This is a genomic window from Pseudomonas oryziphila, from assembly GCF_003940825.1.
Classification (GTDB): Bacteria; Pseudomonadota; Gammaproteobacteria; order Pseudomonadales; family Pseudomonadaceae; genus Aquipseudomonas; species Aquipseudomonas sichuanensis.
Map to the genome: position 1 here is coordinate 4,193,064 of NZ_CP034338.1, position 230,205 is coordinate 4,423,268.

The 230,205-nt window shown below is 63.5% G+C and carries 199 protein-coding genes, 6 tRNA genes, 1 other RNA gene and 1 pseudogene (2 of these 207 running past the window's edge); 72 read left to right on the forward strand and 135 right to left on the reverse strand.

Annotated features, from left to right (window positions below):
* The 12 genes from ccoN to EJA05_RS19690 form a co-directional block, all read left to right on the forward strand.
* Positions 1-410, forward strand: the 3' portion of a protein-coding gene (gene ccoN / locus EJA05_RS19635; RefSeq protein WP_125464925.1) for a cytochrome-c oxidase, cbb3-type subunit I. It extends 1,033 nt beyond the left edge of the window; only the last 410 of its 1,443 coding nucleotides appear in the window; its start codon lies beyond the left edge, outside the window; it ends in the stop codon at positions 408-410.
* Complete coding sequence (gene ccoO, locus EJA05_RS19640) at positions 410-1,018, forward strand: cytochrome-c oxidase, cbb3-type subunit II (protein ID WP_110994033.1); 609 nt, start codon at positions 410-412, stop codon at positions 1,016-1,018. The genes ccoN and ccoO overlap by 1 nt, the downstream gene beginning before the upstream one ends.
* A 5-nt stretch (positions 1,019-1,023) precedes the next feature.
* Positions 1,024-1,224, forward strand: a complete 201-nt coding sequence (locus EJA05_RS19645) for a cbb3-type cytochrome oxidase subunit 3 (RefSeq protein WP_110994041.1) — start codon at positions 1,024-1,026, stop codon at positions 1,222-1,224.
* Entirely contained in the window at positions 1,221-2,201 is a 981-nt protein-coding gene (ccoP, locus tag EJA05_RS19650) for a cytochrome-c oxidase, cbb3-type subunit III (protein ID WP_125464926.1), read from the forward strand. Before EJA05_RS19645 ends, ccoP begins: the two co-directional genes overlap by 4 nt.
* Positions 2,202-2,522: 321 nt before the next feature.
* Entirely contained in the window at positions 2,523-3,938 is a 1,416-nt protein-coding gene (ccoG, locus tag EJA05_RS19655) for a cytochrome c oxidase accessory protein CcoG (protein ID WP_110994035.1), read from the forward strand.
* Between the two features lie 18 nt (positions 3,939-3,956).
* On the forward strand, positions 3,957-4,484 hold the full coding sequence (locus tag EJA05_RS19660) for a FixH family protein (RefSeq protein ID WP_110994036.1): 528 nt from the start codon (positions 3,957-3,959) through the stop codon (positions 4,482-4,484).
* Positions 4,485-4,632: 148 nt separating this feature from the next.
* The gene (locus EJA05_RS19665; protein ID WP_125859485.1) at positions 4,633-7,104 is read left to right on the forward strand and encodes a heavy metal translocating P-type ATPase; all 2,472 of its coding nucleotides are present in this window, start codon (positions 4,633-4,635) and stop codon (positions 7,102-7,104) included.
* Positions 7,086-7,298 carry a cbb3-type cytochrome oxidase assembly protein CcoS gene (gene ccoS / locus EJA05_RS19670; protein WP_110994038.1) on the forward strand — a complete coding sequence of 71 codons (213 nt, stop codon included), beginning with the start codon at positions 7,086-7,088 and terminating at the stop codon, positions 7,296-7,298. Before EJA05_RS19665 ends, ccoS begins: the two co-directional genes overlap by 19 nt.
* Positions 7,291-7,974 (forward strand): sulfite exporter TauE/SafE family protein, encoded by a 684-nt coding sequence (locus EJA05_RS19675; protein WP_125464930.1) that lies wholly within the window; start codon positions 7,291-7,293, stop codon positions 7,972-7,974. The genes ccoS and EJA05_RS19675 overlap by 8 nt, the downstream gene beginning before the upstream one ends.
* 204 nt (positions 7,975-8,178) lie before the next feature.
* Positions 8,179-9,561, forward strand: a complete 1,383-nt coding sequence (gene hemN, locus EJA05_RS19680) for an oxygen-independent coproporphyrinogen III oxidase (protein WP_125859486.1) — start codon at positions 8,179-8,181, stop codon at positions 9,559-9,561.
* Positions 9,562-9,748: 187 nt separating this feature from the next.
* Positions 9,749-10,483 carry a Crp/Fnr family transcriptional regulator FnrA gene (gene fnrA, locus EJA05_RS19685; RefSeq protein ID WP_110991794.1) on the forward strand — a complete coding sequence of 245 codons (735 nt, stop codon included), beginning with the start codon at positions 9,749-9,751 and terminating at the stop codon, positions 10,481-10,483.
* Between the two features lie 54 nt (positions 10,484-10,537).
* Positions 10,538-11,086, forward strand: coding sequence for an adenine phosphoribosyltransferase (locus EJA05_RS19690; protein WP_028692867.1), 549 nt, complete (start codon positions 10,538-10,540; stop codon positions 11,084-11,086).
* Between the two features lie 94 nt (positions 11,087-11,180).
* Here the strand turns inward: EJA05_RS19690 and recR are convergent, their stop codons facing one another.
* The 3 genes from recR to dnaX all read right to left on the reverse strand — a co-directional run bounded on the left by recR (position 11,181) and on the right by dnaX (position 14,332).
* A complete protein-coding gene (gene recR / locus EJA05_RS19695) occupies positions 11,181-11,783 on the reverse strand; it encodes a recombination mediator RecR (RefSeq protein ID WP_125464932.1) in 603 nt (200 codons plus the stop codon).
* Positions 11,784-11,871: 88 nt separating this feature from the next.
* Positions 11,872-12,207, reverse strand: a complete 336-nt coding sequence (locus EJA05_RS19700) for a YbaB/EbfC family nucleoid-associated protein (RefSeq protein WP_110991796.1) — start codon at positions 12,205-12,207, stop codon at positions 11,872-11,874.
* Between the two features lie 64 nt (positions 12,208-12,271).
* Entirely contained in the window at positions 12,272-14,332 is a 2,061-nt protein-coding gene (gene dnaX, locus EJA05_RS19705) for a DNA polymerase III subunit gamma/tau (protein WP_125859487.1), read from the reverse strand.
* A gap of 132 nt (positions 14,333-14,464) precedes the next feature.
* Here dnaX and EJA05_RS19710 point away from each other — a divergent pair, with 132 nt between their 5' ends.
* A complete protein-coding gene (locus tag EJA05_RS19710) occupies positions 14,465-15,232 on the forward strand; it encodes a substrate-binding periplasmic protein (protein WP_125859488.1) in 768 nt (255 codons plus the stop codon).
* Here EJA05_RS19710 and EJA05_RS19715 read toward each other — a convergent pair.
* Positions 15,229-15,723, reverse strand: a complete 495-nt coding sequence (locus EJA05_RS19715) for a DUF2938 domain-containing protein (RefSeq protein WP_125859489.1) — start codon at positions 15,721-15,723, stop codon at positions 15,229-15,231. The genes EJA05_RS19710 and EJA05_RS19715 overlap by 4 nt on opposite strands.
* Positions 15,724-15,808: 85 nt before the next feature.
* On the opposite strand from EJA05_RS19715, the gene EJA05_RS19720 reads away from it, so the two are divergent.
* On the forward strand, positions 15,809-16,213 hold the full coding sequence (locus EJA05_RS19720; protein WP_125859490.1) for a helix-turn-helix domain-containing protein: 405 nt from the start codon (positions 15,809-15,811) through the stop codon (positions 16,211-16,213).
* 11 nt (positions 16,214-16,224) lie between these two features.
* Here the strand turns inward: EJA05_RS19720 and EJA05_RS19725 are convergent, their stop codons facing one another.
* The 7 genes from EJA05_RS19725 to EJA05_RS19755 form a co-directional block, all read right to left on the reverse strand.
* Entirely contained in the window at positions 16,225-18,192 is a 1,968-nt protein-coding gene (locus EJA05_RS19725; protein ID WP_125859491.1) for a DEAD/DEAH box helicase family protein, read from the reverse strand.
* A gap of 24 nt (positions 18,193-18,216) precedes the next feature.
* On the reverse strand, positions 18,217-18,612 hold the full coding sequence (locus EJA05_RS19730) for a hypothetical protein (protein ID WP_125859492.1): 396 nt from the start codon (positions 18,610-18,612) through the stop codon (positions 18,217-18,219).
* Between the two features lie 161 nt (positions 18,613-18,773).
* An RNA gene (gene ffs / locus EJA05_RS19735) (signal recognition particle sRNA small type) lies at positions 18,774-18,870 on the reverse strand.
* 145 nt (positions 18,871-19,015) lie between these two features.
* A complete protein-coding gene (ligA, locus tag EJA05_RS19740) occupies positions 19,016-21,370 on the reverse strand; it encodes an NAD-dependent DNA ligase LigA (RefSeq protein WP_125859493.1) in 2,355 nt (784 codons plus the stop codon).
* 102 nt (positions 21,371-21,472) lie between these two features.
* Positions 21,473-22,366, reverse strand: a complete 894-nt coding sequence (gene zipA / locus EJA05_RS19745) for a cell division protein ZipA (RefSeq protein ID WP_125859494.1) — start codon at positions 22,364-22,366, stop codon at positions 21,473-21,475.
* A 204-nt stretch (positions 22,367-22,570) separates the two neighbouring features.
* The gene (gene smc / locus EJA05_RS19750; RefSeq protein WP_125859495.1) at positions 22,571-26,059 is read right to left on the reverse strand and encodes a chromosome segregation protein SMC; all 3,489 of its coding nucleotides are present in this window, start codon (positions 26,057-26,059) and stop codon (positions 22,571-22,573) included.
* A 3-nt stretch (positions 26,060-26,062) separates the two neighbouring features.
* The gene (locus EJA05_RS19755) at positions 26,063-26,722 is read right to left on the reverse strand and encodes a GntR family transcriptional regulator (protein WP_125859496.1); all 660 of its coding nucleotides are present in this window, start codon (positions 26,720-26,722) and stop codon (positions 26,063-26,065) included.
* Positions 26,723-26,992: 270 nt separating this feature from the next.
* On the opposite strand from EJA05_RS19755, the gene xdhA reads away from it, so the two are divergent.
* The 4 genes from xdhA (at position 26,993) to guaD (ending at position 33,136) form a co-directional block, all read left to right on the forward strand.
* Positions 26,993-28,447 carry a xanthine dehydrogenase small subunit gene (gene xdhA, locus EJA05_RS19760; RefSeq protein ID WP_125859497.1) on the forward strand — a complete coding sequence of 485 codons (1,455 nt, stop codon included), beginning with the start codon at positions 26,993-26,995 and terminating at the stop codon, positions 28,445-28,447.
* Positions 28,440-30,839 (forward strand): xanthine dehydrogenase molybdopterin binding subunit, encoded by a 2,400-nt coding sequence (gene xdhB / locus EJA05_RS19765; RefSeq protein ID WP_125859498.1) that lies wholly within the window; start codon positions 28,440-28,442, stop codon positions 30,837-30,839. The genes xdhA and xdhB overlap by 8 nt, the downstream gene beginning before the upstream one ends.
* A 135-nt stretch (positions 30,840-30,974) precedes the next feature.
* Positions 30,975-31,820 (forward strand): xanthine dehydrogenase accessory protein XdhC, encoded by an 846-nt coding sequence (xdhC, locus tag EJA05_RS19770; RefSeq protein WP_110991815.1) that lies wholly within the window; start codon positions 30,975-30,977, stop codon positions 31,818-31,820.
* Positions 31,821-31,831: 11 nt separating this feature from the next.
* Complete coding sequence (gene guaD / locus EJA05_RS19775) at positions 31,832-33,136, forward strand: guanine deaminase (RefSeq protein WP_125859499.1); 1,305 nt, start codon at positions 31,832-31,834, stop codon at positions 33,134-33,136.
* Between the two features lie 105 nt (positions 33,137-33,241).
* On the opposite strand, the gene aqpZ is transcribed toward guaD, so the two are convergent.
* Both aqpZ and EJA05_RS19785 read right to left on the reverse strand, forming a co-directional pair.
* Positions 33,242-33,940: an aquaporin Z gene (gene aqpZ, locus EJA05_RS19780; RefSeq protein ID WP_125464947.1), complete on the reverse strand. Its 699-nt coding sequence runs from the start codon at positions 33,938-33,940 to the stop codon at positions 33,242-33,244.
* A gap of 229 nt (positions 33,941-34,169) precedes the next feature.
* Complete coding sequence (locus tag EJA05_RS19785) at positions 34,170-34,925, reverse strand: GntR family transcriptional regulator (protein WP_110991818.1); 756 nt, start codon at positions 34,923-34,925, stop codon at positions 34,170-34,172.
* 355 nt (positions 34,926-35,280) lie between these two features.
* Here EJA05_RS19785 and EJA05_RS19790 point away from each other — a divergent pair, with 355 nt between their 5' ends.
* Entirely contained in the window at positions 35,281-36,630 is a 1,350-nt protein-coding gene (locus EJA05_RS19790; protein ID WP_110991819.1) for an NCS2 family permease, read from the forward strand.
* A 42-nt stretch (positions 36,631-36,672) separates the two neighbouring features.
* On the opposite strand, the gene EJA05_RS19795 is transcribed toward EJA05_RS19790, so the two are convergent.
* Both EJA05_RS19795 and rlmKL read right to left on the reverse strand, forming a co-directional pair.
* A complete protein-coding gene (locus EJA05_RS19795; RefSeq protein ID WP_125859500.1) occupies positions 36,673-39,069 on the reverse strand; it encodes a sensor domain-containing diguanylate cyclase in 2,397 nt (798 codons plus the stop codon).
* A gap of 95 nt (positions 39,070-39,164) precedes the next feature.
* Positions 39,165-41,357 (reverse strand): bifunctional 23S rRNA (guanine(2069)-N(7))-methyltransferase RlmK/23S rRNA (guanine(2445)-N(2))-methyltransferase RlmL, encoded by a 2,193-nt coding sequence (gene rlmKL / locus EJA05_RS19800; RefSeq protein WP_125464949.1) that lies wholly within the window; start codon positions 41,355-41,357, stop codon positions 39,165-39,167.
* Between the two features lie 550 nt (positions 41,358-41,907).
* Here rlmKL and rmf point away from each other — a divergent pair.
* Entirely contained in the window at positions 41,908-42,123 is a 216-nt protein-coding gene (gene rmf / locus EJA05_RS19805) for a ribosome modulation factor (protein WP_023533691.1), read from the forward strand.
* A gap of 95 nt (positions 42,124-42,218) precedes the next feature.
* On the opposite strand, the gene EJA05_RS19810 is transcribed toward rmf, so the two are convergent.
* Positions 42,219-43,244 (reverse strand): quinone-dependent dihydroorotate dehydrogenase, encoded by a 1,026-nt coding sequence (locus tag EJA05_RS19810; RefSeq protein WP_125859501.1) that lies wholly within the window; start codon positions 43,242-43,244, stop codon positions 42,219-42,221.
* Between the two features lie 127 nt (positions 43,245-43,371).
* Between EJA05_RS19810 and EJA05_RS19815 the strand changes: the two genes are divergently transcribed.
* The 5 genes from EJA05_RS19815 to cobA all read left to right on the forward strand — a co-directional run bounded on the left by EJA05_RS19815 (position 43,372) and on the right by cobA (position 49,177).
* Positions 43,372-44,586, forward strand: coding sequence for a CmpA/NrtA family ABC transporter substrate-binding protein (locus tag EJA05_RS19815; protein WP_125859502.1), 1,215 nt, complete (start codon positions 43,372-43,374; stop codon positions 44,584-44,586).
* A gap of 10 nt (positions 44,587-44,596) precedes the next feature.
* Positions 44,597-45,172 (forward strand): ANTAR domain-containing response regulator, encoded by a 576-nt coding sequence (locus EJA05_RS19820; protein WP_125859503.1) that lies wholly within the window; start codon positions 44,597-44,599, stop codon positions 45,170-45,172.
* 339 nt (positions 45,173-45,511) lie between these two features.
* Complete coding sequence (locus EJA05_RS19830) at positions 45,512-46,723, forward strand: nitrate/nitrite transporter (protein WP_125859505.1); 1,212 nt, start codon at positions 45,512-45,514, stop codon at positions 46,721-46,723.
* Between the two features lie 9 nt (positions 46,724-46,732).
* Positions 46,733-48,403 (forward strand): bifunctional protein-serine/threonine kinase/phosphatase, encoded by a 1,671-nt coding sequence (locus EJA05_RS19835; RefSeq protein ID WP_125859506.1) that lies wholly within the window; start codon positions 46,733-46,735, stop codon positions 48,401-48,403.
* Positions 48,404-48,430: 27 nt separating this feature from the next.
* On the forward strand, positions 48,431-49,177 hold the full coding sequence (cobA, locus tag EJA05_RS19840) for a uroporphyrinogen-III C-methyltransferase (RefSeq protein ID WP_125859507.1): 747 nt from the start codon (positions 48,431-48,433) through the stop codon (positions 49,175-49,177).
* A gap of 69 nt (positions 49,178-49,246) precedes the next feature.
* Here cobA and EJA05_RS19845 read toward each other — a convergent pair whose 3' ends face one another.
* The 8 genes from EJA05_RS19845 to ppsA all read right to left on the reverse strand — a co-directional run bounded on the left by EJA05_RS19845 (position 49,247) and on the right by ppsA (position 57,502).
* Entirely contained in the window at positions 49,247-50,281 is a 1,035-nt protein-coding gene (locus EJA05_RS19845) for an OmpA family protein (RefSeq protein WP_110991830.1), read from the reverse strand.
* 110 nt (positions 50,282-50,391) lie between these two features.
* A complete protein-coding gene (sigX, locus tag EJA05_RS19850; RefSeq protein ID WP_110991831.1) occupies positions 50,392-50,958 on the reverse strand; it encodes an RNA polymerase sigma factor SigX in 567 nt (188 codons plus the stop codon).
* 113 nt (positions 50,959-51,071) lie between these two features.
* Positions 51,072-51,896 (reverse strand): mechanosensitive ion channel family protein, encoded by an 825-nt coding sequence (locus EJA05_RS19855; protein WP_110991832.1) that lies wholly within the window; start codon positions 51,894-51,896, stop codon positions 51,072-51,074.
* Positions 51,897-51,898: 2 nt separating this feature from the next.
* Positions 51,899-52,162 carry a CrfX protein gene (locus tag EJA05_RS19860; RefSeq protein ID WP_110991833.1) on the reverse strand — a complete coding sequence of 88 codons (264 nt, stop codon included), beginning with the start codon at positions 52,160-52,162 and terminating at the stop codon, positions 51,899-51,901.
* A 106-nt stretch (positions 52,163-52,268) separates the two neighbouring features.
* Positions 52,269-53,264 (reverse strand): zinc transporter ZntB, encoded by a 996-nt coding sequence (locus EJA05_RS19865; RefSeq protein ID WP_125859508.1) that lies wholly within the window; start codon positions 53,262-53,264, stop codon positions 52,269-52,271.
* Between the two features lie 27 nt (positions 53,265-53,291).
* Entirely contained in the window at positions 53,292-53,783 is a 492-nt protein-coding gene (gene rraA, locus EJA05_RS19870; RefSeq protein WP_125464957.1) for a ribonuclease E activity regulator RraA, read from the reverse strand.
* 194 nt (positions 53,784-53,977) lie between these two features.
* A complete protein-coding gene (locus tag EJA05_RS19875; protein ID WP_125859509.1) occupies positions 53,978-54,970 on the reverse strand; it encodes an alpha/beta fold hydrolase in 993 nt (330 codons plus the stop codon).
* A gap of 156 nt (positions 54,971-55,126) precedes the next feature.
* Positions 55,127-57,502, reverse strand: coding sequence for a phosphoenolpyruvate synthase (ppsA, locus tag EJA05_RS19880; RefSeq protein WP_110991837.1), 2,376 nt, complete (start codon positions 57,500-57,502; stop codon positions 55,127-55,129).
* Between the two features lie 182 nt (positions 57,503-57,684).
* Between ppsA and ppsR the strand changes: the two genes are divergently transcribed.
* Positions 57,685-58,503: a posphoenolpyruvate synthetase regulatory kinase/phosphorylase PpsR gene (gene ppsR, locus EJA05_RS19885; protein ID WP_110991838.1), complete on the forward strand. Its 819-nt coding sequence runs from the start codon at positions 57,685-57,687 to the stop codon at positions 58,501-58,503.
* A 187-nt stretch (positions 58,504-58,690) separates the two neighbouring features.
* Here the strand turns inward: ppsR and EJA05_RS19890 are convergent, their stop codons facing one another.
* Entirely contained in the window at positions 58,691-63,556 is a 4,866-nt protein-coding gene (locus EJA05_RS19890) for an NAD-glutamate dehydrogenase (RefSeq protein ID WP_125859510.1), read from the reverse strand.
* Between the two features lie 342 nt (positions 63,557-63,898).
* Between EJA05_RS19890 and EJA05_RS19895 the strand changes: the two genes are divergently transcribed.
* The 4 genes from EJA05_RS19895 (at position 63,899) to EJA05_RS19910 (ending at position 67,828) form a co-directional block, all read left to right on the forward strand.
* A complete protein-coding gene (locus tag EJA05_RS19895) occupies positions 63,899-64,258 on the forward strand; it encodes a hypothetical protein (protein WP_125859511.1) in 360 nt (119 codons plus the stop codon).
* A gap of 191 nt (positions 64,259-64,449) precedes the next feature.
* Positions 64,450-65,160: a FadR/GntR family transcriptional regulator gene (locus EJA05_RS19900; protein WP_125859512.1), complete on the forward strand. Its 711-nt coding sequence runs from the start codon at positions 64,450-64,452 to the stop codon at positions 65,158-65,160.
* A 103-nt stretch (positions 65,161-65,263) separates the two neighbouring features.
* Complete coding sequence (gene lhgO, locus EJA05_RS19905; protein WP_125859513.1) at positions 65,264-66,457, forward strand: L-2-hydroxyglutarate oxidase; 1,194 nt, start codon at positions 65,264-65,266, stop codon at positions 66,455-66,457.
* Positions 66,458-66,499: 42 nt separating this feature from the next.
* A complete protein-coding gene (locus tag EJA05_RS19910) occupies positions 66,500-67,828 on the forward strand; it encodes an MFS transporter (protein ID WP_125859514.1) in 1,329 nt (442 codons plus the stop codon).
* Between the two features lie 6 nt (positions 67,829-67,834).
* Here the strand turns inward: EJA05_RS19910 and flhB are convergent, their stop codons facing one another.
* From flhB to EJA05_RS20190, 56 genes are all read right to left on the reverse strand, one after another.
* Positions 67,835-68,977 (reverse strand): flagellar biosynthesis protein FlhB, encoded by a 1,143-nt coding sequence (gene flhB, locus EJA05_RS19915; protein ID WP_125859515.1) that lies wholly within the window; start codon positions 68,975-68,977, stop codon positions 67,835-67,837.
* Between the two features lie 2 nt (positions 68,978-68,979).
* Entirely contained in the window at positions 68,980-69,756 is a 777-nt protein-coding gene (gene fliR, locus EJA05_RS19920) for a flagellar biosynthetic protein FliR (protein ID WP_110991845.1), read from the reverse strand.
* Between the two features lie 7 nt (positions 69,757-69,763).
* The gene (gene fliQ / locus EJA05_RS19925) at positions 69,764-70,033 is read right to left on the reverse strand and encodes a flagellar biosynthesis protein FliQ (RefSeq protein ID WP_110991846.1); all 270 of its coding nucleotides are present in this window, start codon (positions 70,031-70,033) and stop codon (positions 69,764-69,766) included.
* Between the two features lie 21 nt (positions 70,034-70,054).
* Positions 70,055-70,807 carry a flagellar type III secretion system pore protein FliP gene (gene fliP / locus EJA05_RS19930; RefSeq protein WP_110991958.1) on the reverse strand — a complete coding sequence of 251 codons (753 nt, stop codon included), beginning with the start codon at positions 70,805-70,807 and terminating at the stop codon, positions 70,055-70,057.
* 2 nt (positions 70,808-70,809) lie between these two features.
* Positions 70,810-71,247, reverse strand: a complete 438-nt coding sequence (fliO, locus tag EJA05_RS19935; protein ID WP_407692104.1) for a flagellar biosynthetic protein FliO — start codon at positions 71,245-71,247, stop codon at positions 70,810-70,812.
* Positions 71,248-71,256: 9 nt separating this feature from the next.
* Positions 71,257-71,715, reverse strand: a complete 459-nt coding sequence (gene fliN, locus EJA05_RS19940; protein ID WP_125464967.1) for a flagellar motor switch protein FliN — start codon at positions 71,713-71,715, stop codon at positions 71,257-71,259.
* A gap of 47 nt (positions 71,716-71,762) precedes the next feature.
* The gene (fliM, locus tag EJA05_RS19945) at positions 71,763-72,731 is read right to left on the reverse strand and encodes a flagellar motor switch protein FliM (protein WP_110991849.1); all 969 of its coding nucleotides are present in this window, start codon (positions 72,729-72,731) and stop codon (positions 71,763-71,765) included.
* Positions 72,732-72,741: 10 nt separating this feature from the next.
* Positions 72,742-73,239, reverse strand: coding sequence for a flagellar basal body-associated protein FliL (gene fliL, locus EJA05_RS19950; protein WP_125464968.1), 498 nt, complete (start codon positions 73,237-73,239; stop codon positions 72,742-72,744).
* Positions 73,240-73,388: 149 nt separating this feature from the next.
* Positions 73,389-74,726 carry a flagellar hook-length control protein FliK gene (locus EJA05_RS19955; RefSeq protein WP_125859517.1) on the reverse strand — a complete coding sequence of 446 codons (1,338 nt, stop codon included), beginning with the start codon at positions 74,724-74,726 and terminating at the stop codon, positions 73,389-73,391.
* Between the two features lie 72 nt (positions 74,727-74,798).
* Positions 74,799-75,146: an Hpt domain-containing protein gene (locus tag EJA05_RS19960; protein ID WP_110991852.1), complete on the reverse strand. Its 348-nt coding sequence runs from the start codon at positions 75,144-75,146 to the stop codon at positions 74,799-74,801.
* 54 nt (positions 75,147-75,200) lie between these two features.
* On the reverse strand, positions 75,201-76,892 hold the full coding sequence (locus EJA05_RS19965) for an ATP-binding SpoIIE family protein phosphatase (protein WP_125859518.1): 1,692 nt from the start codon (positions 76,890-76,892) through the stop codon (positions 75,201-75,203).
* Positions 76,893-76,900: 8 nt separating this feature from the next.
* Positions 76,901-77,206, reverse strand: a complete 306-nt coding sequence (locus EJA05_RS19970) for an STAS domain-containing protein (RefSeq protein ID WP_110991854.1) — start codon at positions 77,204-77,206, stop codon at positions 76,901-76,903.
* 131 nt (positions 77,207-77,337) lie between these two features.
* Entirely contained in the window at positions 77,338-77,790 is a 453-nt protein-coding gene (gene fliJ / locus EJA05_RS19975) for a flagellar export protein FliJ (protein WP_110991855.1), read from the reverse strand.
* 6 nt (positions 77,791-77,796) lie between these two features.
* The gene (fliI, locus tag EJA05_RS19980) at positions 77,797-79,152 is read right to left on the reverse strand and encodes a flagellar protein export ATPase FliI (RefSeq protein WP_110991856.1); all 1,356 of its coding nucleotides are present in this window, start codon (positions 79,150-79,152) and stop codon (positions 77,797-77,799) included.
* Entirely contained in the window at positions 79,142-79,915 is a 774-nt protein-coding gene (gene fliH, locus EJA05_RS19985; protein ID WP_125859519.1) for a flagellar assembly protein FliH, read from the reverse strand. The genes fliI and fliH overlap by 11 nt, the downstream gene beginning before the upstream one ends.
* Positions 79,916-80,030: 115 nt before the next feature.
* A complete protein-coding gene (fliG, locus tag EJA05_RS19990) occupies positions 80,031-81,050 on the reverse strand; it encodes a flagellar motor switch protein FliG (protein WP_110991858.1) in 1,020 nt (339 codons plus the stop codon).
* Positions 81,043-82,821, reverse strand: coding sequence for a flagellar basal-body MS-ring/collar protein FliF (gene fliF, locus EJA05_RS19995; protein WP_125464973.1), 1,779 nt, complete (start codon positions 82,819-82,821; stop codon positions 81,043-81,045). Before fliF ends, fliG begins: the two co-directional genes overlap by 8 nt.
* A 15-nt stretch (positions 82,822-82,836) precedes the next feature.
* A complete protein-coding gene (gene fliE / locus EJA05_RS20000; RefSeq protein WP_110991860.1) occupies positions 82,837-83,169 on the reverse strand; it encodes a flagellar hook-basal body complex protein FliE in 333 nt (110 codons plus the stop codon).
* Between the two features lie 106 nt (positions 83,170-83,275).
* Positions 83,276-84,646, reverse strand: a complete 1,371-nt coding sequence (locus EJA05_RS20005; protein ID WP_125859520.1) for a sigma-54-dependent transcriptional regulator — start codon at positions 84,644-84,646, stop codon at positions 83,276-83,278.
* Positions 84,646-85,863: a sensor histidine kinase gene (locus EJA05_RS20010; protein WP_125859521.1), complete on the reverse strand. Its 1,218-nt coding sequence runs from the start codon at positions 85,861-85,863 to the stop codon at positions 84,646-84,648. The genes EJA05_RS20005 and EJA05_RS20010 overlap by 1 nt, the downstream gene beginning before the upstream one ends.
* A 246-nt stretch (positions 85,864-86,109) precedes the next feature.
* A complete protein-coding gene (locus EJA05_RS20015) occupies positions 86,110-91,266 on the reverse strand; it encodes a glycosyltransferase (RefSeq protein ID WP_223811858.1) in 5,157 nt (1,718 codons plus the stop codon).
* Between the two features lie 49 nt (positions 91,267-91,315).
* Entirely contained in the window at positions 91,316-92,377 is a 1,062-nt protein-coding gene (locus tag EJA05_RS20020) for an NAD-dependent epimerase/dehydratase family protein (RefSeq protein ID WP_125859522.1), read from the reverse strand.
* 62 nt (positions 92,378-92,439) lie between these two features.
* Positions 92,440-93,759, reverse strand: coding sequence for an FkbM family methyltransferase (locus EJA05_RS20025; RefSeq protein WP_125859523.1), 1,320 nt, complete (start codon positions 93,757-93,759; stop codon positions 92,440-92,442).
* 92 nt (positions 93,760-93,851) lie between these two features.
* Positions 93,852-94,766 (reverse strand): hypothetical protein, encoded by a 915-nt coding sequence (locus EJA05_RS20030; protein ID WP_125859524.1) that lies wholly within the window; start codon positions 94,764-94,766, stop codon positions 93,852-93,854.
* Positions 94,766-96,046, reverse strand: a complete 1,281-nt coding sequence (locus EJA05_RS20035) for a hypothetical protein (RefSeq protein ID WP_125859525.1) — start codon at positions 96,044-96,046, stop codon at positions 94,766-94,768. The genes EJA05_RS20030 and EJA05_RS20035 overlap by 1 nt, the downstream gene beginning before the upstream one ends.
* Positions 96,043-97,023 carry a hypothetical protein gene (locus EJA05_RS20040; RefSeq protein ID WP_190306007.1) on the reverse strand — a complete coding sequence of 327 codons (981 nt, stop codon included), beginning with the start codon at positions 97,021-97,023 and terminating at the stop codon, positions 96,043-96,045. Before EJA05_RS20040 ends, EJA05_RS20035 begins: the two co-directional genes overlap by 4 nt.
* A gap of 70 nt (positions 97,024-97,093) precedes the next feature.
* Positions 97,094-98,152 carry an FkbM family methyltransferase gene (locus tag EJA05_RS20045; protein ID WP_125859526.1) on the reverse strand — a complete coding sequence of 353 codons (1,059 nt, stop codon included), beginning with the start codon at positions 98,150-98,152 and terminating at the stop codon, positions 97,094-97,096.
* The gene (locus EJA05_RS20050) at positions 98,142-98,900 is read right to left on the reverse strand and encodes a TylF/MycF/NovP-related O-methyltransferase (RefSeq protein WP_125859527.1); all 759 of its coding nucleotides are present in this window, start codon (positions 98,898-98,900) and stop codon (positions 98,142-98,144) included. The genes EJA05_RS20045 and EJA05_RS20050 overlap by 11 nt, the downstream gene beginning before the upstream one ends.
* Complete coding sequence (locus EJA05_RS20055) at positions 98,897-100,702, reverse strand: thiamine pyrophosphate-binding protein (protein WP_223811859.1); 1,806 nt, start codon at positions 100,700-100,702, stop codon at positions 98,897-98,899. The genes EJA05_RS20050 and EJA05_RS20055 overlap by 4 nt, the downstream gene beginning before the upstream one ends.
* A 26-nt stretch (positions 100,703-100,728) precedes the next feature.
* A complete protein-coding gene (locus EJA05_RS20060) occupies positions 100,729-102,627 on the reverse strand; it encodes an N-acetylneuraminate synthase family protein (RefSeq protein ID WP_125859528.1) in 1,899 nt (632 codons plus the stop codon).
* The gene (locus EJA05_RS20065; protein ID WP_125859529.1) at positions 102,624-103,988 is read right to left on the reverse strand and encodes a GHMP family kinase ATP-binding protein; all 1,365 of its coding nucleotides are present in this window, start codon (positions 103,986-103,988) and stop codon (positions 102,624-102,626) included. The genes EJA05_RS20060 and EJA05_RS20065 overlap by 4 nt, the downstream gene beginning before the upstream one ends.
* Positions 103,985-104,677: a sugar phosphate nucleotidyltransferase gene (locus tag EJA05_RS20070; protein ID WP_125861369.1), complete on the reverse strand. Its 693-nt coding sequence runs from the start codon at positions 104,675-104,677 to the stop codon at positions 103,985-103,987. Before EJA05_RS20070 ends, EJA05_RS20065 begins: the two co-directional genes overlap by 4 nt.
* Entirely contained in the window at positions 104,677-105,999 is a 1,323-nt protein-coding gene (gene rfbH, locus EJA05_RS20075) for a lipopolysaccharide biosynthesis protein RfbH (RefSeq protein ID WP_125859530.1), read from the reverse strand. Before rfbH ends, EJA05_RS20070 begins: the two co-directional genes overlap by 1 nt.
* On the reverse strand, positions 105,992-107,068 hold the full coding sequence (gene rfbG, locus EJA05_RS20080) for a CDP-glucose 4,6-dehydratase (protein ID WP_190306009.1): 1,077 nt from the start codon (positions 107,066-107,068) through the stop codon (positions 105,992-105,994). The genes rfbH and rfbG overlap by 8 nt, the downstream gene beginning before the upstream one ends.
* The gene (gene rfbF, locus EJA05_RS20085) at positions 107,050-107,820 is read right to left on the reverse strand and encodes a glucose-1-phosphate cytidylyltransferase (protein ID WP_110991873.1); all 771 of its coding nucleotides are present in this window, start codon (positions 107,818-107,820) and stop codon (positions 107,050-107,052) included. The genes rfbG and rfbF overlap by 19 nt, the downstream gene beginning before the upstream one ends.
* A gap of 339 nt (positions 107,821-108,159) precedes the next feature.
* Positions 108,160-109,635 (reverse strand): transcriptional regulator FleQ, encoded by a 1,476-nt coding sequence (gene fleQ / locus EJA05_RS20090; RefSeq protein WP_125859531.1) that lies wholly within the window; start codon positions 109,633-109,635, stop codon positions 108,160-108,162.
* Positions 109,636-109,801: 166 nt separating this feature from the next.
* Positions 109,802-110,098, reverse strand: coding sequence for a flagellar protein FliT (fliT, locus tag EJA05_RS20095; protein ID WP_125861373.1), 297 nt, complete (start codon positions 110,096-110,098; stop codon positions 109,802-109,804).
* A 19-nt stretch (positions 110,099-110,117) separates the two neighbouring features.
* Positions 110,118-110,519: a flagellar export chaperone FliS gene (gene fliS, locus EJA05_RS20100; protein ID WP_125464978.1), complete on the reverse strand. Its 402-nt coding sequence runs from the start codon at positions 110,517-110,519 to the stop codon at positions 110,118-110,120.
* Positions 110,520-110,647: 128 nt separating this feature from the next.
* Positions 110,648-112,033, reverse strand: coding sequence for a flagellar filament capping protein FliD (fliD, locus tag EJA05_RS20105; RefSeq protein ID WP_125859532.1), 1,386 nt, complete (start codon positions 112,031-112,033; stop codon positions 110,648-110,650).
* Positions 112,034-112,116: 83 nt separating this feature from the next.
* A complete protein-coding gene (locus EJA05_RS20110; protein ID WP_110991878.1) occupies positions 112,117-112,470 on the reverse strand; it encodes a flagellar protein FlaG in 354 nt (117 codons plus the stop codon).
* Positions 112,471-112,545: 75 nt separating this feature from the next.
* Positions 112,546-113,958, reverse strand: coding sequence for a flagellin N-terminal helical domain-containing protein (locus EJA05_RS20115; RefSeq protein ID WP_125859533.1), 1,413 nt, complete (start codon positions 113,956-113,958; stop codon positions 112,546-112,548).
* A 242-nt stretch (positions 113,959-114,200) separates the two neighbouring features.
* The gene (locus EJA05_RS20120; protein WP_125859534.1) at positions 114,201-115,130 is read right to left on the reverse strand and encodes a ketoacyl-ACP synthase III; all 930 of its coding nucleotides are present in this window, start codon (positions 115,128-115,130) and stop codon (positions 114,201-114,203) included.
* 269 nt (positions 115,131-115,399) lie between these two features.
* Positions 115,400-116,962 (reverse strand): flagellar hook-associated protein 3, encoded by a 1,563-nt coding sequence (locus tag EJA05_RS20125; RefSeq protein ID WP_125859535.1) that lies wholly within the window; start codon positions 116,960-116,962, stop codon positions 115,400-115,402.
* 12 nt (positions 116,963-116,974) lie between these two features.
* Positions 116,975-119,014 carry a flagellar hook-associated protein FlgK gene (gene flgK / locus EJA05_RS20130; RefSeq protein ID WP_125859536.1) on the reverse strand — a complete coding sequence of 680 codons (2,040 nt, stop codon included), beginning with the start codon at positions 119,012-119,014 and terminating at the stop codon, positions 116,975-116,977.
* A 10-nt stretch (positions 119,015-119,024) separates the two neighbouring features.
* Complete coding sequence (flgJ, locus tag EJA05_RS20135) at positions 119,025-120,200, reverse strand: flagellar assembly peptidoglycan hydrolase FlgJ (protein WP_125859537.1); 1,176 nt, start codon at positions 120,198-120,200, stop codon at positions 119,025-119,027.
* Between the two features lie 11 nt (positions 120,201-120,211).
* Entirely contained in the window at positions 120,212-121,321 is a 1,110-nt protein-coding gene (locus EJA05_RS20140; protein ID WP_110991963.1) for a flagellar basal body P-ring protein FlgI, read from the reverse strand.
* A 12-nt stretch (positions 121,322-121,333) separates the two neighbouring features.
* Entirely contained in the window at positions 121,334-122,029 is a 696-nt protein-coding gene (gene flgH / locus EJA05_RS20145; protein WP_125464986.1) for a flagellar basal body L-ring protein FlgH, read from the reverse strand.
* A 79-nt stretch (positions 122,030-122,108) separates the two neighbouring features.
* Positions 122,109-122,894 carry a flagellar basal-body rod protein FlgG gene (gene flgG / locus EJA05_RS20150; protein ID WP_125464987.1) on the reverse strand — a complete coding sequence of 262 codons (786 nt, stop codon included), beginning with the start codon at positions 122,892-122,894 and terminating at the stop codon, positions 122,109-122,111.
* 48 nt (positions 122,895-122,942) lie between these two features.
* Positions 122,943-123,683, reverse strand: coding sequence for a flagellar basal body rod protein FlgF (locus EJA05_RS20155; protein ID WP_125464988.1), 741 nt, complete (start codon positions 123,681-123,683; stop codon positions 122,943-122,945).
* 162 nt (positions 123,684-123,845) lie between these two features.
* On the reverse strand, positions 123,846-124,031 hold the full coding sequence (locus EJA05_RS20160; RefSeq protein ID WP_125464989.1) for a hypothetical protein: 186 nt from the start codon (positions 124,029-124,031) through the stop codon (positions 123,846-123,848).
* A 73-nt stretch (positions 124,032-124,104) separates the two neighbouring features.
* A complete protein-coding gene (gene flgE / locus EJA05_RS20165) occupies positions 124,105-125,427 on the reverse strand; it encodes a flagellar hook protein FlgE (RefSeq protein WP_125859538.1) in 1,323 nt (440 codons plus the stop codon).
* A 30-nt stretch (positions 125,428-125,457) separates the two neighbouring features.
* On the reverse strand, positions 125,458-126,156 hold the full coding sequence (flgD, locus tag EJA05_RS20170) for a flagellar hook assembly protein FlgD (protein WP_125859539.1): 699 nt from the start codon (positions 126,154-126,156) through the stop codon (positions 125,458-125,460).
* Positions 126,157-126,169: 13 nt separating this feature from the next.
* Positions 126,170-126,613: a flagellar basal body rod protein FlgC gene (gene flgC, locus EJA05_RS20175; RefSeq protein ID WP_110991889.1), complete on the reverse strand. Its 444-nt coding sequence runs from the start codon at positions 126,611-126,613 to the stop codon at positions 126,170-126,172.
* 2 nt (positions 126,614-126,615) lie between these two features.
* On the reverse strand, positions 126,616-127,023 hold the full coding sequence (gene flgB, locus EJA05_RS20180) for a flagellar basal body rod protein FlgB (RefSeq protein ID WP_125464992.1): 408 nt from the start codon (positions 127,021-127,023) through the stop codon (positions 126,616-126,618).
* 271 nt (positions 127,024-127,294) lie between these two features.
* A complete protein-coding gene (cheR, locus tag EJA05_RS20185; protein ID WP_125464993.1) occupies positions 127,295-128,122 on the reverse strand; it encodes a protein-glutamate O-methyltransferase CheR in 828 nt (275 codons plus the stop codon).
* Positions 128,123-128,173: 51 nt separating this feature from the next.
* Positions 128,174-129,103: a chemotaxis protein CheV gene (locus EJA05_RS20190; protein ID WP_125464994.1), complete on the reverse strand. Its 930-nt coding sequence runs from the start codon at positions 129,101-129,103 to the stop codon at positions 128,174-128,176.
* A 63-nt stretch (positions 129,104-129,166) separates the two neighbouring features.
* Here EJA05_RS20190 and flgA point away from each other — a divergent pair, with 63 nt between their 5' ends.
* The 5 genes from flgA (at position 129,167) to EJA05_RS20215 (ending at position 132,517) form a co-directional block, all read left to right on the forward strand.
* Entirely contained in the window at positions 129,167-129,916 is a 750-nt protein-coding gene (flgA, locus tag EJA05_RS20195) for a flagellar basal body P-ring formation chaperone FlgA (RefSeq protein WP_125464995.1), read from the forward strand.
* A gap of 174 nt (positions 129,917-130,090) precedes the next feature.
* Positions 130,091-130,402: a flagellar biosynthesis anti-sigma factor FlgM gene (gene flgM / locus EJA05_RS20200; RefSeq protein WP_110991894.1), complete on the forward strand. Its 312-nt coding sequence runs from the start codon at positions 130,091-130,093 to the stop codon at positions 130,400-130,402.
* A gap of 47 nt (positions 130,403-130,449) precedes the next feature.
* The gene (locus tag EJA05_RS20205; protein WP_125859540.1) at positions 130,450-130,917 is read left to right on the forward strand and encodes a flagella synthesis protein FlgN; all 468 of its coding nucleotides are present in this window, start codon (positions 130,450-130,452) and stop codon (positions 130,915-130,917) included.
* A gap of 81 nt (positions 130,918-130,998) precedes the next feature.
* Complete coding sequence (locus tag EJA05_RS20210) at positions 130,999-131,742, forward strand: flagellar brake protein (RefSeq protein ID WP_125859541.1); 744 nt, start codon at positions 130,999-131,001, stop codon at positions 131,740-131,742.
* A 184-nt stretch (positions 131,743-131,926) separates the two neighbouring features.
* Entirely contained in the window at positions 131,927-132,517 is a 591-nt protein-coding gene (locus tag EJA05_RS20215) for a hypothetical protein (RefSeq protein ID WP_125859542.1), read from the forward strand.
* A gap of 120 nt (positions 132,518-132,637) precedes the next feature.
* Here EJA05_RS20215 and EJA05_RS20220 read toward each other — a convergent pair whose 3' ends face one another.
* The 3 genes from EJA05_RS20220 to bkdR form a co-directional block, all read right to left on the reverse strand.
* The gene (locus EJA05_RS20220; RefSeq protein WP_223811860.1) at positions 132,638-133,984 is read right to left on the reverse strand and encodes an MFS transporter; all 1,347 of its coding nucleotides are present in this window, start codon (positions 133,982-133,984) and stop codon (positions 132,638-132,640) included.
* 129 nt (positions 133,985-134,113) lie between these two features.
* The gene (locus EJA05_RS20225) at positions 134,114-135,355 is read right to left on the reverse strand and encodes a glutamine synthetase family protein (RefSeq protein ID WP_190306092.1); all 1,242 of its coding nucleotides are present in this window, start codon (positions 135,353-135,355) and stop codon (positions 134,114-134,116) included.
* Between the two features lie 204 nt (positions 135,356-135,559).
* Complete coding sequence (bkdR, locus tag EJA05_RS20230) at positions 135,560-136,048, reverse strand: Bkd operon transcriptional regulator BkdR (protein WP_125465000.1); 489 nt, start codon at positions 136,046-136,048, stop codon at positions 135,560-135,562.
* A gap of 197 nt (positions 136,049-136,245) precedes the next feature.
* On the opposite strand from bkdR, the gene EJA05_RS20235 reads away from it, so the two are divergent.
* The 4 genes from EJA05_RS20235 to lpdA are packed head-to-tail and all read left to right on the forward strand — an operon-like array spanning position 136,246 to position 141,189.
* Positions 136,246-137,478: a 3-methyl-2-oxobutanoate dehydrogenase (2-methylpropanoyl-transferring) subunit alpha gene (locus tag EJA05_RS20235; protein WP_125465001.1), complete on the forward strand. Its 1,233-nt coding sequence runs from the start codon at positions 136,246-136,248 to the stop codon at positions 137,476-137,478.
* A 1-nt stretch (position 137,479) separates the two neighbouring features.
* Complete coding sequence (locus EJA05_RS20240) at positions 137,480-138,538, forward strand: alpha-ketoacid dehydrogenase subunit beta (protein WP_110991900.1); 1,059 nt, start codon at positions 137,480-137,482, stop codon at positions 138,536-138,538.
* Positions 138,539-139,807, forward strand: coding sequence for a dihydrolipoamide acetyltransferase family protein (locus EJA05_RS20245; protein WP_125859544.1), 1,269 nt, complete (start codon positions 138,539-138,541; stop codon positions 139,805-139,807).
* A gap of 2 nt (positions 139,808-139,809) precedes the next feature.
* Entirely contained in the window at positions 139,810-141,189 is a 1,380-nt protein-coding gene (gene lpdA, locus EJA05_RS20250) for a dihydrolipoyl dehydrogenase (protein ID WP_125859545.1), read from the forward strand.
* A gap of 62 nt (positions 141,190-141,251) precedes the next feature.
* On the opposite strand, the gene EJA05_RS20255 is transcribed toward lpdA, so the two are convergent.
* On the reverse strand, positions 141,252-142,250 hold the full coding sequence (locus EJA05_RS20255) for a diguanylate cyclase domain-containing protein (protein ID WP_125465004.1): 999 nt from the start codon (positions 142,248-142,250) through the stop codon (positions 141,252-141,254).
* A gap of 217 nt (positions 142,251-142,467) precedes the next feature.
* Here EJA05_RS20255 and EJA05_RS20260 point away from each other — a divergent pair, with 217 nt between their 5' ends.
* Both EJA05_RS20260 and EJA05_RS20265 read left to right on the forward strand, forming a co-directional pair.
* Positions 142,468-142,986: a hypothetical protein gene (locus EJA05_RS20260; RefSeq protein ID WP_125859546.1), complete on the forward strand. Its 519-nt coding sequence runs from the start codon at positions 142,468-142,470 to the stop codon at positions 142,984-142,986.
* 145 nt (positions 142,987-143,131) lie between these two features.
* The gene (locus tag EJA05_RS20265) at positions 143,132-144,340 is read left to right on the forward strand and encodes a benzoate/H(+) symporter BenE family transporter (protein WP_125859547.1); all 1,209 of its coding nucleotides are present in this window, start codon (positions 143,132-143,134) and stop codon (positions 144,338-144,340) included.
* Positions 144,341-144,365: 25 nt separating this feature from the next.
* Here EJA05_RS20265 and EJA05_RS20270 read toward each other — a convergent pair.
* A tRNA-Arg gene (locus tag EJA05_RS20270) sits at positions 144,366-144,442 on the reverse strand.
* Positions 144,443-144,536: 94 nt separating this feature from the next.
* Entirely contained in the window at positions 144,537-145,139 is a 603-nt protein-coding gene (phnN, locus tag EJA05_RS20275) for a phosphonate metabolism protein/1,5-bisphosphokinase (PRPP-forming) PhnN (RefSeq protein ID WP_125859548.1), read from the reverse strand.
* A 345-nt stretch (positions 145,140-145,484) separates the two neighbouring features.
* Between phnN and EJA05_RS20285 the strand changes: the two genes are divergently transcribed.
* On the forward strand, positions 145,485-145,811 hold the full coding sequence (locus EJA05_RS20285; RefSeq protein WP_033699552.1) for an Arc family DNA-binding protein: 327 nt from the start codon (positions 145,485-145,487) through the stop codon (positions 145,809-145,811).
* Between the two features lie 65 nt (positions 145,812-145,876).
* Here the strand turns inward: EJA05_RS20285 and mgtE are convergent, their stop codons facing one another.
* The 9 genes from mgtE to alaS form a co-directional block, all read right to left on the reverse strand.
* Positions 145,877-147,319: a magnesium transporter gene (gene mgtE / locus EJA05_RS20290; protein ID WP_110991908.1), complete on the reverse strand. Its 1,443-nt coding sequence runs from the start codon at positions 147,317-147,319 to the stop codon at positions 145,877-145,879.
* Positions 147,320-147,695: 376 nt separating this feature from the next.
* Positions 147,696-147,772 (reverse strand) — tRNA-Arg (locus tag EJA05_RS20295).
* Positions 147,773-147,844: 72 nt separating this feature from the next.
* Positions 147,845-147,921 (reverse strand) — tRNA-Arg (locus EJA05_RS20300).
* Positions 147,922-147,992: 71 nt separating this feature from the next.
* Positions 147,993-148,069: transfer RNA gene (locus EJA05_RS20305), tRNA-Arg, on the reverse strand.
* A 71-nt stretch (positions 148,070-148,140) separates the two neighbouring features.
* Positions 148,141-148,217: transfer RNA gene (locus tag EJA05_RS20310), tRNA-Arg, on the reverse strand.
* A 48-nt stretch (positions 148,218-148,265) separates the two neighbouring features.
* Positions 148,266-148,356, reverse strand: a tRNA-Ser gene (locus EJA05_RS20315).
* Positions 148,357-148,428: 72 nt separating this feature from the next.
* On the reverse strand, positions 148,429-148,617 hold the full coding sequence (csrA, locus tag EJA05_RS20320) for a carbon storage regulator CsrA (RefSeq protein ID WP_003254503.1): 189 nt from the start codon (positions 148,615-148,617) through the stop codon (positions 148,429-148,431).
* A 169-nt stretch (positions 148,618-148,786) separates the two neighbouring features.
* Entirely contained in the window at positions 148,787-150,022 is a 1,236-nt protein-coding gene (locus tag EJA05_RS20325) for an aspartate kinase (protein ID WP_125465020.1), read from the reverse strand.
* Positions 150,023-150,105: 83 nt separating this feature from the next.
* The gene (gene alaS / locus EJA05_RS20330; RefSeq protein WP_145964611.1) at positions 150,106-152,730 is read right to left on the reverse strand and encodes an alanine--tRNA ligase; all 2,625 of its coding nucleotides are present in this window, start codon (positions 152,728-152,730) and stop codon (positions 150,106-150,108) included.
* Positions 152,731-153,108: 378 nt separating this feature from the next.
* Here alaS and EJA05_RS20335 point away from each other — a divergent pair, with 378 nt between their 5' ends.
* On the forward strand, positions 153,109-154,284 hold the full coding sequence (locus tag EJA05_RS20335) for a M91 family zinc metallopeptidase (protein ID WP_125859549.1): 1,176 nt from the start codon (positions 153,109-153,111) through the stop codon (positions 154,282-154,284).
* Positions 154,285-154,292: 8 nt separating this feature from the next.
* Here the strand turns inward: EJA05_RS20335 and astE are convergent, their stop codons facing one another.
* The 13 genes from astE to acs all read right to left on the reverse strand — a co-directional run bounded on the left by astE (position 154,293) and on the right by acs (position 168,873).
* Positions 154,293-155,300 (reverse strand): succinylglutamate desuccinylase, encoded by a 1,008-nt coding sequence (gene astE / locus EJA05_RS20340; RefSeq protein WP_125859550.1) that lies wholly within the window; start codon positions 155,298-155,300, stop codon positions 154,293-154,295.
* A 10-nt stretch (positions 155,301-155,310) separates the two neighbouring features.
* On the reverse strand, positions 155,311-155,601 hold the full coding sequence (locus EJA05_RS20345; RefSeq protein ID WP_125465024.1) for a topoisomerase II: 291 nt from the start codon (positions 155,599-155,601) through the stop codon (positions 155,311-155,313).
* Between the two features lie 15 nt (positions 155,602-155,616).
* The gene (gene astB / locus EJA05_RS20350) at positions 155,617-156,966 is read right to left on the reverse strand and encodes an N-succinylarginine dihydrolase (RefSeq protein WP_125859551.1); all 1,350 of its coding nucleotides are present in this window, start codon (positions 156,964-156,966) and stop codon (positions 155,617-155,619) included.
* A 23-nt stretch (positions 156,967-156,989) separates the two neighbouring features.
* On the reverse strand, positions 156,990-158,453 hold the full coding sequence (astD, locus tag EJA05_RS20355; RefSeq protein WP_125859552.1) for a succinylglutamate-semialdehyde dehydrogenase: 1,464 nt from the start codon (positions 158,451-158,453) through the stop codon (positions 156,990-156,992).
* A complete protein-coding gene (gene astA / locus EJA05_RS20360) occupies positions 158,454-159,482 on the reverse strand; it encodes an arginine N-succinyltransferase (protein WP_125859553.1) in 1,029 nt (342 codons plus the stop codon).
* Between the two features lie 55 nt (positions 159,483-159,537).
* Positions 159,538-160,557, reverse strand: a complete 1,020-nt coding sequence (gene aruF, locus EJA05_RS20365) for an arginine/ornithine succinyltransferase subunit alpha (protein ID WP_125465028.1) — start codon at positions 160,555-160,557, stop codon at positions 159,538-159,540.
* Positions 160,558-160,706: 149 nt separating this feature from the next.
* Positions 160,707-161,927: an aspartate aminotransferase family protein gene (locus tag EJA05_RS20370; RefSeq protein WP_125859554.1), complete on the reverse strand. Its 1,221-nt coding sequence runs from the start codon at positions 161,925-161,927 to the stop codon at positions 160,707-160,709.
* 331 nt (positions 161,928-162,258) lie between these two features.
* Positions 162,259-163,239, reverse strand: a complete 981-nt coding sequence (gene argR, locus EJA05_RS20380; RefSeq protein WP_125465030.1) for a transcriptional regulator ArgR — start codon at positions 163,237-163,239, stop codon at positions 162,259-162,261.
* Between the two features lie 102 nt (positions 163,240-163,341).
* Positions 163,342-164,106, reverse strand: coding sequence for an ABC transporter ATP-binding protein (locus EJA05_RS20385; RefSeq protein WP_110991919.1), 765 nt, complete (start codon positions 164,104-164,106; stop codon positions 163,342-163,344).
* A 22-nt stretch (positions 164,107-164,128) separates the two neighbouring features.
* Entirely contained in the window at positions 164,129-164,827 is a 699-nt protein-coding gene (locus EJA05_RS20390; protein ID WP_110991920.1) for an ABC transporter permease, read from the reverse strand.
* Positions 164,824-165,513: an ABC transporter permease gene (locus tag EJA05_RS20395; protein ID WP_110991921.1), complete on the reverse strand. Its 690-nt coding sequence runs from the start codon at positions 165,511-165,513 to the stop codon at positions 164,824-164,826. The genes EJA05_RS20390 and EJA05_RS20395 overlap by 4 nt, the downstream gene beginning before the upstream one ends.
* 91 nt (positions 165,514-165,604) lie before the next feature.
* Entirely contained in the window at positions 165,605-166,390 is a 786-nt protein-coding gene (locus EJA05_RS20400; RefSeq protein ID WP_125465031.1) for an ABC transporter substrate-binding protein, read from the reverse strand.
* A gap of 521 nt (positions 166,391-166,911) precedes the next feature.
* Positions 166,912-168,873, reverse strand: a complete 1,962-nt coding sequence (gene acs, locus EJA05_RS20405; protein ID WP_110991923.1) for an acetate--CoA ligase — start codon at positions 168,871-168,873, stop codon at positions 166,912-166,914.
* Between the two features lie 409 nt (positions 168,874-169,282).
* Between acs and EJA05_RS20410 the strand changes: the two genes are divergently transcribed.
* The gene (locus EJA05_RS20410) at positions 169,283-169,537 is read left to right on the forward strand and encodes a DUF2790 domain-containing protein (RefSeq protein ID WP_125859556.1); all 255 of its coding nucleotides are present in this window, start codon (positions 169,283-169,285) and stop codon (positions 169,535-169,537) included.
* 120 nt (positions 169,538-169,657) lie between these two features.
* Here the strand turns inward: EJA05_RS20410 and EJA05_RS20415 are convergent, their stop codons facing one another.
* Positions 169,658-171,217, reverse strand: coding sequence for a sigma-54-dependent transcriptional regulator (locus tag EJA05_RS20415; RefSeq protein WP_125859557.1), 1,560 nt, complete (start codon positions 171,215-171,217; stop codon positions 169,658-169,660).
* Between the two features lie 256 nt (positions 171,218-171,473).
* On the opposite strand from EJA05_RS20415, the gene phhA reads away from it, so the two are divergent.
* From phhA to EJA05_RS20440, 6 genes are all read left to right on the forward strand, one after another.
* A complete protein-coding gene (phhA, locus tag EJA05_RS20420) occupies positions 171,474-172,262 on the forward strand; it encodes a phenylalanine 4-monooxygenase (RefSeq protein WP_125859558.1) in 789 nt (262 codons plus the stop codon).
* A 42-nt stretch (positions 172,263-172,304) separates the two neighbouring features.
* Complete coding sequence (locus tag EJA05_RS20425; RefSeq protein ID WP_125465035.1) at positions 172,305-172,661, forward strand: 4a-hydroxytetrahydrobiopterin dehydratase; 357 nt, start codon at positions 172,305-172,307, stop codon at positions 172,659-172,661.
* Positions 172,661-173,860 carry an amino acid aminotransferase gene (locus tag EJA05_RS20430; protein WP_125859559.1) on the forward strand — a complete coding sequence of 400 codons (1,200 nt, stop codon included), beginning with the start codon at positions 172,661-172,663 and terminating at the stop codon, positions 173,858-173,860. The genes EJA05_RS20425 and EJA05_RS20430 overlap by 1 nt, the downstream gene beginning before the upstream one ends.
* Positions 173,861-174,041: 181 nt before the next feature.
* Positions 174,042-174,845: a tyrosine-protein phosphatase gene (locus EJA05_RS20435; RefSeq protein WP_190306011.1), complete on the forward strand. Its 804-nt coding sequence runs from the start codon at positions 174,042-174,044 to the stop codon at positions 174,843-174,845.
* Positions 174,846-175,040: 195 nt separating this feature from the next.
* Positions 175,041-175,169 (forward strand): hypothetical protein, encoded by a 129-nt coding sequence (locus EJA05_RS28620; RefSeq protein ID WP_256671375.1) that lies wholly within the window; start codon positions 175,041-175,043, stop codon positions 175,167-175,169.
* Between the two features lie 98 nt (positions 175,170-175,267).
* The gene (locus EJA05_RS20440) at positions 175,268-176,458 is read left to right on the forward strand and encodes an MFS transporter (RefSeq protein ID WP_125465037.1); all 1,191 of its coding nucleotides are present in this window, start codon (positions 175,268-175,270) and stop codon (positions 176,456-176,458) included.
* A 130-nt stretch (positions 176,459-176,588) separates the two neighbouring features.
* On the opposite strand, the gene ydiJ is transcribed toward EJA05_RS20440, so the two are convergent.
* The gene (ydiJ, locus tag EJA05_RS20445) at positions 176,589-179,609 is read right to left on the reverse strand and encodes a D-2-hydroxyglutarate dehydrogenase YdiJ (protein WP_125859561.1); all 3,021 of its coding nucleotides are present in this window, start codon (positions 179,607-179,609) and stop codon (positions 176,589-176,591) included.
* A 216-nt stretch (positions 179,610-179,825) separates the two neighbouring features.
* On the opposite strand from ydiJ, the gene EJA05_RS20450 reads away from it, so the two are divergent.
* Entirely contained in the window at positions 179,826-180,710 is an 885-nt protein-coding gene (locus EJA05_RS20450) for a LysR substrate-binding domain-containing protein (protein WP_125859562.1), read from the forward strand.
* A 149-nt stretch (positions 180,711-180,859) separates the two neighbouring features.
* Here the strand turns inward: EJA05_RS20450 and EJA05_RS20455 are convergent, their stop codons facing one another.
* From EJA05_RS20455 to EJA05_RS20480, 6 genes are all read right to left on the reverse strand, one after another.
* Complete coding sequence (locus EJA05_RS20455) at positions 180,860-182,278, reverse strand: amino acid permease (protein ID WP_110991931.1); 1,419 nt, start codon at positions 182,276-182,278, stop codon at positions 180,860-180,862.
* Positions 182,279-182,960: 682 nt separating this feature from the next.
* Entirely contained in the window at positions 182,961-184,025 is a 1,065-nt protein-coding gene (gene rluB / locus EJA05_RS20460) for a 23S rRNA pseudouridine(2605) synthase RluB (RefSeq protein ID WP_125859563.1), read from the reverse strand.
* A gap of 260 nt (positions 184,026-184,285) precedes the next feature.
* Positions 184,286-185,044 carry an SMC-Scp complex subunit ScpB gene (scpB, locus tag EJA05_RS20465; protein ID WP_125859564.1) on the reverse strand — a complete coding sequence of 253 codons (759 nt, stop codon included), beginning with the start codon at positions 185,042-185,044 and terminating at the stop codon, positions 184,286-184,288.
* A 12-nt stretch (positions 185,045-185,056) separates the two neighbouring features.
* Positions 185,057-185,755, reverse strand: a complete 699-nt coding sequence (locus EJA05_RS20470; protein WP_190306093.1) for a segregation and condensation protein A — start codon at positions 185,753-185,755, stop codon at positions 185,057-185,059.
* 125 nt (positions 185,756-185,880) lie between these two features.
* Positions 185,881-186,510: an L-threonylcarbamoyladenylate synthase gene (locus tag EJA05_RS20475; protein WP_110991965.1), complete on the reverse strand. Its 630-nt coding sequence runs from the start codon at positions 186,508-186,510 to the stop codon at positions 185,881-185,883.
* Between the two features lie 13 nt (positions 186,511-186,523).
* Positions 186,524-187,384 carry a PHP domain-containing protein gene (locus EJA05_RS20480; RefSeq protein ID WP_125465045.1) on the reverse strand — a complete coding sequence of 287 codons (861 nt, stop codon included), beginning with the start codon at positions 187,382-187,384 and terminating at the stop codon, positions 186,524-186,526.
* Positions 187,385-187,451: 67 nt separating this feature from the next.
* Between EJA05_RS20480 and EJA05_RS20485 the strand changes: the two genes are divergently transcribed.
* From EJA05_RS20485 to EJA05_RS20510, 6 genes are all read left to right on the forward strand, one after another.
* A complete protein-coding gene (locus EJA05_RS20485; protein WP_110991936.1) occupies positions 187,452-188,048 on the forward strand; it encodes a septation protein A in 597 nt (198 codons plus the stop codon).
* Between the two features lies 1 nt (position 188,049).
* A complete protein-coding gene (locus tag EJA05_RS20490) occupies positions 188,050-188,349 on the forward strand; it encodes a YciI family protein (protein WP_110991937.1) in 300 nt (99 codons plus the stop codon).
* A gap of 189 nt (positions 188,350-188,538) precedes the next feature.
* Positions 188,539-188,931 (forward strand): translation initiation factor 2, encoded by a 393-nt coding sequence (locus EJA05_RS20495; protein ID WP_125859566.1) that lies wholly within the window; start codon positions 188,539-188,541, stop codon positions 188,929-188,931.
* 7 nt (positions 188,932-188,938) lie between these two features.
* A complete protein-coding gene (locus tag EJA05_RS20500; RefSeq protein WP_125859567.1) occupies positions 188,939-189,616 on the forward strand; it encodes a response regulator transcription factor in 678 nt (225 codons plus the stop codon).
* Between the two features lie 193 nt (positions 189,617-189,809).
* Positions 189,810-190,226 (forward strand): Spy/CpxP family protein refolding chaperone, encoded by a 417-nt coding sequence (locus EJA05_RS20505; protein WP_125465049.1) that lies wholly within the window; start codon positions 189,810-189,812, stop codon positions 190,224-190,226.
* A gap of 12 nt (positions 190,227-190,238) precedes the next feature.
* Positions 190,239-191,627, forward strand: a complete 1,389-nt coding sequence (locus EJA05_RS20510; RefSeq protein ID WP_125859568.1) for a sensor histidine kinase — start codon at positions 190,239-190,241, stop codon at positions 191,625-191,627.
* Positions 191,628-191,758: 131 nt separating this feature from the next.
* Here EJA05_RS20510 and EJA05_RS20515 read toward each other — a convergent pair whose 3' ends face one another.
* A complete protein-coding gene (locus EJA05_RS20515) occupies positions 191,759-192,316 on the reverse strand; it encodes an NAD(P)H nitroreductase (protein WP_125859569.1) in 558 nt (185 codons plus the stop codon).
* A gap of 171 nt (positions 192,317-192,487) precedes the next feature.
* On the opposite strand from EJA05_RS20515, the gene EJA05_RS20520 reads away from it, so the two are divergent.
* Positions 192,488-193,942, forward strand: a complete 1,455-nt coding sequence (locus tag EJA05_RS20520; protein WP_110991943.1) for a TrkH family potassium uptake protein — start codon at positions 192,488-192,490, stop codon at positions 193,940-193,942.
* On the opposite strand, the gene EJA05_RS20525 is transcribed toward EJA05_RS20520, so the two are convergent.
* The gene (locus EJA05_RS20525; protein ID WP_125859570.1) at positions 193,899-194,945 is read right to left on the reverse strand and encodes an AraC family transcriptional regulator; all 1,047 of its coding nucleotides are present in this window, start codon (positions 194,943-194,945) and stop codon (positions 193,899-193,901) included. The genes EJA05_RS20520 and EJA05_RS20525 overlap by 44 nt on opposite strands.
* 154 nt (positions 194,946-195,099) lie before the next feature.
* Here EJA05_RS20525 and EJA05_RS20530 point away from each other — a divergent pair, with 154 nt between their 5' ends.
* A complete protein-coding gene (locus EJA05_RS20530; RefSeq protein ID WP_125465053.1) occupies positions 195,100-195,411 on the forward strand; it encodes a DUF962 domain-containing protein in 312 nt (103 codons plus the stop codon).
* Between the two features lie 104 nt (positions 195,412-195,515).
* Positions 195,516-196,100 carry an HD domain-containing protein gene (locus tag EJA05_RS20535; protein ID WP_125859571.1) on the forward strand — a complete coding sequence of 195 codons (585 nt, stop codon included), beginning with the start codon at positions 195,516-195,518 and terminating at the stop codon, positions 196,098-196,100.
* Positions 196,101-196,221: 121 nt separating this feature from the next.
* On the opposite strand, the gene EJA05_RS20540 is transcribed toward EJA05_RS20535, so the two are convergent.
* Positions 196,222-197,037, reverse strand: a complete 816-nt coding sequence (locus EJA05_RS20540; RefSeq protein ID WP_125859572.1) for a UDP-2,3-diacylglucosamine diphosphatase — start codon at positions 197,035-197,037, stop codon at positions 196,222-196,224.
* A 124-nt stretch (positions 197,038-197,161) separates the two neighbouring features.
* Here EJA05_RS20540 and EJA05_RS20545 point away from each other — a divergent pair, with 124 nt between their 5' ends.
* Both EJA05_RS20545 and EJA05_RS20550 read left to right on the forward strand, forming a co-directional pair.
* Positions 197,162-197,929: a helix-turn-helix transcriptional regulator gene (locus EJA05_RS20545; RefSeq protein ID WP_125859573.1), complete on the forward strand. Its 768-nt coding sequence runs from the start codon at positions 197,162-197,164 to the stop codon at positions 197,927-197,929.
* A 135-nt stretch (positions 197,930-198,064) separates the two neighbouring features.
* Positions 198,065-198,955 carry a DMT family transporter gene (locus EJA05_RS20550; RefSeq protein ID WP_125465057.1) on the forward strand — a complete coding sequence of 297 codons (891 nt, stop codon included), beginning with the start codon at positions 198,065-198,067 and terminating at the stop codon, positions 198,953-198,955.
* Here the strand turns inward: EJA05_RS20550 and EJA05_RS20555 are convergent, their stop codons facing one another.
* Positions 198,956-199,237 (reverse strand): SelT/SelW/SelH family protein, encoded by a 282-nt coding sequence (locus EJA05_RS20555; RefSeq protein WP_125859574.1) that lies wholly within the window; start codon positions 199,235-199,237, stop codon positions 198,956-198,958.
* A gap of 66 nt (positions 199,238-199,303) precedes the next feature.
* Here EJA05_RS20555 and EJA05_RS20560 point away from each other — a divergent pair, with 66 nt between their 5' ends.
* Positions 199,304-201,490 (forward strand): patatin-like phospholipase family protein, encoded by a 2,187-nt coding sequence (locus EJA05_RS20560; RefSeq protein WP_125859575.1) that lies wholly within the window; start codon positions 199,304-199,306, stop codon positions 201,488-201,490.
* Positions 201,491-201,591: 101 nt separating this feature from the next.
* On the opposite strand, the gene EJA05_RS20565 is transcribed toward EJA05_RS20560, so the two are convergent.
* Together EJA05_RS20565 and recQ are read right to left on the reverse strand one after the other, a co-directional pair.
* Complete coding sequence (locus EJA05_RS20565; protein ID WP_125465059.1) at positions 201,592-202,029, reverse strand: MarR family transcriptional regulator; 438 nt, start codon at positions 202,027-202,029, stop codon at positions 201,592-201,594.
* A 138-nt stretch (positions 202,030-202,167) separates the two neighbouring features.
* A complete protein-coding gene (gene recQ, locus EJA05_RS20570) occupies positions 202,168-204,315 on the reverse strand; it encodes a DNA helicase RecQ (RefSeq protein ID WP_125859576.1) in 2,148 nt (715 codons plus the stop codon).
* Positions 204,316-204,558: 243 nt separating this feature from the next.
* Between recQ and EJA05_RS20575 the strand changes: the two genes are divergently transcribed.
* Complete coding sequence (locus EJA05_RS20575; protein WP_125859577.1) at positions 204,559-205,146, forward strand: YecA/YgfB family protein; 588 nt, start codon at positions 204,559-204,561, stop codon at positions 205,144-205,146.
* An 8-nt stretch (positions 205,147-205,154) separates the two neighbouring features.
* A complete protein-coding gene (locus EJA05_RS20580; protein ID WP_125859578.1) occupies positions 205,155-205,520 on the forward strand; it encodes a YbaN family protein in 366 nt (121 codons plus the stop codon).
* 53 nt (positions 205,521-205,573) lie between these two features.
* Here EJA05_RS20580 and EJA05_RS20585 read toward each other — a convergent pair whose 3' ends face one another.
* A complete protein-coding gene (locus EJA05_RS20585; RefSeq protein WP_125859579.1) occupies positions 205,574-212,689 on the reverse strand; it encodes a retention module-containing protein in 7,116 nt (2,371 codons plus the stop codon).
* Positions 212,690-213,174: 485 nt separating this feature from the next.
* Between EJA05_RS20585 and EJA05_RS20590 the strand changes: the two genes are divergently transcribed.
* The 3 genes from EJA05_RS20590 to EJA05_RS20600 all read left to right on the forward strand — a co-directional run bounded on the left by EJA05_RS20590 (position 213,175) and on the right by EJA05_RS20600 (position 218,224).
* Positions 213,175-214,548, forward strand: coding sequence for a TolC family outer membrane protein (locus EJA05_RS20590; protein WP_125859580.1), 1,374 nt, complete (start codon positions 213,175-213,177; stop codon positions 214,546-214,548).
* A gap of 60 nt (positions 214,549-214,608) precedes the next feature.
* Positions 214,609-216,744, forward strand: coding sequence for a type I secretion system permease/ATPase (locus tag EJA05_RS20595; protein ID WP_125861375.1), 2,136 nt, complete (start codon positions 214,609-214,611; stop codon positions 216,742-216,744).
* Between the two features lie 124 nt (positions 216,745-216,868).
* On the forward strand, positions 216,869-218,224 hold the full coding sequence (locus EJA05_RS20600) for an HlyD family type I secretion periplasmic adaptor subunit (RefSeq protein ID WP_125859581.1): 1,356 nt from the start codon (positions 216,869-216,871) through the stop codon (positions 218,222-218,224).
* A 125-nt stretch (positions 218,225-218,349) separates the two neighbouring features.
* Here the strand turns inward: EJA05_RS20600 and EJA05_RS20605 are convergent, their stop codons facing one another.
* The 4 genes and pseudogenes from EJA05_RS20605 to EJA05_RS20615 form a co-directional block, all read right to left on the reverse strand.
* Complete coding sequence (locus EJA05_RS20605; RefSeq protein WP_125859582.1) at positions 218,350-218,958, reverse strand: tRNA-uridine aminocarboxypropyltransferase; 609 nt, start codon at positions 218,956-218,958, stop codon at positions 218,350-218,352.
* Positions 218,959-219,093: 135 nt separating this feature from the next.
* Positions 219,094-220,122 carry a methyl-accepting chemotaxis protein gene (locus tag EJA05_RS20610; RefSeq protein ID WP_374045897.1) on the reverse strand — a complete coding sequence of 343 codons (1,029 nt, stop codon included), beginning with the start codon at positions 220,120-220,122 and terminating at the stop codon, positions 219,094-219,096.
* A 234-nt stretch (positions 220,123-220,356) separates the two neighbouring features.
* Positions 220,357-220,701 (reverse strand): annotated as a pseudogene (locus EJA05_RS28850) (PAS domain-containing protein); the annotation flags it as partial.
* A 98-nt stretch (positions 220,702-220,799) separates the two neighbouring features.
* Positions 220,800-221,693, reverse strand: a complete 894-nt coding sequence (locus EJA05_RS20615; RefSeq protein ID WP_125465068.1) for a LysR family transcriptional regulator — start codon at positions 221,691-221,693, stop codon at positions 220,800-220,802.
* 225 nt (positions 221,694-221,918) lie between these two features.
* Between EJA05_RS20615 and speB the strand changes: the two genes are divergently transcribed.
* Both speB and EJA05_RS20625 read left to right on the forward strand, forming a co-directional pair.
* Positions 221,919-222,869, forward strand: a complete 951-nt coding sequence (gene speB / locus EJA05_RS20620; RefSeq protein ID WP_110996363.1) for an agmatinase — start codon at positions 221,919-221,921, stop codon at positions 222,867-222,869.
* A gap of 213 nt (positions 222,870-223,082) precedes the next feature.
* Positions 223,083-224,462, forward strand: a complete 1,380-nt coding sequence (locus EJA05_RS20625) for a sodium:solute symporter (protein ID WP_125859584.1) — start codon at positions 223,083-223,085, stop codon at positions 224,460-224,462.
* A 128-nt stretch (positions 224,463-224,590) separates the two neighbouring features.
* Here the strand turns inward: EJA05_RS20625 and EJA05_RS28625 are convergent, their stop codons facing one another.
* On the reverse strand, positions 224,591-224,719 hold the full coding sequence (locus EJA05_RS28625) for a PA1414 family protein (RefSeq protein WP_256206021.1): 129 nt from the start codon (positions 224,717-224,719) through the stop codon (positions 224,591-224,593).
* Between the two features lie 126 nt (positions 224,720-224,845).
* Positions 224,846-225,739, reverse strand: coding sequence for a putrescine utilization regulator PtrR (gene ptrR, locus EJA05_RS20630; RefSeq protein WP_125859585.1), 894 nt, complete (start codon positions 225,737-225,739; stop codon positions 224,846-224,848).
* 107 nt (positions 225,740-225,846) lie between these two features.
* Between ptrR and EJA05_RS20635 the strand changes: the two genes are divergently transcribed.
* Positions 225,847-227,019, forward strand: coding sequence for an MFS transporter (locus EJA05_RS20635; protein WP_125859586.1), 1,173 nt, complete (start codon positions 225,847-225,849; stop codon positions 227,017-227,019).
* 25 nt (positions 227,020-227,044) lie between these two features.
* Here the strand turns inward: EJA05_RS20635 and EJA05_RS20640 are convergent, their stop codons facing one another.
* Both EJA05_RS20640 and EJA05_RS20645 read right to left on the reverse strand, forming a co-directional pair.
* Positions 227,045-227,971: a DMT family transporter gene (locus EJA05_RS20640; protein ID WP_125859587.1), complete on the reverse strand. Its 927-nt coding sequence runs from the start codon at positions 227,969-227,971 to the stop codon at positions 227,045-227,047.
* A 106-nt stretch (positions 227,972-228,077) separates the two neighbouring features.
* Positions 228,078-228,470, reverse strand: coding sequence for a transcriptional regulator (locus EJA05_RS20645; RefSeq protein ID WP_110996368.1), 393 nt, complete (start codon positions 228,468-228,470; stop codon positions 228,078-228,080).
* Positions 228,471-228,629: 159 nt separating this feature from the next.
* On the opposite strand from EJA05_RS20645, the gene EJA05_RS20650 reads away from it, so the two are divergent.
* A complete protein-coding gene (locus tag EJA05_RS20650) occupies positions 228,630-228,899 on the forward strand; it encodes a hypothetical protein (protein ID WP_125861377.1) in 270 nt (89 codons plus the stop codon).
* Positions 228,900-228,911: 12 nt separating this feature from the next.
* On the opposite strand, the gene EJA05_RS20655 is transcribed toward EJA05_RS20650, so the two are convergent.
* From EJA05_RS20655 to EJA05_RS20665, 3 genes are all read right to left on the reverse strand, one after another.
* The gene (locus EJA05_RS20655; protein WP_125465074.1) at positions 228,912-229,154 is read right to left on the reverse strand and encodes a BrnA antitoxin family protein; all 243 of its coding nucleotides are present in this window, start codon (positions 229,152-229,154) and stop codon (positions 228,912-228,914) included.
* Positions 229,129-229,410, reverse strand: coding sequence for a BrnT family toxin (locus EJA05_RS20660; protein WP_125859588.1), 282 nt, complete (start codon positions 229,408-229,410; stop codon positions 229,129-229,131). Before EJA05_RS20660 ends, EJA05_RS20655 begins: the two co-directional genes overlap by 26 nt.
* Positions 229,411-229,596: 186 nt before the next feature.
* Positions 229,597-230,205, reverse strand: partial view of a DEAD/DEAH box helicase gene (locus EJA05_RS20665; RefSeq protein ID WP_125465075.1) — the 3' end only. 714 nt of this gene lie beyond the right edge of the window; 609 of the gene's 1,323 nt are visible here — the last part of the coding sequence; its start codon lies beyond the right edge, outside the window — the gene reads right to left on this strand; its stop codon occupies positions 229,597-229,599.

The window sequence follows — 230,205 nt, forward strand, 5'->3', positions numbered from 1 at the left end:
GCCACGTGCATGCCGGCGCCCTCGGCTGGGTGGCGATGATCTCGATCGGCGCGGTCTACCACATGATCCCCAAACTGTACGGCCGCGAGCAGATGCACAGCGTCGGCCTGATCAACGCGCACTTCTGGCTGGCGACCATCGGCACCGTGCTGTACATCGCCTCGATGTGGGTCAACGGCATCACCCAGGGCCTGATGTGGCGCGCCATCAACGACGACGGCACCCTCACCTATTCGTTCGTCGAAGCGCTGCAGGCCAGCCACCCGGGCTACATCGTCCGCGCCCTGGGCGGTGCGTTCTTCGCCTCGGGCATGCTGCTGATGGCCTACAACGTGTTCCGCACCGTTCGCGCGGCCAACCCGGTACAGGCTGAGGAAGCCGCCAAGATCGTCGTCGTGGGAGCCCACTGATGAAGCATGAAGCAGTCGAGAAGAACATTGGCCTGATGGCCTTCTTCATGGTCATCGCCGTCAGCGTCGGTGGCCTCACCCAGATCGTCCCGCTGTTCTTCCAGGACGTCACCAACAAGCCGGTCGAGGGCATGAAGCCGCGCACCGCGCTGGAAGTGGAAGGCCGCGATATCTACATCCGCGAAGGCTGCGTGGGTTGCCACTCGCAGATGATCCGCCCGTTCCGCGCCGAGACCGAGCGCTACGGCCACTACTCGGTGGCCGGCGAAAGCGTGTGGGACCACCCGTTCCTGTGGGGCTCCAAGCGTACCGGCCCGGACCTCGCCCGCGTGGGTGGCCGCTACTCCGATGACTGGCACCGCGCGCACCTGTACAACCCGCGCAACGTGGTGCCGGAATCGAAGATGCCGTCCTACCCGTGGCTGGTCGAGAACAAGCTCGATGGCAAGGACACCGCCAAGAAACTGGAAGTCCTGCGCACCCTCGGCACGCCGTACACCGACGAAGACATCGCCGGTGCCCGCGACGCGGTCAAGGGCAAGACCGAGATGGACGCCCTGGTGGCGTACCTGCAAGGCCTTGGCACCCTCATCAAAAGCAAACGGTGACACTGATGGATATCGGGATGATTCGCGGCCTGGGCACCGTCGTGGTGCTGGTGGCTTTCGTGGGCCTGGCGCTGTGGGTGTTCAGCCCGCGGCGCAAAAAGGACTTCGATGAGGCCACGCAGTTGCCATTTGCGGACGACCCCGAGGCCACTCGCCACGTTGAGCACGCGAAAGCGCAAAAAGCTTCTGGGAGCAAACAACAATGACAACCTTCTGGAGTCTGTACGTCACCGTCCTGACCCTGGGCACCATCTTCGCCTTGAGCTGGCTGTTGCTGTCGACCCGCAAGGGCCAGCGCGAAGAGATCACCGACGAAACCGTCGGCCACGCCTTCGATGGCATCGAGGAGTACGACAACCCGCTGCCCAAATGGTGGTTCTGGCTGTTCGTCGGCACCGTCGTGTTCGCCCTCGGCTATCTGGTGCTGTACCCGGGCCTGGGCAACTGGAAAGGCATCCTGCCGGGGTACGCCTACGTCGATAACGACAAAAAGACCGAGTTCAGCAACGGCCAGCCAGGCTGGACCGGCGTGCACGAGTGGGAAAAGGAGATGGCCAAGGCCGACGCCCGCTTCGGGCCGATCTTCGCCAAGTTCGCCGCCATGCCGCTGGAGGAAGTGGCCAAGGACCCGCAGGCGCTGAAGATGGGCGCACGCCTGTTCGCCTCCAACTGCTCGGTGTGCCACGGCTCGGACGCCAAGGGCGCCTACGGTTTCCCCAACCTGACCGACAACGACTGGCGCTGGGGCGGTGAACCGGAAACCATCAAGACCACCATCATGGGCGGGCGCCACGGCGTGATGCCGGGCTGGACCACGGTGATCGGCGAACAGGGTGTGGCCGATGTGGCGGCGTTCGTGCTGACCAAGCTCGACGGCCGCACACTGCCCGAAGATGCCAAGGCCGACCCGGTCAAGGGCCAGCAGATCTTCGCCACCACCTGCGTGGCCTGCCATGGGCCTGAGGGCAAGGGCACCCCAGCCATGGGTGCGCCGAACCTGACCCACCCGCAGGCGTTCATCTACGGCTCGAGCTTCGCCCAGCTGCAACAGACCATCCGCTACGGTCGCCAGGGCCAGATGCCGGCCCAGGAACAGTTGCAGGGCAACGACAAGGTGCACCTGCTGGCGGCGTATGTGTACAGCCTGTCGCAACAGGAGCCAGCACCGGCCAAGGCCGAGTAAGGCAGGTTTGGCCTCTTCGCGGGTAAACCCGCTCCCACAGGACTCTCACCGGTTTCTGATGCGGTGCAGTACCTGTGGGAGCGGGTTCACCCGCGAAGAGGCCGGCACTGACGCCACAATTCCTGCAGGCCCCATGATCTGGATCAATTGACACTCGCCATATCACGATTCAAACCATCACCCAACGCGACTAAAGGTCGCAGTACGGCCCCGGCGCGCCAACACAGGCGTATCATGGGCCGCAGAGCGCCAGCAGAACGCGCGCGACTGCGGCCGGCAAGCACTGGCCGCGGCGTTTCTCCACTGCCGTGGGACTAGATGATGAGCAAGCAAATTCCGGTACATGACGTCACCCCGCCTGCCAGCAAAGGGAAGGATTCCGTCGACCTCTACGCATCACGCGAAAAAATCTACACCCGCGCCTTTACCGGCATTTTCCGCAGGCTGCGGATGGTCGGCGGCGCGGTGCTGTTCCTGCTGTATTTCGGCACCGTCTGGTTGAACTGGGGCGGCCACCAAGCCGTGTGGTGGAACCTGCCCGAGCGCAAGTTCTACATCTTCGGCGCCACGATCTGGCCGCAGGACTTCATCCTGCTCTCGGGCCTTCTGATCGTCGCGGCCTTCGGCCTGTTCTTCATCACCGTCTACGCCGGCCGCGTCTGGTGCGGCTACACCTGCCCGCAAAGCGTGTGGACCTGGGTGTTCATGTGGTGCGAAAAAGTCACCGAGGGTGACCGCAACCAACGCATGAAGCTGGACAAGGCGCCCATGAGCGGCAACAAGTTCCTGCGCAAGTTCGCCAAGCACAGCCTGTGGTTGCTGATCGGCTTCGTCACCGGCATGACCTTCGTCGGCTACTTCTCGCCGATCCGCGAGCTGGCCATCGAGTTCTTCACCGGCCAGGCCGACGGCTGGGCCTACTTCTGGGTCGGCTTCTTCACCCTGGCCACCTACGGCAACGCCGGTTGGCTGCGCGAGCAGGTGTGCATATACATGTGCCCCTACGCGCGCTTCCAGAGCGTGATGTTCGACAAGGACACCCTGATCGTCTCCTACGACCCGCGCCGTGGCGAAACCCGTGGCCCGCGCAAGAAGGACATCGACTACAAGGCCAAGGGCCTGGGCGACTGCATCGACTGCACCATGTGCGTACAGGTCTGCCCCACCGGCATCGACATCCGCGACGGCCTGCAGATCGAGTGTATCGGCTGCGCCGCCTGCATCGACGCCTGCGACAGCATCATGGACAAGATGAACTACCCCAAGGGCCTGATCAGCTACACCACCGAGCACAACCTGTCCGGGCAGAAGACCCACATGCTGCGCCCGCGCCTGATCGGCTACGCGTTGGTGCTGCTGGTGATGATCGGCGCCCTGACCACCGCCTTCGCCACCCGCTCGCTGGTTGGCTTCGACGTGGCCAAGGACCGGGTGCTGTACCGCGAGAACGCCCAGGGGCGGATCGAGAACGTGTACAGCCTGAAGGTGATGAACAAGGACCAGCGCGACCACGTCTACGTGCTGGATGCCGCCGGCCTGCCGGACCTGCGCCTGGAAGGCCACCGCGAAATCCGCGTGGCCGCCGGCGATATCGTCAGCCTGCCGGTGCAACTGTCGGTTGCCCCGGAGAAACTGCCCTCGACCACCAACGAAATCACCTTCATCCTCAAGGACGCCGACGACAGCGCCAGCCAGGTTGAAGCCAAGAGCCGCTTCATCGGCCCACAGATCCGCTGACTAGAGAGAACACAGACAATGCCTGCCGCCACCGCCGCCAGCCCCTGGTACAAGCACCTCTGGCCCTGGATCATCATCGGCATCCTGGCCACCTCGGTATGCCTGAGCCTGACCATGGTCAGCATTGCCGTGCGCAACCCGGACAACCTGGTCAACGACAACTATTACGAAGCCGGCAAGGGCATCAACCGCTCGCTGGACCGTGAACTGCTGGCCCAGACCCTCAACATCAAGGCCAGCATCCACCTGGACGAACTGACCGGTGAAGTGGACGTGCGCCTGACCGGCAACAGCGCCCCGCAGGCGCTGGAACTGAACCTGATTTCACCGACCCAGCCCAACAAGGACCGCAAGGTACAACTGGCACGCACCGAGCCGGGCCGCTATGTCGGCCAGCTGGATGACAAGGTCGACGGCCGGCGCTTCGTCGAGTTGCTCGGCAGCCAAGATGACCATGTGTGGCGGCTGTTCGAAGAGGAGAAGGTCGAGCATGGCGTGACCTTGCAGTTGGGGGATGAGGCCATTCAAGGCGCCGAGCACCACTGACCGAACACCGCGCCCCTTGTGGGAGCGGGTTTACCCGCGAATGCGTCAAACCTGAAGACATCACTGCCTGCTCTGACGCGTTCGCGGGTGAACCCGCTCCCACAGGTACCCTGTCCAGACAGCCGACTTGCGTAAGGCAATGATGTAAATGACCCAACCCACCCCCTGCTACCACTGCGCCCTGCCCGTCCCCGCCGGCAGCCGCTTCACTGCCGTGGTGCTCGGCGAGCCTCGGGCATTCTGTTGCCCGGGCTGCCAGGCAGTGGCCGAGTCCATCGTCGCCGGGGGCCTTGAGCACTATTACCAGCACCGCAGCGACACCAGCGCCAACCCCGAAGCCCTGCCCCGCCAGTTGCAGGACGAACTGGCGCTGTACGACCGCGACGACGTGCAACAGGGCTTCGTGCGCCATGCCGGCGAACTGGCCGAAGCCACCCTGCTGGTCGAAGGCATCAGCTGCGCCGCCTGCGGCTGGCTGATCGAAAAACACCTGCGCACCCTGCCCGGGGTCGCCGAGGCACGGCTGAACCTGTCCAACCACCGCCTGCTGGTCAACTGGGCCGACAGCCAGTTGCCGCTGTCCAGGCTGCTGGCCGAGCTGCGCCGCATCGGCTACGCCGCCCACCCCTACCAGCCGGACCAGGCCGCCGAGCAACTGGCCCGGGAAAACCGCAGCGCCCTGCGTCGCCTGGGCGTGGCCGGGCTGCTGTGGTTCCAGGCAATGATGGCGACCATGGCCACCTGGCCGGAATTCAACATCGACCTGTCCGCCGAGCTGCACACCATCCTGCGCTGGGTCGCGCTGTTCCTCACCACCCCAATCGTGTTCTACAGCTGCGCGCCGTTCTTCAAGGGCGCCGCCCGCGACCTGCGTACCCGCCACCTGACCATGGACGTCTCGGTGTCGCTGGCCATCGCCCTGGCCTACTGCGCCGGGATCTGGACGGCGATCACCGGCAGTGGCGAGCTGTATTTCGACACCGTGGGCATGTTCGCCCTGTTCCTGCTGACCGGCCGCTACCTGGAGCGCCGCGCCCGCGAGCGCACGGCGGCGGCCACGGCGCAACTGGTCAACCTGCTGCCGGCCTCGTGCCTGCGCCTGGATGCCGACGGCCAGGCCGAACGCATCCTGCTCGGCGAACTGCAGTGCGGCGACCGCGTGCAAGTGCTGCCCGGCGCGGTGATCCCCGCCGACGGCTGCATTATCGAAGGCCGCTCAAGCGTCGACGAATCGCTGCTCACCGGTGAATACCTGCCCTTGGCGCGGCGCACCGGCGACCGGGTCACCGGCGGCACCCTCAACGTCGAAAGCACACTTACCATCGAGGTCCAGGCCCTGGGCCAGGACTCACGGCTGTCGGCCATCGTGCGCCTGCTGGAGCGGGCGCAGACCGAAAAACCGCGCCTGGCCAAGATCGCCGACCGTGCCTCGCAATGGTTCCTGCTGTTCACCCTGGTGGCGGCGGCGATCATCGGCCTGGTCTGGTGGCAACTCGATGCCGGGCGGGCGTTCTGGATCGTCCTGGCGATGCTGGTCGCCACCTGTCCCTGCGCCCTGTCGCTGGCCACCCCGACCGCCCTCACCGCCGCCACCGGCACCCTGCACAAGCTTGGCCTGCTGGTGACCCGTGGCCATGTGCTGGAGGGCCTCAACCAGATCGACACGGTGATCTTCGACAAGACCGGCACCCTCACCGAAGGCCGCCTGGCCCTGCGCAGCATCCGCCCGCTGGGGCGCCTGGATGCCGACCGCTGCCTAGCGCTGGCCGCCGCCCTCGAGAACCGCTCCGAACACCCCATCGCTCGCGCCTTCGGCCGCGCTGCCCGGCCGGCCGAGGCGGTCAACGCAGTGCCTGGGCTGGGCCTGGAGGGTGAGGTGGACGGCCAGCGCCTGCGCATCGGCCAGGCCACCTTCGTCTGCGCCCTGAGTGGCGCCGAAGTGCCTGGCGTACCCGAACCACGCGGCCAGTGGCTGCTGCTGGGCGATCGCCAGGGCCCGCTGGCCTGGTTCGGCCTGGACGACCGCCTGCGCGACGACGCCGCCGACCTGGTGGCCGCCTGTAAGGCCCGTGGCTGGCAGACCCTGCTGCTGTCCGGCGACAGCTCGCCTATGGTTGCCGAGGTGGCCGCGACGCTTGGCATCGACCAGGCCGTCGGCGGCCTGCGCCCGGACGACAAGCTCGCACGTCTGAAACAGCTCCAGGCCGAAGGGCGCAAGGTGCTGATGCTGGGTGACGGGGTGAACGATGTGCCGGTCCTGGCCGCTGCCGATATCAGCATCGCCATGGGCAGCGCCACCGACCTTGCCAAGACCAGCGCCGACGCCGTGCTGCTGTCCAACAACCTGCACGCATTGGTGCAAGCCTTTGCCCTGGCCCGGCGGACCCGCCGCAACATTGTCGAGAACCTGCTCTGGGCGACCCTGTACAATAGCCTCATGTTGCCGTTCGCCGCACTCGGCTGGATCACCCCGGTCTGGGCGGCGATCGGCATGTCGGTCAGCTCGCTGATCGTCGTGCTCAACGCCTTGCGCCTGACCCGGCTGCCAACGGCAGTGGGCGTACCGGTGAACGCGCCACCGTCACTTGGAAGGAAAACCCTATGCCCGCCCTCTACGTGATGATCCCCGCCGCCCTGCTGCTGGTCGGGGTGGCCGTGTACATTTTCTTCTGGGCGGTGGACAGCGGCCAGTACGACGACCTTGAAGGCCCGGCCCACAGCATCCTGTTCGACGACCAGGACCCGCGCCACCAGGCTGCGGTCAAACACGACGAACAACCTCCTGAAGACAAGGACGCCAAACCGAGTGCCTGAACTGATCCCCCTGCTCGGCTCGGCCCTGGTCCTCGGCCTGCTCGGTGGCGGCCACTGCCTGGGGATGTGCGGCGGCCTGATGGGCGCCCTGACCCTGGCCATCCCGCCGCAGCAGCGCAACCGGCGCCTGCGCCTGCTGCTGGCCTACAACCTCGGGCGCATCCTCAGCTACGCCGCGGCCGGCCTGCTGCTGGGCCTGGCCGGCGTGGCCCTGGCCAGCAGCCCGCTGGCGGTCGGGCTGCGGGTGGTCGCGGCGCTGCTGCTGATTGCCATGGGCCTGTACCTGGCCGGATGGTGGAGTGGCCTGACACGCATCGAAGCGCTCGGGCGCGGCCTGTGGCGCCATATACAACCGCTGGCCACACGGCTGCTGCCGGTGTCCAGCCTGCCCCGCGCCCTGTTGCTCGGCGCCTTGTGGGGCTGGCTGCCGTGCGGGCTGGTGTACAGCACCCTGCTGTGGGCGGCCAGCCAGGGTGATGCGCTGCACAGCGGGGCATTGATGCTGGCGTTCGGGCTGGGCACTTGGCCGGTGTTGCTGGCCACGGGGTTGGCGGCGGAGCGTGTGGGCAGCGTGCTGCGCAAGCGCGGGGTGCGCATGGCGGGTGGGCTGCTGGTGATTCTGTTCGGGCTTTGGACACTGCCGGGGCCCCATCAGCACTGGCTCATGGGGCACTGAGAGGCTGCTGCGCAGCCTTTTCGCCGGCAAGCCGGCTCCCACACCGATCGCGTCGGCTCAAGCCTGTGGGAGCTGGCTTGCCAGCGAAAGGGCCGCACAGCGGCCCCATGCGGTGACCGCAAGATCTGCTGATACAAATCAACACGACTTCTTGCTCACGTCCCTAGACTCCGGACACTGCTGCTCTATCCGGGGACTGCCCACATGCTCGACGACCTACGCTGGGACGCCGACCTGATCCGTCGTTACGATCTGGCCGGGCCACGCTACACCTCCTACCCTACCGCCGTGCAACTGCATGGCGAAGTGGGCTCGTTCGACCTGCTCCACGCCCTGCGCGAGAGCCGTCGGGCCACGCGCCCGCTGTCGCTGTACGTGCACGTGCCGTTCTGCGCCAACATCTGCTACTACTGCGCATGCAATAAGGTCATCACCAAAGACCGCGGCCGCGCCGCGCCCTACCTGCAGCGCCTGGAACAGGAAATCCAGCTGGTCGCCTGCCACCTGGACCCCAAGCAGCGCGTCGAGCAGCTGCACTTCGGCGGCGGCACCCCGACCTTCCTCAGCCATGTGGAACTGCGCCAGCTGATGGCGACCCTGCGCCAGCACTTCAACCTGCTGGACGATGACTCCGGTGACTACGGCATCGAGATCGACCCGCGCGAGGCCGACTGGTCGACCATGGGGCTGCTGCGCGAGCTGGGCTTCAACCGCGTCAGCCTCGGCGTGCAGGATCTCGACCCGGCGGTGCAGCGTGCGGTCAACCGCCTGCAGAGCCTGGAACAGACCCGCACCCTGATCGAAGCGGCGCGCACCCTGCAGTTCCGCTCGATCAACCTCGACCTGATCTATGGCCTGCCCAAGCAGACCCCGGAAGGGTTCGCCCGCACTGTCGAAGAAGTGATCCGCCTGCAACCCGATCGCCTGTCGGTGTTCAACTACGCCCACCTGCCGGAGCGTTTCATGCCGCAGCGGCGCATCGACAGCAACGACCTGCCGGCCCCCGCGGCCAAACTGGAGATGCTGCACGCCACCATCGACCAACTGACCGCCGCCGGCTACCGCTACATCGGCATGGACCATTTCGCCCTGCCCGACGACGAACTGGCCATCGCCCAGGAAGAAGGCACCCTGCAGCGCAACTTCCAGGGTTACACCACCCACGGCCATTGCGACCTGATCGGCCTGGGAGTCTCGGCCATCAGCCAGATCGGCGACCTGTACTGCCAGAACAGCAGCGACCTCAACACCTACCAGGACACTCTGTCCACCGCTCAACTGGCCACCCAGCGCGGCCTGCTGTGCAACCAGGACGACCGCCTGCGGCGGGCAGTGATCCAGCAACTGATCTGCCATTTCGAGCTGGACTTCGAGCAGATCGAACGGCAATTCACCATCGATTTTCGCGGCTACTTCAACGAAATCTGGCCGCAATTGCACGCCATGCAGCGCGACGGCCTGATCAGCCTCGACAGTAAAGGCATCCGCATCCTGCCTGCCGGCCGTCTGCTGGCGCGCTCGGTGTGCATGGTCTTCGACGCTTACCTCGCGCAACAGAATCGCCAGCGTTTCTCACGGGTGATCTGAGGCGATTGAGGCGTTTCACCGCATGGACAGCCCGCCTTCAGGGGCACACTATGGACAGTCGAAAGGTACCGGAAACATCCACTCCGGGCCGCCGCCAGCACGCACCAAACGAGTGCATGCTGGCCTCCAGCCTATGCCGTGGGTTACCCTTACGGCTTATGTGTGCTTTCCCACAAGGATCGAAGAAATGTCCGAGCCAGTAAAACTGCGCCCACACAACCAGGCCCACTGCAAGGATTGCAGCCTGGCCCCCCTGTGCCTGCCCCTGTCCCTCAACCTCGAGGACATGGATGCACTGGATGAAATCGTCAAACGCGGCCGCCCACTGAAAAAAGGCGAATTCCTGTTCCGCCAAGGTGACAATTTCGGCTCGGTTTACGCAGTCCGCTCCGGCGCCCTCAAGACCTTCAGCCTCAGCGACGCCGGCGAAGAACAGATCACCGGCTTCCACCTGCCCAGCGAGCTGGTCGGCCTGTCCGGCATGGACACCGAGGCCTATCCGGTGTCGGCCCAGGCCCAGGAAACCACCTCGGTGTGCGAGATCCCCTTCGAACGCCTGGATGAGCTTTCGGTACAACTGCCGCAACTGCGCCGCCAGCTGATGCGGGTGATGAGCCGGGAGATCCGCGACGACCAGCAGATGATGCTGCTGCTGTCGAAGAAAACCGCCGACGAGCGCATCGCCACCTTCCTGGTCAACCTGTCCGCGCGCTTCCGAGCCCGTGGTTACTCGGCCAACCAGTTCCGCCTGAGCATGTCGCGCAACGAGATCGGCAACTACCTGGGCCTGGCCGTGGAAACCGTCTCGCGGGTGTTCACCCGCTTCCAGCAGAACGGCCTGCTCAAGGCCGAGGGCAAGGAAGTGCATATCCTCGACCCGATCCAGCTGTGTGCGCTGGCCGGTGGTGCAATGGAGGCCTGACAAAGGCCGGATGCGGGTATACTGGCGCCTTGGTTTTTCCAGGATACCCGCACCATGCACAGCGACACTTTCGACCTCAAAGCCCTGATTCGCCCGGTAGTGGACTTCCCTAAACCCGGGGTCATCTTCCGCGATATCACCCCGTTGTTCCAATCGCCGCGTGGGCTGCGCTACGTCGCTGACCAGTTCATCGAGCGCTATGTCGAGGCCGAGTTCAGCCATATCGGTGCCATGGATGCGCGGGGCTTCCTGATCGGCTCGATCATCGCCCACCAGTTGAACAAGCCGCTGATTCTGTTCCGCAAGCAAGGCAAGCTGCCGGCCGACGTGCTGTCGGAGGGTTACCAGACCGAGTACGGCGAAGCCTTCCTGGAAGTGCATGCCGACAGCCTGTGCGAAGGGGATTCGGTGCTGATCTTCGATGACCTGATCGCCACCGGTGGCACCCTGCTGGCGGCAGCCAACCTGGTGCGCCGCACCGGGGCACAGGTGTTCGAGGCCGCAGCGATCATCGATTTGCCAGAGCTGGAAGGCTCGCGCCGGCTGCAGGCGGCCGGGGTGCCGACCTTCTGCCTGACCGAGTTCTCGCTCAGCGAATACTGAAAGCAGCTGCAAGCTGCAAGCTGCAAGTAAAAGCAAGTCGATGCAGAACCTATTTTGCTTGCCGCTTGGAGCTTGGAGCTTGGAGCTTGGAGCTTCAAAGCGAAATCGGCCTGCGCCCGGCAAACGCATGGGCCAAGGTCCCGCCATCCACCAGCTCCAGTTCGCCACCCAGAGGTACGCCATGGGCGATACGCGTGGTGCTCAAGCCCTTTTCGGCCAGCAGCTGGGCGATGTAGTGGGCCGTCGCCTCCCCTTCCACCGTGGGGTTGGTCGCCAGGATCACTTCACTGAAAGTGCCCTGCTCTTCGATGCGCGCCATGAGCTGCGGAATACCGATCGCATCCGGCCCCAGGCCATCGAGCGGCGACAGGTGCCCCTTGAGCACGAAGTAACGGCCGCGATAGCCGGCCTGCTCCACTGCAAACATATCCATCGGCCCTTCGACCACGCACAGCTGGCTGTCATCACGGCGCGGGTCGGCGCACTGCGGGCACAGCTCCTGCTCGGTCAGGGTCCGGCACTGGCGGCAATGGCCAACGCCGTCCATGGCCTGGCTCAGGGCCTGGGCCAGGCGCGTACCGCCACTGCGGTCGCGTTCGAGCAGTTGCAGGGCCATGCGCTGGGCGGTTTTCTGGCCGACACCGGGCAGAATGCGCAGGGCGTCGATCAGTTGGCGGATCAGGGGGCTGAAGCTCATGTATGCGGGCCTGCCAGTTCAGGAAACAGAATGAACAAGGGAGCAACGACCGCCTGGCCGTTGCTCCCCCGGGGTAACGCGACGCCGATCAGAACGGCATCTTGAAGCCAGGCGGCAGCTGCATGCCGGCAGTCATGCCACCCATCTTCTCCTGGCTGCTCTGCTCGATCTTGCGCACGGCATCGTTGAGCGCGGCGGCGATCAGGTCTTCGAGCACTTCCTTGTCGTCGGCGTCAGCCGACATCAGGCTGTCATCGATGCTGACGCGCTTGACGTCGTGGCGACCGGTCATCACCACGCTGACCAGGCCACCACCGGACTGGCCGGTGACTTCGGCGTTAGCCAGTTCTTCCTGCATCTTCTGCATCTTTTCCTGCATCTGCTGGGCCTGCTTCATCAGGCCGGCCATGCCACCTTTCATCATGGGGGTATACCTCGATTGGTTCATGTAATGCGGCCGCGCACAGGGCCGGCCGCATGGTTATCCGTTATTGGCCCTGGCTGGCCAGGGCATCCACAGGCTCAATAGTATCCTGGCGCACCGTCGCGCCGAACTGCTGGATCATCTGCTGGATCAATGGATCCTGCTCGATCGACAGCACCGCGTCATGCTGGCGTTCGGCGCGCTTGCGGGACGCGGCCTGGGCCGGGGTTTCCTGTTCCGGGCGTATCAGTTCGATCTTGAGCCGGATGTCGCGCCCCAGCTGCTGGTTGAGCGCATCGTTGAGGCGGCGCTGTTGCGTGCTGTTGAACAACGCCCCCTGGCCCGGGTCCAGGTGCAGCAGCCAGTCGTCGCCATCGGCGGCGATCAAGGTACAGTTCGCGGCGATGTTGCCTGTCATACCCGAGACAGGCAACTGTGGGAATAATTCCAGCCATTGCAGGGCCAGACCTGTGGCAGGCCGAGCGGCCGGCAGAGGTTCGGGCGCCTTTGCGGGCTGGTCTTCCTGCACATGCTCGGCCAGTTCATCGAGGTAACTGAAGCCCGCCGGGTCGCTGTCCGCGACATAGTAGTCTTCGTCCGCCGGTGGCTCATCGTCGCGGTCCATGCCCGCCGGGTTGTACGCAGACGGATCGAAGGGTGGCTCGTCGTAGTCCGGCTGGCTGCTGGCGGTCTCAGCAACGGGCGCCTCGACCACCACAGGCTCGGGCTGCGGCGCGGCCACGACAGGCACAGGCGGTGCGGCGGGCTCTTCCCAGGGCAGGTCGATCACTGCCTCGACCGGTTCAGGCTCGGGTTCAGGCTCGGGTGCCGGGGCTGGCTCGGGCTGCGCGGCAGGCGCTTCAACCACGGCCTCGGCGACGACAGGCACCTCTACCGGGGCCTGAACGGCGGCTGGCGCGACAACAGGTTCAACGGGCGCTGCGACGGCAACTGCCGCAGCTGCCACCGGTGGGGCCGGATCAGCTGTGGCCTGGCTGATCCCCACCGGCTTTAGTACCGGTTTCGGTGCATCGTCGCTGTCAGCCGGGCGGAACGCCAGCATGCGCAGCAGGACCATTTCGAAGCCGCCACGCGGGTCGGGCGCCAGCGGCAGGTCGCGACGGCCAATCAGGCCCATCTGGTAGTAGAACTGTACGTCCTCGGCGGGCAGTGCCTGGGCCAGCGCCAGCACCCGATCACGGTCGCCCTGGCCGTTGTCGACCGCCTCGGGCAACGCCTGGGCGATCGCCACACGGTGCAGCACGTTGAGCATTTCCGAGAGCACGCCGTTCCAGTCCGGCCCCTGCTCGGCGAGGTGGCGCACCGCTTCCAGCAATGCCCGGGCATCGCCGTCGAGCAGTGCCTGCAGCACACCGTACACCTGGCCGTGGTCAAGCGTGCCGAGCATGGCCCGCACATCAGCCGCCAGCACCTTGCCTTCGCCAAAGGCGATGGCCTGGTCGGTCAGGCTCATGGCGTCGCGCATCGAGCCGTCGGCAGCGCGGCCCAGCAACCACAGGGCGTCGTCTTCGAACGGCACGTTCTCGGCACCCAGCACATGGCTGAGGTGCTCGACCACCCGCTCCGGGCTCATGTTCTTCAGCGAGAACTGCAGGCAGCGCGACAGGATGGTTGCCGGCAGCTTCTGCGGGTCGGTGGTGGCAAGGATGAACTTGACGTAGGGCGGCGGCTCTTCCAGCGTCTTCAACAAGGCGTTGAAGGAGTGGGTCGAGAGCATGTGCACTTCGTCGATCAGGTAGACCTTGAAGCGCCCGCGGCTGGGGGCGTACTGCACGTTGTCGAGCAGCTCGCGGGTATCCTCGACCTTGGTGCGGCTGGCGGCGTCGATCTCGATCAGGTCGACGAAGCGGCCTTCGTCGATCTCGCGGCACACCGAGCAGGTCCCGCAGGGCGTGGAGGTGATGCCGGTTTCGCAGTTCAGGCACTTGGCGATGATCCGCGCGATGGTGGTCTTGCCCACCCCACGGGTGCCGGTGAACAGGTACGCATGGTGCAGGCGCTGGTTGTCCAGGGCGTTGATCAAAGCCTTGAGCACATGGGTCTGGCCGACCATTTCGCGGAACGAGCGCGGACGCCATTTACGTGCAAGAACCTGATAACTCATCAAAAAACCATCGTGACCGGAGCGGGCGGAAAGAGCGCTAATGCTAGCGGAGCGAGGGGGAAATTGCACCCTGCGGATCTCGTCTAAGCTCAGCAGCAGGCATAGCTCCGGGCTGATCAGGGAGGATGAGACGTGCGGCGAGCCTTGGTCCTCCTGTGGTTATGCAGTGCATACAGCCTGGCCGAGCCGCCAGTTTTGCGCTTTTCCGTGGCCGAGAGCTGGAGCATGCCGCTGATGCGCATCGAGCAGGGGCAGCCGGTGGAGGGCATTCTGTTCGAGCTGATGCAGGCTGCGGCCCGCGAAGCGGGGGTACGGGCGCAGTACCATGTGATGGCCCGGCTGCGATTGCAGGAGGCCATGGAGAACGGCGACATCGACGTGCGCTGTTATGTCTCCACCCAATGGCTGACCAGCCGCCCCGGCGATTACCTGTGGAGCATCCCGCTCATCGAGCAGCGCGACCTGCTGGTCGGCCGCCCCGGCGACAGCGCCACTAGCGCCGACGCCCTCCCCCCACAGGCGCTGGGCACCGTGCTGGGCTACAGCTACCCCACCCTCGCCCCACTATTTGCCCGCGGCCAGTTGCAGCGCGAAGACAGCCGCAATCAGGAGCTGGCCCTGCAAAAGCTGCTGGCCGGGCGCTATCGGCATGCCGTGAGCAACCAGCTGTCGCTGCAATGGTTCAACCGTGGGCTGCCGGCGGCTAAACAACTGCGTGGGCTGGCGGTGCTGGAAGAACAGGCGCTGAGCTGCATGGTGCGCAACGATCCGGCGCTACCGACACAGGCGGTGCTCAGGGCGTTTGTGAGGCTCAAGCAATCCGGAGAGGTCGAGCGAATCATCGAGCGTTACACCCAAGCGCTGCCCGCGCCACCTGTCGCCGACAGCAAAGATCTCTAGCCTACGAGCCACAGCACACCGAGCGCGGCCAGGTACAGACCGCTGCCAAACACACAATGCGTTGCCAGGCTGCGCAAGCAACTCTTCAGCGGCGCTGGCGTATTGGCGGCAAAGTACCCCGCGCCCAGTGCCGGCTGTATCACGCACAGCGGCACCAGCACCGAGACAACTCCGAACGACAACGCTGGGAGCAGCGATGGCTGACCCAGCCACGCCTCCCCGGCCAGCGCGATCAGCAGGCCGGCAAACAGCAGCCCGGTGGCATAGTGCAGCACCCAACCCCACGCCAGCTCACCGCGAACCGGTGCGGCCTTGCCGATCGCTGCGTGCCGCCAGCGCCCCTCCAGCAGATGCCCCGCCCAGCGGCCGACCATGGCGTAGTTCAGGGTCGTAACGCCCAGGCGCCTGAGCAGCAGCGTCCACAGGTCCATCACCAGCGTGGCGCCGATGCCGATGAACAGGACGGAGGAAATCAATGAGGAGACGGTCATGGCGAAGGCCCTGGGCAGATTGACGGAAATGGTCTTTGCCGAGCAGCATGCAAGTTGAAGTCAACTTCAAGTCAAGGGGCCCAAGATGGATATTGCCGATGTCGCCAGGCGCAGTGGTGTGCCGGCTTCGACCTTGCGCTACTACGCCAACAAGGGCCTGCTCACGGCATTGTCCGGCCGGGGTCAGCGCCGTCAGTTCCCGGCCGACACGCCCGAGCGCCTGGCGTTGATCGCCCTGGGCCAGGCGGCCGGGTTTTCGCTGGATGAGGTGGCGGCGATGCTGGCCGAGCAGCAGGTCGACCGGCAATTGCTGCTGGCCAAGGCCGACGAGATCGACCAGCGGATCAAGCGCCTGCAGGCGATGAGCAAGGGGTTGCGGCATGCGGCGGTGTGCCCCGAGGAGCATCACCTGCAGTGCCCGACCTTCCAGCGCTTGATGAAGGTGTCCGCCAGCCAGGGAAAACGGAAAAAACACGATCTAAACCACTAACCGATTTCAACTCAAAAACCATACAGTTCGCGGAATTGTCCCTTATGGTAGTTGATCCACTCATCCACATCGTAAGGTAGAAAGACCTGGCGACGGGCGCGAGATAGAGCGATATACACCTCGCAAATTCGCGCATCGAAAGCATATGCATCCTTGAAGCGGTTGGTAGACATCAACTCTGGCGTCAGCAGCACCCGGTCAAACTCCTGGCCCCCAGCATCTTGGGCCTGTATCAGCTTCAAACTTGAGGGATGGTTCCGCACTCTCGAGCACAGCGACTGAACGTCGGCCACAAAGTAGCCTTTCTCAAGAACTGCCTCCACCCACTTGAACGATTCGTCGTATTGGTTTTCCTCACAGACTTGTTGCCAACTCAGCACCTGTGAAAAGTACGGATGCATGGGCTCCTGATCGACCTGAGTCTGCGGATAGTATTCAGATTTGAACAGCCCAACCACAGACCGCATAAAATGCGCCATGTTGGTAAAACGCTGCTCATCGACCAATGCCAAATCATCAGTATCCTCGGCAAAACTGATCCACCCTTGCGATGCCAGTTCCATCGCCCACTTCATGGTGTCCCATGGGGAAGCGGTCAGAATCACGCAGCCCGTAGGCGGTACAAAACCTTCGGGAAAACGCTCGATGACCACATCGGCGCTGCCCGCTCCCTCAAAGGCAACTTTTGATTTGTAGCTGTGCTGGCTGATGAGCGGGTTGATCAATTTCTCGACCTTAGGTCCGGAGCGAACGGAAAAAACCACTTCCCGCCGTCGCACTTCACGCTGCCATTGGAGCCCTGGCCCCTTGGGTTTCTGGTACTCATCACCCAACGTGATCAATGCCTGTTTGCCACGCTCAATTATCTGCATGAGAGACTGAGGTACATCCTGGCTTTCGTCGATAAGGATGTGGCTAATCTGACGCGCCACTGTGCCTCCCTCAAGACTTGCCCGCTTGACCTTTAGCAACGCCTCGAAACCGGTGAATCGATCCCAGTCCATGCCAAAATACAGGCGCTTCCAAACTCGGCTTGAGTACTCAAGCAGGACCTGCTGCTCCATCGAGCTCAAGGGGCGTGCAAAGTGCGGCAAGTGTCGACGCGAAATCGCATGATCACGGGATTCGCAGTAGCGTTTCAAAATATCGAGGCAGATATCGACTACTCGCTCGGGCGCATACTTACGAAAACCCAGAATACCAAGCTCAGCCGCCAGCCCCGACTTACCTTGCCAGCGTGATTTTTCAGCTAGCACCCCCTGCCCCGCTAAGAGACTCTGTGCGAGCTCACCAAATGTCTGCTCCCGGAACCATGCACTGGCACCTATTCTTTTTCGAAGGGCATCAAGCTTGCTCTTCGTGCGCGCGAGAATGAGCACTCGCCCCCTAGGCAACACGTCTTTTAAAGCGCCTAACAAATGACTTTTGCCAATTCCTGCATAACCTTGCACATCCAGATGCTCATCCAGATTAGCTCGGAGAGTTCGCAGTAGCTTATCCTGCTCGGCAGTCAGCCAACGCTCTCGATTGAACCCTGTAACGACCTGCTGACTGAATGGGTTTAGCGCGTGGAACCTGTTAACCCTAAAGCAGAAATCCCACTTCCCGTCCGGCAACAAATACTCACGCGCCGAAACCTGGGCCGATTCGAGAAAACGAACTTTGGAGGCCTTGAGCGCCTCCAGGCCAAAGTACAGTTTTCCCGCGTCAAACAACCTGCGCGCTTCCGACAGCACGCTGACATTTTTTGTGTGTTTTCCGTCGACATCCCAGTCGATCAGTTTGCCCAACAATACTTCCGCCTTCACGTGATCGACCTTGCCGCCGCTCAGCGGCAGGTTCTGAATGACCATCAGCGCCGCGAGTTCCGGGTTGCTCAGGGCATCCAGCGTCAGCTGCCCTTGCAGCACACCCTCACAGGTTTCCGCTGTAATCGGGAGATAGATCGGACTGGAAAAATCGAAGTGTTCTGGCTGCATACGAACTCCGGCACGGAGAATTCTTCAGGATGTGGTGCTGCTGGGCTCTGAACCGACCGACAGTTCGAACTGGTAAGCACCCAGTGAACCCGCCATGCCGCCAGGGTGACGGGCACCCGGCTGAGGCTCATCAAGCACGCCATCGAGTTCGTGCAGTGCCAGCTCCAGCAACTTGCGCAGGTCACGCACGCTGCCTGCCGATAGGTTCAAATGCAGTTCGAGCAGGGCCTGGGCCGCGGCAACAGGCGCTGGCGGCGTTGCCTCGGCGAGAATGCGCTCGTGCTCCTCTTCCATCTGGTCGAGCACCTGCGACAGTTCCAGCACCCGCTCGGGGCTGGCGGCCATCTGGTCCTTGATTTCCAGGCGGCGCATTTGCCATTCCCGGATCTTGTGACGGGTGAGGTCGTCGACATGTTCCACGGTCGCTATCTCCTGGCCGAACGGACTGACACGCTGGGTGCATGATAAGGCGCCACGCACGATTGTGCAGGGGTAAAGGCTTGCGCGGGCGTAAAGAGAGGGTACAGGCGGGGTACGAAAGGTGCGCGAAGCGAAAATGCCTGCGCCCAAAATGGAGGCGGCCCCACCAGCCACACCCCGGCACTCAATGTCCCCGCCTTGGCTGCTTCCTTCCGGACCTGACCAGGTAAACGGGTAATCAATGCGGGGGGACCGATGGGGCCACCACGACGGCTCGCCAAGTGACGAGCCGCGCCATTGTACCGTTCTGCGCTGAAGTTACAACCTTTGCTTGAGAAAAAACCATCATTTCTCAAGGACTTGTGGTTGCTTGTTCGCGGGGCAAGCCCGCTCCCACGGGCGGTTAGAGGTTAATGCCCTGCCCGGCCATGAAGGCCACGAACTGTTCCTCGTCCAGCACCTTGACCCCCAGCTCACCGGCCTTGGCCAGCTTCGAGCCGGCACCGGGGCCGGCGACCACGCAGTGGGTCTTGCCAGAAACCGAGCCCGACACTTTCGCCCCCAGGCTTTCCAGCTTCTCCTTGGCGACATCCCGGCTCATGCGCTCCAGCGTGCCGGTCAGCACCCAGGTCTGGCCGGCCAGGGGCAGGCCCTCGGCGGTTTTCTTCTCGCAGGACCAGTGCATGCCGAATTCGAGCAACTGGGCTTCGATGGCCCGGGCCAACTGCTGGTTGGCTTCCACCTTGAAGAACTCGCGCACACCCTCGGCCTGTTTGGTATTCAACGCCTGACGCAAATCGATGCCGTCGGCGGCGATGATCTTGTCCAGCGTGCCCAGCTTGTCCACCAACTTCTCGGCACCGGTCGGGCCGACCGAAGGGATGTCGAGCTTGGCCAGCATCCCGGCCAGGGTGGTGCAGGCGGCGAACTCGGCGGCGAGCTCGCCCTCGTCCTGCAACTGCATGCCACTGACCAGCAATTGCTCGATCACTTCGCGGTTGTGCTCGGCCTCGAAGAAGTTGTGGATCTCGTAGGCCACTTCCAGGCCAATGTCCGGCAGGTAGGTGAGCACCTGGGGCAGCGCCACCTGTACCCGCGCCAGGCTGCCCAGCGAACGGGCCAACACCTTGGCGGTCTCCTCGCCGACATCGGGGATGCCCAGGGCAAAGATGAAGCGCGCCAGGGGCGGACGCTTGCTGGCCTCGATGGCTTCGAGCAATTTGCGGCTGGACACCTCGGCGAAGCCTTCCAGCGCGACCACTTGCTCGAACTCAAGCTTGTAGAGGTCGGCCGGCGAGCGGATCAGGCCTTCGTCGACCAGTTGCTCGACGCTCTTCTCGCCCAGGCCGTCGATGTCCATGGCCCGGCGCGACACATAGTGGATGATCGCCTGCTTGAGCTGGGCTGCGCAGCTCAAGCGGCCGACACAGCGGTACACCGCGCCTTCGCTGGTGGTCGCCTTGCCCTTGCTGCGCTTGACCAGCTGCGTGCGCTCGACCTGCGAGCCGCACACCGGGCAGGCGCTGGGCACCTGCACCGGCCGAGCATCGGCCGGGCGACGCTCGGCCACCACTTGCATCACCTGCGGGATCACGTCGCCGGCACGGCGGATGATGACCGTGTCGCCGATGCACAGGCCAAGACGGGCGACTTCATCCATGTTGTGCAGGGTGGCATTGGACACGGTAACCCCGGCCACCTTGACCGGTTTCAACCGCGCCACGGGCGTTACCGCGCCGGTACGGCCGACCTGAAACTCGACGTCGAGCACCTCGGTGAGCTCTTCCATGGCCGGGAACTTGTGGGCGATCGCCCAGCGCGGTTCACGGGCGCGGAAACCCAGCTCGCGCTGCGCGGCCAGGCTGTTGACCTTGAACACCACCCCGTCGATCTCGTAGGGCAGGCTATTGCGCCGCTCGCCGATATCCCGGTAGTAAGCCAGGCACTCTTCGATGCCAGCCGCGTGCCGCAGCTCGCGGCTGATGGGCAGGCCCCAGCCCCTGAGCTTCTCGAGAATGCCGATATGGCTGTCACCGAAAGGCTCCGACACCTGGCCGACGCCATAGCAGCAGAACTCCAGCGGGCGGCTGGCGGTGATCTTCGAGTCCAGTTGGCGCAGGCTGCCGGCGGCAGCGTTGCGCGGGTTGGCGAAGGTCTTGCCACCGGCTTCGGCCTGGGCAGCGTTGAGCCGGTCGAAACCAGCCTTGCTCATGTACACCTCGCCACGCACCTCCAGCACTGCCGGCCAGCCCTCGCCCTGCAGCTTGAGCGGAATGTTGCGCACGGTACGCACGTTGGCGCTGATGTCTTCGCCGGTGGTGCCGTCGCCGCGGGTAGCCCCCTGCACCAGCTGGCCGTCGCGATACAGCAAGCTGACCGCCAGGCCGTCGAGCTTGGGTTCGCAGCTGTAATCGACAGCGGCGCGGGCAGCGAACAGATCGCCGCCGGGAAGGTCGAGGCCCTCGACCACGCGACGGTCGAAATCACGCAAATCGTCTTCTTCGAAGGCGTTGCCCAGGCTGAGCATGGGCACTTCGTGGCGCACCTGGCTGAACGCCGCCAGCGCCGCACCGCCTACCCGCTGAGTGGGCGAGTCGGGGGTCACCAGGTGCGGGTGCTCGGCCTCCAGCGCCTTGAGTTCATTGAACAGCCGGTCGTACTCGGCGTCCGGCACACTGGGCTCGTCGAGCACGTAGTAGCGGTGGTTGTGCTGGTCGAGCTCGGCGCGCAGTTCATGGATTCGGGTTTCGGCGTTCATGTTTTCGTCTTCTCGTGCAAAGCAAAAGAGCAGCCCCAGGCTGCTCTTTTGCTTGAATCATCGCGGTGCGGACCGAGGCAAGGGCCGCCCCGCTGGTGTGTGTCAGCGTTTCTGCGTCAGCGCCCGGCGCTCGAACTCGACGATACGCTGGCGGTAGTGCTCGATGGTCTGGGCGGTGAGCACGCTGCGCTGGTCGTCCTTGAGCTCGCCGTTGAGCTCGTGGGACAGCTTGCGCGCGGCGGCGACCATCACGTCGAAGGCCTGCTTGGGGTGGCGCGGGCCAGGCAAGCCAAGGAAGAAGCTCACGGCACGGGTGCTGAAGTGGTCGATGTCGTCCAGGTCGAACACGCCGGGCTTGACCGCGTTGGCCATGGAGAACAGCACCTCGCCGTGGCCAGCCATGCTTTCGTGGCGATGGAAGATGTCCATCTCGCCGAAGCGCAGGCCGCTTTCCAGGATGTTCTGCAACAGGGCCGGGCCCTTGAAGCCGCCTTCATCGCGGGAGATGACGCTGATCACCAGCACTTCTTCCATCGGCGGCAGTTCCCTGGCTGGGGTGCTGGCGCTGCTGGCTGGGGCGCTGTTGCGGCTGCTGTTGTCGACAACCACTTCATCGTCGCTTTCGGCGAACAGGTCGGGCTCGCGCTCGGCGGCGAGATTGAGGTCGCCCTGCTGTGGCTCGCTGTTGCTGCGCTTGCCGCGCTTGGGCTGCTTGGCCGGTTTGGCTTCACGCTCGCGCTCACGCTCACGCGCCGGCGCAGTCAGCGACGGCAGGTCGGTCTCGTCCAGCTCGGGCTCTTTGTGCGTATCCAGCACACGTGAAGGGCCGAGCACTTCGGCACTGCCCTCATCGTCCTGGGCATTGGCGTAGCTACGGTCCAGACGGAATTTCAACTTGCCCTTGCCGCCGCGCATGCGACGCCAGCCGTCGAAAAGAATCCCGGCAATGACAATGACGCCGATGAGGATCAGCCACTCGCGCAGACCGATTTCCATGTAATCCCGTGCCTCTATAAAAAATATGCTTGAAAACAAAGGCTTCAAAGGCCTTTAACACGTGGCGCCAACTCTATGTTCTGACAGGCGTTTTACCCACGCAAAAACAAGTGACGTAAAGCTAGCACGACCAAAGGCAACTTTACACCGTCTGTCGCACCTGCTGCGGATTTTACCTGCTTGATCGCATCCAATCTTCCTTTGTCATGCATCGACCATGGCCAAGGCCTCCTCGACATCCACCGCCACAAGACGTGAACAGCCCGGCTCGTGCATGGTCACCCCCATCAATTGATCGGCCATTTCCATGGCAATCTTGTTGTGGGTGATATAGATGAACTGCACGCTCTCGCTCATTTCCTTCACCAGGCGCGCATAGCGCCCGACGTTGGCGTCGTCCAGCGGTGCATCGACTTCGTCGAGCATGCAGAACGGCGCCGGGTTCAGCTTGAAGATGGCGAACACCAGCGCGAGGGCGGTCAACGCCTTCTCGCCGCCGGACAGCAAATGGATCGTGCTGTTTTTCTTGCCCGGCGGGCGCGCCATGATCGTCACCCCTGTATCGAGTAAATCTTCGCCCGTCAGTTCCAGATAAGCGCTGCCGCCACCGAAAACTTTTGGGAAAAGTGCCTGTAATCCGGCATTTATCTGATCAAAGGTATCCTTGAAGCGGTTGCGGGTTTCCTTGTCGATCTTGCGGATGACGTTTTCCAGGGTCTCCAGCGCTTCGACCAGGTCGGCATTCTGGGCGTCCAGGTAACGCTTGCGCTCGGACTGCTGCTCGTACTCCTCGATGGCCGCCAGGTTGATCGCGCCCAGGCGCTGGATGCGCCCATCGAGCTGCTCCAGTTCCTGTTCGGTGCCCTGCTCGCTGGCGTGTTCATCGAGTGTGGCAAGCACGCCCGGAAGATCGTAGCCGTCGGCCAGCAATTGTTCCTGCAAGGTCTTGCGCCGTACATCCAGGCCCTGGGACTCCAGGCGCTGCTGCTCCAGCTGGCCACGCAACAACTGCGATTGCTGCTCGGCCTGGGTGCGGCGGCGCTCGGCATCGCGCAGTTCGCGGTCGGCTTCGTCCATGTGCAGGCGGGCCTGGCGCATCTCTTCGTCGACGCTCATGCGCCGCTCAAGCAGCTCTTCGAGCTTGAGGCGCAGCTCTTCCTGGGGCGCCTCACCCTCCTCCAGGTTCAGGCTCAGCTGTTCCTGACGTTCGCCCAGGCGCGCGGCCTGTTGCTCCAGGCGTTCGAGGGCCTGGCGGGTGGAGTCGTGCTGGGCGCGCAGCGAGCCCAGGCGCACGGCCAGTTGATGAGCATGGTCCTTGTGCTGGCGGGCTTCCTGGCGGATACGGTCGAGGCCTTCGCGCAGGCTGTCGCGCCGGGCCATCAGTTGCTCGCGCTGCTCGGTGTCCTGGGCCATCAGGTCGAGGGCGTCCTGCAGCAGCAGGCGCGACTCGCCCAACTGCTCGTGTTCCAGGGCGCGCTGTTCCTGCAGCTCAGCCAGTTCTTCGTGCAGACGCTTACGGCGCAGTTCGAGCTGCTCGGCGCGGGCGCGGCCGGCGGACAGGCGCGCTTTGAGCTCGCCATGCTGGCGGCTCTCATCCTGGCTGCGGCGGCGCAGCTGTTCGCGCTGCTCTTCCAGGTCGAGCTGCTGCTCACGCAGGCGCTGCAACTGCTCATCCAACTGTTCCAGCTGCGCTTGCTGCTCCAGTTGCTCCTGGCCCAGGCGCTCGATTTCCTGGCCTCGGGCCAGCACACCACCCTGAGACTCACCGCCACGGCTGATGCGCAGGAAGTGCTGCCCAACCCAGTAGCCGTCGCGACTGACCAGGCTGTGGCCTTCGGCCAAGGTCGGGCGCAGGGCCAGCGCCTGCTCCAGGCTTTCCACCGGCTTGACCAGGCCAAGCCAGGGCGACAGATCGGTGCGCCCTTCGACCTTGTCGAGCAGGCTGCCGGGAATACTTGTTCCCTTGCCCGCGCTCAGCAGCAAGCGCAGCTCGCCCTGCTCCAGCGCGGCAAATTCGAGGTTGTCGAAGCCTTCCAACAGCACGGCCTGCAGATCGGCACCCAGCACTGTCTCGACCGCCAGTTCCCAGCCGGGCTCGACCCTCAGGCCTTCGGCCAGGCGCGGCTGCTGCTGCAAGCCCTGCCCACGCAACCAGTCGGCGGCGCCAGCGCCCGGCTCCAGCGCAGCTTGCTGCAAGGCTTCCAGGGACGCCAGGCGGCCACCGAGACGCTGCAGGTCGCCTTGCTGTTGCTGCTGCGCCTGGCTGGACTGCTGCAACTGCTCACGCAGCGCCTCGAGCCGCTCGACCACCTGCTGCTCCTGCAGTTGCAGCTCTTCAAGCAACAGTTCGCTGCCGAGCACCTGCTCAGCCAGGTCGAGCATTTCAGCATCTTGCGGGTCGGCGACCAGTTGCTCGTCTTCCTCGCCCAGCTTGCGCTGACGCTCGCCCAGGCGCTCCAGGCTGGTTTCAAGCTGGGCCAGGCGCGCCTGCTGCACTTCTGCCTGGCGACGCGGCTCGGCGGAGCGGGCATTGAAGCTGTCCCACTGTTCCTGCCAGCCGTGCATGCCCAGCTCGGCCTCCTCCAGCGCCGCAGCGGCTTCTTCGGCGGCGGCCAGGGTAAGCTCCTGTTCGGGCTCGAGCATCTGCAACTCTTCACCGAGGGTGGCCAGCAACGTGCGGTCATGGCCCAGGTGCGATTCGGTTTCCAGGCGGGTGCGCTCGGCCTCTTTCAGGTCGTCCTGCAACTGGCGCAGGCGCTGCTGGCCGTGCTGGATACTCTGCTCGACCCGGGCGATATCGCCGGCCACCGAATAGAAGCGGCCCTGCACCTGGTTGAAGCGTTCGGACAATTCGTGATGGCCATCGCGCAGGCGCTCGATGCTGGCATCGGCATTGCGCTGCTCGGCCACCAGGGCCTCGAAGGCGATTTCCTGGTCACCGATGACGCTTTCGCGCTGGCGCACGCGATCATCCAGGTCGCGCCAGCGCAGGGCCGCCAGGCGCGCCTTGAGCTGGCGCTCCTGGGCCTTGTATTCACGGTATTTTTCGGCGGCCTGGGCCTGGCGGTGCAGGCGTTCGAGCTGGCGCTCCAGCTCTTCGCGCAGGTCGGTCAGGCGGGCCAGGTTTTCCTGGGTGCGACGGATACGGTTCTCGGTTTCGCGGCGGCGCTCCTTGTACTTGGAGATGCCGGCCGCTTCTTCGATGAAGTTGCGCAGTTCTTCAGGCTTGGCTTCGATCAGCTTGGAGATCATGCCCTGCTCGATAATCGAGTAACTGCGCGGGCCCAGGCCTGTACCGAGGAAAATGTCGGTGATATCGCGGCGGCGGCACTTGGTACCGTTCAGGTAATAAGTGTTCTGCGCGTCGCGGGTGACCTTGCGCCGGATCGAAATCTCGGCGTACGCGGCGTACTCACCCACCAGGGTGTTATCGCTGTTGTCGAACACCAGCTCGATGCTGGCCTGGCTGACCGGCTTGCGGCTGGTGGAGCCGTTGAAGATGACGTCGGTCATCGACTCGCCGCGCAGGTTCTTCGCCGAGCTCTCGCCCATCACCCAGCGCACCGCGTCGATGATGTTGGACTTGCCGCAGCCGTTGGGGCCGACCACGGCCGCCATGTTGCTGGGGAAGTTGACCGTGGTCGGGTCGACGAACGACTTGAAACCGGCCAGGCGAATGCACTTCAGGCGCATCGGTCAGATCCGCGCCAAGGCCGCCAGCACCAGCTCGCAGCTGCGCTGGCAATAGGCGGTGAGCACCTCGCGGATGCGTGGCTGGTCACGGGCGACCACGGCTTCGAGCAGGCGGGCGAACAGGTTGAGGTAATCGACCATGTTGGCCTGGCGCTGGTCGAGCGCCAGGTAGTAGGCGCGGCTCATGGCCGGCTGCAGGTTCTCGACGGTTTCCTGCAGATAGGGGTTGTTGGCGAACGAATAAGCGGCGCGCATTACCGCGAAACTGTCGGCGACGAAGGCTTTGATGTCCTGCTTGGCGTGAGCCTGGGTCAGGCGCTGCTGGATTTCCAGGAACGGGCGCAGGTCGGCCTCGGTGCGCCAATGCAGGGCAACGGCATTGCCCAGCAGGATGTAGAACTCGCCCATCAGCGCGCACAGGCTGCGCACGCTGTTTTCGTCGAGCTCTGTCACATGGGCGCCGCGCCGCGGCAGGATCGCCACCAGGTGGCGACGCTCGAGAATCAGCAGCGCCTCGCGCACCGAACCACGGCTGACGTTGAGGGCCTGGGTGACCTTCTGCTCCTGGATGCGCTCGCCGGGCGCGAGTTCGCCGCGGATGATCCGCTCGGCCAGGTAGTGGGCAATTTGCTCGGAGAGGCTGTCCGGCGCCTTGAACGTCATGGTTTTCCTTCGAAATCAGATCGCTGTGCACAAGCGCGCGATTGTAGCGCACTTGCCCGGCGCTCGCGCAGGGGGGATCGCGTGCTTTGTGCGACTGCCCGGTCAACCCTGTTGCCCGGCGCGAACTATGCTTGGGAAAGGTTCCTTGAGGCGGTTCGGTAGTGGCGCAGGCAATTTCTTGACCTTTGAGTCAGAAAATTATTGACCAAGAGGTCAGCCCTTGCTTAGAGTCCGCCCGAACAACAATAAAACCATTGCGAGGCCCTCCCCGTGATCCAGTTTCTCGTCAACCAGGAGCTGCGCAACGAGCATGCCCTGGACCCGAACATGACGGTGCTGCAGTACCTGCGTGAGCACCTGGGCAAACCCGGCACCAAGGAAGGCTGCGCCAGCGGCGACTGCGGCGCCTGCACCGTGGTCGTCGGCGAACTCGTCGCCGACGAACTGGGTAGTGACAGCATCCGCTACCGCAGCCTCAACTCGTGCCTGACGTTTGTCTCTTCCCTTCACGGTAAACAGCTGATCAGCGTAGAAGGCCTCAAACACCAGGGCGAACTGCACAGCGTGCAGAAAGCCATGGCCGATTGCCATGGCTCGCAGTGCGGTTTCTGCACCCCCGGTTTCGTCATGTCGCTGTTCGCCCTGCAGAAAAACAGCGAAGGCCACGACCTGCACCAGGCCCAGGAAGCCCTGGCCGGCAACCTCTGCCGCTGCACCGGTTACCGGCCGATCCTCGACGCTGCCGAGCAGAGCTGCGCCCGCCCCTGCCGCGACCAGTTCGACGCGCAGCAGGCGCAGACCATCGCCCGCCTCAAGGCCATCGCCCCGCAACAGACCGGTGAACTCAACAGCGGCGACAAGCGCTGCCTGGTCCCCCTGACCGTGGCCGACCTGGCCGACCTCTACAGCTCGCACCCCGAGGCGCGCCTGCTGGCCGGTGGTACCGACCTGGCCCTGGAAGTCACCCAGTTCCACCGCACCCTGCCGGTGATGATCTACGTCGGCCATGTCGCCGAACTCAAGCGCATCGAAAAGACCGCCACCCACCTGGAAATCGGCGCCGCCACCCCGCTGACCGACTGCTATGGCGCCCTGAACGAGGAGTACTCCGACTTCGGCGAGCTGCTGCACCGCTTCGCTTCGCTGCAGATCCGCAACCAGGGCACCCTGGGCGGCAACATCGGCAACGCCTCGCCGATCGGCGACTCGCCGCCCCTGCTGATCGCCCTCGATGCGCAGATCGTCCTGCGCCAGGGCGAGCGCCAGCGTACCCTGGCCCTGGAAGACTACTTCATCGACTACCGCATCACTGCCCGTCAGGACAGCGAGTTCATCGAGAAGATCATCGTCCCCCGTGCCACCAGCGACTGGGCGTTCCGCGCCTACAAGGTGTCCAAGCGCCTGGATGACGACATTTCCGCGGTGTGCGCGGCGTTCAACCTGAGCATCGAGAACGGTGTGGTCAGTGGCGTACGCGTGGCTTTCGGCGGCATGGCCGCGATCCCCAAGCGCGCCCGCGCCTGCGAAGCCGCCCTGCGCGGCAAGCCCTGGAACCAGGCCACCGTCGAGCGCGCCTGCCAGGCCCTGGCCGAAGACTTCACCCCGCTCAGCGACTTCCGCGCCAGCCGCGAGTATCGCCTGCTGACCGCGCAGAACCTGCTGCGCAAGTACTTCATCGAACTGCAATCGCCGCACATCGAAACCCGGGTGACCGACTATGTCTAACCATCACGCCGTCAAGAGCCAGGCCGAGATGGCCGCACTGTTCAGCCAGGACCTGACCACCGGGGTCGGCCGCAGCCTCAAGCACGACAGCGCCGACAAGCATGTGGCGGGCGAAGCGGTGTATATCGACGACCGCCTGGAGTTCCCCAACCAGCTGCACGTCTATGCGCGCACCGCTGACCGTGCCCATGCGCGGATCCTGAGCATCGATACCACGCCGTGCTACCAGTTCGAAGGCGTGCGCATCGCCATCACCCATGAAGACATTCCGGGCCTGAAGGACATCGGCCCGGTGGTGGCTGGCGACCCGCTGCTGGCCATCGACAAGGTCGAGTTCTTCGGCCAGCCAGTGCTCGCCGTCGCCGCCCGCGATCTGGAAACCGCACGCCGCGCGGCCATGGCCGCGATCATCGAATACGAAGACCTGGAGCCGGTGCTCGACGTGGTCGAGGCCCTGCGCAAGAAGCACTTCGTGCTCGACAGCCACACCCACCAGCGCGGCGACTCGGCCAGCGCCCTGGCCAGCGCCCCGCACCGCATCCAGGGCACCCTGCACATCGGTGGCCAGGAGCACTTCTACCTGGAAACCCAGATCAGCTCGGTGATGCCCGCTGAAGACGGCGGCATGATCGTGTTCTGCTCCACCCAGAACCCCACCGAGGTGCAGAAGCTGGTGGCCGAAGTGCTCGACGTGCCGATGCACAAGATCGTCGTCGACATGCGCCGCATGGGTGGCGGCTTCGGCGGCAAGGAAACCCAGGCCGCCAGCCCCGCGTGCCTGTGCGCGGTGATCGCGCGCCTGACCGGCCAGCCGACCAAGATGCGCCTGCCACGGGTCGAAGACATGACCATGACCGGCAAGCGTCACCCGTTCTACGTCGAATACGACGTGGGCTTCGACGACAGCGGCCGCCTGCACGGCATCAACTTCGACCTGGCCGGCAACTGCGGCTACTCGCCGGACCTGTCCGGTTCGATCGTCGACCGCGCCATGTTCCACTCCGACAACGCCTACTACCTGGGCGATGCCACGGTGCATGGCCACCGCTGCAAGACCAACACCGCCTCCAACACCGCCTACCGCGGCTTCGGCGGCCCACAGGGGATGGTCGCCATCGAGCAGGTGATGGACCATATCGCCCGCCATCTGGCGCTCGACCCGCTGGCGGTGCGCAAGGCCAACTACTACGGCAAGACCGAACGCAACGTCACCCACTACTACCAGACCGTTGAGCACAACATGCTCGAGGAGATGACCGCAGAGCTCGAGGCCAGCAGCGACTACCATGAGCGCCGCGAGTCGATCCGCCGTTTCAACGCCAACAGCCCGGTGCTGAAAAAAGGCCTGGCGCTGACCCCGGTCAAGTTCGGCATTTCGTTCACCGCCACCTTCCTCAACCAGGCCGGCGCGCTGATCCACATCTACACCGACGGCAGTATCCACCTGAACCACGGCGGCACCGAGATGGGCCAGGGCCTGAACACCAAGGTTGCCCAGGTGGTGGCAGAAGTGTTCCAGGTGGATTTCAACCGCATCCAGATCACCGCCACCAACACCGACAAGGTGCCCAACACCTCGCCGACCGCCGCATCCAGCGGCGCCGACCTGAACGGCAAGGCCGCGCAGAACGCCGCCGAGATCCTCAAGAAGCGCCTGACCGAGTTCGCCGCGCGGCATTACAACGTCACCGAGGAAGACATCGAGTTCCGCAACGGCCATGTGCGCGCCCGCGACCAGATCGTCAGCTTCGAGCAACTGGTGCAGCAGGCTTACTTCGCCCAGGTTTCGCTGTCGACCACCGGGTTCTACCGCACGCCGAAGATTTTCTACGACCGCAGCCAGGCACGCGGCCGGCCGTTCTACTACTTCGCCTTCGGCGCCGCCTGCGTCGAGGTGGTGGTGGACACCCTGACCGGCGAATACAAGATGCTGCGCGCCGACATCCTGCATGACGTGGGCGACTCGCTGAACCCGGCCATCGATATCGGCCAGGTCGAGGGCGGCTTCGTCCAGGGCATGGGCTGGCTGACCACCGAAGAACTGGTGTGGAACGCCAAGGGCAAGCTGATGACCAATGGCCCGGCCAGCTACAAGATCCCGGCGGTTGCCGATATGCCGATCGACCTGCGCGTGAAGCTGGTGGAAAACCGCAAGAACCCCGAGGACACGGTGTTCCATTCCAAGGCCGTGGGCGAGCCACCCTTCATGCTCGGCATCGCCGCCTGGTGCGCGATCAAGGACGCGGTGGCGAGCATCGCCGACTACCGCGTGCAGCCGAACATCGACGCGCCGTCGACGCCGGAGCGGGTGCTGTGGGGCTGCGAGCAGATGCGCAAGGCCGTGGCTGCGCAGCAGCCTGTGGAGCCCGCATTGGAAACCGTCACTCACTGACAACAAGGCCCCATGTGGGAGCGGGTTCACCCGCGAAGCAGGCACTGCGGTGCATGGCACCGGCTTCGCCGGTGTTCGCGGCGGTTCGACAGCTCGATGAACCCGCTCCCACAGGAACTACCGAGGATTCGGATCATGCACCAATGGATCAACGCCCTCGCCGATCACCAAGCCCGCGGCGAACCCTGCGTGCTGGTGACCATCATCGAAGAACGCGGCTCCACCCCACGCAACGCAGGCTCGAAGATGGTGGTCAGCGCCAGCGCGCTGTACGACACCATTGGCGGTGGCCACCTGGAATTCAAGGCGCTGCACATCGCCCGACAGATGCTCGAGGAGCACCGCTACACGCCACACCTGGAGCGTTTCAGCCTGGGTGCCAGCCTCGGCCAGTGCTGCGGCGGCGCCACGGTGCTGTTGTTCGAACCGATGAGCGGCGTGCAGGCACAAATCGCCGTGTTCGGCGCAGGCCATGTCGGCCGGGCTCTGGTACCCTTGCTCGCCGCGCTGCCCTGCCGGGTGCGCTGGATCGATTCGCGCGAACAGGAATTCCCCGAGCACATCCCCAACGGGGTGAGCAAGATCGTCAGCGAGGAGCCGGTCGACGAAGTCGCGGACCTGCCGCCAGGCAGCTACTGCATCGTCATGACCCACAACCACCAGTTGGATCTGGAACTGACCGCCGCCATTCTCAAACGCAATGATTTCACCTGGTTCGGCCTGATCGGCTCGAAGACCAAACGGGCCAAGTTCGAGCACCGCCTGCGCGAACGCGGCTACGAAGACGCACTGATGGCGCGGATGCGCTGCCCGATGGGCCTGGCCGAAGTGAAGGGCAAGCTGCCGATCGAGATCGCCGTGTCCATCGCCGCCGAAATCATTGCCACCTACAACGCCTGTTTCGGCCAGCACGACAGTGCCGCCAACGCAGGCCAAATCACCCAGTTGCTGCCGCCTTCCCGGCGCAGCCAGACCCTTTGACGAGCGTATTCATGACCGCAACCCGCAAAGCCTACCGAGCCGCCATCCTGCACAGCATCGCCGACCCCGCCGAGGTCGGCCTGGAAGCCTCCCAGGAATACTACGAGGATGGCCTGCTGGTAATCGACAACGGCCGCATCAAGGCCCTCGGCCACGCCAGCGAGCTGCTGCCGACGCTTGAGGCCGACATCGAGGTGGTGCACTACCAGGATGCCCTGATCACCCCGGGCTTCATCGACACCCATATCCACTTCCCGCAGACCGGCATGATCGGCTCCTACGGCGAACAGCTGCTGGACTGGCTGAACACCTACACCTTCCCCTGCGAGAAGCAGTTCGCCGACAAGGCCCATGCCGACAAGGTGGCGAAGATCTTCCTGCAGGAGCTGCTGCGCAACGGCACCACCACCGCCCTGGTGTTCGGCAGCGTGCACCCCGAGTCGGTCAACGCCCTGTTCGAGGAAGCCGAGCGCCTGGACCTGCGCCTGATCGCCGGCAAGGTGATGATGGACCGCAACGCCCCCGATTACCTGACCGACACCGCCGAATCCAGCTACACCCAGAGCAAGGCGCTGATCGAGCGCTGGCATGGCAAGGGCCGCCTGCACTACGCGGTCACGCCGCGCTTCGCCCCCACCAGCACCCCCGAACAACTGGCCTTGGCCGGCCAACTGCTCAAGGAGCACCCGGGCGTGTACATGCACACCCACCTGTCCGAGAACCTCAAGGAAATCGAGTGGGTGAAGGCGCTGTTCCCCGAGCAGAATGGCTACCTGGATGTCTACGACCACTTCGAGCTGCTCGGCGAGCGCTCGGTGTTCGCCCACGGCGTGCACCTGTGCGACGACGAATGCAAGCGCCTGGCGGAAACCGGCTCGGCCATCGCCTTCTGCCCGACCTCCAACCTGTTCCTGGGCAGCGGCTTGTTCAACCTGCCACAGGCCGAGCGTTTCAAGGTCAATGTGGGCCTGGGCACCGACGTCGGCGCCGGCACCAGCTTCTCGCTGCTCAACACCCTAAACGAGGCGTACAAGGTGATGCAGCTACAGGGCGCGCGCCTGCACCCGTTCAAGTCGCTGTACCTGGCCACCCTCGGCGGCGCCCGGGCACTGCGCCTGGACGACCGGATCGGCAGCCTGCGCCCGGGCAACGATGCCGACTTCGTGGTGCTCGACTACAAGGCCACGCCGCTGCTGGACTACCGCATCCAGCAGTCCAACAGCATCGAGGAAACCCTGTTCGTGCTGACCACCCTGGGCGATGACCGCACCGTGCGTGAAACCTACGCCGCCGGGCGTTGCGTGCACCAGCGCTGAGGCAAGCGGCCTGCCATCGCAGAGCAAGTCGCATCGGCGCACCGCCGCTCCCACAGTTCCACTGCGTGGGAGCGGGCTTGCCCCGCGATGAATCCTTGCCTGGCGCTAAGGTTGTTTTGCCAGCCCCCGGTACAGCGCGCCGCCGATCGCCGCCCCGATCAGCGGCGCCAACCAGAACAGCCACAGCTGCTGCAGCGCCCAGCCGCCGACGAACAAGGCCGGCCCGGTGCTGCGCGCCGGGTTGACCGAGGTATTGGTGACGGGAATCGAGATCAGGTGGATCAGGGTCAGCGCCAGGCCAATGGCAATAGGTGCAAAGCCGGCCGGTGCCCGGGCATCGGTGGCGCCCATGATGATCACCAGGAACATCGCGGTCATCACCACCTCACTGGTGAAGCCTGCCGCCAGGGTGTAGCCGCCCGGTGAATGCTCGCCATAGCCGTTCGAGGCCAGGCCGCTGGCCAGTTCGAAGCCGGCCTTGCCACTGGCGATGAAATAGATCACCGCTGCGGCCAGGATGGCGCCGATCACCTGGGCGATCACATAGGGCAGCAGCTCTTTTGCCGGGAACCGCCCGCCCACCACCAACCCGAACGACACCGCCGGGTTGAGGTGACAACCAGAGATATGGCCAATGGCGAACGCCATGGTCAGGACAGTCAGGCCAAACGCGAAGGCGACACCGAGAACACCGATGCCGACAGGTGAGCTGGCGGCCAGTACCGCGCTGCCGCAACCACCCAGCACCAGCCAGAAAGTGCCGACCAGTTCGGCACCCATGCGTACACCGAGGGACGTAGTCATGAACCTCTCCTCAAGCCATTGGACGCAACGTTTTGCGCAAGCCCAACCACATTGAAAAGGGGTTTGCAACTAGTAAATCTATCAGGGATCCGGCAGAAGGCCAGTCACGAAAAAAGGCCCATTCGCGGGCAAACCCGCTCCCCAGGTACGCTGACTTGCTCGAAGGCAACGACATTCCTGTGGGAGCGGGTTTACCCGCGAAAGGGCCTTGGACTATGCAGGCAAACGATCAACCCTTGGCGGTGGCCTTGGGCTTTTTCAGCAGATGCGAGAACACTGCATGCAGGTCGTCCGACGCGCTCTCCTCGTCGAGGTTGAGCTTGCTGTCGATATGGTCCATGTGATGCATCATCAGGCTTACCGCCTGCTGGGCATCACGGGCCTCGATGGCGTCGATCAGTTGCATGTGCTCGTCGTAGGAGCAGTGCGAGCGGTTGCCGCTTTCATACTGGGCGATGATCAGCGAGGTCTGCGACACCAGGCTGCGCTGGAAGCTCACCAGCGGGGCATTGCCTGCGGCTTCGGCCAGCTTGAGGTGGAATTCGCCGGAAAGGCGGATGCCGGCGCCACGGTCGCCACGGGAGAAGCTGTCACGCTCTTCGCGCACCATCTGACGCAATTCGTTGAGCTGCTCGAGGGTGGCGTGCTGCACGGCCAGCTCGGTGATTGCACGTTCGACCATGCGCCGCGAGAAGAACACCTGGCGCGCTTCTTCCACCGTGGGGCTTGCCACTACCGCGCCGCGGTTGGGCCGCAGCAGCACCACGCTTTCATGGGCCAGGCGCGACAGCGCACGGCGGATGATGGTACGGCTGACGCCGAAGATCTCGCCCAGTGCCTCCTCGCTCAACTTGGTGCCCGGCGCCAGGCGCTGCTCGAGGATCGCCTCGAAGATGTGCGCGTAGACGATGTCGTCCTGGGTACCGCTGCGGCCGGCCTTGCCAGTGCGCACAGGTTTTTTCAGAGGTTGCAGCTGTTCGTTCATGGGCTCTCGAGCACAAGGGATCTGCCAGTCGGACCGTGACTGTACTACCTGTCAGCGGGTGGAGGGCAAGTCCTGGAAGTAGGTGGTGGACCAAGGTATGGCGCCATTGTACACAGGCTGACCCGATTCTGCAGGGGGCCTTTAACCTATATAGCCGTTGTACGGCAGTTTGTGCGCACAAAAGATAAAACATTATTTGCATTCTTTGTACACAAAAGCATAATCCTGCGAGCAACTTCCTGACCCGCAAGTCAACAAAATGGTCGGACGTCTGCCACACCCCCTCGCGGAGCCCCCAAGTGCATTGCTCAGGACCAGGCTTCGAACAACAAGAAAGACTTGAGGAGTACTCGCTGTGGAAAGCCGCAAATCCGAAGCCCCTACGCTGGATATCGCTGCGCCGCCCGAAACGGGTTGGCTGGAGCGGATTTTCAAACTCAAGCGACATGGCACAACCGTCCGCACCGAACTGATAGCCGGGGTGACCACCTTCATCACCATGGCCTACATCATCTTCGTCAACCCCAACATCATGGCCGACGCCGGCATCGATCACGGGGCGGCCTTCGTCGCCACCTGCATCGCCGCGGCGCTGGGCTGCCTGCTGATGGGCCTGTACGCCAACTGGCCGGTGGGCCTTGCGCCCGGCATGGGCCTCAACGCCTTCTTCACCTACACCGTGGTCGGCACCATGGGCTACACCTGGCAGGCCGCGCTGGGTGCGGTGTTCATCTCGGGCGTGCTGTTCATGTTCCTCACCCTGTCACGGGTGCGCGAGTGGCTGCTCAACAGCATCCCGGTGAGCCTGCGCCATGCCATGGGGGCCGGCGTCGGATTGTTCCTCGGGCTGATCGGCCTGAAAACCGCAGGCATCGTCGTCGACAGCCCGGCCACCCTGATCAAGCTCGGCTCGCTGCATGAGCCCGGCCCGCTGCTGGCGGCCGTGTGCTTCCTGATGATCGCAATCCTCAGCTACAAACGGGTGTTCGGTGCGATCCTCATCAGCATCATCAGCGTCACCCTGGCCGGCTGGGGCCTGGGGCTGGTCAAGTTCGGCGGGGTGATGTCGATGCCACCGAGCCTGGCGCCGACCTGGATGGCGATGGATGTGGCGGGCGTGTTCAACGTCAGCATGATCAGCGTGGTCTTCGCCTTCCTGTTCGTGCACATGTTCGACACCGCCGGCACCCTGATGGGCGTCGCCCAGCGCGCCGGCCTGGTGGCGGCCGACGGGCGCATCGAGAACCTGTCGCGGGCGCTGAAGGCCGACAGCGCCTCCAGCGTGTTCGGTGCCGCGGTGGGCGTGCCACCGGTCACCAGTTACGTCGAAAGCGCCGCAGGCGTCGCCGCCGGTGGCCGCACCGGCCTGACAGCCGTGGTGGTTGGCCTGCTGTTCGTCGCTGCGATGTTCTTCGCGCCGCTGGCGGGCATGATCCCGGCCTATGCCACCGCCGGTGCGCTGATCTATGTGGCGATGCTGATGATGGGCAGCATGGCGCACATCGAATGGGACGAAGCCACCGACAGCATCCCGGCAATCGTCACGGTGATCATGATGCCGCTGACCTTCTCGGTCGCTGACGGCATCGCCCTGGGCTTCATCAGCTATGTGGCACTGAAGGCAGGTACTGGCAAGTTGAAGGAAGTTTCGCCGAGCCTGTGGGTGCTCAGCGTGATCTTCATCGCCAAGTTCGTGTTCCTGTAAAGCGCTGACATCCTGGCCTGGCGCTGGTGCCGGGCCGGGGTGTCATGCAAGCTCCGCCTCGACCCGATCCCGGCCACCCTGCTTGGCCGCATACACCCCCGCATCCGCCCGCAGCAACAGTGCATCGGCCCCCTCCCCGTCGCGCCAGCCTGCCACGCCAAAGCTCGCCGTCACTCGCCCGACACCTTCGATCGGCACATTGCGCACGCCCTGCCACAGCTCCAGCGCCAGCAGGCGCGCCTGCTCGGCATTGCTGCCCGGGCACAGCACCATGAACTCCTCGCCGCCCAACCGGCAGAACACATCGGTGCGCCGCAAACGCTGGCTGATCCGCTGGCACAGGCTGCGCAGCACCAGGTCGCCCACCGCGTGGCCGAACTGGTCGTTGATCCGTTTGAAATGATCGATATCGAGCATGATCACCGCCAGATCCAGCCCGTCCCGCTGGGCACGGTCGAGCTCATTGCGCAGGCGCTCCTGGAAATAGCGGCGGTTGTGGATACCGGTAAGGGAATCGGTGATCGACAAGGCGCGCAGCTCCTCCTCCACCCGCTTAAGGTCGGAGATATCGGTCAGGTAGCCATGCCAGAGGGTGCAACCGTGGTCACCGATTTCCGGCGTTGCCTCGCCGCGCACCCAGCGCAGGCCGGCCCGGGGCAAGCACACCCGGTACTCCTCGCGCCAGGGTGTAAGGTGCTCGGCGGAATACCGCACCGAACGCCGCACCCGCTCCAGATCATCAGGATGGATGCGCTCGAACACCACCGTGGCGTCCTGCTGCAGCAGCGCCAGGTCGACTTCGTAGATGTCGTGCAGGCCTTGGCTTGCATAAGGGAAACACGAGCGCCCGTCGGCATCCAGGCGGTACTGGTAGATGCCGCCGGGCACCTCGGCACTGAGCTTCTCCAGCAATCGATCGCGCGCTGCCAGCGCCTCGTGCACTCGACGCCGCTCGGTGACGTCGATGCAGATCGCCAGGTAGCCCACCCACAACCCCTGCTCATCGAGCACCGCGGTCACCAGCATATTGGCCAGCAGGTGGCTGCCATCCTTGCGCACCAGGGTCCATTCGCCGGGCTCCGCGCCGCCCTCCTGCACGGTCTCGGCGAACATCGCCTGGCCCGCGCCAACCTCGCGCCCATAACGCAGGCTCAGGGCATGGGCACGACGATGCAGCTCTTCGGGCTGCACCAGGTCCTCGAGGGTGAGCACGCCCAGCGCTTCCTCCGCCGAATAGCCAAGCAGGCGTTCGGCACCGGCATTGAAAGTACCGATCACGCCCTTGAGGCTGGTGGCGATGATCGCCACCTGAGTCGCGGCGTCGAGCACACTGCGTAGCTGGTTGTGGGTTTCACGCAACGACTGCTCGCTGATGCGCAGCTCAGTGGTACGCCGGGCCACCAGATCAAGAGCACGCTGGCGCTGGCTGAACAGGCTGTAGAGCAAGGTCGCCAGCAGCAGGCTGAGCAAACCGCCAAGCAGACCTACCACCTGCACCGCCGCCGAGCGGTTGGCGGCCATGAAATCCACGCTGGGGCGGATGTCGAGCTGGTAGTGGTGATCGGCCAGGTGCAGCAGGTGGGTGCTGGCCAGGGCCATGCGCGCCATCTGGTTGCCAGAGTCGAACAGCACCTCGTGGCCAGCCTCGGTGGACAGATCGAGGATCCGCACCACCAGGTTGTCGTCCGCCACCGTCGGCAAGCTCTCGACGATCAACTGCCGCAGGCTGAGCAGCGCCATGACATAGCCGCTGGGCGGGCTACCGGCCGGCGCCGATTCGGCGAACACCGGCGCCACCATCAGCAGGCCACGGCTGTAGGCCGGATCGACGCTGAGCATGTCCAGCGGCTCGGACACCGCCATGCTGCCGGGGGCCATGGCCCTGGCCAGGGTCGCCGCGCGTTTCGGCTGGCCGAGCAGGTCCAGGCCATAGGGCTGCCCCTGCTGGCTGGAAGCCTGGTTGTACAGCACCGGGTAGTAGTGGTCGCGCGCGGGTGCCGCCTGCCAGCCGCCTTGCGCGCCCTGGTCACGGATCTGGTAGCGCTGCGCGAGCAATTCGCTGGCGCGCTGCTCGAAGGCTTCACGCTGCCCTGCTTCCACCCGCGGCGCCCAGGAATAGGCCTGGGTGCGGTGCAGCAGCGGGCGGGCATAGCCGTCGAACTCGCGGGGGGTGATTTCGTTGGAGAAGTCGAAGAACCGGCGCAGGCCATCAAGGCGCTGCTCCTGTTCCTGGAAACGCTCGGCGATGCGGCTGTAGCGCTCGCCGGCCAGCAGTTCGAAGCGTTGGCGCAACTGCTGCTTGTAGAAGCTCTGGGTGGCAATGGCCAATGCAGCCGTGAGCAGGCCGCCGGCGACCAGCGCCGCCAGGGCCACGCCCCAGGCCGACAGCTCGTCACCGAGCAGGCCAAACCACTTCGCAGGTACACCCGCATTCGCCATAAAGGACTCTCTAAAACATCAGCGTCCTGCGAATGTATTAACCCTTAAGTGCTTTATAGCCACTGGCCAGCAGTCGCGCAATGTACCTCATCGTCTTAGCGCAGACGCAGTTGCCAGGCGCGGTGGATGCGGTTGTTGCGGGCGAAGTCCGGGTCCAGGGTCTGGGCGCTGATTTCCTCCACCGCATAACGCGTGGCCAGGTGCTCGTCGAGCTGGAACTTGCGGAAGTTGTTGGAGAAATACAGCACGCCGCCCGGTGCCAGGCGAGCCATGGCCAGGTCCAGCAGCTCGACATGGTCACGCTGCACGTCGAACACACCTTCCATGCGCTTGGAGTTGGAGAAGGTCGGCGGGTCGATGAAGATCAGGTCGTAGCTGTCCGTGGCGCTCTGCAGCCAGGCCATGACATCGCCCTGCTCCAGGCGGTTGCGCTCGGAGAAGCCGTTCAGCGACAGGTTGCGCCGCGCCCAGTCCAGGTAGGTTTTCGACAGGTCGACGCTGGTGGTGCTGCGCGCGCCGCCCTTGGCCGCGTGCACGGTGGCCGTGGCGGTGTAGCAGAACAGGTTGAGGAAGCGCTTGCCTTCGGCCTCGCGCTGGATGCGCATGCGCATCGGGCGGTGGTCGAGGAACAGGCCGGTGTCCAGGTAGTCGGTGAGGTTGACCAGCAGCTTGACGCCGCCTTCGCTGACTTCCTGGAAGCGCCCTTCGGTGGCCTGGCGCTCGTACTGGCGCGTGCCGCTCTGGCGCTCGCGGCGCTTGAGCACCACGCGCTGCTGATCGACACCCAGCGCCTGGGGAATGGCCGCCAGGGCATCGAGCAGGCGCGCCTGGGCCTTGTCCGGGTCGATGGAACGCGGGGCGGCGTATTCCTGCACATGCACCCAGTCGTGGTACAGGTCGACGGCCACGGCGTACTCAGGCATGTCGGCATCGTAGACCCGGTAGCAGTCGACTTTTTCACGGCGGGCCCATTTGCCCAGCTGCTTGAAGTTCTTCTGCAGGCGGTTGGCGAACATCTGCGCGCCTTCGGACAGGCGCGCTGGCTCGCTGGCCTGCGGCGCCGGGCGACGCTCCTGGCCCTCTTCAACCTGGGCCTGGCGCCGCTCGCCGGTGACGAACTGGTCGGGCTGCAACTTGAACAGCAGCAGTTTGCAAGGCAAGGCGCCGTTCCAGAACGCGTATTGCTTGTGGCTACGGATACCCATGCGCTTGCCCAGCTCGGGCGCGCCGGTGAACACCGCCGCTTCCCAGCCCATGCAGGCCTGGCGCAGGCGCTCGCCAAGGTTCTGGTAGAGGTACAGCAGGCTGGCTTCATCACCCAGCCGCTCGCCATAGGGCGGGTTGCTGATTACCAGGCCTTTCTGGTTCTGGTCCGGGCGCGGCTCGAAACTGGCCACCTCGCCCTGGTAGATCTTCACCCAGTCACCCAGGCCTGCGCGCTCGACGTTGTTGCGCCCCGGCTGGATCAGCCGCGGGTCGGCTTCGTAGCCGCGAATCCACAGCGGCGGCTTGGCCAGGCCGGCCTGGGCACGGGCCTGGGCCTCTTCGTGCAGCTTGCGCCACAGCGCCGGCACATGGCCGAGCCAGGCGCTGAAACCCCAGCGCTCGCGCTTGAGGTTAGGGGCCATGTCGGCGGCGATCATGGCCGCCTCGACCAGGAAGGTGCCCACACCGCACATCGGGTCGGCCAGAGCGCCGCCCTGGGCGGCAATGCGCGGCCAGCCGGCGCGGATCAACACCGCCGCCGCCAGGTTTTCCTTGAGCGGCGCCGCGCCTTGCTGCAGGCGGTAGCCGCGCTGGTGCAGGCTGTGGCCGGACAGGTCCAGGGAAAGGATCGCCTCGCCACGGTCCAGGCGCAGGTGCACGCGCACATCCGGGTCGATTTTTTCCACCGACGGGCGCAGGCCTTCACGGTTGCGCAGCTTGTCGACGATCGCATCCTTGACCTTCAGCGCGCCGAAGTGGGTGTTGTCGATGCCCGAGCCATGGCCGCTGAATTCCACCGCCAAGGTGCCATCGGCAGCCAGGTGGTCGGCCCAATCCACCGCGTTGACCCCGTCATAGAGGTCATCGGCGTTCTTCATCGGGAAGCGCTTGAGCACCAGCAGCACGCGGTTGGCCAGGCGCGACCAGAGGCACAGGCGGTAGGCGGTTTCCATGTCGGCCTCGCCGCGGATGGCCGAGGTGTGCTCACGCACCTCGGTCAGGCCCAGCTCCCGGGCCTCTTCGACGAGCAGGCCTTCGAGGCCCTTGGGGCAGGTGAGATAAAGTTCGATACGGTCCGACATGGGTAATCCAGAGCCTTTGGCTAAGTAGATGGCAGCCGACGCATCGGCCTGCCGAGGTTTTCCCGCACGCCCTTTCAGCAGGCGCCCAGGTGGCCCGCGAGCGGTCTCGCCAGGCCTGGCCGCCCGACGTAACCTGCCCTCGCCGGGTGGCGAAAAAGGCTTTGATCGTCGAGCAGTATGAAAATTCGCGCACTGCGGGCCCTGATGTGACCCTTCGTCGCATTACCAATTATTACAAGCCATCGACCAGACACGCTGGCCAATTGACGTCAATGCTGACTAAACCCTGATCATAGCGGGCCCAACGGCAAACAAGGTTGAGTCGCATTTATTTACTTATCCTTTCACCCTCGGAAAGGTTACGTCCTTATGACAAAACGATCATTCACACTGTGACTCGCATTCGTTAGAACTGATCTCAGGTCGCCTCGCAACGGGGCGACACCTTCAGCCCGCCACGCCGGCAGCGGGCGCACACCGGCAGAACGATTCTGCCCGGCCTCGTAGAGGCCGACGGGACATTACAGTCAACAAGTGAGGGCAACACCCTATGAGAAGACTTAAGCGTGATCCGTTGGAAAGAGCATTTTCACGTGGCTACCAGTATGGGGTCACCGGCAAATCCCGCGAACTTTGCCCATTTACTCTACCTTCCGTACGCCAAGCCTGGATCAACGGCTGGCGCGAAGGACGCGGCGATAACTGGGACGGCATGACCGGCACCGCTGGCATCCATAGACTCAACGAAAATCACGCCGTTGGCTGATCGAGGACACTGAATTCGAGTTACCATGCGCGCCCCATCCGGGCGGCGGGCTACGGCCCAGGGGGCCCCATGCGGGGCCCCTTTTTCATGGCCGCTTATTGCCGAGGCATGGCCGCGATGGCATCCACCGCCTCGCGGATCAGCGCCGGGCCCTTGTAGATGAAGCCCGAGTAAATCTGCACCAGGCTTGCACCGGCGGCGATCTTCTCAGCCGCGTGACGGCCTTCGGTGATGCCACCGGCGGCGATGATCGGCAGCTTGCCACCCAGCTCACTCGCCAGCACTTTCACTGTGTGGGTGCTCTTTTCCAGCACCGGCGCGCCCGACAGGCCGCCCGCCTCGCCACCGAACGGCAGCCCTTCGACACCCTCACGGCCCAGGGTGGTGTTGGTGGCGATCACCGCGTCCATCCCCGACTCCATCAGCGCGGCAGCCACCAGCGCGGTTTCTTCATCGCTCATGTCCGGGGCGATCTTGATCGCCAGTGGCACGCGCTTGCCGTTGCTCACCGCCAACTGCTCACGGCGCTCGGCCAGGGCATCGAGCAACTGCTTGAGCGAATCACCGAACTGCAGCGAGCGCAGGCCCGGGGTGTTCGGTGAGCTGACGTTGACGGTGATGTAGCTGGCGTCGTTGTAGACCTTCTCCAGGCAGATCAGGTAATCGTCCTGGGCCCGCTCGACCGGGGTGTCGAAGTTCTTGCCGATATTGATGCCCAGCACGCCGGTGTAGCGTGCGGCCCGCACCCGCGCCAGCAGGTGGTCGACGCCCATGTTGTTGAAGCCCATGCGGTTGATGATTGCGGTGGCTTCCGGCAGGCGGAACAGGCGCGGCTTGGGGTTGCCCGGCTGCGGGCGCGGGGTGATGGTGCCGATCTCGACGAAACCGAAGCCCAACTGGGCGAAACCGTCGATGGCCGCGCCATTCTTGTCCAGGCCAGCGGCCAGGCCCACCGGGTTGGCGAAGTTCAAGCCCATGACGCTCACCGGCAACGCCGCCGGCTGCTTGCACAGCAGGCCGTTGAGGCCAAGGCGGCCACCGGCACCGATCAGGTCCAGCGACAGGTCGTGGGAGGTTTCCGGGGAGAGCTTGAACAGCAGCTGGCGGGCCAGGGTATACATGGGCGGGCGGACTCGCGGTGAGTGAGGGGTGCGATTATAGCCAGCGCATCGCCGGGGCGACAGGGCCATGGCACATGGGTTGCTTCAACAACCCCATGCAGCCCCCGCAGAACGCCCGAGGATCCACGTGAATACAGCTCCCCCGACATCGCCACTGGCCTGGGTCAACGGCAGCGACGCACCGGAAAAGCCCAGCCTGAACATCGGTTTCATGGCCCTGAGTGATTGCGCTTCGGTGGTGGTCGCTGCCACCCAGGGCTTCGCCCAGCAACAGGGCCTTACCCTCAACCTGCAGCGCCAGGCCTCCTGGGCCGGGCTGCGCGACAGGCTGGTCAGCGGCGAACTGGACGCTGCGCACTGCCTGTACGGCCTGGTCTACGCCGTGCAGTTGGGCGTGGGCGGCGGGCCGGCCAATGACATGGCGGTGCTCATGGGCCTGAACCAGAACGCCCAGGCCATCAACCTGTCCGCTGCCTTGCAGCGCAAGGGCGTGACCAACCCCGAGGCACTGGCGCGGCTGGCGCACCAGGGCGGTGCGCGCCTGACCTTCGCCCAGACCTTCCCCACCGGCACCCACGCCATGTGGCTGTATTACTGGCTGGCCAGCCAGGGCATCCACCCCTTGCATGACGTCAACAGCGTGGTGGTGCCGCCGGCACAGATGGTCGCCCACTTGCAGGCCGGGCGCATCGATGGCTTTTGCGTCGGCGAGCCGTGGTCGGCCGAGGCCATCGCCCAAGGCCAGGGTTTCACCCTCGCCACCAGCCAGTCGATCTGGCCGGACCACCCGGAAAAGGTCCTGGCCTGCGCGCGCAGTTTCGCCGAGCAATACCCAAACAGCGCTCGCGCGCTGATCAAGGCGATCCTCGCCGCCAGCCGCTTCATCGAAAGCAGCACCGAGAACCGTCGCGGCGCCGCTCAGTTGCTCAGTGGCAGCGCCTACCTGGACACCTCGGCCAGCAGCATCGAGCCACGCCTGCTGGGCGATTACCAGGACGGCCTGGGCAACCGCTGGCAAGACCGCCATGCCCTGCGCCTGTTCGACCAGGGGCGTGCCAACCTGCCCTACCTGTCCGACGGCATGTGGTTCATGACCCAGTTCCGCCGCTGGGGCATCCTGCGCGACGACCCGGACTACCTCGCCGTGGCGCGCCAGGTCCAGCAACTGGCGCTGTACCGTGAGGCCGCCGACGCACTGGGCGTGCCCTGCGCCGACCTGCCGATGCGCAGCAGCCAGCTGATCGACGGCAGCCGCTGGGACGGCAGCGATCCGTACGGCTACGCGCGCAGCTTCAGGCTGCACGCCCTGGACGCGGCGCCCGACGCCCGCGTTGGCCTGTGAGGAGCCGACCATGCTGCGCATCCTGCTGATCGACGATACCGAAAAGAAAGTCGGCCGCCTCAAGGCCGCATTGGTCGAGGCCGGCTTCGATGTGATCGAAGCCCCTGGCCTGACCATCGACCTGCCGGCCTGCGTCGAAACGGTGCACCCCGACGTGGTGCTGATCGATACCGAGTCACCAGGCCGTGATGTGATGGAGCAGGTGGTGCTGGTCAGCCGCGACCGGCCCCGCCCCATCGTGCTGTTCACTGACGAACACGACCCAGGGGTGATGCGCCAGGCGATCCAGGCCGGGGTCAGCGCCTACATCGTCGAAGGCATCCACGCCGCGCGCCTGCAGCCGATCCTCGACGTGGCCATGGCCCGCTTCGAAAGTGACCAGGCGCTCAAGGCCCAGTTGCTGGCCCGCGACCTGCAGTTGGCCGAGCGCAAGCGCATCGAGCAGGCCAAGGGCTTGCTGATGAAGATGAAAGACTGCAATGAAGAGCAGGCCTACACCCTGATGCGGCGCCAGGCCATGAGCCGCCAGCAGAAGCTGATCCAGGTGGCCGAACAGATCATCGCCATGTCGGAGATGCTCGGCTGAAGGCCAGCCCTGCCTGTGGGAGCGGGTTTACCCGCGAAGATGACACCTCGGTGCTTGGCACGGGCTATGCCCGTGTTCGCGGGTGAATCGCAGCGGCGAACCGCCGCTCCCACAGGGATCGCCCAGTTGTTTGAATGGCGAGCAAGACAGTTGCTCCCAGCCCCCTGTAAAAAGCCGGCAGGCAACATTGGCCCGCCTCTTGCTCAGTCAAACCCAGGTAGCCAACGGCGGTTGCCCCCATACCCCGACAAAGACGTCGCTCCCCCTCCACGCCAGTGGACCGGGCAGCGGCGTCTTTTTCGTTTCCGCCCCTGTGTTGCACGCCGAACGAGGTGTTCGATGAATACGAGCTTCTGGAAATCCGGGCATGTGCCCACCCTGTTCGCCGCCTTCCTGTATTTCGACCTGAGCTTCATGGTCTGGTACCTGCTCGGCCCCATGGCGGTGCAGATCGCCACCGACCTGCAACTGAGCGCCCAGCAACGCGGCCTGATGGTCGCCACGCCAATCCTTGCCGGTGCGCTGCTGCGCTTCGCCATGGGCCTGCTGGTCGATCGCCTGTCGCCCAAGACCGCCGGCCTGATCGGCCAGGTGGTGGTGATCGTCGCCCTGGCCTGCGCCTGGCACCTGGGCGTGCACAGCTTCGAGCAGGTGCTGCTGTTGGGCGTGTTCCTTGGCGTTGCCGGCGCCTCGTTCGCCGTTTCGCTGCCCCTGGCGTCGCAGTGGTACCCACCCCAGCACCAGGGCAAGGCCATGGGCATCGCCGGTGCCGGCAACTCCGGCACCGTGTTCGCCGCGCTGCTGGCGCCGGTGCTGGCGGCGGCCTACGGCTGGAACAACGTGTTCGGTTTCGCCCTGCTGCCGCTGTTGCTGACCCTGGTGCTGTTCGCGCTGCTGGCCCGCAACGCCCCCGAACGGCCAAAACCCAAGGCCATGGCCGATTACCTCAAAGCGCTGGGTGACCGCGACAGCTGGTGGTTCATGTTCTTCTACAGCGTCACCTTCGGCGGCTTCATCGGCCTGGCCAGCACCCTGCCCGGCTACTTCAACGACCAGTACGGCCTGAACCCGGTGACTGCCGGCTACTACACCGCGGCCTGCGTGTTCGCCGGCAGCCTGATGCGCCCGCTGGGCGGCGCCCTGGCCGACCGCTTCGGTGGCATCCGCACCCTGCTGGGCATGTACAGCGTGGCGGCGGTTTGCATTGCCGCAGTCGGCTTCAACCTGCCCAGCGCCGCAGCGGCACTGGCCCTGTTCGTCAGTGCCATGCTCGGGTTGGGCGCCGGCAATGGCGCGGTGTTCCAGCTGGTGCCGCAGCGCTTCCGTCAGGAGATCGGGGTGATGACCGGGCTGATCGGCATGGCCGGCGGTATCGGTGGCTTCCTGCTGGCCGCAGGCCTGGGCACCGTCAAGCAACACACCGGCGACTACCAGATGGGCCTGTGGCTGTTCGCCAGCCTGGGCCTGCTCGCCTGGTTCGGCCTGCACGGCGTCAAGCAGCGCTGGCGCACCACCTGGGGCTCGGCAGCAGTCACTGCGGCGCGGGTCTGAGTGGTCGCCATGAGCCTGCAACTGAGCTTCGCCCAGGCCTCTGCCACCGGGCCCCGCGCAGAGAACCAGGACGCTTTGCGCCTGGTCACGCCCGCACCGGAACTGGCCGCAAGCAAAGGCTATCTGTTCGCCCTCGCCGACGGTGTCAGCCAGTGCGCCGACGGCGGCCTGGCGGCACGCGCCAGCCTGCAGGCCCTGGCCCTGGATTACTACGCCACGCCTGCCACCTGGGGCGTGGCCCAGGCCCTGGACCGGCTGTTGCTGGCCCAGAACCGCTGGCTGCGCGCCCAGGGCAACGGCCAGCCGCTGCTGACCACCCTCAGTGCCCTGGTGCTGCGCGGGCGACGCTTTACCCTCGCCCACGTCGGCGACTGCCGCGTCTACCGCTGGCACGAGGGCCAGTTGCACTGCCTGAGCGAGGACCATGTCTGGGACCAGCCCGGCATGCAGCACGTACTCAAGCGCGCACTGGGGCTGGACCAGCACCTGCTGGTCGACTATCTGGACGGCGAGTTGCACCACGGCGAACGCTTCCTGCTGCTCAGCGATGGTGTCTGGGCCAGCCTGGGCGACCAGCGGATCCAGGCCATCCTGCGCGAACACCCCGACCTGCAGGACGCCGTCGACACCCTGGTGGCCACCGCCCACCACAGCGGCAGCCAGGACAATGCCAGCGCACTGCTGATCAGTATCGACGAGCTGGGTGCCGCCAATCTTGGCGACACCCTGGCGCAATTGCAGCAGTGGCCCTTGCCTGGCCCGTTGCGTGACGGGCAGATGATCGATGGTTGGCGGGTCGAGGGGGTGCTGGCACAGAGTCGGCAATCATTGCTGTACCGAGTACATGACGCACTTGGCCAGGCCTGGCTGCTCAAGACCCTGCCGCAAACCCGTGATCATGAAGCGGGGGCCGCCCAGGCCCTGCTGCTGGAGGAATGGTTCCTGCGCCGGGTCGCCGGCCGCCACTTCCCCGAGGTGCACCCGGCGGGCCAGCGCCAGCATCTGTATTACCTGATGCGCGAATACCCAGGCACCACACTGGCCGCAATGCTTGCAGAGCACGGCCCGCTGCCCCTGCCCCAGTGGCTGGAGATGGCGCGCCAGTTGCTGCAGGCCGTCGGTGTGCTGCACCGGCGCAACCTGCTACACCGCGATATCAAGCCTGAGAACCTGCACCTGGGCAGTGACGGTCAGCTACGCCTGCTGGACTTTGGCCTGGCGTACTGCCCGGGCCTTTGCGAAGACCAGCCGCACAGCCTGCCCGGCACCCCGTCCTACATCGCCCCAGAGGCGTTCGATGGCCAACCGCCGAGCCCGCGCCAGGACCTCTACGCCGTGGGCGTGACGCTCTACTACCTGCTGACGGGCCACTACCCCTACGGCGAAGTCGAGGCGTTCCAGCGCCCGCGCTTCACCGTACCGGTCAACCCCGGCCGCTACCGCCCCGACCTGCCCGATTGGTTGCAACGCAACCTGGAGCAGGGGCTGGCCGCTGATCCTGCGCAACGTTTCGAGACCGCCGAGCAGTGGCTATTGCTGCTCGAACGCGGCGACCGCCAGGTGCTGCCCGACCGCCCGCGCCCCCTGTTGGAGCGTGAGCCACTGAAGGTCTGGCGCAGCCTGGCGCTGCTGTCCTTGCTGTTCAACCTGATCCTGCTGTTCGCCCTGTTCAAGGGTTGAGTGGCACCTGTCGATGAGGAACACCCGATGAATGCGAAAGTCTGGTTGGTTGGCGCCGGCCCTGGCGACCCCGAACTGCTCACCCTCAAGGCTGTCCGCGCGCTGGGCCAGGCCCAGGTGGTGATGATCGACGACCTGGTCAACCCGGCCATATTGGCGCACTGCCCGCAGGCACGGGTGATTGCCGTGGGCAAGCGCGGCGGTTGCCGCTCCACCCCACAGGCCTTCATCCAGCGCCTGATGCTGCGCCACGCCCGCCAGGGGCGCTGCGTGGTGCGGCTCAAGGGCGGCGACCCGTGCATCTTCGGCCGCGCGGGCGAAGAAGCGCTGTGGCTGCGCGGCCACGGCATCGAAGTGGAGGTGGTCAACGGCATCACCGCCGGGCTGGCCGGGGCCACCCAATGCGACATTCCGCTGACGCTGCGCGGCGTCAGCCGTGGCGTGACGCTGTTGACCGCGCACACCCAGGACGACAGCGAACTGAACTGGCAAGCACTGGCCCAGGGCGGCACGACCCTGGTGCTGTATATGGGCGTGGCGCGGCTGGAGCAGATTCGCCGTGGCCTGCTGCAAGGCGGGATGGCGCCCGGCACGCCGGTGGCGATGATCGAGAATGCCTCATTGCCGCAGCAACGCGAGTGCCGTAGCCACCTGGCGGCACTGGAGGAGGACGCCTTGGCCTTTGGCTTGCGCAGCCCGGCAATTCTGGTAATCGGTGAGGTGGTGGGGGCAGTGCAAGCGGGTATCGAGCGTTTTCGTGCCTTGGCAGGCTGACACGCCGCAAATATCCCAGGCAAAGAAAAACCCGGCCGAGGCCGGGTTTTTCGTGAAGCTTCAAACCAATTACTTGGCCTGGGCTTCTACCTGAGCTTCTACGCGACGGTTAACGGCGCGGCCAGCTTCGGTGGCGTTGTCGGCGACCGGACGGGTCTCACCGTAGCCAACCGAGTCAACACGGCTGGATTCGATGCCGTACTGCTGGGTCAGGACCTGCTTGACAGCGCCAGCACGACGCTCGGACAGCTTCTGGTTGTAAGCGTCTGGGCCGACGGAGTCAGTGTGACCTTCCACGGTGGTGGTGGTCTGTGGGTACTGCTTCATGAAGTCAGCCAGGTTCTTGATGTCGCCGTAGCTGTTAGGCTTGACGACCGACTTGTCGAAGTCGAACTTGACGTCCAGCTCAACGCGAACGACTTCGGCAACAGCCGGGCAGCCATCAGCGTCAACGGTAACGTTGGCTGGGGTGTCAGGGCACTTGTCGACGTTGTCGCAAACGCCGTCGTTGTCGCTGTCGGAGCAGACTTCAGCAACTGGAGCTGGAGCGGCTTCGGCGTGCTTCGGGCTACCGCCGAAGTTCAGGCCGATACCAACGCTCGGGGCCCACTCGGTGTCGCCCTGGTCGATGTTGTACTGAGCTTCAACGCCGGCACGGGCGTAGAACATGTCAGTGATGTACCACTTGGCGCCAGCGCCAACGTTGGCGAAGGTGGACTGGTTACGACCACCACGGCCGGTCTGGCCGAGCGACTGGTGGGAGAAACCGGCCGAAACGTATGGACGGATGGCATCGTACGGGTTGTTGAAGTGGTACAGAGCGTCCAGGGCGGTGTTCGAGCCCTTGATGTTCTTGCCGTCTTCGCCACGTGCGTTGTGAACTTCGTCGTAGCCCAGACGCAGTTCAACGTCGTCGGTCAGGAAGTAACCAACCGAACCGCCGAACAGGTTGCCGTCGTTCTTGAAGTCGCGCTGGCTGTCGAAGAATTCTTTCTTGTAGAAGCCTTCAACCTCAACGGCGCCTTGACCTTGTGCCAGAGCGCCAAACGAAGTGGCGGCTACAAGCGAACCAATGGCCAAGCCCAAGGTGTTTTTCAATTTCATCCGTTAAATCCCCATCTGGTGATAGTTAAGCAGTCCCACCAACATCCGGGGGACAACTCGACGGCAAGTCTAGCAGAACTCGCCGGTTGGTTAGAGATATTTGAACGCCACTAAGTTTCAGTGAGCCCAGCAAATTTCTCTCTAAGCTTGTCGAGCGCACGCTTGTAGCGCATTTTCGTGGCGCTCAGGCCCATGTGCATGATGTCAGCGATCTCCTGGAATTCCAGCTCTGCGACAAATCGCAGCACCAGGATTTCCCGGTCGATCGGGTTCACATGCACCAGCCATTTATCCAGCCCGCCTTTCTCTTCCGGTTTCGGAGCCTTGTCCTCGGACGCCTCTTCGACAGGGTCCAGGCTCAAGGCATCCATCAACCTGCGCTTGCGGCGCTCCTTGCGGTACTGGGTGATGCATTCGTTGTAGGTGATGCTGTAGAGCCAGGTCTTGAACTTGGATTTACCCTCGAAGTTCTTCAGCCCGTACAACACCTTGAGCATCACCTCCTGACAGACATCGTCAGCATCCCGGTCGTTCCCCAGATACCGCGCACACACATTGAACAGCGTGCGCTGGTAGCGCCTCATGAGCTCCTCATAGGCGCGGGTAACGTGAAACAGCTCCTCATGCGAACGCGCCACCAACTCCTCGTCGGTGAGCTCCCGGGGGTCATAGCGCATGGGCGGCAAATGAACTTTATTCAATGCGGATCTGGCCGACAGTCGGGTCAATGTCGCCGCTCAGCCCCAAGGGCCGATTTTCGCGGCGGCATACATTAACAGCTTTTGTGCGGTTAGCGGCTATTTACGCGCTGCTCGAGCAGTTCGCGATTCGACAGCGACACCAGTTCGCCATCATCGGTCAGCAGCGTCGTCTTGACCGTGCCGATCTCTTCGATATGCCCTTCGACCTCTCCAATCCGCACCTGCTGGCCGACCTGATAGAGTTCGCGCACGTAGATTCCAGCAAGAATCTGCCCGGCGATTTCACGGCTGCCGAGGCCCATTGCCAACGCAATTGCCAGACCAACGGTTATCAAACCGATGACGATCACATGGTTGAGCAGGTCGGTCTTGACCTCCAACTGGCTGATCGCCACCGAGATGCTGATGATGATCACCAGGCCCTGGGCAATCCGCCCGACACCGGCGGCGTATTCCAGGCCAATGCCTTCGGCGGCGCCGCGCACCAGGCCGTTGACCAGCTGTGCCAGCAGCACGCCGGCCAGCAGCACCAGCGCCGCACCAAACACCTTCGGCAGGTACAGGGCGAGCATGTCCAGCGTTGCCGAGACCCGCTCCAGGCCCAGGGATTCCGCGGCAGAGACCAGGAAGATCAACAGCACGAACCAGTAGACGATCTTGCCGACCAGCGTCGAAATCGGCACCTGGATCCCTGCCCGGGCAAGGATCTTGGTCAGCCCAGTACCGCTCATCAAGCGATCCAGGCCAAGTTTGGCCAGCAGCTTGGACAGCAGTGTGTCGAGCAGCTTCGCCACGACGAAACCAAGCAGCACTACCACCAGCGCCCCGAACAGGTTGGGGATGAAGTTCGCCACCTTGGTCCAAAGGGCAGTCATGGCGGTGACCAGACTCTGGGTCCAGAGATCGAGTTCCATATTCAATCGGCCTTATCTACGTTTCTGCCGGAGGCAGGGTTGCGGGTGGCATTGCGACGCACTGGCGCGACATGCGCCGAGCCATTGTTGACAGCGATCATCAGTGCCTGGCTCCAGCGGCCCAGCAGGCTGAACAGATCGCCCACGCCGACCTGGCGGTTGGCAGTCTTGAGCACGCGACCCAGGCAGGCGGCGTCGTCGCGCTCCTGGCCGGAGGGTGACGCCTTGAGCAGGTCGCGCAGGGATTCTTCAAACGGATCGTGCATGGGCACCTCGCGCAGTGTCAGTCAAAGACGAGATCTGCGAGCGATGGGTCACACAGGGATGTGGGACGAATGTTTCAGGATGAGAACAGAACAGGCCGCACGCCATCTAGACCCACCGCAGCTTGCGGAACAACAGCCACTGCCCCACCGCCAGGCCCAGCACGATCAGGCTGGCGAACAGGAAACCATAAGGGCTGTTCGAGCCCGGTATGCCGCCGACATTGATGCCCAGCAAACCGGTGACGAAGCTCATGGGCAGGAAGATGCAGGTAATGATGCCGAAGCGGTACATGGTCCGGTTCATCCGCTCGCTGCGGCGCCGATCTTCGCTTTCCAGCACCAGGGCAGCGCGCTCGCGGGCCAGTTCCAGCTCTTCGAGATAACGGATCAGGCTGTTGTTGAGCTCGTTCCAGTAGTCGCTGTCGGGGTCGGCGAACCAGCTGCACTTGTTACGCGACAACTGCGCGTAGATATCCCGCTGCGGTGCAAGGAAACGGCGCAGGCCGGCGGCGCGTCGACGGATCTGCTGCAGGCTGCCTTGCTCAGGCGCATACCGTTCGTCGGCTTCCACCTTCTCTTCTTCGAGATCGACCGCCTCGGACAGGTCGCTGACCAGCGCCTGGACCTTCTCGGTGAGCAACTCGCCCATCAGCAGCAACAGCTCGGACGCCGATTTCGGCCCCCTGCCCTCGTCCAACTGCTGAAGCACCTCGTCGCTGGCGCGCAGCGGCCGCAGGCGCAGCGAGATGACCCGCCGCGCTTCGGCGAAAATGCGCACCGAAACCATGTCCTCAGGCTCGGCACCCGGGTTGAGGTTGACCCCGCGCAAGAACAGCAGCATCTGCTCGTTGGCCAGCTGCAGCAGGCGCGGGCGGGTGTTCTCTTCCAGCAGCAGGTCGCAGGCGAACTCGCTCAGGCCACTGTCGTGCAGCAGCCAGGTGCGGGTTTGCGGATGGCTACGATCCCAATGCAGCCACAGGCTCTCCAGCGGCTGCAGCTGCAAATCGTCCAGCTCGGTACGGGCTATCGAACGCGCGCCGCCTTTGCCATCGAGCACCAGGGCATGCACCAGCCCCCACTGCGCGTTGTCTTCCTCGAACATCAAAGCTCCATCAGCGCGCGCCGCGCGTCACTCGGGCATCTTCAGCGGGCTTGGCGAGACGATTACGCCATTGTTGTCGGCGTACACATACTCGCCCGGGCGGAAGGTCACCCCGGCAAAGGTCACCGCGACGTTGAGGTCGCCAATACCGCGTTTGTCGGTTTTCATAGGATGGCTGGCCAGGGCCTGCACACCCACATCGGTCTGCACCAGCACGTCGACGTCGCGCACACAGCCGTAGATCACCAGGCCTTCCCAGCCGCTCTTCGCCGCTTTTTCGGCGAGCATGTCGCCCAGCAGCGCACGGCGCAGCGAACCACCGCCATCGACCACCAGCACCTTGCCCTTGCCGTCGAGTTCGACCTGCTCCTTGACCAGCGAGTTGTCCTCGAAGCACTTGATGGTGACGATCTGGCCGCCGAACGAGTCGCGGCCACCGAAGTTGCTGAACATGGGTTCTAGCACCTGGACGAGATCTGGGTAGGCGTCGCACAGGTCGGGCGTTACGTAATGCTGCATGGGAAACTCCTGTCAGTCACAACGAAAGCGAAAGTGGGATCAAGGCTACACCTTGCAAGGTACGGCAGTCATCCGGGACCGAGCAGTCAGTTTGCTTTTGCCTGCCCCGGCCTCTTCGCGGGTAAACCCGCTCCCACAGGAGAGGTGTGAAATCCTGTGGGAGCGGGTTTATCCGCGAAGAGGCCAACGCAGAATCAACTGGCAGGCACCGGCTCCATCACCACCGTCGAGGCATGCACCGGCACCTGCGGATCCCTCAGCCAGCGCTCCACCAACGGCCACACCTGGGCCTGCGCCGCCTTGCTGACCAGCATGTCGACGTGCCCGAAGGCATCGAAGCCCTGCTCCTGCCCCAGGCGCAGGAACTGCTTGCTGTCACCGCCCAACTGATCGAACAGCTTGCGGCAAGCCCACACCGGGTCCTGGAAATCCCCTGCCCCGGCCACGGCCAATACCGGCACATCGACCTCGGCCAGCCCCGCCCACCAATCGCGGTCCTTGTCGCCGAACCGGCCGAACAGACCATTCCAGCGCAGGCTTTCAAGCGCCAGGCCAATCGGTTCGTCTTCCGGGCCACGCTTGAGCCGCGAACCGCTGATCTGGTCAAAGCGCTTGAGCAGCAGCTTCGCCCCCCACGCCACCGGCGGCACCTTGAGCGGCCAGTACACGCGGCTGACCTGGGCGCCGAAGAAGGCTGCGCTGGCCACCTGCGCGCTGGCCAGGTAGCCACCGCCCAGCGCAGCGGCCAGGGTGGTACCGCCCAGGGAATGGCCTAGCCAGTGCGGCGCCTGCCCGGCCTGCTCCTGGACAAAAGCACCAATCACCGGCAGGTCATAGCGGGCATAGTCGGCCACACGGTTGTGCTGCCAGGCGCGGTTGCGTGGCGACAGGCCATGGCCGCGCATCTCCGGGATCCATACATCGAAACCGGCACGGGCGAGGTAGGCACCCAGGCCGATGCCCTTGGGTGAGTACCAGAAGCGCCGATTGGAAAAACTGCCGTGCAGGAGAATGACCGGTACGCCTTGAGCAGGGCCCTGGTCGGCCAGGCCCAGACGCGTGACGGCCAGCTCGACGCTCGAATCGGGGCTGTTGCCGGCCTTGATCCGGTAGACGTCTTCGCTGAGGTCGCCGCGGCGCTCGGCACTGAGCAACGCGACGGGGAATTGGGTGCTGCTGCTTTGCATGGCTTCACGAACAGATAAAAGACGACAACGTGGGAGCGGGCTTGCCCCGCGATGGCGTCGGGACAGGCTACTAGAGGTGTCCTGGCTGACGCCATCGCGGGGCAAGCCCGCTCCCACGCATAAACACGAGGGCGTCATGCGCCCTCGCCGATCACATCAGGCTGCGCCCTGGCCTTCGGCCAGGAAGAACCAGGTCTCGAGCACCGAGTCCGGGTTCAGCGACACGCTCTCGATGCCCTGCTCCATCAGCCACTTGGCCAGGTCCGGGTGGTCCGATGGGCCCTGGCCGCAGATGCCGATGTACTTGCCGGCCTTGTTGCACGCGGCGATGGCGTTGGCCAGCAGCTTCTTGACGGCAGGGTTACGCTCGTCGAACAGGTGGGCGATGATCCCCGAGTCGCGGTCCAGGCCCAGGGTGAGCTGGGTCAGGTCGTTGGAACCGATCGAGAAACCGTCGAAGTACTCGAGGAACTCCTCGGCCAGGATGGCGTTGGACGGCAGCTCGCACATCATGATCACGCGAAGGCCGTTGTCGCCACGGGCCAGGCCGTTTTCGGCGAGCAGGTCGACGACCTGGCTGGCTTCGCCCAGGGTGCGCACGAACGGCACCATGATCTCGACGTTGGTCAGGCCCATCTCGTTACGCACGCGCTTGAGGGCGCGGCATTCGAGCTCGAAGCAGTCACGGAACGACTCGCTGATGTAGCGCGAGGCGCCGCGGAAGCCCAGCATCGGGTTTTCTTCTTCCGGCTCGTACAGCTTGCCGCCGATCAGGTTGGCGTATTCGTTGGACTTGAAGTCCGACAGGCGCACGATGACCTTTTTCGGGTAGAAGGCTGCAGCCAGGGTGCTGATGCCCTCGACCAGCTTCTCGACATAGAAGCCGACCGGGTCGCTGTAGCCGGCGATGCGCTTGTCGACGCTCTCTTTGAGCTCCGGCGGCAGGCCCGCGTAGTTCAGCAGCGCCTTGGGGTGCACGCCGATCATGCGGTTGATGATGAACTCCAGGCGCGCCAGGCCCACACCTTCGTTGGGCAGCTGGGCGAAGTCGAACGCGCGGTCCGGGTTGCCCACGTTCATCATGATCTTGAACGGCAGCTCCGGCATGGCGTCCACCGAGTTCTGCTTGACGTCGAAGCCCAGCTCGCCTTCGAAGATGAAGCCGGTGTCGCCTTCGGCGCAGGACACGGTCACGCCCTGGCCGTCTTTGAGCACCTGGGTGGCGTTGCCGCAACCGACCACAGCCGGGATACCCAGTTCACGCGCAATGATCGCCGCGTGGCAGGTACGCCCGCCGCGGTTGGTGACGATGGCGCTGGCGCGCTTCATCACCGGCTCCCAATCCGGGTCGGTCATGTCCGAGACCAGCACGTCGCCGGGCTGGACCTTGTCCATTTCCGACACGTCCTTGATCACCCGCACCTTGCCGGCGCCGATGCGCTGGCCGATGGCACGGCCTTCGACCAGCACGGTGCCTTTCTCCTTGAGCAGGTAACGTTCCATGACGTTGGCGCTGGCACGGCTCTTCACGGTCTCAGGGCGGGCCTGAACGATGTACAGCTTGCCGTCGTCACCGTCCTTGGCCCACTCGATGTCCATCGGGCGCTGGTAGTGCTGCTCGATGATCATCGCCTGCTTGGCCAGCTCAGCCACTTCGGCGTCGCTCAGGCAGAAGCGTGCGCGTTCGGCGCGGTCGACTTCGACGGTCTTGACCGAACGGCCGGCCTTGGCTTCGTCGCCGTAGACCATCTTGATCGCCTTGCTGCCCAGGTTGCGGCGCAGGATCGCCGGGCGACCAGCCTGCAAGGTGTTCTTGTGTACGTAGAATTCGTCCGGGTTGACCGCACCCTGCACGACGGTTTCACCCAGGCCGTAGGCGCCGGTGATGAACACCACGTCACGGAAGCCTGACTCGGTGTCGAGGGTGAACATCACGCCGGCGGTGCCGGTTTCGGAGCGAACCATGCGCTGCACGCCGGCGGACAGGGCGACCAGCTTGTGGTCGAAGCCCTGGTGCACGCGGTAGGCGATGGCACGGTCGTTGAACAGCGAGGCGAAGACTTCCTTGGCCGCGCGGATCACGTTGTCGACGCCACGGATGTTGAGGAAGGTTTCCTGCTGGCCGGCGAACGAGGCGTCCGGCAGGTCTTCGGCGGTGGCCGAGGAACGCACGGCGACCGCCATGTTGTCGTTGCCGGCGGCCATTTCGGCGAAGGCCGTACGGATTTCCGAATCGAGGCGTGCCGGGAATTCGGCTTCCATGACCCACTGGCGGATTTGGGCGCCGGTCTTGGTCAGGGCATTGATGTCATCGACGTCCAGCGCGTCGAGCGCGGCGTGGATACGGTCGTTCAGGCCACTCTGTTCGAGAAAGTCGCGGTACGCCTGAGCCGTAGTGGCAAAGCCGCCCGGCACCGAAACGCCGGCACCGGCAAGATTGCTGATCATCTCGCCCAGGGATGCGTTCTTGCCCCCCACATGCTCCACATCATGGACGCCGAGCTTATCGAGGGAAACTACGTACTCTACCAAGGTGATCTCTCCACTAACTGTATTGGAAAAGCTCAAGGGCGCCCGCCTGTCTGCTCTGCGACTGGGCCGGGACGCTTGTGGCCTGGACCTGGAAAATAAGTGAGAATGCCGAGCAACCGCGTTCGGCAAACCGAACCTATCATATCCAGAAATCTTCGGCAGCTTAAGGCCCCCAGGTGCAAATGAAACGAACCGCGTTTTTCATCTCCGACGGTACCGGCATCACTGCAGAAACGTTGGGGCAGAGCCTGCTCGCACAATTCGAGAGCATTCCGTTCAATAAATTCACCCGCCCCTACATCGATACGCTGGACAAGGCCCGGGCCATGGTCCAGCAAATCAACGCGGCGGCCGAGCGTGACGGGGTCCGCCCGATCATCTTCGACACCATCGTCAACCAGGACATCCGCGAAGTCATGGCCACGTCCAATGGCTTCATGATCGACATCTTTTCGACGTTTTTATCCCCACTAGAGCAGGAATTGACCGCCCATTCGTCGTATTCCGTGGGCAAATCCCACTCGATCGGCGGCAATTCCAACTACATGGAGCGTATCGAGGCGGTCAACTTCGCCCTCGACAACGACGACGGCGCGCGGACCCATTACTACGACAAGGCCGACCTGATCCTGGTGGGCGTGTCACGCTGCGGCAAGACCCCCACCTGCCTGTACATGGCGATGCAGTTCGGTATTCGCGCCGCCAACTACCCGTTGACCGAGGACGACATGGAGCGCCTGCAGCTGCCGGCGGTGCTGAAGAAGCACCACAACAAGCTGTTCGGCCTGACCATCGACCCCGACCGCCTGACCGCCATCCGCCACGAACGCAAGCCCAACAGCCGCTATTCGAGCTTCGCCCAGTGCGAGTTCGAGGTGCGCGAGGTAGAAAGCCTGTTCCGCCGGGAGAACATTCCCAACATCAACTCCACGCATTTTTCGGTGGAAGAGATTTCGGCGAAAATCCTGGTGGAAAAAGGCGTGGAGCGGCGGTTCAAGTAAGGCCAGCGTCGCCTGTTTCGCGGGTAAACCCGCTCCCACAGGCACAGCACAGGATTCAAAGCCAGCGAGGCCCCTGTGGGAGCGGGTTTACCCGCGAAGAGGCCAACACTTTCAACACAAGGCGTAAAGAAAAGCCCCGACATCACTGCCGGGGCTTTCTTTTACCTCAACTACCTCAACGCTCGGCTCAGGACGGGATCACCGCCGCCTGCCCGCTCATCGCCAGGTCGACCAGCTCGCGGTTGGCCACCGCGTACATCGCATAGTCGGTACCGGTGGCGTTGCGCAGGTCGTCGAGCATGGCGCGCCAGCGCTCCACCATCACCCGGTGCTGCTCGCACCACAGGGCCACGCGGGCGTCCATGTCGTCCGGCGCATCGGCCATCTGCAATACCGAGATGGTGATTGCCCGCTGCTGCAGGTCGATGTCATCGCGGAACGCTTCGCGGGCCAGGGCCTGCCAGTTGTTTTCCACCGGCAGGTTGCTGATTTCCTGCAGGTACCAGGTCAGGTCCAGCGAGCTGCCCACGGCAAAGAACGCCTTGGCCACCTGTGCAGGATCATGCCCGGTCACGTCGGACGCTTCGATGATCGGCAGCAAGGTGTACAGGTGCGTGGTACCAGCGACCATACGCGCCAGCAGCTCCGGCACACCGGCTTCGACGAAGCCCTGGTAGCGGACCATCCAGCGTTCGCGGGTCGGGCCTTCGAGCAGTTCGTCGAGCTTGAGCCCAAGCTGGGCGATCTTCGGCCCGAAGTGGGCGACGTCACGGCCAGCGTCCTGCTCGTTGCGCCGGCTGCGCAGGAACCAGCGGGTAGCGCGGCGGCCCAGGCGCATCAGCTCGTCCATCAGGGTCAGTTGGATCTCGGCCGGGACCTGGTAGTCGAGGGCCTCGATCTGACGGAACCAGTGCGGCAGGTGGAAGATGTCGCGCACGATCACATAGGCGCCGGCCACGTTGGCCGGGCTCATGCCGGTGGACTCCTTCAGGCGCTGCACGAAGGTGATGCCCATGTTGTTGACCAGGTCGTTGGCGATCTGGGTGCTGACGATCTCGCGTTTCAGGCGGTGGCCGCGCATGGAGTCGGCGTACTTGGTCACCAGCGATGGTGGGAAGGCGGTCTCCATGTCGCGGGTGAGGTAGTCGTCGTCCGGCACCAGCGACTTGAGCAGTTGCTCCTTGAGGTCGATCTTGCTGTACGAGATCAACACCGACAGCTCGGCGCGGGTCAGGCCCTGGCCTGCGGCCAGGCGCTCGGCCAGTTGCTCTTCACTGGGCAGGAACTCGATGGCGCGATCCAGCTTGCCACGGGCCTCGAGGTCGGCCATCAGGCGCTTGTACTCGGCAATCCGCTCGCGGGCGCGGCGCGCGGCCAGCGACAGCGCTTGCGTCTGCTTGTAGTTGTTGCCCAGCACCAGCCCGGCCACTTCGTCGGTCATGCTGCCCAGCAGCTGGTTACGCTGCTTTTCGGTCATGTCGCCGGCCTGCACCACTTCGTTGAGCAGGATCTTGATGTTGACCTCGTGGTCGGAGCAGTCCACACCACCCGCGTTGTCGATGAAGTCGGTGTTGGTGGCGCCGCCATTGAGGCCGAACTCGACACGGCCCAGTTGGGTCATGCCCAGGTTGCCGCCCTCGCCCACCACCTTGCAGCGCAGCTCGTTGCCGTTGACGCGCAGGGCATCGTTGGCCTTGTCGCCGACATCGGCGTGGCTTTCGCTGCTGGCCTTGACGTAGGTGCCGATACCGCCGTTCCACAGCAGGTCGACCGGCGCCTGCAGCAGGGCGTGCAACAGCTCGGTCGGGGTCAGGCGGTCGGCTTCGATGGCGAAGCGTTCCTTCATCTGCGGGCTGATGGCGATGCTCTTGGCACTGCGCGGGAAGATCCCGCCGCCTTCGGACATGATGCTGGTGTCGTAGTCGCTCCAGGCCGAGCGCGGCAGGTCGAACAGCCGCTTGCGCTCGACGAAGCTGGTGGCCGGGTCCGGGTTCGGGTCGATGAAGATGTGCAGGTGGTTGAACGCGGCCACCAGCTGCAGTTTTTCCGACATCAGCAGGCCGTTGCCGAACACGTCACCGGCCATGTCGCCCACACCCACCACGGTGATCGGGTCTTCCTGCACGTTGATGCCGCGCTCGCGGAAGTGGCGCTGCACGCCCACCCACGCGCCACGGGCGGTGATGCCCATCTTCTTGTGGTCATAACCGGCCGAGCCGCCCGAGGCGAACGCATCACCCAGCCAGAAGCCGTAGTCGATGGCGATGCCGTTGGCGATGTCGGAGAAGGTCGCGGTGCCTTTGTCCGCGGCGACCACCAGGTACGGGTCGTCGTCATCGTGACGCACCACGTTCGCAGGCGGCACCACGCCACCGTCCTTGAGGTTGTCGGTGATGTCGAGCAGGCCGGAGATGAAGATGCGGTAGCACGCCACGCCCTCGGCGGCAATCTCGTCACGGCTGCCGCCCAGCGGCAGGCGGCGCGGCAGGAAGCCGCCCTTGGCGCCCACCGGCACGATCACCGAGTTCTTCACCTGCTGGGCCTTGACCAGGCCCAGCACTTCGGTGCGGAAGTCTTCTTCGCGGTCCGACCAGCGCAGGCCGCCACGGGCAACGTTGCCGAAGCGCAGGTGCACGCCCTCGACTCGCGGCGAATAGACGAAGATCTCGAATTTCGGTACCGGCTTGGGCAGCTCGGGGATCAGCTTGGGGTTGAACTTGAAGCTGAAGTACGACTTGTTCTGGCCGTTGGCATCCGGCTGGTAGAAGTTGGTGCGCAGGGTGGCCTTGATCAGGTCCAGGTAGCGCCGCAGGATGCGGTCCTCGTTGAGCACCTGCACGTCGTCCAGGGCGGTGAGGATCGCCTGCTCCAGGCGCAGCTGCTTGTCGTCGAGGTCTTCCTGGGTGAGCTTGCGCGCCAGGTAGAAACGGGTCTTGAACAACCGGGTCAACTCGCGGGCGATGTCGGTGTGGTTGTTCAGGGTGCTGGCGATGTAACCCAGGTCGAAGCCCAGGCGGATCTGCTTCAGGTAGCGGGCATAGGCGCGCAGCAGTGCCACGTCGCGCCACGGCAGGCCGGCGGTCAGCACCAGGCGGTTGAAGGCGTCGTTCTCGGCGTCGCCCTTGACGATGTGGACGAAGGCGTCCTGGAAGGTGTCGTTGAGCTGCTGGATATCCAGGTTCAGGCCTTCGCTGTAGGTGAAGGCGAAGTCGTGAATCCAGAACTCACGGCCGCTGGCATGGCGCAGGCGGTAAGGGAACTCGCCGAGCACGCGCAGGCCGAGGTTTTCCAGGATCGGCAGCACGTCCGACAGCGCCAGCGGCGTATCGGCGTGGTACAGCTTGCAGTGCAGCGTGCGTTCGCCGAGTTGCGTGAGCGGCTGGTAGAAGCTCATGGCCAGCGGTTTTTGTTCCGACAGGTTCAGCACGTGCTGCATGTCGACCACCGCCGAATGGGCGGCGAAGCGCTCGCGGTAGCCGGCCGGGAAGCCTTTCGGGAACTCATCGAGGATGTTGGTGCCCTGGGCTTCGCCGAAGTTTTCCACCACCAGCGCCGAGTAATCGTCATGCCACGAGCGGCAAGCCTGGATCACTTCGTTTTCCAGCTGCTGCAGGTCGATATCGATGCGGTTCTTCGGGTCGACGCGCAGGATCAACTGCACGCGGGCCAGCACCGATTCGGAGAAGAAGGTCCAGAATTCGCAGTCGGTGGCCTTCAGGCGCTCCATCAGCACCTGCTGGATCTTCTGCCGCACTTCGGTGGAGTAGATCTCGCGAGGCACGTAGGCCAGGCAGTAGCAGAAGCGGCCGTACGGGTCCTTGCGCAGGAACACGCGGATCTTGTTGCGCTCCTGGATCTGCACGATCGACATGGCGGTGCTGAACAGCTCGTCGACCGGGGTCTGGAACAGGTCGTCGCGCGGCAGCACTTCGAGTACCTGCGCCAGCTCCTTGCCCAGGTGGGCCTTGGGGTCGAAGTGCGAGCGGCGCTCGACTTCGGCCACCTTGCCGCGAATGTAAGGGATGGTATGCACGCTCTCGCCGTACACCGACGAGGTGTACAGGCCCATGAAGCGGCATTCCTTGAGCACATTGCCGTCTGCGTCGATCTGGCGGATCGACACGTAGTCCGGGTAGGCCGGGCGGTGCACGCGGCTTGGCTGGGAGGCCTTGGCGAACGACAGCAGGCGCGGCTCGCGCAGGTAGGCGACGGCGTAGTCCTCGATGCGCAGGTCGTCGGCACCCAGGCCGGCGCGCAGCAGGCGGGTCAGGCCGAGGAAGGAGGCATCGTCGTAGACCAGATGGCCACCGTCGGCATCGGCCTGGACGGTGAACTCTTCATAGCCGAGGAAGGTGAAATGGTTGTCCAGCAGCCACGACAGGAAGCTCTTCACCTCTGCCTTGTCGTTCTGCTCCGGGCCAAAGGCGTTCTGTTCGACCAGAGCCAGCAGTTCATGGATCTTGGCCTTCATCGGCTCGAAGTCGGCGACCACGCCGCGCACTTCGGCCAGTACCTGCTCCAGTTCCTTGGTCAAGGTAGTGAGCTCGGCGCTGTTGGAGCAGCGGTCGATCTCCAGGTACATCAGCGATTCGTGGCTGACGCCCTCGCCCTGGGTGCCCTTGGGCAGCAGCTCGAGCAGTTCGCCCTTGCTGCCCCGGCGTGCGCTGAGCACGGTGGTCTGCAGGGTGTGGATACTGTAGCCGCGGCGGTTGAGTTCGGTACGCACCGAGTCGACCAGGAACGGCAGGTCGTGGTGCAGCACCTCGACCACGGTGTGGGTGGATTGCCAGCCGTGGCGTTCGTAATCAGGGTTGTAGACCCGCACCTGCGGGTGTTCGGGGTCGAAGCGCTCGATGATGCGCCAGGCGGAAAGCGTGCAGCCGGCGAGGTCGGAAAGCCGCCGCTGAGTGAGTTCGTCCAGAGAGATGATGCCGAAGAACTGGTCGGCGAACAGTGCAACTTGTGGCAGGGACTGTTCGCTGATGTGCTGCGCCAGGGCCGCTTGCAGTTGATGCTGGAAGTCGGCTTTGCTGGCTGCGGTGAAGAACGCCATCTGTGGTACTCCGCTTGGGCTTTTATAGGTGAAGCGTCGCGTGCGTGCGCCTTGTACGGATCAACCATAGCCAACCCGTGGCAAGACGGAAGCGTTGGGTACCTGCAAAAGCGACTGCCCGGTGGCTGTGCCTTTACGGGAACCCATCGACTGGGGAGCTTAACGACTGAACGGTCACTCCGGCTTGCAGCGCTGCGACATATTCGGTCAATGACCGGCAGCAAGCCTCGGGCTGCAAGCTTCGCGCCGCAATCAGCAAAATCCGAGATTTGCGCCGCCGCGCTTGACCTGCCGAACCTTGAAGCTGAAGCTTGCGCCTTTGACTACCGACCCGAGCCGCCCATGCAATTGAAAACCGCCCTGCTCTTCGCCACCCCTTGTGACGACGAGGAAGACAACATGGCGACCCTGTGCTGCCACAGCGACAAGGGCCAGATGTTCCTGCTGACCCGTTACCCGGACGAGGACACGGTCGACCTGACCCTGGATGACGAGCCGTCGACCCTGGACGGGCTGAAGGTGACGCTGAGTGCCGAACGCTTGCTGATCGAGGTGGCTGCGGGAGACCGCGATGCGCTCAAGGGCGATGAAGCGCTGGAGATCATCCTGACTTCGCAAGGCAGTGATATGGAGGAAGTGGCGCTGACATTGCGCAACATCCTTGAAGGTACCGGGACATTCAACAACGAACTGTTAAGGTAGCCCGCCGGCCTCTTCGCGGGTAAACCCGCTCCCACAGGTTCACTGCAAGCCCCGAGGGCGGCACTGCACCTGTGGGAGCGGATTTACCCGCGAAGAGGCTGCAACAGGCGACTTTGCCAGCAGCGCCGCCGTTGACAGGGGACCCTCGGAACGGGCATTGTCTGACAACCTGATCAATTGGCTCCTCCTCCATGCTAGAACTCCAGCGCCCCGACACCCTGGTCGAACGGGTCGTCAGCGCCATCCGCGGCGAGATCGATGCCGGCCGCCTGGCCGCCGAATCGCGCCTGCCCACCGAACAGCAACTGGCTGAACAGCTGAACGTCAGCCGCTCGGTGGTACGTGAGGCCGTGGCACAGCTCAAGGCCGATGGCGTGCTGATCGCCCGCCGCGGGCTCGGCTCGTATATCTCGCAGACGCCCCACGGCACGGTATTCCGCTTCCCCGACAGCCAAGGGCGCAAACCGGACCTGGTGCAGATGTTCGAGATGCGCCTGTGGATAGAAACCCAGGCCGCCGCCATCGCCGCGCGCCGCCGTGATGCCGATGACCTCGATCGCATGGCCTTGGCCCTGGGCACCATGGAAGACCAGCGCAGCGACTTCGCCACCGCCTCTGCCGCCGACGTGGCCTTCCATCGCGCTATCGCCGAGGCCAGCAAGAATGACTACTTCGTGGCATTCCATGATTTTCTCGGGGGCCAGTTGGCCGCCGCGCGTCGCACCGCCTGGGAAAACTCCGCCGCCCACTCGATAGGCGGTTCGGCCGATGCTCTAAGCGAGCACCGGGCACTGTACCAAGCCATCTGCGCTGGCGACCGCCAAGCCGCCGCCGCTTGTGCCGAAGCACACCTGCGGGCTTCGGCCAAGCGCCTGAAACTCGACCTTCCCACCCTCGACTGAACCCGGAGAACCTCATCGCATTCCCGCGAGGTTTTCTCGCGCACTACTTAGTCTGACAACCTGATAAGCAGATCCACCGACAAGAACACCAAGGTAATCCTGCATGACTTACGACTACTGCATCATCGGCGGCGGCATCGTCGGCCTCGCTACCGCCATGGCCCTGCTGCAACAGCGCCCAGGGGCCTCACTGCTGATCCTGGAAAAGGAAGCCAGCCTCGGCCGTCACCAGACAGGCCACAACAGTGGCGTGATCCACGCAGGCATCTACTACGCACCCGGCAGCCTCAAGGCTGACCTGTGCAAGCGCGGCGCCCAGGCCACCAAAGACTTTTGCCGCGAGCACGGCATCGCCTTCGAAGTCTGCGGCAAGCTGCTGGTAGCCTCCAACGACCTGGAAATACAGCGCATGCAGGCGCTCTACGAGCGTTCGCAACAGAACGGCTTGAAGGTCGAACGCCTGGACGCCGCCGAGCTGCGCCAGCGTGAGCCGAATATCGTCGGCAAAGGTGCGCTGTTCCTCGACGCCACCGGCATCGTCGATTACAAGCAGGTGTGCAATGCCATGGCCAAGGTCATTCGCCAGGCCGGTGGCGAGCTGCACCTGTCCACCCCGGTGCGCGCGATCCAGGAGCATGCCGAGCACGTCAGCGTCAGCAGCGACGGCAATACCTGGCACGCCCGCCAACTGGTGGCCTGCGCCGGCCTGCAGTCCGACCGCCTGGCACGCCTGGCCGGGGTGAAGATCGATCACCAGATCATCCCCTTCCGCGGCGAGTACTACCGCTTGCCGGCGAGCAAGAACCAGATCGTCAACCATCTGATCTACCCGATCCCCGACCCGGAGCTGCCGTTCCTGGGGGTGCACCTGACGCGAATGATCGATGGCAGCGTCACCGTCGGCCCCAACGCGGTGTTGGGTTTTGGCCGGGAGAACTACCAAAAGTTCTCGGTGAACTGGCGCGATGTCGCGGAGTACGCGCGCTTCCCGGGGTTCTGGAAAACCATCTGGAACAACCTCGGTTCCGGCACCGCCGAGATGAAGAACTCGCTGTTCAAGCGTGGCTACCTGGAACAGTGCCGCAAGTATTGCCCGTCCCTGCAGGTCGAAGACCTGCTGCCCTATGAAGCCGGCATCCGCGCCCAGGCCGTGATGCGCGACGGCACCCTGGTGCATGACTTCCTGTTCGCCGAGACCCCGCGCATGGTGCATGTCTGCAATGCCCCGTCGCCGGCTGCCACCTCGGCCATCCCGATTGGCCAGATGATCGCCGAGAAGATCCTCAAGGCCCGCTGATTCACCGCTACACCCCTATTACAAAGACAATAAGGAAACCCCATGTCGGTACACGAGGCGGCCCCGGCCGCAAGCGAGACACCCGCACAGCAACGCAAACGCCTGCGCAAGGTGGCAGCGGCGACCATCTTCGGCTCGATGCTGGAGTGGTACGACTTTTATCTCTACGCCACCATGGCGGCGATCGTCTTTTCGAAGATCTTCTTCGACCCGAGCAACCCGGCGGTGGCCTCACTGCTGGCGTTCTCCACCTTCGCCATCGGCTTCATCGCCCGCCCCTTCGGCGGCGTGCTGTTCGGCTACCTGGGCGACCGCTTCGGGCGCAAGCACGTGCTGGTGATCACCTTCTGCATGATGGGCGTGTGCACCATGCTCATCGGCCTGATCCCCGGCTACGCCACCATCGGTATCTGGGCACCGATCCTGCTGGTGGTGATCCGCATCATCCAGGGCCTGGGCGCCGGCGCCGAACTGTCCGGTGCGGCGGTGACCTCCTATGAACATGCCAGCGAAGGCAAGCGCGGCAGCCAGGGCGCCTGGCCGGCGCTGGGGCTGAACCTGGGCCTGTTGCTGTCGTCGCTGACCGTCTACCTGCTGACCATGAACGGCAATGAATTCCTGCTTGCCGGTGGCTGGCGCATCCCCTTCATCGCCAGCATCGCCCTGGTAGCGGTAGGCCTGTGGGTGCGCAAGAGCATCCCCGAGACCCCGGACTTCAAGGAACTCGACCATGCCGATGACAAACCCAAAGTCTCGCCCCTGAAACTGCTGTTCAAGAACGACCTCAAGGGCCTGGCCGTGGTGTTCTTCGTCGCTATCGGCTACAACGCGCTGAGCTACATCTTCAAGACGTTCTCGCTGGCCTATCTCACCCAGTTCAAGGGCGTCGAGGCGCACGTCACTTCCCTGTCGGTGACCCTGGCCAGCCTGGTGGCGATCTTTGCCGTGCCGTTCTTCGGCTGGCTGTGCGACAAGTGGAGCAGCAAGACCGTGCTGATGCTCGGCGGGCTGCTGTCGGCGCTGTTCGCCTACCCCTTCCTGCGCTTGCTGTCGACCGGCGAGCCGATGCTGATCTATGTGGCCATCGCCGTCGGCACCGGCATCCTGGCGCCGATGATGTTCGCCCCCCAGGGCTCGTTCCTCAGCCGCCAGTTCCCGACCCAGACGCGCTCTTCGGGTTTTGGCACCGGGCGTGAGGTCGGTACCGCAGTAGCGGGTGGCCTGGCCCCACTGGGCGGGCTGGCGCTGGTGGCAAGCTCGGCCACACACTCGACGGATGGCGTGGCGCTGATGCTTGCAGTGGCCGGTGCATTGGTGGTGGTCGCCGCCTTCTTCGATCAAGGCTGGCGGCACTCACGCACCAAGAACTGAGCGGGCTCAGCTGTCGCGCCGCAGGTCGTCGGGGATGGGCAGGTCCTTCTTCAACGGCTCCGGCGGCTTGCCCCTGCCGGCGCGGTACTGGCGAATCTGGAACACGTACGCCAGCACCTGCGCCACCGCCATGTACAACCCGGCGGGGATTTCCTGCTCGATTTCCGTGGAGTAGTAGATCGCCCGCGCCAGGGCCGGCGATTCGAGGATCTGCACCTTGTGTTCGACGCCGATCTCGCGAATCTTCAAGGCCATGAAGTCTGTGCCCTTGGCCAGCAGCAGCGGCGCCGCACTGCCTTTTTCCGGGTCGTACTGCAAGGCCACGGCATAGTGGGTCGGGTTGGTGATGATCACGTCGGCATCGGGCACCGCCGCCATCATGCGCCGCTGCGACATCTCGCGCTGCAGCTGGCGTATGCGCTGCTTGACCTCGGGCTTGCCCTCGGAGTTCTTGTACTCGTCGGTCACTTCCTGCTTGGTCATCTTCAGCTTCTTGTGCGACTGCCAAAGCTGGTACGGCACGTCGAGCCCGGCGATCAGCAGCAACCCCGCGGCCATCCACAAGGCACTCCAACCGACCACCTGGAGCGCCTGGATGATCGCCATCTCCATCGGCATCTTGCCGATGGCCAGCAGCGCCTCACGATCACTGACCAGCACCACCAGCGCCACCACCAGGATCATGATGAACTTGGCAAGGGCCTTGAGCAGCTCGGTCAGCGAATTCATCGAGAACATGCGCTTGATCCCCGACAGCGGGTTCAAGCGGCTGAATTTGGGTTGCATCAGGCTGCCGGAGAACAGGAAACCGCCCAGGGCGATGGGCGCGACGAACGAAATGACGAACAGCAGGATCAGGATCGGCTGCACCGACCAGATGGCCATCTTGCCCGATGCCAGCAGGAACGCCCCCATGCTGCGCTCATCCACGATCACTTCGCGGGTCAGGGTGAAGTTCATGCGCATCAGGTTCATCAGGCTTTCGGCCAGACTGCCGCCGAAGGCCAGAATGCCGCCCGCTCCCGCCAGGGTCACGGCAACCGTGTTCAGCTCCTTGGAACGGGCGATCTCACCTTTTTCCCGCGCGTCTTTTTTGCGCTTTTCGGTGGGTTCCTCTGTCTTGTCCTGCCCGCTCTCGCTTTCGGCCATGCTCAGCGCGCCCGTGCCAGTTCACGCAGCCACTGCAGCGCTTCGCTGGCCAGTGCCTGGTAGTGAGAAAGAATGTCGGCCAGGCCGACCCAGAAGATGCCCATGCCCAGCACCAGGGTGAGCGGGAAACCGATGGAAAAGATGTTCAACTGGGGTGCGGCACGGGTCATCACGCCGAAGGCGATGTTGACCACCAGCAACGCGGCGATCGCCGGCAGGATCAGCAGCAATGCGGCGCCCATCACCCAGCTCAGGCGCCCGGCCATCTCCCAGAAGTGATTGACCACCAGGGCGCTGCCCACCGGCAGCGTGGTGAAACTCTCGGTCAGCACCTCGAACACCACCAGATGCCCGTTCATCAACAAGAACAGCACGCTCACCAGCATGGTCAGGAACTGGCTGATCACCGTGACGTTGACGCCGTTGGCCGGGTCGACCATCGACGCGAAGGCCATGCCCATCTGCACCGCGACGATCTGCCCGGCAATCACGAAGGCCTGGAACAACAGCTGCAAGGAGAAACCGAACAACGCCCCGACGATAACCTGCTCGGCGCACAGCAGCAGGCCGCGCAGGCTCAGCGGTTCGAATTCGGGGATGGGCGGCAGGGCCGGCACGATCACCACGGTGATTGCCACGGCCGCGTAAAGGCGAACCCGGGCCGGCAGCATCTTGGTGCCGAAGATCGGCATGGTCATCAGCACCGCCGTCACCCTGAACAGCGGCAGGATGAAGGTGGCGACCCAGGTGCCGATCTGCGCGTTGGTCAACTCCAGCATGGCGGCGTCAACCGATCAGGTGCGGGATGTTGGTGTACAGCCCGGTGATGTATTCCATGAATTTCTGCACCAGCCAGGGCCCGGCGACGATCAGCGTGATCAGCATCACCAGCAGGCGGGGCAGGAAGCTCAGGGTCTGTTCGTTGATCTGGGTGGCGGCCTGGAACATCGCCACCACCAGGCCGACCAGCAAGCTCGGCACCACCAGCACCGCCACCATCAGCGTGGTCAGCCACAACGCGTCACGAAACAGGTCGACTGCGACTTCTGGCGTCATGTCAGGCTCTCCATTTGGGTGTCAGACACCGCCGAAACTGCCGGCCAGGGTACCCATGATCAGCGCCCAGCCATCGACCAGCACGAACAGCATGATCTTGAACGGCAGCGAAATGATCAGTGGCGACAGCATCATCATACCCATGGCCATCAGCACACTGGCGACCACCATGTCGATGATCAGGAACGGGATGAAGATCATGAAGCCGATCTGGAACGCGGTCTTGAGCTCCGAGGTGACGAAGGCCGGCACCAGGATGGTCAGCGGCACCTGGTCGGGGCCGGCGATATCGGTGCGCTTGGACAGGCGCATGAACAGGTCGAGGTCGCTTTGCCGGGTTTGCGCCAGCATGAAGTCCTTCAGCGGCCCCTGGGCCTTGTCGATCGCCTGCTGGGCGGTCATCTGCTCGGCCAGGTACGGCTGCAGGGCGTCCTTGTTCACCCGGTCGAACACCGGCGCCATGATGAACATGGTCAGGAACAGCGCCATGCCGGTGAGCACCTGGTTGGACGGAGTCTGCTGCAAGCCCAGCGCCTGACGCAGGATGGAGAAGACGATGATGATGCGGGTGAAGCTGGTCATCAGGATGACGAACGCCGGGATGAAGCTCAGCGCCGTCATGATCAGCAGGATCTGCAGGCTGACCGAGTACTCCTGCTGCCCGTCCGCCCCGCTGGACAGGGTGATGGCCGGTATCGACAAAGGGTCGGCGGCCAGGGCCAATGGCGCAGCCAGCAGCAGCGCCAGGGTGAACAGCATGCGCAGGGCGCCCATCATCACTTCTTGTCCTTCTGATCCTTGCCCATCAGCTCGAGCAGCCGCTGGGCGAACTCCGGCGTGGCCTGGCGTGCCGCTGCGGGCACTTCGACAGGCTCGGCCATGACATGCAGGGCTTCGATGCTGCCCGGCGTATGGCCGATGAGAATCTGCTCCTTGCCGACCTGCACCAGCAGCAACCGGTCGCGCGGGCCGATGGCGCGGCTGCCGACGATCTCGATCACCTGGGCACCGCGCTGCGCGCTGCCTTGCATGCGCCGCAGCAGCCAGGCCAGGAAGAAGATCAGGCCCACCACCAGCAGCAGGCCGAAGACCATCTGCGCCAATTGCGCCCCCAGGCCGCCCGGTACCGCAGTGGGCGGCGCAGCCGTTTCGCCGGCAGCGATCACCGCTTCACTGGCCAGCAGCGCCGCCAGGGCCGAAACGCCCCGCACCATGCCGTTCACTCAGCGCAGCTTCTTGATACGTTCGCTGGGGCTGATCACGTCGGTCAGGCGGATGCCGAACTTCTCGTTGACCACCACCACCTCGCCATGGGCGATCAGGGTGCCGTTGACCAGCACGTCCAGCGGCTCGCCAGCCAGGCGGTCGAGTTCGATTACCGAACCCTGGTTGAGCTGCAGCAGGTTGCGGATGTTGATCTCGGTGCTGCCCACTTCCATGGAGATGCTCACCGGGATATCCAGGATCACGTCCAGGTTCGGGCCTTCGAGGCTGACGTGCTCGTTGGGCTTGGGGGAGCTGGCGAACTCTTCCATCGGCAGGCGGTTGCTGGCGCCGCTGTCGCCACCGAGCAGTGCATCGATGTCCGCCTGGCCGGCATCGCCGGTTTCCTCGAGCGCTGCAGCCCACTCATCGGCCAGCGCCTGTTCCTCTGGGGAGTTGATCTCGTTTTCGTTAGCCATGATTTCCTCGACAACCTTTCAATACGTTTAAAGCGACCGGCCCGCCGTCAGCGGCGCTCGATCGGGTCGATGATCTGCAGCGACAGGGTGCCCTTGTGCGAACCCAACCGCGCCTTGAACGCTGGCACGCCATTGGCGCGCAACACCAGATGCTCCGGCAGCTCCACCGGAATCACATCGCCAGGCTGCATGTGCAGGATGTCGCGCAGCTTGAGCTGACGCCGGGCAACGGTGGCCGACACTGGCACGGCCACGTCCAGTACGTCCTCGCGCAGGGCCTTGACCCAGCGTTCGTCCTGGTCGTCCAGGTCGGACTGGAAACCGGCGTCGAGCATCTCGCGCACCGGCTCGATCATCGAGTACGGCATGGTCACGTGCAGGTCGCCGCCGCCGCCGTCCAGTTCGATGTGGAAGGTCGATACCACCACCGCCTCGCTGGGGCCGACGATGTTGGCCATGGCCGGGTTGACCTCGGAGTTGATGTACTCGAAGTTGACCGGCATGATCGCCTGCCAGGCTTCCTTGAGGTCGATGAAGCACTGGTCCAGCACCATGCGCACCACGCGCAGCTCGGTGGGGGTGAACTCACGGCCCTCGATCTTGGCGTGGCGGCCGTCGCCGCCGAAGAAGTTGTCCACCAGCTTGAACACCAGCTTGGCGTCGAGGATGAACAGCGCGGTACCGCGCAACGGCTTGATCTTGACCAGGTTGAGGCTGGTGGGCACGTACAGCGAATGCACGTACTCGCCGAACTTCATGACCTGCACGCCACCCACCGCCACGTCGGCGGAGCGGCGCAGCAGGTTGAACATGCTGATGCGGGTATAGCGGGCGAAACGTTCGTTGATCATTTCCAGGGTCGGCATGCGCCCCCGGACGATACGGTCCTGACTGGTCAGGTCGTAGCTCTTGATGCTGCCGGGCTCGCCGGCACTTTCGGTTTGTACCAGACCATCGTCCACCCCATGCAGCAGGGCGTCGATTTCATCCTGGGACAGCAGGTCCTGCACGGCCATCTATGTGCTCCTACTGCAATACGAAATTGGTGAACAACAGCTGGTCGACGACCGGCCTGCCGACTTCTTTCTGCGCCACTTCCTGAACCACCGCGGTGGCTTTCTGGCGCAGCATCTCCTGGCCTACCGGGCTGCTGGCGAGGGTATCGAAACCCTGCCCGGAGAACATCATGACCAGGTTGTTGCGGATCACCGGCATGTGCACCTTGAGCGCGTCCAGGTCGGCCTGGCTGCGGCCCTGCATGGTGATGCTCACCTGCATGTAGCGCTGGCGACCGTTCTGGTTGAAGTTGACCACGAAGGCCGGCGCCAGCGGCTCGTAGATAGCCGCCGGCTTGACGTTGGCCAGGGCTGGGTCCGGCGCCGGAGCGGATTCGCCCTTGTTCATGAAGAACCAGGTGGCGCCCACCGACAGGCCGACTGCCAGCAGCAGGGCCAGCACCAGCAGCAGGATCAGCTTGAGTTTGCCTTTAGTGGCGGGGTCTTTCACTGCGTCGCTCTTCGCCATGCCAATAATCCGTCGTCCATCGAGGTTTCAAAGAAGGATGACGTGGCTTGAGCAAGTGTTATGCCAGATTTGTCAGGAGCATGCCGCACGCCCCTTGAAGGAGCGGCCTTGTGTCGCGAAAAGGCCGCTCCTGCAGGGGGCGCGAAACATCAGGCGTAGTAGTCGACCGCGCTGTCGCCCACCACCACCTGCTGCTCCACCGGCTGGCCGGCATCAGCCAGCTCGCCACCCTCACCCGCGGCAGCGGCACGGCGGGCCGCCACGCCGGACAGGTTCGAAGCGTCCTGCTGGGCCTGCTGTTGCTGCTGGCCACGGGACTGGTCGGCGACACTCACGTCGGGCTGGGCCAGGCCCTGCTGGGTGAACAGTTCACGCAGGCGGTGGACCTGGCTGTCGAGGGCCTCGCGCACGCCGGCATGGCCACTGACGAAGTGGATCTGCGTGGGCTGGTCCGCCGCCACATTGACCCGGATGTCGAGGCGGCCAAGTTCGGCGGGCTCAAGCTGGATATCCGCCGACTTGAGGTTCTGGCTGGACAGGTACATGACGCGGTTCACCAGGCCCTCGGTCCAGGCACCCTGGTTCATCGCCAGCGGCTGTTGCAGCGGGCTGGGAGTTACCGGCACGGCATTGGCGGTCTTGGCGGTGACGGCCTGGGTGAGGTTGGCCAGGCGATCGGCAAAGTCATCCACCCGCGTGTCGCTGCTTGCACCCTTGAGGTCCTTGAGGCCGCTATCAAGCAGCCCGGCGAATGCCTTGTCGCCCTGCTCGGCATGGCCAGGCTCGGCCTCCGCCTTGCCGACCACATTCGCCAAGGTATTGACGGCAATCGGGTCAGGCTCGGCAGGTTGCTGACTCGTCTCGGCGCGTGCACTGCTGGCATGGGCCGAGGTCGTCCCCTGGGCCTTGGCGCTCTGCTCCAGCGCCAGGCGCAGGGCCGGCATGTCGGCGAGCGGGTCGGCATCAGGGTCGAACTCGGCAACCGGAGCCGACACCTTTGCCTCGGTCACGGGCGGCGCTGGCTGCGGTGATGGCTGCATGGCTGCCTGCAACACCGGCGCGACCACCTCGGCCTGGGCCTGAATTAATTGGGCGCCCGTCTGGGCATCGGTGACCTGGCCTGCGACCAGGCTGGCATCGATGATCGTCGTATCGGCGGTAGCAGTGCTATCAGCTGTCGCGCTGCCATCAGGCAGGGCCGCTGGCAAGTTATTGCCGTCATCGGCAAGGTCTTTCGAGGCGCCAGCCTCTTTCTTGCCGCCGGCAACCGCCCCCGGCTTATTGCTGGCGGTTGCTTGCGCAGGGCCTTGGCTGGCCTTGTCGTCACGGGCTGGCACGCTGTCGCGACCCTGCCTGGACATCACCTGATCGAAGCCGGCACCACGGCTATCCGCCGCCTTGGGCGATTTGTCCGCCACACTGGCGGACGGGCGCGAGGCGCTGCTCGCAAGGCCGGTTTGCAACAATGGATTGGGTGCGACAGGCATAGAAAAGGTCTCCGCGCCGAAACTCAAAAAATCGAATGGGCAAAGACACGCAAAACTCGCGCCAGGACACCCTCAGTCAGTTGAAATACGTTGGCTTTCACTGCGATAGAACAGCTCGACGGCCTGATACTCCTGGTCGATACGGTTGATCAGGTCTTCTATGCCATACAACGGAACCTGCCGTGCGCGCTCCTCCAGTTGCTGGCAAAGCCGCGCCAACTCGACAGCCCCCATGTTGCTGCTGCTGCCCTTGAAGCTGTGCGCCGCCAAGCCCAGCTCGGCGGCATCCTTGGCCTTGTGCAACTGGCTCAGGCGCCGCTCGGAGTCTTCAAGGAAGGTTTCCAGCAACTGCAGGTAGCCCCCCTCCATGACCTCACGCAGGTCACGCAGCACCTTGTGATCGATATGCATGTCCACCACTTGCTCACTCCCTGATCAAGCCTTGTCGCATCCAAGCCCGGGAGAATCCCGGGCTCACCAATCGAACTCCACCCGCGCCAATCGCCCGCCTTCCAGCCACCGGGCGCGGTGCCCCAGGCGGGTCACCAGGCTCAGACCACGGCCACTCAAGCCCTGCTCGTGCGGTGAACGGGCAAGCACTTTGGCCACATCGAACCCTGCGCCACTGTCGCGGACCTCGATCATCAGACGACCACCTTCACTGCGCGGTTCCACCCGCAGGCTGATACCGACGAAACCCTGCAACTGTTCGGCCAAGCGCTGACTGCGCTGGCGATAGTACTCGGCAAAACCCTGCGAGTCGCACTTGAGCCGCGAGTCGAGCCCCAGCACACCGTGCTCCAGCGCGTTGGAGTACAACTCGCTGAGCACGCTGTGCAGCTTGCCGCTGCTCGGCCTCAGGCCGTGGATTTCCAGCAAGAGCTGCACCAGGTAAGGCACCGGGTTGAAGCGCCTCAGGCTTTCACCGCGCAACTCGAAGTTCAACGACCATTCCAGCGGGCTCGAGCGCCCGCTATCCGAATAGACCATGGCCTGCGGCACAGCCTGGTCTGGCGCCAGCATGCGAATGTCGCACAGGCTGATGTCATCCCGCGACTGCCCGCCGAAGGCCTGCAGCGCGCCCATGACCTCATCGAGCAAGTGTGCCGGCTGCCGATTGGCCGCCAACACCTCGAGCAGCCGCTGCACGCCGAACAGGCGCTCCTGCCCGTCACCACTGTCGACCACGCCATCGGACAGCAACAACAAGCGTTCGCCAACGGCCAAGGGCATCACCTGGGTGCTGTCGTCGAATTTCTCCGGGGCAAGGATCCCCAGCGGCAGATGCTGTGAAGGCAGCACCGCCAGCACCTCGCCCCGGGCGGACAGCTGGTAGCCATCGGGCATGCCGCCATTCCACACTTCCACGGTACCGCGCTGAAAACTCAGGTTTAGCAGCAGCGCACAACAGAACATGTCCACCGGCAGGATACGCTTGAGCTTGGCGTTCATTTCCCGCAGCGTCTCGACCAGCCCGTAGCCCTTGGCGGTCATGCCGTAGAACACCTCCGCCAGGGGCATGGCGCCGACCGCCGCCGGCAGGCCATGGCCGGTGAAGTCGCCCAGCAGCACATGCATGTCGCCGGACGGGGTGAACGCCGCCAGCAACAGGTCGCCATTGAACAGCGCGTAGGGAGACTGCAGGTAACGGATGTTCGATGCACTGAGGCAACCGGAATGGGCGACCTTGTCGAACACAGCCTTGGCCACACGCTGCTCGTTGAGCAGGTAATGGTGATGCCGGGCTATTTCGTCACGCTGCGCCAGGACCGTGGCCTGCAGGCGACGCAGGCGGTCCATCGCACGTATCTTGGCGGCAAGGATCACCGCGCTGTAGGGCTTTGCCATGAAATCGTCGCCGCCGGCTTCCAGGCAGCGCACCAACGCCTGCTCCTCGTTGAGCGAGGTCAGGAAGATGATCGGCACCAGTGCCTCACCGGCCAGTGCCTTGATCTGGCGCGCGGCCTCGAAGCCATCCATCACCGGCATCAAGGCATCGAGCAATACCAGTTGCGGCCGGCGCTCGGCAAACAGCGCCACGGCCTGCTCACCGTTTTCGGCGGTGAACACCTCATGTCCCTGGCGCCGCACGATCTGCGCCAGCAGCATGCGATCAGCGGCACCGTCCTCGGCGACCAGTACGGTCAACGCCTGTGCGGCAGGCATGGCCGCGCTCAACCGATATCGAACAGCTTGTCGAAGTTGGAGATGGCCAGAATCTTGCGCACATCCGGGCTGGCATGGACGACTCGGATATCCGAGTCGTCCCCGCCCACGTGGTCACGCAGCAACAGCAGCATGCCCAACGCCGAACTGTCCAGATAGGTGGCATCCTTCAAGTCGACGACCACTGTCTCCGGTCGCAGGCGCTGACGCTCGTAAGCATCTCTGAATTCCTGATGCTTACCGAAATCGAAGCGACCCTTGACCTTGATCGTCAGCTTTTTCCCTTCCTGTGAAAAATCGGTTTCGACTGCCATGCGAGCGATTCCTTCGATGATGGCGAATGCGGCTCCTGAAGGTTTAGCAGCCACAGCCCTATGCTGCAAACCACAAAGAGCGTGGCGCGCAGGGCCTGGCACTGGCCGGCAATGGCGCTTGAAGCCTGCAGCTAAAGCGGCCCGTGCCGCGGCAGGCGCTGGGACAGCTCGTCGAGCAACCGCTGTTCGCGCTTATCTTCCGCCCGACGGGCCTCATCGATATAGCGCTGCACCAACTTGCGCAACCCTTCGACCCGCGCATAGGCCTGCTGCCAGATGTTGCGGGCGTTGTTGAGGTTGTTCTGGTGCCAATTCAGGCTCTGGCGCTGCTGGGTCATGGCGGTTTCCAGCTGGCCGAGAAAGCGCTGGTAATTGAGCAGCCAGTTGCCGTCCACCCCCTGCCCGCCCCGGGTTATCCACTGCGCCTGATAGCCCTCGCGAAACTGCGCCAGCTCATCGAGCCTGGCCTGCGCCTGCACCACCTGCTGCTGGAAATGCCCCAGGCGCTGGGCAGCCTTGCGCTCGGCCTCCTCGGCCATATCCACGACGGGCGCCAGGCGCGCTGCTCGACCGGGCTGAGCCATGGCCTATCAACCTGCCGGCGGCACGAAGATCGCGCCCAGCTGGTCGCGGCTCTGCGCCATGCCGACGTTCTCCTGCAGGCCCTGGCGCAGGAAGTCCACCAGTTTGGGCTGCAGCGCGATGGCCAGGTCCGTCTCCGGATCGCCACCGGCGACATAGGCCCCCACGCTGATCAGGTCACGGCTCTGCGACAGGCGCGACCACAGCTGCTTGAATTTCTGCGCCTGGCGCAGGTGATCGGCGTCGACCACCTGGGGCATGACCCGGCTGATCGAAGCTTCGATGTCGATGGCCGGGTAGTGACCTTCCTCGGCCAGGCGCCGGGACAGCACAAAGTGGCCGTCGAGCACACCGCGCGCCGAGTCGGCGATCGGGTCCTGCTGGTCGTCACCTTCGGAGAGCACGGTGTAGAACGCGGTGATCGAACCACCGCCCGCTTCGCCATTACCGGCACGCTCCACCAGCTTGGGCAGCTTGGCGAACACCGACGGCGGATAACCACGGGTGGCCGGCGGCTCGCCGATGGCCAGGGCGATTTCGCGCTGTGCCTGGGCAAAACGGGTCAGCGAGTCCATCAGCAGCAGGACGTTCTTGCCCTTGTCGCGGAAGTACTCGGCGATACGCGTGCAGTACATCGCCGCGCGCAGACGCATCAAGGGCGCATCGTCCGCCGGCGAGGCCACCACCACCGAGCGCTTGAGCCCCTCCTCGCCGAGGATGTGCTCGATGAACTCCTTCACCTCGCGGCCCCGCTCACCAATCAGCCCGACCACGATGATCTCGGCCTCGGTGAAGCGGGTCATCATCCCCAGCAGCACCGACTTACCCACACCGGTACCGGCGAACAGCCCCAGGCGCTGGCCGCGGCCGACGGTGAGCAGGCCATTGATACTGCGAATGCCGACATCCAGCGGCCGGCTGATGGGGTCGCGATTGAGCGGGTTGATCACCGGCCCGTCCATCGGCACCCAGTCTTCGGCCTTCATGCCGCCTTTGCCGTCCAGCGCCCGCCCGGCGCCGTCGAGCACCCGCCCGAGCATGCTCATGCCCATGGGCAGGCGGCCGCCGTCGTCCAGCGGCACCACGCGCGCGCCGGGGGCGAGGCCGACGATGCTGCCAACCGGCATCAGGAACACCTTGCTACCGGCAAAGCCCATGACTTCAGCCTCCACCCGCACCGGGTGATAGCTGTCGTCGTTGATCACCAGGCAGCGGCTACCGACGGCGGCGCGCAAGCCTTCCGCCTCGAGCGTCAGGCCGACCATACGCAGCAGGCGGCCTTCGACCACCGGCTGGTCGGGCAACCGCACCGCATCGTTGTAACCGGCCAGGCGCTTGCCGAAGCTGGTGCGATCAAGGCGCATCGTTGCCACCCGCCGACATATCCAGTTCGACCGCGATGTCCGGCGCCGCCGGGTGCAGGAACTGGTCATGGGACTGGTCGAACAACTGCGCCACGGCCTTCTCGATCCGCGTTTCCATGGTTGCATCGATGCGGCTGTGCGCCGTTTCGATGCGGCAGCCGCCAGGCAGCAGGGCCTCGTCTTCCAGCAGCTTCCAGTTTTCTTCGTGGCGCTCACGCAGGGCCTTGGCCAGTTCGAAGTCCTGGGGGTTGAGGTGGATACGGATGTTGTCGGCGCCCATCGGCAACAGCTTGAGGGCCTCACGCAGGACATGGGTGACCTGGCTGGAATCACTGCGCAATTCACGGCCGATGACCTGGCGGGTAATGTTCGCGACCAGTTGCACCAGGCCTTTTTCGATCTGGGTGTCCTGATCGGCGATCGGGTCGAGCAGGTGCAGCATGACCTGTTCCAGGCTGGCCAGCTTGGCGGCCAGGGCCACTTCGGCTTCCTGGCGAACCTTGAGCTGGGTGCTGTGGAAGCCTTCGCGCTCGCCGGTGGCGAAGCCTTCGTTGTAGGCCTCCTGGCGGATGGCCTCGAGCTCTTCGAGAGTGAGCGGCTGGACTTCCTCCAGCGGCACTTCCTCGACTTCTTCCTCGATGACTTCCGGTTCGGGTTCAGGCTCGGGTTCGGGCTCAGGATCGAAGCTGGGCAGCGCCCAGACGTCGACGCCCTCGAGGTCGCGGGCGCGGATCAGTTCGCTGGGGTGTTCGGTGGTGGACATGGCAACGCCTACAGATGAAATGGGGTCGAGCGACAAGCTTCAAGCTGCAAGCTGCAAGAAAAGGCAGAGACGTACGCCCGCCTGCGCTTGCAGCTTGAGGCTCGCAACTTGAGACTTAAATCATTTCCTCGGCACCCTTGCCGCCAAGCACGATCTCGCCGGCCTCGGCCATGCGTCGGGCGATGGTGAGGATTTCCTTCTGCGCGGTCTCCACGTCGCTGACCCGTACCGGCCCTTTGGCCTCCAGGTCGTCGCGCAGCAGTTCCGAGGCGCGCTTGGACATGTTCTTGAACACCTTGTCCTTGACCCGCTCGTCGGCGCCCTTGAGCGATACCACCAGCACATCCGAGGACACCTCGCGCAACAGCGCCTGGATACCCCGGTCGTCGACATCGGCCAGGTTGTTGAAGACGAACATCAGGTCTTCGATCTGCTCCGACAGGTCGCTGTCGATCTCGCGGATCGCATCCATCAGCGCACCTTCCACCGAACTGTCGAGGAAGTTCATGATGTCGGCGGCACGCTTGATGCCGCCCAAGGTGGTGCGGGCAGCGTTGGAGTTGCCAGAGAACTGCTTCTCGAGAATCTGGTTGAGCTCTTTGAGCGCCGCAGGCTGTACGGTGTTGAGCGACGATACGCGCAGGACGATGTCGAGGCGCACCTTGTGGTCGAAGTTGCTCAGCACCTCGCCGGCCTGGTCGGGGTCGAGGTAGGCGACCACGATGGCCTGGATCTGCGGGTGCTCGAAGCGGATGACGTCGGCCACGGCACGCGGCTCCATCCACTTGAGGCTGTCCAGGCCGCTGGTGTTGCCACCGAGCAGGATGCGGTCGATCAGGCCGTTGGCCTTGTCCTCGCCCAGTGCCTGGTTGAGCATCTTGCGAATGTAGCCGTCGGAGCCCACGCCCAGGCTGGTCTGGTCGCCGACGATCTCGACGAACTCGCTCATCACCTGCTCGACCTGCTCGCGGTGCACATTGCCCATTTGCGCCATGGCCACACCGACCCGCTGCACTTCCTTTGGCCCCATGTGGCGCAGGACCTGTGCGGCGTCGGTCTCGCCGAGCGACAGCAGGAGGATGGCCGCCTTGTCGACGCGGCTCAGCTTGGCGGTAACGGCTCGGTTGTCACTCATCGGCGTTGATCCACTCTTTCACGACCTGGGCCACACGGCCCGGGTCTTCGGCCACCAGGCCTTTGATTGCGTTGAGCTGTGCCTCGTAACCCTCGCTCGGGCTCGGCAACAGAATGCTTGTCGGGCCACCCAGGCTGACGCGGTCGTTGGCCAGTTCGCCATCCAGACCGATCATACCGCCCAGCTCCATGTCGCTGTCTGTGGCAGCCTGCTTGCCGCCACCGGTAATGTTGTTGAGCACCGGACGCAGCACGCCGAACACCAGGATCAGGATGAACACCACGCCCAGCACCTGCTTGACGATGTCCCAGAACCAGGGCTGCGAGTAGAACGGAATGTCGACCAGTTCGTCGCCACGGTCGGCGGCGAACGGCACGTTGATCACGGTGACGCTGTCGCCACGGCTGGCATCGAAGCCCACCGCGTCCTGCACCAGGCGGGTGAAGCGCGCCAGGTCTTCAGCGCCCCAGGGCGTGCGGGTCATCTCGCCGCTGGCGGCGTCGATCTTGGCCTGGTCGTCCACCACCACCGCCACCGACAGGCGGGTCAGGCGACCCTGCTGCTGACGGGTGTGGCTGATGGAACGGTCCAGCTCGAAGTTCTTGGTCGACTGCTGGCGCTTGTCGGACGGGTACGGCGCCAGCATCGGCTGGCCGGTGGCCGGGTCCATGATCTGCTGGCCGTTGGAGTCCACCAGCGGCTGCCCGGGCTGGACGGCACCGGCGGGGGTTGCAGCAGTTTTGGCATTCTCAGGCGCGCTGGCTCCGGCCGGCGGCTGGTTGCTCAGCGCACCCGGCACGCCTTGCGGGCCCTGGCTGCTGGCGCGCTGTTCGTTGACCGATTGCTCGCTGCGCAGCGCTGGTTGATCAGGGTTGAACTGCTCGGAGGTGGACTCGACGGCGCTGAAGTCGATGTCGGCCGACACTTCGGCCTTGTAGCGGTCGTTGCCCAGTACCGGCAGCAGGATGTTGTGCACGCGCTGGGTGAGCATGCCTTCCATGCGGCGGCTGTAGTCGAACTGCTTGCCGGCCATGGTCAGCGCGGTGTCCTGCAACTGGTCGGAGAGCAGGTTGCCCTTCTGGTCGACCACGGTCACCTGGGACTTGTCCAGTTCCGGAACGCTGGTGGCCACCAGGTTGACGATGGCCATTACCTGGCCGGCCTCCAGGGCGCGCCCCGGATACAGTTCGACCAGCACCGAAGCGCTTGGCTTGCGCTCGTCACGCACGAACACCGAGCTTTTCGGGATGGCCAGGTGCACGCGGGCAGCCTTGACGTTGTTGAGGCTGGACACGGTGCGCGCCAGTTCGCCTTCAAGGCCACGGCGGTAGCGGGTGGCCTCCATGAACTGGCTGGTACCCAGGCCCTGGTCCTTGTCGAGCAGCTCGAAGCCGACGTTGCCGTCGCTTGGCGCTACGCCGGCGGCGGCAAGCTTCAGGCGCGCACGGGAGAGATCGTCGGCCTTGACCAACAGCGCGCCGGAATTCGGCTCCACGGTGTAGGGGATATCGGCAGAGGCCAGGGTGTCCATGACCTGCTTGGTGTCCATGCCCGCCAGGCTGCCGTACAGCGGCCGGTAGTCCGGCTGCTGCGACCAAAGCACCACGGCGAAGCCGATGGCCACGCTGGCGGCCAGGCCGACCAGCAGGCCGATCTGACGCAGCATGGGCATCTGCGAGATGTTTTCCAGGAACGACAGGCCGAACAGCGGCGGCTTGGCTGCTGGCGGGCCGCTTTTTGCGGGGGCGTTATCGACGACTGCTTCGGCCATGAATCAACTCTCGCCTTAAACCGGCATCTGCATGATGTCCTGGTACGCTTGCACCAGCTTGTTACGCACTTGGGTCAGCGCCTGGAACGACACGGAGGCCTTCTGCGAGGCGATCATCACATCGGTCAGGTCGACGCCGCTCTTGCCGATTTCGAAGGCGTTGGACAGTTGAGTGGAGGCCTGCTGGGTCTCGCTCACCTTGCCAATGGCCTGGCCGAGCATGTCGGCAAAACTGCTTTGCCCAGGCGCCAGCTCAGGGGCGGCAGCCGCTTTGGGCATGGACATGGCATCGGCCTGCATGGCGCGCATGTCCAGCATCAGACGATTGAATTCAACACCTTGGGTCATGGACTTCTCTCTCCGGCGGCCGCATTTTTTTGACACTCATGCAGCGAATGGGCTGAAACTAGCAAGAGCAGTGCCAGCCAGCCCGCAAACGATTCAAAACAACGCTTCAGCCGAACAGGCTGGCCTCGACATCGAACCCGGCGTCACGCATCTGCGCCAGCTTGTAGCGCAGCGTACGCGGGCTGATGCCCAGACGTTCGGCGGCCTCCTTGCGACGCCCGCGCTCGGCGCGCAAGGTGTCGATGATCATCTGGAATTCGTGACGGCGCATGTCGCCCTCCAGTCCACCCGCCTCGGCGCCTGAATCCAGGCATGATGGCGCAATAGTGGCCTCACTCGAAGGCGACAACGGAATGGCGCCAGCCAGACAGAAATCCGCCGCCTCGATCACGCCGCCCTGCTGCAGAATCAGTGCGCGCTGAATCGCGTTGTCCAGCTCACGCACGTTACCCGGCCAGGCATAGGCCTGCAGGCTAGCCTGCGCCTGGGCGGACAAGCGCACCTGGGCATGGCACATCTTGCGGGCATGGCGCGCCAGCAGGCGCTCGGCCAGCGGCACGATATCGGCTGGGCGCTCGCGCAGGGCCTGCCAGGCCATGGGGAATACCGACAGGCGATAGTAGAGGTCTTCGCGGAAGCGCCCCGCCGCCACTTCCCCTGCCAGATCACGGTTGGTCGTGGCGAGAATGCGGATATCCAGGGCGATGGGCTTGCGCCCGCCAACGCGTTCGACCTCGCGCTCCTGCAACACGCGCAGCAGCTTGGCCTGCAGCCCCAGCGGCATTTCCGAAACTTCATCCAGCAGCAAGGTGCCGCCTTCGGCCTGCTCGAACTTTCCGGCCTGGGCAGCGATGGCGCCGGTGAAGGCGCCCTTTTCATGACCGAACAGCGTGGCCTCGAGCATGTTGTCGGGGATGGCCGCGCAGTTGATCGCCACGAACGGCGCCTGTGCCCGTGGCGACTGCCGGTGGATGTAGCGTGCCAGCACTTCCTTGCCAGTGCCGGACTCGCCCGAGATCAGCACGGTCGAGTCGCTGCGCGCAACCCGCGCCGCCAGCTCCAGCAACTGTCGGCTGGCCAGCTCGCAGGCCACCGGGCCCTCATCATCAGCCACACGCCCGGCAGCATGGCGCTCGACCAGGGTGAGCAACGCCTTGGGCTCGAACGGCTTGACCAGGTAATCGGCAGCGCCCTGGCGCATCGCTTCGACGGCCCGCTCCACGGCAGCGTGCGCAGTCATCAGCAACACGGGCAGCTGTGGTTGCTGGCGGCGCAGCCTGGCCAACAACTGGTGCCCGTCCATACCCGGCATGTTCACATCGCTGACAACCAGGCTGAACACCTCTTTGAGCACCGCTTCCAACGCCTCTTCGCCACTGCCCACGGCCTGATAGGCGAAACCGCCGATTTCCAGGGTGTCGCACAGCGCTTGTCGCAGGACGCGATCATCCTCGACCAGCAGCACCTTGATTGCCATCACAAGGCCTCCGCCAGTTGCCCGTCGATCAACGGCAGCTCCACCCGCACGCAGGTACCACGGCCCACCTTCGAACGCAGCTGCAAACGCCCCTGATGGGCACGCACCACGGCCTTGACCACCGCCAGCCCAAGCCCGGTGCCAGCGGCCTTGGTGGTCAGGAACGGCTCGCCCAGGCGCGTCAGCAACTCGGCGTCGATACCGCAGCCTGCATCACTGACGCACAGGTGCAGCGACTGCTCGCGACGGTACAGATGCACCTTCAGACGCGCCGGCTCCTGGCTGGCCTGCAGGGCGTTTTCGATCAGGTTGAGCAAGGCGCCGACCAGGGTGTCGCGGTTGCACAGCAACTCGCCCAGGTGGCTGTCGCACTGCCAGCGCACAGCATGCCCTTGCACATGGACCTGGGCCGCCTGCTGCAGGGCCTGGAACAGCGCTTTTGGCGTGACCCTGTCACCCAGCGGCAGTTCGCCACGGGCAAACACCAGCATGTCGCGCACCTGGTGCTCCAGTTCGTGCAGCCGTTCCTTCAGGCTGCCCGCGAAGCGCTGGCGGGTTTGCGCACTGAGGTCTTGCTCGCTATCGGCCAGGTGGCTGGCGTAAAGCATGGCCGCCGACAGCGGCGTACGGATCTGATGGGCCAGCGAGGCGACCATGCGCCCCAGTGACGACAGGCGTTCGTGGCGGGCCAGCTGGTCTTGCAGTCGACGGGTTTCAGTCAGGTCATTGAGCAGTACCAACTGGCCGGGTTCGGCATCCAGCGAGCGGGTAGCGATCGACAGGCGGCGGCCATCGCGCAGCGAGACTTCATGGCCGTCGTCCTTGCGCGGGGCAAAGCTGCGGGCGATCACCTGGCGCCACAACTGGCCGATCAGCGGCTCGCCGAGCAGCTCGCAGGCGGCCGGGTTGGCATCGCGCACCAGGCCCTGGCCATCGATCACGATCACCCCGCCGGGCAACAGGTCCAGCAAGTTCTGCAGGCGGTTGGCCAGGCGTTCCTTTTCACTGAGTTCATCGATGCGCTGGGCGCTGACCACGGCCAGTTCGCCCTTGAGTTCGCTGACCCGGGCTTCAAGCATGCTGTAGGACTGGCTGAGCTGGCTGGACACCTGATTGAACAGGGCAAAGGCTTGCTCGATACCCTGGCGGCTGTCCTGCTCGACCGGGGTCCGCCCCTGCTGATCGGGGGCTCGGGTTACTTGGGCGGCCTGGGGCATCGTGCTCTCTCGCGTGGCTAACCGTCATAAAAACGGTATGTTGCCAGCGGTAAAGCAATAGCCGTGCCGGAGATAGGGATTTGCGGAGACTGCGCCGGCCTCTTCGCGGGTAAACCCGCTCCCACATGTGAGTACTGCGTTGTCCTTGTGGGAGCGGCGGTGCGCCGATGCGATTTACCCGCGAAGAGGCCGGAACAGGCTCACCGCCAGGCCCTCGCCGTAAAGCGCGAGGGCCTCAAGCCGGGCTCAGTCCGGCAGCCAGGCCTTGTGCCAATTGCTCAGGTTATCGCCTTCGAGCATCCAGCCACTCAGCACTGCATTGCGCAGTGCATCGCCCGCCTTGGCCGTGGCGTCAAGATCGCTGATGTGCATGCGGATGGCCTCAACCCAGCTACGGAAACGGTTCTTCACCAAGGTCACCGGCAGGTCGTTGTATCCCTGGTAGCAACGCAGGTCGCTGGCGATCACCGGGAAACCGCAGGCGCCGTACTCCAGCAGGCGCAGGTTGCTCTTGCACTCGTTGAACAGGTTCTGCTCCACGGGCGCCAGGGCCAGGTCCAGATTCATTCTGGCCAGCGTCTGCGGGTAATTCTCAAGCGAAACACCCTCGTGGAACTCATGGATATAGGGCCGCAGCTTGTCCGGGCACATGCCGAAGAACACCCACTCCACCTCGTTGGCCAATTCCTTGACTACGTCGGCGATCACTTCCAGGTCACCGGAGTGGCTCGCCCCACCCGCCCAGCCGACACGCGGCTTGCGCGACTGCCGGCGCTGAGCTTCGAGGCCTTTCCAGAAACGGCCATCCAAGGTGTTGTGCACCACCCGGATATCACCATGCAGACCAGCGAAGGCCTCGGCCAGCGGCTGCGTAGAGACGACGAAGCGGTCCACATACGCCAGGCCACGGCGCAGGGCGCGCAAAATATCCTTGGGCATGTCCGCCCTGTGCACGCTCTTCAGCGGCAGGTTAGGCAAATAGTCGTCCAGCTCGAAGACCTTGAACGCCCGTGAAAACGCGTGCATCCGGCGCATGTGCTCAATCTGCTGGTCGCCGATCTGGCGCTGCAGCACGATGCTGTCCGGCTGGTAACGCTCAAGTTCAGCTGGCGTCAGGTGAGCCCAGGACAGCTGCCCCTCGGCCAGCCCCTCGCGCTTGAGCGCATCGAGCGGCTGGATCACCCGGTAATTGCCACACCCGCCCTCATCCGCCGCATGGGCCAGGATCGTCGGCAGCGGCTTCCAGGACGACAACGGTCGCCAGCTCAGCTCGGCGCACTCCAGGCCGAAGCCATTGGCGCACGACAGCGAGAAGTTCGGGTTGTAGAACGGATCTCGCGCCAGTGCAGGCAGCCAGCGTGCATACAAGGCGTCTTCTTCCTCGGTGCTGGCCGGCGTTGCGGCATCCTCGCTGAGCAGCATCTGCACACGCGGCGTCCAGACGTTCAGGTAGCCGGCACGGTGCAAACGCAGGCACAGGTCGACATCGGTCCAACGCTGCAGCTCAGGCGTCTCGTCGAAACCGCCCAGCTCCTGGAACAGGCCTTTGTTCACCAGCAGGCACTTGCCACTCACCGCCACATAGTTCTGGTCGATCTGCAGGCGCTGCATGTAACCGGGGGCATCCATCGGCTGACCGGCAAAGGCTTCACCAACCGGGCCGTTCAGGCCGAGCACGAAACCGGCATGGCTGATGGTTGCCTCCCCCGCTACCAGCTTGGCCCCCACTACGCCGACTTCTTGGCGCATGCCGTGGTTGAGCATCTGCTGCAACCAATCGCTATCGAGTACGGCAGCGCCTTCGTCCAGCCACAGCAGGAAGTCACCACGTGCCTGCGCGGCGGCCTGGTTGCGCATGCGCGCCGGTGCCATCCCGGCAGGGAAACGCATGCAACGAATGGTATCGACACCGAGCTGGGCAACACCGTCGAGCCAGCTGTTCACCGCAGGGCCGGCATTGTTCGACGCCAGCAGAAGCACCTCGTGGTTGCGATGGGTGCTCTTCTCCAGAATGGTTTCCATGCAACGCTGCGCCCGCTCCGGGCTGTTGCCCTGGAGCAGGATCAGGATGCTGACCGATGCGTCGCTGGAGGCGCCGTAGTCGAGGTCATAACGCCCGGGCAAACGAGATTCGACGCGAGCCTGGGCAAAACCGCGCGCATGCAAATGACGCAGGATCACCCCGCGCTCATCCGGGCAGTCGCGCAGCGACGGGGCATTGCTGATCAACAACGGTTCGCTGATATGCCCCAGCCCCTCGAAACCGGCCGACTCGATCAGGCGCAGGATGTAATCCAGTTCGATAGCCTGGCCCGCCTCCTGGCGGAAGCCACCCATCTTGAGCCACACCTGGCGGTTGAACAGCCAGTGGCGCGACATGCTCGCCGGCAGACTGAGCAGCAGATCAAGGTTCAGATCAGGACGCAGCGCAGCGCCAATTTCCGCGCCACCGGCACGCAGCGCTTCATCACCGTAAACTGCCCGGCAACCTGGCGCTGCCAACAGATCAAGCGCGGCAATCAGCAAGCCGCTCGCAGTGAACTCACTCCCCGCCTCTACCAGCATGAACCAGTCGAACTCACCTGCCTGAACCACCTGGTTGAGCTGGTCGCTCAGGCTGGCATCAGTCAGTCGCAAGCAATGCAGTTCGTTCTGCAGCCCGGTCGAGGGCGCCTCCCCTGCTGTCAACGCGATGATTTTCACTGTGGCATAGAGGCAGTTATCGCGACTCAAGCTTTGCACGGAGGCATTCAATGCATCCATGCGGCCATCAGCGTCCAGCACGATGACGCCGATCACCGGACCGCCCTGATGCGCTTGCAGACGCTGTTCGATCAGACGGCTCTGCATGGCATCCGGAACGCGTTCGTCCAGCCAGTCCTGCAGTGTCGCTGCCTTGGGCTTTCCACCCAGATGCTCGAGCATTTGCTGGCGCCCGCGCTTGATTGCTTCGCTGCCATAGTCGCAATGGCGTGCATACAACTCGCGGTAAAGCGCGGGGTAATCTTTGAGTGCCTGTTCCGAACGCCGTGCAGGTGCACTGACATCCCGGCGCATGCGCACTTCCACTGTCTCGCAATGAATATGGTGGAATGCGCTGCGAGCGCTCAAGCGCATGAGGAAATCCCAATCCTCCAAACCTGCCAGCGATTCGTCGAAGTCGCCCACCGCAAGGGCAAGCGCACGTGGGCAGGCAAAGGTGTTGACCGGGATGTAGTTGTTAACCAGCAAACGCTCCCTGGAGTACGCCTCGTGGGGATAGCGTTGCTCACGCGCCACCTCGCTGCGCTTGCCCGCCGCTATCGTTTCCTCAACGAACACTGCATCCGTATAAACCACGGTGTCGGGGTGCTCAGCCAGCGCTGTAGCCAATGTTTCAAGGTGGTCAGGCAGATACAGGTCGTCATCGTCCAGATAGACGACATACCGGCCACGAGCTAGTCGCAAGGCGCTATTGCGGGCAGCGGCTGGGCCGCGGTTACGGCCTTGGCGGATATAGGTGACAGGAAAATCGTACTCAGCCAGCAGCGATTCGACCGGGGTGCCGTTGTCATTGACCAGGATGACTTCGAAGTCCTTGAAGGACTGCCGGCCAATACTGTTCAGCGCATCCCTGAGCAGTTCGGGACGGTTGAAGGTGGTGACAATGATGGAGAACATCGCTCGCTCAGCGTCTTCAGCCAAGGCTTCCAGACGCCCGCACAGCTGCCGCACCCGCTTGCCCAACGCAGTACCCTGCTCGTGCGGATAAAGCGTCAGCCTGCGCTTGAGATGCGCAGCAACCTCACGCTCATAGCCTTTCAGGTGCCCCTCGTTGCCACGTTCGAATACGCCCTCGAGAATACAGGTATGCCCTTCCAGCGGCGCCGAGGAAACATAGAACTCATGGGAGTGCTGCGCCGCATGAACGCGATAGCTCACACCCGGCACGGTGGTGAAAACGAAGTCAGGGAACAACTCCCCAAGCTGGACCATGAGCTGCCAGTCACCCGACCCACGAATTCTGACATCACGGCGCCACGCCTTGAAAAAGGCGTCCCGGCGAATGATCGCCGCAGAGGGGGTGATATAGCTGTCGTAAATCAGAAGGTCCGCAACCTCATTACGCCCGCCACTGTAATCTTCACTGCGATGGCCGGGGTGGCTAGGCCCTTCTACAGGATCGCCCTGCTCATCAACCCAACAGATTGGGCTGTAACCCAGGGCATGCTTCGCATTGCTTTCCAGAATAGGGAGCAGGCGCATGACATGACCGGGATTCATATAATCGTCGGCCATGAACAAGACTATGTATTTGCCCTTGGCGACCCAAAAGCCATTCTGAGAACTGTTGCCGGCCCCGAAATTTCGTCGGTTGCGCATATAGCGCACCCGCATATCAGACGAAAACTCGGCCATGACCGATTGCGTGTTGTCCGTCGAGGCATTGTCCACAACCAGGACTTCAATGCCCTCGACACCCTGATCCAATACGGACCGTACCGCCTGCCCCAAATACCGACCATAGTTGTAGGCCGGAATAACGACGCTCAGCAACGGCGCAACACCACGCACCTCAGAGGCGTCCAGCGCAATGCCCGACGTCAGCGCATTGATCCAGAAATCGACGGTGTAAGGATAAATTCGCTCATCCGGCCGAGCACTGCCCTGCATGAGAAACGAGCGCAGGCGACTCGCCAGTGCCTCGTATTCCGCCCATGCCATGCCATCAAGGAAGGCGAACAAGTCTGCTCTATTGCTAAATACACTGCCGTCTACATAGCAATCACGCGGGAACCACTCTGGCAGCGAAGTGGCTGCGGTATGCACAGGCACGGTGCCCGACAACAGGCAAGACTGCCACTGAGGGGACAACCAATCAGCTAATTCGGGCTCATGATCGCAAAGCGCGAAGTGCGCCCGCTGCAACTCGATATCGTCGCGCCCAAGCACACAGGCCTTGCCTTTGAAAGCGGGGCGCGGGTCCAATTCAGCAAGCGGCAGTTCCAGCGGCTGATTGAGTCGCACCAGGTGCTGGCCTGTGAAAGCCTCTTTGGCAGGTAAAAAGACTCTGTCGAACTGCTCGCACAACTGCGCGTCATCCACCGAGCTCTCTAGCCGCATCAGATAGCGACGCGTACCTGAGGATAAAGTCAGCTCCCCCGTGCCTGCATAAGCCAGCTCGATCAGCAGCACACTGTCATGGTGACCGGCGACGTCCGATGCAGCGATTCGTTCGAAGACAAGGCCGTTGCCGTTGCCATAGGCCTGCAACGGGCCGAGAGGAAACAGGGCCTGCAGCTTCTGCCATTGCTCATCGCTGATGAGGAATGCCTTTTGCTCCTGCCCCAGCTGAACCCCGGCGATACCCACTCGCCAAGGCGCACCCTGGCAACTACCGCCTGCAATTGAGGCCCAATCCATCACGCATCCCCTCTGTCACGGCCTCGCTCACACGCAGCCTCATTGAAATTCAAATGCCATAACCCATGGATTTCGCCCAGACAGCCATGCTGTCGATCGACTGATCCAGGGTGGTCCAGACATCCAGCCCCACCCCGCGGGCCTGGCTGATATCCGGTACATAAAACGAAGGAGCCGTACCCTCGGTACGCCCCATGATCAACACCTGTTTTCCTGGTGCCACTCGCGCGACCACGCGATGTGCCAGATCCGCAATGCTGATCGCCTGATCGGAACCCACGTTGTAGGCTTCGCCGGCTTTGCCGCTCACCAGCAACGCCAGCAGCCAGGCGGCCAAATCTGCGCCGTGCAAGTAACTGCGGACTGCGGTGCCACAAGAGCGGATCACGACCTGATCCGCACACAGGGCATCACGAACAAAGTTGCCAATGGCAAAATGGCCATCGAGCGGCAGGCCTGGCCCGGAAAAGGCAAAGCAACGCGCCATGATTACGTCAATGCCGTGAGTCTGTGCATAAATCGCGCCCAAGGTTTCCTGTGCCCGTTTACCTTCGGCATAGGCGCTCCCTGCGCTGTTGCTGGCACAAGCGCCAGCGAAGCCTTCGGCGATCCCGGCGCCCTGATCTGCCCCTGCCCGCAAAGCCCCATACTGTGCACCCGAGCCGGTCAGGAGCACACGGGCCTGAGTACGCACCGCCAAGTCGAATACCCGGCGCGCGCCGGTGACGATGGTGTCGAAGATTTCCAACGGCTTGCCATGAGCCGCCGAGGACGTTTCGGTTGCCGCATGAATAATCAGGCTCACAGGCTGCCCCGGAACGGCCTGAAGCTCACGCACGTCACCACTGACCCAATGCAGCCAGGCGCAATCACGGTAACCGGGCTGTGCATCGAGAAAACGCGATGGGTTGCGTGACAGAACCGTGACCGTCACCCCTGCGCCTTGCTGGTTCAGTTGTTGAAACAACGCCAACAACCACAAGCCAAAAAAGCCTGTACCGCCGGTGACCAACACATGCTGCCCAGCCAGCGCCTTGTGCAAACCCAAGGTGGAGGGAATGGCCTGCAACGCGCTGCTGATAATGGGTGAATGCAAGGAGAAACTAGGCATGGGCGTCAGGGACTCATGGATATCTGAAACGAGGGATGGGAATGCCGCCGCAGCCCACTGCCCTAATAGAAATACAAGGTGATGTCTTCCAGGATGTCCGCGTATAGACGCATGCCCACTCTGTAGTCACCGCGGATGGACTGCACTTCATCCATCAAGCACCAATAATCGTCGGAACGATGGTAGGCACAGACAGCCAACACGGGCTTGTCGCGCTCGATGATCGTACGCGCCCCCCGCAAGGCAGAGGCTTCCATGCCCTCGATGTCGAGCTTGAACAAGCCAACTTTGCCCGGCACCACGGCATCCAGCGGCACGCCCTGTATGAAAGAGGTGATGTTTGCGGGCACATCACTGCTCAACTCGCCGGCAATGTCATAGGTCAACTCAGGCTGATAGACAGCTCGGCTGGGCACTTCGTCCAGCCCCATGTTGAACAGCCAGACATCAGGACGATTGGCGACACTCTTGAGCGCTTCGTAGTACGCCGGTAATTCGGGCTCGAACAGCCAAGCCTGCTCGACCGGCCCAAAATGTTTCTCCAGGCGATGCAGGGTATCGCCCGCTGCTGCACCGGCGTCGACAAAGCGCGCCGCTTGATCAGGCCGTACAAATGCCTTGTCGAAATACTCTTCATCCCAAGGCGACTTGGCCTGTTCTGCACAGGCGATCGACAGGCGAATTCGCATGCCGATCAACGCATCAAAAACCTGGCGTGACGGCTCATCGTCCAGGCACAGGAACGCAGAGATGAAGCGCCAAGGGTCACGCAACGGCGCTTCGACAAAACTTGAAAATTGCTCGCAACCCAAGCCCGGCCCCGGGCCATCAAGTGCGTACAGAAACTCGTGCATGTTGACCAGACGAATTCCCGGCACCTGGCTCAATTGCCTGGAAATGGCGTTGCCATGCCGGCCACTGGCAACAACGACGACGGCGTTCTCAAGCGAAAGACTGGAAGGATGAGAGATCGAAAGCCCTTCCAATGAACCACCGTCCTTGGCCCGGTCATTGTCGATAAATCCTTTGACTTCAAGATTGAGCAATTGCGCGTGGCGTGCCAAGCGCAAACCGACCTTGAAGGCGCCAAAGATATAGAACCCCTCATTCAGCCAGTCGCATGCCTGGCGCTTGAACGCCGCCAAATCGGCCAGGCCGGCCTGCGAGTCCAGCAAGCGCTTGATATTGGGGTAGTCATCAAGGCGCGATAGCGCCTGCAGCCTTGATGGCTGCCTGACCACGATATGGTCTTGAGCATCACGCAGAAGCGCATCCGACCAGCAAACCGGCACACGCTGGCCTGACGCAAGTGCGAAGGAATAGATGCCACCTTTCTGCATCCTGGAAAAATCGGCACCGCACAAGGACAAGCCAGCATTCATCTTATTACCTGCCTAACAGATCAGAACGGCCAGGGGCTGCCATCCTGCAACAAAAATCAAACCAAGCACCTGAAAAAATGCGCTCGCCCTTGTCAATCAATAACGACGTTGAAAAGTGCATGGGCGCGTTGCGGGTACAAATCCACCAAGCGCGGCCTTATACGCTCCAGCCTCTCGGCAATCCATTGATTCAAGATCGGGTTTGGATCGAGCAGTAGCTTTTCCTTTGCAATCGTGGCGCTACTGTTAATCTCGACATAGCGCCGGGCAATATCCAGCACCTGCGCATCATCAAGATAATTCAACATCACCGAAACATCAGCCGGCGGCACATCGAGACGATCGAGCGCATACTCAATCGCCAATATATCGTTGATGCTTTGCAAATAGGTACGCAGCCTGACATTGCCTGGCTCGACAAGGTAGTACTGAAGCCGTCCATACGTTGTTACAAACCGGCGTTTGCAAAAATCATAGACGCGCAGAAAGTGCTTCATCTCCGAAAAATTATCTCGAACGGTACCCAGCCGATCGGTCAGCACACCGCCACCGTAATAAAACATATCGGAAAAAATCGAGGCCACCTTGGGTGAGGTGTTACCAGGCACCACAGAAACATCAAACGCACGATCATGAACTGTCAGTGAGTTCAGGTGATGAGGATAGTCCTGAGCGAAAACCGCCTCAGGCATATCCACAAATTTCAACGAACACAACTCACTATCAGCCAGCAGCAAATTCACCTGCCCGGCAATATGCGCCGCCCCCAGCAGAGGGGTTTTATTATTGATAACGTCGTATTGATCTGAGCTTATGGCCTTCAGTGGCTGATAAAATGCCAGCAAATCATAATCAGACGAAGCATTGCCCATACCAAGAGGAATGGAACCCATCAGCGAGTAGCACAAAATGCGCACTGGACAGTGCCGCTCCATTCGCTCAATGACATCGTCCACCTGCTGCTGCAAATCAGGCTTCGCACACACATCAATTAGTTGCGCACGCATTATCGAGCCACCCACTCATCCAGTACAAAATCACACGCATCCGGCACATCGCCCGACCGTGCGAAGCGGTCGGAAATGCGATACAAATCCCTGACAGCTCGGTCAAACTCGCTTTCTTGATAACCGTGCTGAACTGAACACCCCAGCACGGCAAACGCTTGTGCCAATGGCTCAAGATCAGCGCTTTCTGCCCGCAGTCGAACGCCGCTGAGGCTAACCCTGCCGGTCTCACTGAAATTTTTCAGCACGAGGGCGCGGCATGACTTGAGCAACGTCTCATAAAAAGCGCTGTCTGCCCGATAGGGAACTCTCAGAAAGTACGAATGCATCACCGGATAAGGCAGCTCGGTGATGTTTGAACGCAGCATACAATCGATCAGTGCTTTCAACGCAGGCCGATTGAGGTAAGCCTCATAGTCCGCATTAGCCAGTTTGAGCGGAACCAGTGAGCGCTTGCGATGGATCAGGAAAGCCGCACGGTGCTTGCCGCTGTCCATGTTGAAGTGGCTTTCATCACTGTTCCAATCCGCGTTGACCGCATGATTCACGAAGAACAAGGGATCGACCGACTCGGTTTGCCGCATGCGCTCATACACCTGCCTACGGCTTCTAAGCACGTTTTCCACCCACGCGTCTGTCTGCGCGATGCCGAATTGATCAGCCGCGTTGCGACAGTAGAGGTCCATGTAATGGTTCGGGGTTGCGTCAGCCTCGCCATCGAACCACTTGAACAGCTCCAGGTAGGGGAACAGGGTAAACACCGGGCTGTCCTTGAACAGCCCATTGCCGTTTCGCCGTGCACAGACCAACCAGGCGGGTATCCACGCCAGCACCTCAGCGTCGTCGGCACTGATCAGCGCATCATCCTTGTACTCCGGACGAAACAGCCCATGCAAAGCGGGAACTTCGACGGGCAAGGTCAGTTGCTCGTCGATGATGGCGTTGTGAACACTTGCCATCTGCGCCCGCTCTTCAGCGGATCGCCAAGCCATGTTGGAGCCGTTTACCGGGCAAAAGACAACCCGCTCGAACCCCTCTGCCGCCAAACTCAGTGCAATGCTTTCGTGCTCGAAAATATTGTTTACGCAGACGATAACGAGTGCCGTCTTGTCTGCATCGGCGACACGGCTGACCGGCAACCCCTCGTGATGGGTTATCTCGGCAGCACGCTTGTCAATAAAGCCGATAACATTGCAGCGCCCCTTCAGGTAGCGCGAGACCATCGTTCCACGATGGGCGGCACCGTACAGAACTACCGGCGTATCAGACGTCAGCATCATAGCGGGCATACCCCTTCGAGCAGGCGCAGGAACTCAGCGTCTGGCTCACGCTCGAGTACCGGGAATGACATGAACGCCGGATGCTTGACCACAGCCGGGAGCGACTGCAACTGCCTGCAGTAATCCATCAGCGCCTGCGCCTGGTGCTCTCTGAAATAAGCGTCCCACTCCGCTCGCTTCATTTTCAGCGGAATGCCATCGAAGCCCTGACGCTCCAGATAGAAAGCACGATGAGAGCCATCGAGGATATTGAAGCGATGCAAGGCGCCATCAAACACCGCAACCGACGCAGCCTCGCGATAATAGTGCCCCATATCGAAGAAGGTTTTCGCGCGATAGAAGTCCAATTGCTCTTGGGTAAACAGTTCATCACAAGGCAGTAGCGCCTTGACCGCCGGATCATCCAGCCGGACATTGGTCGCCTTGTCGATAACGTCCTGCTCCTGGCCTTGCCATTTGAAGTAATCAGCGTAATCGTGCTCGATGCCTTCGTAGGATCGCCTTACGGTGTAGACATAGTCCTTGTGCACGATGGCAGTCACATAATCTGAAAACGCGCTCAACAGGTAGTCGCCGGCACGTACGGTATACAGTTCGTCAAAACTGCAGAACGGCACTGCATAATCACCCGAATAAAATGCGTTCCATGCCTGCGTCATGGCCGCCGCCCTTTCCCCACGAAGAAACACGGGCAGGTGCAATACCCTGTCGTAGCCGACGCTGTGCAAGGCACGTGCAATGGCCGGGTGGGCAAGGCCATTGCCTATCGCCACGAACACCAGCGCATTGCCAGTGCTTTGAATGCACGCCTCCACCGTCATCACCGGGACCGGCGCATTCGTTACGCCTTGCGGGTTGCGATCGATGATGGCGCGCACATTCACGCCGCTTTGCATCAAGCGCCGGCAAAAACCAACACCTATCTGACCGCCACCGTAGATAACGACTGGCTCGTCTATCGTCGAAGGTTTATTCATTGACCGCACGTCCAATTTCCTTGCAAAGCGACCGCCAGGCATTTCGCTGATGAAAAAGCAGAGATGCTGCTCACGGTTTTCCAGGTACCGCGTAGAGCACTGCATCAAAGGTACTGGGCGAGTGACAGCGCAGGTAGAAGCGGTAGCCCAACTCATAGCCTTGCAACTGCTCGGCTATTTCCCAGAGGTGCTCCGCACGGTGGTAGATGCTGATGGCCAGGTGCGGGCGATGTGCACGCAGCAGCGCCTGCGCGCCGCGTAGCGCTGCCGGCTCTTCGCCTTCGATATCCATCTTGAGGAAGTTCGGCGCAAATCCCGGCAAGGCATCATCCAGGCGCACACAGCACACCGGATTGCCGCCAGACTCGACCAGGTGACCACCCGCCCCCAGGCTGGGGTCATATCCGCTCAAGCGGTTGCTGTCGGACACGCCGCAAGGAAAGTGGATCGCGCCCGGCACCTTGCCAAGCTGCGCCGTCAGCTGGCGGTAGTTATCCAGATCCGGTTCAAATGTCGCAAGGCTGCTGAAGGCAAACCCGGCAGCCAGCAATTCCTCAACGGTGTCGCCAACGTAGGCACCGCAATCGATAAATCGCAGTGGTTCCGGCAAGCGCGGCAGGTCTGCCGGGAAATACTGCTGGCCGGTAACCGCAGGAAGGCAACGCGGATCACCCAGGGTGCGGTACTCGACTATTGCGTCCAACAACTGCTTGCTGGCTTCATCCTCAAGCGCAGCGCGCAACGCTGCAATACGCGGTGCATGCTGTTCATAGAATGCGGGGGCAACCAGCCAGTAACGAAATGGCTGGTCTTCTGGATAAAGGCGTACGAACTCGACCAGGCTGACCAGACGGCCAAACCCCAACGCCTCCAGATCATCGAAAATGGTCTTGGTATCCACATGGGCGTTGAATACACCGATCAACACACAGGCTTTGGCCGGGTCATGCCTGGCAGCCCAGCCCTGAGCGCTGAAGACCGGCACACCGTCCACTTCACCCAGGCTTTCATCGCGATCGAGAAAAGCATCCACGCGCTGCCCACGAGCAGCCAGGTAGTCCCGTACACGCCGCCCGGCGAGCCTGCCCCCGTAGATCAGCAGGTGGTCGTAGCCGAACTCATTCGCCATGATCCGCTACCTTGATCAGCACGGCATGCCCGTTGAGGTTATGCAGGAAGCGATACCCGCTGTTCTGCGCGACGAACTCATCGACCATGCGCGTTACCCCTTCGCAGCCGTAGAACCCGTAATCGTCGAACACCACCACGGCGCCGCGCACGAGCCTGGGGGCAGCCCAAAGCAATACATCGCGGGCGGACTCGAAAACGTCCACATCGATATGCAGTAACGCCAGCCTGTCACTGACCTGCTCGGCATTGCGCTCTGGGAACATGCCGACCAGCACGCGCACGCTGTCTTGTACTTGGCAACGCTTGGCCAACTCCAGGACCAGATCAACATCGGTGTCGGCATGCTCGCCGCCGCTGTACTGGGTGTCGCGCGCCCCGGCCTTGACTACGCCAGTGAACGTATCAGCCAGGAACACCCTGCGCCCCTCACGCTGACCGGCCGTTGCCAGCAAGCACCCCGAGCCACCGCGCCACACGCCAACCTCGAGGAAATCACCCTCGACGCGCTCAAGCTGACGCGCCAGCGTCCACAGCTCGTACAAGCGCATGATGTCGACCAGCGTGTGCTGACGCACGCTCTCGTACGTGTTCAGAAATGCGCTGTCATTGACCCAGGGCGCGTGGCTGGCCATGGGCAGCACGCGGGCATGACGCACCCGCGGCGATTTTTCATGCGCCCAATCGCGCTGGCTACGCAGGTAGCCGTAGCACAACCCGGTCAAGCGGCGCTTGAGCCACACTTTCATGCCCCGGCATCCAGCGAAACGGCCATCTGCTGCGCCAGCTCTTCGCGGCTGAGGAACGGATACAGGTCTTCCAGGGCACCGGTTACCGGCTTGCCATTTTCATCCATGCGAGTCATGACCCGCGGAATCCGTGGCTCTTCGACCTGGACCAGCACCTCGATGATCACCGGACCATCGCGCTCCAGCACAGCCTGCAGGTTGGCCTGCAGGTTGGCATGCGACTCGATGCGCGCGTAACCCACGCCATACGCACTGGTCAGCTGGGCCAGGTCCGGCAGTTGCAGGCCGCTGGTGGCATCGGCACCGACCAGCAGGTTGAAGTGCGCACTTTGCGATGCACGAATCGAGGCATAGCCCTGATTGTTGATGACAAAGCATTTGACCGGCAGCTTGTGCGCGGCCAGGGTCGCCAGCTCCTGGATGTTCAACTGCAAGCCACCGTCACCCTCAACACAGACGGTCGGCTGGCGCCCAGAGGCCAGGCACGCGCCGATTGCCGACGGAATGCCGAAGCCCATCGAGCCCGTGCCACGGTTGTGGAAGCAACGCTGGCCCTTCTTGAGGCGCAGATTGAGCAGGAACAATTCGGAAGCGAAGCCCGAACTGCCCGGCGCGATCACGTCACCTTCATTGAGCAGCGAGGACAGCTGGTCAGTGAAGTAGTACATGCTCACGCCCTGGCTGTCGTCGGCGTGCTCGCTCTGCAGCAGCGGGTACTGTTCGCGCCACTGCGCGATGCGCGCCAGCCAGTCGGCGTAGGACGGCAGGCGATCACGGCCGATTTGCGCAGCCAAGGCTTCGATGAAGGGTTTGACGTCGGAGACTACCGAGACCTCGATGGGCATCTGCAGCTTGGCGATTTCCGCAGGGTCGATATCCACCACGACTTTCTTCGCATAGGGCGCGAAGTGAGCATGGTTGTAAGCGGTCAACGCCATGTCCAGGCGCGAGCCAAGGACAATCAGCAGGTCGCAGTTCTGCAGCGCAAAGTTGGCCCAGCGCGGTGCAATGGAGCCGGGACGGCCACCGTAAAGTGGATGCTCGTCTTCGATGATGTCCATGGCCAGCCAGGTCGGCATGACCGGTACGCCTGCGGCTTCGATCAACTGGTTGAATGCGTCAACCGCACCTGCCATGCGAATGCCGCTTCCGGCGATGATGCCTGGGCGTTTGGCTTGGCGCAGCAAACTCAGGGTTTGCGCAACCGCCGCACTGATGTCCGCTTGCTCGCTGGCCGCAGGCAACTGCGCCCGGCGCAAGGTCGCCGGGTCAATCCGGGCGGCCTGCACGTCCAGCGGTACATCCAGCCATACCGGGCCACGACGGCCGCTGAGCGCGGCATGTTCAAGCTGGTCGAAGACCTCGGCTACCGCCTCGGGATCGGTCAGGGTGACCGCCGCCTTGGTAATCGGCTCGACAATCGAAACGATGTCGGCTTCCTGCACGCCAAGCATGCGCAGGCCAGTGCCGGCTTTGAGGTCAGCACTTTTGACCTGGCCGGACACGAAGAACACCGGTGTCGAGTCCAGCCAGGCACCGAGCACTGCGGTAACCGTATTGGTCGCACCCGGGCCACAGGTGGTCATGCACGCCGCCGGCCCACCGGTGAGCTTGCCGGCGGCTTCAGCGGCAATCGCCGCCGCCTGCTCGTGCAGGCACAGCACCGGCTCGAGTTCAGGGTGGCGCCCCAACGCGTCGTTGAGGTGCATGGCACCGCCGCCTGGCAGGAAGTAGACCTGCCCCACGCCCAGACGCGCCAGGCGCTCCATGATGTAGTCCGCTACACGGATAGTCTGTGTCACCTTGAATTCCCCCTCGAAACCGGCGCTTAAGCAAGCCGCGTCAAATACTGCAGTGCCGACCAGAAGCCGGCACCATGATCCTTGTGCCCTTGCCAGACTTCAGGAATGAAGCTGACCTCGGGATGTTGGCGAATCTGTGCCCAGCTGGCCGGCCAGTCGATGTCGCCGGTGCCCATCAGCACGCCTTCGCCGTTGGTGCCCTTGGCGTCGGCCACGTGCAGGTGCGCCGAGTGCGGCAGCAGCAGCGCCAGTGCGGCCTGGAAGTCGAGGCCGAAGTGGAAGCAGGTCATCTGCAGGTGCGACAGGTCCAGGCACAAGCGCAGGCGGTGCTCGCGGGCCTGGGCCGCCAGTTCGTCGGGCATCATGAAAATGTTCTGGTGGCGCTGGCCGCCGAAGTGCCAGGGGAACGGCGCCATGTTCTGCGGGATCAGCTCCGTGCCGGCGAAATCCACCTGGCGGCAGGCCTCATGGAAACGCTCGTAGAGCTCGGGGCGCATGGCCAGCGGGCGTGGCGCATCGGCAGAAAAACCACCGATGTTGGCGACGATCAGCCGGGCATCGGCGGCGGGGAAGAACTCGCCGATCTGCAGGGTGGCATCGACCACGCGCTGCAGGTTGTCGATGGAGCGCCGACGATAGGCCGGGTCGTCCGCCACCAGGTCCAGCAGTTCGCTGTTCTCGAACAGCTCCGGGGCGTGCACCACCAGGCGCGAGCATTCCACCTGGGCCAGGAAGGGCTGCGGCTTCAGACCGAGGTCACGGTAGGACAGGTGGAACTCGAACAGATCCGGCTCGATGCGCCGACGGTAATCGAGGAAGTCGTGATAGCGCACCGGCACACCCCAACGAATCGGCATGTCGAACGCCAGTTTCTGCTCGGCGGGTTGTTCCTGCAGGTCGCTCTCGAACAAGAAATCGCCCTGGGCAATGTCGCGCTGGGCTGGCTTGCCCAGCAGCTCCGGCAGACGGTACGGCGCCAAGCCCTGGCCGGGGCTGGCGATACGCAGCATGCCCGGCTCCAGGACTGCACCACGGGGGATCTCGCGTGCGGCGATCACGCTCTTGCCGAGGTTCTCGCGGTTCAGCAACTCCCCCTGGCTGGCATGACGGCCAGGGCCTTGCCATGGCAGCGCCAGTTCCAGTTGGCGAATGCCGTCCACCAGTTGGCGGAATTCGGTAGGCTCCAGGCTGGCCAGGTGATCCGGGCCTTCCATGTTGCGGTCCAGGGTAATGTGGCGCTCCACGAGCTTGGCACCCAGGGCCACGGCACCGAGGGTAATGGCGATACCGCGCTCATGGCCGGAATAGCCGATCAGGCCGTGCAACTCCTGCAGGCGGCGCAGGTAGCCAAGCTGGATATCCCCTTCCGGCGCCGGATAGGCGCTGTTGCAGTGCAGCAGCGCGAAGGGCGTGCCCAGGGCATTGAGCTGTTCGATGGCACGGATGATTTCGTGCTCGAAGGACATGCCGGTGGACAGGATCAGCGGCTTGCCCAGGCTGGCGGCCTTGGCGATCAGGTAGGGGTTGCTCAGGTCCGCCGAGGCGATTTTCAGCGCCGCTACGTCGAACGCCGCCAGGGCATCGACACTGGGTTCATCCCAGGGGGTACACAGGTAGGTGATGCCCTGTTGCGCGCAGTAGGCACGCAGCTGGCGGTGCTCGTCGAGGCTCAGCTCGACTTTGTCCAGCAGGTCCTGGATGTACTCCACGCCGAGGTCTTCGGCGCGCGAGCCATCGGCCTTGCGCCGGTACAGCGCCTCGCGGTTGCGCAACTGGAACTTGACGCAGTCGGCGCCCGCCGCGATGGCGGCATCCACCAGTTGTTTGGCCAATGCCAGCGAGCCGTTGTGGTTGTTGCCGGCTTCGGCGATGACATAGACGCGCTCGCCACCCAGGGCGATGCCGTCGAGAATAATCGGGGTCATTGGATTTTCGTCCGCCAGGAAGTAACACCGCAGGACTCGAAGCGGAAGCCTTGAGTCTGGCAGCCCAGTACGCGCACCGCATGCACCACCCGCTGGCGATGCTGGGGTTGTACGTAGAACAGGAAGAAGCCACCGCCGCCGGCGCCGAGCAGCTTGCCGCCGAGCGCGCCGGCCGCCAGTGCAGCGGCGTAGATTTCATCGAGGCGCCCATGGCTGATGGCCGAGGAAAAACGCTTTTTCAGGCGCCAGGCTTCGTCCAGGCACAGGCCGAAATCGCGCAGCTCGCCGCGAATCAGATAGCGGTGCATGCGCCGGCACAGCGCCACGCTGGCATGGAGCAGGTCGGTTTGCGAGGCCTCGGCCTGCATCTCCTCGCGCTGCAGATCATGCAGGCGACCGGAGTCGTGGGAGATGCCGGTGTCGCACAACACCAGGCAGGACTCCAGCTCATTGCGGATCGCCTCTTCCAGGCGAATCGGGTGCACCAGGTTGCGCTGGTTCTCGAATTCGATCAGGTTGAAGCCGCCGAAGGCCGAGGCGTACTGGTCCTGCCAGCCACCGGCGATGCCGAAGCACAGGCGCTCGGCCTGGAACGCCAGTTCGGCGATCTCGTAGGTGCTCCAGCGATCCTGGCGCAGTTCGTTGAATACCGCGATGGTGGCCGTGGTGGCCGCGGAGGAGCCGCCCAGCCCAGAGCCCACCGGAAAGTCCGAACGCAGGTAGAGGTCGAAGCCGTATTGCGGCTTGATCACCGAAACGATGGTCGCCAACAGGCTTTTTTCACTGGCGGCCAGCAGGTCGGCCAGGGAGTCGTAGTCCTCCTCGCGCCCCAGGTCCTCGGAGAAGATGCGGATGCCACGGTCGCCCCGGGGAACCAGGGTGGCATGGGCATACAGGCCGACGGTACAGCTGAGCACCGCGGCCGGGTGGTCGATGAAGAAATAGGTCAGGTCGGCACCGCCGCCGCAGAAGCTCATGCGTACCGGCGCACGGGCCCGTGCCAGCACCGGCACTTCCGGGCTGGCCGCCATCAGGCGGGTGTAGACCTCGACCAGGCGCCCCTGCTCATCCACGGCCGGGATGGCGTTGAAACCAAGGTCGAATGCCTTGAGCAACTCCTCACGCGACGCACCGGCCTGAACGGCGCGGTAATGGCTGTTCATGCAGGTGGTTACCGGCAGGTCGGTCTGGCCGCCCTGCAGCAAGTGGCGACGCACGTCACCGTTGGTGACCACACCCAGCAAACGCTGATCGTCGGCCACCACAAAAGCGATCTGCAAGGCGCCGGCCTCGATGCACTTGACCGCATCAAGAATGCTCTGGCGTTCGCCTATGCTCAGGGTCTGCACCAGCAGGCTCATAGCGATGTATCCGGAAAAAATTCGTCGGTGTAGCGCGCGAGCGATTCTGGCGTGCCGATATCAATGAAGCGTCCGCTGTAATCGACAACGGAAACGGCCTCGCGCTGGAGCAACTCGGGCAACAGATCGTGCTCCATGGAGCAGGCGCCAACGGGCGTGGCGGCGAAGGCCGGCGCGGTGAAGGCATAAACCCCCGCGTTGATCAGGCCGGGCCCCTGCAGGCCCTTTTCCTGCAAGCCAGCCAGGTGCCCCGTGGCATTGAGCGCCAGGCTGCCATAACGGCCGCGGTCATCGACCCGCGCTGCCAGCACGGCATTGCCTTCGCTCAACATCATCTGCCGATAACCTTGCGCGTCGACAAAGGTGTCGGCGTTGAGTACCAGATACCGCCCCTGAGCAGGTTGTTCGCGCAACGCGTTGAGCAGTGCGCCGCCCGTGCCTAGTGGGCTCTGCTCCACCACCAGCGACAGTGGCAGACCCGCATGGCGAGACAACTCGGCAAGCTGCTCGGCCACCTGTTCGGCGCGGTAATGCGCGCACAGTACGCCTTCGCTGATGCCGGCACGGGCCAACTGGCTCAATACGCGCGCCAGAAAGGGCTCACCGTGAACGGGCACCAGGGCCTTCTGCGCGTCCGTGACGCTGCGCAGGCGTGTACCGAAACCACCACACAGGACATAGGCGCGCATCAGCACAGCCTCTGCAGGAAGGTTTCGAGACTGCGCGCCGCATGCTCCAGATGGTCATCGCTCAAGCCCGGCCAGAGGCCGATCCAGAACGTGTCGCTCATGATTTTGTCGGTTACCGGCAGCTCGCCGGCAACCCGATATTGCTGCCCCTGCATGTAGGGCTGGCGGGTCAGATTGCCAGCGAACAGCAGGCGTGTACCCACACCCTGCTCGTCCAGGTAGCGCAACAGCTCGACGCGCTTTACCCCACAGCCGTCGCGCAGGGTGAGCGGATAGCCGAACCAGGAAGGATCACTTTCGTGAGTGGCCTGCGGCAGGATCAATTTGTCCGCACAACCGGCCAGGCGCTCGCTGAGCCAGGCGAAGTTGCGCTTGCGCGCGGCAACGAAATCATCGACCCGATCCATCTGCGCCAGTGCGCATGCGGCCTGCATGTCGGTGATCTTCAGGTTGTAGCCCAGGTGCGAGTAGGTGTACTTGTGGTCGTAGCCTTCCGGCAAGCTACCCAGTTGCCAGCAGAAGCGCTTGCCACAGGTGTTGTCCTCGCCCGGGGGGCAGTAGCAATCGCGGCCCCAGTCGCGGAACGACTCAATGATGCGCTTGAGCAACGGGGAGTCGGTGAACACCGCTCCGCCCTCGCCCATGGTGATGTGGTGCGCAGGGTAGAAGCTGAGGGTGCCGATATCACCAAAGGTGCCGACCATGCGCCCCTGGTAAGTGGAACCCAGGGCATCGCAGCAGTCTTCGATCAGCCACAGGCCGTACTTGTCGCACAGGGCGCGGATCACACTCAGGTCGAAGGGGTTGCCCAAGGTATGGGCCAGCATGATGGCCTTGGTCTTCGGGCCGATGGCCGCTTCGATCAGCGCCGGGTTGATGTTGTAGGTGCCCATCTCGACATCGACGAACACCGGTACCGCGCCGAACTGCAGGATAGGGTTGACGGTGGTCGGGAAACCGGCGGCAACGCCGATCACCTCGTCGCCAGGCTTGATCGCCCGGTCGCCGAGACGTGGCGAGGTCAGGGCGGAAAACGCCAGCAGGTTGGCCGACGAGCCGGAGTTGGTGGTGAGTACGCAGCGGCGCCCTAGGTACTTGCCCAAGCGCTTTTCGAACGCCTCGTTGAAGCGCCCGGTGGTCAGCCAGCCATCCAGCACGGCCTCGGTCATGGCCTGCAGTTCGCCCGCACCGATCACCTTGCCGGCTGGCGGAACGCTGCTCTGCCCGGCCACGAAGGGTTTGGGCGCCATCTGCAGCTCGGCGTAGCGCCCGACCAGTTCGGCAATCTGTTGGCGCAACTGCTGCGCCGTACTGTCACTCATGGGTTCCGCCTTGGTGAACCGCGAGCTGCTCGCGGGTAACGATGTTCATATCACGCCCTGCGCGCCAGGCCAGATGCCAGTCCAGGGTATGTTTCAGGGTGTCATCCAGCGACCAGCGCGGCGCCCAGCCAAGCCTCTGCCGGGCCTTGCTGGAGTCCAGGGCCAGCAGACCGGCTTCGTGCGGCTGGGCATCGCTGGCAACCGACCAGCGAGCCTCGCCTGGCCAAAGGCTGGCAAGGCGTTCGACGATTTCGCCGACGGTGGCCAGCCCTGCGCTGTCAGGGCCAAAGTTCCAGGCTGCGGCATGCTGCTCGGCGTCAGTGAGCAAACCCTGAGCCAGTTGCAGGTAGCCCATCAGCGGGTCGAGCACGTGCTGCCAGGGCCGCGTCGCATCGGGATAACGCAAGGTCACCTCTTGGCCGGCCTGCCAGGCGCGAAAGATGTCCGGCAACAAGCGTTCGGCAGACCAGTCCCCGCCCCCCAGCACGTTGCCTGCGCGCGCAGTGCCCAGGGCAACGCCAGAGGAACGCAGGAAAGAGTCGCGGTAACTCGCGCACAGCAGCTCGACACAGGCCTTGCTGCTGCTATAGGGATCGAAGCCGCCCAGGGCATCCTGCTCCCGGTAGGGCCAGGGCCACTCGCGGTTCTCGTAGCACTTGTCCGTGGTCACCACCAGCACGCCACGCACGGACGGCGTGGCCCGCACCGCTTCGAGCAGGTTGAGCGTACCCATGACATTGGTTGCGTAGGTATCCGCAGGGGCACGATAGGATTCACGCACCAGTGGCTGAGCGGCCAGATGCAGCACCAGTTCGGGCTGAAAATCCTGCAGCGCTCGGGCCAGGGCCGAGGCATCACGGATATCGGCGAAATCGCCGGGTACCTGCTGCTGCAGCTGCGCAACTTGCCACAGCGATGGCGTGGTTGCGGCAGGCAAGGCGAAGCCGCGCAGTTCGGCGCCCAACTGACGCAACCATACGGCCAGCCAACCGCCCTTGAAGCCGGTATGCCCGGTCAGCAGAACTCGGCGCCCCGCCCAGAATGCAGGATTCAGCGCCATAGCTGCCATGCGGCTTCGCCGTTCTTCCAGTGTGCTTCGAGCAGCATGCGATCACGCAGGGTATCCATCGGTTGCCAGAAGCCACGGTGCAGGTGGCTCATCAGCTGGCCGTCCTCGGCCAGACGACGCATGGGCTCGTTTTCCCAGGTGGTGCCATCGCCGGCGATGTAATCGAGCACGGCCGGCTCGAGCACGAAGAAGCCGCCATTGATCCAGCCACCGTCGCCCAGCGGTTTTTCCTGGAAGCCGCGTACCTGTTCGCCCTGCACATCCAACGCGCCGTAACGCCCCGGCGGCTGCACGGCGGTAACCGTGGCCAGCTTGCCGTGCTGCCGGTGGAAGTCGATCAGTCGGGGAAGGTCGACGTCGGATACACCGTCGCCGTAAGTCAGGCAAAAAGTTTCATCGCCAACGTACTCACGGACGCGCTTGAGGCGGCCACCGGTGGCGGTGTTTTCGCCGGTATCCACCAGCGTCACCCGCCAAGGTTCGGCATGGCGGTTGTGGATGTCCATGCGGTTTTGCGCCATGTCGAAGGTCACGTCCGACATGTGCAGGAAGTAGTTGGCGAAATACTCCTTGATCACGTACCCCTTGTAGCCCAGGCAAATGACGAAGTCGTTGATACCGTAGTGCGAGTAGATCTTCATGATGTGCCAGATGATCGGTTTGCCGCCTATTTCGATCATCGGCTTGGGGCGCAGGTGGGATTCTTCGCTGATGCGTGTGCCCAGCCCACCGGCCAGAATGACTGCTTTCATTGTGCTGTTGGTCCGCATTGGTCGGAGGGGTGACAAAAAACTGTCCCCTGGCCCTTTATGCTAGCCAAAGCAAAACGCATGCCTGCTTTAAGCTGGCGGGCGCTGCGGAATCGGTTTTGTCTGGGCGGACTTTTTGATGAATGCCAGCGCCACTCCGGCAGCTCAGCGAGCGTGGCATAGCCAGAGGCATCGTGCTCTCTCGCACGGCCTTCCGTCGCAGAATCGATTGCTGCCAGCAGTAAAGCGATAACCGTGGCACAGATGGGGATGCAGGCTACCAGTACCAGTCACTTCGCGGGCATGCCCGTGAAGTGACTGGTACTGGCGCAAGACCGGGCGTCAATCCTCCGCCTGGTCCTCGCCGCCCTGGCGGCTCATGCCGTACTTGCGCATTTTCTCGACCAGGGTGGTACGACGAATACGCAAACGTTCAGCCGCACGCGCAACGATACCGTTGGCATCGTCCAGCGCCTGCTGGATCAGACCCTGCTCCAGGCTGCCAAGGTAGTCCTTGAGGTCCAGCCCTTCTGGCGGCAGCATGGCGTGGTTGGCGAAGTTCGGCGTATGGCCGTTGATGGCCACGCGCTCTTCGAGGTCGCTGCGCAGGCTGTCCACCAACTGCTCGTCTTCGTCGTCGACATAGCGGAACTTCTTGGGCAGCTCCGACACGCCGATCACCCCATATGGATGCATGATCGCCATGCGCTCCACCAGGTTGGCCAGCTCGCGCACGTTGCCCGGCCAGCCATGTCGGCACAGCGACATGATCGAGGCGGAGTTGAAACGGATCGAACCGCGCTTCTCGTGCTCCATGCGCGAGATCAGCTCGTTCATCAGCAGCGGGATGTCTTCGACGCGCTCACGCAGCGGGGCCATCTCGATCGGGAACACGTTGAGTCGGTAGTACAGGTCCTCGCGGAAGGTCCCGTCCTCGATCATGTTCTCGAGATTCTTGTGGGTGGCGGCAATGATGCGCACATCGATGCTTTGCGTCTTGTTGCTGCCCACGCGCTCGAACGTGCGCTCCTGCAATACCCGCAACAGCTTGACCTGCATGGGCAGCGGCATGTCGCCGATTTCGTCGAGGAACAGCGTACCGCCGTTGGCCAGTTCGAAACGCCCGGCACGGCTGGTGATGGCCCCGGTGAAGGCGCCCTTTTCGTGGCCGAACAGTTCGCTTTCGAGCAGCTCTGCCGGAATCGCCCCGCAGTTGACCGGCACGAAGGGTGCTTCACGGCGCTTGGAGTGGTAGTGCAGGTTGCGCGCCACCACCTCCTTGCCGGTGCCGGACTCGCCGAGGATGAGCACGCTGGCGTCGGTGTCGGCCACCTGCTGCATCATCTGCCGCACATGCTGGATGGCACGGCTGGTGCCTACCAGGCTGCGGAACAGGTTGGGCTCGCGCTGCCGGCCGCGCTCGCGGGCCTGGTCGTACATCTCGCGGTACACCTGGGCGCGGTGCAGCGAATCGAGCACCTGGCTGTAGCTCGGCGGCATCTCGAGGTTGGACAGCACGCGACGGCGCAGCTCCTCGGGGAACTCGGCAGAAGAAATATCGCCCAGCAACAGCACCGGAAGGAACTCATCCCACGCCGCCACTGTCTTAAGGAGCCCCAGCACACTGGCCGGCGCCTTCACTGCCCCGATCAGCACGCACAGCACTTCGCGGCTGGAGGCAAGAGACTCGACCGTCTGCTGCCAGTCATCACTGGAGCACGGGAGGTTTTCTTCGCCGAGAAAGTTCAGGACCACCGCCAGATCGCGGCGGCGAGCGCTGTCGTCATCGATCAGGAGAATCTTGGTTTCACGCCACATGCAATAGCAACTTCCCTAGTCATATCGGCGCCCGGCGGGCGTGCGCGACATCATCCCGACTGAATGGTCAGTGTTCGGACGTCTGAATTTCGAAAACAGCCACTAGTTAAGTCAAAAAGGCCTGCATAGTCAAATTTATGGCGCCTTTTCCCCAGTTCGGTGCATCTTAACTGAACAAATGGTAAACCTTCGACGCATTCTTTGCTTGATTGATCTGCGTCATTTCATCGGCGATGGCCTGGCGTTCGCCCATTGTGACGTCGAGCAGTTCGCGATAGACCTGCAGCAAGTCTTCAAGACGCGCCTTGACCACCGCTTCGTCCAGTGCCGGCGCCTTGAGCATGTCGTCGATACAGCCACGGCAGCTCTCATCGAGCCTGCTGATCGCGTCCCAGTCCCGCGCGCCCAACGCGGCGAGCAGCGCTTCACGGGTTTCGTCGAATCGTTGCAGCTCGCAATTCACCTTGCTCTCTCCCACCGGCTCAGCCGGCCTGCTGTGCGTCGGCGATGGCATCCCAACCACTCTTGACGGTGATCAGCAGTTGCGCAACTTCGTCGATGATCGCCGGATCGTTGTCGATGTTGGCCTGCATCAAGCGGTTGGTCATATAGGCGTACAGGCTGGACAGCTGCTCGATATAGGCCGGATCGTGGCTCTTCTGCGCATCCAGGCCGTCGCTCAGGCCGATGATGATGTCGATCGCCTTGCCCAGCATCAGGCCTTTCTCGGCGATGTCGCCACGGGCCAGTGCGCCCTTGGCCTGAGCCATGCGATCGAGCCCACCTTCCATCAACATCTGCACCAGGCGATGGGGTGTGGCTTCGGAAATCTGGGCATGGGAATTGACCTTCTGGTACTGACGAAGGGCTCTCATGGGATTCATCTTGCGACCTCGTAACGGGCAAAAAACTTAAGGTTCGATAGTCCCTGTATCGGGCCGGATGGTCAAAACTTTACCGGCCGGTGCAAAAAGGCCGGGCATCAGGCCCGGCCATTCGCATCAATCACTGATTACTTGTCGCTCTTGGCGTTGTTCAGGGCGTTGAGCGTGCCCAGCACGTTGTTCTGCTGCTGGCGCAACTGGGTGACCAGGGTGTCCATGTTGTTGTACTTGTCCTGCAGGCTCTTTTGCAAGGCCTCCATGCGCGTGTCCAAGGTGTCTTGTTCGGACTTGAGCTTGGTCAGGCTTTCGGTCAGGGTCTTGCTGCGCTCGGCCAGGGTGCCGGTGGCGGCCTTGGCGTAGGGCTCGGTGACGCTCTGCAGGCGCGCGATCAAGCCGTCCTTGCCGTTGAAGATGCTGGTAAGGTCAGCGGCGTTGGTGGCAGCGGCTTTATCCCACTTCTTGTCATCCAGGCTCAGCGCACCGCCGTCCTGGGCGGTCGTGACGCCAAACGCAGCAAGCGACTTCAGGGTGCCGTTGCCGGACAGTGCATTCATCTCTTCGCGGATGGAGGTCATCAGCGCACGCATGGATGCATCACCGGTAAGGGCTGCCGCAGTCACGGTGCCGTCGGCATTCTTGGTGACCCTGGTCTCCGCGTTGACCACTTTGATCAATGCGTTGTAGGTGTCGATGAAGCCCTTGAGACCCGACTTCAATGCAATCGAACTGGTGGTCAGGGAAAGCGTGGTTGGCGTGATATTGCCTTTGGTATCTTCCGGCGACGTGCCTACCAGCTTGATGTTCAGCCCACTCACCGCATCGGTGATGTCATTGCTCTTGGACTTCATAGCAATGCCATCGAGCGTATATTCGGCGTTCTTGGGCTTATCCACCTCGGTATACCCGAGGTCGACACCCGAGTTCCCGCCCAGGGTGATCTCGGAGCCCTCGCCCATCTTGGTGGACGTAATCACCAGGCGCGAACCCGAGGCATCGGTCAGGATGTTGGCACTGAAGCCCGCCGTGCCGTACTGGCTGTTGATGTTCTCACGCACGTCTTGCAGCGTGGCCCCCGGGGGAATGCTCACGTCGTGAGCCTTGCCGTTCTGGGTGATGGTCAACTTGGTGGTACCGGTCGTGGCGTTGACCACGCTGGTCGCGCCACCGGCGTACACCTTGGTGGAGACCTTGGAAGCCGACGCCAGCTGGGTCACCACCAGGTTGAAGGAGCCGTTGGCCGCGCCCGCCCCTGCGGTGATGGTCGCAACCTTTTCATCCGAGGACTTCAAGCTCAGGCCACCGAAGCTGTTGCCGGTGGTCATGCTGGTCAGGGCGCCACGGAAGGCATCCAGCGCTGCCTGGATCTTGCCGATAGAGGACAACGTGGTGGTTGCCTTCAGTGTCTGGGTATTGATCTGTGTCTGCTTCGGCGCCTTTTGCGCGTCCACCAGAGACTTCACAATCGCCTGGGTATCGATGCCCGATCCGATACCGCTGACTGTTGTACCTGCCATCATTGCTCTCCTTGTTCAGTAGCTGCCGGATCCTTGGCGGATAAATCCATCAAATGCCCGACAGCAACAAAAATCATGCCAGCCTATGCCTTGCCGTCGAACAGCAGGCTGCCAGCTTCGCTGAGGCTTTGTGCCAGCTTCAGCGCGGTTTCCGACGGGAGCTGGCGGATCACGTCACCGGACTCGGTGGCGATGACCTTGACCACTACCTGGCCGGTTGAATCATCGATGGAGAAGTCCAGCTTGCGCTGGCTCGACTGGACGAAATCGCGGATATCGCCCACCGCTTTCTCCAGGTCCTCGCGGGTGTGCGGCTTGTCTTCAGAAGGCGCAGCCTCCTGCACCTTGGCAGGTGCCACCAGCGGGTCCTTGGCCGTCGCTGCTGCCTGGGGCGGCATCGATGGATACATCTGGTTCAACTTGACACTCATGTCCATGCTTCGAACTCCTCATGTCAAAAAGGTGAAAGGGCACGTAAACGCGCCCTTCCACCTCTTACTCAGGCGCCTGAATTACTGGAGCAGTTTCAGGACCGAGGATGGCAGCTGGTTAGCCTGCGACAGGATCGCAGTCGAAGCCTGCTGCAGGGTCTGCTGCTTGGTCAGCTCTGCAGTTTCCGAAGCGAAGTCCACGTCCTGCACGGTGGAACGGGCAGCGGTGGAGTTCTTCTGGATGTTCTGCAGGTTGTCGACGGTGGTGGTCAGACGGTTCTGGGTAGCACCCAGGCCCGAACGGACGCTGTCGATCGAACCGATGGCCTTGTCGATAACGGCCAGGGCGTTCTGAGCCTTGGTGGCGTCGGTGACGTCGGTTTGCGAGATGGTGGTCTTGGCCGAGGTAACGGTTGCAGCACCGAACAGAGCAGTAGCGCCGCCCAGCGAGAAGCCTTTGGCCGAGTCCAGCGAAACCTGACCAGTGACAACAACGGCGGCAGCACCCAGAGCAGCAGGAGTAGCGTAAGCGCCGGAGCCGTCTTTGGCAGCGATCGAGATGTTGGCCTGGGCGTTGGCGTCAGCACCCGAGAAGCTGATGTTCTCACCGGTGTCCGACTTGATGCTCAGGGTTTTCTTGACTTCGTCGTAGTTGACGCTGATACCCAGCTTGGCAGCGTTGGATTTCAGCTGGTCGGCCAGGCCGGCCTTGTCAGTCACGCCCACGAAGTCAACAGTGCCGCTGGAACCGACAGACAGCTTGAAGTTGGCCGGAGTAGCGCCGGTTACGTCCAGTTGCAGTTCGGTGCTGGCGGTTGCGGTCAGACCACCGATCGAGCCGTTCAGATCGCTGGCGATCTGCTTGGCGGAGGCACCAGCAGCGTAGGCGACAGTGGCGGTTTGGCCGTTGCCGGTAACGGAGAGGCTGCCAGCAGCCAGGCCGCTCGCGCTCGGGGCGATGGCGGTGGACTTGACCTGCTGCGAACCGATGTTGCTGGCAGCAACGTTTTCCAGGCTCAGGTTGATGGTTTCGTTGGCGTTGGCGCCGACCTGGATGGCCTTGGTGCCGTACGAGCCGTCCAGCAGCTTCTGGCCACCGAAGGTGGTGGTAGCGGAGATACGGTTCAGCTCGGAAGTCAGAGCCTGGTATTCGTCGTTGTTCGACTTACGGTCGTCGGCGCTCAGGGAGCCAGTAGCCGAGGACAGAGCCAGGGTACGCATTTTCTGCAGGATGTCGGTCGAAGCCTGCATTGCGCCTTCGGCGGTCTGGGCGATCGAGATACCGTCGTTGGCGTTCTTCACTGCCTGGCCCAGGCCGTTGATCTGGCTGGTCAGACGGTTGGCGATCTGCAGGCCGGCAGCGTCGTCTTTGGCGCTGTTGATGCGCAGGCCGGAAGACAGGCGCTGCATCGAAGTGGTCTGGGCGGTGCTGGCCTTGTTCAGGTTAACCTGAGTAGTAACCGAAGCAATGTTGGTGTTTACAGTTAAAGCCATGACGAAATCCTCGTTGGATGGGTACTGCGGCTTCCGGCCCTGGCATCCGCCGGGTATGGCCTAGAGAACCTTCGTAATGTTTATCGTCGTTTGCGGGGGTTGCTTGAGGGCATTTGCAAAAAAAAAATGCCATCACGCTGCCACCCCCACGAAATCAGGGGCTTATGGCTTTTCAACACGTATTCGAAGGCAAAAAAAAGCGCCTGGCGGAATACGCCAGGCGCTTTTTTGACCGTGCCGGATCAGCCGCGATAGAGAATCGCCGAGCCCCACGACAGGCCCACGCCAAAGCCACTGATGGCCACGCGCTTCCAACTGCTGTCGAGCATGTGCTTCTGCAGCAACAGCGGCACGCTGGAGGATACGGTATTGCCGGTTTCGAGCATGTCCTTGACGAACTTCTCCGGGTGCTGCTCTTCAAAGCGTCGCGCCACCGCATCGACGATCGCCGCACTGCCCTGATGGATGCAGAAGGCATCGATATCGGCCGACTGCAGGCCGCTGGCATCGAGCAGCTCATGCAGGTGCGCCGGCACCTTGACCAGGGCGAAGTTGAACACCTGGCGGCCGTTCATGAAGAAATTGCCGTTGGTGACCTTCAGGTGCTCGGCACCGGAACCGTCGGTGCCGAAACGCGCCTCACCCAGCTGCCATACCGCCTCCTCACCCATCCAGGTGGCGGTGGCGGCATCGCCGAACAGCATGGTGGTGTTGCGGTCTTCCGGGTCGACGATCTTCGAATACGGGTCGGCGGTAATCAGCAGGCCGTTCTTCAACCCCGCCGCCTGCATGAAACCCTTGATCGCATACAGGCCGTAGACGTAGCCGGAGCAGCCCAGCGAGACGTCGAACGCCGCCACCCGGGTGGACAGGCCCAGCTTGTGCTGGACGATGGCCGCGGTGTGCGGCAGCCCTTCTTCGTCACCGTTCTGGGTGACCACGATCAACACATCGATCGACTGCGGATCGAGCTCGGGGTTGCTGGCGAACAAGGCACGGGCGGCCTCGACGCACAGGTCGGAGGTTTCTTGCTCTTCGGCCTTGCGCGGCAGGAACGACGCGCCGATCTTGCCGAACATGAACTCTTCGTCCTTGCCGAACTTCGCACCCTGGACGTAGTTGTCCAGGCCAGCGGTGGGCACGTAACTCGCGATGCTTTTGATGCCAATCATTCTGGCTTCCCAATGAAAACAGGCAAAGACCGCCACTCGGTGAATTGAGGGCGCCCACTACCGGGTCCGTGACATACCGACATCGGGCAGGTCACTGGCGAACCGGTAACAAATTGCTGCAGCAGCTGCCGCATAGAATACAGGGAAGATGCGCGATTTGACTCATTGGTCACACTCATTTATTGCCAACTGCCGCTCAGCGCCGTGCGCCAGGCACAAAAAAGCCCCGGCAGCACGGGGCTGGCCGGGGCTTTTGGCTACCCGCTCAGTTACATCTGATTGAACAGGCTCAGCTTGGAGATCTGCGTGAAGCTCAGCTGCGAAGCCTGCAGCATGGCCTGATGCAGCGCCAGCATGATCGACGCATCGGCCATGTCGGTGTTGCCGATGGCGTCCTGGGTCGCCTTGTTGGCGGTGGTCAGGCTGGTGTTTTCCTGGCGCTGGATATCGAGCGAGTTACCACGCGCACCGATCGAACCGCGGGTGATATCGACCTGCTCGCGGGCACTGGCCAGGTTGGCGACCGCCGAAGCGATGGAGTTCTTCAGCGCGGTGTTCGCCGCGTCACCTGTGCCCGGCGCATCCAGCGCGGTACGCAGCTGGCTGATGGTCTCCAGCACGCTCTGGTTCTGGTGGGTGTTGGCATTGACCGCAAACTGGTCACCCGCCTGCGGCGTGCCGGACACCTGGTAGGTAACGCCCGCCACCGTCAGCGCCGGCGCGGTGAAGGTGCCGCTGGCCACTACCTTGCTGTCGGCAGTCAGGGGCTGCGCGTAGAGTTCGTAAGTGTTGGCGCCGGTAAACTTGATGACCGCACCGCTGTCGGGGAACGTGCTGCGGTAGGCCGTCGGGTCGGTCACCGCACCGCTGGTGATCTGCGCGCTCGAAGGGTTACCGGCGCCACGGACGGTGGTCAGGGTGTCGGGACGCGCCTGCAAGGAGAACTCATGGCCGGCGACGGCAGCATTGGGGTCATCACCTTCCTGCAGCGTGACGCTGATCTCGAACTCGACACCCCGGAACGCGATGCGGTTACCGCCCTCGGCCTTGCTGTCGAAGGTGCCGTTGGTCGGGGTTTCGGCAGTGATGTCGTTACCCAGGGCATCGGTCACGGTGTACTGGGTGCCACTGGTGAAGGTGACCTTGTACGGCTGGCCGGCGTTGAAGTTGCTGTTGTACGCACTGCTCGAGGTCAGCAGGCCCGGCGAGACCGCGACGCGGCCATCATCGACCGGCGGCGCCACCAGGGCGGACTCGGTACGGCTCTTGTTCTTGGCCGAATCGAAGATGCTGAAGCCGGTGTCGTTGGTCGCCAGTTTCAGGGTGTCGGACACCTGCAGGCTCAGCTGGGTCTGGTCACCCTGGTAGCTGTAGCTACCGTCGGCGTTGCGCACATAGGGCGGCGACGAGGTCTTGGTGCCGCCGAACATGTAGTCGCCGTTGGCATCGCGCGAGTTGAGCAGGCCGAAGATGTTCGCCTCGATCTCCTTGAGCTCGCTGCTGATGGACGTGCGGTCGGCCGCACTGATCCCGGCGCCGCCTGCACGAATGGCCAGGTCGCTGGCACGCTGCATGGCGTCGTTGATGGTGGCCAGCACGCTTTCTTCCTGCAGCAGCGAGTTGTTCACCGTGGTCATGTTGCCGTCGTACTGCTTGAGCAGGGCCTGTTGCTGCTGCAACAGCAGCAGGCGTGCGGCGCCGACCGGGTCGTCACCAGCGGACTGGATGCGCACGCCGGTATCGATCTGCTGCTTGACCTTCATCAGGTTGGCAAAGTTACTGGTGTAGCTGGTAGCGCTCGACTCATAGAACTGAGCGGTGGAAATACGCACGATGGCTACTCCTTACAATGCGTTGATCAGGGTGGCGAAGGTTTCCTGCGCCGCCTTGATGATTTGCGAAGACGCGGTGTAGTAGTGCTGGAACTTGATCAGGCTGGCCGCCTCATCGTCCAGGTTGACACCGGAAACCCCGTTGCGGGCTTCCTTGGCTGAGTCGTACACCGCCTTGGTCGCCGTGGTATCGATTTCGGCCTGGTTGGCCTTGGCACCGACCCGTTCCACCATCGAGGCATAGGCCGAGGTGAAGCTGCTGCCGCCACCGGAATCGACACCGACCGTGGCTTTGGTCTGCAGGTCGAGCAACGATTGGGCATTGCGGTTATCGGACTTGCCGTTGACGTTGAAGCCCATGCTGAACGAGTCATCCTCCGCCGGGCTGCCGCCGACCGAGGTCTCCAGGCTGAACGAGCGCGGGTTGCCGCTGCCATCGAGAATGGGCGCCCCGGCAGCATCGACCATTGGTACGTTGATGGTCAGCTTGTTCTCCTGGCCCGGCACGATGGTGCCGGTACCGATGCTGTTGCCCTTGGCATCGAACAGGGTGTAGCCCTGGGTGCCGCCACTGGCCGCACTGAACACCATGCGTACCGGCATCGAGTGCTTGATCGAATCCTGGATCAACGCGGTGTCGGCACCGCCGTAGATATCCAGCTTGGCCCCCAGATTCGGTTGGCTGATGGTGCCGGTACCGTCGTTGCCGCTGCCGATGGTGGCATTGATCGGCCCGGCGAACGCCAGCTTGTTGGCATCGGTGAGGGTGGTGCTGATCGAGCCCGCCGCCGCGCGGGTGGGGATCACCTTGAAACTGTCACCCGCCGCCAGGCCGCCACCGTTGAGCTTCAGGGTGAAGCCATCAATGACCGGTGGTGGCGTGGTGGCCAGATCGAAGCTACCCATGTCGGTGCCGTCGGAACGACGCACGCTGTACTGGGTGCCACTGGTGAAGGTGACCTGATAGTCGTGGTTGGTCAGCAGGCTGCTATCGGCAATGGTCACGTCCAGGTTGCCGGAACCTGCGCTGTTGCCGGTGGCACCCAGGCTGCGCTGGCTGATTGCCGCCGCGCTGTTGATGCTGGAGAACAGCGCGCTGCCGAACTGGCCGTTGGCATCCAGGCCCTGCCCCAGCTGGCTGTTGATGCTGTCGGTCACCACCAGGGCCACACGCCCCAGTTCGTTCATCGACGGGTTGAGCACGTCCTGGCGATAGCGCAACAGGCCGCCGATCTGCCCGCCGGTGATGACCGAGGTGACATCCGACGAGAAGGTCGGGTAGTTGACCTGCAGGCTGTACTGGCTCTTGTCGGCGGCGCTCGGCCCGGCGGTCAGGGTGTTGGCCCGGTTGCCGGTGACCAGCGACTGGCCGGTACCCAGATACACGTCGTAGTTGCCGTCACGCTCCTGCACGGTGACACCCACCAGCTCGTTGAGCTGACGCACCGCTTCGCTGCGCGCATCCAGCAGGGTGTTCGGCGTGGCGCCGGACGCCGACAGCTGGGTGATCTGCTTGTTCAGGTCGGCAATGTTCGAGGTGAGCTTGTTGACCTGGCCGGCAAGGGTATCGAGCTGGCTGTTGATGCTCTCGTTCTGTTTGTTCAATTCGCTGGAGATGGAATTGAAACGGTTGCTCAGGGTTTGCGCCTGGGTCAGCAGCAACTGGCGGGAGGCCACGTCGCCGGGCTTGCCCGCAGCGGTCTGCAGGGCCGAGAAGAATGCCGTCAGCACCGAGCTGATACCGGTGCTGCTGTCGCCCAGCAGTTTGTCGACACTGCCGATCTGATCAAGGTAGGTGGCCGCATCGGTGCTCAGCGAGGTCGCGGTACGCAGCTGGTTGTCCAGGTAGGCGTTGTAGACCCGGCGCACATCCGCCAGCTGGGTCCCGGTACCGATGAAACCCGAGCCGATGTTGTGCGAAGGCCCCGAGACCTGGACGGTCTGCTGGCGCGAGTAGCCAGAGGTCGCAGCGTTGGCGATGTTGTTACTGGTGACCGACAGCGCCGCCTGGCTGGCACTCAGGCCGGACAGCCCGATCGAGATCAGAGACATGGTTTAATCCTTATAGATTCGTGGTAGTGCCAGCCATGGCGTATTGCTGGGTGGGCTGCAGTTGCCGGGCAATGCTGATGATCTTGCGGGCATAGTCCGGGTCGGTTGCGTAACCGGCCTTCTGCAGCTCTCTTGCAAACTGTTCTGGGTTATCGGCTGCACCGACCGCATCTTTATAGCGACTGTTGTTCTGCAACAGGCTGACCAGGTCGTGGAAGCTGTCCTGGTACGAGTCGTACGAGCGGAATGCCGCAGTCTCCTTGACGAACTGACCGCCACGGAACTCGCTGGTGATCGCCCGCGCCTCGCCACCCTGCCAGTTGCCGGTGGCTTTGATGCCGAACAAGTTGTGGCTGCTGCTGCCGTCAGGGTTGCGCATGACCGACTTGCCCCAACCGGTTTCCAGCGCCGCCTGGGCCACCAGGTAACGCGGATCGATACCAATGCGCTTGGCCGCCTGCTCGGCCATCGGCAGCATGGTGCTGACGAAGGCATCGCTGTTGCCGAAGGCCTTGTTGGGCGCCAACGGTGGCTGAGCCACCGCACGCCCGACGATACGCATGCCCTCGGCGGGTGCGGCATAGGTCCGCGCCGGCTGCCAGTCGCCACGGGCGACACCGGCCAGCGACGGCGCATGCTGGGCCGCATCGCCAGTGGCCGAGGAAGGCACGATACCGGCCAGCAGGCGGTCGGTGAGCTTGCCTGGCAAGGCCAGGCGCCGCGAGTTGAGGGCCGCCACATCGTTGCGCCCGGCAGCCGGCTGTTCGGCCCGCGCAGGCTCGCCCACCCGGCCACCCCACAGCGCCGGGGCCGGCCCATCGATACGCGGGAACGGGCTGGTATTGACCGTGCTGGCCTTGCGCTTGCTCAGCTGGCGCACCAGCACATCCTGCAGGCCGATGCCGCCCCCTTCGCGGGACATGCTCACGGCCAGCTGCTGGTCGTACATGTCACGGTACTGCTTGGTGGTATCGCTGTTCATCGGGTTTTCTTCGTCGGCCAGTACATCACTGGCCTTGCGCGAGGCCTTGAGCATCTCGCTGACGAACAACGACTCGAATTCCTGGGCCACCTTGCGGATGTTGCCCTCGCTGTCGCGATCACCGCGCTTGAGCGAGCTCAGGCGATTGAGGTCGGTGTAGGCACCGCTGTCGACATGGCCGGAAACCTGGCTTTTCGGATTCATCCCAGGCGTCCTCAGATCACGATCAGGTCGGCCTGCAACGCGCCGGCCTGCTTCAGGGCTTCAAGGATGGCCATCAGGTCGCTCGGCGCTGCGCCGACCTGGTTAACCGCACGGACGATTTCATCCAGGGTGGTGCCCGGGCCGAACTTGAACATCGGCTTGGCTTCCTGCTGGGCATTGACCCGCGAGCGTGGCACGACGGCCGTCTCGCCATTGGAGAACGGCCCCGGCTGGCTGACGATCGGGTCTTCGGTGATGGTCACGGTCAGGCTGCCGTGGGTAACCGCCGCCGGCGACACCTTGACGTTCTGGCCAATCACGATGGTGCCGGTACGCGAGTTGATGATGACCTTGGCCACGGCCTGGCCTGGGTCGATCTCGAGGTTTTCCAGGATCGACAGGTAGTCGACACGCTGGCTCGGGTCCATCGGCGCGGTCACCCGCACCGAGCCACCGTCCAGGGCCTGGGCAACCCCTGGGCCGAGCAGCTCGTTGACCTTGTCGACGATGCGTTTGGCCGTGGTGAAGTCGGGCCGGTTGAGGTTCAGCGTAAGGCTGTTGCCCTGGTTGAAACCGCTCGGCACTGCGCGCTCGACGCTCGCACCGCCCGGAATGCGGCCAGCCGACGGGACGTTGACGGTGATCTTCGAGCCATCGCGACCTTCGGCGTCGAAACCACCGACCACCAGGTTGCCCTGGGCGATGGCGTAGACGTTGCCGTCGATACCCTTGAGCGGGGTCATCAGCAGGCTGCCGCCGCGCAGGCTCTTGGAGTTACCGATCGACGACACGGTGATGTCGACCACCTGGCCGGGCTTGGCGAAGGCCGGCAGGTCGGCATGCACCGACACCGCGGCAACGTTCTTCAACTGCACGTTGCCCGAACCCGGCGGCACCTTGATGCCGAACTGCGACAACATGTTGTTGAAGGTCTGCAGGGTGAACGGGGTCTGGGTGGTCTGGTCACCCGTACCGTTGAGCCCCACCACCAGACCGTAGCCGATCAGCTGGTTGGCACGCACGCCGGAAATACTGGCGATGTCCTTCAAGCGCTCGGCGTGGGCGCCGAACGCACAGGACAGAAGAAGTGTCGCGGCAATCAACCGCCTAGCGTTGAACATGGTCATCCGTACTCAGAAGGGCCAGAGCGGGCTGATGAAGAAACGGTCCAGCCAACCGGGCTGGCTGGCATCGGCGAACGAGCCGGTACCCGAATAGGTGATGCGCGCGTCGGCCACGCGAGTGGACGGCACGGTGTTGTCCGTGGCGATGTCATCGGCACGCACCAGGCCTGCGATGCGCACCAGCTCTTCGCCGGTGTTCAGGGTCATCCACTTCTCGCCACGCACGGCGATGATGCCGTTGGGCAGCACTTCAGCGACGGTGACGGTGATCGAACCGGTCAGGGTGTTGCCCTGGGTCGCCTTGCTGTCACCCTTGGTGGTGCGGTCACCGCTGTAACCGGCCTCGAGGGTGAGGTCGCCGCTGCCCAGCGGGTTGTTGGTATTGGGGATGGTGCCGAACAACGAGGTCAGGCCGATATCGGCCTTGCTGTTCTTCTGGATCTGCGAGCCGGCATTCTTGCTCGCCGAGGTGCGCTCGTTGAGGGTGATGGTGATGATGTCACCGACCCGGAACGCCTTGCGATCGGTATACAGGCCCTGCTCGAAGCCGGCCTGGTAGATCGAGCCGTTGTTGGCCGCCGCCGGCAACGGGGTGCGCGGCAACACCGGCGCATAGTACGGGTCGTTTGGCTTGGGCGTCGGCGCGACGCAACCGGCCAGCAACACCGCCCCCCCAAGGGCGAAAACGGACAACAGACGATTCATGACGCTTACCTCATGGTGTAACGGGCGCTGCTACAGCGAGCGAATGGTCAATGGCCCGCACCCGGCGGGCCATCAGGGCTTACAGCTGCTGGGTGACGAACGACAGCATCTTGTCGGCCGTCGAGATGACCTTGGAGTTCATCTCGTAAGCACGCTGGGTGGTGATCATGTTGACCAACTCCTCGACGGTGCTGACGTTGGAGTTTTCCAGGGTCTGTTGCTGGGTGGTACCGAAACCGTTCAGGCCCGGGGTGCCGACCTGCGGCGCGCCGCTGGCGGCGGTCTCGAGGAACAGGTTGCCGCCGATCGCCTGCAGGCCAGCCGGGTTGATGAAATCGGCGGTCTGGATGTTGCCGATGATCTGCGCTGCCGGGTTGCCGACCGTGGTGATCGACACGGTGCCGTCGCGGCCGACGGTGAAGGTCTGGGCGTCCGGCGGCACGACGATGGCCGGTTCCAGAGCGAAACCGTTGGCGGTGACGATCTGGCCGTCGGAGTTCAGGTGGAAGGTGCCGTCACGGGTGTACGACACGGTGCCGTCGGGCTGCAGGATCTGGAAGAAACCACGGCCGTCGACCGCCATGTCCAGCGGGTTCTCGGTGGTTTGCAGGCTGCCGGCTGTGAAGCTCTTCTGGGTGCCGACGATGCGCACACCGGTACCGACCTGCAGGCCCGACGGCAGCTCGCTGTCCTGGGTGGACTGCGCGCCAGGCTGGCGCTTGATCTGGTACAGCAGGTCCTGGAACTCGGCGCGGTCGCGCTTGAAGCCCGTGGTCGAGACGTTGGCCAGGTTGTTGGAAATGACCGTGAGGTTGGTGTCCTGGGCGGACAGGCCGGTTTTAGCGACCCAAAGAGCCGGAAGCATCTAGTGTTCTCCTCGTGCGCCTGTTTTACGGCACCCGTTCAAATGTGATTAGCCGATTTGCAAAACCCGAGCCATGGCTTCGTCGCCTTCCTTGGCCGCGTTCATCATCTTGACGTGCAGTTCGAACTGCCGGGACAGCGCCAGCACCGAGGTCATTTCCTCGACCGCATTGACGTTGCTCGACTCAAGGAACCCCGAAACCACGCGAACGTTGACGTCGGCATTGGCGGGCTGGCCGTTGGCCGTGTGGATCATGCCGTCGAGCCCCTTGGTCAGGCCCTTGATGTCCGGGTTGACCAGCTTGATCCGGTCGACCTGCGCCAGCGCCCGCGGGTCTTCACCCATGGCGCGAATGCTGATGGTGCCGTCATCACCGACTTCGACCTTCTGCTCGGGCGGGACCGCGATCGGGCCGCCGTTGCCGATCACCGGCATACCATTGCCGGCACGCAGGATACCGAGGGCGTCAATGTTCAGGCTGCCGGTACGCACATAGGCTTCGCTGCCATCGGGCGCCTGCACGGCAATGAAACCCTGGCCACTGACCGCCACGTCCAGGTCACGCCCGGTCTCGACCAGGGCACCACCGCTGAAGTCGGTGGCCGGGCGCTCGCTCATGGCGAAGGCTCGCGCCGGAAAGCTGTCACCGAACACCGGCATGGAACGCGCCTGCTCCAGATCACGCTGGAAACCATTGGTGGAAACGTTCGCCAGGTTGTTGGCATGGGCCTTCTGCGCCAGCGCGTTCTGACTGGCACCGGTCATGGCCACATAAAGCATCTTGTCCACAGCATCTCCTCTGCGCGAACCTTGCCGCGCTGTCGTTGGCAAGGCTTAAGCAATTATCGAACCACACTGACAAAGCCTTTCAATACGGGGCTTTCAAGGCCGCTCAGGCCTGCTGAGCGTCAGTTTGTCGGCGAATGTTTGCCGCTGGCGGCAAGCGCCGAATCAGTCATTACGGCATGCCCCATTGTTGTAGGGCCCCGAGTGCAGCTTCCAGCCATCGCCCGGGTTGGTTGCCGAACACAGGTAGCGCCCGGTCGCCAGGCTTTGCCACTGGTACCAGGGCGCCGGCGCGGCCTGCAGCGAGGACGCAACCAGCAGCGCCAGCAGCACCCCAACAATCCTCGACACTGTCCTCATGGCATCACCCTCCGCCAGATGTGAAAAAGCCCCTGCAAGCAGGGGCTTTGCCCAACCACGATCATCAGGTCATCTGGATGATGGTCTGCATGATGGTGCTTTCAGTGGAAATGGTCTTGGCGTTGGCCTGGTAGTTGCTCTGCGCCTTGATCAGGTTGACCAGCTCGCCGGTCAGGTCGACGTTGGAGTCTTCCAGGGAGCTGCCGGCAATGCGGCCCAGGGTGCCGGTATCCGGCTCGCCGATGATCGGCACGCCCGAAGCGTAGGACTCTTTCCAGGCCGTACCGCCCACCGGAGTCAGGCCTTGCAGGTTGGCGAAGTTGGCGATCGCCACCTGGCCGATGACCTTGTCCTGGCCGTTGGTGAAGTTGGCAAACAGGTTGCCGCTCTGGTCGACGGTCAGGCCGGCGAGCTCACCGGTGGCATAGCCGTCCTGGCTCTTGGCGGTGGTGGCCGACGCCGAGTTGTACTGGGTGGTAGCCAGCATATCGAGGGTGACGCCACCCGGGCGCGCGGTGGCGCCGTTGGCAACCCAGGCGCCCGCCGCAGTCTTCTCCGCCGGCACCCAACCGGTGAGCTGGAAGGTCTTGTCGGCACCAATGGTCAGGCCGCCGACTACCGGACCTGCCGCCATAGCTCCGGTATTCAAGGTGCCGTCGGTATTGAACGGCAGCTTGTTGACCAGCGGCGTGGTCAAGGTCGGGTCGGCCGGGTTACGACCGTCGATGGTGGTGTACATGGTCCAGGAGTTGGTGCCGGCATCCTTGACGAAGTACTGGTTGAGCTGGTGCGCGTTGCCCTGGCTGTCATAGACATCGGTGTTGAAGGTGTAGTTGTAGCTGTTGACGTTGGCCGGGTCGAACGGCGCCACGCTCGGCGCGATGGCGCTGGAGTTGAGGTTGACGGTTTCGGAGACACGACCGGTCGGGTTGGGTTTCAGGTTCGAAGTGTCGATTTTCAGATCGGTCAGCACACCCTTGACGACCTTGCCGTTGGCGTCCACCGCATAGCCCTGCAGGTTGGCACCACTGGAGTTGACGACGTAGCCGTCCTTGTCGCTGTAGAACGCGCCGGCACGGGTATAGATGCGCGAACCGTTGTCGCTCAGGGCGAAGAAGCCGTTGCCGTCGATGGCCATGTCCAGCGCCTGACCGGTGCCATTGATGTTGCCCGGGTTGAACATCTGCGAAACGGCCATGGTCTTCACGCCGCTGCCGACCTGGGTCCTGCCGCCGGAGGTACCGCGGATGGACTGCGAATACTGGTCGGCGAACTCGGCGCGCGACGATTTGAAACCGGTGGTGGCGACGTTGGCAATGTTGTTGCCGGTAACGTTCAGAGCCTTGTTCGCCGCGTAGAGACCGCTAAGGCCGATATTGAAAGACATTGACTCGCTCCTTGTGCCGATTCTGCGGCGTTAGATTCCGATGCTGGTGACTTTGGAGATGCCGATCTTGCCGATGCCGGCCAGGTCCAGCATCATCTCGCTGCCGTTCTGGAAGCTGACACTGTTGACCCTTGCCGGGAGCAAGGTGGACAGCGTCTTGGCCTTGCCCTCGACCGTGGTCTCAGCCGTGAAGGTGTAAGTGCCCGGGGCGACTTTCTCGCCCTTCTCATTGGTGCCATCCCAGATGAAGTCGGCGGTACCGGCTTTTTGCGAACCCAGCTGGATGGTCTTGACGACGTTACCGTCCTTGTCCTTGATGCTGACCTTGCCATCGCTGATGCTCTGCGGCACCACGACCTGGCCATTGAAGCTGGCGGTGGTGTCCACCACGGCCTTGTCGGTCTGCACGATCACCGAGCGACCGACCAGCGAGGTGGCCTGCAGCGCCTGAGACGAGCCAATGCCGGTCAGGATCCCGTTGACCGAATCGTTCAGCGACTGGATACCTTCCAGGCTGCTGAACTGCGCCAACTGCGCGACGAACTCACCGTTCTCCTGCGGATCGAGCGGGTTCTGGTTTTTCATCTGCGTGACCAGCAGCTGCAGGAACGCATCCTTGCCCAGCGCACTGCCGGCCTGACCGGTGGTGCTGCTGTTCTTGCTGTCGGGCTTCTGCAACGATTTCAGGTAGGAACTACCGACTTCGTTACTGGTATTGGTTGTGGTCATGGCGGCTCCGTGCTTACTGACCCAGGGTCAGCACCTTCTGCATCATGTTCTTGGCGGTGTTCATCAGCTCGGCGTTGGTCTGGAACGCACGACTGGCGGAGATCATGTCGGCCATCTCCTCAACCACATTCACATTCGGGTAGTAGACGTAGCCGTCCTTGTTGGCCGCCGGATGGTTCGGTTCGTAGCGCGCCTCGAGGTTACTCTGGTCCTCGATGATGCCCTTGACCTGCACGCCCTGCCCGGCCTCGCCCTGGTCTTCGAACAGCGACTGGCTGGTGCCGGCCTGCGCGTTCTGGAAGGTGGTGGCGAACACCGGGTGGCGCGCACGGTAGGTCTGGTCGATGCTCGAGGAGACGGTCTCGGCGTTGGCGATGTTCGAGGCAACGGTGTTCAGGCGCGTGTTCTGCGCGCTCATGCCGCTACCGGCGATATTGAAAACACTGGCAAGGGACATGATCACTCTCCGCGCAGGGCCGAAACCAGCCCTTTGAATTTACTGTTGAGCAACGTGAAGCTGGCCTGGAAGCCGATCGCGTTCTCTGTGTAGTTCGATTGTTCGATCTGGGCATCGACGGTGTTCTGGTCGATCGACGGCTGCATCGGGGTACGGTACTGCAGGGTGTCGTCGGCCATTGCCAACCCTTCGGCCTCGATATGCCGATTGTTGGTGCGGTCCAGGGCGATGCGCCCCTTCTGCTGCTTGTCGGCCTCGGCGGCGAGCACGGACGAGAAGTCCATGTCACGCGCCTTGTAGTTCGGCGTATCGGCGTTGGCGATGTTGTTGGCCAGCACTTCGGCACGCTGGGCGCGGAAGCCCAATGCCTTTTCGTGTATGCCAAGCGCCTTGTCGAAGCTGATGCTCATATCAGGGAAACCTTCATAGGTGACCAGAATTTCGTTGGCTAAGCTTTAGCAAGGCCTGTGCCAGCTTTGCAAAGCCCCGCATTCACTGGGCCCCAGGGCTTTTCGACCTGCCGCCATTGCCAGAAAAGCGGCAAATCGCTTCCGCCGCGCAGCAGGCAAGCGGCAATTGCCACCCGGCAAAAGCGGCAAACCAAAAAATTGACGTCATTTGTAGCGCCCATGAAAAAGGCCGGCGTCTCACGACACCGGCCTTCGCTTGCAGCCTCAGGCGTTACTTGGCCTGATAGATGATGCCCGGGCTGCACTGGACCATCTGATAGTGGTCCGGCAAACCGTTGAGCGCCTCGGAGGCACCAAGGAACAGATAGCCACCGGGCTTCAGCGTGCCATGGATACGCAGCAGGATGTCCTTCTTGACCTGGGCCGAGAAGTAGATCAGCACGTTGCGGCAGAACACGATGTCGAACTTGCCCAAGGGCGCATAGCTGTCCAGCAGGTTGTACGAGCGGAACTCGACGCGGCTGCGGATCGGCGCCTTGACCGCCCAGCGCCCCGGACCCTTGGGGTCGAAGTAACGCTGCAGGCGCTCCTGCGACAGGCCGCGGGCAATGGCCAGGCTGTCGTATTCGCCGGTCTTGCAGTTATTGAGCATCGAGCCGGACAGGTCAGTGGCAACGATCTGCGCGCCCATCTTCAACTGGCCAAGGTTGCCGCGCTCGAATTCGTCGATGGCCATGGAAATGGAGTAAGGCTCCTGCCCCGACGAGCAGGCCGCCGACCAGATGCGCAGGCGCTGGCCCGGGTTGCCCTTGATGAACTCGGGGATGACCTTGTTCTTGAGCACCTCGAAGGGGTAGGTATCACGAAACCACAGGGTTTCGTTGGTGGTCATGGCATCGACCACCTGCTCGCGCAAACCACCCCGCGGCTGTGCCTGGATACGCTGCACCAGCTCACCCAACGACTTGATGCCCTGCTGCTCCATCAGCTTGTTGAGACGGCTGGAGACCAGGTACTGCTTATTCTCGCCCAGCAGGATGCCACAGGCTTTCTCCAGGAAGACCCGGAACTGTTCGAAATCCAAATTACCCGTAGACAATGGTGCCGCCTCTTTCTAAATCGCTAGCGCCGGGGACTGGCCCCGGCCGTTTCAATGCGTTGCCTTGATCCGGTCGACTACCCGCTGGGCAAGGTCGTCCGGCCTGAACTTGGCCAGGAAATCATCGGCCCCGACCTTTTTGACCATGGCCTGGTTGAAGACCCCGGACAGCGAAGTATGCAGGACGATGTGCAGCTTTTGCATGCGCGGGTCGCTGCGGATCTCGGCCGTCAGGGTGTAGCCGTCCATTTCCGGCATCTCGATATCCGAGATCATCATGAGGAATTCCTCCTCCGGCCGTTTACCTTCATCAACCAGCTTGCGCAGGTAATCCAGCGCCTGGCGACCATCGTTGAGCGCCACCACCTCGACCCCGACAGTCTGCAGACAGCGGCTGACCTGCTTGCGCGCCACCGACGAATCATCGACGGTCAGCACCCGCAGCAGCACGGCCTTGTCCTGCACCTCGGCATCGATCACACCCTCGGACACAGACTCGGACGACGGCGCCACTTCCGCCAGCACCTTTTCCACATCGATGATCTCGACCATGCGGTTATCGACCCGGGTGACCGCGGTCAGGTAGTGATCGCGCCCGGTCCCCTTGGGTGGCGGATGGATCTCTTCCCAGTTCATGTTGACGATGCGCTCGACCGAGTGCACCAAAAAACCCTGGGTCTTGGTGTTGTACTCGGTGATGATCACAAAGCTGTTACGCGTGTCTTCCTTCAGCCCCGGCAACCCCGTTGCCATCGACAGGTCCAGGATCGGGATGGTCGCCCCGCGAATGTTGGCCACCCCACGCACCACCGGATGAGACTTGGGCAGCACTGTCAGTTCCGGGCACTGCAGCACCTCCCGGACCTTGAACACATTGATGCCGTAGAGCTGGTCGCCATTGAGGCGAAACAACAACAGCTCCAGGCGATTCTGCCCCACCAGCTGCGTGCGCTGGTTGACCGAATCCATCACTCCAGCCATGCCGGACCCCTCCAACGATTGCCTGTATACCGAATCGGCACGGGCTTTGCTTTTTTGAGCGCCATGTATACGAAAACGACATTTTCCCGACGACTGACGCGCCTGCTGACCGGTTCACTGGCAGCCCTGTGCCTCATGGCATCCAGTGTTCGCACCCAGGCGCAGGCATTCACCTTGCCTGAACAGCTTATCGGTGTCACCCAGGGGTTTCTTGAATTCACCGTGGAAGATTATCTGGCGACCACCCAGACCGGTGGCCGCTACGAGATCCAGGTCAACCGGCTCGACCCGCGCCTGCGCATGCCGCTGTGCAGCCAGCAACTTGACGCATCACTGGAAAGCCCGACCCCGCTGGGCCGGGTCACAGTGAAGGTGCGCTGCGACAGCGCGGCTCCGTGGACGATCTTCGTGCCCGCCCAGGTACGGCTGCTGCGCGATGTGGTGGTGATGACCCGGCCGCTCAAGCGCGAAAGCGTGGTCGGCGAAGGCGATATTGCCCTGCGCGAACGCGATGTCGGCACGCTGGGTCCTGGCTACCTGACGCAAATGGACCAGGCAGTGGGCATGAAGCTGCTGCGCCCCACAGTGGTTGACCAGGTACTGACCCAGCAACACCTGGAACAGGCGGAGGTGGTGCGCAAAGGCGATCACGTGGTGATTGTCGCGCGCAGCGGCACCCTCAGCGTGCGCATGCCAGGCGAAGCCCTGAGCAAAGGCGGCCTGCAGGAACAGATCCGGGTGCGCAACCTGAACTCCAAGCGCGTGGTGAAAGCGCGGGTCACAGGGCCTGGGCAGGTAGAGGTGGCCATGTAGCAATATTCACCGCCAGATCATGACAGAAGGCTGGCGGCAGGGAACCGCTCCCCCTAAACTGTGTCGGAATCGGGTGCGCAAGCGTGCTGCCAGGCAGCACTGCATTCCTGCCTAAAGTTTTTTTCGGGCTGGCCGAAAACAGGGTATGCGTACAAATACCCAGAGGTTTTGATCATGGTCATCGACTTCAGTCGTGTGAATAATTCTCCGCCCAGCACGGGTGGCGTTCGTGGCAATGCCGCGCCTGGCAACGTCGACAAAACCGACGCCAGCAGCGTAGCGCCCAGCGCCAATGCCAGCGGGGAAGCGGTACATTTCAGCCCAGAAGCCCAGCAGCTGCAGAAGATCAGCGACAGCCTGCGCGACCAGCCGACCGTCAACAGCGCCCGCGTGGCCGAGTTGAAACAAGCGATCGCGGACGGCAGCTACAAGGTCGACGCCGACCGTGTCGCCAGTAAACTGCTTGATTTCGAAGCCCAGCGCTAACCTCCAGGTGCGCTGACTTCAAGGACGCAACACGCCAAGAGTTAGCCATGCACGACATCACTCTGCTGCAACTGATCGAAAACGACATCGCGCCAACGCAGGAATTGCTCGACCTGCTCCAGAGCGAGACGGTCGCCCTGCATGGGCGCGACATGCAGCTGCTGGAACAGATTCTGGCCCGCAAGCAGTCGTTGATCATCTTGCTCGAGCAGCAGGGTCGCCGACGCAGCCAATTGCTCCAGGACATCGGCCTCAGCGCCGATCGCGCAGGTGTGCAGGCCATGGCCGCACAGTCGCCCAATGGCGAGGCCCTGCTGCAACGGCTCGATGCGCTCAGCGCATTGATGGACGCCTGCCAGACGGCCAACGAGACCAATGGCCAGGTCATCCAGATACAGCAGCGTGCCACGGCCAACCAGGTCAGCATCCTCATGGGTGGCGATTCTCCTTCGCTGTACGACAGCCGTGGCACCACCTCGCCGATGGCCAAGCCCCGGGCGCTCAGCCAAGTGTGATTTTCCCTGTTCAAGGCACGGAGCATACTGGCAAAATGCCGTAACTTGCGTGTGTCGTTTTTGCCTGGAGATTGAGAACCCGTGTTCAATGAAACCGATGCCCCCCAGCCACCAAAGGTGCTCACTACCCCTTTGGAAATCGCGGCCAACCTGCGCCAGCTGCTGGAGAGCCACGACCCGCTGATCATCAGCTTCCATGAGCGCAGCCAGCGGTTCCAGAGCTATGTGGTGCACATCGACCGCGACAACGGCGTTCTGGCCCTGGATGAAATGATCCCCCGCGATGGCGAGAAGTACATCGAGAACGGCGAACCGTTCCGCGTCGAAGGCTTCCATGACGGCGTACGCATCGCCTGGGAGTGCGACACGCCACTGACCATCACCGAGATCGACGGCCACCGCTGCTACCGCGGCCCGCTGCCCGCCGAAGTCACTTACCATCAGCGCCGCAGCGCCTTCCGTGCTGCACTCAAGCTGTCGCAGCTGGTCGACATCGTGCTCGACGGCACCCACTTGAAAGGCAACGGCGCACTGCGCGGCAAGCTGCTGGACATCTCTGCCACCGGCTGCAAATTGCGCTTTGAAGGCAACGTCGAGGAGCGCCTGCAACTGGGCCAGGTGTACGAACGCTTCAAGGCCGCCCCCCCCCTGGGCCTGGCCGACACCATGGTCGAACTGCGCCACCTGCACTTCGAAGAGCGCATCAACACCACCTTCGCCGGCGTACGCTTCCACAACCTCAACGGCCAGGCACAGCGCAAGATCGAGAGTTTCGTGTATCAGTTGCAGCGCGAAGCACGACGCTTCGACAAAGACGACTACTAATCATCCTCGACTCATGACAACGCCACCCCTCGGGTGGCGTTTTTGTTGACACGCCCAGCTGCACGCCTTGGCTTGTGAAAAACCATGAGCACCCCAGAAATTCTTCCAGGCTCCCCGCTCCTGAGACTCAAAGCATTATCGACTCCTGAACCCCGTATTGGGATCCGTTCAAAAGGAGAATCCGATGCTGCGTACCCGATTCACCGCCGAATTACACTGTAAATACGGCCAGATAGTTTGCGACAACGCCACCAGCGATGTTTTTGGATTCGAGATAGATGATGGCTGGCTCTGCGCCAAAGGCACGCGCACAGAGAATACCTGCATACCTTTACGCTTCGAGTTCACCTTCCTTGAAGAGAAAAAAAATCGCCTGCACTACCAGATCCATGCCGCAGATACCTGGCAATACATAGGAGCAACGCTTGAACAAAACGAGAACGGCTGGCTAGGTATGTATGCCACCCATGCAGTGGGGCGCATATTACATGCACTTAATCCTGCCAATCTGCTTCGCTCACAACCTTATTGGAAGATTGAATTACTCCAGGATTGGGATGGCACCGCCGAAAAAGTTGAAGGTGTCGAATTCTACCTGCGTGACGCCAAAGGTCACAGAGTCGGACAAACAATGCACCAAGCCATTCGTACCGAATTAGCAGAAGATATAGACGATTTTGTAGTCAAGGGCCAAGCTTTCCTCCCTTTTCTACAGGCGAACGGTCGTGAAGGCGAAGTCCTGAAGTTTCACCTTCGTAAGATTAAACTCTCATAGGCCATTCGAGATTCGCGACCTAGCGGCGAGGGTGTAGGACTGGCTGTTACCTGAGCACGCACAATCACAGACGTCGACAACTCTCGAGTCAACGTGCAGAGCCAGGCTCCTTCGCCCGCCCTACACGGGTCGTTCGACCTGCACGTTGGCCTCGACACCGGCCGCATTCGCTGCCGCCAGCACCTCTTCCTCGGTATCCTCGGCAGCCACCGGCGCCTGCATCACCTCCTGCACCGTCTGCTCATCGACCCGCGGATCGAGCGCCGCCGACAACGGCGAGCCAGCCGCCGGCATGGCCACGTGGCCTAGCGGCGCATCCTGTACCTGATGCAGCCCGGTAACCGCCTTGGGCCGGATACGCCAGACCAGCACCAGCGCAAAGAACACGAAGAACGCATACAGCATCTGCGGGCCCAGCAGCTTCATCAGCACCCCGGCCGCCAGCGGCCCGATACAGGCACCCACCCCGTAGGTCACCAGCAACATGGCGGTCAGCGATACCCGCCGTTCGCTTTCCACATGGTCGTTGGAAAACGCCACGGCCAGTGGATACAGGCAGAACTGCAGCAGCGAGATCACGAAGCCGATACCGAACAACAGCTCCAGCGGCACACCCGGCAGGATCGCCAGGGGCGCCGAGGCCAGCGCCAGGCCGATTGCCACGCTGCGGATCAACACCGCGCGGTCATAGCGGTCGGACAGCCAGCCCAGCGGCCACTGCACTACCAGGCCGGCCAGGATGCAGCTACCCATGAACAGGCCGATCTGCTCGGTGGACATGCCCTGGCTGGTGGCATAAAGCGGTGCCAGGCCATAGAACGAACCAACGATCAGCCCTGAGCCCAGCACGGTGGAGAGCGATTGCGGCACCCGTTTGATGAAGAACTTCGGCTCCATCGGTGCCGGGCGCAAGGGTGCGGGGTGGATGCGCCGGGTCATGGCCACTGGCACCAGGCACAGGGCAAAACACATGGCTACCAGCATCAGCAGCTCCGGCCCCAACTGCGGGTGCACCACGAGAATCAGCTGGCCCAGCACCAGCCCCAGATAAGAAGCGATCATGTAGCCGCTGAACACCGCGCCTCGATGCTTGGCATCGGCCTGCTCGTTGAGCCAACTTTCGATGACCATGTACTGACACATCATCCCCAGGCCGACGATCATCCGCAGCCCGATCCAGGCCGGTAGCCAGCTGGTCAGGCCATGCCCGAGCACCGCCGCACAGACGATACCGGCACAGGTGGCATAGGCGCGAATATGCCCGACCCGGCCAATCAGCCGGTGGCCGACCTTGCCGCCTACCGCCAGGCCGAAATAGTTGGCCGCCATCAGCGCGCCGATCCACAGGCTGTCGACGTGATCGGCGGCGAGGCGCAAGGCCAGGTAGGTACTGAGCAGGCCCGAGCCGATCAGCATCATCAAGGCAGCGAAGTACAACGACTGAAACGGCTTCCAGATATTTCGCATACGTCCCGTGGGCTCCTGGCGCAGGTGGCGGTGGGTTGCAGGCAAGCATAAAAGCAAATCCGCCGCGACGCAGGCCCCCGCAGGCGAAAAAGATCGCCAACGGCGGGCCCGTTACAGCTTGCGTCGCGCTCAGGCCTGCGCCGCCAGCACCCGCCGCTCCCAGGGCGTGATCTCGTCGAGGAAGTCGCTCAGTTCGAGGGTCTTGGTGGCGATATAGCCTTCGATGAACTCGTTGCCGAACAGCTCATGGGCCAGCGCACTGTGCTTGAGGCGTTGCAGCGCTGCATGCAGGGTGCAGGGCAGGCTCAGGTGCTCGGGCACTTCGAATTCGCCCTGGATCGCGGGCGTGGGGGCGATCTGCTGCTCGATGCCATGCAGGCCGGCGGCAAGGCTGGCGGCAATAGCCAGGTAAGGGTTGGCGTCGGCGCCGGGCAAGCGATTTTCCACCCGCCGCGCCACTGGCGAGCTGGCCGGAATGCGCAGGCCCGCAGCGCGGTTGTCGTGCGACCAGCAGGCGTTGTTCGGCGAGGCGTAGGGGTGGCACAAACGCTGGTACGAATTGACGTTGGGCGCGAACAGCGCGGTGAAGTCGGCCAGACAGGCCTGCAGGCCACCAATGAAATGATGGAAGGTGTCGGTCGCCCTGCCCTGATCATCGCTGAACACGTTTCGCCCATTGGCGATGTCCACCAGGCTCTGGTGAATGTGCATCGAACTGCCGGGCGTATGCGCCAGCGGCTTGGCCATGCACACCACGGTCAGGCCATGGCGCAGCGCCACTTCCTTGAGCAGGTGCTTGAACAGGAAGGTCTGATCGGCCAGCAGCAGCGGGTCGCCATGCAACAGGTTGATCTCGAACTGGCTGACACCCATCTCGTGCATGAAGGTGTCGCGCGGCAGGCCCAGCGCCGCCATGCACCGGTACACCTCGCTGAAGAACGGCCGCAGGCCGTTGTTGGAGCTGACGCTGAATGCCGAATGGCCCATCTCCCGGCGGCCATCCTTGCCCAGCGGCGGCTGGAACGGCTGCTGCGGGTCGCTGTTGGGGGCGAACACGAAGAATTCGAGCTCGGTCGCCACCACCGGCGCCAGGCCATGCTCGGCGTAACGGGCAATCACCGCCTTGAGCTGGCCGCGGCTCGACAGCTGCGACGGCGTGCCGTCGAGTTCGACCGCATCGCAGATGGCCAGCGCTCGAGGCTCGTCACTCCAGGGCAGGCGATGGATTTGCGCAGGGTCGGCCACCAGCGCCAGGTCGCTGTCGTCGCTGCCATAGTATTTCGCCGCCGGGTAGCCACCCATGATGCATTGCAGCAGCACCCCGCGCGCCATCTGCAGGCGCCGGCCTTCGAGGAAGCCTTCGGCGGTCATGACCTTGCCGCGAGCCACTCCGTTGAAGTCTGGGGTAACGCACTCGATCTCGTCGATACCCTTCAGGTGCTCTGCCTGGTTGTACGGGCCTTCGGTCGTCATGACGCTGTCCTTCTTGGGGTATGGGCGTGCCGGGAATGGCGCCGGGCGCAACATTGGCTTGGGCCGTTGGAAACTTCAAGCAGATGGGCAGTGCGCGCGCCGCTAGTGTTCACGCAAGGTCATGCCATTGGCCGGCAACGGCAGCGCAGTCTTGTAGCGCACCTGCTTGAGGGCAAAGCTGGAGCGGATGTTGGCCACCCCCGGCAAGCGGGTCAGGTAATCGAGAAAACGCTCCAGCGCCTGGATGCTGGGCAGCAGCACCCGCAGCAGGTAATCCGGGTCGCCGGTCATCAGGTAGCACTCCATCACCTCGGGGCGCTCGGCGATCTCTTCTTCGAAACGGTGCAGCGACTGCTCCACCTGCTTCTCCAGGCTGACGTGGATGAACACGTTGACGTCCAGCCCCAGCGCCTCGGGCGACAACAGGGTGACTTGCTGACGGATCACCCCCAGCTCTTCCATGGCCTTGACCCGGTTGAAACAGGGGGTGGGGGACAGATTGACCGAGCGCGCCAATTCGGCGTTGGTGATCCGCGCGTTTTCCTGAAGGCTGTTGAGAATGCCGATATCCGTGCGATCCAGTTTACGCATGAGACAAATTCACCTGGTTTTTGTGTTTGTACGGAATGTTTATCTCCACCGTCGGACAAAGGCAATGAACATGAGAGAAAAATTCTCCTGCCGTCCCCCTATGATGTAACAGACGCTGACCTGCCAGTCACAAGCCGGCACTCAGCGGCGACCGCTTCAAAGCTCACAAAAACAACAGCCGAGCGAGCGTAAAAAGCATGAACGAGTACGCCCCCCTGCGTCTGCATGTGCCCGAGCCTACAGGCCGGCCAGGCTGCCAGACCGATTTCTCCTACCTGCGTCTGAACGACGCGGGTCAAGTCCGTAAACCGCCCATCGATGTAGAACCTGCCGACACTGCCGACCTTTCCGGCAGCCTGGTCCGCGTGCTCAACGAGCACGGCGACGCCGTTGGCCCATGGGCCGAGGGCATCGACGCGCAGGTGCTGCGCCAAGGCATGCGCGCCATGCTCAAGACGCGCATCTTCGACAGCCGCATGGTCGTGGCCCAGCGCCAGAAGAAAATGTCCTTCTACATGCAGAGCCTGGGCGAGGAAGCCATCGGCAGCGGCCAGGCGCTGGCCCTGAACCGCACCGACATGTGCTTCCCCACCTACCGCCAGCAGAGCATCCTGATGGCCCGCGACGTGTCGCTGGTGGAGATGATCTGCCAATTGCTGTCCAACACCCGTGACCCGCTCAAGGGCCGCCAGCTGCCGATCATGTACTCGGTACGCGAAGCCGGCTTCTTCACCATCAGCGGCAACCTCGCCACCCAGTTCGTCCAGGCGGTCGGCTGGGCCATGGCCTCGGCGATCAAGGGCGATACCAAGATCGCCTCGGCCTGGATCGGCGACGGCGCCACCGCCGAGTCCGACTTCCACACCGCGCTGACCTTCGCCCATGTGTACCGCGCCCCGGTCATCCTCAACGTGGTCAACAACCAGTGGGCGATCTCGACCTTCCAGGCCATCGCCGGTGGCGAGTCGACCACCTTCGCCGGCCGTGGCGTCGGTTGCGGCATCGCTTCGCTGCGGGTCGATGGCAACGACTTCATCGCCGTCTACGCGGCCTCGCGCTGGGCCGCCGAACGCGCCCGCCGCGGCCTGGGCCCAACGCTGATCGAATGGGTCACCTACCGCGCAGGCCCGCACTCCACGTCGGACGACCCGTCCAAGTACCGCCCTGCGGACGACTGGAGCCACTTCCCGCTGGGCGACCCGATCGCCCGCCTCAAGCAGCACCTGATCAAGGCCGGGCACTGGTCCGAAGAAGAGCACCAGGCGGTCAGCGCACAGCTGGAGGCCGAGGTGATCAAGGCGCAGAAGGACGCCGAGCAGTTCGGCACCCTGAGCAATGGCCATATCCCCAGCGCGGCCTCGATGTTCGAGGACGTGTACAAGGAAATGCCCGACCACCTGCGCCGTCAGCGCCAGGAACTAGGGGTCTGAGATGAACGATCACAACAACAGCATTGACCTGGAAAACGCCATGTCCACCACCACCATGACCATGATCCAGGCCCTGCGCTCGGCCATGGATGTCATGCTCGAGCGCGACGACAACGTGGTGGTCTACGGCCAGGACGTTGGCTACTTCGGCGGCGTGTTCCGCTGCACCGAGGGCCTGCAGACCAAGTACGGCAAGTCGCGGGTGTTCGATGCGCCGATCTCCGAAAGCGGCATCGTCGGCACCGCCGTGGGCATGGGCGCCTATGGCCTGCGCCCGGTGGTCGAGATCCAGTTCGCCGACTACTTCTACCCGGCCTCCGACCAGATCGTCTCGGAGATGGCGCGCCTGCGCTATCGCTCGGCCGGCGAGTTCATTTCGCCGCTGACCCTGCGCATGCCCTGCGGCGGCGGCATCTATGGCGGTCAGACCCACAGCCAGAGCCCGGAAGCGATGTTCACCCAGGTGTGCGGCCTGCGCACCGTCATGCCGTCCAACCCCTATGACGCCAAGGGCCTGCTGATCGCTTCGATCGAGTGCGATGACCCGGTGATCTTCCTCGAGCCCAAGCGCCTGTACAACGGCCCGTTCGACGGCCACCACGACCGCCCGGTTACCCCTTGGGCCAAGCACCCGCACAGCAGCGTACCGGATGGCTATTACACCGTGCCGCTGGACAAGGCGGCGATCACCCGCCCGGGCAACGACGTCACCGTGCTGACCTACGGCACCACCGTATACGTGTCGCAAGTGGCCGCTGAAGAAACCGGCGTCGACGCCGAAGTCATCGACCTGCGCAGCCTCTGGCCGCTGGACCTGGAGACCATCGTCGAGTCGGTGAAAAAGACCGGCCGCTGCGTGGTCGTGCACGAAGCCACCCGCACCTGCGGCTTCGGTGCCGAACTGGTATCGCTGGTCCAGGAGCACTGCTTCCATCACCTCGAAGCGCCGATCGAGCGCGTCACCGGTTGGGACACCCCCTACCCCCACGCACAGGAATGGGCCTACTTCCCTGGCCCTTCACGGGTAGGCGCGGCATTGAAACGGGTTATGGAGGTCTGAATGGGCACGCACGTCATCAAGATGCCGGATATCGGTGAAGGCATCGCGCAGGTCGAGTTGGTCGAGTGGTTCGTCAAGGTCGGCGACATGATCGCCGAGGACCAGGTGGTGGCCGATGTCATGACCGACAAGGCCACCGTGGAAATCCCTTCGCCGGTCAGCGGCAAGGTGCTGGCCCTGGGCGGCCAGCCGGGTGAAGTGATGGCGGTCGGCAGCGAGCTGATCCGCATCGAAGTCGAAGGCAGCGGCAACCATGTCGATACGCCACAAAGCAAGCCGGTGGAGGCGCCTGCCGCGCCAGTGAAGGCCGAAGCCAAGCCCGAGCCCCGCGTCGAAACAGCGCCTCAGCTTGCAGCGAGCCACACCGCCGCACCGATCGTGCCGCGCGAAGCGCACGAGAAACCACTGGCCTCGCCCGCCGTGCGCAAACGCGCGCTGGATGCCGGTATCGAGTTGCGTTACGTGCATGGCAGCGGCCCTGCCGGGCGCATCCTGCATGAGGACCTCGACGCCTTCATCAGCAAGCCACAGAGCACCAGCGGGCAAGCACCGGGCGGTTACGGCAAACGCACCGACAGCGAACAGGTGCCGGTGATCGGCCTGCGCCGCAAGATCGCCCAGCGCATGCAGGACGCCAAGCGTCGCGTCGCCCACTTCAGCTACGTCGAGGAAATCGACGTCACTGCGCTCGAAGCCCTGCGCCAGCAACTCAACGCCAAGCACGGCGACAGCCGTGGCAAGCTGACCCTGCTGCCGTTCCTGGTGCGCGCCATGGTCGTCGCCCTTCGCGACTTCCCGCAGATCAACGCCACCTACGACGACGAGGCCCAAGTCATCACCCGCCACGGCGCCGTGCATGTGGGCATCGCCACCCAGGGCGACAACGGCCTGATGGTACCGGTGCTGCGCCATGCCGAAGCCGGCAGCCTGTGGAGCAATGCCAGCGAGATCGCCCGCGTGGCCCATGCCGCACGCAACAACAAAGCCACCCGTGAAGAACTGTCCGGCTCGACCATTACCCTGACCAGCCTCGGCGCGCTGGGCGGCATCGTCAGCACGCCAGTGGTCAACACCCCGGAAGTGGCGATCGTCGGCGTCAACCGCATGGTCGAACGGCCGGTGGTGATCGATGGCCAGATCGTCGTGCGCAAGATGATGAACCTGTCCAGCTCGTTCGACCATCGCGTGGTCGACGGCATGGATGCCGCACTGTTCATCCAGGCCGTGCGCGGCCTGCTGGAACAACCTGCCTGCCTGTTCGTGGAGTGACCATGCAACCGATCATCGACACCACCCTGCTGATCATCGGTGGCGGCCCTGGCGGCTATGTGGCCGCCATCCGCGCCGGGCAACTGGGCATCCCCACCGTGCTGGTCGAAGGCCAGGCGCTGGGCGGCACCTGCCTGAACATCGGCTGCATCCCGTCCAAGGCGCTGATCCATGTGGCCGAGCAGTTCCACCAGACCAGCCGCTACACCGAACCGTCGGCACTGGGCATCAGCGTATCTTCGCCACGCCTGGACATCAGCCGCAGCGTCGAGTGGAAGGACGGCATCGTCGACCGCCTTACCAGCGGCGTCGCCGCCCTGCTGAAAAAACACGGCGTGAAAGTGATCCACGGCTGGGCAAAGATCCTCGATGGCAAGAGCGTCGAAGTGGACGGCCAACGCATCCAGTGCGAACACCTGTTGCTGGCCACCGGCTCGAACAGCGTGGAACTGCCGATGCTGCCGATCGGCGGGCCGATCATCTCGTCCACCGAAGCCCTTGCGCCCAAGGCCCTGCCGCAGCACCTGGTGGTGGTCGGCGGCGGCTATATCGGCCTGGAGCTGGGCATCGCCTACCGCAAGCTGGGCGCCAAGGTCAGCGTGGTGGAAGCCCGTGAACGCATCCTGCCCACCTACGACGCCGAGCTCACCGCACCGGTGGCCGATTCGCTCAAGAAGCTGGGCATCGCGCTTCACCTGGGCCACAGCGTCGAAGGCTATTCCGACGGCTGCCTGCTGGCGCGCGATGGCCAGGGCGCACAACTGCGCCTGGAGGCCGATCAGGTATTGGTGGCCGTGGGTCGTCGCCCGCGTACCCAGGGCTTTGGCCTGGAAAGCCTGGACCTGAAGATGAACGGTGCGGCCATCGCCATCGACGAGCGCTGCCAGACCAGCATGCGCAACGTCTGGGCCATCGGCGACGTGGCCGGCGAGCCGATGCTGGCGCACCGGGCCATGGCCCAGGGCGAGATGGTGGCGGAAATCATCGCCGGCAAGGCGCGACGCTTCGAGCCCAGCGCAATCGCCGCCGTGTGTTTCACCGACCCGGAAGTGGTGGTGGCCGGCACTACGCCGGAACAAGCCAGCCAACAGGGCGTGGACTGCATCGTTGCGCAATTCCCGTTTGCCGCCAACGGCCGGGCCATGAGCCTGGAGTCGAAGAGCGGCTTCGTGCGGGTGGTGGCGCGCCGCGACAATCACCTGATCATCGGCTGGCAAGCAGTGGGGGTGGCGGTGTCCGAGCTGTCCACCGCCTTTGCCCAGTCACTGGAGATGGGCGCTCGCCTGGAAGATATCGCCGGCACCATCCACGCCCACCCGACACTGGGTGAAGCCGTGCAGGAAGCGGCGCTGCGCGCCCTTGGCCACGCACTGCACATCTAGAGACACTGAAGCGGCAATAGCCGATTTGGCCCGCAGCGTTACCAGGCGCTGCGGGCATTTTTTTATTCGACGATGGCGTTCTTGCCGGCCGCCTTGGCCCGGTACAGCGCCTTGTCGGCACGGGCCAGCACGGCGCGTTGATCCTCCCCGCCCTGCCATTGCACCACGCCGTAGCTCATGGTCAGCTGGCAATCGCCCACCGGTGCGATGGACGCCACGGCCTGGCGTATCCGGCGCGCGGCTTCGCGTGCTTCCTCCAGGGTCGTCTGCGGCAGGACCACCACGAACTCATCCCCGCCCCAACGCGCCAGCAGGTCCTGGGCGCGCAGGCACTCGCGGATGCACTTGGTCACCTCGACCAGCGCAGCATCGCCACGGGCGTGACCGTGCAGGTCATTGATCGGCTTGAAGTCATCCAGGTCCATGGCGATGACCGCCAGGGGCTGGCGGTAGCGACGGGCGCGCTCGCATTCCTGCTCCAGGGTCTTTTCCAGCCGATAGCGATTGGCGGTACGGGTCAACGCATCACGCTCGGCCAGCTCACGGTTCTCGTCGAGCTGACGCTGCAACTGCTGGTTGACCCAGGACAGCTCGCGAGTGCGCTCGGCCACCTGGCTTTCCAGCGACTGATTGCGTTGCTCCAGTTCGGCGACCAGGCGCTTGCCGGCATCAATGTTGCGATGGGCTCCGAGCATGCGTGCCACCGAGCCATCCTCGTTACGGGCGATGATGTGGCCGCTGTCCTCGATCCACAGGTAGCTGCCGTCCTGGCAGCGGCAGCGGTACTCGATACGGTAGCGCTCATTGCGCTGGTTGATGTAGGCCTCGAAGTGAGCCATCACCCGGGGGAAGTCTTCCGGGTGAATCACGCTCTCCCAGGTCAGGACCGAGTTGGCCATCGAGTGGCTGACGTAACCCAGCATCGCGTACCAGCCTGGGTTGCGGTAGACGTAGCCGGTGTTGGCATCCCAGTCCCAGATGCCATCGCTGATGAGGTCGAACAAAGTGTGAAGTTGCTGCTCGCTGAAACCGGCCGGTACCGGCCTTGGTGCCTGACTCATGGACGCTCTCCTTGGTATCCGGCAACTGCGCCCCGGTCACGGTGCTGCGGATGTTCAACGTGATTGCCGCAGTCGGCAATCCTGTTCCTCTGGGGGGCAAGCATATGCCCAGTACAGCGCTGCCGGAATAGCCCGGGCGGGCTATTTCGACGAGTTGGCGCGCTGGCACAGCTTTTGCCACTTCGATCGCGTTTATTGACCCATTCAAGGAGGAGACATGCTCAGTTCAATCAACGGGATGCCTTGGCAGCCCGCAGTGCAGCCATCCAGCCGCACCGGCAACGAACAGGCGCTCGCACAGGCGCTGCCGTTCCAGCCGATCGCCGCCGCCAGCGGCACCACCGCACAGCAGAACAGCCAGGGCAGCACCTCGCAGCAGAACAGCGAAGACAACCGCAAGGAGGCCTTTGCCAAGCTCATGGTCATGCTGCAGAACCCGGACGTTGCCGCACGCCAGCAGGCCAGCGTCGACAAGCAGCAGCCCAGCGATGCCCTGCAGGAGTTCCGCGACTATATGGACAAGTCGCCAGCAGAGAAGATCAAGGAGAAATACCTCCAGGAGCTAGGCCTGACCGAGGAGGAGTACGACGCGCTGCCACCGGAGAAGAAAGCGCTGATCGATGAGCAGATCGCTCAGCGAATGCAGGATGATATCGAGTCCAAGGCCTTGGCCAAGCTTGGCCAGCAGGCGCAGGGCGCGCAGCAAAGCGATGAGCTCAAGGCTATCGAGCTCTAAGCCAGGCGCGTGGCCTTCCCAAGGCCACGCCTCTCGAGTCAGGGCAGGCTGCCCTTGGCGCCCCGCAGCACTCGACAGCGGGCAAGTATCGGGATTCAATCCAGCCCTCCTCAATCGCCTTGCTACAGGGAATCGGCAATTCGTCATGGACAGACTCAGACAAGATTTCTCGCTTTCGGCGCTGGTCGCCGGCCTGATCGCAGTGATCATCTCCTACGCCGGCCCGTTGATCATCGTGTTCCAGGCCGCCCATCAGGCCCAGCTCAGCAATGAGGCGACCGCCTCGTGGATCTGGGCGATCTCCATCGGCAGTGGCCTGACCGGCTTGCTGCTGAGCTGGAAACTGCGAGTGCCGGTGATCACCGCGTGGTCGACACCCGGCGCGGCGCTGCTGGTATCGATGCTGCCGACGGTGTCACTGGCGCAGGCCGTGGGGGCCTACATCGTTGCTTCGCTGCTGATCGCCGTGATCGCACTGAGCGGCGCGTTCGACAAACTGATGCGCCGCCTGCCCAAGGCGATTGCCGCCGCCATGCTCGCCGGCATCCTGTTCCGCTTCGGTGCCGAGCTGTTCAGCTCCATCCGCCTGCAACCCTTGCTGGTCCTCTCGATGCTCGCGGCGTACCTGCTGTTCAAGCGCCTGTCGCCCCGCTACGCCATCCTCTCGGTGCTGGTGGTTGGCTGCGGGCTCGCCACCAGCATGGGCCAACTCGATACGGACGCACTGGTGCTGGAGCTGGCCGTCCCGCTGTGGACCGCGCCGCAGTGGAGCTGGCACGCCATCGTCAACATTGGCCTGCCGCTGGCGCTGGTGTCGCTCACAGGCCAGTCAGTGCCGGGTATCGCCGTGCTGCGTACCGCCGGTTACCAGACCGCCGCACGCCCGATCGTCTCGGTGACCGCCATCGGCTCGCTGCTGCTGGCACCCTTCGCCTGCCACGGGGTCAACCTGGCAGCGATCACCGCAGCCATCTGCACCGGCCGCGAGGCCCACGAGAACCCCGACAAGCGCTATATCGCCGGCATTGCCTGTGGCGCCTTCTATCTGCTGATGGGCACCTTCGGCGCCACCCTGGCCTCGGTGTTCGCCGCCCTGCCCCGGGAAATGATCGCCGCCCTCGCCGGCCTGGCGCTGTTCGGCGCCATCGCAACCGGGCTGACCGGTGCTATGGCCGATGAAAAGCAGCGTGAGCCTGCGTTGATCACGTTCCTGGTCACGGCCTCTGGCATGAGCTTCCTTGGCCTGGGCGCCGCGTTCTGGGGGCTGATCTTCGGCCTGGTCGCTTTCTTCGCACTCGGTTACACCAGACCGCACACCGCCCACACAGGAGCGCGCGTCGGCGAACAACGTTGAGTTGGTTGGTAATGGAGGGTGTGTATGGCGTCCCAGGGCAGGTTCGAACTGCCAACCTTCCCCTTAGGAGGGGGATGCTCTATCCAATTGAGCTACTGAGACACAGGGGCCGGCAACGGACGTTGCACGGCAGGGACGGCGAGCATGTTACCCAGCGCATCGGCATTTGTCATGTTTCTATCGGGCATTTTGCACGTCAGTCGTTTCCCTGCGCCTGGCCGATGACACCCTCCTGACGCAGCACCCCGAACAGCGCCTCGACGGCGACATCGAGCGCAGCCGAGTTATCCAGCACATGCACCGAGGGATCGTAGGCCTGCAGCCGGGCGCCACGGGCCAGACGCTGCTCGATTTCATCGGCGCTTTCCCGACCGCGAGCAATCAAGCGCTGGCGCAGTACGCCAGGCAGTACGGTCAGGCCGACCGCCAGCAAATCCGGGTAGCGTTGCCGGGCTTCGTTCAGGTATCCACGCGAGCCGTTGACCAGCACCGAACGGCCGGCGGCGAGGCGCCCCTCCACCTGGGCAGGAATGCCATAGCACAGGCCATTGGCTGACCAGAACAGGGCAAACTCGCCCGCAGCACGCATGGCCTCGAAGCGCTCGAGGGTCACTCCCAGCGCACTCTCCCCTTTGGCCTCGGCGGAACGGGTTATGACCCTTCGGGCAACGTCCACACCGTACTTGGCAAGCCGCTCTCGCGCGGCATCAATAAGGGAATCTTTGCCCGATCCCGATGGTCCCATCAGGAATATCAACCGCCCTCTTGAGGACGGTGCGTCGCTTGCGTCATATTGCATAGCCACTATGCTCAAGGTGTGGGAACCTGCGCATTCTAGGGTTTTTCCCTAACCTTTGCTGCCAGTTACCAGATTTTGACGACAAAGGTCTGACGCAACTGCATTCTGCGTCAATGTGAATCTTTTCAAACCAGTACTCATTTCTGATAATTGGTACTGGCAAAAAGCCTGTACCGGAGCCACTATTTGTCACAGAATTGACGCCAAGGAATCGGCGACATGAGGCAAGATGAAAACCCGAAACCACATTACGGTTGAACATTTTGTCGTCGCCGCGGTCGTACTTCCACCGTGCGGCCAATTTGCGAACCGCTTCCCCTGAACCAGAACAACCGGTCAATTTATATGCGCCCATTGAAACAGGCTATTTATTCGAGCCGCACCGCTGACAAGTTCGTCGTCCGCCTGCCAGACGGAATGCGTGAGCGCATTGCCGAGGTAGCGCGCAACCATCACCGCAGCATGAACTCCGAGATCATCGCGCGCCTGGAACAGAGCCTTATCCAGGAAGGCGCGCTGGGCGACGAACTGAGCATGCGCCTGGACAGCCCAGAGCTCAGCCTGCACGAGCGCGAACTGCTGCAACGCTTCCGCCAACTGTCCCATCGCCAGCAGAACGCACTGGTTGCGTTGATCGCACACGATGTGGAAATGGCTGCTGACGCGTCCTGACACAAAGCATCGACACACAAAAAAGCCAGCGCAAGCTGGCTTTTTTGTTGCTGCTGTCCCACCACTCAGAGCAGGAACAGCGTTGCCAATCCCAGGAAAATGAAGAAGCCGCCGCTGTCAGTCACAGCAGTGATCATCACGCTGGAGCCCATGGCCGGATCGCGACCCAGGCGGGTCAGCGTCATCGGGATCAACACCCCCATCAGGGCCGCCAGCAACAAGTTGAGGGTCATGGCCGCCGTCATCACCAGGCCCAATGACCAACTGCCGTAGAGCATGAATGCTACTGCGCCGATCACCCCACCCCATATCAGGCCATTGAGCAGTGAAACCGCCAACTCCTTGCGCATGAGGCGGCTGGTGTTGCCCGGCGACACCTGGTCCAGTGCCATTGCGCGCACGATCATGGTGATGGTCTGGTTACCCGAGTTACCACCGATACCGGCAACGATGGGCATCAGCGCGGCCAGGGCCACCAGCTTCTCGATCGAGCCTTCGAACAGCCCGATCACCCGGGACGCCAGGAAGGCCGTAATCAGGTTGATGGCCAGCCAGGCCCAACGGTTGCGCAGCGAGCGCCAGACCGAGGCGAAGATGTCTTCCTCTTCGCGCAGACCTGCCATGTTGAGCACTTCGCTCTCGCTCTCCTCACGGATCAGGTCGACCATTTCATCAATGGTCAGTCGGCCGATCAGGCGCTCGTTCTTGTCCACCACCGGCGCGGACACCAGGTCGTAACGCTCGAATGCCAGGGCTGCGTCATAGGCATCTTCCTCGGGGTGGAAAACCACCGGGTCATTGGCCATGACTTCCGCGACTTTCTTGTCCGGGTCGTTGACCAACAGCCGCTTGATGGGGAGCACACCCTTGAGCATACCGTCGTAGTCGACCACGAACAGCTTGTCGGTGTGCCCCGGCAGCTCTTTGAGCCGACGCAGGTAGCGCAGTACCACTTCCAGGCTGACGTCTTCGCGGATGGTCACCATCTCGAAGTCCATCAGTGCCCCAACTTGCTCCTCGTCATAGCTCAGCGCCGAACGCACGCGCTCACGTTGCTGGGCGTCGAGGCTTTCCATCAACTCATGGACGACGTCACGCGGCAGCTCCGGCGCCAGGTCGGCGAGTTCGTCGGCGTCCATTTCCTTGGCAGCGGCGAGCAGTTCGTGATCGTCCATGTCGGCGATCAGGGACTGGCGGACGGCGTCGGAAACCTCCAGCAGGATGTCGCCATCACGATCAGAGCGCACCAGCTGCCAGACCGTCAGGCGGTCTTCCAGCGGCAAGGCTTCGAGGATGTAGGCAATGTCGGCGAGGTGCAGGTCATCGAGCTTGCGCTGCAGTTCGACGAGGTTCTGCCGGTGGACGAGGTTTTCCACGAGGTCATGGTGATGACCTTCCTGACGGTGCGTCAGGTCCTCGACCACACGCTGGCGCTGCAGCAGTTCGATCACCTGGGCAAGGCGATCCTGCAGGCTGTCTTGAGCTTTCTTTACTTCTACTTCGGTCATAGGCGAACTCCACCCCCAGCAGCGGAGCACGCCGGGAGAATCAATCGATCAGATCTTGCTGCATGAAGCGTGTTAGGGAGTAACTACTGGGTAAGTCCATGGTGGTATTCCACAAGCCCCGGCGGGGCTGACGGGCGCAATCATACACGGTGTCAGCTGTCGGATCGCTTAAAATTTTGGCCAGAACAATCGTTTGCGCAATAAAGCTGTGACAACACTCGAAGCCAACAGTGCGACGGCCTGAGGCTCACAAAGATCACATACATATAAGGGCTGTTCGGGATCGGGCTATCAACGTGAGTCTAGTCGTGCGTGGACAGAATCAGTGAATGCCGAAAAAGAAAAAGCCCGCTTGAATAAGCGGGCTTTTCAGGTATGGCGGACTCAGCAGGATTCGAACCTGCGACCGCTCGGTTCGTAGCCGAGTACTCTATCCAGCTGAGCTATGAGTCCGTGGTTGGTAGTTTTAGGCCAGATTACCACTGGCTTGTTGAAGTGCCTTTGCAAGCAAAACCACTTCAAAAGTGGCGGACTCAGCAGGATTCGAACCTGCGACCGCTCGGTTCGTAGCCGAGTACTCTATCCAGCTGAGCTATGAGTCCGGGTTGGTAGTTTTAGGCCAGATTACCACTGGCTTGTTGAAGTGCCTTTGCAAGCAAAACCACTTCAAAAGTGGCGGACTCAGCAGGATTCGAACCTGCGACCGCTCGGTTCGTAGCCGAGTACTCTATCCAGCTGAGCTATGAGTCCGGGTTGGTAGTTTTAGACCAGATTACCACTGGTTACTTGAAGCAGCTTTGTAAACAAAACCACTTCAAAAGTGGCGGACTCAGCAGGATTCGAACCTGCGACCGCTCGGTTCGTAGCCGAGTACTCTATCCAGCTGAGCTATGAGTCCGTGTCTTGCTGTGCCATCCAGATCGCCAGAAGCGCTCTAGGCAAATAATGGCGGTGAAGGGGGGATTCGAACCCCCGATACCCTTATGAGGTATACTCCCTTAGCAGGGGAGCGCCTTCGGCCACTCGGCCACCTCACCGCAACACGAGGCGAATATTAAACACACCCTTCCTCGTTTGCAACCCTTTTTTTGAAAAAAACTTCAAAAAAATTAAAGGCTTGGCTCCTCGTCCTTCTCTTTCTTGATCCGCAGGTAGATTTCCTCGCGGTGAACGGCCACTTCTTTTGGCGCGCTCACGCCGATACGCACCTGGTTGCCTTTGACACCCAGGACCGTCACGGTGATCTCACCGTCACCAATGATCAGGCTCTCGGCGCACCGACGAGTCAGAATCAGCATAGTTTTCTCCTCACATGTAACTTCAGGGACAACAGTCTTTGATTAAGCAGGGCCCGGCCGGGGACGACGGCACTGGCCCGGACCAACTACCAGCAGCACCTGGACAAGGGTGCGACCGGCAGCCAGAAACACGAAGGGCGCGGCAAGCCGCGCCCTCTCAGGCAACGCCTTACTCGCCCTGTCGGGCAGGGGCATCGAGCTCGAACGCGGTGTGCAGCGCGCGAACGGCCAGCTCCAGGTACTTCTCTTCGATCACTACCGAGACCTTGATCTCGGAGGTGGAGATCATCTGGATGTTGATGCTCTCCTTGGCCAGGGCTTCGAACATGCGGCTGGCAACACCCGCGTGCGAACGCATGCCAACGCCAACGATCGATACCTTGGCGATCTTGGTATCACCCACCACTTCACGCGCACCGATCTCACGGGCGGTGTTCTCCAGCACGCTCAACGCCTTTTCGTACTCGTTGCGGTGCACGGTGAAGGTGAAGTCGGTGGTGTTATCGTGCGAAACGTTCTGCACGATCATGTCGACTTCGATGTTCGCCGCACTGATCGGGCCGAGGATCTTGAAGGCAACGCCTGGGGTGTCCGGGACGCCACGAATGGTCAGCTTGGCCTCATCACGGTTGAAGGCGATACCGGAAATGATTGGCTGTTCCATGGATTCCTCTTCATCAATGGTAATGAGGGTACCCGGACCCTCCTTGAAGCTGTGCAGCACGCGCAGCGGGACGTTGTACTTGCCGGCGAACTCCACCGAACGGATCTGCAGCACCTTGGAGCCGAGGCTGGCCATTTCCAGCATCTCCTCGAAGGTGATCTTCTCCAGGCGCTGGGCCTGGGGCACGACACGCGGGTCGGTGGTGTAGACGCCATCGACATCGGTGTAGATCTGGCATTCGTCGGCCTTCAGGGCCGCTGCGAGAGCCACACCGGTGGTGTCGGAGCCACCACGGCCGAGCGTGGTGATGTTGCCGTGCTCGTCAACGCCCTGGAAACCTGCAACCACGACCACGCGGCCGGCCTTGAGGTCGGCGCGGATCTTCTGGTCGTCGATCTGCAGGATGCGCGCCTTGTTGTGCGCGCTGTCGGTGAGGATGCGCACCTGGTTGCCGGTGTACGACACCGCAGGCACGCCACGCTTCATCAACGCCATGGTCAACAGGCCGATGGTGACCTGCTCACCGGTCGAAACAATCACATCCAGCTCGCGAGGCTCTGGCTTGTCGGTAATCTGCTTGGCCAGGTCGATCAGGCGATTGGTTTCGCCGCTCATGGCCGACAGCACCACCACCAGGTCAGTGCCTTGCTCACGGAATTTCTTGACCTTGTCGGCTACCTGCTCGATCCGCTCGATGGAACCGACAGAGGTGCCGCCAAATTTCTGTACGATCAACGCCATTTCAAAGGTGCCTCAGCCCCAAGGGGCCCCAAAAAACAATCCAACATGAAGCGACCGCCGACTAGACCGGCGGTCGCTTCATCTCAAAGTCCCTGCTCGGCGAACGGCACAGCCAGGGCCAAGGCATTGTCCAGCGCGGCGACATCGACGCCACCACCCTGGGCCATGTCCGGGCGACCACCACCCTTGCCACCCACCGCCGCAGCGGCTTGCTTCATCAGATCGCCAGCCTTGAGTTGGCCGGAGAGGTCCTTGGTCACGCCAGCCACCAGCACGACCTTGCCCTCATGCTCGCTGCCCAGCAGGATCACTGCATGGCCGAGCTTGTTCTTCAGCTGATCGACGAGCGCCAGCAAGGCCTTGCCATCCTGCCCATCCAGGCGAGCGGCGAGCACCTTGGCGCCCTTGACCTCAACGGCCGCATTGGAGAGATCGTCCCCGGCGGCGCTGGCGGCCTTGGCCTGCAGCTGTTCAAGCTGCTTTTCCAGCTGACGGTTGCGCTCGAGCACAGCCGACAGCTTGTCGATCAGGTTGTCGCGGTTACCCTTGACCAGTTGCGCAGCTTCCTTGACCTGCTCTTCGGCAGCATTCAGGTAAGCCAGCGCGGCGGCACCGGTGACCGCTTCGATACGGCGCACGCCAGAGGCCACGCCGCCTTCGCTGATGATCTTGAACAGGCTGATGTCGCCCGTGCGTTTGGCGTGGATGCCACCGCACAGTTCGACGGAGAAGTCACCGCCCATGCTCAGCACGCGCACGGTGTCGCCATACTTCTCACCGAACAACGCCATGGCGCCCTTGGCCTTGGCGGTCTCGATGTCGGTCAGCTCGGTCTGCACCTCGGTGTTACGACGCACTTCACGGTTGACGATATCTTCCAGCGCCTTGATCTGCTCAGGCTTGACTGCCTCGAAGTGGCTGAAGTCGAAACGCAGGCGCTGGCTGTCGACCAGCGAGCCCTTCTGCTGTACGTGTTCGCCCAGCACCTGGCGCAGCGCTTCGTGCAGCAGGTGGGTGGCGGAGTGGTTCAGCGAGGTAGCGTGCTGGACATCGGCATCGACACGCGCGTCGACGGCGGCGCCAACGGTCAGTGCACCGCTGGCAACCACACCGTGGTGCAGGAAGGCGCCACCGGTCTTGGTGGTGTCGCGCACATCAAAACGCGCGGCGCCAGCCTGCAGGTAACCGCAGTCACCCACCTGGCCGCCCGACTCGGCGTAGAACGGGGTGCGATCCAGGATCACCACGCCCTCTTCGCCTTCGCCCAACTGCTCGACCGCCTGGCCATCCTTGTACAGGGCAATGACCTTGCCCTGGCCTTCGGTGGCATCGTAGCCGAGGAAGTCAGTGGCGGTATCGACCTTGACCAGGCTGTTGTAGTCCATGCCAAAGGCGCTGGCGGAGCGGGCACGCTCACGCTGGGCCTCCATTTCACGCTCGAAGCCGGCCTCGTCGATGGTCAGTTCGCGCTCGCGGGCGATGTCGGCGGTGAGGTCCATGGGGAAGCCGTAGGTGTCGTACAACTTGAACACCACGTCGCCCGGTACAACCTTGCCCTGCAACTGGGCCAGGTCCTGCTCGAGGATGCGCAGGCCCTGCTCCAGGGTCTTGGCGAACTGCTCTTCTTCGGTCTTGAGCACCCGCTCGATGTGCGCCTGCTGGCTTTTCAGCTCAGGGAAGGCTTCGCCCATCTCGGCGACCAGCGCGGCAACGATCTTGTGGAAGAAGCTGCCGGTGGCGCCCAGCTTGTTGCCGTGGCGGCAGGCGCGACGAATGATGCGGCGCAGCACGTAACCACGACCTTCGTTCGACGGCAGCACACCGTCGGCGATCAGGAAGCCGCAGGAACGGATGTGGTCAGCGACCACTTTCAGCGAAGGTTGCTCGTCGTTGCTGCAACCGATGGCCTTGGCAGCCGCGGCCAACAGGCTCTGGAACAGGTCGATCTGGTAGTTCGAGTGCACATGCTGCATCACCGCACTGATGCGCTCCAGGCCCATGCCGGTGTCCACCGACGGCGCTGGCAGCGGGTGCAGGACGCCATCGGCGGTGCGGTTGAACTGCATGAAGACGTTGTTCCAGATCTCGATGTAACGGTCGCCGTCTTCTTCCGGCGAGCCAGGTGGGCCGCCCCAGATGTCGGCGCCGTGGTCGTAGAAAATCTCGGTGCACGGGCCGCACGGGCCGGTGTCGCCCATGGTCCAGAAGTTGTCGGAGGCGTACGGAGCGCCCTTGTTGTCACCGATGCGCACCATGCGCTCGGCGGGCACGCCGACTTCCTTGGTCCAGATGTCGTAGGCCTCGTCGTCGCTGGCGTAGACGGTGACCCACAGTTTTTCCTTCGGCAGGTTCAGCCACTTGTCCGAAGTCAGGAAGGTCCAGGCGAAGGTGATTGCATCGCGCTTGAAATAGTCGCCGAAGCTGAAGTTGCCCAGCATCTCGAAGAACGTGTGGTGACGGGCGGTATAGCCGACGTTTTCCAGGTCGTTGTGCTTGCCGCCGGCGCGTACGCACTTCTGGCTGCTGACAGCGCGGGTGTATGCGCGCTTTTCCTGGCCGAGGAAGCAGTCCTTGAACTGGTTCATGCCGGCGTTGGTGAACAGCAGGGTCGGGTCATTGCCCGGGATCAGCGAGCTGGAGGCAACGCGAGTATGTCCCTGCTCTTCGAAGAAGCGGAGGAAGGCTTCACGGATTTCTGCGCTTTTCATAGGTTCTTCCACGGAAACGGCGGCCACACGTCGAATCGACGAAACGACGGCAAAGGGCCGCATTATATCGGTCCTGCAGTCTGGGTGCAGTGTGTTTGTGCGATAGAAACCGTCGATAAGGCGGTTTATCAGACTAAAGCAGTTGGAAACGGCATGACCGCGATGCTAAAGCCAGGGTTTCGCTGATGGCAAGCCAATTGCTGCGCGAGCCTGGCAATTTCGCCGGGAAAATTCATTAAATCGCGTTCATTCAAGAAGGGATCCAAAAACCGCCATCGAGCAGACGCGCCCCGGAGTCGAAGACACTAAAGATTTACCGCTTGCCCGCCCTGACGGCAGACTAGCCTGTGGCCCCTTTCAAACTCACGGAAGCAGGCCATGTCTGTGCAAAACGTCTGGATTACACACGCCTCTTTACCACGCCAATCCTACCCCCTGCCCTACCACGATCCGCAACTGTCGATCGAAACGCGCCAGGCGTCGCTGCTGATCGAAACACTGCACTGGGGTGCCGAACTGCACGTGCACGGCACCGCCACCGGGATCAGCGTGCAGATCGCCCACACGCTCTATGAGCTGGCCGTTCCAGCGCATTGGCCGCTGCATGTACGCACTGGCGACGGCAATGACAAGGTGACGTTTACCGGCCTGCAGACTCACGTGGTCATTGAAACGCAGGGCGGCGATGACGATGTGCATCTCGAAGGATCGAGCGGGCCTGACCGCGCAGGCATCGCCGTTGTCGACGCAGGCCCCGGCGATGACCTCGTGGTCGCCGAAGACCTGAAGGAGGTGGAGATCGAGGGCGGCACGGGCAACGACAACATCAGCAGCAACGCAACCCACAGCTCAATCTACGCCGGAGATGGCGACGATACCGTATGGATAGAAGGAGGGCGGGCGATCATCGAGGCGATGAGCGGCCTCAACGCCGTGAGCAACGGCCCCTTGGACGATCGCATGTATGGCCACCCCGGGAGCATCACTGCCCTGGGAGGCCGGGATGCCCCCCTGATGTTCGAGGCATGGAACACCCCGCTGCCGGAAGACCACGCCCAGACATTCCAGGTCAGGGGCGATTACCGCTACGTCGAGAAGGTCACCCGCCAGCTCAAGATGCTCCGGGCCACGCTGACAGGTTCGACGCTGATGGCGGACCTGGTGGCCAGGCACGCCAGGATCGTCATCAGCCATCATCCAGCCCTGGACAACGCCATGGCCGAATTCAGCCCCGGCCAGGCGGCCCCCAGAATCGCGAGCGGCATGCGTGGCACACCAGCGCTGAATATCAATGTCTTTTACAACCCGCTGACCCACATAACCGGCGCCCCTTCGCTGATCATCCTCTATCACGAGCTGTGCCATGCCTGGAATTTCGCCACCGGTACCCTGATGGGCGACACGGAGCAACAGGCCGTCGGGCTGGACAGCGGCGAACCGCCATTCGACTTCGATGACGACCCACAGACACCTGCGACCGCCAGCAACCCTTATCCCTTCAACGAAAACGCCTTGCGCCAGGAGCTGGGCTTGGCGGCCCGCACGCATTACTGATGGCGATATCAGGCCAGGCGCTGGCCATTGTCCGGAACGATCACTATCCCCGCCCGCAGGCCATTCTTGACCTTAGGGTTGGGGAAGATGATCCGCGCGCCCTCCTCCTCGACGACCCAGCGCATTTCGGCCAGGTCCTCGGCCAGCAGGTAGCCCTTGCTCAACTCGGAGAAGTTCTCGATGTCTGCCGGCAGATGCAGGTGGAAGCTGTCACTGTGCTTGATGATCTCGCGGGCGACACTGAACAGCTTCAGGCCGTCGAGCGAGTCGCCGGTCTCAGGCTCGGTACCTTCGATGATCTGGATGAGGCGCTCTTCGAGCTTGTCGAGATTGACGCCTTCGTTCTGCCCAAACGGCCGCGCCTTGCCCAGTTCGAGGGTGAAGGCCTCGGCCTCCAACTGCTCATAGGTGAAGGCACTGAAGGTAATCGAAGACTTGCTCTGCAGCAGCACTGCCTCCATCCCTGCCGCAGCCAGGCGCGCCAGTTCACGCCGAGAATGGGTGCGGCCCTCCTTGTAGGGATACAAGGCGAACTGCTCGATCTTGGAACCGCGGATCGCGGTATGCAGGTCGTAATGCAGGCGGGTGCGCTCTGGCTTGCTGAAGAACACCCGGGCAAACTGCTCGAGCTCAGCGGCACGCAATGCCTCGAAGCCGCTGGAAAGCTCATGACGGCCATTGAACAGACGGTTGATGTCCTGCTCGATGAAGCGCTCGCCCTTGCGGATCGCCGCCGGGTTGCCGAACAGGAACAGCACCCGCGCACGGGGCTTGATCTTGCCATTGGCCACGCCATGCAGCAGCCGCTCGAGCAGTTCGATGGGCGCCGTCTCGTTGCCGTGAATCCCGGCCGAGAGCAGCAGATCCAGCCCGCTGTCATCGCCTTCGGGCGGACGCACTTCCAGTGCGCCCTCCCCCAGCCAGCGCAAACGCGCGCCCTTGGGTGTCACTTGGGTCTTCTCGGCCGGTTCGTGATCGGTCAGGGTCAGCTCAAGCAGTTTACCGAGGGCGAGCATAGGCACTTCCTTAGTGGTGGTGGCCGCAGTCCGGGCCATGGACGTGATCGTCGTCGTCACCGAGCTCTGCCGGTTCCATTTCCAGTTGCAGGCTGACCAGGTTGGTGGCCATCGGACGCAACAGCAGGTTGGCGTACTCGGTGTCGTTCTCGTCGACATCGACACCGATCAGCAGCTGGCCGCGGCCGTCCTGCTGGATCCACACTTCCTTGCCTTGCCAGACCACGGCAAAGCGCGTGCAGGAGGTTTCCAGCTGGGTGCCGTCTTCATCTTCCAGGATCAGGCGCAGGGCATCGGACATTGCAATTTCTCTCTATCAAGGTTGGCGTTGGAACGGATACACCGAACCCAGCTTCATGATCTGGGTCAGCTCATCCAATGCCGTGCGACACTCGATCAGCAGTTGCGGGTCGGCCAGGTCCGCTTCGCCAAGGCGGTCGCGGTAGTGCTTGTCGACCCACTGCACCAAGGTGTCGTACAGCGAGGCGGTCATGATAACGCCTGGATTGACCGCCGCCAGTTCCGTTTCCTTCAAGGCCACGCGCAAACGCAAGCAAGCCGGGCCACCACCGTTCTGCATGCTCTGCTTGAGGTCGAACACCTTGACCTCCTTCACCGGGCCGCCCTGGCTGGTCAGTTGCCCCAGATACGCCCAGACGCGTTCGTTGTTGCGGCACTCTTCCGGCACCACCAGCAGCATGGAACCGTCGGCGCGGCTGAGCAGCTGGCTGTTGAACAGGTAGGAACGCACCGCGTCCTCCACCGTCACCGCCGCGCGCGGCACGCAGATGGCCTGGAACTGGCCACCCTTGCCGGCCAGTTTAGCCTGCAGCTGGCCGAGCACGGCGTCGGTCTCGAGGAAGGCGTCCTCGTGGTAGAACAGCACCTCGCCGTTGCCCACCGAGATCACATCGTTGTGGAACACGCCCTGGTCGATCACCGCCGGGTTCTGTTGAGCGTAGACCACGCCATCGTCACGCAGGCCGTGCAGCCGGGCGACCGCCTGCGAAGCTTCCAGAGTCTGGCGCGCCGGGTACTTCTGCGGCGCCGGATAGCGGCTGTCGAACGCGCTGCGGCCATAGACGAAGAACTCGACGCCGGCATCGCCGTAATCTCGGCAGAAGCGCGTGTGGTTGGCAGCACCTTCGTCACCGAACTGCGCCACCGCCGGCAGCGCGGCATGGTGGGCGAAGTGCTTGTCGTCATTGAACATGGCCCCCAGCACACGGCTGGTGGTCGGGTGTTCGATGCTGCGGTGGTATTTGCAGTTGAGGTTGGCGGCAGTGAAGTGCACGCGGCCGTCGGCGGTGTCGGCGCTGGGGCTGACCGTGGCGGCGTTGGCCACCCACATGCTCGAGGCCGAGCAACTGGCGACCAGCAACGGCATGGCGTCTTTCGCCGCGCGGCGGATCACCTCAGCGTCGCTGCCGGTGAAACCCAGGCTGCGCAGGGCCGCCACATCCGGGCGCTCCTGCGGCGCCAGCACGCCTTGCTGGAAGCCCATCTCCATCAGCGCCTTCATCTTGGCCAGGCCCTGGCGCGCCGCTTCGCGCGGGTTGGAGCCCTGCTGGCTGTTGCTTTGTGACGCCACGTTGCCGTAGGACAGGCCACCGTAGTTGTGGGTCGGCCCCACCAGGCCATCAAAATTCACTTCGTAGGATTTCATCGGCAAGGCTCCGAGACCTGTTGTTATAGGGTGACGCCCGGCGTCAGGGTCGCCGGCAGTACAAGGCTCGCGGTCTCCAGCGAAGCCACGGGGTAGGCGCAATAGTCGGCCGCGTAGTAGGCGCTGGCGCGGTGGTTGCCGCTGGCACCCACACCACCGAACGGCGCGCTGCTGGCGGCACCGGTCAGCTGCTTGTTCCAGTTGACGATACCGGCGCGGCTGCGCAGCCAGAAGTGCTGGTAACGGGCATTGGAGTCCGACAGCAGCCCGGCGGCCAGGCCGTACTGGGTGTTGTTGGCCTCATTGATCGCCGCGTCGAAATCGCTGTAGCGGATCACTTGCAGCAGCGGGCCGAAGAACTCTTCGTCCGGGCGACCGGTCACGGCAGTGACATCGATGATGCCCGGGGTCAGCAATGCCGCACTGGCCTGTGGCTGGGTCATCTCCAGCAGCGCCACCGCGCCCTTGTCGAGCAGATCAGCCTGGGCCGCGACCAGCGCGCGGGCAGCCTGCAGCGAAATCACCGAGCCCATGAAAGGTGCAGGCTGCTGGTCGAAAGCGCCGACACTGATGCTGCGGCTGACCTCGACCAGGCGCGCGAGCAGTTGGTCGCCCCAGGCGCCCTGGGGCACCAGCAGGCGCCGGGCACAGGTGCAACGCTGGCCGGCGGAAATGAACGCCGACTGGATGATGGTGTAGACCGCTGCGTCCAGGTCCTTGACCTCGTCCACCACCAGCGGGTTGTTGCCGCCCATCTCCAGGGCCAGGATCTTGTCCGGGCGCCCGGCGAACTGCTGGTGCAACAGGTTGCCGGTGCGGCTGGAGCCGGTGAAGAACAGGCCATCGATACCCGGGTTGGCAGCCAGCGCCACGCCAGTTTCGCGGGCACCTTGCACCAGGTTGAGCACACCGGCAGGCAGCCCGGCTTCAATCCAGCACTGCACGGTCAACTCGGCAACCTTGGGGGTCAGTTCGCTTGGCTTGAAGACCACGCAGTTGCCCGCCAGCAAGGCCGGGACGATATGGCCGTTGGGCAGGTGGCCGGGGAAGTTGTACGGGCCGAACACTGCCACCACACCATGGGGCTTGTGGCGCAGCACGGCCGTGGCATCGGCCAGCGGGCCGCTCTTTTCGCCGGTACGCTCGCGGTAGCTCTGCACCGAGATCGCCACCTTGTTGACCATGCTGGTGACTTCGGTGGCCGACTCCCACAAGGGCTTGCCGGTTTCTTCACCAATGCACCGCGCCAGCTCATCGGCACGGGCCTTGAGCTTTTCGGCGAACGCCTCGAGCACAGCGATACGCGCTTCCAGGCTCAGCTGCGCCCAGTTCGGGAACGCTTGGCGCGCCGCCTCCACTGCCGCTGCAACTTGTGCGGCATCGGCGCCCTGTCCGGCCCAGACCACCGCCTGGGTGACGGGGTTGAGCGACTGCAAGGCTTCGCCCTGGCCAGCCTGCCATTTGCCTGCGATGTAATGCGTGGTCATTTACTGAGCCTCCCGGCCGGCGGACAGCGGCACCGCGCGCACATTGTCGCCGGCGCCCAGGCGCAGGCGCTTGGCGGTCAGCGGATCGACCACCAGGGTGCCTGCGGCAAGGCGCGCCGGCGCGGCAGTGATGCGGCAGTCTTCGCGCTTGCGGTTGTGAATGATGTAAGGGGTGGCGTCGTCACCCGGCGTGCCGACAGCCAGCACCAGGGTTTCGCTTTCACGCACCGCACGGATCTTCGAGGTTTCGCACTCGATGGCCGGGCCTGCGTCGAAGATGTCGACATAACCCTGGTAGTTGAAGCCTTCGCGCTTGAGCATGGCCAGCGCCGGCTCGGTGTCGGCGTGCACCCGGCCGATCACGTCGCGCGCAGCCTGCGACAGGAAGCAGGTGTACAGCGGGAACTTGGGCATCAGTTCGGCGATGAACGACTTGTTGCCCACCCCGGTGAGGTAGTCGGCCTGGCTGAACTCCATCTTGAAGAAGTGCCGGCCCAGGCTTTCCCAGAACGGCGAGCGCCCGGACTCATCGGACATGCCGCGCATCTCGGCGATGATCTTGTTGCCGAACAGCTGCGGGAACTCGGCGATGAACAGCATCCGCGCCTTGGACAGCAGCCGGCCGTTGAGGCCGCTGCGATAGTCGCTGCGCAGGAACAACGAGCACAGTTCGGAGTTGCCGGTCAGGTCGTTGGCCAGGAACAGCGTGGGGATCTCGCGATAGATGCCCAGCTCCTGCGAGGCGCTGACGGTCAGCCCTACCCGGTAGTTGTACCAGGGCTCACGCAAACCGACGGCGCCGGCGATGGCACTGATGCCGACCACCAGGCCTTCGTCGTTCTCCAGCACGAACAGGTAGTCGGTGTCGCCGCGCTCGGCTTCACCGCGGAAGCTCTTCTCGGCCCAGCCGACACGCTGGCCGAGGCGCTCTTCGTTGGCCGGGAGCGTGGTCAGCCCGGTGGTGCCAGTGCTGCGGGCCAATTCGATCAGCGCGGGTAAATCGCTGCTGCGTACAGGACGAACGATCATGCTATCTCCTTGTGCGGCGGTCTGTGCCCGCCGCGAAACTCTCTGTTCCGGCTTATCAGACCGCTACCAGGCGCACGCTGGCACCCTCGCCGACGCCCAGGGCATCGGCGGCTTCGCTGTTCAGGCAGACTGGCTTGCCCGGCACCCAGTCCAGCTCCAGCAGCACCGCGCGGTAATCCTGCAACTGGCCGTTGCACACCAGGTACGGGCGGCCGCCCTTGACCGGCGCTTCGTCAAGCTTGACCGGCACCACACGGCTCTGGGCGATCGAACGGATACCCGAAGCACGGGCATGCAGGGTCGGGCCGCCGTCGAAGATGTCGATGTAATGCTCGGTCTCGAAGCCCTCACGCATGAGGATGTCGAAGGTGATCTGCGCACGCGGATGCACCTGGCCCATCGCTTCCTGGGCCTCATCGTGGAGCAGCGGCACATAGATCGGGTAGTGCGGCATCAGCTCGGCCAGGAAGGTACGGCTCTTCAGGCCGCACAGGCGCTCGGCGTCGGCGTAGTTGAGGTCGAAGAAGTTGCGCCCGATGGCATCCCAGAACGGCGACTCGCCCTGCTCGTCGCTGTAACCGACGATTTCGGTCACCACCGACTCGGCGAAGCGCTCCGGGTGTGCGGCCATGAACAGCAGGCGACCACGGGAGTTGAGTTCGGCGAAGGCGCTGTTGACCAGCTCCGGCAGCACATAGAAGCTGGTCAGCAGGCTGTTGCCGGTGAGGTCGTGGCACAGCGACAGGACGTGGATCTTGTTGTGGATCTTCAGCTCGCGCGAGGCATGCACGAAGGTCTCGTTGCGAAAGCTGTAGAACGGCTCGGAGTAGCCGGCAGAAGCGACGATAGCCGAGCAGCCGACCAGCTTGCCGGTGGCGCTGTCTTCGAGCACGAAGAAGTAGCTCTCTTCGCCATTGAAGCTCACTTCAGCGGCAAAGGAGGTTTCCGAGGCGGCGATCTTGTCGCCCAGGCGACCGGCATCATCCGGCAGCGAGGTGACACCAATGGGGCTGTCGGCAGCCATGCGCTGCACTTCGTTCAGATCAGCCATTTGCGCGGGGCGCATCACCAGCATGGTGTCACTCCTTTCGGGAAAGCGCGCCGATCAATCGGCACGGGAAAACAGCGGGCACGCGCCACTACCTGCAAGCAGGTGCCCGCATTGAAATTCAGGATTCGCCCGCCCCGATCGTGATCAGGGCGGGCGAAGGGACTACCGGGCGATCAGCCCTGAGCCAGTTTGGCCACGGCACGCTCGAAGCGATCCAGGCCTTCGTCGATGTCGGCATCCTCGACCACTAGGCTCGGGGCGAAGCGCACCACGTCGGGGCCCGCCTGCAGCACCATCAGGCCTTCCTTCTCGGCAGCGTTGAGGATGTCCTTGGCCTTGCCTTTCCAGGCGTCGCTGAGCACGCAGCCGAGCAACAGCCCGACGCCACGCACCTGGGTGAACAGGCCGGATTGCTGGCCGAGCTTTTCCAGGCGGGTCTTGAAGCGCTCGTGCTTGGCCTTGATGCCCGCCAGCGTTTGCGGGGTGTTGATCACGTCCAGCACTGCACAGGCGACGGCGCAGCCCAGCGGGTTGCCGCCGTAGGTGGTGCCGTGGGTGCCGACGGCCAGGTGCTTGGCAATCTCGCTGGTGGTCAGCATGGCGCCGATCGGGAAGCCGCCGCCCAGGCTCTTGGCGCTGGTGAGGATGTCCGGGGTGACGCCGTAATGCTGGTAGGCATACAGCGAGCCGGTACGGCCGACGCCGGTCTGCACTTCGTCGAAGATCAGCAGAGCATTGTGTTCTTCACACAGCTTGCGGGCGCCTTCCAGGTACGCCTTGTCGGCCGGAACCACGCCGCTCTCGCCCTGGATCGGCTCGATCACCACGGCGCAGGTCTTGTCGGAAATCTGCGCCTTCAGCGCGTCCAGGTCGTTGTAGGCCACGTGGCTGATGCCGGTGATCTTCGGGCCAAAGCCGTCGGAGTACTTGGGCTGGCCACCTACGCTGACAGTGAACAGGGTGCGGCCGTGGAAGCTGTTAACCGTGGCGATGATTTCGTGCTTGTCCGGGCCAAAACGGTCATGGGCGACGCGACGGGCCAGCTTGAAGGCGGCCTCGTTGGCTTCGGCGCCGGAGTTGCAGAAGAACGCACGCTCGGCAAAGGTCGCGTCCACCAGCTTGTGCGCCAGGCGCAGGGCCGGCTCGTTGGTGAATACGTTGGAGACGTGCCAGAGGGTGTTGGCCTGTTCGGTCAGCGCCTTGACCAGCGCCGGATGGCAGTGGCCCAGGGCGTTGACGGCGATACCGCCGGCGAAGTCGATCAGTTCGCGACCCGACTGGTCCCAGACTCGGGAGCCCTCGCCTCGCACAGGAATGAAGGCCGCCGGAGAATAGTTGGGAACCATGACCTGGTCGAAATCGGCACGTTGCACCGGGGCTTGCTCAACGGACATCTGAGTCTCCTGAAGAGGAACGCTGGCCTGGAAGTGGCGAGCGATGGGGGGATTGTAAGGACTGATCGGCGCCTGTCCTTGCTGCCAGGCGACAACTTGTTACAGCGCAAAACCCTGTTTTCAGCAGGTTTTCGGCAATGCGACAAACACTGTCGCAATCGCGCAGTGTAATGGCAGACAGGGGCTGGGTGAACGGGTGTTCACATTACAACTGTACCGGCCCTTTCGCGGGTAAACCCGCTCCCACAGGGACCGCACAGGTTTCGAATGCTGCACAGATCCTGTGGGAGCGGGTTTACCCGCGAAAGGGCCGCCACAGGCAATAGAGAAATCAGCCCTTTTCGGCCGGCGCCGAGCTGAGTTCGAACGGGCTGCTGCTGCGCCGCTGGTTGCGGTCTTCACGCGGCGTGGCGCCAAAGAAGTTGCGGTACGCACTGGAGAAATGCGGCCCGGAGGAGAACCCGCATGACAGGCCAATCTGGATGATCGACTTGCTGGTCTGCATCAGCATCTGCCGCGCCTTGTTCAGGCGCAGCTCCAGGTAATACTGGCTGGGCACCCGGTTGAGGTACTGCTTGAAGATCCGCTCCAACTGGCGACGGGACACGCACACATGCTGGGCAATCTCGTCGGTGGTCAGCGGCTCTTCGATATTGGCCTCCATCAGCAGCACCGCCTGGGTGAGCTTCGGATGGCTGGAACCCAGGCGGTTCTGCAGCGGAATACGCTGGCGCTCCCCCCCTTCACGAATGCGTTCGACCACCAACTCTTCGGAGACCGCACCGGCCAGTTCGGCGCCGTGGTCACGCGCCAGCACCGCCAGCAACAGGTCGGTCACCGCCATGCCGCCACAGGCGGTCAGGCGGTCCCGATCCCAGTCGAACAGGTGGCTGGTGGCGATCACCTTGGGGAACCGCTCGGCAAAATCGTCCTGCCAGCGCCAGTGCACCGCAGCGCGGTAACCATCGAGCAGCCCCATCGCCGCCAGCGGATAGACCCCGGCGGACAGGCCACCGACCATGCAGCCACTACGCGCCAGCTGCTTGAGCGCAGCCGAAAGCGCCGAGCTGATCGCAGCCGGCGGTTCGTCGGCCAGCAGGAACAACTTCTGGCAACCTTCCAGGCGGCCGTTCCAGGCCTCGCCCGGCAGGCGCCAGGCGCCCTCCTGCCCGGCTTCGGCCTGCAAGTAGACCAGCTCGTAGACCACCTCCGGATGCACCCGTTGGGCCACCTGCAACACCTCGTCGGCCAACGCCAGGGTCAGCGGCTTGGTGCTGGGCCAGATGAGAAATCCGATTCGCTGGGTGGTCATAGGGCGTGGTCCGAAACCTGGAGGGGAAGGTTCGCGCTCGTGGCGCCAAGGCATGCCGCGCGCGTTGCGCAGCATGCCCCATTATGGTGCAAAGTGCAGCCTTTACTTGAGGCTACCGGAGAGGAACTGCTTGAGTCGCTCGGACTGCGGATTGACCAGCACTTCACGCGGGCAGCCGCGCTCTTCCACCAGGCCTTTGTGCAGGAACACCAGCTGGTTGGAGACTTCCCGGGCAAAGCCCATCTCGTGGGTGACCACCACCATGGTGCGGCCTTCCTGGGCCAGCGACTGCATCACCTTGAGCACATCGCCCACCAGCTCAGGGTCCAATGCCGAGGTCGGCTCGTCGAACAGCATGACCTCGGGTTCCATGGCCAGGGCGCGGGCGATGGCCACACGCTGCTGCTCGCCGCCGGACATGTGCCCGGGGAATGCATCCTTGCGATGAGCGACACCAACCTTGTTCAGGTAGTGCTCGGCCTTTTCAAGCGCTTCCTTCTTGTTCACCCCCAGCACGTGCACCGGGGCCTCGATGACGTTCTCCAGCGCAGTCATGTGCGACCACAGGTTGAAGTGCTGGAACACCATCGACAGCCGCGAACGCATGCGCTGCAACTGTTTCGGGTCGGCGGCCTTGAGCGCGCCGTCCTTGCCGGCCACCAGCTTGAGCTCTTCATTGTTGAGCAGGATCCGCCCGGCATGGGGCTGCTCGAGCATGTTGATGCAACGCAGGAAGGTCGATTTGCCCGAGCCACTGGAGCCGATGATGCTGATCACGTCGCCTGCCTTGGCTTCGAGGGAGATGCCCTTGAGCACCTCGTGGCTGCCGTAGCGCTTGTGCAGGTCTTGGATTTGAAGTTTGTACATGCTGTCGGTTCTCACAGAGCGGTCAGTGCTTGCGCGGCGCCAGGTAGCCGAGCCAGCGGCGTTCGGCCATCTTGAACAGGCGCACCAGGATGAAGGTCAGGCACAGGTAGAACACGCCCGCCGTGATGTAGGCCTCGAAAGGCAGGTAATACTGGGCATTGACCGTGCGCGCAGCACCGGTGATGTCGATCAGGGTGACGATCGACGCCAGGCTGGTGGTCTGCAGCATCATGATCACCTCGTTGCTGTACTGCGGCAACGCCCGGCGCAGCGCCGACGGCAGCAGGATGCGACGGTACATCTTGAAGCGCGACATGCCGATCGCCTTGGCGGCCTCGATCTCGCCATGGGGCGTGGCCTTGAGGCTGCCGGCGATGATCTCGGCGGTGTAGGCGCTGGTGTTGATGGCGAACGCCAGGCAGGCGCAGAAGGTCGCGCTGGACAGCCATGGCCACAGGAAGCTTTCGCGCACCGCCTCGAACTGGGCCAGGCCGTAGTAGATCAGGAACAGCTGCACCAGCATCGGCGTGCCGCGAATGACGTAGGTGTACAGCCAGGCGGTCATGTTCACCACCGGTTGTTTCGAAACCCGCATCAAGCCCAGCGGGATGGCCGCCAGCAGGCCGAACAGCAGCGACAGCGCCAGCAGCTTCAGCGTGGTCAACAGGCCGCCCAAGTACAGCGGCATGGCTTCCCAGATGACGTTGTAGTCAAAGATCATAGTTCAACCACCTTGACGCCAACCGAGTAGCGCTTCTCGAGGTACTTCAGCGCCAGCAGCGAGACACTGGTCAATACCAGGTACAGCGCCGCCACCGCCAGGAAGAAGGTGAAGGGTTCGCGGGTGGCATCGGCCGCCTGCTTGGCCTTGAACATCATGTCCTGCAGGCCGACCACCGAAATCAGCGCGGTCGCCTTGGTCAGCACCAGCCAGTTGTTGGTGAAACCCGGGATCGCCAGGCGGATCATCTGCGGCACCATGATGCGGAAGAACACCTGCAGGTTGCTCATGCCATACGCCGCACCGGCCTCGGCCTGCCCCTTGGGGATGCCCAGGAAGGCGCCGCGGAAGGTTTCCGACAAGTAGGCCCCGAAGATGAAGCCCAGGGTGCCGATACCGGCCACCAGCGGGTTCAGGTCGATGTAGTCGTCATAGCCCAGCAGCGGTGCCAGCCGATTGAGCAGGTCCTGGCCGCCGTAGAAGATCAGCAGGATCAACACCAGGTCAGGGATACCACGGATCACCGTGGAATAAAGGTCACCCAGCCAGGCCAACCAGCGCACCGGCGACAAGCGCAGCGCCACACCGATCAGGCCGAGGACGATGGCCAGGGCCATCGACGAAAGGGCGAGCTGCAGCGTCAGCCACGCCCCATCGAGGATGACTGCCCCATAGCCTTTCAACATGATTGCAATTCCTCAGGGCTTGGGAATGAAAAATGGTGCAAACCTCAGAGATTCTGCTGTTTGCACCATTGCACAGGTGAAACCCTACGTCTTACTGAGCGTCAGGGCCGTAGATGTCGAAGTTGAAGTACTTCTTCTCGATCTCTTTGTACTTGCCGTTCTTGCGGATAGCGTCGATGGCCGCATTGAGGCGGTCGGCGTTTTCCTTGTCGCCCTTGCGCACGGCGATACCAATGCCGTCACCGAAGTACTTGGAGTCGGTGAATGCCGGGCCGACGAAGGCGAAGCCCTTGCCGGCGTCGGTTTTCAGGAAGCCGTCTTCGAGCAGGGTGGCATCGGCCACGGTGCCGTCGAGGCGACCGGCCGCGACGTCCAGGTAGATTTCGTTCTGAGTGCCGTAAGGCACGACGGTGGCGCCTTTCGCAGCCAGGACTTCCTTGGCGAAGCGGTCGTGAATCGAACCGCGCTGCACACCGATTTTCTTGCCCTTGAGCTCGTCCAGGCTTTCGCTGACGGCAGTACCTTCCTTCATCACCAGGCGAGCCGGGGTGAGGTAGTAGCGTTTGGTGAAGTCAACCGACTTCTTGCGATCGTCAGTGATCGACATGGACGACAGGATGGCGTCGATCTTGCGCACTTTCAGTGCCGGGATCAGACCATCGAATTCCTGCTCGACCCAGGTGCACTTGGCTTTCATCTCTTCGCACAGGGCGTTGCCGATGTCGTAGTCGAAGCCGGCGATGCTGCCGTCGGGTTGCTTGAAGGCGAAGGGTGGGTAGGCGGCCTCGATACCGATCTTCAACGGCTTCTCATCGGCCTGCGATACCAGGGAAAACACGGAAAGCGCCAGGGCGCCAAGCAGTGCAAGCTTCTTCATCAGGTAACTCCATCGGTACGGGGCAATACAAGGCAGGTGTAACGGCTGCCCGATATGCGAATGGGTACAACGCGAGCCGCGCAGGTTTCGACCAAGGTCGCAGACCACGAGCGAGTGAGTGGCATTTTAGCGACAGCCCGGTAGTCGATATTTCTTCAAAGCGACAACTAGTTACAGAAGCGCTTGAAACCGCGGCGGGCGATATTGACAGCTCTCGCTGATTATGCAAGAGCAAAAGAGAAATAACCTATATCCAAAGCAATAAGCGCGCCTATTATTGGCAAACCCTTGTATTCCGGCAAGTGCAGCGTGCTACGGTGCATGAAATGGCTGAAAGATCGCACCGCGATAGGCCACAGATTGTTTCCTCAAGCCCCATTTCTGTGCGAAACCACCTACAGGCACGGTTACCGATGAATGTCGGGTAACAGTCCATCCAGTAAAGCAAAAACCCCGCCGGTTGCCCGGCGGGGTTTGCTTTGATGGGAGGCAGTCGCGGGGCAAGCCCTCGATCAGGCAGATCAGGCCGAAGCCAGGCTCATCGCCTTGTGGGTATCGATCAGGTGCTGCACCACACCCGGGTCGGCCAGGGTGGAGATATCACCCAGCGCGTCGTACTCGGCCGTGGCAATCTTGCGCAGGATGCGGCGCATGATCTTGCCCGAGCGGGTTTTCGGCAGCCCCGGCGCCCACTGGATCACGTCCGGCGAAGCGATCGGGCCGATCTCCTTGCGCACCCAGTTCTTCAGCTCCAGGCGCAGTTGCTCGCTCGATTCCTCGCCGGCATTGAGGGTGACATAGACATAGATGCCCTGCCCCTTGATGTCGTGCGGCACACCCACCACCGCGGCCTCGGCCACTTTCGGGTGGGCAACCATGGCGCTTTCGATCTCGGCAGTGCCCATGCGGTGGCCGGACACGTTCAGCACGTCATCCACACGGCCGGTGATCCAGTAGTAGCCGTCCTCGTCGCGACGGGCGCCGTCACCGGTGAAGTACATGCCACGGAAGGTCTTGAAGTAGGTGTCGACAAAGCGGTCGTGGTCGCCATACAGCGAGCGCGACTGGCCTGGCCACGAATCGAGAATCACCAGGTTGCCTTCGGCCGCGCCATCGATCAGGTTGCCCAGGTTGTCCACCAGGGCCGGCACCACACCGAAGAATGGGCGGGTCGCCGAACCCGGCTTGAGCGCGGTAGCGCCCGGCAGCGGGCTGATCAGCACCCCCCCGGTCTCGGTCTGCCACCAGGTGTCGACGATCGGGCAGCGCTGCTTGCCGACGGTCTTGTAGTACCAGTTCCAGGCCTCCGGGTTGATCGGCTCGCCCACCGAACCCAACAGACGCAGGCTGGAACCATCGGCGCCGGCCACGGCGGCTTCGCCCTCAGCCATCATGGCGCGGATCGCGGTCGGCGCGGTGTAGAGGATGTTGACCTTGTGCTTGTCGACGATCTTCGACACGCGGGTGATGTCCGGGTAGTTCGGCACACCTTCGAACAATAGCGTGGTGGCGCCATTGGCCAGCGGGCCATAGACGATATAGCTGTGGCCAGTCACCCAACCCACGTCGGCGGTGCACCAGTACACCTCGCCCGGGCGGTAGTCGAACACCCGCTCATGGGTGAGCGCGGCATACACCAGGTAGCCACCGGTAGTGTGCAGCACACCCTTCGGCTTGCCGGTGGAGCCGGAGGTATAAAGGATGAACAGCGCCTCTTCGGCACCCATCTCTTTCGGCGCGCAGTGGCTGGAGGCGACCTTCATCAGGTCCTCGTACCAGATGTCGCGGTGCTGGTGCCAGGCGATGTCGCCGCCGGTGCGCTTGCACACGATGATCTTCTGCACGCTGCTGGTTTCAGGGTTGGTCAGGGCCAGGTCGACGTTGCCCTTGAGCGGGGTACGACGGCCGCCGCGCACACCTTCGTCGGCGGTGATCACCACTTTCGACTTGCAGTCGATGATGCGCCCGGCCAGGGCCTCTGGCGAGAAGCCACCGAACACCACCGAGTGGATCGCACCGATACGGGCACAGGCCAGCATGGCCACCACCGCCTCGGGAATCATCGGCATATAGATGGTGACCACGTCACCACGGTGCACGTCCTGGCCACGCAGGGCGTTGGCGAACTTGCAGACCTGCTCGTGAAGCTCGCGGTAGGTAATGTTGCGGTGCTCGGAAGGGTCGTCGCCCTCCCAGATGATCGCCAACTGGTCGCCGCGCTCTTCGAGGTGGCGGTCCAGGCAGTTGGAGGAAACGTTCAGAGTGCCGTCGGCGAACCACTTGATATCGACATGGTGGTCGTCGAACGAGGTCTGCTTGACCTTGGTGAAGGGCTTGATCCAGTCCAGGCGCTGGGCCTGCTCGCGCCAGAAGCCGTCCGGGTTGATCACAGACTGCTGGTACATGGCCTTGTAGGTGGCCTCGTCGGTCAGGGTAGTGGCCGCAACCTCGGGACGAACGGGATACAGTGGAGCCGCACTCATCTGTGTTACCTCGGTGTAATAGTTGTTTTTGTATGGAACCGTTTGTAACTGTACCAGAGCGGCAAAAGCCATTCGACGTTGGTAGTAACGCGCCCCACCGATGCCCGCCCCATCAGGCTCGACCGCTCTAACTCATGGCACACAGCCATCCGCGAGAAAAACCGGAGCATGCTGCCAAGGGATTGTTACAGATTCTGTCAAAAGACTTTATCAAAACCCCCTCTGTTTCGGCCGCGGCCACGCTCCTAAAATTCAACTCGCCAGCAACGGCAACGCGATTAACTTCTGGTTACAGCCCCCACGAAGGCAAAGTTGATCCGCACCTCATCCTGATAGTTGAACAACCGTTGTACTCGCGGCGCCACAAGCGCCGCGTGCCCCCTCACGACCTTAGACAGGTAAATAGAAAATGAAAGCTTTACTGGTATTGGTACTTGGCAGTCTTTGCGGCGCGGCACTGGCCGGCGAGGCAAAAGATGCCGAGCAGATTCCGGTTGAACAGTACAATTATTCGCAGCACCTGGACATCGCCCGCGTTATTTCCATGAGCGAAGTGCCCAATGTCTGCGAAGTGGTGCCGGCCCGTATGACTTACGAGGACTCCCAGGGCCAGAAGCACATTCTCGAATACCGCGTGATGGGTAACGGTTGCTCCAACGGCTGATCCCGTGAATTGGGGCCCCACCGGGGCCCTTTCGCGGCTAAAGCCGCTCCCACAGGTTCTCCTAATCCCTGCGGGAGCGGCTTTAGCCGCGAAATTACTGAATGCCACAACTTTCTGAAATTAGTCAGCCGACTTGTTAAGTGAATAATCACGCAACTTGTTGGCAATCGTCGTATGGGAAACACCCAGTCTTTTGCCCAACGCCCGGCTACTTGAATATTCACTCATCAAACTTTCAAGTACCGCCTTTTCAAAACGCCCGACAATCTGCGCAAGATCACCGTCCAGCGAAAATTCGCCCAACGGCTGGCGCGCACCATAATCCGGCAAACGGATATGTTCGCTCTTCACTATCCCGCCTTCGCACAACGACACGGCCTGGAACAACACGTTCTCCAGTTGCCGAACGTTGCCTGGCCAATGGTACTGACTGAGTTTGTCCATCGCTGCAGGCGCCAGCCGCGGCATCGGGCAACCAATCTGCCGGCTGGCCTGGTCGAGAAAGTGCTGCACCAACCCCTCCAACCCATCCATGCACTCGCGCAGCGGCGGGATGTGCAGCGACAGCACGTTGAGCCGGTGGTAGAGGTCCTGGCGGAACTCCCCACGGGCACACAGCTCGGACAGGTCGACCTGAGTGGCACAGATCACGCGTACGTCCAGGTAAACCTCCTCATCGCTACCCACCCGGCGGAAGCAACCGTCCTGCAGGAAACGCAGCAGCTTCACCTGCAGGCGCGGGCTCATCTCCCCTACCCCGTCGAGGAACAAGGTGCCGCCTGCGGTCAGCTCCAAAAGCCCGAGCTTGCCTTCGGCACGCGCGCCCTCGAATGCCCCCGGCCCGTAACCGAACAGTTCGGTTTCGGCCATCGACTCCGGCAGGCCGGCGCAGTTGAGCGCCATCAATGGCGCCTGGCCACGCGGGCTGGCCAGGTGGCAGGCGCGGGCCAGCAGCTCCTTGCCGGTACCGGTTTCGCCCTCGATCAGCAGCGGCGCATCCAACGGCGCCATGCGCCGGGCCTCGCGCACCACCGCCGCCATCACTCGCGAGCTCTGGAAGATGCTGTCGAACCCGCGCAGCTCCTGCTTGCGCACGTTGTAGATGCGCTCGCCGATGCGGTCGGCGCGATGCAGGGTCAATACCGCGCCGGCCAGCGCCTCGCTTTCGTCGTGCTCCGACTGCAGCGGCGCGATGTCGGCCAGGAACACGTCACCCTTGACCTTGATGCGCAGGCCGTTGATGCGCGACTTGTTGGCGCGCACCAGCTCCGGCAGGTCGAAGTCCTCGACATAGCGTGAAAGCGGCAGGCCCGGCACCTCATCGACCCGCACCCCGAGCAGCTGCGCCGCGCTGCGGTTGGCGGCCACGATGCTGCCGCCCATGTCGATGGACAGCACCGGGAAGTCCAGCGCCCCGAGCAAGGCATTGAGCTCCATGTGCCGGCGCTCGCTGGGCATCAGCCCGACCCGCTTGACCCCGAACACCCCGGCGATCGCTTCGAACTTCGGCCGCAAGGCCTGGAACTGGATATTGATCAGGTTCGGGCAGTGCAGGTAGATGGCGTTGCCATGATCGCCCCCCACCTCGCCGCGCAGCACGTTGATGCCGTACTCCACCAGCAGGTTGAGGATGTCGCGCAGGATCCCGATGCGGTTCTGGCAGTGCACTTTGATACGCATGAAAGCTCTCGAAGCGACCGAAGTTTTTCTTCGGCACGCGGAAAAGTCGTAAAGATAAGCTGACAAAATCCACTTGAAGGCCAGCTCGATGTCCGTGATTTTCCGGGATGACAGGGCTTTTGTAAAATTATCGTTACAAAATCCGATACAGCAGACGCCCGATAGCGGCTCGCGACCCCGTGCAAAGTGGAGGATGTAGGGATATTCCTAATGCATGTCCTGCACATAACAAGAAAGCCCTCACCAGGAGCGCCGCATGAAACAGACGCAATACGTGGCCCGCGAGCCCGATGCGCAAGGGTTTATCGACTACCCGCAGCAAGAGCACGCGGTGTGGAACACCCTGATTACCCGCCAGCTGAAAGTCATCGAAGGCCGCGCCTGCCAGGAATACCTGGACGGCATCGAGCAGCTCAAGCTGCCCCATGACCGCATCCCGCAACTGGGCGAAGTCAACAAGGTACTCGGCGCCACCACTGGCTGGCAGGTTGCCCGCGTACCGGCACTGATCCCCTTCCAGACCTTCTTCGAACTGCTGGCCAGCAAGCGTTTCCCGGTCGCCACTTTCATCCGCACCCCGGAAGAACTCGACTACCTGCAAGAGCCCGACATCTTCCACGAGATCTTCGGCCACTGCCCGCTGCTGACCAACCCGTTCTTCGCCGAGTTCACCCACACCTACGGCAAGCTGGGTCTGGCGGCCACCAAGGAACAACGCGTTTACCTGGCGCGGCTGTACTGGATGACCATCGAATTCGGCCTGATGGAAACTCCGCAAGGTCGCAAGATCTACGGCGGCGGCATCCTCTCCTCGCCGAAAGAGACCGTCTACAGCCTGTCCGGCGAACCCGAGCACCAGGCCTTCGACCCGATCGAAGCCATGCGCACGCCGTACCGCATCGATATCCTGCAGCCCCTGTACTTCGTCCTGCCGAACATGAAGCGCCTGTTCGACTTGGCCCACGAAGACATCATGACCATGGTCCACCAGGCCATGCAGCTGGGCCTGCACGCACCGAAGTTTCCACCCAAGGTCGCCGCCTGAGCCACCTTCGTCGATAACAACTCAAAACGGAAAATACTCACCATGAATGCCTTGAACCAAGCCCACTGCGAAGCCTGCCGCGCCGATGCACCTAAAGTCTCCGATGAAGAACTGGCGGTACTGATCCGCGAGATCCCGGACTGGAACATCGAAGTGCGCGACGGCCACATGGAGCTCGAGCGCGTATTCCTGTTCAAGAACTTCAAGCACGCCCTGGCCTTCACCAACGCCGTGGGTGAAATCGCCGAAGCCGAAGGCCACCACCCAGGCCTGCTGACCGAGTGGGGCAAGGTCACCGTGACCTGGTGGAGCCACTCGATCAAAGGCCTGCACCGCAACGATTTCATCATGTGCGCCCGCACCGACAAGGTCGCCGAGACCGCCGAAGGGCGTAAGTGATGCATTTCGCGGCGATCGGACGGGTCCCCGGCGACCCGATCCTCGGGCTGATGGAGGCCTACGCGCGCGATACCAATCCGGCCAAGTTCGACCTGGGCGTAGGCGTATTCAAGGACGCCCAGGGCCTGACGCCGATCCCTTCGGCGGTCAAGCAGGCCGAACAACGCCTGATAGCCCAGCAAGCCAGCAAAAGCTACATCGGCGGCCACGGCGACGCAGCCTTCGGCCGCTTGATCAGCGAACTGGTGCTGGGCAGCGCTTCGCCGCTGCTGACCAGCCAGCGCGCCGGCGCCACCCAGACCCCGGGCGGCACCGGTGCGCTGCGCCTGGCGGCGGAGTTCATCGCCCACTGCCTGCCGGGCCGCGGCATCTGGCTGAGCGACCCGACCTGGCCGATCCACGAGACCATCTTCGGCGGCGCCGGGCTCAAGGTGTCCCACTACCCCTACGTGGGCACGGACAATCGCCTGGACGTCGCCGGCATGCTCGCCACGCTGGAGCAGGCCCCCGAAGGCGACGTGGTGCTGTTGCACGCCTGCTGCCACAACCCCACCGGCTTTGACCTGAGCCAGGACGACTGGCGAGCGGTGCTCGACATCGTCAAGCGGCGCAACCTGCTGCCGCTGATCGACTTTGCCTACCAGGGCTTCGGCGACGGGCTGGAGGAAGATGCCTGGGCGGTACGACTGTTCGCCGCCGAGCTGCCGGAGCTGCTGATCACCAGCTCCTGCTCGAAGAACTTCGGCCTGTATCGCGACCGTACCGGCGCCCTGCTGGTGTGCAGCCACGACGCCGAGAAACTGTTGGACGTGCGCAGCCAACTTGCGTTCATCGCCCGCAACCTGTGGTCGACGCCGCCGGATCATGGCGCGGCGGTGGTGGCCGAGATTCTCGGCGACCCGGCGCTCAAGGCGCTGTGGATCGAAGAAGTCGACGCAATGCGCCAGCGCATCGCCGAGCTGCGCCAAGGGCTGGTCAAGGCCCTGGAACCGCACGGCCTGGCCGAGCGCTTCGCGCACATTGCCGCGCAACGCGGGATGTTCTCGTACACCGGACTGAATCCGGAGCAGGTACGCCTGCTGCGGGAAAAGCACAGCGTGTACATGGTCGGCACCGGCCGGGCAAATATCGCCGGCGCAGATGCCCAGCGCCTGGAGCAGCTGGCAGCAGCCATCGCCGACGCCTGCAGCAGCAGCTGAAAACGAGGGCACCGCTGATGTGGTGCCCCTGCTTTTTAGCAGGGAAATACCTCCCTCATTCAAGACGCCTCCTTCCGTCTGCGTCGACTTTTCCTACCAAAGCGCGCCGTTATTACCTCTCTCCCGATCACTCCGCGCCCGGCAACCTAGCCTCTTCAAACCAATGAACACGAGGCTACACATGTTTTTGCACAGCACCCTGCCGCAAACACTCCAAGGCATCGAAGCCGGTTACCTGAGTACCCCGAGGCTTGCCAGCGTAGACAACTTTCGCGACGTCGCCGGCACCCACCACGCCTACCAGACCATCAACGGGCCAATGAGGCCCGGCATGTTCTATCGCGCCAATGTTCTCACCTCCAATGACGAGGACTGGCAGGTCATGAGCAGCCTGGGTATCTCCCATGTTTTCGATCTGCGCACCACCAATGAGATCGCCAACGAGCCCGACCTGCTGCCGGACGGCGCAGCCTACAGGCAGATCGACGTGCTGAAGAGCCACATGACCGGCCCAGAAGCCGAAAAGGTAAAAATCGAAAGCCCTGCCGATGTGGTAGCGCTGATGCAAGGCGCCAACAAAGCATTCGTTGCCAATCCGCAGGTTCGTGAGAAGCTCGGCACACTGCTCACCGAACTCGCCCAATGCGAAGGCCCGGCAATCTTTCACTGCGCTTCCGGCAAGGACAGGACCGGGTGGGTTGCAGCCCTTCTGCAAAGCATTGCAGGCGCCGACGATGCCACGATCATGAGCGACTACTTGGCCACCAACGCCTATACCGCCGAGCGAGTGGCACGCAAGCTGGCCACACTCCCCCCTGCCATGGCCGCCTTGTACGCACCCGGCATGACAGTGGATGCCAGCTATCTGCAAACAGGCCTTGACGAAGTCAATTCCCGCTACGGCGACCTGCAACGCTACTTGGCCATAGGCCTGAACCTCGAATCACAGACCATTCTTGCCCTGCGCAGAAAATTGATCGCCTGATCCTCCGCTACACCGAAGCGCCGCCTTTACTAGGCGGCGCTTCACCATCCTGGCCGATATCCGCCCGCAAAAACCGACAGATGCCTCGGAAAAATCTCAAACTGTCATCCGCACTGCTGTATCCTGCCCCTGCTTTTCGAAGCCACACACGCGCCACGCGCAGTCTTTTCACTCACACTTGCGAGGAACGACGAGATGCATGAAATCCCGAATCTTCCCTTCCCAAGCCTGAACCCCGAAGAGCAATCCGTTGCCGCCCACGCCGAACCGACGCCTGCCGTCGAACCGCACGGTGACGATCAATCCAGCGCTGACCAGGAATAACCGCGCAGACCCCGACAGCGTGAAAACGGCTGGCCTGTGGGAAACTCCCCGCCATCGCGTTTTCACACCGTCCAGAACCTCTATACATCGAAGGCCCCATGCCCGATTCACCGCGCCCCCTTGCGGTCACACTGCAAGTCGTCTCGATCGTCCTCTTCACCTTCATCGGCTACCTGAACATCGGCATCCCCCTTGCCGTGTTGCCGGGCTATGTGCACAACCAACTGGGTTTCAGCGCCGTCATCGCCGGCCTGGTGATCAGTGTGCAGTACCTGGCCACCCTGCTCAGCCGCCCCACCGCCAGCCGCATCATCGACAACCTCGGCAGCAAGAAAGCCGTGATGTGGGGCCTGGCCGGCTGCGGCCTGAGCGGCGTATTCATGCTCGCCTGCCACTTCCTCACGCCCTGGCCCTGGCTGAGCCTGTCCTGCCTGCTGATCGGCCGCCTGGTGCTGGGCAGCGCGGAAAGCCTGGTGGGCTCGGGTTCGATTGGCTGGGGCATCGGCCGGGTCGGCTCGCAGAACACCGCCAAGGTCATTTCCTGGAACGGCATCGCCAGCTATGGCGCACTGGCCATCGGCGCTCCTCTGGGGGTTCTGATGGTCAAGCACCTTGGGCTGTGGAGCATGGGCGCGAGCATCATCCTGCTGGGTGTGCTCGGCCTGCTGCTGGCCTGGCCCAAGCGCGCAGCGCCGGTGGTCAGCGGGGTGCGCCTGCCCTTCCTGCAAGTACTGGGCAAGGTGTTCCCCCATGGCTCGGGGCTGGCCCTGGGCTCGATCGGCTTTGGCACCATCGCCACCTTCATCACCCTGTACTACGCCAGCCGTGACTGGCCCAACGCGGCGCTGACCCTGAGCCTGTTCGGCGCCAGCTTCATCAGTGCGCGGCTGCTGTTTGGCAACATGATCAACCGGCTGGGTGGTTTTCGCGTGGCAATCGTTTGCTTGTCGGTGGAGACCCTGGGGTTGCTGATGCTGTGGCTGGCGCCGAGCGCCGAGATGGCCCTGGCCGGCGCGGCGCTCAGTGGTTTCGGCTTCTCGCTGGTGTTCCCGGCGCTGGGCGTCGAGGCGGTGAACCAGGTATCGGCGGCCAACCGCGGCGCAGCGGTGGGGGCTTACTCGCTGTTCATCGACCTGTCGCTGGGGATTACCGGGCCATTGGTGGGCGCGGTGGCGGCGGGGTTCGGCTTTGCATCGATGTTCCTGTTTGCGGCAGGGGCTTCGGCGTGCGGGCTGGTGTTGAGCCTGTATCTGTACCGCCAGGCGCGGCGGATGCGCCAGAGCAGCTGAACGGTATAAATCTGCACCGGCCGCTTCGCGGGTAAACCCGCTCCCACAGGGACTGCGCCTTTCTTGAGAAAAGCGAATTCCTGTGGGAGCGGGTTTACCCGCGAAGAGGCCGGTGCAGGATTACCGCCGCTCAGCGCTGCGCGAACTGCAGCACTACCTCCAGCGGATGGCGCAACTGCTTCTCGGTCATGCGCTTGACCTGGCTGCGGCACGAATAACCGGTCGCCAGCGCCTCGCCGTCCTTGTCCAGCTTGGTCGCCCAGGACTGCTCGAAGATGGTCTTCGAGGTTTGCTGGTTGCGCGCCTCATGCCCATAGGTCCCCGACATGCCACAGCACCCCGTGGCCTCGGTGACCAGCTTCAGGCCCATCCGCGCGAACACCTGCTCCCACTGCTTGGTGCTGGCCGGCACATTGGTCTTTTCGGTGCAGTGGGCCATCAGGCGGAAGCTGCCAGCCTTGGCCGGCGCCTGCTCGGGCAGCACGTCCATCAGCCATTCCTGGGGCAGCAGCACTTGCGGGCAGCCCTCCAGGCCGTCGACCTTCTGGTACTCCTGGCGATACACCAGGGTCATCGCCGGGTCCAGCCCCACCAGCGGCACACCGCAGTCGGCCAGGGCCTTGAGCTGAGTACCGTTGCGGATGGCCGCCTTGGCGAAGGCGCCGAGGAAGCCCTGCACGTGCAGGGGCTTGCCGTTGGCACTGTACGGTGCCAGGAACACCTTGTGCCCCAGGCGATGGGCCAACTCGATGAACGAGGCCAGCAGCGGCGTCTCGAAGTAACGGGTAAAGGCATCCTGCACCAGCACGACGCTGCGCTCGCGCTGGGCCGGGGTCAGCTCGCGCAGGGCCGGCACACTGGCCACCTGCACGCGGCAGCGGGTCAGGGTGGACTGGAAGTTGAAGCGGCTGATCAGCGGGCTGTCGACCATGCCGACCTGGTCCGCCAGCAGCTTGCTCACCCACTTCGAGCCCATCACCGCGTTGTACAGGCCAGGAGCGTGGGCCAGATAAGGAATGCTGAACTCCAGCGAGCCGATCAGGTAATCGCGCAGCGGGCGCTGATAGCGGCCGTGGTACAGCTCGAGGAAGCGCGAGCGGAAGTCCGGCACGTTGACCTTGATCGGGCACTGCCCCGCACAGGACTTGCACGCCAGGCAGCCGGCCATGGCGTCGTACACCTCGTGGGAGAAATCCTGCTGCCCCTGCTGTTGCGCACGGCGGTTACGCAGCCGCGCTGGCAGCCCCTTGAGCCAGGAGGCCTTGCGCTGGGCGGCGGCCAGCACGTCGATGTTGGCCTCGCCCTGCAGGCGCAGCCACTCGCGGATCAGCGAAGCGCGGCCCTTGGGCGAGTGCTGGCGTTCGCGAGTGGCCTTCCACGACGGGCACATGGCGTCGTTGGGGTCGTAGTTGTAGCAGGCGCCGTTGCCGTTGCAGTGCACGGCGCTGCCGAAGCTCTGCCAGACGCGCTCGTCGATGGTCCGGTCAAGGTCGCCGCGCAGGGTCACGCCATCCACCGGGGTCAGGCCTTCGGCGCTGTCCGGCGGGGTGCAGATCTTGCCCGGGTTGAGCTGGTTGTGCGGGTCGAACGCGCCCTTCAGGCGCTGCAAGGCCGGGTACAGCTCGCCGAAATACTCCGGCACGTACTCCGAGCGCAGGCCCTTGCCGTGCTCGCCCCACAGCAGGCCGCCATAGCTTTTGGTCAGTGCCGCCACGGCATCGGAGATCGGCTTGACCAGCGCGGCCTGGGCCGGGTCTTTCATGTCCAGCGCCGGGCGTACGTGCAGCACGCCGGCATCGACATGGCCGAACATGCCGTAGGCCAGGCCATAGCCATCCAGCAGCGCGCGGAAGTCGGCAATGTAATCGGCCAACTGCTCCGGGGGCACGGCCGTGTCCTCGACGAACGGCTGCGGGCGCACTTCGCCTTCGACGTTGCCCAAGAGCCCCACCGAGCGCTTGCGCATGACATAGACGCGGGTCACCGCCTCGGCGCCTTCGGCCAGGGTGTGGCCCAGGCGCTCGACACCCTTGTCGGCCTGCAGGTGCGCGACGAAGGCCTGGACCCGGGCATTGACCTCGTCCGGCTCGTCACCGCAGAACTCCACCAGGTTGATGCCCAGGGTCGGGCGCTCGGGGTCGGCCGGGAAGTATTCGGCGACGCTGTGCCAGACGATGTCCTTCATCGCCAGCATCAGCACCTTGGAGTCGACGGTCTCGATCGACAGCGGCTTGTGCGCCATCAGCGCATTGGCGTCGCGCAGGGCGTCCATGAAGCTGGTGTAGCGCACGTTGACCAGCACGGCGTACTTGGGGATCGGCAGCACATTGAGCTTGGCTTCGACCACATAGCCCAGCGAGCCCTCGGCGCCGCACAGCACGCTATTGAGGTTGAAGCGGCCCTGCTCGTCGCGCAGGTGCGCCAGATCGTAGCCGGTCAGGCAGCGGTTGAGCTTGGGGAAGGTGCTTTCGATCAGCTCGCCCTGGGTTTCCTGGATCTCGCGGGCCATGCGGTACACCTCGCCCACCCGGCCGGGCGCCGCGCAGGCTTGCTCCAGCGCGGCGTCGTCGATCGGCAGGCTGTGCAGGCGTTCGCCACCGAGCAGCACGCTGTGCAGTTCGAGCACGTGGTCGCGGGTCTTGCCGTAGGTGCAGCTACCCTGGCCGCTGGCGTCGGTGTTAATCATGCCGCCCACGGTGGCGCGGTTGGAGGTGGACAGCTCGGGGGCGAAGAACAGCCCGTGGGGCTTGAGCGCCGCGTTGAGCTGGTCCTTGACCGTGCCGGCCTGCACCCGCACCCAGCGCTCCTCGACGTTGATTTCGAGGATCTTGTTCATGTGCCGCGACAAGTCGACGACGATACCGTCGGTCAGCGACTGGCCGTTGGTGCCGGTACCGCCACCGCGCGGGGTGAGCTTGATGCCATGAAAGCGCGGTTCGGCCATCAGCGTGGCGACCCGCGTCACATCGTCCGCGTCCAGCGGGAACACCGCCGCCTGGGGCAGGCGCTGGTAGATCGAGTTGTCGGTGGCCAGCACGGTACGGGTGCCGTAGTCGGCGCTGATCTGGCCACGGAAGCCGCTGTTTTTCAGGGCTTCGAGGAATTCAGGGTAGTCGGCGGCGGGCGCACGGGGCAGCAGCTGGGCGATCATCGTTGGATGGCCTCTTGATATGGGCTTGTTCACGGTTTCAGGCGCGGCGCAGTTGTAATCTTGGCAGCGGCGATGCGCCGCTCCCACGAAGAAAATGGGCGTTTCCTGTTCATCCGGCATGAATGGATCTCAAGCGGATGACGAATGTGCCAATGTTCCTGTAGTTTCGCGCCAGGGGCAAACGGATATTCCTGCCGCTATCAATGAGCTTTATGAATGAATTACCGCCACCTCACCCCTTCGATGTCGCTGCTGCTGGCATTCGAGGCCGCCGCCCGACATGAAAGCTACACCCGCGCCGCCGCGGAGCTTTCGCTTACGCAAAGCGCGGTGAGTCGCCAGGTGCAGGCACTGGAACAGCAGCTGGGGCTTACCCTGTTCCGCCGCGAGGGCCGCCAGGTGCAACTGACCGACGTTGGCCGGCTGTACCAGCGCGAGCTGAGCGAGGCGCTGGGACGCATCCGCAGTGCCACCTTGCAGGCCCTGGCCTATCAGTCCGGGGTCGGCACCCTGCGCCTGGCCACCCTGCCGACCTTCGGCTCGAAATGGCTGCTGCCACGCCTGCATGCGTTCTACAGCGCCCACCCGGGGATGCTGGTGCATATTCATTCACGTATCGAAGCGATCAATTTCGACACCAGTGAGATCGACGCGGCCATCGGCGTGGCCAGCCACGACCTGCCGGGGCTGATCTGCCATCGCCTGCATGCCGAGGAACTGGTGGTGATCCTGCCGCCCGGGGCTGCGGGCGACGAGGCCGACTGGAGCCCAGCGCGAATCAGCGGGCAAGTGCTGTTGAATGTCGCCAACAATCCACATGCCTGGGGCGAATGGTTCTCCTATCACGCCCTGCCCCACCGCGCGATGCGCCTGGGGCCTAGCTTCGAGCTGACCTCGCACCTGATCCAGGCCGTGCGCGCCGGCATCGGCATCGGCCTGGTGCCACGCATTCTGGTGCAGGAAGAGCTGGCCAATGGAGAGCTGTTCAGCCCTGGAGAGGCATTTGCCAGCCAGCGCAGTTACTACCTGATCTATCCGCCGAGGAATGAGGCGCTGCCTTCGTTGCGGGCGTTCCGCAGTTGGCTGCTCGAACAGATCTGAAGGCCTCATCGCTGGCAAGCCAGCTCCCACAGTTGACGGCGATCGCAGTCACTGTGGGAGCCGGCTTGCCGGCGATGAGGCCGGCACAGGCAACAAAAAACCCGATGCCAGTCGCCCGGCATCGGGTTTGTTTCAAGCCACTTCAGCGCTTACTTGGCAACAGTGCCAGCCGCACCGTTGGCCTGCGAGCCACGCTTGCTCTTGAGCATATAGGCTACATACATCACCACCAGCCATACCGGCATCGCATACACCGACACCTGGATGCCCGGGATCTGCAGCATGATGCCCAGGATCAACACCACGAACGCCAGCACCACATAGTTGCCATAGGGGTACCACAGCGCCTTGAACAGCGGCTTCTGGCCGGTACGGTCGAGGTGCTGGCGGAACTTCAGGTGCGAGTAGCTGATCATCGCCCAGTTGATCACCAGGGTCGCCACCACCAGCGACATCAGCAGCTCCAGGGCATTTTGCGGCATCAGGTAGTTGAGCAGCACCGCGATCAGGGTTACGGCCGCCGACACCAGGATCGAACGCACCGGCACACCGCGCTTGTCCACCTTGGCCAGGGCCGCCGGGGCATCACCCTGCTCGGCCATGCCCAGCAGCATACGGGCGTTGCAGTAAGTGCCGCTGTTGTAGACCGACAGTGCCGCGGTCAGGACCACGAAGTTCAGCAGATGCGCGGCCACGTCACTGCCCAGCAGCGAGAACACCTGGACGAACGGGCTGCTGCCATAGCTGCCACCGGAGGCGTCGATGCTGGCGACCAGGGTGTCCCACGGCGTCAGCGACAGCAGTACAACCAACGCACCGACATAGAAGATCAGGATGCGGTAGATGACCTGGTTGATCGCCTTGGGGATCACGGTCTTCGGCTTGTCGGCCTCGGCAGCGGTGAAACCGAGCATTTCCAGGCCACCGAAGGAGAACATGATGAACGCCAGGGCCATCACCAGGCCGCTGACTCCATTGGGGAAGAAGCCGCCATGGGCCCACAGGTTGGTGACCGTGGCCTCAGGACCACCGCTACCGCTGGTCAGCAGGTAGGCACCCAGGCCGATCATGCCGACGATGGCGGCCACCTTGATGATGGCGAACCAGAACTCGGCCTCGCCGAAGAACTTCACGTTCATCAGGTTGATGGCGTTTATCAGCAGGAAGAAGCCTGCCGCGGTGACCCAGGTCGGGATCTCCGGCCACCAGTAATGGACGTACTTGCCCACCGCCGACAGTTCCGACATGCCGACCAGGATGTACAGCACCCAGCAGTTCCAGCCCGACAGGAAGCCGGCGAAACCGCCCCAGTACTTGTGCGCGAAGTGGCTGAAGGAGCCGGCCACCGGCTCCTCGACGATCATCTCGCCCAGTTGGCGCATGATCATGAAGGCAATGAAGCCGCAGATGGCGTAGCCGAGGATCATCGACGGACCCGCGGATTTCATCACGCCGGCCGAGCCGAGGAACAATCCGGTACCGATGGCGCCGCCCAGGGCGATCAGCTGGATATGGCGGTTCTTCAAGCCACGCTTGAGCTCGCCAGACTGTGAGTTATGTCCACTCATGAACGAAGTCACCTGCTTGTTTTTATCTGTGACGGAATCGGACCCACCGCGCTCGTGGCGCAGCGGAATGGGCAAGGTGGTTACCTTGGGTTCTTGGACGGGTCTGTCGCGGTGGGCACTGGGGCCCAGGGCGAATCAACCGGGTGTCAGCAAGAGTGCGCGGTACGCAAGGGGGTCACAGGTAAAACGCGGCGCATTGTATACCCCTGCAAACGCGCAGGCGTCAACGCGTTGCATCGTTTCCTGTGGAAAAAACGCAGCGGTCCTGGGGCGAAGGCCTGAAAAGGCGGAGTGATCGGCGTACATGGCGCCTCCATTTGTTGTTCTGTTACCGGGCTCTTTGGCCAGGCGTTGCACACGGCAATGGCGCTATATCAACGTGTGGGCAGGGTTTGGACAAGGGGGCGGATCGAGGCTGGAAGGCCCTGGGATGGCGGGCGCGGCAAGTTCTGTTTACAGAGACAGGAAAAATCGAGTTTGGCTGGGAATTTTGCCGCGATTTGTAAAAAAATCCTTACAAGGCGTTCTAAAAACTTTCCACTTGCGAGGAAAATTTCTTTGAGATCAGCTATTTGCCGCTATCTTGCGGCCACGTGCCTGGCCTTGCCTCTGTAGGATCGCGTCAATTCGCCGGGCACAAAAAAGCCAGCCCGAAGGCTGGCTCTTTCGCTATACGGGCCGATCAGCCACGCGGCTTGCCGCGACCACGGCCGGCCGGCTTGTCACCGTCCGGGCGGGCGGGACGCTTGCGCATGTCACTCGGACGCTCAGCCACCGCACTGCCACGGTTGCCTTTGCGCGGTGCAGCCTCTTCACGCGGCGCGCGCGCCGGACGCTCGGCCTGACCTTCGCCGGCCGGGCGCAGGGTGCGCACACGCTCGCCACGGCCCATTGGACGGGTCGACTTGCGCTGCATGCGCTCCATCTTGTCCTTGGCCTTGAGGTTCAGCGTTGGCAGTGCCACCGGCTGCAGACCCACTTCGGCGGCCAGGATATCGATCTCGCCCTGGCTCATTTCGCGCCAGCGGCCCATCGGCAGGTCGGAGTTGAGGAACACCGGGCCGAAACGCACGCGCTTCAGGCGGCTGACCACCACGCCTTGCGACTCCCACAGGCGACGCACTTCACGGTTACGGCCTTCCATCACCACGCAGTGGTACCAATGGTTGAAGCCTTCACCACCCGGAGCCTTCTGGATGTCGGTGAACTTGGCCGGGCCGTCCTCGAGCATCACGCCAGCCTTGAGGCGCTCGACCATGTCGTCGTCGACCTCACCGCGCACGCGCACGGCGTACTCGCGGTCCATCTCGTAGGACGGGTGCATCAGGCGGTTGGCCAGTTCACCGTCGGTGGTGAACAGCAGCAGGCCGGTGGTGTTGATGTCCAGGCGGCCGATGTTGATCCAGCGGCCCTCTTTCGGGCGCGGCAGGCGGTCGAACACGGTCGGGCGGCCTTCCGGGTCGTCACGGGTGCAGATTTCGCCGTCGGGCTTGTTGTACATGATCACGCGGCGGGTCGCCTCGGCGGCCTCGACGCGCTTGATCAGCTTGCCGTCAACGGTGATGGCGTCGTGCAGGTCGACGCGAAGGCCGAGGGTGGCCTCGACACCGTTGACCTTGATACGGCCCTGGCTGATCCAGGCCTCGACGTCACGACGCGAGCCCACGCCAATGCGTGCCAGCACTTTCTGCAGCTTTTCGCCGGACGGAGGGGTAGGTTGTTGGTCCTGCAGGTCTTGCTCACTCATCTGGGCACCTCCCGGTGTATTAGTGAAAGCGTTTTTTGGCGACGGATGCGCCAAAGGGGCGCGCATCATACGCGGTTCGGCGCGGGAACGCACTGGAGGGTAGGTTGTTTTTTGAGGCCGGGGTAGGCTTTCTGCCAGATGGCACTGCAGCCCTTTCGCGGGTAAACCCGCTCCCACAGGTTCAGCAGTAATCCTGTGGGAGCGGCGGTTCGCCGCTGCGATTTACCCGCGAAGAGGCCGGCGCAGCAGACACATGGCCATCAGGGTTCCAGCTTGGCTTGCGCTTCAGGCTCTTCGCGCAAATCATCGAAATCAGTCTTGAGCCCCTCTTCCATCGCATCCAGCTCCACCAGCAGCGAGCGGAAGCTGGTTTCATCCTTCGGCGCTGGCGCTTCACCCTCCTCGCCCAGGCTGGCATCGGCCAAGGCCTGCAAGTGCGCGGGCACCGGCGCCTCGTCCGGGTCGTCGAGTGGCGCCTCTGGCTCCAGTTCACGCAGCTCGGCCAGTGCCGGGAGCTGATCGAGGCTCTTGAGGTTGAAGTGATCGAGGAATGCCTTGGTGGTGGCGAACATGGCCGGCCGCCCGGGCACCTCGCGGTAACCGACGATACGGATCCACTCACGCTCCATCAGGGTCTTGATGATGTTGCTGTTCACCGCCACCCCCCGCACATCCTCGATCTCGCCGCGGGTAATGGGTTGGCGATAGGCGATCAGCGCAATGGTTTCAAGCAAGGCGCGGGAATAGCGCTGCGGGCGCTCTTCCCACAGGCGGCCGACCCAAGGCGCATAGCTTTCGCGAATCTGCAGGCGGTAACCGGTGGCCACCTCCTTGAGCTCGAAGGCGCGGCCATTGCAAGACTTGCCAAGCACCTCCAGGGCTTTCTTGAAGACAGCCGGCGCCGGGCGCTCAGCCTCTTCGAACAGTTCGTACAGGCGCTCAAGGGATTGCGGCTTGCCCGAGGCGAGCAGGAAAGCCTCGATCAGCGACGCGAGTTCACGGGGTTCGTTCAGGTTCATGGGGTTGTCAGGTCACTCTGCCCGGGCGCGGACGTGGATCGGGGCGAAAGCCTCATTTTGCACCAGTTCGATCAGCGATTCCTTCACCAGCTCAAGAATCGCCATGAAGGTCACCACCACCCCGAGCTTGCCTTCCTCGGCGCTGAACAGCTCGACGAAGGGCACGAACTCGCCTCCCTTGAGGCGTTCGAGCACCTGGCTCATGCGCTCGCGGGTAGACAGGGCCTCGCGGGTGATCTGGTGGCTTTCGAACAGGTCATTGCGGCGCATGACCTCGGCCATGGACAACAGGATCTCTTCCAGGGCGACATCGGGCAGCAGCTTGCGAACCTTGGCCTGGGGCGCATCCAGCTGCGGCACCACTACCTCGCGGCCAACCCGTGGCAAGGCGTCGATGCCCTCGGCGGCGGCCTTGAAGCGCTCGTATTCCTGCAGGCGGCGAATCAACTCGGCGCGTGGGTCGCCCTCGTCCTCCTCCACCTCGGCGGAACGCGGCAGCAGCATGCGCGACTTGATCTCGGCGAGCATCGCAGCCATCACCAGGTACTCGGCGGCCAGCTCCAGGCGCACGTTCTTCATCAGCTCGACATAGCTCATGTACTGGCGGGTGATTTCTGCCACCGGGATATCGAGGATGTCGACGTTCTGCTTGCGAATCAGGTACAGCAGCAGGTCCAGCGGGCCCTCGAAGGCTTCGAGGAAGACCTCCAGGGCGTCCGGCGGGATGTACAGGTCGACCGGCAGCTCGGTCAGGGCTTCGCCATAGACCAGGGCCAATTGCAGCTGGAAAGGCGTCTCGGCCTCGCTGGCCGGCGCCTCGGGCGCTTCCACCTGGCTCACGCGCTGGCCAGGAACGGCGCAGGGTCACCGCACCCTTCGCGGATCAGCTCGGGTTCATCGCCGGTCAGGTCGATCACCGTGGACGCCTTCAAATCGCCAAAGCCACCGTCGACGATAAGGTCGACATGGTGCTCCAGGCGCTGGCGAATCTCGTACGGATCGGTCATGGGGTCTTCATCGCCCGGCAGGATCAGGCTCACGCTCATCAAGGGCTCGCCGAGCTCTTCAAGCAGCGCCAGGACGATCGGGTTGGACGGCACGCGCAGGCCGATGGTACGGCGCTTTTCGTGCAGCAGCAGGCGTGGCACTTCGCGGGTGGCATTGAGGATGAAGGTGTAAGGGCCTGGGACATGGGCCTTGAGCAGGCGGAACGTCGCCGTGTCGATCTTGGCGAAGGTGCCCATCTGCGACAGATCGCAGCACAGCAGGGTGAAGTTGTGGTTCTTGTCCAGCTGACGCAGGCGGCGGACACGCTCGATGGCGTTCTTGTCGCCGATCTGGCAGCCCAGCGCATAAGCCGAATCGGTGGGATAGACCACCACACCACCCTTGCGGATGATTTCGACGGCCTGCTTGATCAGCCGCGCCTGCGGGTTTTCCGCATGAATCTGGAAAAATTGGCTCACGAAGTCGTCCTGTTCATACCGCCATAGGCTGTTCATGTCGGAATCGGCGCCACAGGGGTGGCAGGTCCTCAGGCAATGGCCGGTAGGCACCGATCTCGCCCCAGGTGCCAGGGCCGTGGAAATCGCTGCCAGCGCTTGCCAGCAGGCCAAACTCACGGGTGAGGATGGACATCGTCCCCACCTGCTCGGGCGGCATCATCCCATTGACCACTTCCAGTGCCTGCCCACCTGCCTGAATATAGTCGGCAATCAGCCGTCTGCGCTTGCTGCGGGTCAGTTCGTAGTGCATGGGATGAGCCAGGCTCACCCACGCATTGGACTGGCGCAGCGTGGCGACGGTTTCCTCGAGTGTCGGCCAGTGCAACTTGACGTCGCCCAGCTTGCCGGCGCCCAGCCACTTGCGAAACGCTTCGCCGCGGTCCTTGACGAAGCCTGCGCGCACCATGAACTCGGCGAAATGCGGGCGTGCCGGGGCGTTGCCGCTGTCGCCCAACTCCTGCTGCACCGCCCGCGCACCTTCGAGCGCACCGGGCATGCCTTTGGCGGCCAGCTTGCGATCGATCTCTTCGGCGCGCAGCCAGCGGCCACGGTGAAGGTTTTCGATGGCTTCGAGCAACGGTGGTGCATCGAGGGGGAAGTCGTAACCCAGCACATGGATGGTTGCGCCGCCCCAGGTGCACGACAGCTCCACGCCACTGACCCAGTGCATGCCGTTGTCGAGGCAGGCCTGGCGGGCCTCGGGCAGGCCCTCGAGAGTGTCGTGATCGGTGAGCGACAAGGTCCGCACCCCATGCTCATGGGCCCGGGCGACCAGTGCCGTGGGCGACAGGGCGCCGTCGGAGGCCGTGCTGTGACAGTGCAGATCAACATTCATGGTGGAGCGCTTTCGCCGGAATCGATGTTTGTTATTATGCCGTCACATCCCGCTTCTGGCTGCCACTGTGAAACAATTCATCGATTTCATCCCGCTGCTGCTGTTCTTCATCGTCTACAAACTGGACCCGCGCCCGGTTGAATTCGCCGGCCACAGCTTTGAATTCGGCGGTATCTACAGCGCCACGGCGATGCTTATCCTCAGCTCGCTGGTGGTTTACGGCGCGCTGTTCCTGCGCCACCGCAAGCTCGAAAAAGGCCAGTTGCTGACCCTGGTCGCCTGCCTGGTGTTCGGTGGCCTGACCCTGGCCTTCCACAGCGAAACCTTCCTCAAGTGGAAGGCGCCGGTGGTCAACTGGCTGTTTGCCCTGGCCTTCGCCGGTAGCCACTTCATCGGTGACCGGGTGCTGATCAAACGCATCATGGGCCACGCTCTGACACTTCCAGAAACAGTCTGGACCCGCCTGAACCTGGCATGGATCGTCTTCTTCCTGGTCTGCGGCGCCGCCAACCTGTTCGTTGCCTTCACCTTCCAGGCCTTCTGGGTCGACTTCAAGGTGTTCGGCAGCCTGGGCATGACCGTGATCTTCCTGGTGGCGCAGGGTGTATACCTCTCGCGTCACCTGCACGACACCGACCCCTCCACTTCCAAACCCAAGGACTGACATGCTCTACGCCATCATCGCCAGCGACGTCGCGAACTCCCTGGAAAAACGCCTGGCCGCCCGCCCTGCCCACATCGAGCGTCTGCAACAGCTCAAGGCCGAAGGCCGCGTGGTGCTGGCCGGCCCGCACCCGGCCATCGACAGCAACGACCCCGGCGCCGCCGGCTTCAGCGGCAGCCTGATCGTCGCCGAGTTCGAGTCGCTGGCCGCCGCCCAGGCCTGGGCCGACGCCGACCCGTACATCGCTGCAGGTGTCTACGACAAGGTCGTGGTCAAGCCGTTCAAGCAAGTCCTGCCGTAAGAGTAGTTGTTGTGGGTGCAGCTTCGTGGGAGCGGGCTTGCCCCGCGATTGCGCCAGTCCAAGCTATCGCTATCGCGGGGCAAGCCCGCTCCCACACAACTGCTCCCAGCTACACCCCCGCGCTGCACTATTCATAAATTGCGACGACCGGCCGACAACCTCCTGAACCGACAAGAATCAGGAGTCCCAATGCGTCAAGGTCCGATGTCCGTGCTGCTTTGCCTGTTGCTGCTATCCCCTTTCGCCGTGGCCGAACAGCCGTTGTCGCTGGAAGCCGGGGCGCGAATCACCGAGCTGCAGCAGCGCCTGGAAGAGAGCGAGAAACAACGCACCCTGCTGGCCCAGCAAATGCAGAGCCAGGACAGCGAACGCGAGAGCGCCCAGCTGAGCCGCCTGCGCCAGGACAACCAGCGCCTGAAGCTGGCCATCAAGGAGCTGCAGGCCGGGGCCAATCCGGTGCAACGCCTGCTCACCGACCAGCAACAATGGTTCCTGATCGGTTCGGCCGTTGCACTGTTGTCGGTAGTCTGCGGTATCTTAGCCAGCGGCGGTCACAGACGACGCCGGCAATGGTTGAATTGAGTGAGACATGAGCGAGCTGTTACTGATTGATGATGACCAGGAGCTGTGTGAGCTGCTTGGCAGCTGGCTGACCCAGGAAGGCTTCGAGGTGCGCGCCTGCCACGATGGCTTGAGTGCGCGCCAGGCCCTGGCCGCCCACGCACCGGCAGCGGTGGTACTGGATGTGATGCTGCCCGACGGCAGCGGCCTGGAACTGCTCAAGCAGCTGCGCAGCGAACACGCCGACCTGCCGGTGCTGATGCTCTCGGCCCGTGGCGAGCCGCTGGACCGTATCCTTGGCCTGGAGCTCGGCGCCGACGACTACCTGGCCAAACCCTGCGACCCCCGCGAGCTCACCGCTCGCCTGCGCGCTGTGCTGCGCCGCAGCCACCCCAGCGCGCCCACCTCGCAGATCGAGGTCGGCGACATGGTCTTCAGCCCGGTACGCGGCGTGGTCAGCATCGACCAGCGCGAGATGACCCTTACGCTGTCCGAGAGCCGCATCCTCGAAGCCCTGCTGCGCCAGCCCGGTAAACCGCTGGACAAGCAGGAGCTGGCGCAGATCGGCCTGGGCCGCAAGCTCACCCTCTACGACCGCAGCCTGGACATGCATGTCAGCAACCTGCGCAAGAAGATCGGCCCGCACGCCGACGGCCGCCCACGCATCGTCGCGTTGCGTAGCCGAGGCTACTACTACAGCCTTTGAAGGCAGCTACAAGCTTCAAGCTTCAAGCTTCAAGAAACAGCAAATCGAGGATCACCCCCGCTTTTACTTGAAGCTTGCAGCTTGAAGCTTGCAGCTCTTTACCCTCCCTTTACCCTCGCCTGACCGCCCTTGACCTTGATCTCCCTAGACTGGGCTCATCCGGTAACCACCGGCCCCTGAAAGGAGAGACACCATGCGCAAGACCCTTATCGCCCTGATGTTCGCCGCCGCCCTGCCGACCGTAGCCATGGCCATGCCTGAAGGCGGCCCGCGCCACGACGGCCCGCATCATCGCGGTGACGCGCCTTTCGCCCAACTGGACCTGAGCCGCGACCAGCGCCAGCAGATCGGCAAGCTGATGGGCGAGCAGATGCAACAACGCCGCGACATCACCGAGCGCTACATGAACAAGCTGCCGGCAGCCGAGCAGAAGGCCATGAAGGACGAAATCAAGGCCAGCCACGACAAGACCGAAGGCCAGATCCGCGCCCTGCTCAAGCCGGACCAGCAGAAGAAGTTCGACGAACTGCAAAAGGAACGCGCCGCGCGCAAGGCCGAGTGGCAGGAGTTCCAGGCCTGGAAGGCTGAAAAAGGCAGCAAGGCCCAGTAAGCTGTCCCCCCAATGCCCGGCCCGCTCAGCAGCGGGCCGGGCTTTTGCCATTTCACGGAGGTGCTCGTCTTGCGTTCACTGTTCTGGCGCATCCTGGCCAGCTTCTGGCTGGCCATCGCCCTGGTCGCCGGCCTGTCGATCCTGCTGGGCCACATGCTCAACCAGGACACCTGGATCCTCAGCCGCCACCCCGGCCTGAACACCCTGGCCAGCCGCTGGGTGCAGCATTACGAACAGGAAGGCCTGGAGTCGTCGCAACGCTTCCTTGAACGGCGCAAGCAACGCTACAAGATTGACGTGCAGGTGCTCGACGACAGTGGCGATGCCGTGGTTCCCGGCACCTTCCCGCGCCGCGCTGCCGCGTTCGAGGCGCGCCAGCACAACGACGAACGCCGCCTGCCCTGGCGCCGCCTGACCGAGGAATACACCAGCCCCACCAGCGGCGAAACCTACCTGCTGATCTACCGTATCCCCCACCCGGAACTGGCCGCCTGGCACCGCGAAAGCCTGATCTGGCCGCTCAGCGCGCTGGGCATCGCGCTGGTGGTGCTGACCCTGTTCAGCCTGCTGGTGACCTTGTCGATCACCCGCCCGCTGAGCCGCCTGCGCGGCGCGGTGCACGACCTGGGGCAGGCCAGCTATCAGCAGAACAGCCTGGCGCGCCTGGCCGTGCGCCGCGACGAGTTCGGCGTGCTGGCCAACGACTTCAACAAGATGGGCGCGCGCCTGCAAAGCCTGATCGGCAGCCAGCGCCAGTTGCTACGCGATGTGTCCCACGAATTGCGCTCGCCCTTGGCGCGCCTGCGCGTCGCCCTGGCCCTGGCCGAACGCGCCGGGCCCGAACAGCGCCAGGCCTTATGGCCACGGCTGACCCGTGAGTGCGACCGCCTGGAAGACCTGATCAGTGAAATCCTGGTACTGGCCCGGGTCGATGCCGAGCAGGCGCATGCCGAGCCCGTGGACCTCAATGCCGTGCTGGGTGGCGTGCGTAAAGACGCTCAGTTGGCGGCGCCGGATCAGGAAGTGCGCCTGCAGATGCAGCCGGGGCTGACCCTGCAAGGCTGGCCGACCTTGATCGAGCGGGCGGTGGACAACCTGCTGCGCAATGCCCTGCGCTTCAATCCGCTGGGGCAACCGATCGAAATTGATGCCCACCGTGAACAGGAGCGCATTGTCCTGAGCGTGCGTGACCATGGGCCGGGGGTGGCAGAGGAACATCTAGCGCAGTTGGGCGAGCCGTTCTACCGCGCACCGGGCCAGGAGGCACCGGGGCATGGGTTGGGGCTGGCGATCGCGCGCAAGGCGGCGGAGCGCCATGGCGGCAGCCTGACGCTGGCGAATCATCCGCAGGGTGGGTTTGTGGCGACGCTGGCGTTGCCCTGCGAAGTCAGTGCTGGCTGACATTCCCCTGAGCTGCCATGCAGCTCTTCGCGGGTAAACCCGCTCCCACAGGACTGCGCCATTCTCAAGGCGCGCGCGATCCTGTGGGAGCGGGTTTACCCGCGAAGGGCCGCAAAGCGGCCCCCGCCACATCACTCGCCCCAGGCGCTGACGTACTCGGCGGTTTCCAGGATCGGCGCGGTGCGCGGCTCGGCCATTGGCGTGCCGACGTACAGGTAGCCGATCAGTTCTTCGTTCTCGGCCAGCCCAAGACCCTTGTGCACATGGGCATCGAAGGCCATGTCGCCGGTGCGCCATACCGCGCCGATGCCCTGGGCATGCGCCGCAATCAGGATCCCGTGGGCCGCACAACCGGCGGCCAGGCGCTGCTCGATCTTCGGCACCTTGAAGTGATCCTGCAGTTTGGCGATCACCACGATCAGCAGCGGCGCGCGCAGTGGCATGGCCCGGGCCTTGTCCAACGCAGCCTGGGTGGCATCACCCTTGGCCTGTACCGCTTCGGCGAACAGCTCGCCGAGCTTATCGCGGCCCTGCCCTTCGATGGTCAGGAAGCGCCAGGGCCGCAGCTGGCCATGGTCCGGCGCACGCAGTGCCGCCTGGAACAGCGCCTCGCGCTGCGCGGCGTTGGGCGCGGGCTCCGTCAGGCGTGGCACGGAAACACGGTTGAGCAATGCGTCGAGAGCCTCCATCGGCTTCCCTCCTGGCAAGTTGAAAGTGCCGCCATTCTCAAGCTGCAAGCTTCAAGCTGCAAGCCGCAAGAAAAAGCAGCCGCGATACCGCCCCGTTCGCACTTGAAGCTTGCAGCTTGCAACTTGCGGCTTAAAATGGCGCCCTTTCCGTTGCGAGTCAGGGCAGATCACATGGCGTTGCCGACCTTAAGGATCATTGGTTTCATCATCGGCATCTTCCTGATCACCCTGGCGGTGAGCATGGTGGTGCCCATGGCGACCCTGGTGGTCTTCGAACGCACCGGCGACATGCCATCGTTCCTCTGGTCGAGCCTGATCACCTTCGTCGCCGGCCTCGGCCTGGTGGTGCCCGGCCGCCCCGAACACGTGCACCTGCGCCCGCGCGACATGTACCTGCTGACCGTCAGCAGTTGGCTGGTGGTGTGCGTGTTTGCCGCCCTGCCGTTCCTGCTCACCCAGCACATCAGCTACACCGATGCCTTCTTCGAGAGCATGTCGGGCATTACCGCCACCGGCGCCACGGTGCTCAGCGGGCTGGACAGCATGTCACCCGGCATCCTGATGTGGCGCTCGATGCTGCACTGGCTGGGTGGCATCGGCTTCATCGGCATGGCGGTGGCGATCCTGCCGCTGCTGCGCATCGGTGGCATGCGCCTGTTCCAGACCGAGTCGTCCGACCGTTCGGAGAAGGTCATGCCGCGCTCGCACATGGTCGCCAAGTCGATCGTCGGGGTCTACGTCGGCATCACGGTGTTCGGCAGCCTGGCGTTCTGGTGGGCGGGCATGGGCCTGTTCGATGCGATCAACCACGCCATGTCGGCGATCTCCACCGGCGGGTTCTCCACTTCCGACCAGTCGCTGGCCAAATGGGACATCCCGGCGGTGCACTGGGTCGCGGTGGTGGTGATGATCCTCGGCAGCGTGCCGTTCACCCTCTACGTGGCCACCCTGCGCGGCCACCGCAAGGCGCTGATCAAGGACCAGCAGGTCCAGGGCCTGCTCGGCATGCTGGTGGCCACCTGGCTGGTGCTGGGCACCTGGTACTGGGCCACCACCGACCTGCACTGGCTCGATGCCCTGCGCCACGTGGCGCTGAACGTCACCTCGGTGGTCACCACTACCGGTTTCGCCCTGGGCGACTACAGCCTGTGGGGCAACTTCTCGCTGATGCTGTTCTTCTATCTGGGTTTCGTCGGGGGCTGCTCGGGCTCGACTGCCGGCGGCATCAAGATCTTCCGTTTCCAGGTGGCCTATATCCTGCTCAAGGCCAACCTCAACCAGCTGATCCACCCGCGCGCGGTGATCAAGCAGAAGTACAACGGCCACCGTCTCGACGAAGAGATCGTGCGTTCGATCCTGACTTTCTCGTTCTTCTTCGCCATCACCATCTGCATCATCGCCCTGCTGCTGTCGCTGCTGGGCGTCGACTGGATGACCGCGCTGACCGGCGCCGCAGGCACCGTCTCGGGGGTCGGGCCGGGCCTGGGCGAGGTGATCGGCCCGGCCGGCAACTACGCCACCTTGCCGGATGCCGCCAAGTGGATCCTGGCCGGCGGCATGTTGCTGGGCCGGCTGGAGATCATCACGGTGCTGGTGTTGTGCATGCCAGCGTTCTGGCGTCACTGAGGGTCAAGCGCGCGCGGTACTCGCTGGGGGTGGCATCAAACCAGCGGCGGAACGCCCGGTAGAAATTGCTCGGGTCGGCAAACCCCAGCAGGTAGGCGGTTTCCAGCAAGGTGGTACCCGGCTGGGCGAGGTACTGCTCGGCCAGTTCCCGGCGGGTGTCGTCGAGCAGGGTCTGGAAGCTGGTGCCCTCGTCCTGCAGGCGCCGCTGCAGGGTGCGCTGCGACAGGTGCAGGGCCTGGGCCACGGTGTCACGCTTGGGCTCGCCTTGCGGCAGGATGCGGCACAGCACCTGGCGCACCCGATGGGTGACCCGGCTCTCCGAGAACCGCGCCAGGTACTCGCCGGCAAAACGATCATGCAGTATGGCCATGGCTTCGTTGGCGGTGGGCAATGGCGCCTCCATGTCAGCGCGCTCGAACAGCAGCGCATCATGGGCCGCGCCAAATACCAGTGGTGCGTGGAACGCCACCTTGTACGGCTCGATATTCTTCGGCTGCGGGCCCTGGATCAGCACCCGCCGCAGCTGGATCGGCCGCCCGCTGAGCCAGCTCGACAGCGCCAGGGCGCACGCCAGCGAGGCTTCCGCGCTGTGCCGGGTGGGCGGCAGATGGTCGCCATGCACCGTCAGGATCAGCGAATAGCCTTCCGGCCCGAGGCAAAAGCTCAGGTCCGAGCTTTCGGCAATAATCCGCTGGTAACGCACCAGGCGCTCGAAACCTTCGGCCAGGGTGCGGCTGGACATCAGCGCATAACCGACCACATGAAACGAAGCCGGGCGCACCACCCGGGCCATGTTCAGGCCGATGGCTTCATTGCCGGACAGCTCGACCGCCAGTTGCCACAGCCGGGTCATGGCGTCCTGGGGGAAACGCGCATCGGGGTCTTCGAGGGCGGCAAAATCCAGTCCCAGTTGCCTGAACATGGCCGGGCAGTCGAGCCCCTCCAGCTCAAGCGCCTTGACGATCCCTGATGCCCAGCTGGCTGAAGTGGTTCTCTCACTCATGACAGGCTTCTTGTGCTGACCGCTCCTGCGGTGAATCGAAAGGATACTCAATTGGCGCCAATTGTCACTGGCCAGCGCATCAGCTGACTCTAGACTCGATTCAGGCTCCACGCCGTGTATCCTGTCTTCAAACAGCAGCTTCGGGAGCACAGCCATGACCAGCACAGCGCAGTTCCGCAGTTTTGCCGAGTTCTATCCCTATTACCTGGGCGAGCACAGCAACCCCACCTGCCGCCGCCTGCACTTCGTCGGTACCAGCCTGGTGATCGCCCTGCTCGCCTACACCCTCGCCAGCGGCAAGTGGCTGCTGCTGCTCGCCGTGCCTCTGGCCGGCTACGGTTTCGCCTGGGCCGGCCACTTCTTCTTCGAGAAGAATCGCCCGGCCACCTTCACCCACCCCTGGTACAGCCTGATCGGCGACTTCGCCATGTTTCGCGACATTCTGCTGGGCCGGCTCAGCCTCTGAATAACGGCCCGCAAGGCCAGGTTCACGTCCCCGCCGGCCACTGCCAGGCCCGCCGACATGCCCAACACTGTTGGCATGTCCCCGCCTCGAGTAGCCCAAAGGCAATGAACCAGCAAGCCAGTTTCAACCACATGCGCGATGGCACCGCCCAGGACTGGGCGATCATCGCCGATGACTTTCGCGCCTATGCCCGCCAACTGCCGCGCCGCATCCTGGCGCACCTGCGCTTGCTCGACGGTGACTTCGGCGGTTTCCCCATCGACCGCCTCAGCCATTCGCTGCAGACCGCCAGCCGCGCCTGGCGTGACGGGCGCGACGAGGAGTACGTGGTCTGCGCGCTGCTGCACGACATTGGCGACACCCTGGGCAGCTACAACCACCCGGACATCGCCGCGGCGATCCTCAAGCCCTTCGTCAGCCCCGAGAACCTGTGGATGGTGGAACACCACGGGATCTTCCAGGGCTACTACTTCTTCCACCACCTGGGCATGGACCGACACTTGCGCGAGCAATTCAGCGCACACCCGCAGTACCAGCAGACCATCGATTTCTGTGCACGCTACGATGCCGCCGCGTTCGACCCCGACTATGAAAGCCTGCCGTTGTCGTTCTTCGAGGCGATGCTTGAGCGGGTATTCGCCCAGCCGAGGCAATCCATCTACAAAGCGGCCTTGCAGGAATCTGCCTGAGTCATAGGCCGCAAGTCCCTACCTCATCGCCGGCAAGCCGGCTCCCACAGGAATGCGTATGGCTTGAGGCGCGCGCGATCGAAGTGGGAGCTGGCTTGCCAGCGATGAAGCCAGCACGGATTCACGCCGGTTCGCCAAGCTCCGCCAACCGCTGCGCCACCTCGCGCGCCTGGGCATCGGCGAAGCGGTACAGCTCGATCTGCCCGTCCCAATGCTCGATCAGCGCCGTGCACGACTCCACCCAGTCACCGCAGTTGAGGTATTCCACCTCGCCAACCCGGCGTATTTCGGCATGGTGTATATGCCCGCAGACCACGCCCTGGAAGCCTCGCCGGGTGCATTCGTGGGCAATCGCATCCTCGAAATCGCTGATGAAGCTGACCGCACCCTTGACCTTGTGCTTGAGGTAGGCAGACAGCGACCAGTAACCGTAGCCATAGCGGGCGCGCCAGTGGTTGAGCCAGCGGTTGAGCACCAGGGTGAATTCGTAGGCGCGGTCGCCCAGGAACGCCAGCCAGCGGTGATAACGGGTGATCACGTCGAACTGGTCGCCATGGATCACCAGCAGGCGACGGCCATCGGCGGTGAGGTGTTCGGCTTCGTCCACCAGCTGGATATTGCCGAGGATCAGTTTGGAATAGCGGCGCAGGAACTCGTCATGGTTGCCGGTGACGTAGATGACTTCGGTACCGCGCTTGCTCATGGTCAACAGGCGGCGAATGACGTTGGTGTGCGCCTGGGGCCAATAGATGCCGCCGCGCAGCTTCCAGCCATCGATGATGTCGCCGACCAGGTAGATGCGGCCGGCCTGATACCCCTTGAGAAAGTGCGACAGGTGTTCGGCCTGGCAATCCCGAGTGCCCAGGTGCACGTCGGAGATCCACAGGGTACGGACACGCTGCTTGCGTGACGGGCGGACGGTTTCGGCATGGGTCATGGGCAGGCTCCGGCACTGTTTGCTGGAGACTGGCAGGCACAGGTGACAGGTTGGTGGCAGGCCGATGACGACTGATCGCGCCTTGCCGGGTGTACACTCTTTCCCTGCCCTACGAGGACCCACCATGACCACCGGCCCGCTGCTTTCGCTGCGCCACTACCGTGACGAGTTGATCGCCCACAGCCACGAGCACCCGCAACTGGTGTTCGGCCTGCGCGGGCGGCTGGACTTCGAGGTGCAGGGCCAGGGTGCGCGGGTCGATCGCCAGGCCTTGATGGTGGTGCCTGCCGGTGCCCACCATACCTGCGGCAGCACCGCCGGCAGTCACTGCCTGGTGCTGGATGTGCCGGGCGAGCATTGGCTCGGCGAACAGCTGGGGGCGCATGCCGATGCCAGCCGCCGCCTGCTCGACCGCCCCGGCGCGCTGGGCCTGGACAACCGCCAGCAGCAGTTGGTGGACTGGCTGGCGACCAGCCCGATGGACGACCCATTGATCGCCCGCCAGGGTGCGGTGCTGTTGCTGGCCAGCCTCAACCCGCAGGCGGCGGCACCGATAGTCGCCAGCAGCCGCCTGCCCTACGCAGCCTTCGACGCCCATATCCAACAGCATGCCGCCTACCCACTGCAGGTCGCTGACCTGGCGCGGCTGGCCGGGCTGTCCAGCGCTCGACTGCATGCGCGTTTCACTGCGGAATGCGGCATCACGCCGATGGACTACATTCGCCAGCGGCGGCTGCTAATGGCCCGGCAGTTGTTGCGCGAGTCCCTGCTGCCAGTGGGCGAGATCGCCGCGCGGGTGGGATACGAGTCGCAGAGTGCCTTCAGTGCGGCGGTGCTGCGGGCATTTGGCTGCACACCTTCGGCGTTGCGGCGAGAGCCCGGCGATAACTGACGCGAGGCTGGCGACAGACACCGGCGAACCGGCCTTTTACACTGAGCACCGGTACCAGCCCTATCGCGGAACCGTGGGAGCGGGCTTGCCCCGCGATAGGGCCGGTAATATCGCGCAAACAACCCAAGGACCACCATGAACCACCGCACCGCCCTCGGCGCCCTGCACATCGGCGCGCTGTTCTTTGGCCTGACCGGCGTGTTCGGCAAACTGGCCGCCAGTGCCAGCCCGTCGATCATCGTCTTCGGCCGCGCCGCCTTCGCCGTGCTCGCCCTGGGCCTGTTCGCCAGCCTGGCGCGTCAGGCCTGGCAGCCTTTGGGCGGGCGCGACCTGCGCCGCCTGCTGTTGGGCGGGGTATTGCTGGCAGGGCACTGGGTGAGCTTCTTCGTCGCGGTCAAGGTCGCGGGCGTGGCCATTGCCACCTTGGGCTTTGCCAGCTTCCCGGCCTTCACCGTCATCCTTGAAGGCCTGTTGTTCCGTGAGCGTATCCGTCGCAACGAGGCCGTGCTGGTGGTGCTGGTGAGCATCGGCCTGGTGCTGGTCACCCCGGCTTTCGACCTGGCCAGCGAGGCCACCGGTGGGCTGCTCTGGGCGCTGCTTTCGGGGCTGCTGTTCTCGCTGCTGTCACTGACCAACCGCGCAGGTTCCGGGCGCCTGCCGGCGGTGCAGGCGGCGCTGTGGCAGAACCTGGTAGTCAGCCTGTGCCTGCTGCCCTTCGCCGCCCCGGGGCTGGCCAGCGTAGCGCCCATGGACTGGCTGTGGATCGCCCTGCTGGGGGTGTTCTGCACCGGCGTCGCCCACAGCCTGTTCGTCGCCAGCCTGGCCGTGATCAAGGCCCGCACCGCGGCGGTGGTGTTCGGCATGGAGCCGGTCTACGGCATCGCCGTGGCCTGGGTGGTGTTCGCCGAAACCCCCACTCTGCGCATGCTCGCCGGCGGCGCGCTGATCATCTTCGCCATCGTGCTGTCCAGCCGCATGGCCGCCGAGCAGCCGGTGAAACCGCGCGCCGTGGTGGAGAGCGCCTGATCAGCGATCGTTGTGGCCCAGGTCGCGCTCGGGGTCGATCAGGTCGCGCAGCCGCTGCTTGAGCACCTTGGCTTCGGGGAAGCCGCCATCAGCCTTGCGCTCCCACAGTTGCACGCCGTCGCAAGTGATGCAGAACACGCCACCGGTACCTGGCGCCAACGCCACCTGGCCAAGCTCGTCGGCGAAGGTGCTGAGCAGTTCCTGGGCCAGCCAGGCGGCACGCAGCAGCCATTGGCATTGGGTGCAGTAGGTAATGACGATCTGCGGTTTGCTGTCGGCCATGTCGGGCATCTCCAGAGGAAGGGCCGCTTATACTAGCGGTCTTTACCGCTGCTTTTGAGACTCACGATGCGCCGCCTGCTGTTATGCCTTTTGCTGACGCTCACCTCCCTCACCCTGTTTGCCGCCGAGCCTGCCAGGCCGAAGGTCGGCCTGGTGCTGTCGGGCGGCGCCGCCCGCGGCCTGGCGCACATCGGTGTGCTCAAGGCCCTGGAGGAACAAGGCGTGCGCATCGACGCCATCGCCGGCACCAGCATGGGCGCGGTGGTCGGCGGGCTGTATGCCTCGGGCTACAGCGTCGAGGAGCTGGAAAAACTGGCGACCACCCTGGACTGGCAGCAGGCGTTGTCCGATGCCCCGCCGCGCGAGGACATCCCGTTCCGCCGCAAGCAGGATGACCGCGACTTCCTGGTCAAGCAGAAGCTGAGCTTTCGCGACGATGGCAGCCTGGGCCTGCCGCTGGGGGTGATCCAGGGCCAGAACCTCTCGCTGCTGCTGGAGAGCAAGCTGGCGCACACCGCCGACATCCGCGACTTCGACAAGCTGCCGATTCCCTTTCGCGCCGTGGCCACCGACATCACCACGGGTGAAAAAGTGGTGTTCCGCCGCGGCCACCTGCCCCAGGTGGTCCGCGCCAGCATGTCGATCCCGGCGGTGTTCGCCCCGGTGGAACTGGACGGCCGGCTGCTGGTGGACGGCGGCATGACCGACAACATCCCGCTGGATGTGGTGCGCGAGATGGGCGTCGACATCGCCATCGTGGTCGACATCGGCACCCCGCTGCGCAACCGCAAGCAGCTGGCCACGGTGGTCGACGTGCTCAACCAGTCGATCACCCTGATGACCCGGCGCAACTCCGAGGAACAATTGGCCAGCCTGGCCCGCGACGACATCCTGGTGCAGCCGCCGCTGGCCAGCTTCGGCGTCACCGACTTCGGCCGCGCCAGCGACATGATCGACGCCGGCTACCGCGCCACTCGCGCCCTGGACCCGCGGCTGGCGGCGCTGCGCCAGGCCGACGGTGATGCCGGCCTGGCGGTGGCCCGGTCACCTGGCCAGCGCACCCCGGTGATCACTGCGATCAAGGTGGAAAACGACTCCAAGGTCAGCGACGACGTGATTCGTTACTACATCCGCCAGCCGATCGGCGAGCCGCTGCAACTCGATCGCCTGCAGACCGACATGGGCACCCTGTACGGCCTGGATTATTTCGACCAGGTGCAATACCGCGTGGTGCACAAAGGCGAGGCCAACACCCTGGTGATCAAGGCCCGCGGGCGGCGCGGCGGCACCGACTACCTGCGCCTGGGCCTGAACCTGTCCGACGACCTGCGCGGCGATAGCGCCTTCAACCTGGGGGCCAGCTACCGGGTCAACGGCATCAACCGCCTGGGCGCCGAATGGCTCACCCGTGCCCAGATCGGCGACCAACAGGAGCTGTACAGCGAGTTCTACCAGCCGCTGGACGTTGGCTCACGCTACTTCATCGCCCCTTATCTGGACCTCGGCTCACAGAACGTCGAGGCCACGCTGGACAACGACCCGGTGGCCGAATACCGCCTGGAGCGCTACGGCTTTGGCCTGAACGTCGGGCGGCAGATCAGCACCTACGGCGAAGTGCGCCTGGGCGTGGGCAAGGCCTGGGGCCAGGCCGAGGTGCGCATCGGCGACCAGAGCCTGCCTAAGGTCAGCTTCAACGAGGGCTTCTACGAGCTCAAGTACTCGTACGATACCTTCGACAATGTCTACTTCCCCCATGGCGGCGAGCAGATCGGCCTGACTGCGCGCAAGTACGACCAGTCGCTGGATTCGGACCAGAACTACCGGCAGTGGTTGTTCAACCTGGACAAGGCTTTCAGCAGCGGGCCGAATACCCTGGTGCTGGGTGGGCGCTACGGGCGCACGCTGGATGAGGCCGAAGTGGTGACATCGAGCTTCGTGTTCGGCGGCGCCCGGCAGCTGTCGGGCTTCCGCCAGGACTCGATCTCCGGGCAGAACATGAGCCTGCTGCGCATGGTCTATTACCGCCGCCTGACACCGCGCGCCTACCTGCCGCTGGACTTCCCGCTGTACATCGGAGGGTCGCTGGAGCGGGGCCGGGCGTGGAACAACGACAATGAATTCGACAGTGGCTACATCAATGCCGCGAGCATCTTCCTTGGGCTGGAGACGCCGCTGGGCCCGCTTAACCTGAGCTATGGGGCCAACGATGCGAATGAGCAGGCGGTGTACCTGAATCTGGGGCACACCTTCTAAGTTGCAAGCGGCAAGTGTAAAGCTGCAAGAAAAAAGCGGATCGCGTCAGTACGCAGATCCGCTTTCACTTGTGGCTTGCCGCTTGCCACTTGCCGCTGCTGTCAAGATTTCTCGAGATTGCCGAGGATCTTCGCATGCACCCGCATGCACACTTCCAGGTCGGCTTCATCAACGCCGCTGAACAGCTCGACGCGCAAAGCATTGGCGATGGTCTCGATCTGCTCGATCAGCGGTTTGGCCGGTGGGCACAGCACAATCTTCTTCGCCCGACGATCTTCCACTACCGCCTGACGCCGCACCAGGCCCTGGGTTTCCAGGCTGTCGAGCAGGCGGGCCAGGGTCGGGCCTTCAACCCCGACGCTCTGGGCCAGCTCACGCTGGGTTGGCGCATCGTCAAAGCGCGCCAGGTGCAACAGCACCAACCAGCGCGCCTGGGAAAGATTGAGCCCGGCGAGGCGGCGGTCCAGTTCGGCACGCCAACCCCGGGACATCTGGGCCAGCTGCATGCCGAAGCGGTGTTGGTTGTCGGTCAGGGGCATAAGCAACTCAATGAATAGAACTAATTATTAGTCAGCTAACCATGCCCCAGCCCATGAGGCAAGGTTCAGCGCTTGGGAAACATCGGATAATCCTGTAATCGCCTGACAAAGGTCAGCAAATGGCACAAATGCCAGCGATCACAGTTCGAACTCCGATGCCAGCGCCGCCCGTACGCAATACAACACGCCTTCGGGGACGCGCGCGCCGAACAGCGGCGCGACAGCCGAAACCGGCGGCAGCTCACCCTCGCCATCGAGGAAGGCATCCTGCACCTCCATCATCAGCTCTTCGGGCAGGTCGAGCGCCTGCTCCAGGCTCAGCTCCTGACGGCCAATGGCTTCTGCCAACAGGCTGTAGACGTTCTTCTCGCTGCAGTTGAGCTGGCCGGCGATCTGCGCCGGGGTCATGCCGGCGCGGGCCAGGCTGACCAGCTCGTGGCGCAGGTCGAGTACCACTTTCGGCGCCTCTTCGGTGCCGCCGGCGCCATTGAGCACTTCGAGGAAGGCCTGGCCGTAGCGCTCCAGCTTGCGTGCGCCGACGCCGCTGACCTGGGCCATGTCGCTGAGGCTGGTGGGCATGCTGCGCAGCATTTCCAGCAGCGTCGAGTCGGGGAAGATGACGTAGGGCGGCACGCTGTGCTCTTCGGCCAGTTTGCGCCGTAGGGCGCGCAGCGCCTCCCACAGCTCGCGCTCCTCGGCCCGCACCAACTGGCTGGCCGGGCTGCCACCGCTGCTGCCGGACGACTTGGCCACGGTCTGCGGCTTGAGGTCGCGGCGCAGTTGCAGGTTGACCTCGCCACGCAGCAGCGGGCGGCAGCTGTCGGACAGGCGCAGGCCGCCATAGCCTTCGAGGTCGATATCCACTAAACCGCGTGCCACCAACTGGCGGAACAACGAGCGCCATTCGGCCTCGGCCAACGCCTTGCCGACGCCGTATACCGAGAGTTTTTCGTGGCCGAAGTTGCGTACCTTTTCGTTGTCCTTGCCCAGCAGCACGTCGACCAGGTGGCCGACGCCGTAACGCTGGCCGGTGCGGAACACCGCCGACAGGGCCTGCCGGGCAGGCTCGGTGGCGTCCCAGGTCTGTATCTGGTCTACGCAGTTGTCGCAGTGTCCACAAGGCTGCTCCAGCACTTCGTCAAAGTAGGCCAGCAGCGACTGGCGGCGGCAGCGGGTCTCTTCGCACAGCGCCAGCATGGCGTCGAGCTTGTGCTGCTCGATGCGCTTGTGGCGCTCGTCGCCTTCGGAGTTCTGCAGCATCTGCTTGAGCATCACCATGTCCTGCAGGCCGTAGGCCATCCAGGCGTCCGACGGCAGGCCATCACGGCCGGCGCGGCCGGTTTCCTGGTAGTAGGCCTCGAGCGACTTGGGCAGGTCGAGGTGGGCGACGAAGCGCACGTTGGGCTTGTCGATGCCCATGCCGAAGGCGATGGTGGCGACCATGATCAGCCCTTCCTCGTTGAGGAAGCGGTGCTGGTTGGCGGCGCGGGTTTCGGCTGCCAGGCCTGCGTGATAGGGCAGCGCCGGGAAGCCTTGTTCGCAGAGGAAGGCTGCAGTTTCGTCGACTTTCTTGCGTGACAGGCAGTAGACGATGCCGGCGTTGCCACGGCGCTCGGCGAGGAAGGCCATCAGCTGCTTGCGCGGCGCTTCCTTGGGCACGATGCGGTAGAAGATGTTCGGCCGGTCGAAGCTCGACAGGAAGCGCTCGGCGCCCTGCAGGTGCAGGCGCTGGACGATTTCCTCGCGGGTGCGCATATCGGCGGTGGCGGTGAGGGCAATGCGCGGCACATGGGGGAACAGCTCGGCGAGCTGGCCCAGTTGCAGGTATTCGGGGCGGAAGTCGTGGCCCCATTGCGATACGCAGTGGGCCTCATCGATGGCGAACAGCGAGATGTCGAGGTCACGCAGAAAATCCAGCATGCGCGGCTGTACCAGGCGCTCGGGCGCCAGATACAGCATCTTCACCTCGCCGCGGCGCAGGCGCCCTGCCAGTTCGCGCTGCTGCTCGGCACTGAGGGAGGAATTGAGCGCCGCGGCGGCCACCCCCAGTTCGTCAAGGGTAGCGACCTGGTCGGCCATCAACGCGATCAATGGCGACACCACTACCGTCAGGCCCGGGCGCAGCAGCCCCGGCACCTGGAAGCACAGCGACTTGCCGCCGCCGGTGGGCATCAGCACCAGGGCATCGCCGCCGTTGGCCACGCATTCGATGATCGCGGCCTGGCGCCCACGGAAACTGTCGTAACCGAAGACATCCTTGAGGACGCGCTGAGCCTGTTCGAGCATTTGCCACTCCAAAATCGCCGTACCATCCTGGACACAGGCTGGACGATAAATCCGCCAGGCACCGTACAAATGCGTAAGCGGTTTTTGCCGGATCGCCGCACAGGCCACCCAACACGAAAAGTGGCGGAGTATACCCGACTGGCTCAGCCCACGGCAGGCTGCGGTGACAGACGTTCCCTTTGCCCCGTGAACGCCGCAAGGTGCTAGAATTCGTTATCGTTTATTCCCCAAGGTAGCCCTGTAATGTCCTTCGCCGAGCAACTGACCCGCCTGCAAGCCTTCCTCGATGCCGATGAGCTGCACGAAGAAGCGCTGGACTACGTCGCCGCACACGGCTACCTGACCGCACTGTCGATCTGCTCGGAAGAGGTTCCCGAGCGCGAATGGATCGACGCGCTGTTCGCTGAAGAGCCCCATTACACCAGCGATGCCCAACGCACCGAGATCGAAGCGACGCTGGTAGCCCTCAAGGGCCACATCGCTCGCCAGTTGGCCAGCGAAGAGGAATTCGACCTGCCGTGCGACCTCGACCTGACCGACGAGCCGGACGACTCGGACCTGCGCGGCTGGTGCATCGGTTTCATGGAGGGCGTGTTCCTGCGTGAAGAGGCCTGGTTCGACAACTCCGAGGATGAAGTCAGCGAAATGCTCCTGCCGATCATGGTCGGTTCGGGCCTGTTCGACGAGCAGCCAGAGTTCGCCGACATCGCCAGCGATGCCAACCTGCAGGACGACATGATCGTGCAGATTCCCGAAGCGCTGAGCGCGCTGTTCCTGCTGCAGCACGCACCGGACGAAAAACCTGCCGTACTCAAACCACGCCGCCACTGATCGGCGTGGTGCGCTACCTGCTGCTGGCCGTCGGCTGGCTCAGCGTCGCGCTGGGGGTGCTGGGGATCTTCCTGCCGGTCCTGCCCACCACCCCTTTCCTGCTGCTCGCGGCGGCCTGTTTTGCCCGTAGCTCGCCGCGCTTTCACACTTGGTTGGTGAACCACCCGAAACTCGGGCCGTGGATTCGCGACTACCTCAGCGGCGAGGGCATCCCGCTCAAAGGCAAGGTGTATGCGATCGGCCTGATGTGGGCGAGCATCGGCTTGTCGTGCTACCTGGTGCCGTTGTTCTGGGCTCGGGCGTTCATGCTGACCAGCGCGGTGCTGGTCAGTGCCTGGATTCTCAAGCAGAAAACATTGCGCCGCCAAGGCTGACACCTTCACTGGGCAAGTCGCTGCGACTTGCCCAGTGAGGGTGTCAAGGCCATCTACACCGTATCCACCTTCAACGAATGGTCATTGAGCATGCCGTTGATGATGGTCGCCGTATCATGACCGGCCGCGATCAGCCCACCGGCACCTGCCGTGACCCCGTAATGCTGGGCCAGGTCGACCCCGGCCAGCTCGATGGTCTGGGTCGGCGCCGCCCCCGCGACGCTGCTCACCTCGATGGTCGACACCACGTTGCTGCCCGTGCCGCTGACCTTGAAGTGCAGGTAGTCATCCAGCGAGGCGCTGGTGGCGTTCTCGCCCTGCAGCAACTGGGACAGATCGAGGCGATCGGAGCCCGGGGTGAAATCGGTCACGGTGTCATGCCCGCTATCGCCCTTCTGCCAGACGAAGGTGTCGTTGCCACTGCCGCCGGTCAGGGTGTCATCACCCGGGCCGCCAATGAGCGTGTCGTTGCCGCCACCGCCCTTGAGCACATCATTGCCAGCGCCACCGTTGAGCACGTTGTCGCCGCCATTGCCGATCAAGGTATCGTTGTAATCTGAGCCGATCAGGTTCTCGATGCTGGTCAGGGTATCCACGCCGGCGCCCCCGGTGTTCTGCGCACCGACGTTGCCCAGATCGACCACCACCCCGGCAGCGGCCTTGGCAAAGCTGACCGTGTCGATGCCCTGCCCGCCGTCGAGCAAGTCATTGCCGGGCCCTGCGATCAGTAAGTCATTGCCGTCGCCGCCATACAGGCTGTCATTGCCGGCCCCGGCCACCAGCACGTCATTGCCGGCCCCGCCGTTAAGCGTATTGTCGCCAGCCCCGGCGAGCAGCACATCGTCCCCTCCCGTGCCCTCGAGAACATGACCTGCCTGATAAGTGATATCGACGTTGCCGGTCGCCGTGCCGCCATGGTTGTCGCTGACGCTGTAGGTGTCATGGACCACGGGGTTACTGGCGTTGCTGTAGTCCACCAGCAGGCTCAGCTTGTAGTTCTCGGCAGCCTTGCTGCTACCCAGGGCGTTCTCGGTGTTGACCAGGTGAATGCTGTACACCCCGTCATGGCTGGCCGTGAAACTCTTGCCATCGGCAATCGGCTGGTAGCTGCCAGTGGCGTCCTTCCACTCCATCAACAGGTTGCCGGCCGGGCGGTCGTGATCGAGGGTGAGGGTTTCGCCCTTGCGCAGGGTGACGGTGAAGGTGTCCTCGTCGTTGGCGTTGCTGTTGCTGATCAGCCCGAGGTAGCCCGCCACCACCAGTGCCGCGGTCATGCTGCCCGACTGGCTGGTGAACTCGCTGCGTGCCAGAGTGCGGAACTGGTTTTCGGCACGGTCCTTGGTGCCGTCCATGTAGACGGTCTGCGCCTGGACGCCCGGGGTGAAGCCTGCGCCTTTGTCGGCGAAGCCGGTGTTGAAGGTGATCGGCGCCGCGCTCAGCCGATCGTGGTCCGCATCGCTGTCGTTGGCCAGCAGCGCTTCGGCCGGCACGCTGACGCTGGTACCGCTGATATTGGTGATGATGTGGTCTGCACCGGCGATCGGTGCATGGTTGCCGTTGATGTTCACCGTCAGGGTGGCAGTGCTGGTATCACCGTCGTTGTCGCTGGCCGTGAAGGTGAATTTCTCCACCTGGCCGCCGTTGTCCTTGGGTGGTGTGTAGGTGAATTCACCGTTGTCCATGTTCACCAGCAGGGTGCCGCCCAGGCTGGTCTTGATGGTGAGGCTGTTGCTGAGAGTATCGAACGACGCCTTGTCCACCCCGCCACTGACCGTGTAACCGCCCTGCCCGCCGTTGGCTTTCGGGTCGAAGCCATAGGTGGTGCCGTCCACCATCAGGGCTTTGATGAAGCCACCATCGGCACCGAAGTCGCCGCCACTCATCAGGCTGCCGGTGATCGGTGCGCCCTGCACCATGCCCGAGAGCACCGCGCCGAGCTGGTTGAGGTCGGTAACCACCACCGACTGGGTATCGACATGGCTGCTGCCATCGTAGGCCAGCGGGTCGAGATTGCCCTCGTTGACGCCATTGCCCATACCGATGGCGTAAGACTTGACGCCATTCTGGTCGAGGAACGTCTCCCACGTGGTTTCACGGGTGGAGGTCATGCCGTGGCCCGAGCTCGGCTCACCGTCGGAGAAGAAGTAACTGACATTCTGTGCACCATCGAGCTTGCCGCTGGTGGCGAACGCCTGCTGGGCCTTGGTGGCTGCCGAGTCGTAGTAGGTCGCGCCGTCGGCGTGGAGCCCGGCGATCAGGTTCTTGGCCTCGCCGATCGATACCCACGTCTGCGCTTGCTGGGTGGCGCCGCTGGAGAAGGTGACAATCTGCACCTTGATGTCGCCCATCGCGTCGTACTTGTCCAATAGCGTGTTGATCGCTTGCTTGGCCAGGTCCAGCCGGCTCAGGCCATTCACGCCGGAGTCCCAGGCCATGCTGCCGGAGACATCGATCACCAGCAGGATATTGGAGTCCACCTGGCCGGGGGTGATGCTGCGCACTGCGCACTCGGCCTTGGGCACGTCGTCGACGATGTTGATGGCAATGGTGTTGGTGACACTGTTGCCATGGGCGTCGGTGGCCTTGTAAGTGAAGTGCTCCACCACCGTGTTGGCACCATCGTTGGCACCGCCCGGGGTTTTCGGTGCAGAGGTCAGGGTGTAGGTGTAGGAACCGTCAGCCTTGAGCAGTAACTGCCCGTACTGCCCTGCCGGATTGCCCTCCAGGCTGTAGGTCAAGGCACCGGAGCCGCCGGTGACCGACCCGACCAGGCTGCCGGACGCCGTCTCGCCGGTCGACCCTGGGTCGCTGCCCACGACGCTGCCGGCCGCGAGGTCATTGCCATCCTTATGCAGGTCCAGGGCTTTTTCATACACAGTGACGTCGTTGTCCTCGGACGCCGTCAGTTTGCTGTCCAGCACCTTGACCGAGATGGTCGTGGTGCTCTCGTCACCGTCGGCATCACGGATGGTGTAGACGAAGGTGTCCGTCGCCCAAGGCGGCAGATCCTGGTTGGGGTTGGCGTGGTAGGTGGCGTTGCCCTGGGCATCCAGGGTCAGGTAGCCGTACAGCCCGTTGATAGGGTCGCCCACATGGCCGCTGGCCGAGGTGGAGGTGTCATTGCCGGCGCGTACACCCACCACGTACTGGCCGTCGCCGCGTACATCGGCGCCGAACACATCGTTGGCCAATACGTTGCCGCTGATGCTGTCGCCCTCGCTGACATGGGCGAAATCGCAATGGGCCTTGGGCACGTCGTCGACGATGCTGATCACAATGGTGCTGGTGGTGGTGTTGCCCAGCGAATCCTTCACCTGGTAAGTGAAGCTGTCGGTGATCACGTTAGGACCGTCGTTGACATGGTTCGGCGAGTTAGGCGCCGAGGTCAGGGTGTAGGTGTAGCTACCATCGGCGTTCAACAGGATCTGGCCGTATTGGCCAGCAGCATTGCCGACCAAGGTGAAGGTCAATGCGCCCACACCACCGGTGACCGCATCGGTCAGCGAACCGGATGCTGTTTCGCCACTGGAATGCGGGTCGCTCCCCTCTACGTTGCCACCGGCCAGGTCATTGCCGTCCTTGGTCAGGTCCAGGGCTTTCTCGTAGACCGTCACTTCACTGTCGGTGCCGGCGACCAGTTTGCTGTCCAGCACCTTGACCGAGATGGTCGTGGTGCTCTCGTCACCGTCGGCATCACGGATGGTGTAGACGAAGGTGTCCGTCGCCCATGGCGGCAGGTCCTGGTTGGGATTGGCGTGGTAAGTGGCATTGCCCTGGGCATCCAGGGTCAGGTAGCCATATTGGCCGTAGATCGGGTCGCCTAAATTACCGTGCGCGGAACTCGACGTATCGTCGCCTGCACGCACTCCGACCACATACTGGCCGTCGCCGCGTACATCGGCGCCTTTGACGTCATTGTCCAGCACGTTGCCGCTGATGCTGTCGCCCTCGCTGACATGGGCGAAATCGCAATGGGCCTTGGGCACGTCGTCGACGATGCTGATCACGATGGTACTGGTGGTCGTGTTACCCACCGAGTCCTTCACCTGATAGGTGAAGCTGTCGGTGATCACGTTAGGACCGTCGTTGACATGGTTCGGCGAGTTGGGCGCCGAGGTCAGGGTATAGGTGTAGCTACCATCGGCGTTCAGCAGGATCTGGCCGTATTGGCCAGCAGCATTGCCGACCAAGGTGAAGGTCAATGCGCCCACACCACCGGTGACCGCATCGGTCAGCGAACCGGATGCTGTTTCGCCACTGGAATGCGGGTCGCTCCCCTCTACGTTGCCACCGGCCAGGTCATTGCCGTCCTTGGTCAGGTCCAGGGCTTTCTCGTAGACCGTCACTTCACTGTCGGTGCCGGCGATCAGTTTGCTGTCCAGCACCTTGACCGAGATGGTCGTGGTGCTCTCGTCGCCGTCGGCATCACGGATGGTGTAGACGAAGGTGTCCGTCGCCCATGGCGGCAGATCCTGGTTGGGGTTGGCGTGGTAGGTGGCGTTGCCCTGGGCATCCAGGGTCAGGTAGCCGTACAGCCCGTTGATAGGGTCGCCCACATGGCCGCTGGCCGAGGTGGAGGTGTCGTTGCCGGCGCGTACACCCACCACGTACTGGCCGTCGCCGCGTACATCGGCGCCGAACACATCGTTGGCCAATACGTTGCCGCTGATGCTGTCGCCCTCGCTGACATGGGCGAAGTCGGCCTGAGCCTTGGGCACGTCGTCGACGATGCTGACCACGATGGTACTGGTGGTCGTGTTACCCACCGAGTCCTTCACCTGATAGGTGAAGCTTTCGGTGATCACGTTCGGGCCATCGTTGACGTGGTTCGGCGAGTTGGGCGCCGAGGTCAGGGTATAGGTGTAGCTACCATCGGCGTTCAGCAGGATCTGGCCGTATTGGCCAGCGGCATTGCCGACCAGGGTGAAAGTCAATGCACCCACACCACCGGTGACCGCATTGGCCAGCGAACCGGATGCTGTTTCGCCACTGGAATGCGGATCGCTCCCCACTACGTTGCCACCGGCCAGGTCATTGCCGTCCTTGGTCAGGTCCAGGGCTTTCTCGTAGACCGTCACTTCACTGTCGGTGCCGGCGATCAGCTTGCTGTCCAGCACCTTCACCGAAATGGTCGTGGTGCTCTCGTCACCGTCGGCATCACGGATGGTGTAGACGAAGGTGTCCGTCGCCCACGGCGGCAGGTCCTGGTTGGGGTTGGCGTGGTAGGTGGCGTTGCCCTGGGCATCCAGGGTCAGGTAGCCATATTGGCCGTAGATCGGGTCGCCTAAATGACCATGCGCGGAACTCGACGTATCGTCGCCTGCTCGTACCCCCACCACATACTGGCCGTCGCCGCGTACATCGGCGCCTTTGACGTCGTTGTTCAGCACGTTGCCGCTGAAGCTGTCACCCTCGGTGATTTGGGCGAAGTCGGCATTGGCCTTGGGCACGTCGTCGACGATGCTGATCACGATGGTACTGGTGGTCGTGTTACCCACCGAGTCCTTCACCTGATAGGTGAAGCTTTCAGTGATCACGTTCGGGCCATCATTGACGTGGTTTGGCGAGTTCGGCGCCGAGGTCAGGGTATAGGTGTAGCTGCCATCGGCGTTCAGCAGGATCTGGCCGTATTGGCCAGCTGCATTGCCGACCAGGGTGAAGGTCAACGCACCGACACCACCGGTGACCGCATTGGCCAGCGAACCGGATGCTGTTTCGCCACTGGAATGCGGGTCGCTCCCCTCTACGTTGCCACCGGCCAGGTCATTGCCGTCCTTGGTCAGGTCCAGGGCTTTCTCGTAGACCGTCACTTCACTATCAGTGCCGGCGATCAGCTTGCTGTCCAGTACTTTGACCGAGATGGTCGTGGTGCTCTCGTCACCATCGGCATCACGGATGGTGTAGACGAAGGTGTCCGTCGCCCACGGCGGCAAGTCCTGGTTGGGGTTGGCGTGGTAGGTGGCGTTGCCCTGGGCATCCAGGGTCAGGTAGCCATATTGGCCGTAGATCGGGTCGCCTAAATGACCATGCGCGGAACTCGACGTATCGTCGCCTGCTCGTACCCCCACCACATACTGGCCGTCGCCGCGTACATCGGCGCCTTTGACGTCGTTGTTCAGCACGTTGCCGCTGAAGCTGTCACCCTCGGTGATTTGGGCGAAGTCGGCATTGGCCTTGGGCACGTCGTCGACGATGTTCACATCAAGGCTGCCGCTGGCATGGCTGCCGTTGCTGTCGGTGACACTGACCGGGAAATGTTCCATCAGGCTGTTGGTGCCATCGCCATTGGGATGGCTTTCGTTGCTCTGCAGCGTGTAGCTGTAGCTGACCACGCCCGTGGCCGGGTTGTAGCCGGTGATGGTGAGGATATTGCCAAGGCCGGTGACGATGGACTGCCCCACACCGGTCACCACACCGGCGGTAACCACGTTGATGCCGCCGACACTGAGGTTGTATACCCCATCCGGCGCCACCACGTTGAAACTGCCGCTCTGCGTCAGTGCCGCCGGGTTGTCCGCGCTGCCCTGGGGCAGGTTGGCTTCATTCACGGTCAGCTCACCGGGCTGGACCTCCAGGCCATTGAGGGTGACCGGGTGATCCGGCGGATTGACTGGCGGTGGTGGCGCAAGCGGATTCAATGCCCCACTGTCGTTGCCGTCGATGTCCCGCTCGCCCAGGTAACGGTTGGCCAGCTCGGGGATACCGTTGAAACCTGCCGTGGGGAAACCGATGGTAGGGGCGACGCGCCCTGCCACCTCGGACAACATGACGAAACTGTGCCCGCCACCCAACGCGCCTGCCACGCCGCCGGGGTTACCACCCGCCGCAGTGGGCTCGGCGTCCTCGGTAGGGTCGGCGCCCGCAGCGATGGCCTTTTGCAAGCGCTCGACATCACTGAGTTGCGCCTCGCTCGGTTGCAGGTCGGGGGTATGCACATGGGGTGCGTGATTGGCCAGCAACTCCGGGGTCATCTGCAGGCTGCTGTCGCGGCCCAGTGTGAGTTCGGCACCGTTCTGCAGGCGCACTGCCACGGCACTGGCATCCCCCGTTTCGAGCTGCTCACCGGCAAACAGGCGGTCGCCTTCCACCAGCAACCGCCGGTGGCCGTCGTCCCCAACCGCGAAAACCTGGCCAACCACCTTGCTGACCACGCCGACTAATCTGGCCATGAATGCACGCCTCCCCTGCCGATGGGCTTTTCGCAGATCAAGGCATGCCGGGTAAATCGTGCAACGTTCCGTATGGGCTGTTTGCCGGACCGTCACTGTCACATACGTGGGAATCACCCTCCATGTGACTACTGCTGCGATAGCGGTGATAGGCAATGGCCATTAGTAAATGCCAATTTATTGTCGCCAAATTCCGCTTTCGCCGTCCTCCCCGTACTGCTTATCCGCAAAAAATCTAGAACTTTCTGCAAAGCCCGAAAACTGCCTATCCCAGCCAGTTCGCCGAGCCACCTGAATAAAACAATGTCGTGGTTTCTTTAGACCGCATAAGTTTTTTTTCGCATATACCTTATGAGAAATTCTTCTTAGTTCGCGCGTTAAATGTTCTTAGCTCTGTTGTTACAAACCTGAAACGGTTTGATTCTAATATTTCGTCATTTTATTGACGATCGCAGGACTTTTTAGAGACCAGGGAGAAGTACCCCATGCGCACATTAACCCCCCTCACCAGTGCGATTGTATTGGCTATGGCGTGTGCCAATACGCAGGCGATGTCCATCACCGAGGCCGTGCAGAGTGCCGTGGACCAGCATCCCCAGATCAGCGCCAGCCGCAACAGCCGGCTGTCGGCCGACGAGGATGTGAAGTTCGCCCGCGGGGGTTACTACCCAACCGTCGACCTGGTGGGCGGCTATGGCCGCCAGCGCTCGGACAACACCAACACCCGCGGCTTCAACCCGGACGGTACGCGCAACCACAACAAGGAAACCCTCAACTACACCCAGTCCGAACTGCGCCTGCGGCAGATGCTGTTCGACGGCTTCAACACCGCCAACGAGGTCGGCCGCACCGAAGCGGTGGCCAACTCCCGCGCCTACTACACCCAGGCCACCGCCGAGACCGTGGCGTTGCGCGCCATCGAGGTCTACCTCGAAGTGCTCAAGCGCCGCGAACTGGTGACCCTGGCCAAGAACAACCTGCAGGCCCACCTGCGGGTCAATGACCAGATCGGCCTGCGCAGCGAGCGTGGCGTGGGCAGCAACGCCGACCTCGATCAGTCCAGCGCCCGTCGCGCCTTGGCCGAGAACAACCTGGACACCGCCGAAGTCGATCTGGCAGACGCCGAAACCAACTTCTACAGCGTGGTCGGGCGCGTGCCCGACGAGCTGGAAACGCCGGTCACGATCAAGGGCGAAGTGCCAGGCACCCTGCAGGATGCCCGCCAGGGCATGCTCGAGAACAACCCCTACCTCAAGTCGGCACAGGCGGACATCAAGTCCGCCGAGCAACAGTACGAAGTGGCCAAGTCACCCTTCTATCCGCGCCTGGACGCTGTATTGGCCACCGGCGCCAACAACAACATCGCCGGCCAGAAGGGCCACGACAACAACGACTGGCAGGCTGGCGTCGAGCTCAGCTACAACCTCTTCCGCGGGGGCAGTGACAAGGCCCGCCTGCAGTCCGACGCCCACAAGATCAACCAGGCCATGGACATCCGCAACAACGCACTGCGCGAGCTCAACGAAAACCTCGGCCTGGCCTGGAACGCCATGAACAACGCGCGCAAGCAGACCCCCACCGCACGTGAGTACGCCGAAACCACCCAGCGCGTGCGCGCCGCCTACCAGGACCAATTCGGCCTCGGCCAACGCACCCTGCTCGATCTGCTCGACAGCGAAAACGAGCTGTACAACGCCAACCGCCGCTACACCGAGGTGCGTTACACCGAGGAGTTCTCGATGTACCGGGTACTGGCGACCATGGGTGAGCTGCTGGGCAAACAACGCATCTCGCTGCCGCCGGAGGCCATCGCCAAGAGCGAAGTGCGTAACGAGGCCAGGCTGCCCGACATGCGCTAGGCCTCAAAAAACAGGGATCTTTTGCGTCCACCGCGGCAGGAGTAGGCCATCGTGACCAGCATGCAAAGCACCCAACCGCGCCTGGATGTGGATGATCCGTTGCTCGATGGCTTGCTGATCCTGTGCAAACTGCATGGCTGCCCCGCCAGCCGCGCCAGCCTGTGCAGCGGCCTGCCGCTGGCCGAGCAACGCCTGGGGTTGGCGCTGCTGCCGCGCGCTGCCGCCCGTGCCGGGTTACAGGCGCGGGTGCTGCAGCGCTCGCTGGACGCCATCTCGCCGCTCAACCTGCCCGTGCTGTTGATCCTCAACGATGGCCGCAGCGCCGTGCTGCAACGTTGGGCGGATGACGGCCGGGCGTTGCTGCTGCCGTGCGAGGCCGAAGGCGGTGAACAATGGGTCGAGCGCGAAGCACTGGCCGAGGCCTACAGCGGCCAGGCCCTGTTCGCCCGCCCCCGCCACACCCTGGAAGACGTACGCGCGCCGCTGATTCCGAGGGTCAACGCCTGGTTCCGCGACACCTTGCGCCATTCCCGCTGGCTGTACGGCGACGCACTGCTGGCGAGCCTGCTGATCAACCTGCTGGGGCTGATGGTGCCGCTGTTCGTCATGCAGACCTACGACCGCGTGGTCCCCAACCAGGCGCTGTCGACCTTGTGGGTACTGGTCGCCGGCCTGTTCATCGGCACCGCCTTCGAGCTGGTGCTGCGCATGGTCCGTGCCCACCTGCTGGACCAGGCCGGCAAGAAGACCGACCTGATCCTGTCCGCGACCTTGTTCGAACGCATCACCGGCATGAGCATGAAAGCCCGCCCAGCCACCATCGGTGGTTTTGCCCAGAGCATCCACGATTTCCAGGGCCTGCGCGAATTCCTCACCGCCGTGACGCTGACCAGCATCATCGACCTGCCCTTCGTCGCGCTGATGCTGGTAGTGATCGGCCTGCTTGGCGGCTGGCTGGTACTGATCCCGCTGATCGCCTTCCCGGTGGCCATGGCCCTGGCGCTGTTCATCCAGGCGCGCCTGCGCGACACCGTGCAAAAGAGCCTGAGCCTTGGCGCCGTGCGCCAGGCCCTGTTGATCGAAACCCTCGGCGGCCTGGAAACACTCAAGGCCTGCGGCGCCGAAAGCGAGCGCCAGTACCAGTGGGAGCACACCAACGGCGCCATCACTCGCCTCGACGCCCACGCCCGCAACCTGTCGTCCCTGGCCACCAACGGTACGCTGTTCATCCAGCAGTTCTGCGGCATGGCCACCATAGTCGCCGGCGTCTACAGCATCATCGCTGGCAACCTCAGCGTAGGCGCCCTGGTTGCCAGCTACATGCTGGGCAGTCGCGTGCTTGCCCCGCTGGGCCAGATTGCCGGGTTGATCACCCGCTACCAGCAGGCGCAGTTGACCATGCAAAGCACCGATGCGCTGATGAGCCTGCCGCAGGAGCGCCAGGCGGACCGCCTGGCACTCGAACACACCACACTGCACGGCGGCGTGAGCATCAGCCACGTCACCTTCCGCTACCCAGGCCAGGCTGCCCCTGCCCTCAACGACGTGAGCTTCACCCTCAAAGCGGGCGAGCGCATCGGCGTCATTGGCCGCAGCGGTTCGGGCAAGAGCACCCTGGCGCGGCTGCTGATGGGCTTCCATCACCCCGACGAGGGCCAGGTACTGCTGGACAACCTCGACCTGCGCCAACTGGACATTGCCGACCTGCGCAACCAGATCGGCTACGTCGCCCATGATCTGCCGCTGCTGGCCGGCAGCCTGCGCGACAACCTCACCCTCGGTGCGCGGCATGTCAGCGATGCACGCATGCTCGAAGTGGCCGAGCTGACCGGCGTCAGTGACCTCGCCCGGCAGCACCCGCAAGGTTTCGAGCGCCCGGTGGGCGAGCGCGGCCAACTGCTCTCCGGCGGCCAGCGCCAGGCCGTGCTGCTGGCCCGGGCACTGTTGCTGGAACCACCGATCCTGATCCTCGACGAACCCACCAGCCACATGGACAACAGCAGTGAGGAACAACTGCGCCAGCGCCTGGCGAACTGGGTACCGGGCAAGACTCTGCTATTGGTCACGCACCGCACCTCGATGCTCAGCCTGGTGGACCGGCTGCTGGTGCTGGACAACGGCAAGATCGTCGCCGACGGGCCGAAAGATGCGGTGATCGATGCACTGCGCAAGGGTCGTATCGGTTCGGCTTTGTAGGTCTGCAAGTGCAGCACCCTCTCTGTGGGAGCGGGTTCACCCGCGAAAGCGCCAGCAGGGCCACTGCCGCATTCGCGGGTAAACCCGCTCCCACAGGCTCTCCACTCTCCATCGGAGGCAGCAGATGTCCATTTTCCACAGCGTACGCAGCTACCTCCAAGGCACCGAAAAGCACGCTGAACGCGATTACCTGCCAGAGCTAGCCGGCGCCACCCTGCAGGATTCACCCAGCCTGTCGCGCCTGACCGTGTGGCTGGCCGCCATCCTGCTGCTGGTGGCCCTGGTCTGGGCCAACTTCGCCGTGCTCGACGAAGTCACGGTCGGCGAAGGCAAGGCCATCCCGTCGAGCAAGGTGCAGGTAGTGCAGAACCTCGAAGGCGGCATCGTCACCGAGCTCTTCGTGCGCGAAGGCCAGATGGTCGACAAGGGCGCCACCCTGCTGCGCCTGGACGACACCCGGTTCAAGTCGAACAAGGGCGAAAGCGAAGCCGACCGCTACGCCCTCACCGCCCAGGTCGAGCGCTTGTCGGCCGAAGCTGAAGGCCGCCCTTTCGTGCTGTCGCAGGACGTCCGCGACAAAGCCCCGCAAGTAGCCGAGGACGAAGCGGCCTTGTACGACTCACGTCAGCGCCGCCTGGCCAGCGAGAAGCAGACCCTCAACGAACAACTGCGGCAGAAGACCCAGGAGCTCGCCGAATTCCGCTCCAAGGTCGACCAATACCGCTCGGCGCTGGGCCTGCTGCAACAGGAACTGGACATGTCGGCGCCGCTGGTCAGCAAGGGCGCCATCTCGCCGGTGGAAATCCTGCGCCTCAAGCAGCGCACCGTCGAAGCCCGCGGCCAGCTCAATGCCACCAGCCTGGCGATCCCCCGCGCCGAAGCTGCCGTGGCCGAGATCCGCAGCAAGATCCAGGAGTCCGACGCTACCTTCCGCTCCGAGGCGGCCAAGGAGCTCAACGACAAACGCACCGAGCTTTCGAAGATCACAGCCACCAGCATCGCCATCGACGACCGGGTCAACCGCACCACCGTGGTGTCGCCGGTGCACGGCATCGTCAAGCTGCTCAAGGTCAACACCATCGGCGGCGTGGTACAGCCCGGCAGCGATCTGGTGGAGATCGTGCCGATCGAGGACAACCTGCTGATCGAGGCCAAGGTAAGGCCACAGGATGTGGCGTTCCTGCACCCGGGGCAGACGGCGATGGTCAAGTTCAGTGCCTATGACTACACCATCTACGGCGGGCTCAAGGCCAAGCTGGAGCTGATCGGTGCGGACACCGTCACCGATGACAAGGGCAACGCGTTCTACCTGATCCAGGTACGCACCGACAAGAACCACCTGGGTGGGGATAACAAGCCGTTGCTGATCATCCCGGGAATGGTGGCCACGGTGGATATCATCACCGGGCAGAAGAGTGTGCTGGACTACCTGTTGAAGCCGGTGTTGAAGGCACGGACCGAAGCGTTGCGCGAACGCTGATCGAAATGCGCGACCTGCATGGGTATGGGATCAGCCGATAAGCCCTCGGGTGGCCCCGTGTGGTTCCAAGGGATTTCAAACACGCGCCAAGGTCGATGCGGCCCAGTCGAGGCATCAAACTCGAACTAGTCTGATCCCAGGTTGTGATTACGCTCGAATGTGTCCATCCCCATCGCCCTGATCTGCCCCTCGATCAGGGCCTCGAAAGGTCGCAACACGGGATCGAACCGGCCCGCCCCCTCCAGCACATTCAACGCCTGCACCACCGCCTCGATGGTCGACAACGCGCCCGGTTCCGGCGCCTTGCGCAGCCGATAGCGCGAGGGCGTCACCTGCCCGAGCGTCACCCGCGGCAGCGCCTCCAACAGCGGGTTCAGGTAGAGCATCTTGCGCGCCTTGCGCCAGGTGCCGTCGGGGACGATCAACAGCAGCGGCAGCTCGTCGATGCCTGCGCCATAGGTTTGCAGAACCTCGGCACCGTCACCGGGGAACAGCAGCACCGGCCTATACCCCGGCGAAGCCAGCAACGTTTTGAGGTCATCGAATACCTCCCCCACCCGCAGCTCGGCATTGATCAGCCCGAGGGCTGCCAGGCGCGCGGTATTGAGCGCATGCGACGTTTCGCTGGGGTGCTGCAGCACGACCACGCGGGTACGGCTGTCGAGGCTGGGAATCAGCGGGCAGAGGCAGTGGGCGATCGGGCGCTGACAGCGATCGCAGCGGGGTCTGGGCATGGCGGGCTCCTTGGGGGCGCGCAGTTTGCCACAGGTTGGTTGTATGACTACGGGCCAATTGCGGGGCAAGCCCGCTCCCACGAGTGAGCCCTCGTGGGAGCGGGCTTGCCCCGCGATTGGCCCGACAGTCTGTCACTACCGGTTGAACCGCTCCGCCAGGCTATGCAGGTACTCCGCCATGCGCTCCAGGTCCTGGCTGATCTCGGCCCCCTGCCTGGCCTGCCCGGCACTTTCATCGCACAGCTGGGCAATGCGCACGATCTGCTGGTTGATGTCTTCGGCCACGTGGCTCTGCTGCTCGGACGCCGTGGCCATCTGCTGGCTCATGCCGGTGATGCGGCTGACCGCCTGGGCGATACCGGACAACGCTTCCTGCACCGCCTCGACACTGTGCACGCTGTCGCTGGAGATCTGCTGGCCGCGGCTGGCACTGGCCACCGCACGGTCGGCGCCGGTGCGCAGGCCGGCGATGATGTGGTGGATCTCCTCGGTGGAGGCGCGGGTACGCTGGGCCAGCGAGCGGACCTCGTCGGCGACCACGGCAAAGCCCCTGCCCTGTTCACCGGCACGGGCGGCTTCGATCGCGGCGTTGAGCGCCAGCAGGTTGGTCTGCTCGGCAATCGAGGTGATCACGTCCACCACGCTGCCGATCGATTGGGTCTGCTCGGCCAGGGCATTGACCGCCTGGCCGATATCGCTCACCGCCTCGCTCATGCTGCCCATCGCGCGCAGGCTCTGCTGGGCCAGGTCGCTGCCCTGCTGGGCCAGCTGGTCGGCGTCGCTGGCGGCATGGGCGGTGCTCTGCACGTTGTGGGTGACCTGCTGGATGGTCGCCGCCATCTGCGCGATGGCGGTGGCCGACTGGTCGGTTTCGCTGCGCTGGCGGTCGAGCATCTGTGCCTGGGCGTCGGACAGGTCGGCGGACTGCGCGGCCCGCGACTTGACCCCGACCCCGGCGTCCACCAGGCGGGTCAGCGCGGTCTGCAAACGTGCCTCTTCACTGAGGATCGCCAGGTCGAGCTGGCCCTGCAGGCCGGGGTTGTCGCTGTAGGTCAGGGCCACCAGCGGGCTGGTGAACGCTTTGGGATGCTCCTGCAGGGTGCGGCGGATGGCCTGGTTCTGCCGGTGCTCGACCAGGTACCAGGCCGCCAACAGGCTGGCCATCAGCACCCCCAGTGCGGCGTACTGGGGCAACCAAAGGTAGCCGGCGGCCGATAGCAGCCCGGCACCGATCAACGGCCAGCCGTGACCGATGCCATGGCCCAGGCGCGCGGCCAACGCCACCGGCGAGCGACCGGCGCGCAGGCGCGCGTAAAGCGCTTCGGCACGGCGGATCTGCTCGCGGGTGGGCACCGAACGCACCGACTCGTAGCCGCTGATGCGGCCGTTCTCGTACACCGCCGTGACATAGGCGCTGACCCAGTAGAAATCGCCGTTCTTGGCGCGGTTCTTGACCACCCCCATCCAGGGCTTGCCTTGCTTGATGGTGTCCCACATATGGCCGAAGACTGACGGCGGCATGTCCGGGTGACGCACCAGGTTGTGTGTCTGGCCGACGAGTTCGTCGTAGGTGAAACCGCTGATGGCCACGAAAGCGTCGTTGCAGTAGGTGATGCGGCTGTTGAGGTCGGTGGTGGAAATCAGCCGCTGGTGGTTGGGAAAGGTTCTTTCGTGTTCGGTGACGGGCAAATTCATGCGCATCGTTGGCGATCCCTTGCTTATCCAGATGAGTGGGAAATTCATCAAAGCAAGTAGATGTTTAGCAGAAGGCCATCATGTCAGTGGTCAAGTTTTGCAGGAATTTTTACCGACCTGACGGAATGAGCTGAAAACGACATTGTTCAGCCAACGTTGAGCTGGCTCTTGAGCAGGTCGCGGAACGTCTGGATCAAGGGTTCCCGGCTGCGGCCGCGGCGGATGATCAGCGAGAACGGCGCCTGGTAACCAAAGGTGGCTGGCGACAATACCCGCAAGTCGCCCTTGTCGACCCAGGCCTGGGCGTAGTGCTCGGGCAGGTAGCCGATGTAGGCGCCGGAGAGAATCAGGATCAGCTGCGCCTCCATGCTCTCCACTGTCGCCGCGCTGTGCTTGAAGCCATGGCGGGCCAACTCGGCCTGGCTCCAGTAACCGCGCCCGACCATGCGCTGCTGGGTGATCACCGGCTCCGGGATGCGCCGCTCGGCGAACAGCGGGTGGCGGCTGCTGCAGTACAGCCAGTGCTGCTCGCGGTACAGCGGCTGGTACACCAGGCCGCTCATGCGCGAAGAGAAGGCGCCGATGGCCAGGTCCAGGCGGTTGTCCTGCACGCCCAACTGCAATTCGTAGGGGCTGGAGACCGACAGGTGCAGATGCACTCCCGGGTGCTCCTGGCTGTAGGCACCGATAGCCTCGGCCAGCGGCAGGGCGCGATCACCCACCGTGGAGTCGATCACCCCGAGGTTGAGGGTGCCGCGCAGCTCGCCCTTGAGCGCCGCCGCATACTGTTCGAAACCATCCAGTTCGCCGAGCAGGCGCAGGGTCTCCTGATGGAACAGCTCGCCTTTGCTGGTCAGGCTGAAACCACCACGGCCACGGTGGCAAAGGACGATACCCAGGGCGCCCTCCAGCTGGCTCATGTAGGTGCTGATGGCCGACGTCGACAGGTTGAGGTCGCGCTGGGCGTTGGCGAACCCCTGGTGGCGCACCACGCTGGCGAAGATGCGCAGCAGTTTCAGGTCGGGCAGCGATGAGGCCATGGGGCGAGGGTTCCGCGGGCTGGAAATCGTCAGAGTCTAACGCGCCTTCAGGCGGATAGTTCAGAAATTCCTGAAGTAAGTATTTGTCGGTAGCGATTCTTCCGCCGCACTACCTTGCGCAGACTGCGGCGAAATGTCCCTGCCCGCCGGCCCCATCGTTCATCGAGGCGCGCGGCGGCACAGGTTCGAACAAACATAACAATCGACCGACTGATGAGGCCCACCGTGGACAAGACTCTCCACCAACCACTGGGCGGCAACGAAATGCCGCGTTTCGGCGGCATCGCCACCATGCTGCGCCTGCCCCACCTGCAAAGCGCCCAAGGCCTGGACGCCGCCTTCATCGGCGTACCGCTGGACATCGGTACCTCGCTGCGCTCGGGCACCCGCTTCGGCCCACGGCAGATCCGCGCCGAGTCGGTGATGATCCGCCCGTACAACATGGCCACCGGCGCCGCCCCGTTCGACTCGCTGTCGGTCGCCGACATCGGTGACGTGGCGATCAACACCTTCAACCTGCTCGACGCCGTGCGCATCATCGAAGAAGCCTACGACGAGATCGTCGAGCACAATGTCATCCCGCTGACCCTGGGCGGCGACCACACCATCACCCTGCCGATCCTGCGCGCCCTGCACAAGAAGCACGGCAAGATCGGCCTGGTGCACATCGACGCCCACGCCGACGTCAACGACCACATGTTCGGCGAGAAGATCGCCCACGGCACCACCTTCCGCCGCGCCGTGGAAGAAGGCCTGCTCGATTGCGACCGCGTGGTGCAGATCGGCCTGCGCGCTCAGGGCTACACCGCCGACGACTTCAACTGGAGCCGTCGCCAGGGCTTTCGCGTAGTCCAGGCCGAAGAGTGCTGGCACAAATCGCTGGAACCGCTGATGGCCGAAGTGCGTGAGAAAGTCGGTGGTGGCCCGGTCTACCTGTCCTTCGACATCGACGGCATCGACCCGGCCTGGGCTCCTGGTACCGGCACTCCGGAAATCGGCGGCTTGACCACCATCCAGGCGATGGAGATCATCCGCGGCTGCCACGGCCTGGACCTGATCGGCTGTGACCTGGTCGAAGTCTCCCCACCTTACGACACCACCGGCAACACCTCGCTGCTGGGCGCCAACCTGTTGTTCGAAATGCTCTGCGTGCTGCCAGGGGTAGTACGCCGCTGATTGGAATGAAGGCTTGTGGGAGCGGGCTTGCCCCGCGCTAGCAATCGCGGGGCAAGCCCGCTCCCACAACAGCCCGTCGAGCCATGGAAACACCCCGGCAGGAGCCATTCGGGAGGGCCATAGAGGCCCGCCAACACATCACAGGACCGCTGGGCGCGTGAACCCGCCCGGACGGCCGATCTCGCCATAATAAAGATAATCGGGAGACCCCCAATGGCCTTGGACATCATCGTTGTACTGATCTATGCCGCCGGCATGCTCGCGCTTGGCTGGTACGGCATGCGACGTGCGAAGACCCACGAAGATTACCTGGTGGCCGGGCGCAACCTCGGCCCGACCCTGTACATGGGCACCATGGCCACCACCGTGCTCGGTGGCGCGTCCACCGTCGGCACCGTACGCCTGGGTTACGTGCATGGCATCTCCGGTTTCTGGCTGTGCGCCGCGCTGGGCCTGGGCATCATCGCGCTGAACCTGTTCCTCGCCAAACCGCTGCTGCGTCTGAAGATCTTCACCGTCACCCAGGTGCTGGAGCGCCGCTACAACCCCATGGCGCGCCAGGCCAGTGCGGCGATCATGCTGGCCTATGCGCTGATGATCGGCGTGACCTCGACCCTGGCCATGGGCACCGTGCTGCAGGTACTGCTCGACGTGCCGTTCTGGCTGGCACTGCTGTTCGGTGGTGGTGTGGTGGTGGTGTACTCCACGATCGGTGGCATGTGGTCGCTGACCCTGACCGACATTGTCCAGTTCGTGATCAAGACCGTGGGCCTGATGTTCATCCTGCTGCCGGTGTGCCTGTACAAGGCCGGTGGCTGGGACACCCTGGTGGCCAAGCTGCCGGCGGCCAGCTTCAGCTGGACCACCATCGGCTGGGACACCATCATCACCTACTTCCTGATCTACTTCTTCGGCATCCTGATCGGCCAGGACATCTGGCAGCGGGTGTTCACCGCCCGTGACGAGAAAGTCTGCCAGCGCGCAGGTACCACCGCTGGTGTCTACTGCGTACTGTACGGCCTGGCCTGCGCCTTGATCGGCATGTCCGCCCATGTGCTGATGCCAGACCTGGCCAACCCGAACAATGCCTTCGCCGAGATGATCAAGGGCCAGTTGCCTGAAGGTATCCGTGGCCTGCTGATGGCCGCCGCCCTGGCCGCGATGATGTCCACCGCCAGTGCCGGCCTGCTGGCCGCCTCGACCACCCTGACCGAAGACCTGCTGCCCAAGCTGCGCGGCGGCAAGCAGTCGAGCCTGGGCATCAACCGCCTGTTCACCCTGCTGACTGGCCTGGTGGTACTGGGCATCGCCTTGGCGGTGAACGATGTGATCAGCGCCCTGACCCTGGCCTACAACCTGCTGGTAGGCGGCATGCTGATCCCGCTGATGGGGGCGATCTTCTGGAAGCGCGCGACCACCGCCGGGGCCATCGCCAGCATGTCGCTGGGCTTCGTCACCGCGCTGTTCTTCATGTTCAAGGATGGCCTGGATGCCAACTCGCCGATCTACTACAGCCTGGCGATCGGCCTGGTGAGCTTCGTGGTGGTCAGCCTGGCGTCGCGCAAGCCGGCTGCGGCAGTCAACCTGGCCTGACGCCAACCCCAGGGCCAACCCGCTCCCGCATCAGACCCCGTGGGAGCGGGCTTGTCCCGCGATTCGCAGTACCCTCAATGCAAAAGGCCGCCGCATCTTGTCGATGCGGCGGCCTTTTGCCTGGTGTATCAGCGACGACGCGGCTGGCGCTTGCGCTGTTCTTCGTCGGTAGGGATCGGCACCGGCTGTAGAGGTGGCGGGAGCAAGCCCAGGGCGACGGCTAGGTCGTGGAGCCAGTTATACATGCGTTCGTTCATAAATGCCCCCTTGACGGGTTCAGCCTCACGGTCAATCAATCCTGCGATGCGTCATACAGATCATAGTCCGATGTCCTGCATTGCGCATGCGCCTGTTCTTACAGATATGGGCGATTTTGACCCGGATCAAGCGCAGGCGACAGCTTCCGACGGTCGGTCAATCGTTTCGCTTTGTTGCAGTTCGATCCACGCCTGCAGATTGGCCCCACGCATGCCTTGGCGCCACATCAACCAGGTGACCGCCTGATCGAACGGCGTTTGCAAGCGATGGGCACGCACCCGGTCACGCCCCGGCAGGCTGTCGAGCATCGATTGCGCCATCAGCGCCACCCCGGCGCCTGCGATCACACAGGCCAGCATGCTCTGGTACGACTCGATCTCCATCACTCGCCCCATGGGCGTGTGGGCATGGGCGTACCAGGCCTCCAGGCGCATACGGTAGGAGCAACCCTGGCGGAAGGTGAACACCGCCCTGCCAGCCACATCCTGGGCGCTGCTGACCGGTGGATGCTCGGGGCTGGTGATCAGTACCAGCTCTTCCTCACACAAGGGCACGCCATCCAGCCCGGCCAGGCTTGGCGGCCCATCCACCAGCGCGGCATCGAGCCGATGGCTGAGCAGCCCCTCCAGCAAATCGCCACTGGGGCCGGCCTGGACTTGCAGGTTCACTGCGGGGTAGGCCTGGTGATAGCGCGCCAGCAGCGCCGGCAAATGGATCGCCGCCGTGCTGTACATGGTACCCAGCACGAAATCACCGGCCGGCTGCCCGCCTTGCACGGCGGCCATCGCTTCGTCACGCAGGGCCGACAGGCGGTTGGCGTAATCCAGCAGTACCTTGCCCGCAGGCGACAGCTGCAGGCGCTGACGCTCACGCACGAACAGCTCCACGCCCAGTTGCTCCTCGAGTTGGCGCAGGCGCGTCGACAGGTTCGACGGTACACGGTGCAGGCGCTCGGCCGCGCGGGTGATCGAACCTTCCTCGGCCACGGCCAGGAAGATACGTAGTTGGCTGAACTCCATATCTTTCTCCAAAACAGAACAACTTGATCATCATTATTCAATTTTCTTGAAAGTCAATCCGCCCTACCCTGCCATCCATCGCAACCCTTCGAGCAGGAGACGCCTTCATGTCGCCCTTCGTGCAACTGCTGGCCAGCGCCGTGGCCCTGATGATGGCCATGGGCATCGGCCGTTTCGCCCTCACCCCGCAACTGCCCCGCCTGATCGCCGAGGGCCAGTTCGACCTGACGGCAGGTGGCCTGGTGGCTGCCGCCAACTACCTGGGCTACTTCCTCGGTGCGGTGGACGGCATGTTCGCCCGCCAGCCGGCCCAGGTGCGTCTGCGCCTGCACGGCGGCCTGTGGCTCTGCGTGTTGCTCACCCTCGCCTCAGCGGCCGCCGACGGCTTCTGGAGCCATCTGCTGCTGCGCTTCGGCACGGGCGTGGCCAGTGCCTGGGTATTGGTGATGATCACCAGCCTCAGCCAGCAACTGGCCAACGCCCATGGCCGACAGCGCCTCGGTGCCCTGGTGTTCGCCGGGCCCGGTGTCGGGATCGCCGTCACCGGCCTGCTGGCACTCGGCGCGCACCTGCTGGGGCTCGGCTCGGCGGCGCTGTGGCTGATCTACGCGATGGCGGCGCTGGTGATGCTGCTGGCCGTGCTGCGGTGGTTGCCACGGGCCCTGGAGCCTGCGCCCGTCGCGGCCACCGGCAACAGCGGCCCGACACAGGGCAAGGGTATCGGCCGCCTGGCACTGGTGTATGGGCTGTACGGCATTGGCTATATCTTGCCAGCCACCTTCCTGTCACAGATGGCCAACCAGCAGTTCCAAGGGCAGTGGATGGCCGATCTGTTCTGGCCGGCGTTCGGTCTGTCGGCGGCGCTGGGCGTGGTGGTCGTCAGCCTGCGCCGCCCTGGGCGCACCTCGGCGTGGCTGACCGCCACGCTCTGGCTGCAGGGCCTGGGTGTGCTGGCCTGCCTGCAAGGCGGCAGCATCGGGCTGGGCCTGGGGGTAGTGCTCTGCGGTGGGCCGTTCCTGGCCTGCATGCAACTGGTGATGCAGCGCTCGCGGGAACTGGCGCCCCATGCGACCCAGCGTAATGCCGGGCTGCTGACTGCCTGCTTTGCCCTGGGGCAGTTGAGCGGGCCGCTACTGGCGGCCTTGAGCAGCCACTTCAGTGGTGGCTTGCAGCCAGCGCTGGTGATGGCGGCTGCGGGGCTGGGGCTGGCCGGGGTACTGGTGCTGACAGGGGCCGTGCCACGATCCGCGTCATGCACCGGCCTGCGCCAGGCGGGTTGAGCCTGGCGCCCCTGGCGCTCGCCAACTACCCCACGATCCTGCGCAGTTGCCGCCGCACCCAAGCCTCGGCACTGACCATGATCACCCCCACCAGCACCAGCACCGCGCCGAGCACGAAGTTCAAGCTCAGCGGTTCGTCCAGCAGCACAACGCCAAAGGTCACCCCGAACAGCGGCGTGATGAAGGAGAACACCGCCAGGTTCGAAGCCAGGTATTTGCGCAGCAACCAGAACCAGGTCAAATAGCTGACGAATGACACCACGATACCCTGGAACAGCACGCTGCCAACCGCCAGCGGGGTCAGTGCAAAATCAGCGATCTGCCCGCTCACCAGAGCCATCAGCAGCAGCCCGGCGAAACCCACCGCCAGCTGGTAGAACAGCGTCAGGGTCGCCGGCGCCTCGGACAACCGCGAGCAACGCACCACCACCGTGGTCGCGCCCCAGGCCAAGCCGCCCAGGATAGCCAGGGCGTCACCCAGCAACATGCGCCCATCGAGCTGCTCGAACGAGACGCCTCCGGCGAATGCCAGGGCGATGCCGGCAAACGCCAGCAGGATGCCCAGCCACTGCAACAGGCGCAGTCGCTCGCTGGGCATCATGATATGCAGCCCAAGGGCGGTGAAGATCGGCGCGGTGTAGAGGAATACCGACATGTGCGCCGCCGAGGTCAGCTTCAGCCCCTCGGCGATGAACAGGAACTCCAGCCCGAACAGCGCACCGGCCAGCACCCCGGCACGCCAGGTGCTACCCACCTGACCCCAGCCGCCTTTGAAGCAGACCAGCAGCCCTACCAGCACGGCGGCGATGCCGTTACGGAACGCCGCCTGCATTACCGGGGCAATGTCGACGGCAGCGGATTTGATCAGCACCTGCTGGCAGCCCCAGATCAGGCACAGCCCCAGCATCACCTGCAGGGCAAAGGCGTCAGGGTTCTTGCGGACCTCGCTCATAAGCGGGCCAACTGGGTTTCTACAGACATGATCAAGGGCTCGGCAGTGGCAGACGAACGGCGATTATCAGCCGTTCAGCCCGCCACTTGCCAGCCTCAAAACGACCTCAGGCGATCTGCGCGTTTGCCGAGACCTGGTCGAAGGTGTTTTCGTCCAGCGCATCCTCCTGCCGGTCAAGGACTTCACGCGGATGGCCGAAACCCGGGATGCTGCTGTCAATCAGGCTGAGCAGGCGTGAGCCACGCTCGGTCAGCACGAAGTTCTCGCCATTGCCGCCGTCCTCTTCAGGCCGGCTGGCGATGAAGCCACGTTCGAACAGAAGCTTCTCGTACTCGCAGGCGCGGGTTTTCAGATGGTCCAGGTCGCCCGGTGCCTGGCCATTTGCAGCCAGCGCTGCGGCGTGCTGTTCGGCATAGGGGCGTGGCGTGAAGCTATGACCGGCGCCGTTCTGCACCTCGTGCAGCAAGCGCTCGATCAGGTCCCAGTCGTAGCGGCTCATGGAATGGCCTCCTGCAATGAACGGATGGGTTACACAAGGTGGGACCGACAGAAGCCGACAGGCGTTCAGATTGGCAAACTGCCGATGGCAGCCCAGGCAATCTGAACTTTCAAATTGCCCCACCCCTCACACGTAGCAGGATCACCAGGGGCCAAGATGATGAAAAACCTCTACCGCGCCGCAATGCTTGCCAGCCTGGTGTGCGCCTTGCCCGCCTGGGCCTGCACGCCAGAAGAAGCCACGCACAAACGCGAGGAACTGGCCGGGCTGGTCGCCCGGCTGACCGAGCAGAACCCACAGAAAGCCAAAGAGATAAACGACGAGCTGCAAGGCATGGAGCTCGGCACGGCAAGCAAGGACTTGCCGGACAAGTGCCAACTGATCGACAAGCGGATCAAGGAATTGAAGGAAGCCGAGAAAAAGACCTGAGCAGCGCCTGCTTCAGCGGCGCTGCTGGGCCAGCATGTATTGGCGCAGCAACTGGTTGATTCGGGTCTGGTAGCCGCTGCCTTGGTCCTTGAACCAAGCCAGTACGTCTGCGTCGAGGCGAATGGTCACGGTTTGCTTGGCCGGTAAGCGAAGCTCGGCCTGACGGAAGAAGTCGTCGCCCAGCTCGGGGATATCCGAGGTGTCGATCGGCCCGCGAGCGGAGTGTTCATCACTGTTTCTGGAGGGTTTCGACATAGCGCATTTCCTCACGTCGGGTGGCTCTTCTGGCGGAGATGACTCGGATCACATCCCCTTGCCGTTCGGTGTAGGCGACCACGCTGACCCAGGCGTTGATCCAGCCCATGCTGATCCAGCTTGGTTCTACGTAGTCGAACCGCTCATCCTTGAGCACCAGCATCGGGTGCCGGAACATGTCGGGCACTTCATTGAAATCGATACCGTGCTTGCGGATGTTCAGCTGGTTCTTTTCCTCGTCCCATTCAAAACGCATGGGACTTTCGTATTTACAGTTGTACATACGCTACTCCTGCCAGCGAAAACATGCCAGAGGTATTCTGGAAGCCAGACAGCAAAATGCCTGGGCCGAGGAGCAGTTTGGGAAATGGGCTACGCGCGCTTGGGGAAAGCGCGAAATCACCCGCCACCTTTGCAGTGGCGGGCTTGCATCAAAAAGCGCTTACTCGGCCGCCGGCTTGCGCTTCTTCAGCGGCGCCATGCCATCGGAACTGGCCAATGGCGCATTGGCCTTCGGCTTGGCGGTCGGTTTGCGCTTGGCGGCGCCCTTCTTGTCGCCGGTCTTCTTCTCGGTCTTTTTCTTCTTGGTGCCAGCCGCCTTGCCCGAGGCCTTGACCTTCTTCGGCCCGCTGTAGGTACCCTTGACCTCCTTGATGACACGGCGCTCGAACTGCTGCTTGAGGTAGCGTTCGATGCTCGACATCAGGTTCCAGTCGTTGTGGGTGATCAGCGAGATCGCCAGGCCTTCGCCGCCGGCACGACCGGTACGGCCGATACGGTGCACGTACTCGTCGCCGCTGCGTGGCATGTCGAAGTTGATCACCAGGTCCAGCCCGTCGATGTCCAGGCCGCGCGCCGCCACATCAGTGGCCACCAGCACCTTGGAGCCGCCTTCCTTGAAGCGGTCGATGGCCAGCTTGCGGTCCTTCTGGTCCTTCTCGCCGTGCAGTACGAAGGCCTTCACTTCCTTGGCCACCAGATGGCCATAGATGCGGTCGGCCAGGGCACGGGTGTTGGTGAAGATGATTGCCTTCTGGTAGGTCTCGTTGGC

What these genes read in the sequence shown, in the direction of transcription:
- EJA05_RS20425 (WP_125465035.1), top strand. Translation starts at nt 172,305, where the DNA reads ATGAATGCCTTGAACCAAGCCCACTGCGAAGCCTGCCGCGCCGATGCA.
- fnrA (WP_110991794.1), top strand. Translation starts at nt 9,749, where the DNA reads ATGTCCGAGCCAGTAAAACTGCGCCCACACAACCAGGCCCACTGCAAG.
- EJA05_RS19895 (WP_125859511.1), top strand. Translation starts at nt 63,899, where the DNA reads ATGCAATTGAAAACCGCCCTGCTCTTCGCCACCCCTTGTGACGACGAG.
- flgC (WP_110991889.1), bottom strand. Translation starts at nt 126,613, where the DNA reads ATGTCCCTTGCCAGTGTTTTCAATATCGCCGGTAGCGGCATGAGCGCG.
- fliI (WP_110991856.1), bottom strand. Translation starts at nt 79,152, where the DNA reads ATGCGCCTTGATCGCACCAGCTTCGGCAAGCGCCTGGCCGGTTACAAC.
- EJA05_RS20220 (WP_223811860.1), bottom strand. Translation starts at nt 133,984, where the DNA reads ATGCGAAATATCTGGAAGCCGTTTCAGTCGTTGTACTTCGCTGCCTTG.
- EJA05_RS20410 (WP_125859556.1), top strand. Translation starts at nt 169,283, where the DNA reads ATGAAAGCTTTACTGGTATTGGTACTTGGCAGTCTTTGCGGCGCGGCA.
- EJA05_RS19720 (WP_125859490.1), top strand. Translation starts at nt 15,809, where the DNA reads ATGGATATTGCCGATGTCGCCAGGCGCAGTGGTGTGCCGGCTTCGACC.
- bkdR (WP_125465000.1), bottom strand. Translation starts at nt 136,048, where the DNA reads ATGCGTAAACTGGATCGCACGGATATCGGCATTCTCAACAGCCTTCAG.
- EJA05_RS20560 (WP_125859575.1), top strand. Translation starts at nt 199,304, where the DNA reads ATGCGCCGCCTGCTGTTATGCCTTTTGCTGACGCTCACCTCCCTCACC.
- EJA05_RS20140 (WP_110991963.1), bottom strand. Translation starts at nt 121,321, where the DNA reads ATGTTCAACGCTAGGCGGTTGATTGCCGCGACACTTCTTCTGTCCTGT.
- fliM (WP_110991849.1), bottom strand. Translation starts at nt 72,731, where the DNA reads ATGGCCGTGCAGGACCTGCTGTCCCAGGATGAAATCGACGCCCTGCTG.
- EJA05_RS20110 (WP_110991878.1), bottom strand. Translation starts at nt 112,470, where the DNA reads ATGGACATGAGTGTCAAGTTGAACCAGATGTATCCATCGATGCCGCCC.
- fliG (WP_110991858.1), bottom strand. Translation starts at nt 81,050, where the DNA reads ATGAGTGACAACCGAGCCGTTACCGCCAAGCTGAGCCGCGTCGACAAG.
- EJA05_RS20015 (WP_223811858.1), bottom strand. Translation starts at nt 91,266, where the DNA reads ATGGATTGGGCCTCAATTGCAGGCGGTAGTTGCCAGGGTGCGCCTTGG.
- mgtE (WP_110991908.1), bottom strand. Translation starts at nt 147,319, where the DNA reads ATGACCGAAGTAGAAGTAAAGAAAGCTCAAGACAGCCTGCAGGATCGC.
- flgK (WP_125859536.1), bottom strand. Translation starts at nt 119,014, where the DNA reads ATGTCTCTGATCTCGATCGGGCTGTCCGGCCTGAGTGCCAGCCAGGCG.
- flgB (WP_125464992.1), bottom strand. Translation starts at nt 127,023, where the DNA reads ATGAGCATCAGCTTCGACAAGGCGCTTGGCATACACGAAAAGGCATTG.
- EJA05_RS20045 (WP_125859526.1), bottom strand. Translation starts at nt 98,152, where the DNA reads ATGGCGAATGAGTTCGGCTACGACCACCTGCTGATCTACGGGGGCAGG.
- EJA05_RS20065 (WP_125859529.1), bottom strand. Translation starts at nt 103,988, where the DNA reads ATGAGCCTGCTGGTGCAGACCCTGAGCATAGGCGAACGCCAGAGCATT.
- EJA05_RS20610 (WP_374045897.1), bottom strand. Translation starts at nt 220,122, where the DNA reads ATGGCCAGCCTGTTGGCGGCCTGGTACCTGGTCGAGCACCGGCAGAAC.
- flgA (WP_125464995.1), top strand. Translation starts at nt 129,167, where the DNA reads ATGTATACGAAAACGACATTTTCCCGACGACTGACGCGCCTGCTGACC.
- flhB (WP_125859515.1), bottom strand. Translation starts at nt 68,977, where the DNA reads ATGGCCGAAAGCGAGAGCGGGCAGGACAAGACAGAGGAACCCACCGAA.
- EJA05_RS20070 (WP_125861369.1), bottom strand. Translation starts at nt 104,677, where the DNA reads ATGCGCGCCTATGTCCTGTGTGGTGGTTTCGGTACACGCCTGCGCAGC.
- EJA05_RS19785 (WP_110991818.1), bottom strand. Translation starts at nt 34,925, where the DNA reads ATGAACGAACAGCTGCAACCTCTGAAAAAACCTGTGCGCACTGGCAAG.
- EJA05_RS20660 (WP_125859588.1), bottom strand. Translation starts at nt 229,410, where the DNA reads ATGCGTTTTGAATGGGACGAGGAAAAGAACCAGCTGAACATCCGCAAG.
- fliJ (WP_110991855.1), bottom strand. Translation starts at nt 77,790, where the DNA reads ATGGCTCAGCCCGGTCGAGCAGCGCGCCTGGCGCCCGTCGTGGATATG.
- EJA05_RS20595 (WP_125861375.1), top strand. Translation starts at nt 214,609, where the DNA reads ATGCAAAGCACCCAACCGCGCCTGGATGTGGATGATCCGTTGCTCGAT.
- EJA05_RS20555 (WP_125859574.1), bottom strand. Translation starts at nt 199,237, where the DNA reads ATGGCCGACAGCAAACCGCAGATCGTCATTACCTACTGCACCCAATGC.
- fliR (WP_110991845.1), bottom strand. Translation starts at nt 69,756, where the DNA reads ATGCTGGAGTTGACCAACGCGCAGATCGGCACCTGGGTCGCCACCTTC.
- EJA05_RS19820 (WP_125859503.1), top strand. Translation starts at nt 44,597, where the DNA reads ATGCTGCGCATCCTGCTGATCGACGATACCGAAAAGAAAGTCGGCCGC.
- EJA05_RS20625 (WP_125859584.1), top strand. Translation starts at nt 223,083, where the DNA reads ATGGCCTTGGACATCATCGTTGTACTGATCTATGCCGCCGGCATGCTC.
- EJA05_RS19970 (WP_110991854.1), bottom strand. Translation starts at nt 77,206, where the DNA reads ATGGCAGTCGAAACCGATTTTTCACAGGAAGGGAAAAAGCTGACGATC.
- guaD (WP_125859499.1), top strand. Translation starts at nt 31,832, where the DNA reads ATGACCGCAACCCGCAAAGCCTACCGAGCCGCCATCCTGCACAGCATC.
- EJA05_RS19755 (WP_125859496.1), bottom strand. Translation starts at nt 26,722, where the DNA reads ATGACGTTCAAGGCGCCGGACAGCCTCTCCGAGCAAATTGCCCACTAC.
- EJA05_RS20495 (WP_125859566.1), top strand. Translation starts at nt 188,539, where the DNA reads ATGCGTCAAGGTCCGATGTCCGTGCTGCTTTGCCTGTTGCTGCTATCC.
- astA (WP_125859553.1), bottom strand. Translation starts at nt 159,482, where the DNA reads ATGATCGTTCGTCCTGTACGCAGCAGCGATTTACCCGCGCTGATCGAA.
- smc (WP_125859495.1), bottom strand. Translation starts at nt 26,059, where the DNA reads ATGCGCCTGAAGTGCATTCGCCTGGCCGGTTTCAAGTCGTTCGTCGAC.
- EJA05_RS20040 (WP_190306007.1), bottom strand. Translation starts at nt 97,023, where the DNA reads ATGAATAAACCTTCGACGATAGACGAGCCAGTCGTTATCTACGGTGGC.
- EJA05_RS20490 (WP_110991937.1), top strand. Translation starts at nt 188,050, where the DNA reads ATGCTCTACGCCATCATCGCCAGCGACGTCGCGAACTCCCTGGAAAAA.
- EJA05_RS19690 (WP_028692867.1), top strand. Translation starts at nt 10,538, where the DNA reads ATGCACAGCGACACTTTCGACCTCAAAGCCCTGATTCGCCCGGTAGTG.
- EJA05_RS20645 (WP_110996368.1), bottom strand. Translation starts at nt 228,470, where the DNA reads ATGAGCCGCTACGACTGGGACCTGATCGAGCGCTTGCTGCACGAGGTG.
- EJA05_RS20060 (WP_125859528.1), bottom strand. Translation starts at nt 102,627, where the DNA reads ATGACCCCGATTATTCTCGACGGCATCGCCCTGGGTGGCGAGCGCGTC.
- rluB (WP_125859563.1), bottom strand. Translation starts at nt 184,025, where the DNA reads ATGAGTGAGCAAGACCTGCAGGACCAACAACCTACCCCTCCGTCCGGC.
- ptrR (WP_125859585.1), bottom strand. Translation starts at nt 225,739, where the DNA reads ATGGAGTTCAGCCAACTACGTATCTTCCTGGCCGTGGCCGAGGAAGGT.
- EJA05_RS19875 (WP_125859509.1), bottom strand. Translation starts at nt 54,970, where the DNA reads ATGCAAAGCAGCAGCACCCAATTCCCCGTCGCGTTGCTCAGTGCCGAG.
- EJA05_RS20240 (WP_110991900.1), top strand. Translation starts at nt 137,480, where the DNA reads ATGAACGATCACAACAACAGCATTGACCTGGAAAACGCCATGTCCACC.
- EJA05_RS20575 (WP_125859577.1), top strand. Translation starts at nt 204,559, where the DNA reads ATGTCCTTCGCCGAGCAACTGACCCGCCTGCAAGCCTTCCTCGATGCC.
- flgE (WP_125859538.1), bottom strand. Translation starts at nt 125,427, where the DNA reads ATGTCTTTCAATATCGGCCTTAGCGGTCTCTACGCGGCGAACAAGGCT.
- ccoG (WP_110994035.1), top strand. Translation starts at nt 2,523, where the DNA reads ATGAGCAAGCAAATTCCGGTACATGACGTCACCCCGCCTGCCAGCAAA.
- EJA05_RS20035 (WP_125859525.1), bottom strand. Translation starts at nt 96,046, where the DNA reads ATGATGCTGACGTCTGATACGCCGGTAGTTCTGTACGGTGCCGCCCAT.
- EJA05_RS20225 (WP_190306092.1), bottom strand. Translation starts at nt 135,355, where the DNA reads ATGACCGCCGAAGGCTTCCTCGAAGGCCGGCGCCTGCAGATGGCGCGC.
- EJA05_RS20650 (WP_125861377.1), top strand. Translation starts at nt 228,630, where the DNA reads ATGAAAAACCTCTACCGCGCCGCAATGCTTGCCAGCCTGGTGTGCGCC.
- EJA05_RS20115 (WP_125859533.1), bottom strand. Translation starts at nt 113,958, where the DNA reads ATGGCTTTAACTGTAAACACCAACATTGCTTCGGTTACTACTCAGGTT.
- rfbH (WP_125859530.1), bottom strand. Translation starts at nt 105,999, where the DNA reads ATGAGTGACAGTACGGCGCAGCAGTTGCGCCAACAGATTGCCGAACTG.
- astD (WP_125859552.1), bottom strand. Translation starts at nt 158,453, where the DNA reads ATGACCACGCATTACATCGCAGGCAAATGGCAGGCTGGCCAGGGCGAA.
- recQ (WP_125859576.1), bottom strand. Translation starts at nt 204,315, where the DNA reads ATGCTCGAACAGGCTCAGCGCGTCCTCAAGGATGTCTTCGGTTACGAC.
- EJA05_RS20505 (WP_125465049.1), top strand. Translation starts at nt 189,810, where the DNA reads ATGCGCAAGACCCTTATCGCCCTGATGTTCGCCGCCGCCCTGCCGACC.
- flgH (WP_125464986.1), bottom strand. Translation starts at nt 122,029, where the DNA reads ATGAATCGTCTGTTGTCCGTTTTCGCCCTTGGGGGGGCGGTGTTGCTG.
- EJA05_RS28625 (WP_256206021.1), bottom strand. Translation starts at nt 224,719, where the DNA reads ATGAACGAACGCATGTATAACTGGCTCCACGACCTAGCCGTCGCCCTG.
- EJA05_RS28620 (WP_256671375.1), top strand. Translation starts at nt 175,041, where the DNA reads ATGCATGAAATCCCGAATCTTCCCTTCCCAAGCCTGAACCCCGAAGAG.
- rmf (WP_023533691.1), top strand. Translation starts at nt 41,908, where the DNA reads ATGAGAAGACTTAAGCGTGATCCGTTGGAAAGAGCATTTTCACGTGGC.
- fliE (WP_110991860.1), bottom strand. Translation starts at nt 83,169, where the DNA reads ATGACCCAAGGTGTTGAATTCAATCGTCTGATGCTGGACATGCGCGCC.
- EJA05_RS19665 (WP_125859485.1), top strand. Translation starts at nt 4,633, where the DNA reads ATGACCCAACCCACCCCCTGCTACCACTGCGCCCTGCCCGTCCCCGCC.
- EJA05_RS19965 (WP_125859518.1), bottom strand. Translation starts at nt 76,892, where the DNA reads ATGCCTGCCGCACAGGCGTTGACCGTACTGGTCGCCGAGGACGGTGCC.
- EJA05_RS20005 (WP_125859520.1), bottom strand. Translation starts at nt 84,646, where the DNA reads ATGGCAATCAAGGTGCTGCTGGTCGAGGATGATCGCGTCCTGCGACAA.
- EJA05_RS20235 (WP_125465001.1), top strand. Translation starts at nt 136,246, where the DNA reads ATGAACGAGTACGCCCCCCTGCGTCTGCATGTGCCCGAGCCTACAGGC.
- xdhB (WP_125859498.1), top strand. Translation starts at nt 28,440, where the DNA reads ATGTCTAACCATCACGCCGTCAAGAGCCAGGCCGAGATGGCCGCACTG.
- EJA05_RS20605 (WP_125859582.1), bottom strand. Translation starts at nt 218,958, where the DNA reads ATGCCCAGACCCCGCTGCGATCGCTGTCAGCGCCCGATCGCCCACTGC.
- EJA05_RS20120 (WP_125859534.1), bottom strand. Translation starts at nt 115,130, where the DNA reads ATGATTGGCATCAAAAGCATCGCGAGTTACGTGCCCACCGCTGGCCTG.
- EJA05_RS20050 (WP_125859527.1), bottom strand. Translation starts at nt 98,900, where the DNA reads ATGAAAGTGTGGCTCAAGCGCCGCTTGACCGGGTTGTGCTACGGCTAC.
- fliQ (WP_110991846.1), bottom strand. Translation starts at nt 70,033, where the DNA reads ATGACGCCAGAAGTCGCAGTCGACCTGTTTCGTGACGCGTTGTGGCTG.
- EJA05_RS20370 (WP_125859554.1), bottom strand. Translation starts at nt 161,927, where the DNA reads ATGTCCGTTGAGCAAGCCCCGGTGCAACGTGCCGATTTCGACCAGGTC.
- EJA05_RS20385 (WP_110991919.1), bottom strand. Translation starts at nt 164,106, where the DNA reads ATGTACAAACTTCAAATCCAAGACCTGCACAAGCGCTACGGCAGCCAC.
- EJA05_RS20245 (WP_125859544.1), top strand. Translation starts at nt 138,539, where the DNA reads ATGGGCACGCACGTCATCAAGATGCCGGATATCGGTGAAGGCATCGCG.
- EJA05_RS20550 (WP_125465057.1), top strand. Translation starts at nt 198,065, where the DNA reads ATGAACCACCGCACCGCCCTCGGCGCCCTGCACATCGGCGCGCTGTTC.
- aqpZ (WP_125464947.1), bottom strand. Translation starts at nt 33,940, where the DNA reads ATGACTACGTCCCTCGGTGTACGCATGGGTGCCGAACTGGTCGGCACT.
- EJA05_RS20395 (WP_110991921.1), bottom strand. Translation starts at nt 165,513, where the DNA reads ATGTTGAAAGGCTATGGGGCAGTCATCCTCGATGGGGCGTGGCTGACG.
- rfbG (WP_190306009.1), bottom strand. Translation starts at nt 107,068, where the DNA reads ATGGCAGCTATGGCGCTGAATCCTGCATTCTGGGCGGGGCGCCGAGTT.
- dnaX (WP_125859487.1), bottom strand. Translation starts at nt 14,332, where the DNA reads ATGAGTTATCAGGTTCTTGCACGTAAATGGCGTCCGCGCTCGTTCCGC.
- EJA05_RS20440 (WP_125465037.1), top strand. Translation starts at nt 175,268, where the DNA reads ATGCCCGATTCACCGCGCCCCCTTGCGGTCACACTGCAAGTCGTCTCG.
- EJA05_RS20345 (WP_125465024.1), bottom strand. Translation starts at nt 155,601, where the DNA reads ATGTCCGATGCCCTGCGCCTGATCCTGGAAGATGAAGACGGCACCCAG.
- EJA05_RS20030 (WP_125859524.1), bottom strand. Translation starts at nt 94,766, where the DNA reads ATGCGTGCGCAACTAATTGATGTGTGTGCGAAGCCTGATTTGCAGCAG.
- EJA05_RS19855 (WP_110991832.1), bottom strand. Translation starts at nt 51,896, where the DNA reads ATGGAACTCGATCTCTGGACCCAGAGTCTGGTCACCGCCATGACTGCC.
- EJA05_RS20585 (WP_125859579.1), bottom strand. Translation starts at nt 212,689, where the DNA reads ATGGCCAGATTAGTCGGCGTGGTCAGCAAGGTGGTTGGCCAGGTTTTC.
- EJA05_RS20335 (WP_125859549.1), top strand. Translation starts at nt 153,109, where the DNA reads ATGTCTGTGCAAAACGTCTGGATTACACACGCCTCTTTACCACGCCAA.
- lhgO (WP_125859513.1), top strand. Translation starts at nt 65,264, where the DNA reads ATGACTTACGACTACTGCATCATCGGCGGCGGCATCGTCGGCCTCGCT.
- EJA05_RS20520 (WP_110991943.1), top strand. Translation starts at nt 192,488, where the DNA reads ATGGCGTTGCCGACCTTAAGGATCATTGGTTTCATCATCGGCATCTTC.
- EJA05_RS20565 (WP_125465059.1), bottom strand. Translation starts at nt 202,029, where the DNA reads ATGCCCCTGACCGACAACCAACACCGCTTCGGCATGCAGCTGGCCCAG.
- alaS (WP_145964611.1), bottom strand. Translation starts at nt 152,730, where the DNA reads ATGAAAAGCGCAGAAATCCGTGAAGCCTTCCTCCGCTTCTTCGAAGAG.
- argR (WP_125465030.1), bottom strand. Translation starts at nt 163,239, where the DNA reads ATGACCACCCAGCGAATCGGATTTCTCATCTGGCCCAGCACCAAGCCG.
- EJA05_RS20615 (WP_125465068.1), bottom strand. Translation starts at nt 221,693, where the DNA reads ATGGCCTCATCGCTGCCCGACCTGAAACTGCTGCGCATCTTCGCCAGC.
- flgJ (WP_125859537.1), bottom strand. Translation starts at nt 120,200, where the DNA reads ATGAATCCGAAAAGCCAGGTTTCCGGCCATGTCGACAGCGGTGCCTAC.
- fliH (WP_125859519.1), bottom strand. Translation starts at nt 79,915, where the DNA reads ATGTCCACCACCGAACACCCCAGCGAACTGATCCGCGCCCGCGACCTC.
- astB (WP_125859551.1), bottom strand. Translation starts at nt 156,966, where the DNA reads ATGAAATCCTACGAAGTGAATTTTGATGGCCTGGTGGGGCCGACCCAC.
- EJA05_RS20590 (WP_125859580.1), top strand. Translation starts at nt 213,175, where the DNA reads ATGCGCACATTAACCCCCCTCACCAGTGCGATTGTATTGGCTATGGCG.
- acs (WP_110991923.1), bottom strand. Translation starts at nt 168,873, where the DNA reads ATGAGTGCGGCTCCACTGTATCCCGTTCGTCCCGAGGTTGCGGCCACT.
- EJA05_RS20635 (WP_125859586.1), top strand. Translation starts at nt 225,847, where the DNA reads ATGTCGCCCTTCGTGCAACTGCTGGCCAGCGCCGTGGCCCTGATGATG.
- EJA05_RS20430 (WP_125859559.1), top strand. Translation starts at nt 172,661, where the DNA reads ATGCATTTCGCGGCGATCGGACGGGTCCCCGGCGACCCGATCCTCGGG.
- EJA05_RS19860 (WP_110991833.1), bottom strand. Translation starts at nt 52,162, where the DNA reads ATGCACGATCCGTTTGAAGAATCCCTGCGCGACCTGCTCAAGGCGTCA.
- EJA05_RS20530 (WP_125465053.1), top strand. Translation starts at nt 195,100, where the DNA reads ATGACCAGCACAGCGCAGTTCCGCAGTTTTGCCGAGTTCTATCCCTAT.
- fliS (WP_125464978.1), bottom strand. Translation starts at nt 110,519, where the DNA reads ATGAATCCCATGAGAGCCCTTCGTCAGTACCAGAAGGTCAATTCCCAT.
- EJA05_RS20265 (WP_125859547.1), top strand. Translation starts at nt 143,132, where the DNA reads ATGGACAGACTCAGACAAGATTTCTCGCTTTCGGCGCTGGTCGCCGGC.
- scpB (WP_125859564.1), bottom strand. Translation starts at nt 185,044, where the DNA reads ATGAACCTGAACGAACCCCGTGAACTCGCGTCGCTGATCGAGGCTTTC.
- EJA05_RS20545 (WP_125859573.1), top strand. Translation starts at nt 197,162, where the DNA reads ATGACCACCGGCCCGCTGCTTTCGCTGCGCCACTACCGTGACGAGTTG.
- EJA05_RS19955 (WP_125859517.1), bottom strand. Translation starts at nt 74,726, where the DNA reads ATGCCTGTCGCACCCAATCCATTGTTGCAAACCGGCCTTGCGAGCAGC.
- EJA05_RS20600 (WP_125859581.1), top strand. Translation starts at nt 216,869, where the DNA reads ATGTCCATTTTCCACAGCGTACGCAGCTACCTCCAAGGCACCGAAAAG.
- EJA05_RS20515 (WP_125859569.1), bottom strand. Translation starts at nt 192,316, where the DNA reads ATGGAGGCTCTCGACGCATTGCTCAACCGTGTTTCCGTGCCACGCCTG.
- ccoP (WP_125464926.1), top strand. Translation starts at nt 1,221, where the DNA reads ATGACAACCTTCTGGAGTCTGTACGTCACCGTCCTGACCCTGGGCACC.
- EJA05_RS19660 (WP_110994036.1), top strand. Translation starts at nt 3,957, where the DNA reads ATGCCTGCCGCCACCGCCGCCAGCCCCTGGTACAAGCACCTCTGGCCC.
- EJA05_RS20525 (WP_125859570.1), bottom strand. Translation starts at nt 194,945, where the DNA reads ATGAGTGAGAGAACCACTTCAGCCAGCTGGGCATCAGGGATCGTCAAG.
- lpdA (WP_125859545.1), top strand. Translation starts at nt 139,810, where the DNA reads ATGCAACCGATCATCGACACCACCCTGCTGATCATCGGTGGCGGCCCT.
- astE (WP_125859550.1), bottom strand. Translation starts at nt 155,300, where the DNA reads ATGCTCGCCCTCGGTAAACTGCTTGAGCTGACCCTGACCGATCACGAA.
- EJA05_RS20205 (WP_125859540.1), top strand. Translation starts at nt 130,450, where the DNA reads ATGCACGACATCACTCTGCTGCAACTGATCGAAAACGACATCGCGCCA.
- EJA05_RS20325 (WP_125465020.1), bottom strand. Translation starts at nt 150,022, where the DNA reads ATGGCGTTGATCGTACAGAAATTTGGCGGCACCTCTGTCGGTTCCATC.
- ligA (WP_125859493.1), bottom strand. Translation starts at nt 21,370, where the DNA reads ATGAACGCCGAAACCCGAATCCATGAACTGCGCGCCGAGCTCGACCAG.
- rraA (WP_125464957.1), bottom strand. Translation starts at nt 53,783, where the DNA reads ATGCAGCATTACGTAACGCCCGACCTGTGCGACGCCTACCCAGATCTC.
- EJA05_RS19865 (WP_125859508.1), bottom strand. Translation starts at nt 53,264, where the DNA reads ATGTTCGAGGAAGACAACGCGCAGTGGGGGCTGGTGCATGCCCTGGTG.
- EJA05_RS20390 (WP_110991920.1), bottom strand. Translation starts at nt 164,827, where the DNA reads ATGATCTTTGACTACAACGTCATCTGGGAAGCCATGCCGCTGTACTTG.
- EJA05_RS19845 (WP_110991830.1), bottom strand. Translation starts at nt 50,281, where the DNA reads ATGAAATTGAAAAACACCTTGGGCTTGGCCATTGGTTCGCTTGTAGCC.
- ccoO (WP_110994033.1), top strand. Translation starts at nt 410, where the DNA reads ATGAAGCATGAAGCAGTCGAGAAGAACATTGGCCTGATGGCCTTCTTC.
- csrA (WP_003254503.1), bottom strand. Translation starts at nt 148,617, where the DNA reads ATGCTGATTCTGACTCGTCGGTGCGCCGAGAGCCTGATCATTGGTGAC.
- EJA05_RS20535 (WP_125859571.1), top strand. Translation starts at nt 195,516, where the DNA reads ATGAACCAGCAAGCCAGTTTCAACCACATGCGCGATGGCACCGCCCAG.
- fliF (WP_125464973.1), bottom strand. Translation starts at nt 82,821, where the DNA reads ATGGCCGAAGCAGTCGTCGATAACGCCCCCGCAAAAAGCGGCCCGCCA.
- EJA05_RS20255 (WP_125465004.1), bottom strand. Translation starts at nt 142,250, where the DNA reads ATGAGTCAGGCACCAAGGCCGGTACCGGCCGGTTTCAGCGAGCAGCAA.
- EJA05_RS19835 (WP_125859506.1), top strand. Translation starts at nt 46,733, where the DNA reads ATGAGCCTGCAACTGAGCTTCGCCCAGGCCTCTGCCACCGGGCCCCGC.
- fleQ (WP_125859531.1), bottom strand. Translation starts at nt 109,635, where the DNA reads ATGTGGCGTGAAACCAAGATTCTCCTGATCGATGACGACAGCGCTCGC.
- fliO (WP_407692104.1), bottom strand. Translation starts at nt 71,247, where the DNA reads ATGGTGCGGGGCGTTTCGGCCCTGGCGGCGCTGCTGGCCAGTGAAGCG.
- EJA05_RS20450 (WP_125859562.1), top strand. Translation starts at nt 179,826, where the DNA reads ATGAATTACCGCCACCTCACCCCTTCGATGTCGCTGCTGCTGGCATTC.
- zipA (WP_125859494.1), bottom strand. Translation starts at nt 22,366, where the DNA reads ATGGAAATCGGTCTGCGCGAGTGGCTGATCCTCATCGGCGTCATTGTC.
- EJA05_RS20455 (WP_110991931.1), bottom strand. Translation starts at nt 182,278, where the DNA reads ATGAGTGGACATAACTCACAGTCTGGCGAGCTCAAGCGTGGCTTGAAG.
- EJA05_RS19830 (WP_125859505.1), top strand. Translation starts at nt 45,512, where the DNA reads ATGAATACGAGCTTCTGGAAATCCGGGCATGTGCCCACCCTGTTCGCC.
- EJA05_RS20260 (WP_125859546.1), top strand. Translation starts at nt 142,468, where the DNA reads ATGCTCAGTTCAATCAACGGGATGCCTTGGCAGCCCGCAGTGCAGCCA.
- EJA05_RS20510 (WP_125859568.1), top strand. Translation starts at nt 190,239, where the DNA reads ATGCCCGGCCCGCTCAGCAGCGGGCCGGGCTTTTGCCATTTCACGGAG.
- EJA05_RS20025 (WP_125859523.1), bottom strand. Translation starts at nt 93,759, where the DNA reads ATGAATGCTGGCTTGTCCTTGTGCGGTGCCGATTTTTCCAGGATGCAG.
- EJA05_RS20480 (WP_125465045.1), bottom strand. Translation starts at nt 187,384, where the DNA reads ATGAATGTTGATCTGCACTGTCACAGCACGGCCTCCGACGGCGCCCTG.
- fliD (WP_125859532.1), bottom strand. Translation starts at nt 112,033, where the DNA reads ATGGCAGGTACAACAGTCAGCGGTATCGGATCGGGCATCGATACCCAG.
- EJA05_RS19725 (WP_125859491.1), bottom strand. Translation starts at nt 18,192, where the DNA reads ATGCAGCCAGAACACTTCGATTTTTCCAGTCCGATCTATCTCCCGATT.
- EJA05_RS20400 (WP_125465031.1), bottom strand. Translation starts at nt 166,390, where the DNA reads ATGAAGAAGCTTGCACTGCTTGGCGCCCTGGCGCTTTCCGTGTTTTCC.
- EJA05_RS19890 (WP_125859510.1), bottom strand. Translation starts at nt 63,556, where the DNA reads ATGGCGTTCTTCACCGCAGCCAGCAAAGCCGACTTCCAGCATCAACTG.
- fliN (WP_125464967.1), bottom strand. Translation starts at nt 71,715, where the DNA reads ATGGCTAACGAAAACGAGATCAACTCCCCAGAGGAACAGGCGCTGGCC.
- EJA05_RS19810 (WP_125859501.1), bottom strand. Translation starts at nt 43,244, where the DNA reads ATGTATACCCTGGCCCGCCAGCTGCTGTTCAAGCTCTCCCCGGAAACC.
- recR (WP_125464932.1), bottom strand. Translation starts at nt 11,783, where the DNA reads ATGAGCTTCAGCCCCCTGATCCGCCAACTGATCGACGCCCTGCGCATT.
- EJA05_RS19715 (WP_125859489.1), bottom strand. Translation starts at nt 15,723, where the DNA reads ATGACCGTCTCCTCATTGATTTCCTCCGTCCTGTTCATCGGCATCGGC.
- flgG (WP_125464987.1), bottom strand. Translation starts at nt 122,894, where the DNA reads ATGCTTCCGGCTCTTTGGGTCGCTAAAACCGGCCTGTCCGCCCAGGAC.
- xdhC (WP_110991815.1), top strand. Translation starts at nt 30,975, where the DNA reads ATGCACCAATGGATCAACGCCCTCGCCGATCACCAAGCCCGCGGCGAA.
- flgD (WP_125859539.1), bottom strand. Translation starts at nt 126,156, where the DNA reads ATGACCACAACCAATACCAGTAACGAAGTCGGTAGTTCCTACCTGAAA.
- EJA05_RS20655 (WP_125465074.1), bottom strand. Translation starts at nt 229,154, where the DNA reads ATGTCGAAACCCTCCAGAAACAGTGATGAACACTCCGCTCGCGGGCCG.
- flgM (WP_110991894.1), top strand. Translation starts at nt 130,091, where the DNA reads ATGGTCATCGACTTCAGTCGTGTGAATAATTCTCCGCCCAGCACGGGT.
- rlmKL (WP_125464949.1), bottom strand. Translation starts at nt 41,357, where the DNA reads ATGTCGGACCGTATCGAACTTTATCTCACCTGCCCCAAGGGCCTCGAA.
- EJA05_RS20500 (WP_125859567.1), top strand. Translation starts at nt 188,939, where the DNA reads ATGAGCGAGCTGTTACTGATTGATGATGACCAGGAGCTGTGTGAGCTG.
- EJA05_RS20190 (WP_125464994.1), bottom strand. Translation starts at nt 129,103, where the DNA reads ATGGCTGGAGTGATGGATTCGGTCAACCAGCGCACGCAGCTGGTGGGG.
- EJA05_RS20415 (WP_125859557.1), bottom strand. Translation starts at nt 171,217, where the DNA reads ATGCGTATCAAAGTGCACTGCCAGAACCGCATCGGGATCCTGCGCGAC.
- ppsR (WP_110991838.1), top strand. Translation starts at nt 57,685, where the DNA reads ATGAAACGAACCGCGTTTTTCATCTCCGACGGTACCGGCATCACTGCA.
- EJA05_RS19900 (WP_125859512.1), top strand. Translation starts at nt 64,450, where the DNA reads ATGCTAGAACTCCAGCGCCCCGACACCCTGGTCGAACGGGTCGTCAGC.
- rfbF (WP_110991873.1), bottom strand. Translation starts at nt 107,820, where the DNA reads ATGAAAGCAGTCATTCTGGCCGGTGGGCTGGGCACACGCATCAGCGAA.
- EJA05_RS20540 (WP_125859572.1), bottom strand. Translation starts at nt 197,037, where the DNA reads ATGACCCATGCCGAAACCGTCCGCCCGTCACGCAAGCAGCGTGTCCGT.
- EJA05_RS19700 (WP_110991796.1), bottom strand. Translation starts at nt 12,207, where the DNA reads ATGATGAAAGGTGGCATGGCCGGCCTGATGAAGCAGGCCCAGCAGATG.
- EJA05_RS20020 (WP_125859522.1), bottom strand. Translation starts at nt 92,377, where the DNA reads ATGCCTAGTTTCTCCTTGCATTCACCCATTATCAGCAGCGCGTTGCAG.
- phnN (WP_125859548.1), bottom strand. Translation starts at nt 145,139, where the DNA reads ATGCAATATGACGCAAGCGACGCACCGTCCTCAAGAGGGCGGTTGATA.
- phhA (WP_125859558.1), top strand. Translation starts at nt 171,474, where the DNA reads ATGAAACAGACGCAATACGTGGCCCGCGAGCCCGATGCGCAAGGGTTT.
- sigX (WP_110991831.1), bottom strand. Translation starts at nt 50,958, where the DNA reads ATGCGCTATGACCCCCGGGAGCTCACCGACGAGGAGTTGGTGGCGCGT.
- EJA05_RS19645 (WP_110994041.1), top strand. Translation starts at nt 1,024, where the DNA reads ATGGATATCGGGATGATTCGCGGCCTGGGCACCGTCGTGGTGCTGGTG.
- EJA05_RS20435 (WP_190306011.1), top strand. Translation starts at nt 174,042, where the DNA reads ATGTTTTTGCACAGCACCCTGCCGCAAACACTCCAAGGCATCGAAGCC.
- ydiJ (WP_125859561.1), bottom strand. Translation starts at nt 179,609, where the DNA reads ATGATCGCCCAGCTGCTGCCCCGTGCGCCCGCCGCCGACTACCCTGAA.
- EJA05_RS19910 (WP_125859514.1), top strand. Translation starts at nt 66,500, where the DNA reads ATGTCGGTACACGAGGCGGCCCCGGCCGCAAGCGAGACACCCGCACAG.
- fliL (WP_125464968.1), bottom strand. Translation starts at nt 73,239, where the DNA reads ATGGCGAAGAGCGACGCAGTGAAAGACCCCGCCACTAAAGGCAAACTC.
- aruF (WP_125465028.1), bottom strand. Translation starts at nt 160,557, where the DNA reads ATGCTGGTGATGCGCCCCGCGCAAATGGCTGATCTGAACGAAGTGCAG.
- cobA (WP_125859507.1), top strand. Translation starts at nt 48,431, where the DNA reads ATGAATGCGAAAGTCTGGTTGGTTGGCGCCGGCCCTGGCGACCCCGAA.
- EJA05_RS20640 (WP_125859587.1), bottom strand. Translation starts at nt 227,971, where the DNA reads ATGAGCGAGGTCCGCAAGAACCCTGACGCCTTTGCCCTGCAGGTGATG.
- EJA05_RS20010 (WP_125859521.1), bottom strand. Translation starts at nt 85,863, where the DNA reads ATGCCCCAGGCCGCCCAAGTAACCCGAGCCCCCGATCAGCAGGGGCGG.
- fliP (WP_110991958.1), bottom strand. Translation starts at nt 70,807, where the DNA reads ATGGGCGCCCTGCGCATGCTGTTCACCCTGGCGCTGCTGCTGGCTGCG.
- EJA05_RS20285 (WP_033699552.1), top strand. Translation starts at nt 145,485, where the DNA reads ATGCGCCCATTGAAACAGGCTATTTATTCGAGCCGCACCGCTGACAAG.
- EJA05_RS20215 (WP_125859542.1), top strand. Translation starts at nt 131,927, where the DNA reads ATGCTGCGTACCCGATTCACCGCCGAATTACACTGTAAATACGGCCAG.
- EJA05_RS19795 (WP_125859500.1), bottom strand. Translation starts at nt 39,069, where the DNA reads ATGGCGAATGCGGGTGTACCTGCGAAGTGGTTTGGCCTGCTCGGTGAC.
- hemN (WP_125859486.1), top strand. Translation starts at nt 8,179, where the DNA reads ATGCTCGACGACCTACGCTGGGACGCCGACCTGATCCGTCGTTACGAT.
- ccoS (WP_110994038.1), top strand. Translation starts at nt 7,086, where the DNA reads ATGCCCGCCCTCTACGTGATGATCCCCGCCGCCCTGCTGCTGGTCGGG.